The 230686-nt window shown below is 45.7% G+C and carries 176 protein-coding genes and 9 pseudogenes (1 of these 185 running past the window's edge); 105 read left to right on the top strand and 80 right to left on the bottom strand.

The window, feature by feature from the left end; all coding sequences use genetic code 11:
- Positions 1–724: 724 nt before the first annotated feature.
- Positions 725–1237: an IucA/IucC family C-terminal-domain containing protein gene (locus PG915_RS18900; RefSeq protein ID WP_353499953.1), complete on the bottom strand. Its 513-nt coding sequence runs from the start codon at positions 1235–1237 to the stop codon at positions 725–727.
- A gap of 10 nt (positions 1238–1247) precedes the next feature.
- Between PG915_RS18900 and PG915_RS18895 the strand changes: the two genes are divergently transcribed.
- On the top strand, positions 1248–1445 hold the full coding sequence (locus tag PG915_RS18895; protein WP_353499952.1) for a hypothetical protein: 198 nt from the start codon (positions 1248–1250) through the stop codon (positions 1443–1445).
- A 72-nt stretch (positions 1446–1517) separates the two neighbouring features.
- Here PG915_RS18895 and PG915_RS18890 read toward each other — a convergent pair whose 3' ends face one another.
- Complete coding sequence (locus PG915_RS18890; protein WP_353499951.1) at positions 1518–2141, bottom strand: bifunctional 4-hydroxy-2-oxoglutarate aldolase/2-dehydro-3-deoxy-phosphogluconate aldolase; 624 nt, start codon at positions 2139–2141, stop codon at positions 1518–1520.
- Between the two features lie 14 nt (positions 2142–2155).
- A complete protein-coding gene (locus tag PG915_RS18885) occupies positions 2156–3085 on the bottom strand; it encodes a sugar kinase (RefSeq protein WP_353499950.1) in 930 nt (309 codons plus the stop codon).
- Between the two features lie 411 nt (positions 3086–3496).
- Between PG915_RS18885 and PG915_RS18880 the strand changes: the two genes are divergently transcribed.
- The 5 genes from PG915_RS18880 to PG915_RS18860 all read left to right on the top strand — a co-directional run bounded on the left by PG915_RS18880 (position 3497) and on the right by PG915_RS18860 (position 9287).
- The gene (locus PG915_RS18880; RefSeq protein ID WP_353499949.1) at positions 3497–4342 is read left to right on the top strand and encodes a sodium:solute symporter family transporter; all 846 of its coding nucleotides are present in this window, start codon (positions 3497–3499) and stop codon (positions 4340–4342) included.
- Complete coding sequence (locus PG915_RS18875; protein ID WP_353499948.1) at positions 4318–5253, top strand: sodium:solute symporter family transporter; 936 nt, start codon at positions 4318–4320, stop codon at positions 5251–5253. Before PG915_RS18880 ends, PG915_RS18875 begins: the two co-directional genes overlap by 25 nt.
- A 182-nt stretch (positions 5254–5435) precedes the next feature.
- Positions 5436–6548 (top strand): AI-2E family transporter, encoded by a 1113-nt coding sequence (locus PG915_RS18870; protein ID WP_353499947.1) that lies wholly within the window; start codon positions 5436–5438, stop codon positions 6546–6548.
- A gap of 401 nt (positions 6549–6949) precedes the next feature.
- Positions 6950–7801: an ABC transporter substrate-binding protein gene (locus tag PG915_RS18865; RefSeq protein WP_353499946.1), complete on the top strand. Its 852-nt coding sequence runs from the start codon at positions 6950–6952 to the stop codon at positions 7799–7801.
- 13 nt (positions 7802–7814) lie between these two features.
- Complete coding sequence (locus PG915_RS18860) at positions 7815–9287, top strand: methyl-accepting chemotaxis protein (RefSeq protein WP_353499945.1); 1473 nt, start codon at positions 7815–7817, stop codon at positions 9285–9287.
- Positions 9288–9356: 69 nt separating this feature from the next.
- Here PG915_RS18860 and PG915_RS18855 read toward each other — a convergent pair whose 3' ends face one another.
- From PG915_RS18855 to PG915_RS18845, 3 genes are read right to left on the bottom strand one after another with little or no spacing between them, the layout of a single operon-like run.
- Positions 9357–10919 (bottom strand): hydantoinase/oxoprolinase family protein, encoded by a 1563-nt coding sequence (locus PG915_RS18855; RefSeq protein WP_353499944.1) that lies wholly within the window; start codon positions 10917–10919, stop codon positions 9357–9359.
- A 2-nt stretch (positions 10920–10921) separates the two neighbouring features.
- Entirely contained in the window at positions 10922–12049 is a 1128-nt protein-coding gene (locus tag PG915_RS18850; RefSeq protein WP_353499943.1) for a DUF917 domain-containing protein, read from the bottom strand.
- Positions 12036–13337 (bottom strand): cytosine permease, encoded by a 1302-nt coding sequence (locus PG915_RS18845; protein ID WP_353499942.1) that lies wholly within the window; start codon positions 13335–13337, stop codon positions 12036–12038. The genes PG915_RS18850 and PG915_RS18845 overlap by 14 nt, the downstream gene beginning before the upstream one ends.
- 117 nt (positions 13338–13454) lie before the next feature.
- Between PG915_RS18845 and PG915_RS18840 the strand changes: the two genes are divergently transcribed.
- The 4 genes and pseudogenes from PG915_RS18840 (at position 13455) to PG915_RS18825 (ending at position 18185) form a co-directional block, all read left to right on the top strand.
- Complete coding sequence (locus PG915_RS18840) at positions 13455–14381, top strand: LysR family transcriptional regulator (RefSeq protein ID WP_353499941.1); 927 nt, start codon at positions 13455–13457, stop codon at positions 14379–14381.
- A gap of 88 nt (positions 14382–14469) precedes the next feature.
- A pseudogene (locus tag PG915_RS18835) lies at positions 14470–15220 on the top strand (LysR family transcriptional regulator).
- 128 nt (positions 15221–15348) lie between these two features.
- Positions 15349–17259: a TonB-dependent receptor domain-containing protein gene (locus PG915_RS18830; protein WP_420884630.1), complete on the top strand. Its 1911-nt coding sequence runs from the start codon at positions 15349–15351 to the stop codon at positions 17257–17259.
- A 61-nt stretch (positions 17260–17320) separates the two neighbouring features.
- Positions 17321–18185 (top strand): annotated as a pseudogene (locus tag PG915_RS18825) (alpha/beta hydrolase fold domain-containing protein).
- A 50-nt stretch (positions 18186–18235) separates the two neighbouring features.
- Here the strand turns inward: PG915_RS18825 and PG915_RS18820 are convergent.
- Positions 18236–19945 carry a phospho-sugar mutase gene (locus PG915_RS18820; RefSeq protein ID WP_353499940.1) on the bottom strand — a complete coding sequence of 570 codons (1710 nt, stop codon included), beginning with the start codon at positions 19943–19945 and terminating at the stop codon, positions 18236–18238.
- 316 nt (positions 19946–20261) lie between these two features.
- Between PG915_RS18820 and PG915_RS18815 the strand changes: the two genes are divergently transcribed.
- Positions 20262–20504 carry a zinc-ribbon domain-containing protein gene (locus PG915_RS18815; protein ID WP_353499939.1) on the top strand — a complete coding sequence of 81 codons (243 nt, stop codon included), beginning with the start codon at positions 20262–20264 and terminating at the stop codon, positions 20502–20504.
- A gap of 91 nt (positions 20505–20595) precedes the next feature.
- Here PG915_RS18815 and PG915_RS18810 read toward each other — a convergent pair whose 3' ends face one another.
- On the bottom strand, positions 20596–20997 hold the full coding sequence (locus PG915_RS18810) for a DUF413 domain-containing protein (RefSeq protein ID WP_353499938.1): 402 nt from the start codon (positions 20995–20997) through the stop codon (positions 20596–20598).
- A 275-nt stretch (positions 20998–21272) separates the two neighbouring features.
- On the opposite strand from PG915_RS18810, the gene PG915_RS18805 reads away from it, so the two are divergent.
- Both PG915_RS18805 and PG915_RS18800 read left to right on the top strand, forming a co-directional pair.
- The gene (locus PG915_RS18805) at positions 21273–22631 is read left to right on the top strand and encodes a DNA-3-methyladenine glycosylase 2 family protein (RefSeq protein ID WP_353499937.1); all 1359 of its coding nucleotides are present in this window, start codon (positions 21273–21275) and stop codon (positions 22629–22631) included.
- Positions 22628–23104 carry a methylated-DNA--[protein]-cysteine S-methyltransferase gene (locus PG915_RS18800; RefSeq protein ID WP_353499936.1) on the top strand — a complete coding sequence of 159 codons (477 nt, stop codon included), beginning with the start codon at positions 22628–22630 and terminating at the stop codon, positions 23102–23104. Before PG915_RS18805 ends, PG915_RS18800 begins: the two co-directional genes overlap by 4 nt.
- Positions 23105–23585: 481 nt before the next feature.
- Here the strand turns inward: PG915_RS18800 and PG915_RS18795 are convergent, their stop codons facing one another.
- Complete coding sequence (locus PG915_RS18795) at positions 23586–25133, bottom strand: DUF3612 domain-containing protein (protein ID WP_353499935.1); 1548 nt, start codon at positions 25131–25133, stop codon at positions 23586–23588.
- A 156-nt stretch (positions 25134–25289) separates the two neighbouring features.
- Between PG915_RS18795 and PG915_RS18790 the strand changes: the two genes are divergently transcribed.
- On the top strand, positions 25290–25862 hold the full coding sequence (locus tag PG915_RS18790) for a hypothetical protein (protein ID WP_353499934.1): 573 nt from the start codon (positions 25290–25292) through the stop codon (positions 25860–25862).
- A gap of 74 nt (positions 25863–25936) precedes the next feature.
- On the opposite strand, the gene PG915_RS18785 is transcribed toward PG915_RS18790, so the two are convergent.
- Positions 25937–26959, bottom strand: coding sequence for a GGDEF domain-containing protein (locus PG915_RS18785; RefSeq protein WP_353499933.1), 1023 nt, complete (start codon positions 26957–26959; stop codon positions 25937–25939).
- Between the two features lie 221 nt (positions 26960–27180).
- Positions 27181–28431, bottom strand: a complete 1251-nt coding sequence (locus PG915_RS18780) for an NADH:ubiquinone reductase (Na(+)-transporting) subunit B (RefSeq protein ID WP_353499932.1) — start codon at positions 28429–28431, stop codon at positions 27181–27183.
- Positions 28432–28573: 142 nt separating this feature from the next.
- Here PG915_RS18780 and PG915_RS18775 point away from each other — a divergent pair, with 142 nt between their 5' ends.
- The 3 genes from PG915_RS18775 to PG915_RS18765 all read left to right on the top strand — a co-directional run bounded on the left by PG915_RS18775 (position 28574) and on the right by PG915_RS18765 (position 32359).
- A complete protein-coding gene (locus tag PG915_RS18775) occupies positions 28574–29920 on the top strand; it encodes a DASH family cryptochrome (protein ID WP_353499931.1) in 1347 nt (448 codons plus the stop codon).
- Positions 29921–30011: 91 nt separating this feature from the next.
- Positions 30012–31562: a cryptochrome/photolyase family protein gene (locus tag PG915_RS18770; RefSeq protein WP_353499930.1), complete on the top strand. Its 1551-nt coding sequence runs from the start codon at positions 30012–30014 to the stop codon at positions 31560–31562.
- 41 nt (positions 31563–31603) lie between these two features.
- Complete coding sequence (locus PG915_RS18765; RefSeq protein ID WP_353500163.1) at positions 31604–32359, top strand: SDR family NAD(P)-dependent oxidoreductase; 756 nt, start codon at positions 31604–31606, stop codon at positions 32357–32359.
- Here PG915_RS18765 and PG915_RS18760 read toward each other — a convergent pair.
- Entirely contained in the window at positions 32342–32494 is a 153-nt protein-coding gene (locus tag PG915_RS18760) for a DUF2256 domain-containing protein (RefSeq protein ID WP_353499929.1), read from the bottom strand. The two genes, PG915_RS18765 and PG915_RS18760, sit on opposite strands and share 18 nt — an antisense overlap.
- Before the next feature lie 157 nt (positions 32495–32651).
- Here PG915_RS18760 and PG915_RS18755 point away from each other — a divergent pair, with 157 nt between their 5' ends.
- Both PG915_RS18755 and PG915_RS18750 read left to right on the top strand, forming a co-directional pair.
- Entirely contained in the window at positions 32652–33452 is an 801-nt protein-coding gene (locus tag PG915_RS18755; RefSeq protein WP_353499928.1) for a PhzF family phenazine biosynthesis protein, read from the top strand.
- A 78-nt stretch (positions 33453–33530) separates the two neighbouring features.
- A complete protein-coding gene (locus tag PG915_RS18750; protein WP_353499927.1) occupies positions 33531–33767 on the top strand; it encodes a GNAT family N-acetyltransferase in 237 nt (78 codons plus the stop codon).
- Between the two features lie 92 nt (positions 33768–33859).
- Here the strand turns inward: PG915_RS18750 and PG915_RS18745 are convergent, their stop codons facing one another.
- A complete protein-coding gene (locus tag PG915_RS18745) occupies positions 33860–35698 on the bottom strand; it encodes a heparin lyase I family protein (RefSeq protein WP_353499926.1) in 1839 nt (612 codons plus the stop codon).
- 552 nt (positions 35699–36250) lie between these two features.
- Between PG915_RS18745 and PG915_RS18740 the strand changes: the two genes are divergently transcribed.
- A complete protein-coding gene (locus PG915_RS18740) occupies positions 36251–37093 on the top strand; it encodes an alpha/beta fold hydrolase (RefSeq protein WP_353499925.1) in 843 nt (280 codons plus the stop codon).
- Between the two features lie 24 nt (positions 37094–37117).
- Here the strand turns inward: PG915_RS18740 and PG915_RS18735 are convergent, their stop codons facing one another.
- The gene (locus PG915_RS18735; RefSeq protein ID WP_353499924.1) at positions 37118–38212 is read right to left on the bottom strand and encodes a DUF3541 domain-containing protein; all 1095 of its coding nucleotides are present in this window, start codon (positions 38210–38212) and stop codon (positions 37118–37120) included.
- 296 nt (positions 38213–38508) lie between these two features.
- Between PG915_RS18735 and PG915_RS18730 the strand changes: the two genes are divergently transcribed.
- Both PG915_RS18730 and PG915_RS18725 read left to right on the top strand, forming a co-directional pair.
- Entirely contained in the window at positions 38509–38664 is a 156-nt protein-coding gene (locus tag PG915_RS18730; protein ID WP_353499923.1) for a hypothetical protein, read from the top strand.
- Positions 38665–39350: 686 nt separating this feature from the next.
- Positions 39351–40607 carry an MFS transporter gene (locus PG915_RS18725; protein WP_353499922.1) on the top strand — a complete coding sequence of 419 codons (1257 nt, stop codon included), beginning with the start codon at positions 39351–39353 and terminating at the stop codon, positions 40605–40607.
- Between the two features lie 93 nt (positions 40608–40700).
- On the opposite strand, the gene PG915_RS18720 is transcribed toward PG915_RS18725, so the two are convergent.
- The 3 genes from PG915_RS18720 to PG915_RS18710 form a co-directional block, all read right to left on the bottom strand.
- Positions 40701–41426, bottom strand: coding sequence for a sulfite exporter TauE/SafE family protein (locus PG915_RS18720; RefSeq protein WP_353499921.1), 726 nt, complete (start codon positions 41424–41426; stop codon positions 40701–40703).
- Between the two features lie 247 nt (positions 41427–41673).
- A complete protein-coding gene (locus tag PG915_RS18715; protein ID WP_353499920.1) occupies positions 41674–41814 on the bottom strand; it encodes a hypothetical protein in 141 nt (46 codons plus the stop codon).
- Between the two features lie 307 nt (positions 41815–42121).
- Entirely contained in the window at positions 42122–42841 is a 720-nt protein-coding gene (locus PG915_RS18710; protein WP_353499919.1) for an SDR family oxidoreductase, read from the bottom strand.
- A gap of 302 nt (positions 42842–43143) precedes the next feature.
- On the opposite strand from PG915_RS18710, the gene PG915_RS18705 reads away from it, so the two are divergent.
- Positions 43144–43620 (top strand): L,D-transpeptidase family protein, encoded by a 477-nt coding sequence (locus PG915_RS18705; RefSeq protein WP_353500162.1) that lies wholly within the window; start codon positions 43144–43146, stop codon positions 43618–43620.
- A gap of 119 nt (positions 43621–43739) precedes the next feature.
- Here PG915_RS18705 and PG915_RS18700 read toward each other — a convergent pair whose 3' ends face one another.
- On the bottom strand, positions 43740–44870 hold the full coding sequence (locus PG915_RS18700) for an OmpP1/FadL family transporter (RefSeq protein ID WP_353499918.1): 1131 nt from the start codon (positions 44868–44870) through the stop codon (positions 43740–43742).
- Positions 44871–45579: 709 nt separating this feature from the next.
- On the opposite strand from PG915_RS18700, the gene PG915_RS18695 reads away from it, so the two are divergent.
- Positions 45580–47361, top strand: a complete 1782-nt coding sequence (locus tag PG915_RS18695) for an SgrR family transcriptional regulator (protein ID WP_353499917.1) — start codon at positions 45580–45582, stop codon at positions 47359–47361.
- On the opposite strand, the gene PG915_RS18690 is transcribed toward PG915_RS18695, so the two are convergent.
- Entirely contained in the window at positions 47331–47981 is a 651-nt protein-coding gene (locus PG915_RS18690; RefSeq protein ID WP_353499916.1) for a hypothetical protein, read from the bottom strand. The two genes, PG915_RS18695 and PG915_RS18690, sit on opposite strands and share 31 nt — an antisense overlap.
- Before the next feature lie 116 nt (positions 47982–48097).
- Positions 48098–48997, bottom strand: a complete 900-nt coding sequence (locus PG915_RS18685; RefSeq protein WP_353499915.1) for a DMT family transporter — start codon at positions 48995–48997, stop codon at positions 48098–48100.
- Positions 48998–49141: 144 nt separating this feature from the next.
- Here PG915_RS18685 and PG915_RS18680 point away from each other — a divergent pair, with 144 nt between their 5' ends.
- The gene (locus PG915_RS18680; protein ID WP_353499914.1) at positions 49142–49624 is read left to right on the top strand and encodes a GNAT family N-acetyltransferase; all 483 of its coding nucleotides are present in this window, start codon (positions 49142–49144) and stop codon (positions 49622–49624) included.
- Between the two features lie 29 nt (positions 49625–49653).
- On the opposite strand, the gene PG915_RS18675 is transcribed toward PG915_RS18680, so the two are convergent.
- Together PG915_RS18675 and PG915_RS18670 are read right to left on the bottom strand one after the other, a co-directional pair.
- Positions 49654–50130, bottom strand: coding sequence for an SRPBCC domain-containing protein (locus PG915_RS18675; protein ID WP_353499913.1), 477 nt, complete (start codon positions 50128–50130; stop codon positions 49654–49656).
- A gap of 807 nt (positions 50131–50937) precedes the next feature.
- The gene (locus tag PG915_RS18670) at positions 50938–54426 is read right to left on the bottom strand and encodes a PAAR domain-containing protein (RefSeq protein WP_353499912.1); all 3489 of its coding nucleotides are present in this window, start codon (positions 54424–54426) and stop codon (positions 50938–50940) included.
- 262 nt (positions 54427–54688) lie between these two features.
- On the opposite strand from PG915_RS18670, the gene PG915_RS18665 reads away from it, so the two are divergent.
- Complete coding sequence (locus tag PG915_RS18665; RefSeq protein WP_353499911.1) at positions 54689–55753, top strand: MBL fold metallo-hydrolase; 1065 nt, start codon at positions 54689–54691, stop codon at positions 55751–55753.
- 49 nt (positions 55754–55802) lie between these two features.
- Here PG915_RS18665 and PG915_RS18660 read toward each other — a convergent pair whose 3' ends face one another.
- Positions 55803–57248, bottom strand: coding sequence for a sucrose-specific PTS transporter subunit IIBC (locus PG915_RS18660; protein ID WP_353499910.1), 1446 nt, complete (start codon positions 57246–57248; stop codon positions 55803–55805).
- 310 nt (positions 57249–57558) lie between these two features.
- Between PG915_RS18660 and PG915_RS18655 the strand changes: the two genes are divergently transcribed.
- Both PG915_RS18655 and PG915_RS18650 read left to right on the top strand, forming a co-directional pair.
- Positions 57559–58548, top strand: coding sequence for a LacI family DNA-binding transcriptional regulator (locus PG915_RS18655; RefSeq protein WP_353499909.1), 990 nt, complete (start codon positions 57559–57561; stop codon positions 58546–58548).
- A gap of 193 nt (positions 58549–58741) precedes the next feature.
- The gene (locus PG915_RS18650) at positions 58742–60379 is read left to right on the top strand and encodes a glycoside hydrolase family 32 protein (RefSeq protein ID WP_353499908.1); all 1638 of its coding nucleotides are present in this window, start codon (positions 58742–58744) and stop codon (positions 60377–60379) included.
- A gap of 82 nt (positions 60380–60461) precedes the next feature.
- Here PG915_RS18650 and PG915_RS18645 read toward each other — a convergent pair whose 3' ends face one another.
- Complete coding sequence (locus PG915_RS18645) at positions 60462–61112, bottom strand: HAD family hydrolase (RefSeq protein WP_353499907.1); 651 nt, start codon at positions 61110–61112, stop codon at positions 60462–60464.
- 467 nt (positions 61113–61579) lie between these two features.
- On the opposite strand from PG915_RS18645, the gene PG915_RS18640 reads away from it, so the two are divergent.
- The 3 genes from PG915_RS18640 to PG915_RS18630 all read left to right on the top strand — a co-directional run bounded on the left by PG915_RS18640 (position 61580) and on the right by PG915_RS18630 (position 65339).
- Positions 61580–63475 (top strand): PTS mannitol transporter subunit IICBA, encoded by a 1896-nt coding sequence (locus tag PG915_RS18640; RefSeq protein WP_353499906.1) that lies wholly within the window; start codon positions 61580–61582, stop codon positions 63473–63475.
- A 131-nt stretch (positions 63476–63606) separates the two neighbouring features.
- Positions 63607–64755, top strand: a complete 1149-nt coding sequence (locus PG915_RS18635; protein ID WP_353499905.1) for a mannitol-1-phosphate 5-dehydrogenase — start codon at positions 63607–63609, stop codon at positions 64753–64755.
- A 50-nt stretch (positions 64756–64805) separates the two neighbouring features.
- Entirely contained in the window at positions 64806–65339 is a 534-nt protein-coding gene (locus PG915_RS18630) for an MltR family transcriptional regulator (protein WP_353499904.1), read from the top strand.
- Positions 65340–65421: 82 nt separating this feature from the next.
- Here PG915_RS18630 and PG915_RS18625 read toward each other — a convergent pair whose 3' ends face one another.
- Genes PG915_RS18625 through aguB (PG915_RS18615) form a run of 3 tightly spaced genes read right to left on the bottom strand, consistent with a single transcriptional unit; the run spans position 65422 to position 68806 of the window.
- On the bottom strand, positions 65422–66825 hold the full coding sequence (locus tag PG915_RS18625; protein WP_353499903.1) for an APC family permease: 1404 nt from the start codon (positions 66823–66825) through the stop codon (positions 65422–65424).
- Between the two features lie 8 nt (positions 66826–66833).
- Positions 66834–67919, bottom strand: a complete 1086-nt coding sequence (gene aguA / locus PG915_RS18620; protein ID WP_353499902.1) for an agmatine deiminase — start codon at positions 67917–67919, stop codon at positions 66834–66836.
- Complete coding sequence (gene aguB, locus PG915_RS18615) at positions 67916–68806, bottom strand: N-carbamoylputrescine amidase (RefSeq protein ID WP_353499901.1); 891 nt, start codon at positions 68804–68806, stop codon at positions 67916–67918. The genes aguA (PG915_RS18620) and aguB (PG915_RS18615) overlap by 4 nt, the downstream gene beginning before the upstream one ends.
- A 55-nt stretch (positions 68807–68861) precedes the next feature.
- Here aguB (PG915_RS18615) and PG915_RS18610 point away from each other — a divergent pair, with 55 nt between their 5' ends.
- From PG915_RS18610 to PG915_RS18595, 4 genes are all read left to right on the top strand, one after another.
- On the top strand, positions 68862–69821 hold the full coding sequence (locus PG915_RS18610; RefSeq protein WP_353499900.1) for a LysR family transcriptional regulator: 960 nt from the start codon (positions 68862–68864) through the stop codon (positions 69819–69821).
- A gap of 171 nt (positions 69822–69992) precedes the next feature.
- Positions 69993–70760: a DeoR/GlpR family DNA-binding transcription regulator gene (locus PG915_RS18605; RefSeq protein WP_353499899.1), complete on the top strand. Its 768-nt coding sequence runs from the start codon at positions 69993–69995 to the stop codon at positions 70758–70760.
- Between the two features lie 72 nt (positions 70761–70832).
- A complete protein-coding gene (gene glmS / locus PG915_RS18600; RefSeq protein ID WP_353499898.1) occupies positions 70833–72665 on the top strand; it encodes a glutamine--fructose-6-phosphate transaminase (isomerizing) in 1833 nt (610 codons plus the stop codon).
- 370 nt (positions 72666–73035) lie between these two features.
- A complete protein-coding gene (locus PG915_RS18595; RefSeq protein WP_353499897.1) occupies positions 73036–74202 on the top strand; it encodes a hypothetical protein in 1167 nt (388 codons plus the stop codon).
- Positions 74203–74370: 168 nt separating this feature from the next.
- On the opposite strand, the gene PG915_RS18590 is transcribed toward PG915_RS18595, so the two are convergent.
- Positions 74371–75330 carry an AraC family transcriptional regulator gene (locus PG915_RS18590; protein ID WP_353499896.1) on the bottom strand — a complete coding sequence of 320 codons (960 nt, stop codon included), beginning with the start codon at positions 75328–75330 and terminating at the stop codon, positions 74371–74373.
- A 338-nt stretch (positions 75331–75668) separates the two neighbouring features.
- On the opposite strand from PG915_RS18590, the gene rhaB (PG915_RS18585) reads away from it, so the two are divergent.
- On the top strand, positions 75669–77045 hold the full coding sequence (gene rhaB / locus PG915_RS18585; RefSeq protein ID WP_353499895.1) for a rhamnulokinase: 1377 nt from the start codon (positions 75669–75671) through the stop codon (positions 77043–77045).
- Between the two features lie 298 nt (positions 77046–77343).
- Here the strand turns inward: rhaB (PG915_RS18585) and PG915_RS18580 are convergent, their stop codons facing one another.
- Entirely contained in the window at positions 77344–77940 is a 597-nt protein-coding gene (locus PG915_RS18580) for a DJ-1/PfpI family protein (RefSeq protein WP_353499894.1), read from the bottom strand.
- A gap of 714 nt (positions 77941–78654) precedes the next feature.
- Between PG915_RS18580 and rhaB (PG915_RS18575) the strand changes: the two genes are divergently transcribed.
- From rhaB (PG915_RS18575) to PG915_RS18555, 5 genes are read left to right on the top strand one after another with little or no spacing between them, the layout of a single operon-like run.
- Positions 78655–80028 carry a rhamnulokinase gene (rhaB, locus tag PG915_RS18575; RefSeq protein ID WP_353499893.1) on the top strand — a complete coding sequence of 458 codons (1374 nt, stop codon included), beginning with the start codon at positions 78655–78657 and terminating at the stop codon, positions 80026–80028.
- Between the two features lie 12 nt (positions 80029–80040).
- On the top strand, positions 80041–81306 hold the full coding sequence (locus tag PG915_RS18570) for an L-rhamnose isomerase (protein ID WP_353499892.1): 1266 nt from the start codon (positions 80041–80043) through the stop codon (positions 81304–81306).
- Positions 81306–82118 (top strand): rhamnulose-1-phosphate aldolase, encoded by an 813-nt coding sequence (gene rhaD, locus PG915_RS18565; RefSeq protein ID WP_353499891.1) that lies wholly within the window; start codon positions 81306–81308, stop codon positions 82116–82118. Before PG915_RS18570 ends, rhaD begins: the two co-directional genes overlap by 1 nt.
- Positions 82119–82129: 11 nt before the next feature.
- Positions 82130–82444, top strand: coding sequence for an L-rhamnose mutarotase (gene rhaM, locus PG915_RS18560; protein ID WP_353499890.1), 315 nt, complete (start codon positions 82130–82132; stop codon positions 82442–82444).
- 47 nt (positions 82445–82491) lie between these two features.
- Positions 82492–83865 carry a sulfatase-like hydrolase/transferase gene (locus PG915_RS18555; RefSeq protein ID WP_353499889.1) on the top strand — a complete coding sequence of 458 codons (1374 nt, stop codon included), beginning with the start codon at positions 82492–82494 and terminating at the stop codon, positions 83863–83865.
- 171 nt (positions 83866–84036) lie between these two features.
- On the opposite strand, the gene PG915_RS18550 is transcribed toward PG915_RS18555, so the two are convergent.
- The 4 genes from PG915_RS18550 to PG915_RS18535 are packed head-to-tail and all read right to left on the bottom strand — an operon-like array spanning position 84037 to position 86591.
- Positions 84037–85323: an anaerobic sulfatase maturase gene (locus PG915_RS18550; RefSeq protein WP_353499888.1), complete on the bottom strand. Its 1287-nt coding sequence runs from the start codon at positions 85321–85323 to the stop codon at positions 84037–84039.
- A 10-nt stretch (positions 85324–85333) separates the two neighbouring features.
- Positions 85334–85603 carry a DUF202 domain-containing protein gene (locus tag PG915_RS18545; protein WP_353499887.1) on the bottom strand — a complete coding sequence of 90 codons (270 nt, stop codon included), beginning with the start codon at positions 85601–85603 and terminating at the stop codon, positions 85334–85336.
- Positions 85600–85965, bottom strand: coding sequence for a YidH family protein (locus tag PG915_RS18540; protein ID WP_353499886.1), 366 nt, complete (start codon positions 85963–85965; stop codon positions 85600–85602). Before PG915_RS18540 ends, PG915_RS18545 begins: the two co-directional genes overlap by 4 nt.
- A complete protein-coding gene (locus PG915_RS18535) occupies positions 85962–86591 on the bottom strand; it encodes a Crp/Fnr family transcriptional regulator (RefSeq protein WP_353499885.1) in 630 nt (209 codons plus the stop codon). The genes PG915_RS18540 and PG915_RS18535 overlap by 4 nt, the downstream gene beginning before the upstream one ends.
- Before the next feature lie 150 nt (positions 86592–86741).
- Here PG915_RS18535 and PG915_RS18530 point away from each other — a divergent pair, with 150 nt between their 5' ends.
- The 4 genes from PG915_RS18530 to PG915_RS18515 all read left to right on the top strand — a co-directional run bounded on the left by PG915_RS18530 (position 86742) and on the right by PG915_RS18515 (position 92527).
- The gene (locus PG915_RS18530) at positions 86742–87560 is read left to right on the top strand and encodes a sulfite exporter TauE/SafE family protein (RefSeq protein WP_353499884.1); all 819 of its coding nucleotides are present in this window, start codon (positions 86742–86744) and stop codon (positions 87558–87560) included.
- Between the two features lie 130 nt (positions 87561–87690).
- Positions 87691–88842, top strand: coding sequence for an iron-containing alcohol dehydrogenase (locus PG915_RS18525; protein WP_353499883.1), 1152 nt, complete (start codon positions 87691–87693; stop codon positions 88840–88842).
- A gap of 426 nt (positions 88843–89268) precedes the next feature.
- On the top strand, positions 89269–91053 hold the full coding sequence (locus tag PG915_RS18520; RefSeq protein WP_353499882.1) for a sodium:solute symporter family transporter: 1785 nt from the start codon (positions 89269–89271) through the stop codon (positions 91051–91053).
- A gap of 259 nt (positions 91054–91312) precedes the next feature.
- The gene (locus PG915_RS18515) at positions 91313–92527 is read left to right on the top strand and encodes a right-handed parallel beta-helix repeat-containing protein (RefSeq protein ID WP_353499881.1); all 1215 of its coding nucleotides are present in this window, start codon (positions 91313–91315) and stop codon (positions 92525–92527) included.
- Between the two features lie 71 nt (positions 92528–92598).
- Here PG915_RS18515 and kdgR read toward each other — a convergent pair whose 3' ends face one another.
- Positions 92599–93381 carry a DNA-binding transcriptional regulator KdgR gene (kdgR, locus tag PG915_RS18510; RefSeq protein WP_353499880.1) on the bottom strand — a complete coding sequence of 261 codons (783 nt, stop codon included), beginning with the start codon at positions 93379–93381 and terminating at the stop codon, positions 92599–92601.
- Between the two features lie 446 nt (positions 93382–93827).
- Entirely contained in the window at positions 93828–94328 is a 501-nt protein-coding gene (locus PG915_RS18505) for a DUF3299 domain-containing protein (RefSeq protein WP_367357789.1), read from the bottom strand.
- A gap of 281 nt (positions 94329–94609) precedes the next feature.
- Here PG915_RS18505 and PG915_RS18500 point away from each other — a divergent pair, with 281 nt between their 5' ends.
- The 9 genes from PG915_RS18500 (at position 94610) to PG915_RS18460 (ending at position 105801) form a co-directional block, all read left to right on the top strand.
- A complete protein-coding gene (locus PG915_RS18500) occupies positions 94610–95350 on the top strand; it encodes a hypothetical protein (protein WP_353499878.1) in 741 nt (246 codons plus the stop codon).
- 248 nt (positions 95351–95598) lie between these two features.
- Positions 95599–97164 carry an amidohydrolase family protein gene (locus PG915_RS18495; protein ID WP_353499877.1) on the top strand — a complete coding sequence of 522 codons (1566 nt, stop codon included), beginning with the start codon at positions 95599–95601 and terminating at the stop codon, positions 97162–97164.
- A gap of 180 nt (positions 97165–97344) precedes the next feature.
- Entirely contained in the window at positions 97345–97986 is a 642-nt protein-coding gene (locus PG915_RS18490; RefSeq protein WP_353499876.1) for a trimeric intracellular cation channel family protein, read from the top strand.
- 87 nt (positions 97987–98073) lie between these two features.
- On the top strand, positions 98074–99264 hold the full coding sequence (locus tag PG915_RS18485; protein ID WP_353499875.1) for a BamA/TamA family outer membrane protein: 1191 nt from the start codon (positions 98074–98076) through the stop codon (positions 99262–99264).
- A gap of 175 nt (positions 99265–99439) precedes the next feature.
- Entirely contained in the window at positions 99440–101428 is a 1989-nt protein-coding gene (locus tag PG915_RS18480) for a carboxylesterase family protein (protein WP_353499874.1), read from the top strand.
- Between the two features lie 289 nt (positions 101429–101717).
- Positions 101718–101921 carry a DUF1656 domain-containing protein gene (locus tag PG915_RS18475; RefSeq protein WP_353499873.1) on the top strand — a complete coding sequence of 68 codons (204 nt, stop codon included), beginning with the start codon at positions 101718–101720 and terminating at the stop codon, positions 101919–101921.
- 9 nt (positions 101922–101930) lie between these two features.
- On the top strand, positions 101931–102791 hold the full coding sequence (locus PG915_RS18470) for an HlyD family secretion protein (RefSeq protein WP_353500161.1): 861 nt from the start codon (positions 101931–101933) through the stop codon (positions 102789–102791).
- 25 nt (positions 102792–102816) lie between these two features.
- Positions 102817–104151, top strand: coding sequence for an FUSC family protein (locus PG915_RS18465; RefSeq protein WP_353499872.1), 1335 nt, complete (start codon positions 102817–102819; stop codon positions 104149–104151).
- Between the two features lie 204 nt (positions 104152–104355).
- Positions 104356–105801, top strand: a complete 1446-nt coding sequence (locus PG915_RS18460; RefSeq protein ID WP_353499871.1) for an amidohydrolase — start codon at positions 104356–104358, stop codon at positions 105799–105801.
- 103 nt (positions 105802–105904) lie between these two features.
- On the opposite strand, the gene PG915_RS18455 is transcribed toward PG915_RS18460, so the two are convergent.
- Positions 105905–106819, bottom strand: coding sequence for a LysR family transcriptional regulator (locus PG915_RS18455; RefSeq protein ID WP_353499870.1), 915 nt, complete (start codon positions 106817–106819; stop codon positions 105905–105907).
- 1073 nt (positions 106820–107892) lie between these two features.
- On the opposite strand from PG915_RS18455, the gene PG915_RS18450 reads away from it, so the two are divergent.
- The 5 genes from PG915_RS18450 to PG915_RS18430 all read left to right on the top strand — a co-directional run bounded on the left by PG915_RS18450 (position 107893) and on the right by PG915_RS18430 (position 114057).
- On the top strand, positions 107893–109533 hold the full coding sequence (locus tag PG915_RS18450) for a hypothetical protein (protein ID WP_353499869.1): 1641 nt from the start codon (positions 107893–107895) through the stop codon (positions 109531–109533).
- Between the two features lie 66 nt (positions 109534–109599).
- Complete coding sequence (locus tag PG915_RS18445) at positions 109600–110757, top strand: patatin-like phospholipase family protein (RefSeq protein ID WP_353499868.1); 1158 nt, start codon at positions 109600–109602, stop codon at positions 110755–110757.
- A gap of 61 nt (positions 110758–110818) precedes the next feature.
- The gene (locus PG915_RS18440; protein WP_353499867.1) at positions 110819–111034 is read left to right on the top strand and encodes a hypothetical protein; all 216 of its coding nucleotides are present in this window, start codon (positions 110819–110821) and stop codon (positions 111032–111034) included.
- A 245-nt stretch (positions 111035–111279) separates the two neighbouring features.
- Positions 111280–112461, top strand: coding sequence for a C45 family peptidase (locus PG915_RS18435; protein ID WP_353499866.1), 1182 nt, complete (start codon positions 111280–111282; stop codon positions 112459–112461).
- Positions 112462–112599: 138 nt separating this feature from the next.
- Positions 112600–114057 (top strand): phospholipase D family protein, encoded by a 1458-nt coding sequence (locus tag PG915_RS18430; RefSeq protein WP_418642766.1) that lies wholly within the window; start codon positions 112600–112602, stop codon positions 114055–114057.
- Between the two features lie 564 nt (positions 114058–114621).
- Here the strand turns inward: PG915_RS18430 and PG915_RS18425 are convergent.
- On the bottom strand, positions 114622–115542 hold the full coding sequence (locus PG915_RS18425; RefSeq protein ID WP_353499865.1) for an IS5 family transposase: 921 nt from the start codon (positions 115540–115542) through the stop codon (positions 114622–114624).
- A gap of 181 nt (positions 115543–115723) precedes the next feature.
- On the opposite strand from PG915_RS18425, the gene PG915_RS18420 reads away from it, so the two are divergent.
- The 3 genes and pseudogenes from PG915_RS18420 (at position 115724) to PG915_RS18410 (ending at position 132257) form a co-directional block, all read left to right on the top strand.
- Complete coding sequence (locus PG915_RS18420; protein ID WP_353499864.1) at positions 115724–118600, top strand: VCBS domain-containing protein; 2877 nt, start codon at positions 115724–115726, stop codon at positions 118598–118600.
- Positions 118588–118893, top strand: a pseudogene (locus PG915_RS18415) (Ig-like domain-containing protein); the annotation flags it as partial. The gene PG915_RS18420 and the pseudogene PG915_RS18415, both read left to right, overlap by 13 nt.
- Entirely contained in the window at positions 118890–132257 is a 13368-nt protein-coding gene (locus tag PG915_RS18410; RefSeq protein ID WP_353499863.1) for a VCBS domain-containing protein, read from the top strand. The pseudogene PG915_RS18415 and the gene PG915_RS18410, both read left to right, overlap by 4 nt.
- Positions 132258–132330: 73 nt before the next feature.
- Here the strand turns inward: PG915_RS18410 and PG915_RS18405 are convergent, their stop codons facing one another.
- The 3 genes from PG915_RS18405 to PG915_RS18395 are packed head-to-tail and all read right to left on the bottom strand — an operon-like array spanning position 132331 to position 137273.
- Entirely contained in the window at positions 132331–133626 is a 1296-nt protein-coding gene (locus tag PG915_RS18405) for an HlyD family type I secretion periplasmic adaptor subunit (protein ID WP_353499862.1), read from the bottom strand.
- On the bottom strand, positions 133619–135658 hold the full coding sequence (locus PG915_RS18400) for an ABC transporter transmembrane domain-containing protein (RefSeq protein ID WP_353499861.1): 2040 nt from the start codon (positions 135656–135658) through the stop codon (positions 133619–133621). The genes PG915_RS18405 and PG915_RS18400 overlap by 8 nt, the downstream gene beginning before the upstream one ends.
- Positions 135651–137273 (bottom strand): ABC transporter transmembrane domain-containing protein, encoded by a 1623-nt coding sequence (locus PG915_RS18395; protein ID WP_353499860.1) that lies wholly within the window; start codon positions 137271–137273, stop codon positions 135651–135653. Before PG915_RS18395 ends, PG915_RS18400 begins: the two co-directional genes overlap by 8 nt.
- A 221-nt stretch (positions 137274–137494) precedes the next feature.
- Between PG915_RS18395 and PG915_RS18390 the strand changes: the two genes are divergently transcribed.
- Positions 137495–140329: an HD domain-containing phosphohydrolase gene (locus tag PG915_RS18390; RefSeq protein WP_353499859.1), complete on the top strand. Its 2835-nt coding sequence runs from the start codon at positions 137495–137497 to the stop codon at positions 140327–140329.
- A gap of 238 nt (positions 140330–140567) precedes the next feature.
- Positions 140568–142457: a beta-N-acetylhexosaminidase gene (locus PG915_RS18385; RefSeq protein WP_353499858.1), complete on the top strand. Its 1890-nt coding sequence runs from the start codon at positions 140568–140570 to the stop codon at positions 142455–142457.
- A gap of 69 nt (positions 142458–142526) precedes the next feature.
- Here PG915_RS18385 and PG915_RS18380 read toward each other — a convergent pair whose 3' ends face one another.
- The 3 genes and pseudogenes from PG915_RS18380 to PG915_RS18370 all read right to left on the bottom strand — a co-directional run bounded on the left by PG915_RS18380 (position 142527) and on the right by PG915_RS18370 (position 143185).
- Positions 142527–142679, bottom strand: a complete 153-nt coding sequence (locus PG915_RS18380; RefSeq protein WP_353499857.1) for a hypothetical protein — start codon at positions 142677–142679, stop codon at positions 142527–142529.
- 94 nt (positions 142680–142773) lie between these two features.
- Positions 142774–142916 (bottom strand): annotated as a pseudogene (gene ykgO / locus PG915_RS18375) (type B 50S ribosomal protein L36).
- Positions 142913–143185, bottom strand: coding sequence for a type B 50S ribosomal protein L31 (locus tag PG915_RS18370; RefSeq protein ID WP_353499856.1), 273 nt, complete (start codon positions 143183–143185; stop codon positions 142913–142915). Before PG915_RS18370 ends, ykgO begins: the two are co-directional and overlap by 4 nt.
- A 176-nt stretch (positions 143186–143361) precedes the next feature.
- Between PG915_RS18370 and PG915_RS18365 the strand changes: the two genes are divergently transcribed.
- Positions 143362–143805, top strand: coding sequence for a DUF2753 family protein (locus PG915_RS18365; RefSeq protein ID WP_353499855.1), 444 nt, complete (start codon positions 143362–143364; stop codon positions 143803–143805).
- Positions 143806–143867: 62 nt separating this feature from the next.
- On the opposite strand, the gene PG915_RS18360 is transcribed toward PG915_RS18365, so the two are convergent.
- The gene (locus PG915_RS18360; protein WP_353499854.1) at positions 143868–144209 is read right to left on the bottom strand and encodes a DMT family transporter; all 342 of its coding nucleotides are present in this window, start codon (positions 144207–144209) and stop codon (positions 143868–143870) included.
- Positions 144210–144424: 215 nt separating this feature from the next.
- Between PG915_RS18360 and PG915_RS18355 the strand changes: the two genes are divergently transcribed.
- Both PG915_RS18355 and PG915_RS18350 read left to right on the top strand, forming a co-directional pair.
- Positions 144425–144910 carry a VOC family protein gene (locus tag PG915_RS18355; RefSeq protein WP_353499853.1) on the top strand — a complete coding sequence of 162 codons (486 nt, stop codon included), beginning with the start codon at positions 144425–144427 and terminating at the stop codon, positions 144908–144910.
- Between the two features lie 316 nt (positions 144911–145226).
- A complete protein-coding gene (locus PG915_RS18350) occupies positions 145227–145517 on the top strand; it encodes a hypothetical protein (RefSeq protein ID WP_353499852.1) in 291 nt (96 codons plus the stop codon).
- Positions 145518–145594: 77 nt separating this feature from the next.
- Here the strand turns inward: PG915_RS18350 and PG915_RS18345 are convergent, their stop codons facing one another.
- Positions 145595–146935 (bottom strand): MATE family efflux transporter, encoded by a 1341-nt coding sequence (locus tag PG915_RS18345; protein ID WP_353500159.1) that lies wholly within the window; start codon positions 146933–146935, stop codon positions 145595–145597.
- A 356-nt stretch (positions 146936–147291) separates the two neighbouring features.
- Between PG915_RS18345 and PG915_RS18340 the strand changes: the two genes are divergently transcribed.
- From PG915_RS18340 to PG915_RS18330, 4 genes and pseudogenes are all read left to right on the top strand, one after another.
- The gene (locus tag PG915_RS18340; protein WP_353499851.1) at positions 147292–148176 is read left to right on the top strand and encodes an NAD(P)-dependent oxidoreductase; all 885 of its coding nucleotides are present in this window, start codon (positions 147292–147294) and stop codon (positions 148174–148176) included.
- Between the two features lie 347 nt (positions 148177–148523).
- The gene (locus tag PG915_RS18335) at positions 148524–150665 is read left to right on the top strand and encodes a heparinase II/III domain-containing protein (protein WP_353499850.1); all 2142 of its coding nucleotides are present in this window, start codon (positions 148524–148526) and stop codon (positions 150663–150665) included.
- Positions 150666–150999: 334 nt separating this feature from the next.
- Positions 151000–151449 (top strand): annotated as a pseudogene (locus tag PG915_RS25110) (discoidin domain-containing protein); the annotation flags it as partial.
- A 12-nt stretch (positions 151450–151461) separates the two neighbouring features.
- On the top strand, positions 151462–152961 hold the full coding sequence (locus PG915_RS18330; protein ID WP_418643027.1) for a polysaccharide lyase family 7 protein: 1500 nt from the start codon (positions 151462–151464) through the stop codon (positions 152959–152961).
- 294 nt (positions 152962–153255) lie between these two features.
- On the opposite strand, the gene PG915_RS18325 is transcribed toward PG915_RS18330, so the two are convergent.
- Positions 153256–153513 (bottom strand): hypothetical protein, encoded by a 258-nt coding sequence (locus tag PG915_RS18325; protein ID WP_353499848.1) that lies wholly within the window; start codon positions 153511–153513, stop codon positions 153256–153258.
- A 450-nt stretch (positions 153514–153963) separates the two neighbouring features.
- Between PG915_RS18325 and PG915_RS18320 the strand changes: the two are divergent.
- The 3 genes and pseudogenes from PG915_RS18320 to PG915_RS18310 all read left to right on the top strand — a co-directional run bounded on the left by PG915_RS18320 (position 153964) and on the right by PG915_RS18310 (position 157919).
- Positions 153964–155357 (top strand): annotated as a pseudogene (locus tag PG915_RS18320) (glutamate decarboxylase).
- Between the two features lie 81 nt (positions 155358–155438).
- Positions 155439–157166 (top strand): aspartate:alanine exchanger family transporter, encoded by a 1728-nt coding sequence (locus tag PG915_RS18315; RefSeq protein ID WP_353499847.1) that lies wholly within the window; start codon positions 155439–155441, stop codon positions 157164–157166.
- A 117-nt stretch (positions 157167–157283) separates the two neighbouring features.
- Positions 157284–157919: a LysE family translocator gene (locus tag PG915_RS18310; RefSeq protein WP_353499846.1), complete on the top strand. Its 636-nt coding sequence runs from the start codon at positions 157284–157286 to the stop codon at positions 157917–157919.
- A 105-nt stretch (positions 157920–158024) separates the two neighbouring features.
- On the opposite strand, the gene PG915_RS18305 is transcribed toward PG915_RS18310, so the two are convergent.
- The 5 genes from PG915_RS18305 to PG915_RS18285 form a co-directional block, all read right to left on the bottom strand.
- Positions 158025–159575 carry an extracellular solute-binding protein gene (locus PG915_RS18305; RefSeq protein WP_353499845.1) on the bottom strand — a complete coding sequence of 517 codons (1551 nt, stop codon included), beginning with the start codon at positions 159573–159575 and terminating at the stop codon, positions 158025–158027.
- Between the two features lie 47 nt (positions 159576–159622).
- Complete coding sequence (locus PG915_RS18300; RefSeq protein ID WP_353499844.1) at positions 159623–160513, bottom strand: carbohydrate ABC transporter permease; 891 nt, start codon at positions 160511–160513, stop codon at positions 159623–159625.
- 11 nt (positions 160514–160524) lie between these two features.
- A complete protein-coding gene (locus PG915_RS18295) occupies positions 160525–161502 on the bottom strand; it encodes an ABC transporter permease (RefSeq protein WP_353499843.1) in 978 nt (325 codons plus the stop codon).
- A gap of 14 nt (positions 161503–161516) precedes the next feature.
- Positions 161517–162611: an ABC transporter ATP-binding protein gene (locus tag PG915_RS18290; protein ID WP_353499842.1), complete on the bottom strand. Its 1095-nt coding sequence runs from the start codon at positions 162609–162611 to the stop codon at positions 161517–161519.
- A 208-nt stretch (positions 162612–162819) separates the two neighbouring features.
- Positions 162820–163587: an oligogalacturonate-specific porin KdgM family protein gene (locus PG915_RS18285; protein WP_353499841.1), complete on the bottom strand. Its 768-nt coding sequence runs from the start codon at positions 163585–163587 to the stop codon at positions 162820–162822.
- 699 nt (positions 163588–164286) lie between these two features.
- Here PG915_RS18285 and PG915_RS18280 point away from each other — a divergent pair.
- Both PG915_RS18280 and PG915_RS18275 read left to right on the top strand, forming a co-directional pair.
- Complete coding sequence (locus PG915_RS18280) at positions 164287–166068, top strand: sodium:solute symporter family transporter (protein ID WP_353499840.1); 1782 nt, start codon at positions 164287–164289, stop codon at positions 166066–166068.
- Positions 166069–166222: 154 nt separating this feature from the next.
- Positions 166223–167615, top strand: a pseudogene (locus tag PG915_RS18275) (IS4 family transposase).
- A gap of 163 nt (positions 167616–167778) precedes the next feature.
- On the opposite strand, the gene PG915_RS18270 reads toward PG915_RS18275, so the two are convergent.
- Together PG915_RS18270 and PG915_RS18265 are read right to left on the bottom strand one after the other, a co-directional pair.
- On the bottom strand, positions 167779–168099 hold the full coding sequence (locus PG915_RS18270; protein ID WP_353499839.1) for a cupin domain-containing protein: 321 nt from the start codon (positions 168097–168099) through the stop codon (positions 167779–167781).
- Between the two features lie 9 nt (positions 168100–168108).
- Entirely contained in the window at positions 168109–168855 is a 747-nt protein-coding gene (locus PG915_RS18265; protein WP_353499838.1) for a FadR/GntR family transcriptional regulator, read from the bottom strand.
- Positions 168856–169272: 417 nt separating this feature from the next.
- On the opposite strand from PG915_RS18265, the gene PG915_RS18260 reads away from it, so the two are divergent.
- From PG915_RS18260 to PG915_RS18250, 3 genes are all read left to right on the top strand, one after another.
- Positions 169273–169992, top strand: a complete 720-nt coding sequence (locus tag PG915_RS18260; RefSeq protein WP_353499837.1) for a FadR/GntR family transcriptional regulator — start codon at positions 169273–169275, stop codon at positions 169990–169992.
- A gap of 112 nt (positions 169993–170104) precedes the next feature.
- A complete protein-coding gene (locus tag PG915_RS18255; RefSeq protein WP_353499836.1) occupies positions 170105–172012 on the top strand; it encodes a DUF294 nucleotidyltransferase-like domain-containing protein in 1908 nt (635 codons plus the stop codon).
- Positions 172013–172015: 3 nt separating this feature from the next.
- Positions 172016–172744, top strand: coding sequence for a 3'-5' exonuclease (locus PG915_RS18250; RefSeq protein WP_353499835.1), 729 nt, complete (start codon positions 172016–172018; stop codon positions 172742–172744).
- Positions 172745–172759: 15 nt separating this feature from the next.
- Here PG915_RS18250 and PG915_RS18245 read toward each other — a convergent pair whose 3' ends face one another.
- From PG915_RS18245 to PG915_RS18235, 3 genes and pseudogenes are all read right to left on the bottom strand, one after another.
- Entirely contained in the window at positions 172760–173323 is a 564-nt protein-coding gene (locus PG915_RS18245; RefSeq protein ID WP_353499834.1) for a hypothetical protein, read from the bottom strand.
- A pseudogene (locus tag PG915_RS18240) lies at positions 173320–174478 on the bottom strand (IS3 family transposase). The gene PG915_RS18245 and the pseudogene PG915_RS18240 overlap by 4 nt, the downstream one beginning before the upstream one ends.
- 137 nt (positions 174479–174615) lie before the next feature.
- Positions 174616–176214 carry an isocitrate lyase gene (locus PG915_RS18235; RefSeq protein ID WP_353499833.1) on the bottom strand — a complete coding sequence of 533 codons (1599 nt, stop codon included), beginning with the start codon at positions 176212–176214 and terminating at the stop codon, positions 174616–174618.
- Positions 176215–176347: 133 nt separating this feature from the next.
- Here PG915_RS18235 and PG915_RS18230 point away from each other — a divergent pair, with 133 nt between their 5' ends.
- Together PG915_RS18230 and PG915_RS18225 are read left to right on the top strand one after the other, a co-directional pair.
- Positions 176348–177301, top strand: coding sequence for a LysR family transcriptional regulator (locus PG915_RS18230; RefSeq protein WP_353499832.1), 954 nt, complete (start codon positions 176348–176350; stop codon positions 177299–177301).
- Positions 177302–177428: 127 nt separating this feature from the next.
- The gene (locus PG915_RS18225; protein ID WP_353499831.1) at positions 177429–179615 is read left to right on the top strand and encodes a malate synthase G; all 2187 of its coding nucleotides are present in this window, start codon (positions 177429–177431) and stop codon (positions 179613–179615) included.
- A 246-nt stretch (positions 179616–179861) separates the two neighbouring features.
- Here the strand turns inward: PG915_RS18225 and PG915_RS18220 are convergent, their stop codons facing one another.
- The 7 genes from PG915_RS18220 to PG915_RS18190 form a co-directional block, all read right to left on the bottom strand.
- Complete coding sequence (locus tag PG915_RS18220; RefSeq protein WP_353499830.1) at positions 179862–180428, bottom strand: glucose-6-phosphate isomerase family protein; 567 nt, start codon at positions 180426–180428, stop codon at positions 179862–179864.
- Position 180429: 1 nt separating this feature from the next.
- Positions 180430–181557, bottom strand: a complete 1128-nt coding sequence (locus PG915_RS18215) for an AGE family epimerase/isomerase (protein ID WP_353499829.1) — start codon at positions 181555–181557, stop codon at positions 180430–180432.
- 51 nt (positions 181558–181608) lie between these two features.
- Positions 181609–182457 carry a PTS system mannose/fructose/sorbose family transporter subunit IID gene (locus PG915_RS18210; protein ID WP_353499828.1) on the bottom strand — a complete coding sequence of 283 codons (849 nt, stop codon included), beginning with the start codon at positions 182455–182457 and terminating at the stop codon, positions 181609–181611.
- The gene (locus PG915_RS18205) at positions 182457–183260 is read right to left on the bottom strand and encodes a PTS mannose/fructose/sorbose/N-acetylgalactosamine transporter subunit IIC (RefSeq protein ID WP_353499827.1); all 804 of its coding nucleotides are present in this window, start codon (positions 183258–183260) and stop codon (positions 182457–182459) included. The genes PG915_RS18210 and PG915_RS18205 overlap by 1 nt, the downstream gene beginning before the upstream one ends.
- 80 nt (positions 183261–183340) lie before the next feature.
- Positions 183341–183835 (bottom strand): PTS system mannose/fructose/N-acetylgalactosamine-transporter subunit IIB, encoded by a 495-nt coding sequence (locus PG915_RS18200; protein WP_006069164.1) that lies wholly within the window; start codon positions 183833–183835, stop codon positions 183341–183343.
- An 11-nt stretch (positions 183836–183846) separates the two neighbouring features.
- A complete protein-coding gene (locus PG915_RS18195; RefSeq protein WP_353499826.1) occupies positions 183847–184275 on the bottom strand; it encodes a PTS sugar transporter subunit IIA in 429 nt (142 codons plus the stop codon).
- A 2-nt stretch (positions 184276–184277) separates the two neighbouring features.
- Positions 184278–186038 (bottom strand): class I mannose-6-phosphate isomerase, encoded by a 1761-nt coding sequence (locus PG915_RS18190; protein WP_353499825.1) that lies wholly within the window; start codon positions 186036–186038, stop codon positions 184278–184280.
- 242 nt (positions 186039–186280) lie between these two features.
- Between PG915_RS18190 and PG915_RS18185 the strand changes: the two genes are divergently transcribed.
- Positions 186281–187282 carry a LacI family DNA-binding transcriptional regulator gene (locus PG915_RS18185; RefSeq protein ID WP_353499824.1) on the top strand — a complete coding sequence of 334 codons (1002 nt, stop codon included), beginning with the start codon at positions 186281–186283 and terminating at the stop codon, positions 187280–187282.
- Positions 187283–187610: 328 nt separating this feature from the next.
- Here the strand turns inward: PG915_RS18185 and recQ are convergent, their stop codons facing one another.
- From recQ to PG915_RS18170, 3 genes are all read right to left on the bottom strand, one after another.
- The gene (gene recQ, locus PG915_RS18180) at positions 187611–189761 is read right to left on the bottom strand and encodes a DNA helicase RecQ (protein ID WP_353499823.1); all 2151 of its coding nucleotides are present in this window, start codon (positions 189759–189761) and stop codon (positions 187611–187613) included.
- 381 nt (positions 189762–190142) lie between these two features.
- Positions 190143–190943, bottom strand: a complete 801-nt coding sequence (nagB, locus tag PG915_RS18175) for a glucosamine-6-phosphate deaminase (protein WP_112460027.1) — start codon at positions 190941–190943, stop codon at positions 190143–190145.
- A 288-nt stretch (positions 190944–191231) separates the two neighbouring features.
- Positions 191232–191654 carry an organic hydroperoxide resistance protein gene (locus PG915_RS18170; protein WP_353499822.1) on the bottom strand — a complete coding sequence of 141 codons (423 nt, stop codon included), beginning with the start codon at positions 191652–191654 and terminating at the stop codon, positions 191232–191234.
- Between the two features lie 118 nt (positions 191655–191772).
- On the opposite strand from PG915_RS18170, the gene PG915_RS18165 reads away from it, so the two are divergent.
- The 3 genes from PG915_RS18165 to PG915_RS18155 all read left to right on the top strand — a co-directional run bounded on the left by PG915_RS18165 (position 191773) and on the right by PG915_RS18155 (position 194308).
- Complete coding sequence (locus PG915_RS18165) at positions 191773–192213, top strand: MarR family winged helix-turn-helix transcriptional regulator (RefSeq protein WP_353499821.1); 441 nt, start codon at positions 191773–191775, stop codon at positions 192211–192213.
- Between the two features lie 5 nt (positions 192214–192218).
- Positions 192219–193136, top strand: a complete 918-nt coding sequence (locus tag PG915_RS18160; RefSeq protein ID WP_042494969.1) for a LysR family transcriptional regulator — start codon at positions 192219–192221, stop codon at positions 193134–193136.
- Between the two features lie 254 nt (positions 193137–193390).
- Positions 193391–194308 (top strand): DMT family transporter, encoded by a 918-nt coding sequence (locus PG915_RS18155; RefSeq protein WP_353499820.1) that lies wholly within the window; start codon positions 193391–193393, stop codon positions 194306–194308.
- A gap of 57 nt (positions 194309–194365) precedes the next feature.
- On the opposite strand, the gene PG915_RS18150 is transcribed toward PG915_RS18155, so the two are convergent.
- A complete protein-coding gene (locus tag PG915_RS18150) occupies positions 194366–195505 on the bottom strand; it encodes a glyceraldehyde-3-phosphate dehydrogenase (RefSeq protein ID WP_353499819.1) in 1140 nt (379 codons plus the stop codon).
- A 325-nt stretch (positions 195506–195830) separates the two neighbouring features.
- On the opposite strand from PG915_RS18150, the gene rarD reads away from it, so the two are divergent.
- Positions 195831–196754, top strand: a complete 924-nt coding sequence (gene rarD, locus PG915_RS18145; RefSeq protein WP_353499818.1) for an EamA family transporter RarD — start codon at positions 195831–195833, stop codon at positions 196752–196754.
- A 16-nt stretch (positions 196755–196770) separates the two neighbouring features.
- Here rarD and PG915_RS18140 read toward each other — a convergent pair whose 3' ends face one another.
- From PG915_RS18140 to PG915_RS18125, 4 genes are all read right to left on the bottom strand, one after another.
- The gene (locus tag PG915_RS18140; protein ID WP_353499817.1) at positions 196771–197079 is read right to left on the bottom strand and encodes a DUF6482 family protein; all 309 of its coding nucleotides are present in this window, start codon (positions 197077–197079) and stop codon (positions 196771–196773) included.
- Positions 197080–197271: 192 nt separating this feature from the next.
- Entirely contained in the window at positions 197272–198420 is a 1149-nt protein-coding gene (locus PG915_RS18135; protein ID WP_353499816.1) for an iron-containing alcohol dehydrogenase, read from the bottom strand.
- 218 nt (positions 198421–198638) lie between these two features.
- Entirely contained in the window at positions 198639–198977 is a 339-nt protein-coding gene (locus PG915_RS18130) for a hypothetical protein (protein WP_353499815.1), read from the bottom strand.
- A 151-nt stretch (positions 198978–199128) separates the two neighbouring features.
- On the bottom strand, positions 199129–199665 hold the full coding sequence (locus tag PG915_RS18125) for an NUDIX hydrolase (protein WP_353499814.1): 537 nt from the start codon (positions 199663–199665) through the stop codon (positions 199129–199131).
- A gap of 143 nt (positions 199666–199808) precedes the next feature.
- On the opposite strand from PG915_RS18125, the gene PG915_RS18120 reads away from it, so the two are divergent.
- Together PG915_RS18120 and PG915_RS18115 are read left to right on the top strand one after the other, a co-directional pair.
- On the top strand, positions 199809–201410 hold the full coding sequence (locus PG915_RS18120) for a mechanosensitive ion channel family protein (RefSeq protein WP_353499813.1): 1602 nt from the start codon (positions 199809–199811) through the stop codon (positions 201408–201410).
- 175 nt (positions 201411–201585) lie between these two features.
- Complete coding sequence (locus PG915_RS18115) at positions 201586–202443, top strand: SMP-30/gluconolactonase/LRE family protein (RefSeq protein WP_353499812.1); 858 nt, start codon at positions 201586–201588, stop codon at positions 202441–202443.
- Positions 202444–202489: 46 nt separating this feature from the next.
- Here the strand turns inward: PG915_RS18115 and PG915_RS18110 are convergent, their stop codons facing one another.
- A complete protein-coding gene (locus tag PG915_RS18110; protein ID WP_353499811.1) occupies positions 202490–202735 on the bottom strand; it encodes a hypothetical protein in 246 nt (81 codons plus the stop codon).
- A gap of 320 nt (positions 202736–203055) precedes the next feature.
- Positions 203056–203787 carry a carbonic anhydrase gene (locus tag PG915_RS18105; RefSeq protein WP_353499810.1) on the bottom strand — a complete coding sequence of 244 codons (732 nt, stop codon included), beginning with the start codon at positions 203785–203787 and terminating at the stop codon, positions 203056–203058.
- 297 nt (positions 203788–204084) lie between these two features.
- On the opposite strand from PG915_RS18105, the gene PG915_RS18100 reads away from it, so the two are divergent.
- The 3 genes from PG915_RS18100 to fhuB all read left to right on the top strand — a co-directional run bounded on the left by PG915_RS18100 (position 204085) and on the right by fhuB (position 207794).
- A complete protein-coding gene (locus PG915_RS18100; RefSeq protein ID WP_353499809.1) occupies positions 204085–204852 on the top strand; it encodes an ABC transporter ATP-binding protein in 768 nt (255 codons plus the stop codon).
- Positions 204853–204872: 20 nt separating this feature from the next.
- On the top strand, positions 204873–205802 hold the full coding sequence (locus PG915_RS18095; RefSeq protein ID WP_353499808.1) for an ABC transporter substrate-binding protein: 930 nt from the start codon (positions 204873–204875) through the stop codon (positions 205800–205802).
- Positions 205803–205919: 117 nt separating this feature from the next.
- Positions 205920–207794 carry a Fe(3+)-hydroxamate ABC transporter permease FhuB gene (gene fhuB / locus PG915_RS18090; protein ID WP_353499807.1) on the top strand — a complete coding sequence of 625 codons (1875 nt, stop codon included), beginning with the start codon at positions 205920–205922 and terminating at the stop codon, positions 207792–207794.
- Between the two features lie 145 nt (positions 207795–207939).
- Here the strand turns inward: fhuB and PG915_RS18085 are convergent, their stop codons facing one another.
- On the bottom strand, positions 207940–208185 hold the full coding sequence (locus PG915_RS18085) for a hypothetical protein (RefSeq protein ID WP_042494996.1): 246 nt from the start codon (positions 208183–208185) through the stop codon (positions 207940–207942).
- Between the two features lie 83 nt (positions 208186–208268).
- On the opposite strand from PG915_RS18085, the gene pcp reads away from it, so the two are divergent.
- On the top strand, positions 208269–208907 hold the full coding sequence (pcp, locus tag PG915_RS18080; protein WP_353499806.1) for a pyroglutamyl-peptidase I: 639 nt from the start codon (positions 208269–208271) through the stop codon (positions 208905–208907).
- A gap of 353 nt (positions 208908–209260) precedes the next feature.
- On the opposite strand, the gene PG915_RS18075 is transcribed toward pcp, so the two are convergent.
- A complete protein-coding gene (locus tag PG915_RS18075; RefSeq protein ID WP_353499805.1) occupies positions 209261–209758 on the bottom strand; it encodes a GNAT family N-acetyltransferase in 498 nt (165 codons plus the stop codon).
- Between the two features lie 118 nt (positions 209759–209876).
- A complete protein-coding gene (locus PG915_RS18070) occupies positions 209877–210860 on the bottom strand; it encodes an endonuclease/exonuclease/phosphatase family protein (protein WP_353499804.1) in 984 nt (327 codons plus the stop codon).
- Between the two features lie 88 nt (positions 210861–210948).
- On the opposite strand from PG915_RS18070, the gene PG915_RS18065 reads away from it, so the two are divergent.
- Positions 210949–212136, top strand: coding sequence for an MFS transporter (locus PG915_RS18065; RefSeq protein ID WP_353499803.1), 1188 nt, complete (start codon positions 210949–210951; stop codon positions 212134–212136).
- A gap of 215 nt (positions 212137–212351) precedes the next feature.
- Here the strand turns inward: PG915_RS18065 and katG are convergent, their stop codons facing one another.
- From katG to PG915_RS18050, 3 genes and pseudogenes are all read right to left on the bottom strand, one after another.
- On the bottom strand, positions 212352–214541 hold the full coding sequence (gene katG / locus PG915_RS18060) for a catalase/peroxidase HPI (RefSeq protein WP_353499802.1): 2190 nt from the start codon (positions 214539–214541) through the stop codon (positions 212352–212354).
- A 318-nt stretch (positions 214542–214859) separates the two neighbouring features.
- Positions 214860–216335: pseudogene (locus tag PG915_RS18055) on the bottom strand (Na+/H+ antiporter NhaC family protein).
- A gap of 16 nt (positions 216336–216351) precedes the next feature.
- Entirely contained in the window at positions 216352–217698 is a 1347-nt protein-coding gene (locus tag PG915_RS18050; RefSeq protein WP_353499801.1) for a glutamine synthetase family protein, read from the bottom strand.
- A 347-nt stretch (positions 217699–218045) separates the two neighbouring features.
- Here PG915_RS18050 and PG915_RS18045 point away from each other — a divergent pair, with 347 nt between their 5' ends.
- From PG915_RS18045 to PG915_RS17990, 12 genes are all read left to right on the top strand, one after another.
- Positions 218046–218792: a gamma-glutamyl-gamma-aminobutyrate hydrolase family protein gene (locus tag PG915_RS18045; RefSeq protein WP_353499800.1), complete on the top strand. Its 747-nt coding sequence runs from the start codon at positions 218046–218048 to the stop codon at positions 218790–218792.
- A gap of 16 nt (positions 218793–218808) precedes the next feature.
- Entirely contained in the window at positions 218809–219366 is a 558-nt protein-coding gene (gene puuR, locus PG915_RS18040; protein WP_353499799.1) for an HTH-type transcriptional regulator PuuR, read from the top strand.
- A 26-nt stretch (positions 219367–219392) separates the two neighbouring features.
- Positions 219393–220877: an aldehyde dehydrogenase gene (locus PG915_RS18035; RefSeq protein WP_353499798.1), complete on the top strand. Its 1485-nt coding sequence runs from the start codon at positions 219393–219395 to the stop codon at positions 220875–220877.
- A gap of 31 nt (positions 220878–220908) precedes the next feature.
- Positions 220909–222186 carry an NAD(P)/FAD-dependent oxidoreductase gene (locus tag PG915_RS18030; RefSeq protein ID WP_353500158.1) on the top strand — a complete coding sequence of 426 codons (1278 nt, stop codon included), beginning with the start codon at positions 220909–220911 and terminating at the stop codon, positions 222184–222186.
- A 98-nt stretch (positions 222187–222284) separates the two neighbouring features.
- Complete coding sequence (gene aguB, locus PG915_RS18025; protein ID WP_353499797.1) at positions 222285–223151, top strand: N-carbamoylputrescine amidase; 867 nt, start codon at positions 222285–222287, stop codon at positions 223149–223151.
- Between the two features lie 11 nt (positions 223152–223162).
- A complete protein-coding gene (gene aguA / locus PG915_RS18020; protein WP_353499796.1) occupies positions 223163–224245 on the top strand; it encodes an agmatine deiminase in 1083 nt (360 codons plus the stop codon).
- An 83-nt stretch (positions 224246–224328) separates the two neighbouring features.
- On the top strand, positions 224329–225756 hold the full coding sequence (locus PG915_RS18015; protein WP_353500157.1) for an NAD-dependent succinate-semialdehyde dehydrogenase: 1428 nt from the start codon (positions 224329–224331) through the stop codon (positions 225754–225756).
- A gap of 28 nt (positions 225757–225784) precedes the next feature.
- Positions 225785–227059, top strand: coding sequence for a 4-aminobutyrate--2-oxoglutarate transaminase (gene gabT, locus PG915_RS18010; protein ID WP_353499795.1), 1275 nt, complete (start codon positions 225785–225787; stop codon positions 227057–227059).
- 290 nt (positions 227060–227349) lie between these two features.
- Positions 227350–228540, top strand: a complete 1191-nt coding sequence (gene manA, locus PG915_RS18005) for a mannose-6-phosphate isomerase, class I (protein ID WP_353499794.1) — start codon at positions 227350–227352, stop codon at positions 228538–228540.
- A 171-nt stretch (positions 228541–228711) separates the two neighbouring features.
- Positions 228712–229263, top strand: a complete 552-nt coding sequence (locus PG915_RS18000; protein ID WP_353499793.1) for a GNAT family N-acetyltransferase — start codon at positions 228712–228714, stop codon at positions 229261–229263.
- A gap of 144 nt (positions 229264–229407) precedes the next feature.
- On the top strand, positions 229408–229953 hold the full coding sequence (locus PG915_RS17995) for a TIGR02594 family protein (RefSeq protein WP_353499792.1): 546 nt from the start codon (positions 229408–229410) through the stop codon (positions 229951–229953).
- The gene (locus tag PG915_RS17990; RefSeq protein WP_367357788.1) at positions 229953–230402 is read left to right on the top strand and encodes a hypothetical protein; all 450 of its coding nucleotides are present in this window, start codon (positions 229953–229955) and stop codon (positions 230400–230402) included. Before PG915_RS17995 ends, PG915_RS17990 begins: the two co-directional genes overlap by 1 nt.
- A 43-nt stretch (positions 230403–230445) precedes the next feature.
- Here PG915_RS17990 and PG915_RS17985 read toward each other — a convergent pair whose 3' ends face one another.
- On the bottom strand, positions 230446–230686 hold the end of the coding sequence (locus tag PG915_RS17985; protein ID WP_353499790.1) for a choice-of-anchor I family protein. 1556 nt of this gene lie beyond the right edge of the window; the window shows 241 of its 1797 coding nt (coding positions 1557–1797); its start codon lies beyond the right edge, outside the window — the gene reads right to left on this strand; its stop codon occupies positions 230446–230448.

Raw genomic sequence — 230686 nt, 5'->3', positions numbered from 1 at the left:
ATGACAGTGATCGTAATGCCTAAGACAGCGAAACGCAGAGGGCTAACAGGAATAAGATCTGTTTGTCCTTCAGGTTTTGTTAGGATTTGCTATTGCTATATTGGCATTTTATGGACGTCAACTATAACAACCATTTTGTCTTTCGTTTTAGTGATAGTGCTTGATCAATTGTTCCTCCCAGAGACGTAGTTAATGGTTCCTTATGGTGATTTCTTGTTTTCAGTACTCTCGGGGTGAGTCAAATATGCAGATTTTAGAATGGGCATTTATTTTGTTCTTTGTATTTGGTGGGCTGCTATTTGTATGGTTTATATTGGTTGGCGGAGCTTTAAATTTTTTTACCCCAAAGCGTGTCATTTAATACGCTTTCTCTTTAGAGCATTACAGAAGAGGAGAGCTTGCGCTGGTGAGAGGATTCCATTTCGTAGCACTAATACACGGTGTAGCTTTGCTTACTGCTGTCACCTTCCCCAAATGGGCTAAAAAGCGGCGATTGACGGAAATACGCTCCGTATGTTCTCCTATCTTCATAAAACTTTCCGTCACATATATATACGTCCTGTGGATTTTGACGATTTCAGTCCTTATTTGTTTGGTAACGATGACGATTCTACAGTGATCGTGTTTATTGCAATTCACTGCTTTGTTGTTTGAGTTTAAGGTAGTATTTTTCAATTGCACTGACCCTCTGTCACTGCAATCGAGCACATCAATTTGTTCTTAGTTACTTTTCAAGCCCAATCACCAAAGGGTTCCGTATCGGCTCGCCAAGTTCTGGCAGTGGCCTTTGATTGCTTTCCCCATATCCAATTTTAAACTTCACTCGGTTAAGGCAAACCTTATCTATGTGCTCGCTAAGCAGGTTGAACGCTTCAAATCGAGGTGCTAAATGAGAGTGCTCTGCTTGGTAGCGTAGAATCTCGTTAGCGAGTAGGCCGTAGAACTCAGCCTCACTGATTCCCTGATGTTCGAGTCCATTTGATTCTAACCAAGGGGAAACAAACCTTAGTACTGTAACGACATGAACTAGGTACTTGGCTGGTAGGCGTGTCAGGTTCTGTTTGATGGCACCATCGAGTGAGTCCAGTTCAGGGAGTTCTTCGTCTACCAACCTTAAGTCCCCATGAAAGTCCTTGATGATGCAGCCGACAGGTTGATTATCTTCAAGAGTTAATGTCACATTTTGCCCATGGTCGACGAGCCCAACACCATATTGGAAGCTGCCTTGTGATAACAAGTTGTTTGTCGTGAATTCAGGTACTCATAACCATGGAATCATTGAACCACAATTGAGCCTAGCGGCGTGGCGAGCAGCGAAAATTCTCAATCATGCTAATGGCGATGAGCTGTATCATCATGGCGATAGTAGCAACGTGATGGTGTGGGGCTTAAACTCAGTTCAAGAGGAGAGGGCTAAGGTAGCCGAGATGGATTTATCGAATTAGCCGCCCTGCAGATAACAAGCAGCCCCACAAGCTAATGCTTGTGGGGCTGCTTTTACTTAGTTAAATGTTGGATTAGTTAACGTGAGCAACCGCGTCTTTAACCAACTGACCAAGCTCTTCCCAACGACCTTCGTCGATAAGATTTGTTGGAACCATCCAAGTACCACCACATGCCAATACAGACTTGATGGATAGGTAGTCATCTACATTGTTCAGACTTACACCACCTGTTGGCATAAATTTCACAGAGTAAACGGCTGTAAGCGCTTTTAGCATACCTACACCACCAGATGGCTCTGCTGGGAAGAACTTTAATGTACGCAGACCCATTTCCATTGCTTGCTCAACTAGGCTTGGGTTATTAACACCCGGTACGATTGGTACGTTTTTGTCGATGCAGTATTGAACTGTGCGTGGGTTGAAGCCTGGACTTACAATAAAATCGACACCTGCTTCAATCGCTTGATCGACTTGCTCGTTAGTAAGAACGGTACCTGCGCCAATCAGCATCTCTGGGTACGCTTGACGCATCGCAGCAATCGCGTCGGCTGCACATTCGGTACGGAACGTGATTTCTGCACATGGCATACCGTTGTCTACCAGTGCTTTACCTAGAGGAATAGCATCTTCAACTTTGTTGATGGCAATTACTGGAATTACTTTAAGGCTTGCTAGCTGTTCGTTTAGGGTTGTCATTTGTCTTTGTCCTACTAATCAAGAGTTGGCGTTGCTGTGTTAGGAATAATAGCACCGCGGTATTGAATTACTGTGCCTGCAACTTTGTGCCCCATTGCGGCTGAGTTAAACGCGTCGCCGCCGGTTAGTCGCTTGGCAAGATAACCTGCGCTGAAGGAGTCACCTGCGGCTGTGGTATCAATCACGGAGTCGACTGGCTTCGGTGCAACATACTCTGCGCGACCTTCGCTAAGTACGAGACACTCTTTCTCGCCACGTTTAATGGCAATTTCGCTGACACCAGCGTGTTGAGTGCGTTCGATACAATCTTCTAGGCATGTGTCGCCAAACAAGTCTTGGTCATCTTCGAAGGTAAGCAGTGCGGTGTCGGTAAAACCAAGCATCGCAAGGTACGTGCGCTGAGCGGTATCACGGCTCGCCCAAAGCTTTGGACGATAGTTGTTGTCAAAGAAGACGCTGCCGCCTTTGGCTTTGAATTTCTCGAGGAAGCTAAACAGAGTGTCACGTCCAGAGTCAGTCAAAATAGCCAAAGTAATACCGCTTAGGTAAACCGCATCGTAATCCATCAAAGAATCGACGAGTGATTGGCTTTCTGGTTGATCAAACACGAACTTAGCTGCTGCGTCGCTGCGCCAGTAAAAGAAGGTGCGCTCACCGGTATCATCTGTCTCGATGTGGTACAGGCCGGGCATTTTGTCGTTTAGGCGCAACACTTGGTCGGTGTCGATGCCTTCTTCCGACCACGCTTTTAGCATTTCAGATGAGAAAGGGTCGTTGCCTAGTGCGGTAATGTAGCTTACTGAAATGTTGTAATTTTTCGTCAAACGAGAAAGATACAGCGCTGTGTTTAATGTATCACCACCGAAACTTTGCTTCAGGAGATCTTCTTTGCGTTGTAGCTCCACCATGCATTCGCCGATGATCGCTATTTTATATTGGCTCATAGTCAAATATCCAGCTTGAGAGTGACCAACTTCATCTGTTTTTTCTGAGATAAAAGTGGGCGATAAGAGTCTGATTTAGTGTAACTAACTGATTCTATAGTGATGGCCTTGCTGTGGAGGTAAACCTACAACATAGATGTTGAACAAGGGAGGCTCTGATTACAATGACCCTACTATTCCTCACGCCTTTCAAGAAACAAATAGATAACTAAATTTTATTTGAAACATCGTTTTAATATGTTCTAATTTACCAGCATAAATTGAAGTTATGGTAGTAATATTTCTACTTTAAATGACTAAGTGTGATTTAGGTCGAGTTTCATCATTGCGAGCTCTTGAGCTCTTTGTGGACGACGAAACCATTGGAACCAATCGCAGAAAATGAATAAGCCAAGATGCATAAGGAGCGGTATGGAACTCATTGATGGTGCAATTGTTATTGGTTACTTTACTTTCGTGTTGTTCGCCGCTCTGGCGTTTAAGCGTTTTACCACGGATAGCTCGGGATTCATTCGCGGCGGCGGAGCAATGATGTGGTGGATGGCTGGTGCTACCGCGTTCATGACTCAGTTTTCGGCGTGGACATTTACCGGTGCTGCTGCGAAGGCCTATGAAGATGGGCTAACAGTACTGTTCATCTTTTGGGGTAATGCCTTGGGCTTCTTGGTGGCTGCTCGGTATTTTGCTGCTCGCTATCGCAAGATGCGTGTTGAGACTGCGATGGAAGCTATCAAGGTTCGCTTCGGACGCGTATCAGAGCAAGTGTATACTTGGCTTTCTTTTCCTTTGACTATCATGTCTGCGGCAATTTGGTTAAATGGCTTAGCCCTCTTCACAGCCGCGGTATTTAACATTGATCTAGTGGTGACGATTGTTGGCGTTGGCTTATTGGTTACCTTTATTGCTGCGAGCGGCGGGTCGTGGACGGTGTCTGCGACAAATGTCATTCAACTCATTTTGTTGGTTGCGATTACCATGTCAGTAGGAGCTTTTGCTTTGCTCGAGGTTGGTGGGACGGTGACACTCATTGAAAGTTATCCAACCGATAGTTACATGGGTAGCAACATGAGCTACTGGCAAGTGTTTTGGCTTTGGGTTGTGATGATGATACTCAAGCAAACAATGAACACGAACAATGCGCTTTCTTGCTATCGATTTTTGGTGACGACGAACGAAAGAGAGGCAAAAAAGCGGCTTTGTTTGCTGGCATCCTATTTATTTTGGGGCCTGTCATGTGGTTTGTTCCTCCATGGGTGACTGCGACGTTGGGCGTGGATCTGATGGCGTACTACCCAAAGCTTGCTGAGAGTGCCAATAACGCCGCTTATGTTTACTACATTGATCACTACCTGCCTGCTGGCATGCTTGGTTTGGTGCTTGCGGCAATGCTTGCAGCGACTATCGCTCCTATGACGACAGCCCTGAATCGGAATGCTGGTATCTTTGTGCGAAATGTTTATCAAGCGGTGCTCAACCCCAAAGCAACTGAGCACAAGCAACTCGTAGTTGGGAAGGTTTCGACCGTGATTAATGGCTTGCTCTGCATCTTGGCTGCTTTGTTATTTGCATCAATCGATGAATACAGCTTCTTTGATATCATGATGCTATTCGGCGCACTATTGCAAACACCACTGACAATCCCATCTTTGCTGGCTCTTGTGACGCTAAAAACACCGGACTGGTCCGGTTGGGCGACGATTGCCGTCGGACTATCTGTGTCGTTCTTTATGCAGTTTGTATTTCAAGTAGATTGGCTATTGCCTTTGTTTGATGCCGCTAGCTTCACCAATCGCGAGTCGGTTGACCTACTCGTTTCGATTACACTGCTCGCTCATATTGTGATAACCGGTGGTTTCTTTCTTTCTACGCGTTGGTTCTATCAGGAATCTTCTGGTGAACGTGGTAAAGAAATTACTCAGCTAAAAGTGAATTTGCAATCACCTATTGGTTTGTCCGAAGAGGCAAAAGTTGATACTCGACAAGGTGCTTACCTTGGACGCATGTGTCAGATACTAGGTGTCCTTGTGGCGTCGATCGCGATGACTACGGATTCTATGTCTGACGCTAGCGTGTTTATTTCAATCGGCCTGGCCATTTTGCTGGCGGGCACTCACCTCTATCGACAAAGGAATGTGCTGGCTACCTCGCCAAATCCTATCACTGACTGATCTCACCCTTTAGCCAGCTTAAATAGCTGGCTTTATTTTTGACAAGTCTTGAGAGTTGATTTTCGTAGACTATATTTGATATATGCCCTTTGTTCAGTGGGTTAGATAAGAAGGTCATGGATAATTAGCATCGATGATCATCAAAATGTCATCCTTAATTGTGTCAAAGAACGGAGTCTTACGTGAGCAATGACAAGGACAATCTAAAGCTAGCGCTATCGCAGGCCTTTACGGCCTCTCTAATACGTTTTTCTACCATAGCCTTCATTGTATTGATGTGCTGGTGGGCATTCGCTCCTTTCTTACCTATTTTGCTCTGGGCGTTGGTTCTAGCGATAGCTTTGTTTCCAGTACGAAACTTTTTAAAAGCCAAGTTTGGTTGGACGACTAAACGAAGTTCGACCGCTATCGCTTTGATCGGTGTGTTGGTACTCGGTACGCCTGTCGCTTTGGTGGGCAACTCACTCGCGGTAAAAACGCTACAGACCTACCAAAATTATGAGCAAGGTGAGCTTCACATTCCAGCACCTCCTCAAAAGGTGAAAGAATGGCCGCTGATTGGTGAAGATACATATTCTGCGTGGAGTGAAGCGGCGAGGGACTTACCGAACTTTATCGATAAGTATCAGCCACAGCTTAAAAATGCATCTGCTTGGTTTGTTGATAAAGCCAGCGGTGCTGCGGGGAGTGTCTTTTTGTTGATTGGTGCAGTGATCATTGCAGGTATTATGCTTGCCTGGGCAGAAGACGGCACCAAAGCGATGCGCCGGATTTTCAATAGCTTTTCCGATGAGCACAAAGGGCCAGAGCTGCATCATTTGACCACGGCAACCATTCGCCAAGTGGCAGTGGGCGTTATTGGTATCGCATTTCTAACGGCAACCATTTTTGGTGCAGTCATCGCACTTGCTGGCGTCCCCGCTGCGGCATTTTTAACGGTGATTGCTTTAGTCTTTGCGATTACACAACTGCCTGTCACCATCATTGCCATTGTTGCGGTAGCGATGTTGTGGTCGAGTAGTGATGGTTCAACCGTACATAACACTATCTTTTCTGTTTTAATTATCGCCGCTAGCTTGGTTGATAACATACTCAAACCTATGGTGCTTGGGCGAGGTTTAAGTGTCCCTATGCCCGTGGTACTTATTGGTGCGATTGGCGGCATGATGTCTGGCGGTATTCTCGGCATGTTTATAGGTGCAGCATTTTTGACTGCGGGATATCAAGTATTTATGAAGTGGGTAGACGGTGAAAATGACGATGCGTCACCTGAGAACAAACCAGATTCGCCTTAACATTAACCATTGTTCGCCGGGGCGCCTCATGCTCAATACTAAAGGTGCCTCGCATATTTATGTTGGTTGGATGAAATTTAGCCAGATATGGCAGGGCGATTATTGTGACTAATACTTAGCCTTGTTTGGTTTATTGTTTTGGCCTATGTCTAATGAGTGAAATAATAACTGGGCTACTGTCTGTGATGGCAGTCATAAAGTCCGATTGACCTCTCTTTGCTGCCTCAGCGAATGATTGACTGTATATCGTTCTATCGTTACATTTCGTCACAATAAAAAGCCAGTGGCATACTGCGGCGTAGATCGTAAATGCGACGAATCCCTCCCCCTACAAACCCGTTGTACCGCTGTTGTTCATAAATGGCGGTGGTTGTTATTAGTATCAGAATGTTAGGTGCACCATGAAGAAGTTGCTATTAGCTATTTTGTGTGGGGTATTGTCGCTGTCGTCTGTTGCCCAGCCGCTTAGGCTTGCTGGTAAGCCTGACGACGATAAACTCCATTTAACCTTATTGAAAGAGATCATTTCTCGTTCCGAGCAGTACTCTTCCATCGATTTTATCTACGCCAAATCCGGCGAACCCGCAGGAACTCGATTACTAGCTGATTTAGAAAGCGGCACGTTAGATGTGGTGTGGACTGCGACAAACCAGGATCTTGAAACGCGCTTTGACGCCATTCCATTTCCTATTTATCGCGGCATGTTGGGCATGCGAATTGGTTTGGTGAGTCAAGAACGCGCCAACATGCTGGCCTCGGTCAACTCCGTTTCCGATCTCAAGCGTCTATCGCTGTGCTCTGGTAAAACATGGGCCGATACACAGATATTGGAAGCAAATGGACTTTCTATCGCTAAGTCGCTCAAGTACCCAAATATTTTCGATATGTTGGTCGCGGGCAATCGCTGCGATGCATTTATGCGTGGTGTCATGGAGCCTTGGGCTGAGGTGAAATCCCATCCAAATCTGCCACTAGAGGTAGATGAAAACGTCATGCTCCGCTACAAGATGCCGTATCTGTTGTTTGTTCGCAAAGGCAACGAAGAGTTAAAACAACATTTGTACGACATCATGCTCGAAATCCATAACGAAGGGCTCTATGAAACCATGTTCTTTGCCGACAATGAGATTAAAGCCGCGTTGAAGCAAGCGAACTTGAGCGAGCGCGTGGTTTTCGATTTAGATAATCCCAATGTCACCGCGGCAACGAAAGCCATTCCTGACCACTTTTTCTTTGATCCTTTAGCTAAGTAATCACAGGTGTAACATGAACAGACTAACCAAAAAAATTATTCTTGTGGTGACATTAGTCATGACGCTGGTGACCGCGATTGCCTTGTCGACGCAATATGTATTGACCAAGCAAAATGTGGAAGCGGACCTCGAAAAAGTCACTGCAGAAATTGAGCAGGAGTTGCAAGTTATCTTGCAAGAGCCGGTGTATGTGTATGACAAAGCTCTGATTGGCAGCATTCTTGAGGCTTACATCAAGAATGACACTATTTCGAGCATCGTGGTTCGCGATCAAAATGGCAAAGAGATGAGTCAAGTTCGCCAGAAAACGGCTGAGTTTGAATCTCGCATTAATATTGAGTGGGATGGTTTGCCAATTGGCTCTGTTTCGCTTGGATTTAATAGCGAGCAAGCGCGCAATGAGCTTAAAAGTTTGATGCTTCGCTCGATGTTAATGTTTGGTACCTTGTACTTAGTGGTTATCGTCTCTCTTGGGTACATTATGGATCGCCTAGTTGTGACGCCCATCAAGGGGATGGCGAGCAGCATGAATGATATTGCCGCTGGTGGCGGCGATCTAACATCAAGAGTACAAGCGACCTCAAACGATGAAGTGAGCGACTTAGCAAAAGCCTTCAATCGCTTTGTCGAAACAGTGCAGGAGATCGTTGTCGATACGGCTCGAACGACAGAAAGCTTAAAGCAGAATGGATCGGCCATTACTTCCGTGCGCGCTTCAGTAAGTCAACAAACTGAAAATCAGTTGGCGCTCACTCATGAAAGCCTGAGCAAGATTGAGCAGTTCAATCTGGCGACGAGTGAGATTGCGGCCAATACAGAGAATACTCTGTTTAAATCAAATGATGCCCTTTCTTTGGGGGCGTCAAGCGAACAAGCGATCACGCAAAATGTCTCAAACGTAGAAGATCTGTCCGCTAACCTTGAGACTGCCGCCGAGCGCGCCAACGCGCTTAAGAACCGAAGCGACGACATCGGCCGCGTAGTTGAAGTGATCAAAGCGATTGCAGAGCAAACCAATCTTCTGGCTCTAAACGCTGCCATTGAAGCTGCACGAGCAGGTGAAAGTGGCCGCGGATTTGCCGTTGTTGCTGATGAGGTTCGCGCGCTTGCAAGTAAGACTCACGACTCTACCAGCGAAATAGAATCCATTATTGAAAGCCTGCAACAAGAGGCAACTGAGTCGTTTAATGCGACTCAAGAATCTAAGCAATTGGTGGAACTCACCAAAGTGAGCTCAGATGAAGCGCAGCTTGCGCTGACTAAGATGATTGAAGCGGTGACCAGTATCAACGCCATGGTTGATTCTGTCGCAAGTGCTTGTGAAGAGCAGTCTAACGTGAGTAATACGGTAGCGCAAGACATGCGAGAGCTCGATACTAGCGCCGCTGACATGCGCACTGTCAACGATGAGCTTCAAGTACTTGCAGAGGCGATTACCTCAAATACCACAGAGTTAGATAGCCAGATTCGTCGCTTTAAGTATTAATCTTTTATAGATACTAAAACGCCTCGTCGACTTTTCGATGAGGCGTTTTTATTTATTAAAAGCAATAACCTAAGCGATTCTGCCTGCGGCTTTTATTTTGACATGTACCATGTTCCCTTGCAGGTAACTCAGCGGTATTTCACTGCGCTCAATCACCGACACACTGTTTGCGCACGCACCTGCCTCCATAGCGAGTTGGCAGGCTTCTTTCTCCAAGTCAGCCAATATCTCAGCTCGCTGGTTAGGTTCGATGGGGACAATCTTATCTAGCTGACCCGATATCTCTCCGAGCGCGACACCAATTGCATTGGCGACTTCAAAGTGCTCAGGACGAACGACAGAGCTGACACCTTCAAATTCGTTGGGCATTAGCGCGCTGCCACCGCCTACAAGGATGACCGGCACTTTAGTGGCAGAGGTCTTCATCCGGTCGATGGCATCTTCGACCTTTTCTACCATATGAGCGTAGATTTGATTGGCTGTTTCTAGCTCCAAATCAATAGGCTTTTGCTGTGCTTTACCTGTCCATGTCATCACTTGTTTAGTGAGTGCTACGTCGGTGAGGGTCAGTGTGTCTCCGCCAAAACTGAGCGCCTTCTGAGTCAGTTCATGACCGACACTTTCAGGACCTAACTGAATGTCGTCATCGGTGAGCGTTACTTTGGTACCACCACCAATGGCGATGGCTAAAATGTCGGGCATGCGAAAGTTAGTGCGCACTTCTCCAAGCTCGACTGCTACGCTAGATTCGCGAGGGTAGCCATGTGTCAGTGCACCTACATCTGACGTTGTACCGCCGACATCGACCACAATAGCATCATCAAGCTTAGTCAGATGGCTAGCCCCACGAATGGAGTTAGTAGGACCACACGCCACAGTAAGAATAGGGTACTTAAGCGCGAACTCTTGAGACATCAGTGTCCCATCGTTTTGCCCGAAATAGGGCGTAACAGCGATGCGATGTTTCTCTAGCGCGTGACAAAATCCTTCGACAAAGCGTTTTGCTGTGCCTTGCAAGGCCGCATTTAAAATAGTGGCGTTCTCACGCTCTAAAATACCCAGACTGCCAACCTTGTGCGAAAGGGAAATATTAACCTCTGGCAGTTCCTCTCTCACCCACTGTTCAACCAATAGCTCTTGCTCACCGTTAACGGGAGAAAACACACCACAAATCGCTATGGAATCAACCTTGCCCCTCATCTTCTGACATAGCTGACGGATCTCTTGCTCATCTACGTCTGCGATTTTTTGACCGTCGTACTCATAGCCACCGTGGGCTTGATAGAAATGCTCGCCAAGTAAGGTTTGCCAAGACGCGCTCCAACCGCAAAGAGGTGGTACAGCGCTGCCACTCGGCAGTGCTAGGCGAAGCATGCCTACGTTGTCGAGACCTCGCTTCTCAACAATGGCGTTGGTACATTGAGTTGTACCAAGCATGGCATGTTTGACACTCTCACCTGTCAAGTTTGCTTGACGCAGTAGTTCATCAATGGCGTTGTCGATGCCTGTCGAAATATCGTGCGTTGTGGCCACTTTGACCTTAGAGATAACTTTGAGCGACTCATCCAAAAGGACACCGTCTGTGTTGGTTCCACCGACATCAATACCGAGGCGATAAATAGCGGTTGTCATGGTCATGCCTCCGTATTTGTGCGTTTCGAAAGGTTTTCAATGGCGACATAGTCAACGCCATAGCCAAAGTAATCGGGACCTGCGACTTCGATACCTTTAGCAGTCCGCCATTTGGGAGCGCAAGGGTAAGCGATAAGCTCAATTCGCTGTCCGTATCTAAGCTGTTCAGTCGTTATGGGTTGCCCGGTTTCATGGTCTAGGATGCTGATTAAATCGGGTGTGCAAGCTAGAAGCGATTCTTGGCTCATATCACTCGCCTTAGTTCCCTTATGAGCGAGCAACAGTTCATTTTGGAAATGAACGTAGACGGGATACGCATTGCTTTCAGCGGCTTTAAGCGGCTCGATGACGACACCACCTGTCACGAAACCACCGCCGGTATTTCGGTCTATATCGACAATCTTGCCGCTAATAATTCGGTGCCCTTCTACAATGTCCAACACGGCATCGACCGCACTGTCACTGCGAGCATTGGCTTCACGAATGGCTTTACCTATCTGCATGGCTTTGGTCAGGGTCGCACCGAGTGCGCTGCGTTTGAGCTCTTTACCATACATAGGATAGTCACACATCGCTGCAGAGCCACCCATTTGCTCAGTGATTGGGCGAGCAAATCGTTCTGACCAGACACCGTCGATAGGATGTAAAGTCACGACGTTACCCTTTTCATCGGCAAGTGTGTTGGGCGCGGACGGCAAACCGTCCAAATAAAAGGTCACCATTTGTGACTCTGGGAATGCGCGTCCCATGGCATCACAGTCGATCACTGGGATTCCTTTTTGCGCAGCAACCAAAATTGGGATCAATGAGTTGAAACCGCCAACCTCAATAGGGAAGGTCGCTTCGATACGTTCACCGACGGCTTGTTCCATCGCTTCAAACGCTACCAACATTTGATCTTGAGAGTTGAGTTTCTCAATGGCGACGGTGGGTGCGCCGATCATAGACGAAGGCACTGTCATCCAGTCATCTTTCACCTCATCTAGCGAAATAAGCTCGACAGGCTTTTTCGCATTGGCGATGGCGACTTTTGCCATTAGCGCACCACTGTAGGGATCACCACCCCCTCCGGTGCCAAGTACAGTGGCACCTAGGGCAATATCATCAATCATTTGATCATTGAAAATCACGAACCGCTTCCTTATTTGATACTGACAGCTTTACAAGCACAATGTAGGCAACAAAGGACGCAAGAATACCGTCAATCGCAGAAATACTGGTTAATGAGAATAGGTTGAAGAACTCGCCTGCGGTGCATGCACTCACCGCGCTACCAAATGCCCAAGCAACCAAGCCTTTTAGCATCCAGTTTGGCGCACTTTGAATACGTTCAAACTCAAGTGCAGACTTATCTAAGAAGTAGTATTGAGCTAGGTAAACACCTGCTGAGGGCGCAATCGTCACCCCTAGAAGTGTGAGAAACGCAGTAAACATATCGATCATGCCAAGTTGCGCGATAGCGAGGCCAAGAATGGTCATCATGATGACCAAAATAGGACGCGGCACATTCGGCAACACAACCGACATACCCAAAGCGCCTGATACAAGGTTACTGCTGTTTGTCGTCCACTGAGCAAAAACCAGCACGATAATCGCTGCCATGCCCAAACCAATACCGAAGAACACGTTCACTAGGTCGTCGGAGCCGGTCATTTGTGTGAGCAGCAGGGCAACCACAATCGTTGCGCTGTTACCAAATAGGAAGCCAAAACCGGCACCGAGAATGGCGTCTTTGCGCGTTTTCGCGTAGCGGGCAATATCAGGAGCCGCGACAGCAGCGAGGATCCAAATCGACATGACATAGGAAATAGCTTCACCCATAGATAGTGGAGACTCAATAACCTTGTCACCTGCGCTTTGTGCACCTGCCGCCATAAATAGGCCAACGGTAATCAGTGTCACCATCAGTGGTACTGAATAGGCGCTAAGCTTACCGAGCGCTCTGACACCATAGATTGCGGTGATCATCATTAGTACGCCACCGCCAACAAGCGCAGCAAAGTGGGAAACGGCGATGTCATACTGCGCTAGCGCATCGACAAGTATGTAGGCGAAAAAGTCCGCCTGAAACGCGAACCAGCCAACAAGAGAAACACCATTGATGGCGCCGAGGACCTTACCACCGTGACGACCAAATACAGAGCTACTCATTAATGGTGTTGAGACGCCAGATTGGAAACCAATATTGGCGCAAAGCATGGCGAGTACGGCGAGAATGGCAGAACCAGTGAAGGTCGCAAATAGGGCATCGTGAATAGTAAGCCCGGTACTTAGAAACGCACCCAAGAACAGGCCAGAGATATCAATACCAATTGCAAGCCAGATCAGGCTGATGACGTACCACGAGCGTTTTGCTCTCTCGGGTACGGGCTCTAACTCAAAGTCATCAATCTTCCGTGCTGTTTGTGTGTTCGCCATCCTAAGCTCCTAAATAATTATCCATAAAGTTCACATAAAAAAAGTTAGCAGCTTGTTACATACAAATAAATACATATTATTAGATGCAAACATTCGTTTTTGGTTATGTATTAAGTTATGGCTATTCATATTGAGAAACTGGACAAGCGCGACCTGAGACGATTAGAGATTTTCTGCGAGATCGTTGAGCATGGCGGCATCAGCAATGCTACCGTAAGTACTGGGCTGAGTCAGCCAGTGCTGAGTAATCAGTTGATAGAACTCGAAAAGAGCTTGGGCGTGACGCTTTGTAAGCGTGGTCGAAGTGGTTTTGATTTAACAAGTGAAGGACACACTGTGTATGGTTATGCAAATGAACTGAGTAATGTGCTTAGTGATTTTGCCTTTAAATTGAAGGGCGTACAGTCAATACTGACGGGGCAGGTGCGCGTTGGTATTCTCGATAATACGATTACGCTTCCTAGTAATCCTGTTCCGGCCGCCATCGAGAATTTTTATAAGTTGAGTGACAGCGTCGAGCTCACGCTCGAGGTTGGGGATTACACATTATTAAATGAAAAGCTGGCGAAGGGACAGCTAGACATGATGATAGTCGTTCTTGCTGAACATCAACTTGATGCCTTCAGTCATGCTGAGTTTCTGTTCACTGAGAAGAGTTATCTCTTTGCGCGCGAAGACGTTGCAAAGGAAATTGAAACTCGCAATCACTCGCTTGAGGGGCGACGCATTAACATTGGTGGCTACGCTTCTGAGGTAATGCGTAAGCTTTTGAATGTTGAGCAGTACCAACAACTAAAACTCATCGATGGCTGGAACGTTGAATCTGGCGCTTTGCTCGCGATGGCGGGGACGCATTTGAGTTTTCTTCCCAGTCATCTTATTGAAAGCAACCGTTCTCAACAGGCGCTGGTGGCTGTTAATCCAGAACAATGGTGGTTTACGAGTGACTTTTCGGTTGTATTAAAGGGAGCAAAGACCGCATTGTCTCCTGCTGCAAATGCATTTTATGAGTGTTTAACTAGCGTTAAGCAATCTCCGGTTTGAGAAGTCAGTTGTACAAGCTAGATATTTACGTTCGTCCGCAATTACTTGTACTATTTGAACGACAAGACATATAAAGACACCAAAGCTAATGAACTTATCTCAATTTGATATTAACTCTTTGACGATTCTAAAAACCTTGTTGGATGAAAAGCATGTCTCGAATACCGCTTTGGCAATGAATATTAGTCAATCTTCTGTAAGTCGCGCGCTGCAGAAAATGAGACTTTTGTTTTCAGATGAGCTACTTGTTTGAACTCATGCCGGTTATGAACTCACCCCAAAAGCGGTTAGTATCAAGGCGGACATTAACACCGTAATCAACAGCCTTGAGGTTTTGGTTCACAAACAGGCTTTTGAGCCAAAACAAGACGCCAGTGTTGTGAGGTTTTTCGGTCTTCTGCCGTAGGTCAATACCTTAATGCCAAGCATAGTCTCCGAGATTCGTGAGAGGGCACCAAATATGGTGGTGAGTATCGATACGACCGCACAACGCCATTTTGATGCGCTGGTGGCCGGAGATGTACATTTTGTTTTGTCATCCCATCAACCTCCGACATCGGAACAAAACCTTTACCGAATGTTAGTGGCTAAACGTGAATTTCAGTTCTGCGGCAAGTATTGCTGCTGAGTCAGATGTTATTTTCCACCTTCCCACGCCTTTCGCGCAAGAGGCCGCTAAAGATGAGAGACTTATCGTCCGTGACGTTCCTGAAGAGCTGAAATTGGACTTTCAATCTGTCTACCTATACTGGCACAAGCGATTTCATGAGGATTCAATGTGTGAGTGGATTCGAGATCTGTTTAAAAAACAATATTCTGATGGACAAGCAGTAGCATAAGTGTGGCAGATATTATGCACAATGCGGATAGCCACATTCGATGTTCTAGATACTGTAATGGTTGTGGTGAAACTGTTTTGATTGTTTAATTGATAACGATTATCAATAACAAGAAAGTTTGCCAACCCATGTCGTCTATTCACCACCTCAACGTTTCTAGCTATGCTGGTGCCGTTTGCATCAGCTTGTTTACCTTATCTTTTCCTGCTGTTTCTGACGAGAAGGCTTCAGAAGCTATGGAGACCATGGTTGTCACTGCTTCTGGTCACGAACAACTCGTCACTCAGGCTCCGGCATCGATCAGCGTGATTGACCGAGAACAGATTGAAAACCGTTCATATCGTGATCTCACTGATGCTATTCGGGATCTTCCTGGCGTTGTCGTCACCGGTGGCGGTTCTAGGCAAGAGATTTCGCTGCGAGGTATGCCGTCAGATTACACGGCGATTCTTGTTGATGGACGCAAACAGTCAGGCCGTCAAACGCAAGTGAGCAGCGGTGGTGGTTTTGAACAAGATTGGCTCCCGCCTTTGAGCGCTATTGAGCGAATTGAAGTTGTGCGGGGACCCATGTCAACCTTGTATGGTTCCGATGCGATTGGTGGTGTGATTAATGTGATTACCCGCAAAGACTATCAAGAGTGGCACGGCAATTTGCGTGCTGAGGCGACTCTGCAAGAAAACCCGAAATTTGGTAACAAGTATCAAGGGGAGCTGCACTTAGCGGGGCCGATCATTAAAGATCTACTTAGTGCCTCTATCACCGGCTTATATCAACAGCGGGTTGAAGATGAAATACTGTATGCCAACGGTGGTAAAGATCTAGAAAACTATCGCGCCTCTTTATACCTCACACCTACGGACACGGACACTTTTACGCTCGACTACGCGTATCACGACCAAAAGCGAGTGAATACAGAAGGTAAAACGCGAATCTCAACGTCAGAAACACAAAATAATCGTAATGCTATTGGCCTTGCTCACGATGGCAATTACCTTTGGGGTAGCGGCGCGTCCTATGTGAGTCAGGAGCGGGTAGAAAACGTTGGCCGAGAGCTAACAGTTGAAAATACCAATGTTAACTCTCAATGGTCGTTGCCTTTGAGCGGTCACTTCCTAACACTCGGCGCAGCCTTTGAACAGCAAGAGCTTGATAATACCCAGTATGTATTTAAGAACGCTCAGTGGTCACTGTTCGCCGAAGATGAATGGTATCTTCTCGATAATTTCACACTAACAGCTGGACTTCGTTACGACAATAATCAGCAGTTTGAATCACAGTTTAGTCCACGTCTATACGGGGTTTGGAGTGTGGACCAAGCTTGGACGGTAAAGGGCGGTGTTTCCACGGGTTATAAAGCGCCGAGTCTCACCGAGATGGAAGGAGATTGGGTTCAGGAGAGCTGTAACGGCCGATGTGATGTTTACGGCAACCCAGACCTAAAACCAGAAACGTCGGTGAATACCGAGCTCGGGGTTTATTTTGTTGGCAACGGCTCTTTAACATCGAACATCACGCTGTTTTATAACGACTTTAAGGACAAAATTGATAAGGTCAATATTGATGACAGCTGTACAGGGAGAGCATGTGATGCGACGTACGTCAATGTTGAGGATGCCGTCACCTATGGTACAGAAGCTGCGATAGCCAAACAGCTAACGGACTCAGTAAAAATTGCTGCCAGCTATACCTTTACGCATAGTGAGAAAAAATCGGGTGCGGATAAAGGACAGCCGTTGACTCAAATGCCTAGACACCTTGTTAATTTGAACGCTGACTGGGCTATTCGTCCAGATATCCGCTCTTGGATGCGTGTTTCATATCGTGACAAAGAAGCAGATACAATAACGAAAGACTCACGCAATAGTCTTGCTCCAGCGGCGACTTACGTTGATGTGGGTGGAAACTGGCAAGTTTCAAACAATGTACGTTTGATGGCGGGTATCTATAACCTACTTGATAAGCAAACGAATTATGAAGAGTACGGTTATGTTGAAGATGGGCGTCGTTACTGGTTAGCTATCAACACTTCGTTCTAAACCTGACTGTTTTGCTTTGGCGTGCGGCTTTGTTTCGCGCCTCTGAGATAGAGAACTATTGATGAAAAAAACACTGATAATCATGCTGCTTTTTCTGCTGCCCGTTAGCTTAGCGAACGCTAACTATACCGTTCGTAAAGAGATTGTTTTTAAACAGGTCGGTGACAAGACATTGGCTTTGGATTTGTACTTGCCAACCGTTACAACGACTCAACCTGCGCCGCTATTAATTTGGGTACATGGTGGTGCTTGGAAACGAGGCTCGAAAGATGCCATCCCGACCAAGAATCCACTGTTATTGAACTCGTTTCTAGAGCGCGGTTACGCGCTCGCTTCAGTGGATTACCGTCTGAGTGGAGAGGCTACTTTTCCAGCGCCAGTGGCGGACATCAACGATGCGCTCAACTATTTGTACGATAACGCTGCGCAATACCAAGTTGATGCCAGCAACATAGTGCTGATGGGGCGTTCTGCGGGTGGTCACTTGGCGGGGCTCGTCGGGGCTCTCAATGCGCATAAAGAAGTTGGTTTTATCTCTTCGCCAAAGTACCAAGTAGCGGCTGTGGTGAGTTTCTTTGGGCCGACGGATCTCTTGGCTCTAGGTAATAAAGGAAATAAAAAGGCGTCAGCGAAGTCTTCCGTATCACGTTTTTTTAGGTGGGATTCCGAGTGGTATTCCTGATGTGGCGATTGAGGCCTCCACAACCACTTATATTGGTGCCGACTCGCCGGCGTACATACTCCTTCATGGTGATGAAGATAAGCGTGTGCCGCATTCACAAAGTGAGCAGCTCAAGGCTAAGCTTGATGAGTTTGGTGTTGAGAATGCGCTGTATATTGAAAAAGGGGTAGGTCACAGCGCTGACGTGTTCGACTCGCCAAAATACGTTTCTACCGTGGTCTCTTTTGTAGGCAAGTATTTGTAAGTCACTAAGGCAATCAAAACAGGGAGCGATGAGTCGCTCCTTGTTTATACTTATAGACTCTGTTGATGTGCCAAAATAAGCGCGTTCATTTTGTCTTCTGCATGTTGGTTGGCTGATGCGTAATCCATGCTGGTGGGAAAATCGCTGATCACTTCGTAGTAACACTTCAATTTAGGCTCGGTGCCAGAAGGGCGCACGATCACACGCGATTTATCCTCACGGATGTAAATAAGTACATCACTGGCAGGTAAATTGATGTGCTCAGTCGTACCGTTGGCTAACAAACGTGTTGAAGACTTAAGATCCTCAGTCACGATGACCTTTTGCCCTGCAATCTGTTTTGGTGGTTGCTTCCGTAACTTGTCACCGATAGGTGGCGAGTTTGGATCGAGCGCAATACTGCGCTGCGCATTGCAATAGAAGCCATGTTGTCGATACAAGGCTTCGATTTTGTCCCAGATGGTTTTGCCTTGCGCTTTTAGCTCGCTTGTTAGTTGGGCAAAGGCAACCAAAGCAGACAGACCATCTTTATCCCATACTTGACTTCCAATGGTATAGCCAAGCGCCTCTTCGTAGGCAAAGAGAAACGGATGGGCTTCGCTTTGTTGCTCCATAGCGATGTTGGTGAGCCACTTAAAGCCAGTGAGTGTTTGATAGTATTGCGCGCCGTGCGCTTTGGCTATCGCACTCAATAGTCTGGAAGACACAATCGTATTGCCAACCAGCGCATTTGGCTGATTTTCCAATAGGTAATCGGCAAACAGCGCGCCCACTTGGTCACCAGTTAACATCTGATACTCGCCATCTTCGCATCTTACCGCAACGGCAAAGCGATCAGCGTCTGGGTCATTCGCGCAGGCAATATCCGCATCGTGCGTTTTTCCAAGCGCCATCACCATATCCATAGCGCCCGCTTCTTCCGGATTTGGGAAGTTGACCGTGGGGAAGCTGCCCGTGGGGAAGCTGCCATCAGGCTCGCGCTGCTCTGCAACGCTGGCTACGTTCTGAAATCCGGCATCGGCGAGTAAGGTTTCTGCCATTTCGGCGCCCACACCATGCATCGCGGTATAGGCAATGGAAACGTCCGTGCAATTGCTACGTTTAAGCAGTGGATTGCCATTCATCGCACTACGATAGGATTGGTAGTAGTCTTCTTTTAGCCATTCCAGCAGGCCTTGTTCGCTCGCTTGCTCTAGAGGCAATAAAGTGAGTGGTTTGGTCGTGGCTTGGTCAATTTTACTTGCGATGCCAGTGTCATGGGGCGGGATGATTTGCGCGCCATTTTCCCAATAGACTTTAAAGCCGTTATATTCTGGCGGATTGTGGCTCGCTGTGACCACGACCGCTGCGGCGGCGTTAAATTTTTTCACGCCATAGGCGACAATCGGCGTTGCCGCTACTTGGCTGGTCAAATAGACCTTGATACCCATTGCGGTAAGCACGCTGGCGGTATCGTGAGCAAACTGTTTTGAATCGATTCGACCATCATAGCCGACGATAACGCCTCGCGTGTCCGCATTATCTATTTGCTCAAGCAGATATTGCCCAAGCCCTGTTGCGGTTTCTTGGATGACGAGTCGATTCATTCGGTTGGGACCGGCGCCGACTTTGCCTCTGAGTCCTGCGGTACCAAAAGCTAGACGTGTACTGAATCTATCTTTCAGTTCTTGCTGACTGTTGCTATCGATAAGCTGTTGAAGCTCTTGACGAGTTTTTGAATCCGGATCTCGTGCTAACCATTGAGTGATGGCTGTGGTCATGGTGTTCTCCTTACCCGCAGTAAATAGGCATCTTAATGCCATTAATTGTAAATAACTCTTACTCTCATTTCCGGGGTGGCAATCGATAAAATTGTCTTTGTTCAATATTAGTTCAGTTGGCGTTAATGAGAACAGTGAACAGGGGTTAGGCTAATGAATCAAAGTATCAAATACTTGCTGACGGTATCTATGTGGAACTTTAATTGTCAGTGCGAGGTGGTTTTGTCTTCAATAGCGGTGAGGAATTATACTGAGCTATCTGTAGTTGTTTGCCTTCTTGAACAGGTTGAGAGAAGCGCTAAGTAAAAGGTAGAACATGGATCACGCAGCGATTCAAGCACTAAGGTTGACCTGCCCAACATGCAAGATTGAAGTGGAAAATGAGGAAGGTCGCACTTGCACTCAGTGCCAGGTGAGCTTCAATAAAACGCCATTTTGTCCTGATTGCGACACAAAGCTGGATGCCATGAAAGCGTGTGGCAACGTAAGCTATTATTGCAATGCTTGCAGAATGCCTAAATCGCGTTCAACCATTCGATGGGCTTTGATACCTGCTTGAACAATTGCCTCGTTAGTTTGAATACATAGACAAAGGCCCAACTGCCGTTGGGCGTAAGTCGCTTCAATGTCAGCGCGAATAACGCTGGCGATTAGTCGTCTGAGCGTGGCTCGTCATCGACGATGTCGTTACCAATATCGGCGTTGCTATCATCATAATCAGACTCGTCCTCGACGCTTTCGGTCGCGGCCGCCTTTTTCCCATTTAGAGTATGGAACTTCTTCCGGTCTCGAGCTAGATGGATGTATTTGATCCACGTTTTCTCAAGCTTGCTTTCCGCTTGCTGTTCATCGGCGACAGCTTGTAGAAAATGGCGCTCCTCTTCAGATTCAGGGGCGAGTTCGCCACCTTCAAGTAAGTTCATCGTATCTCCGAAGCGGATCAATATTTCCTCTTCGGCAATGGTAAAGTCTCCGGATTTTGCAAACCCACGTCGAAACCGCTTGTTGTCGTAGAACGGTTTCTTACCAAGACGAAAATCTACATTAGACATAGCCACCCTCATAAAATGACGTTTCTCATCAAACTCTGCCTCAGTATAGACAGAGCTTTGGCGTTTTTTGAAATTTTGCCAGACGATTAATTTAAGCATTTAGTAAGTCGTTACTTTCACGCGAAAATTTGAAACTTAGATGACAATGCTATGAAGCTTTCCTTGCGAAAATTAGCTTGTGTTGAGTTCCGAAAATGGCTAGTCACTGAACCAACTTGGTTTACACTGGACACTAACGACAAAAACAACGAGGCGACAAAGTGGCGGTAATCTCAATGACCAACGAACAGTATCAGCAGGCGAGGCTTGCGCGTGATGCCCGTTTTGATGGCGTGTTTTTTGTCGGTGTTAAAACGACAGGCATATTTTGTCGGCCGATCTGTCCTGCGAACTTGGCAAAAGAGCACAATGTAAGTTATTTCCAGCATGCTCATGCTGCCCTTGAGGCGGGGTATCGTCCTTGTCTGCGTTGTCGTCCAGAAAGTGCTCCCAATTCATGGGCTTGGCTTGGCGCAGAAACCAGTTTTCGCCGTGCTCTAACACTTATTGAGCAAGGGGCGCTACATCATTCCAGTTGCGAGGGACTGAGCGACCGTTTAGGTATTAGTAGCCGATATCTGCGTCAGTTATTTCAAGAGCACCTAGGGGTTTCGCCCAAGAAATACGCTCAGTACCATCAATTGATGTTTGCGAAGCAGCTTCTCCATCATAGTCATTTATCGATTTCGGATATTGGCTTTGCCTGCGGCTTTAATAGCGTAAGGCGTTTTAATGATGCATTTAGGAGGACGCTTAAGTTAACCCCATCGGAATTGCGACGTGGTGACGGAAAAGTCACTGCCCGGAACGAAGTCTATTTAGCTTATCGCGGCGCTTATGATTGGTCTGCAATGCTTGGCTTTCTTCAAAAGCGTGCGATCAGTGGGGTTGAGCGAGTGACCGAGCAAAGTTATGAACGCTACGTAGATATCGATGGGACGCTCGCATGGTTTCGTCTGTTTGCAGATTTTGAGGGGGCGCAGACGGTTAAAGTCGAGTTTGAATTGGAACAGGTCACCAAGTTGGCCAGTTTATTGAGTGGTATCAAGCGTGTATTCGATCTTGATACTGACATAACTGCCGTTGAATCCCATCTACATGCTGTTGATGAGGTGCTTATTCTAAAGCCGGGTCTTAGGTTACCTGGAGTTTGGTCCACTTGGGAAGCCGGCGCTAGGGCGGTACTTGGACAACAGGTATCTGTAAAAGCCGCGATAGGTCAGCTCAATCTTTTGACTGATACTATGGGTCAGTGTCTTTCTGGTCAGAAGGTGTTTCCGACACCCGATTTTATAGCAGGCAAAGACCTTAGTTTTTTGCGCATGCCTGAAAGCAGAAAAGAAACCTTATTGCGACTTGCTAGCCACCTATGCGAACACCCAGACGATCATCCCGATAACTGGTTGTCGCTAAAAGGTATCGGGCCGTGGACAGTCAACTATGCAAAAATGCGCGGTTTATCGGCGCCAGATCTACTACTTAGTTCAGATCTGATTGTTAAAAAGTACTTGGTTGATCATAGCGAAGTTAACGCAGAGCATACTGCACCGTGGGGCAGCTATGCCACTCTTCACTGTTGGAGTCATTTCTCATGAATTATTACACTGTGCTTGCAAGTGAGCTAGGGGCGATTACTGTTCAAGCGAATAGTGAAGGCTTACTGGGTATCTGGTTTGAGCAGCATACAACCTGCCCTGATGAGCTTGGGGAACACAACCCAAGCTATCCATTACTAAAACAAGCAGAAACTGAGCTAAAAGAGTATTTTGCTGGTGAGCGTCAAACGTTTACTTTGCCGCTAGCTGCTATCGGCACTGACTTTCAACGCAAGGTTTGGCAGGCTCTTTGCGAGATTCCGTATGGAGAAGCGATCAGCTATCAAGAACTGGCCAATCGGCTAGGCAACTCGAAAGCGGTGAGGGCGGTTGGGACGGCGAATGGTAAAAACCCACTCTCTATTGTTGTGCCATGTCACCGAGTGGTGGGTAAAAATGGAAAGTTGTCTGGTTACGCTGGTGGTGTGGAGCGAAAACTTAGGTTGCTCAATTTAGAGGCCGAAAATTGCTGAAATTTGGAAGGTTGTGTGTTGGGTGTCTTTAATCGAGCTGACCTAACGACAACTTAACTCTTTCATGCCCTAACCTATGCAACTGGTAACGCTTGTGGGGTACGTATTGAATCACTATTCCTACTATGAAAATCGTCGTGATTGCAAATTGCATTTACATTTGCATTTTGCAAGGGCTATATGAACGCTATTTCCCTGAAATTGGTGTAGATTTGGCCAAAATCAATTAAAAACAGACTTTAAAAAGTTGGCACGCATACTGCATTAACTATAGCGACCCTTTTTAAGCCGAGGGTCACCTAGCCAACTGACGTTGTTAGTGAACCTATTTTGTTCACACTTGTATATAGCCAGTCACACATGTTTTGTGGCTGGCTTTTTTTCTTTCTGAGGTCAGAAAGGCTATTTCCAAGCCTATTCCTTCCCTTTGTCTGATTAGCCTTCCATTGTTAAATCTTTCGCTTGCTACGCCTTGTACGTATCAAACAATGTCTCCAAGTGTTTGACCAGCGTCATCCTGACAACCTTCATAGCAACTTGGCTTACGTGGACAAACAGCGCCTCGAGAGCAGATTAATCGAGCATCGCCTTCAATACCACGTTCCACCCAGTTGATATTCAGTATCTTAGCGACGGTTTGCAGATCTTTCTTGATATGGCGTGGAATGATGACACTGCCACCGCCTTCAACGCACGAGCGCTTAAGTTCGCTGGCGATGTCTAATGCATTGCCACCTTGAGCATCAATTGCTGGATTGAGATCGATACCTGCACACAGTACTCGATTATTACCCGCAGGATCGGTCATGTTGATGGACTCACAACAATAGATCCTTGGCTCATCACCGACATTCAATATAGATATTTGCGCCGATGAGCCATTTTGCGGCTCAGACAGTCTTCTAAATACTGCCCAGTGTTGGCAGGGGTCATTAACCATCCGCATATTTCCCCACGGAAGCGGAATACCATTTCCGCGATAGACCGCTTTTAGCTTCCCCGGCCCATAAGCATCGAAATAGTGCCAGTGTGGATATGGGGACACAACGGTCATGCGGCGCATGGCGACCGAAGGGGACACTCCGACACGTTTATGAACATCAATCTCATAGCCGCTTCGGTCGAGCAGTTGCCTAAATGGTACTTTGGGGCAGAGTAGAGCCCCTGCAAAGAAACTGGATTCAAAATCGCGCCATGCTTGGAGGATGTCCTGAGAGTTGAGTGCAGAAGAAGATTGATGAGCCGCACTGTCGTCCCAAGTATTTTGGTTGCCAACGCTGAGCACACTTTTTAATCCCTCATCGCGATGCAGAATGCGATGGCCAATATACACCGCCAAATCGTACTTTAGACGTGTTGGGTAGGCTTTAAGGATTTCGTTGAGGTAGATAGTACCAGGTGGCTCGAAAAACGACGTCACCAATTGTTTGGCGTTCACCCCGAGTTCATCCACCACATCTTTTGGTGTCCGGTTTACCCATTGCACGCGCAGCCCTAAATCGCTTGCAATATCAATGAGATCTTCAATCGAGAGGTTGAGTCGTTTCAAGCCAACGTCTTCTGCGGCACGCTCAAGATCGGGAAAGTGGTTCTGCAAACTTTCCTGATGAGCACGTATCAACAAGTGGGCAAATTGACGACCGGTGATCCCGGTTTGCGAGAGCATTTCGGGAATGGCGATTTGCAAAATGTCATTGGAGAACAAAAAGCTTGGCTCAAGTGCCATACCACTTATCCCGCCGCGATTTCCTTTTACTGGGGTAATTTCATCTGGTTCGGGTTCATTGTCGAGAAACCAAGCAGGATCTTTTTGAAATACTTCTGCGATCACCTCCAGCATGTCGATGCTAGGCACGCGCTTTCCACGCTCAATCATCGACAGGTAAGAGACGGAAGGCGCGTACTCGGGGTTGACTCGAATACAACGCGCAGACAGATCTTCCATGGTTAAGTGGTTACGTTTTCGTAGGTTACGAACTTTGGTGCCCAAAAAATGGGACTGGCGGATCAGACTTTTTGACACTGGCATTTTGTAAAATTCACATTGTAAAATTTTTGTTGTGAAATTGTAGTCAAAAACACGCTAGTCTACAAAGTATACAAATCACAAAACGAATATAAATTTAAACATCCGTTTGGGTTGATTACTCTAATTTGGATCTAGCAGCAGTAAGAGGGACAGACTATGAACATGCTGACATTCGATAAAACAGAACTTCATAAGAACCATTCAACCTTTATCGCAGAAGCCGTGTTCGCCGTCGAGATGGTTAAAGCTGATGAGCAGATGGAAAAACAAAAGATGGCGAAACAGCTGCTAGACACCCTGTTTCCATTAGAGAAAGGCTCACACGAAGATGTGGTGAGTTACGAAATTGATTATCGCCACGTACAGGCGTATTTCAAAAATGGTGAGCACACAGGACTCAAACGCGCTAAGCATTTTGTGGCTTACCTTGGCGATAAATGTGCACCAGAAGGTATTTTGCTTCGTGATGAAAGCGGCACTCACCTAGAGGTTACGATTGGTCGTCGTAAAGGTACTGGCAATTTAGAGCTGGTAGAAATTGAAGACATTCAATTGGAAACATGTACTACGTTTGGTCAGTCAGAAAACTGTCACGCCTCGGGAATTCGTCACTGGGTTAGTTTAGTGAAAGGTGATGAGCAAGGACGACCAAGCGCTTGTAGTGAGGACAAAGAGTACACCGCGAAAAATGGAGATGACTATACGCTAGGATTTAGCTTCGCATTTTAATTCACGCTAGCACGTTTATTATTACCGCATTTTCCTTTGGTAGTATTGCCCCGCCTTAACGGTGGGGCGTTTTTTTAGAACGGCATCACTCGGTTACGGCCAGAGCGTTTAGCGTCATAAAGCTGTTTGTCTGCACGGTCAACCAGCGACGCGTAGCTGTCACCGGCAATGAATTCTGCCACGCCAAAAGAGGCGGTAATGTTGCCGATCTTTTGGCCGTTCTTACGATCTTTAATCGTCATTTTCTCAATGGCTAAACGCAGGGCGTCAGCCATTTGTCTTGCTACACGTAGTGATTTGTTCGGTACAATCAGTGCGAATTCTTCTCCACCGAATCGATAGGCAGTAATGCCACCACGACAAGCTTGCTTCAGACGCTGAGAGATGCCTTTCAAAATGGTGTCGCCGAACAGGTGTCCCATTTCATCGTTGAATTTTTTAAAGTGGTCAATATCTAACAAAATCAAACTAAGTGGCTGCTTGGCTTCGCAAAACATGGTCAAGTCGGCATCGAAAGCACCGCGGTTATACAGCGAGGTTAAGCTGTCGAACATGGCGTTGCATTGGACTTTTGCTAGCTGAGATTTGAGTCGGCTGATCTCGTCGCTGGCGTTTTTTAGTTGTCCGTGTATAAAGTCTGTGGAGTGCCTAATGTCATTGGCTTCATCGACTAATTGTTTGATGAGAGGCATGACTTCATCAAGGGTAGGTGCGCGCTCGGCAACCAGGCTTGAAGACAAGCCGTCAAAGCTATCTTCAAGTGCTTGTGAAAAATCGCTGGTATCGTTAAGTGCGTCATCCATCGAGCTCGACATTTCAGTCACAATCGCTTCGAGGTTTTCTTTTAAACCTTGAAGATCTACTTCTGCTTTTTCAGCAATATGGTTTCGATAAAGTGAGGCAGAATTGACAGGCGGGAGGACTTCGTAATCTTTGAGTATGGCGTCCATATCGGCATTTAACTCAGGGATGGTTTGATCCACATAGGTATACCACAACGCGTAATTTGCCGGCGTCGCAGGTACGTGATGTTTAACCATCAGCGGCACCGCCTTTTTTAGGTTGGCGGCCGATTTCTGAAAATCGTTTCTCTTCATAGTCCCTTCGTTGTCCTTAGCTCATTCCGATAAATGCCATGATTTCTTGTAGTTATTTTTACTGTATAGCTATCCAATTATCCAATGAGATGAGTAAATTGTCACTTTCGGATCCTCAGTTTTTGAAAATAGACACTAAAAAAGGCGTGATCTTGCTTCCGCAACAGCATTCTTATAAATGCTGTTGCAGTTTACAATTTGCATTGGACGCTTTTTGAACGTTATTGATTAAGCTTGTTCATCCTACGTGTTCGGCGTTTAACCATAGACTCTTTGACGACATGATCGAACAGCGGAGCAAACAGATTCGCGAACAAGATAGCGAGCATGATGCCTTCTGGGTAAGCAGGGTTGAGTACGCGTATAAATATGGTCATGACGCCTATCAACACACCATAAGCCAGTTTTCCCGAGTCAGTAAATGCAGCGGAAACTGGATCGGTCGCCATAAAGAAGGTACCAAACGCGACGCCACCAATCACAAAGTGCCACCATATCGGCATGGAGAACATAGGGTTGCTATCTGACCCAATCAAATTGAGTAAAGTCGCGGTAGCGGCTAGGCCAATCAATACGCCAAGCACAATACGCCAAGAGGCGATGCCTATCGCAATCAAGAATAGTCCAGCAAGCATGATGAACATCGTCGATACTTCGCCCATGGAGCCTGGCAGGTTGCCAATAAAGGCATCACTCCAAGATCGCGTTTCTCCGGTCATATTATTGATAAGCGCACTTTGACCACCTTCATACCATTGGCTCAGTGGCGTTGCGCCCGAATAACCATCAGCAGCCACCCACACCGTACCGCCAGACATTTGAGCGGGGTAGGCGAAATACAAAAAAGCCCGCCCGGCGAGCGCAGGGTTTAAGAAGTTACGTCCTGTTCCTCCAAACACTTCTTTTGCAACCACTATCCCGAAGGTGATGCCAAGCGCCGCCTGCCACAACGGAATCGTGGGGGGTAAGATGAGTGCAAACAGGATAGAGCTGACGAAGAAGCCCTCGTTGACTTCGTGTTTGCGGACGATAGAGAACAGCACTTCCCAAAAACCGCCGACGATAAATACTGTGGCATAGACAGGCAGAAAGAACAGTGCGCCGTAGAACATTTCACTGCCCCAACCAGCACTGGCCAGTGCCTCCGGTGACCCAAATGCAAGAGATAGACGCCAGCTTTGCTCAAAAACTGGTACCAGTTCATCGAGCGTGTAGGTGACACTAAGTGCCGCTGTCGCTTGATTACCTATGTTGTACATTCCCCAAAACATGGCTGGGAACACTGCGATCCACACCATGATCATGATGCGTTTTAAGTCGATGCTGTCTCGTAAATGAGTGCGGCCTTGGGTTACGTGGCCAGGTGTATAGAAAAGGGTGGCGACAGCTTCATACAGTGGATAGTAAGTTTGGTATTTTCCTCCTGGTTCAAAATGTGGGGCGAGATTGTCGAGTGTTTTTTTGAGTGCCATAACGCTAGCCTCTTATGGTTTAGACATACTTTTTACGTGTGTACTTCGCGAACCGCCCACTCATTGACTAAGCTAACAAGCGCGTCTGTACGTATGTGTAAAGACTGCCCACGCTTAACGCAACGAACATAGCGAGAAAAAGATGGCCATCAAACGAGGATTGTATTGGTTTTATAACGACTTGCGGCTGCATGACAACGCACTGCTTGCTAAAGCGGCTAGAGAGGTTACCTCTCTTCACTGTGTGTTTCTCCCGGAACTAAAAACGCAGTTTGAACGTCGATTTTTGCCAGTTGAAATCAATAATGATGCTAAGCAGCACTTTGCAATGCAGTCAGTTGGAGAGCTCAATCAGTCCCTCAGACAGATTGGGCAAGTGCTCCACAAGTTGGAGGCCGATAGCCTTGGGGAAGCATCGCAGCAGTTAAGCGAGTTGATTGGCCGCTACGACATTACTGACCTGTTCGTTGCACAAACAGCTAGCTGGTACGCTGAGACCGTGGTGGAGCATTTGGCTCGTCAGCACCCAAGACTCAATGTACATAGAGAAGAAAGCCACAGCTTGTTTAGTGCAAACACGCTCCCTTTCGGCTTATCTGATTTGCCCGATTCATTTTCAAAGTTTCGAAAACTGATAGAAAAGCAGCCCATTACCCTTCCCGGTAGTACGGTGACTGAGCTACCACCTCCGATTAATAACCGCCAAGGACTACCAGAAGCGTACGGGTGCTTCGAGCAGGCGTTAGATTTTGGAGAACAAGGCGTCCGTGGTGGTGAGCTTGCAGGACTGGCACATGTGCGAGGATATTTCGAGACGGATGCCGCGCTTAGTTACAAGCAAACACGCAATGCGCTGGATGACTGGCGAAGCTCGACTAAGTTTTCGTTGTGGCTTGCCAATGGCAATGTGTCACCGAGAACGATTGTCAGTCAACTGCATCGTTTTGAAAGGCGGTTTGGCGCGAACGAGTCGACCTACTGGATTGTGTTTGAGCTGCTGTGGCGTGAGTACTTTCATTGGTACGCTCGCTGTCATGGTGCAAGATTGTTTGCGTTTTCAGGTATTAAACACAAGTCACCTCTAACTTCATTTTATGCACAGCGATTTCGGCAGTGGGTAAACGGCACCACTCCTTATCCGGTTGTTAACGCTTGCATGCGTCAGCTCAAACAGACAGGTTATATGTCTAATCGTGGCCGCCAGCTGGTGGCCAGTTGTCTTGTCCACGAACTCGCCATTGATTGGCGACACGGCGCTAATTACTTCCAGCACACATTGATTGATTACGATGTGGCCTCGAATTGGGGGAATTGGCAATACTTGGCAGGTGTCGGGGCAGATCCCCGTGGTCATCGTAAGTTTGACTTACAAAAACAGACACAACTCTATGATCCTGATGAAGTTTTCATCCGTAAATGGGAGGGTGATGGCATATCTATGAGTGTAGATGCAGTAGATGTGGTGGATTGGCCACTCGATAACGGCTAAATGACACGAATAAGGTGTCGCATCATACAGACTGAGTCAGATATCACGGGCAAAACTGACTGCCACCATACAACAGAAAAGGAGAGTAGCGATGGCGTATCAGACGGTTCGACTCATATTGGGTGATCAACTCAACTTACAGCACTCTTGGTTTTCGGATGTTGAAAATGGCGTGCTCTATCTAATTGCCGAACTTAAACAAGAATCAGAATATGTAACACACCACATTCAAAAGCAGGTCGCTTTCTTCCTCGCCATGGAGTCCTTTGCTAATACGTTGGCAGAGCAAGGGCATCATGTGGAACATTTAACGCTTGATGACAGCGCTCGGTTTGAATCGCTAGACGAACTCATTTTCGCAAAGTGTCTACATCATGGCGCTGACTATTTTCAGTATCAAAGACCTGACGAATGGCGCTTGCTCAAGCAACTGAGACAAATCGCATTGCCAGATATTGCGGTGAAAGAGGTGGATACCGAGCACTTTCTGTTGCCGTTTTCAGAGATAAAAGCACTGTTTCCGAAAGGGAAAGCCATCGTTATGGATCGCTTTTATCGGAAAATGCGCAAGAAGCACGGCATGTTGATGGAAAGCGAAGATAAACCGCTTGGAGGAAAATGGAGCTTTGATGCAGACAACAGAAATAAGCTTAAAAGCAATGACTTAAATGACTTACCTGCGCCTCTCCTTTTTGCCAATTCGACGGACGATGTCATCGATCGCATGGTTCGACACGATATCGAGTCCATCGGAGAGATCGGCCAACAATTGCTGTGGCCTATTAATCGGGAGCAATCGCTCAACTTACTCGCCCATTTTTGCCAGATCTGCCTACCTAACTTTGGTCGCTTTCAAGATGCGATGACGGCGGAGCATGAGTCGATGTGGAGTTTGTATCACTGTCGGTTGTCTTTTTCACTCAACAGCAAAATGTTGTCTCCGTTGGAAGTGTTGTACGCCGCTATCAATACCTACTCCGAATCAGAGGGCTCGATTAGCCTAGCGCAGGTGGAAGGTTTCGTGCGTCAAATATTGGGTTGGCGAGAGTACATTCGTGGAATGTACTGGAGCAATATGCCGGAGTATCAGCACAAAAATGCCCTTGAAGCACATCGGGCTTTACCCAAGTTCTACTGGACTGGGGAAACGAAAATGCGCTGCATGCAGCATGCCATCTCTCAATCGCTAGAGTTTGCTTATGCGCATCATATTCAGCGCCTTATGGTCACGGGTAATTTTGCACTATTGACGGAAATTGACCCCGACAAAGTCGAGGAATGGTATCTCGGAATTTATGTCGATGCCATCGAATGGGTCGAAATGCCAAATACGCGGGGAATGGCCTTGTACGCCGATGGTGGGCTTATTGCGACAAAGCCGTATTGCTCAAGCGGTGGCTACATCAATAAGATGAGTGACTATTGTGGTGGCTGCTATTACAACGTAAAAGAGAGAAGCGGCGAGCAAGCTTGTCCGTTTAACGGCTTTTACTGGCGTTTTATGCACAAACATCGTGACAAACTAGCAAGAAACCCACGTGTTGCGATGATATATCGCACCTGGGATCGAATGGCGCCGGAAGTCCAAGACGAGCATCTGACGACCGCAGAAGCCAACTTAGCTCGAATTGATGAGCTATAAGTCGTGAAACTGTTTAGGAGCAAGGGATGTCAGATTTAGGGTTGAACGTTTTGATTGTTGGCGGCTCAGGAGGCATTGGATGGGCGCTATGTAAGACTCTGTCTACACTTCCCAACGTGACAGTAATGGCAACCTATCGACAAGGTGTCCCGAAAGAAGCGGAAGACTATAGTGACATTGTTTGGCTGCCTTTGGATGTTTGCGAGCCTTCACAATACGCGCCTCTGGTTGAAGGGATAACAGAGGTTCTATCCGGGGTGCAAGATAAGGGCGTTGAGCAGCCTGCTCGCCTAGATTGGGTCATAAACTGCGTTGGCCAGCTTTCTATCGACCAAGCGCAGCCAGAGAAAAATCTCAAATCTATTGAGGCTGAGCGGTTTGCAAAAGCGATGCAAGTCAACACATTGCCGACCCTGCTTCTTGCTCAGTATTTACAGTCTCTATTAAGGCGATCCACTGCGCCTCGTTTTGCAACGATTTCAGCTCGCGTTGGCAGTATTAGTGATAACGGTTTAGGGGGCTGGTATAGCTACCGCTGCTCGAAAGCTGCACTGAATATGGCGCTAAAAAATATCAGTATCGAGTGGGGGCGATTAATGCCCAATTCGTGCACGGTTGCTCTTCATCCGGGGACAACCGATACCTCTCTTTCAAAACCCTTTCAAGCTAATGTACCCGAGCACAAACTGTTTTCAACGGACAAAACTGCGCGATTGCTCATAGGTGTGTTGATGTCGCTGCAGCGCGAGAACAATGGCCAGTTTCTTGCCTTCGACGGTTCACTGATCGAGTGGTAATCGATGTTTGTTAGAAGCGCAGCGCTTTGAGCAATATTTTACATCATCCCAGCAGCTTCGCCATTTCTTGCGCCAGTTAAAGTGGCGACGACACACGGGGCACAATTTACTTGGGAGATGAGCTTTGCTGTGCATAGGGCACTCACGTCTAGCTAGGTAAGTTGATATACGAAACCTGGCCGCAGATAGGTGCAAATGTGACTATGATTCCGTGGTTGCGTCAGGTTTATTGAGATATTCGCTCGTTTATTATCTATTCTTTACACAGCAGTGGTGTAAAAGGGTCATTCTTATGAAACTCGATATTTATCAGGTAAACGCGTTTACCGCCGAGCCGTTTAAAGGCAACCCCGCAGGGGTTTGTGTTACGCAGCAGCCGCTGCCAGCATCATTGATGCTCAATATCGCAAAGGAAATGGCGATTTCAGAAACCGCATTTTTGTCGCTTAGCGATAACCGACTTCGCTGGTTTACACCGCAAGTCGAGGTCGCGCTATGTGGTCATGGCACTTTGGCTACGGTTAATGTATTAGATGAGCTTGGATTGCTAGGAGAAGGAGGGGAGTTTACTTTTCAAACTCTGTCTGGAGAGTTGTCTGCTCAAAAATCTGGTGCGCGGATTTCAATGGACTTTCCTTTGTACCCGCCGCTCCCGCGGGCATCCATCTCAGTCGAGCGTTTGGCAGCGTTAGGGCTAAGCAGCGATGATATTGAGTTTGTTGGAGAAGTAGAAGGCGGGAAAGATTTCCTAGTGTTGAAACATGAAGACAGCTTGCACCATCTTCGTCCAAACTTTAATGCGTTATTAGAATCGGATGGTCGGGCAGTGATCGCTACGGCGCAATCTTCGAGAAGCGATGTAGATTTTATTGCCCGTTACTTTGCTCCTTGGGTTGGGGTGAATGAAGACCCGGTCACGGGATCCGCCTACTGCGCTCTCGCCCCATACTGGGCAGAGAAACTCGGAAAGTGTTCCCTTGTGGGGTACCAGGATTCAGAGCGAGGTGGTTACGTCGGTATGATGGTGAAAGGCGAGCGCATTGAACTGTGTGGACAAGCTATGACCCTAATTAGGGGTACGATTGATGTCTAATACTGGTTTTCTATTTTCATGACGCGCTGATTTTCTGTAGTCTTTGCCTTTCTATCCCGGCGTGAATTTGGAGACTTTATGATTGAACACCAACAAGAGCGTCAACGTTTTGTGGTTGCGAAAGATGGCCACGAGAGTGTGTTGGAGTATAAATTAAACGGTAACAGCATCAACTTTACTCGTACTTATGTGCCTGAAGTATTTCGTGGGCAAGGTATCGCCAAACAATTGGTTGATAAGGGGCTGGAATGGGCTCGCGCGGAGCAGTTTGATATCGAAGCAGACTGTTGGTACGTGGCGAAGTTTTTAGATTAACTGAAATTTTTAGGCTCAATTAAGGCTGCAGAGCGACTTTGTTTTAGATCGGCGAATCGTCAGTGACGGTTCGCCGATCTGCTTATTATTGGTTATCGATTCGGATCAAAAGGATAGGGATCAAGCCCATTACTCTCCCCATCATTGTCACTATCGTTATAAATACCATCTACGGGTGCCCGTCCCCACTCTTCCAACGAGCGGTTAATGGCTTTAGACACAGAGACGTTGTCAAAATATACGGTTCTCGCGTCACGAATCTCAGTGTACATACCAAGCTTGGTATAACCGTTGTTGCCAATCAGCAGCGTTTTACCCGCACGATCGAGTTTCAACTCACCATTTACCCAGATCATCACACGACCATCAGCATCTAACGACTTTTTGAAATAGACCCGTATGTCCGTCCAAGTGTCTTGCGGCGCAACGCCAAGATCTACTGTGGGGTAATTTTTAGCGTGGTAGGTCAGTTTAAAGTCACCGTTGTTGCTCAGTCTAATAGCACCATGTGGCCCTGAACTAAAGGATTTCCACTGCGTAACGATGATGGAGTACTTAGTGATGTTTTGCCATGATGCATCAGGGCGAATGCTGGCACTATAGTAGTAGTCATCCCCCGGCGCGAAGTTGTAATCGCTGTTCATAAAGGCAATTTCACTACGATACGCGGGTGGCTCTCCATAAAATTTGAGCACATGCTCACCGGTTCTTGCCCAAGGGACGTTCTCTACTTGGTAATAGTGGTAGCTCGCTGGCTCTTTTGTCAGTGAGTCATAGCTACTTGAAAATGAAGCAGTCAGCGCTTGATTCAACCCAGATTGAGGGTCACCATTTTCGAAGCCGGCAGTGTAAATAGGGGCTGCATCCTCAATAGGTGTCGTGCGATCTATTTGGACTCTTACCCATTCTGATTCGGATAAATTGAAACCATCATCAACGCGGTAGCTAAATTCATCAAGACCGACAAAATCTACAGAAGGTGTATATAGGACTCTGCCTTCTGCGACACTAATGGTGCCGTAGGTTGGCTGTTCTGACAGAATGATGGTGAGTTGATCGTTTTCAGGATCACTATCATTGGCGAGCACGTCACACAGTAACTGCTGATTTTCAGCGCCTACGCATTGATCCGGCTGAGTGCTGGTGGTGATATTTTCTGAGCGTGTTGGGTCGAGTGGGTAATCATCATCGACATCGGGTACACCATCATTATCATCATCGGGATCTTGGTTGTCACCAATACCGTCTTTGTCTGAATCTTTAGTTTCTGTTGGGTCGTTAGGGAAGGCATCTTCGGCATCGACAACACCGTCACCATCAGAATCCTTTGATAGTGGTGACAGGTCGAATTGTATTCTATCGACGCGCACAGAGCCGTCTCGGGCAAATAAGGTGAAAGTGTGTTCGCCTGCAGTGAGGTAAAGCGTGTACGGTTCGGTCTGCTCAAAATTTCGTACTACCCCTGAACTGGATAGGAAAGGCATTTCCACTAAGACATCCCCTCCCTCATGCAGCTCGACAGAGCGAACTGTTGTCGAGGTTGAACCAAGCCAAGCTGAGAACTCATAGTAACCAGACTCTGAGACATTCACGGTATAGTTCATCCATTCATTTCGACCAAACCAGCCGACATGGACTTTGCCATCGTGAGTAGAGAAATCCACCCCTTCGTTTCGATAATTCTTTGAACCTAGGTTATCCACTTCTCGATCCGAGTAGGCAACACCTTGACCACCGAGATCGAAGTCTTCCGCTTCAATGACGGTAGGGAGCTCATGAAACGGCAGAGCCCATTTGGTTGGATCCCAAGGAAAAACATCCAAACTGTCATTGATACCATCTCCATCGGTATCGTTAGCCAACGCTGTTGTCGACGCACAGGCAAGCGCAACGGCCATCACCAGTGTTCGTTTTTTTATGGTTGTGGACATAATGCCACTCCTTATTTATAGGTAAGCAAAGCTTCACCGCCAAGCGTACTTGGCGGTGGATATTGAAAATAGGAGTGCACTCACCTTCAACATAGCGAAGTTAATTTATATATCAAACTGGGTTTATATTGGCCTGGTGAATGGTTTATTGAGTCGGGTAAGTAAATTGAATATCTATTGTCGCTTTTTATATTAACAACGAGAAAGTGACGGTTTTGACTATTTAGGCCTTGTCTCTCTAGGGGTTAAATGAAGTCGGAGCTAATCTAAGTGTGCAAAGCCAATGATCTCTGGAGCTAAAACTATGATTTTGGTTCCGCACTTGAGGGGGCTTATTGGGGTAAGTTGTATAGCGTTTAAGATAGCCCACCTTTCGCTATCTATCAGTTGTTAATAGTTTTTATATCAATAAGTTGTGCTACGCGTTTTCTCAATGTTCTATTGACCACTAATATGTCGTAATTTGGAACAAAAATCCCTTCATCCCCTTCTAGTACAGGTAGTACCAGTTTGATATGCTAAAAGCGGTTCGGTGGTTTGGAGAGAAGTAACATGATGCGGAAGAATTGGGCACTGTTTGTACCCGCAATATTACTTGTAGGATGTAGCAAACCCGAAATGGATGTCAGTGACGCGCAGTTTCAGTCTCATCATGGCGAGCAGGTCGTGATAGTGCATGGTTTAGCTCGCAGCGCTTGGTCGATGCAAAATATGTCGAAGGGCATTGCAGATCAGGGTTATCAAGTTTGTGTTGTAGACTATCCAACGCTGCGTCAGCCCATTGAAAATACTTTGGATAAAAGTGCCGATGAATTGTCACGCTGCATCTCAGAGTTTAATGACTCTACTCAGAAAAGAGATAATCAGGCATTGGCGCAGCATGCTTCTGGTGAGCACGTTCCTACCAATTTTGCGCTAAAAAATCACGCCAAAATCCATTTTGTTGGTCACTCGCTGGGTGGGTTGGTGATTCGCTCTTATCTTGCTGAGCACCCTGACTTTGTTCATTCTGAGCAAATGGGTAATGTGGTCTTTGTAGGCACACCTAATCATGGCAGTGATGTTGCTGATTTCTTTTCTGATACCTGGATGTTGTCATTAGTGGGTGGAACCGCAGAATCATTGACGACAAACCCAGAGAGCTTTCCGAACCGTCTTCCGCTTCCCAACTATAACTTTGGCGTTATCGCTGGCACACAAAGTTACCCGGTGTTCAATGGTATGTTTGCCAAAACCAATGATGGTTTGGTGTCCGTTGAATCAACAAAGTTAAAAGGCATGCAAGACTTTATCGAAGTCGACATTAAGCATGACAGGTTGCGCCGAGATCCTTATGTGACCGGGCTTATAGTGCAGTTTCTTCAGGTAGGACAATTTGAACCTAGCCGTGAATGAATTAACGGCTGACGCTTCTACTTTCTATGCTGCGGGTCGCACGCCGTAAGGCAACTGCTTGAAGAGCTTTGGATCCGATGACACATTCGGACCGATATAGGGTGCTCTCCAGTCAAGCAACATAATGGCGAGTACGTTGCGATGCTCGCCATAAGCAAAATCGAAATCGCCAGATACTGATGGGATCATGCCATGTTTCTTATCAACGGCACGAGCGATAGCGGCGCGAGCTTTCTTTACAACAGGATCATCATGAAGTCCTGCTAACAAAAAGCTGATCCCCACTTCAGCAACAATATCTTCCTTGGTGTGCTTGATAATGTCATCGATGTTGCGACGGAAATAATCATAAATCCATTGATGATCTTTTTCGTTGACGGGGCGTTGATAGTAACCCGAATCCGCCAAAATGATGTGTGTCATACCATAGAGTTTGTTGCCAAACTGCTGCTTGCTTAGGCGGTAGTCTTCGCTATCTGGGTAAGTGCGTTGGAACGCGTCGACAAACTCAGAAACCAAATCTTGCTCCCCGATCTGTCGCAACCAATACGCTTGGTTGGCAAGTTGCGCAGCCCATGCGGTAATCATTGTCTTGTCAGTCAGAACGCTTTCAAAATCGTAGCTTCGAAGTACTTTGCGTAGTTTTTGATCAGACTTATGAGTGACTCCATATTCTTGCAATCTGGCAAGATACCGTAAAAGGTCGAGCCCCATATAGAAGTAGTCTGGGTTGTTTTTGGTTGCGGCATAACGGCGCTGACTGCGCTCATCTTTACCTTTTTTGTATTCATTTAAGCGAGCAAGCGAGTGCTGACGAATTGTTTTGGGCGTGGTGACCTCTGCAGCTATTTGATTTAATCGATCAGTGACATTTGCAAGGTCGACCAAAATAGTAGTGTGGTATTTCTCGTCTTGAGTTTGGCGGTACATACGTAACCCAAAATGCCCTTGTTTATAGGGAGATAGAGAGAATAGCTTGGACTCGTAAGTATCTTTAACCACGTTCGCGTATGCCTGAAGCTGATGCTGGCTAGGAGAGTTGTTCAGATCAAAGATACTAGCACCGCTTACCAAAAAGGCACTCAGAATTAGAATCAGCAGTCTTTTATTCAATAGCATAGCGTTTACCCAGTGGATCGAGATCTTCCAAGTGTAGGAACAAACCGACAGTGCTGTGTAATGGTTGGGTTAGACTTATTATTGTTGTGAATGTGTGGTGTCAAAATGCGCGAAAGTGAATAGACAATCTTGATTTATTGGGTGGGTGAATGGGTTGGTCTTTGTTATTTGTGGTGGTTATTTATACAGTTAAATGATGCTAATTCTTTGCTGATCTTTGAAAATCTTGTCTATGCTGAAAAAGCGAGGCACGGAGACTGCCTCGTAGAACAAGACTTTAGTAAGGAGTTTTCATAATGAAGTCATTAATTGTGTTCGTGCTAAGCACGGTATGTTCGTTTTTTGCTTTTGCTGATGATGCAGGTGCACCAGGCAATATCTGTTTAACTGATACGGGGCTGGTGGTAACTACTCATCTCGATACCTGCCCGAAAGACATGAAAAAACTTTAATCCGATTGAACCAGCATTCTGCTGGTTCAACTTTTGTACATCTTCGATATTTATCCTTTGTTTTATTTTATCATTTTGAATATCTAGCTATAGAAATCAACTTATGAATAAATTCATTTCCCCAAGTGGAAAAATACCGCAGTAAATTACCCGGGTATTTTACTGCGGTATTTTTATTGGGAATTAAATTAGGTCGGAATTAAATTTGCCCACTTCTATTCGAATTTTTGCTGGATGACATATTGTTCTATTTTTCATCATTATAGGTCAATGTGGCTATAAAAGATGCTTATTTTTAACCTTTTTAGAACGTTATTTGCCCCATTTAGTTGATTATTTAACGTTTGTTTAGCAATTGGCTTTTTCAAATTAGAGGATTTTATAATTTTGAGACATTGAGCATGACTATTTTTTCAAAATATTGATTCAGGCTATTTCAATATTTAAGTTTGGTAGTAAGTTAATAATCAACAAGCAAAGCGATATGTTCTATAGATAACATAAATAAATGTTACACACGAAGTAACATTTAATCTGTCGTCGTAGGGTTATTGTACTTGTTTGATACCAGTCAGAATGAAAGGCCACGGTGGCCTACTTATTTACCAGAAGGATGCTTGCTGAAATTTTGCGGTATGAAAGCAAACAGTGCTTTCAGACAAGCAAGAGGGATGCGCAGAATAGTTATGCTAAAAAATCTATTTAACAAACTTGGGATCGAACTTTGGTTCTCTGCCCACCTTGCCTACGGCTTTGTACAGCTAGTTTTCATTCCGATTGTCATGCCTGCCTTTGTTGCAGAGCGCACAGGCAGCTTTGCAAACGCTGGTCTAGCAATGGGGTTCTTCGGTGTTGCAGGTCTTGCAGCTCCAGTCATTGGTTTATTGGCCGATAAATTTAAGGCGCATCGCCTAGCACAGTTCCTTGGTATGATTGCGTATATCGTTGCGGGTTTCTGCTACATCGCAGCGGGTACAGATTTCAACATGATGGCAATTGGTTCGGTGTTCTTTGGTTTAGGTTCGGCGACATTGCTAATGCTTAACCCAGTGTTTATCGCGTTTGCAGGTTATGACAATAAGACGGAAGCATTAAAGCTAGGACGTATGGCGCAAGCTGCAATCATTGGTACGCTATTGGGTGGCGGCGCACTGGCTGCCCTAACTGATGGTGGTTTTGGCTACGAGACAAGCTTCTACACTATGATGGCGACTGTTGCGGTGCTGTCAGTGATTACTTTTCTAACCAATAAAGAAGCGGGTCAGCGTGTGCTGGATACGGCAGAAGCGCGTGAAAAGGCGGCGGCAGAAGAAGCTCAAGAGAAAGTGAACCTAATCAAAGTGATTTTCTCTAAGTTTGGTCTGTTTCTATTTGCGGTAGCGGCATTGTGTGCGGGTCAAGGTGCATTCCAAGCCCAGTTCCCTAACCTAATGAAAAATGCCTTTACGGTTTCAGAAGCCTTGTCGGCAACCAGCCTGTCAATTTCAGCGGTACTAGGTCTGATTATTGTTGTCGCAGCAGAGCGTTTCTCTGCGAAGTTTGGTCCCACAGCACTATTTAAGCTATGTACTGTCGCATCGATTGTGGTTATCGTGGCGCTATACTTTATCGCAGAGCTTCAGTTTATCCCTACAGTGATTCTGCCAATGGCTTTGGTCATTATTTACCTGCAAGGCATTACCGTTACAGACATGTGTTCACCAGCGGTTGCATCACGTTTGACGCGTGTTGGTGCAGGTTACACACAAGGTCTAATGATGTTCTTCATCTCAATCGGTTTTGCTACAGGTAGCGCAATCAGTGGCTTTACCGTTGAAGAATTTAGCTGGAGCGCACTACCGGTCGCGATTGGTGTACTGACAGCGATAGCGTTTGTTGCCATTTGGATTGTAACGCGTGACAAGCAATCATCAGATCACTCTGCTGACGCAAAACATGCGTAATCTAGTTTGATTTGAGCGATGAAAAAGGAGCGATTTCGCTCCTTTTTTGTGCTTGTTGATTTGACAGCAACGAGTAAAAGTGGATAGGTGAATCTAAAAGCTCTGCCAAATGGCGGTGATGCCACTTAATGAACATAGCACTAGTGCTGCAAGGCGAATCTTCTCTTTCGGCAACGAGTCTGTGGTGAGCTTAGCTAACTGGTAGCCAAGCCATGCTGCTGGGATAAGTGGAACCGTAATAAACAAATGGTGCGTGGTTAAAAAACCAATGGGTGCTTGCATCAGGAGTGAAATAAACGAGCTAAACACAAAAAATGCAGAGAGGTTGCCGCGCAGCTGATTGGCTTCTTGGTGTTGAAGCAACAATGCCATTGGTGGGCCACCAATGCCGCTGCTGGTACCAAAAAAGCCCGAGAAGAAACCAGCGATCCCCATTCTTACAGGAGTCGGCTCAATGCGAACAGGAAGCAGGCTGACGACAACCGCAAAGACAACCAGTAACCCTAACCAAAGTGACAATACTTGCGTTGATACATAAAGCAGAAGCCCAGCGCCAGCAATAGAACCCGGGATACGCCCAATGATGGCCATTTTGAGCCCACCAATGGCAATGCTGCTGCGATGCTTCATTGCGTTGAGGATCGAAATAAAGAGCGCAACTAAACAGATCGGCGCAGGCACGTAGTCGGGAGATACTTGGAAGAGCAAAGGCGCGGCTACAATGGCCAGCCCAAAACCAATGGCGGTTTGCACGTAGGAGCCAACAAAAATGAGCAGCATGGCAATAAGCGATGTTTGGCTAAACCAATCAGCGAACATGGGTTGTCCCTTTTCAAACAACAATGCGAAGCCCATTGTACCTGCAACTTAGTCCAAGCGGCATAGTAAGGTGAAGATAAATCTTGCGTTGTGAGAAGGTTGTGTAACGAGGTCAGGCTCTGTAAATGCCACGAGCAAAGGCCAAAGTTCAATTGATATAAAAATGGGAGCAAAAGCTCCCAAATATAATATAAAGCAACGAAAAGGTTAAATAGAGGTCTGTCGCGATATATTCCCTACAAACCGCTTATTCAGAGTTTTCCATCCCTGTGTAAAGTAGCTCTGCTGCTATCACACCAGTACTGAATGTGATACCCGCCATTAAGAGCACGATAGCGTACTTACTTGCAATGATGCATAAACCTAAGGTATTGATAATTCTATCCATTTCACTTCTCCTTCATTCAGGAATCGTTATTGACTAACGCTATTTTACGCCAGGGAAGAGAAGGGATTTGCGATATGACGCTACTAATAATAAAGCTTTTGCAACTATATGCTGAAAAATCAGACAGCGTCATAGAATTACAACTGATTACAAAATAAACGTTTTGCAATACTTATATTCAAAGTGTTTCGATTCATTTATTTGCTGCTTTTCAGACGTATTTTTTAAATTGGATTGGCTTTAATGGCTAAAAAATGGTCATAAAAAAGGCGATGCTACTGAGCATCGCCACTGTTAAAAAAAGCGCCTATGGCTGCTGACGAGTTGGCGCCAGAACGATTTCTCGAACACACACATTTTGAGGCTGCGCGTAAGCGAACTCAACGGCTCTCGCCACATCATCAGCCGCTAGTACGCCGCCCATGACCTCTTTCCACTCATCGTAGCCGTCTTTGATCTCTTGAGAAGTTGTATGTGACAGCAGCTCGGTCTCAACGGCACCTGGAGCGATAGTGACAACACGTACATCAGATTCAGCCACTTCTTCACGCACGTTTTCAGAGATAGCATGCACGGCAAATTTAGTACCGCAGTATGCAGCGTGATTACCAAAGGTTTTACGTCCAGCAATGGAGCTGATGTTGATGATAGTACCAGCATTGCGTGCTTTCATTGGTGCCAGCACCGCTTGCATACCATTTAGAAGGCCAATCACGTTGACGTCGAACATGGCTTTCCACTCAGATGCCTCTTGAGTGTCGATTTGGCCAAGTAGCATGACACCTGCGTTGTTGATTAACGCGTCAGCAGGGCCAAAAGCTTGTTCCGCTTTTTGAATCGCTGCTTCGAAAGTCGCTTTGTCAGTAATGTCGACTTTTTCACACAAAGTGTTTGGTAATTCTAGTGCTTCAAGTTTTTCGACGCGACGAGCAAGCAGTAATAGAGGATGGCCAGCGTCACTTAGACGACGAGCAATAGCTTCACCAATACCAGAGCTGGCACCTGTAATAACAACGAGCTTTTTCATGTGTTCACCTTAACGATTGTTTGGACTTCTCTGTGAAGTTGCTAAGTAGTTTAGTCAATTTATTATTGTTGATATATGGGGATTTAATAAAAACAGTGTTGTCATATGACAACAAAAACAAGATGAATCTATTCCTATAATGTATTCAGTCGCTTGCATCAAATAGCGTTCAGAGCTCAACCCATAACTAGGACTTTTCGTTGGAACCTAGAGTGGGAAGGGGTAGAATCGGCCTCCCAAGGCTTGATTTGCTTGGGGTATGAGAGGAAAGACTGATGTATAAGTGGTTATTAGTTTTGGTGATGGTCATCGCGTTGCCTACGCAAGCTCAAGGTTTTGTGCTTGAAAAACAGGCAGTGGTTGATCGCGTGGAAGTGAAAAAGTCTGTCAGGCGAATGTATTTGATGGACGGTGACGTTGTGGTTCGGGAGTATCGTATTGCTCTGGGTAAGAGTCCACGCGGCCATAAGATCCAAGAAGGGGACAACCGCACGCCAGAAGGAAAGTATTACTTAGACTTCGTGATGGATGATTCGGCCTTTTATCGCTCAATGCACATTAGCTATCCCAACCTCAGAGACAAGAATCGAGCGGAGAGTTTGGGGGTCAGCCCAGGTGGTAACATCAAGATCCACGGTTTAAAAAATGGCGATCGCCGAGCGGCACAGTTTATTCAGAGTTTTGATTGGACGAATGGCTGTATCGCCATCACTAATGAAGAGATGGATGAACTCGTTTCTTTGGTGAAAATAGGCACCCCTATCTACATTCGTTGGTAACGATGAACAACTCTGACTGCAAATTAGGTGCTCTGAGATAGCAGAGCACCATGTATCGTAAAGCACCAATTATTTCAAAACACTTGTAGCTTCAAAACACTCGTTCTACTAAATGGTAGTTAGTAGCGATAAGTCATGCCCAAGCTGATGCCATAGCCTTGATTGAGTACGTCAACTTGAAGATCGTTAGTCACCTTTACGTTCTTTCTCGCGTAGTGCTCACTGAAACCGCTTAAATCTAAGGTTAGATTGTCACTGAACGAATAAGCGGCACCTAGGCGATAACGTACATCTTCGCCACCAAATGAATCAATCGCTTCATCGATGCTTACGCCACCACGCAGTGCCAAATCACCAATTCTGTATTCCATCGACGTTGCATAACGTTTGCTATGACGAGATCCCTTGAGTAGCTGGATAGGATCGCTGTAATCGGCATAAGTCACACCTTGTCCATCCCAACGCGACAAGCTGAAGGTGTTATGCCAAGACCAGTTGTCAGTGATTGCGATGGTGCCGTAGACGCTGGTTATAGATGGCAGGTCAAACTGAATATTACTGTCCCCGAAATCGCTCGCTAGTCTATGTGTAGCAGCCAGTGTTAACCACGAGTTAGCTTGCCATGTTGCACTTAGCGCACCGCTCCAACCATTAGTATTCCCTTCTGTTGCTTCTAGGCTACATTTGCCCCAGAAATTGCAGTCATTGCGCTCAAGAAGGTAGTCAGCGTATTGATATTCGAGAGTAACACCGAGACTCACATCTCCCATTTTGTACGCTACGCTTGGTGCAAAAGAGACCACAATAGGTCGAACACGAGCTTGATCCAAGATACGCAGGTTAAGAGGAGGTGGAAGTTTAAATTCTGAAATCGAAATATCTGCTGCCGTACGGCTGTATGCGGCCAATCCGACATACCAATTTGATTCAAGAGGTATCACCAAGAAACCAGCCGGGATGGGGTTGGCCTTAGAGTAGGAGGATTTGGTTCCCAAAATGTCGTAATCGGTGTCCACTTGGTAACGAGTCACACTCGCTGTTACCGTAGTCGACTCTAACTGCGTCATACTCGATGGCGCTGTCGCCAAGATACTGGCGTCGACCGCGGATGCACCGTTTGCACTGGCTAGGGCACTGTTAGAGGTGGATGATTCCCAAAAATTAAGCCCTGTAGCGCTTGAAATTGGCGTTAGCATTATCGTTGACAGGCCAACAGAGGCTGTTATTGCAACACGTTGTGTGAAAGACATTTTCGTAATGGTTGAGTAAAAAAGATGCATAGTCTAGCACGTGGTTTTTTTGCCTAAGGACAGATTTGTGTGAATAAAGATGTCAAAGCGTGTGCATGTGGAGCCGGTGAACCAGTAATGGCAATATCGAACAACGTGAATATTAGCTAACTGTTTGATCGCTATAAAGCTCGTTGAGCTCACAGTTTTTTGTCATGAGTGGTAGCAAGAGATCTTCGAATCGTTTACCCGCTTGCCAAGGTGTCAGACTTTTCTTGTCTGAGCTGTTTTGTGGGAATGGCTGCTTTGTGCGAATAGTTGTTTTGCGGAGACGATAGCTGGGGAAATAGAAATGTTTAATTGGGGGGGAGCATAAACATGCTTCCCCAGCTATCGCAATTCGGTTTATTTCAGGAACTGACAAGTTTTAGCTAGTTGAACTAGCGCTTCAGTTTGCCAACGTGGACGATGCTTTTGGTTGGCAATCTGGTTTAGGTAATAGGTTGTCAATGGATGGGCTGACTTTGCGTGGCTATTGGATTTCATTTGCGGGCTCCGGCTGTGCTTGTCTTTGAACATGTACGTAGTATGAGTCTTTATAGGGAAGCGAAAAACAGAGCGATTAGATCTGAATTGGTGCCTTAATTTGGGCTATATAGCGAACTCATAGCTAAATCCTCCGCTTGGAGCTAAAATAAGGAACGCTACTTTTCGCTGGGAGTGCCTATTATTGGAATCTATTAATCTCTACCGCTATTATCAGCGCCTGTTAGGTTTGGAGTTGGGTAAAGAGCACGCGGTGACTCTAGGACAGGTGTCGGAGATGCTGTTCGCCAGTCCGCGGCATACAAGATCCATTCTCAAAATGATGACTGAAAAGCGCTGGATATCATGGCTTCCAAGAGTGGGGCGCAATCAACGCTCAACTCTAATTCGTGCGTTAAGCGATGACGAGGTCAAACGAGATGTGGCATCGGGCTGGGTGAAGTCGAGCCAATACGACAAGGCGTTAGAGTTTCTTCAACATGACCAAGTTGCCTTTGGGCAACTGTTGCAACAAAATGCCGGTGCTCAGGTCTCCGAAGGCAAAGTGCGAGTACAGTTGACCTACAATCGTTCTTTTACGGAGTTGTCACCACGGCGCCCACAACGCAACAGTGAGCGATTTTTGATTCGTCAGGTACACGCTGGGTTAGTGACGTTAAATGAGCAAGGAGACGTTGTCGCAGATATTGCTCATCATTGGGAGGCAGAACAAAACTTTCACGTTTGGCGATTCTACCTTCGCCCGTCGGTTTACTTCCACAATGGCGGCCGCGTGGATGCCAAAGCAGTGTCGGAAAGCTTGGCTTATGCACAATCGTTACCTTACTTTCGAAATGAGTTAGATCATGTGGTGAGTATCGAAGCGGTGGCAGAAAATACTCTTGAGGTAACGCTGACGCGGCAAGACAAAGGGTTTGCTGCATTACTTACTGATCTCAAATACTCCATTGAGCCGAGAGAGTCATTGAGTTCGGCATCGAGTTCAACAACCAAACCTGTGATTGGGTGCGGTGTATTTTCGCTGGCGGAACATACTTTGGAGAAGATGGAACTTACCGCCAATGACCGCTACCACGGCTTGCGCGCGTTGACCGATCAGGTATCAATATGGTCGCTTAAGAAGGATCTGTTTTCGGAAGAGTCCACCAGTTGCAATCATTCAGTCACCGACAGCGTAGGTCATGAAGCGACTCCCGTGATTTCACATCCAGAGCTCGACTATTTAGCGGACGAAGGTAAAAGTGAGGGGAGAACGGATTCGAAAGCTCGTATCGAACACGGATGTATGTTCATGATTTTTAATCAGCGGAACACCAACCTGAATCATGACCAACGCCGCTGGCTGAGCCAGGCGCTTAGTGGAGAACAAATTTGGAAGCAATTGCAACGGGACGACCAAAAGTTTGGCGCCCAAAATGCGACCAACTTTTTCCCTTTTTGGCAGCCGATTAAACGTCTTAGCTCTAATACCGTAATGCTACCCGATACGCTGAATATTGCTTTCTATCATCACCCAGGGATCACTCGCGGTGCTAAGGCGATGAAACGCCTTTTACAACAGCAAGGGGTAGAGGTAATCCTGCATGATTATAGCTTTGATGAGTTTATTGATAAGTCATTCAACCAAGGGTTTGAAGAAGAGTTAGTGCTCAGCAGTCTCAACCTTGATGATAACTATCAGGTTTCGGCGCTCTTGTTCTTTTTGAGTGATCCTGTTCTTCATGCAACGATTGGTGACGAACTGAGTACTTGGCTTATTAAAGAGATCAACCAGATCCGTGCTAATAGTGAGGCCAAAGATTATCTCACTGAACTAGAGCCGTTTGGTTCTATGTTGATTCATGAAGGGGTGATAAGCCCAATGTTCCACCATAGGCAGACATTGAGCTTTGAAGGTGTGATAAAAGGCGTTGAGATCACCTCTTGGGGTTGGCCTCAACTAAGGGATGTTTGGTCAGCAGGTTGAGTGTGAATAGACTCAGTCTCATGCAGGTGCTGGGTGATGATTTTTTGGTTTTCGGTGGTCGTTTCAAGCGATTCAGCGGTTTTGTGAATCGCCGTCGCCATTTTGGAAACGTTGCGAGTTGCGTGCAAAATGGTGCCTTGCATTGGACGTAGCAATAGCCAGTATGCCGCTACCAATGCCAATACAATTGACAGCACCAACAGTGCTAACAGCAGCAGTACGTTAAAGCGAACATCATAAGCAAACTTTTTCGTGCTGTTGGCAATAGAGTTCTGAGATTGCTCAAGCGCTCCTGGTAAGGCTGCTAGAGACGACTTAGACATCTCCGTAAGTTCATTAATGTTATCTATGGTATCGACCAACACTTGGCGCTGTTCTTCGTTCAAGCTTTCATTTTGTGATAGTAAGGTTAGTGATGTTGCTAAGTTATCGATGGCAACACTAGAGCGATTGATTGACTGCTCGATGCCGTCGAGATCCAGCATCATGTTTATGTTTACCAAAGGCTGTTCAGTTTCGTCATCAGAAGGCTGAGCAGTAGCTATCGTGTCATCGCTGGCAGCGAATGTGGTTGTGATCGAAAGTAAGGTGGCGAGGGTGAGTAAAAATAGAGTTCTCATTGGCATCTCAATAGGCAGTTTGGACTAAGTTATCTTGGCTATAAGTTAGTGCAGATTGCGCTCAGATACCAATTAAGGTTTTGTATCTTATCTAGATTTCTATTTGGCAATCACAGCTATTTATCGATTTTCACAGACGAGCGCGACTTCGCCCATGTCGCAACGGCGATTCCGGTCAGAATCAATACGGTCGCCAGCAACGACAGGTGAGACGGCGTTTCTGCCAGCAATCCCCACCCAAGAAACATAGCGATTGCTGGCACGCTTAGTTGCATCAATGACGCTTGCAGTACGTCGATAGTTGGCAGAAGGCGGTACCAAAGATAATAGCCAAGCCCAGAAGCGATGACGCCAGAAAGCAGGGCATATAAGATGCCGGACGCAGTGAATGTACTTGGTAAAGCGAACAGTACCTGGCTTAGAATCGCAAAAGCGAAAACCATTACACTGGCGACGATGAAACCTTGCTTCGTTGCTATAACCGGTGAATTAACCTGCTTTCCTAGTAACGTAAAGCCACTCCAACAGAGCCCAGAGGCCACCATTAGACTTGCTCCCAACCAAGATGGCTGAGCTGCCCCCGGTAGTAGCAGCAAGATAAATCCGCCAACAGCGACGAACATGCCGACCATCTCGAGTGGGGTGAGGGTATGTCCAGTAAGACGATGATGGATGACAAGTGCAAACTGTACGGTACCGAATAAAATTAGGGCTCCAGTGCCAGTATCTAGCGTAATATAAGCCAAAGAAAACAGCAGTGCATAACCAAACAAAGTCGCACCGAGTACAATGGACTGTTTCAGTGGAATGGACGCGTTTGGTGTTTTAGCTTTGGTTCCCTGCCTGCGGGCAATCAAGGTACTGAGGACAATAAGTGTTGCGGCTCCGCTGATAAGACGAATTGAGGTAAAACTCACCGGGTCGATAGCACTACTGCCAAGCGCTAGGCGACACAGTAGCGAGTTGAATGCAAACGCCGTCATGGCGGCAAAGGAGAGTGTAACGGTGCTATTCATGGTTAAAAACTCATGGTCAAAGCCTATCAAAATCAGTAGTAAATCCTAACCCGATGCCAACATTAGCTAAACAGAGAATTGTTCATAAGATATATTACTCAGAAGAGCGTCGTCGCTCCCCTCTTAATCACAATGGAAAATGCAATGGATGTACAAGTAGTAAAAGTGGCCGCAGAGCATGATGAAGCGCTTTGTGACGTGATTAAAACAGTTGGTGCAGAATATGGAGCGATTGGTGATGGTTTTGGTCCTTCGGATCCTGAAGTGTTGGCGATGAGTGAACACTACTATGAAGGAGAGGGAAGCCTCTACTTGGTCGCCTTATTGGATGGCGAAGTGGTTGGTGGCGGTGGTATTGCTCCGTTTGGTGAGCACGCTGGGGTTTGTGAGCTGAAGAAGCTATTTTTGCTGCCGACAAGTCGCGGGCATGGATTGGGGAAAAAGCTAACAGAGCAATGTTTGGCATTTGCCAAACAGCAGGGCTATCAAAGCTGCTACCTTGATACGCTGAGCTCAATGACGGCCGCTATCAAGCTTTATGAGCTTGCAGGCTTTGAGCACCTTTCGAAACCTTATCCGGGCACGCTACATAATGGCTGTGATGTTTGGATGCTGAAAACGTTATAAACATTAAACTCAGTTTGTACAATGTCCAATTAGCTTTTCTTTTGAGCCGCCAGTGTTTCTAACCAATGCTGGTGGTAGGCGTCGACTTGCTTTTTAACAAACAGGCCGGTTAGCCAGCGAAGTCCGCCTCGCTGTGTCGATTCTGTGATAATGTGGCACCCTTGGGTGCAAGGTGTAATCAACCAAGCGTGGTACATATCGACTCCACCTGTCTTGCCTCGCCATGCAATACGCTCAAACGGTTCATACTCAACTACCGTACATTCAAAATGCATGGTTTTAGTCACCCAGTTAAATACCGTCCCTTTGTGCAGCTCGCTACTGTCACCTTTAACAATTTGCACTTGTGTCCTACGATGCTGCCAGTTCGGCCAACAAGGCGCGCTAACTATCCAATTCCAGACTGGTTCACAGTCCGTAGGCACAATCTTCTCGTTTCTTACATGCACCGGCGCATTTTTGGGGTGGAAGTACTCGGGCCATTGTATTTGCTTTAACTCTTTCATAATCATCTCGCATGGCGTAGCGGGGATGTTTTAACTATATACGCGCTTTGCGAAGTAAGCTTAGTTTCTCATTGTCGAGGATTTGTAGGGAAGTCGAAGATAGGTCTAAGCTCATCGAGGTTTTCGACTTCTTTGGCTTCCTCAATTGAAGCAACGGTTTTGAGTGCTGAGATAAAAGGTATAGCTTATTGGGTTCAATAAAAAAGTAGTACGGTGACATATGATCGTAGTACACGGACTGTCGCGTCTCAGTCGGGAAGTGAGGATGGATCGACATGTACCAAGATTTGCGATGGTATTTGAATGAGACAACTTCATGGAAATGGAAAGAACTATACACGGTTTGTCTTTTAAACTGAGTAAACTTCGGTGCCATTAGAGCGAACGCCGCTCCACCTGCAAAAGCCAATGGGGCAATAGCGAAAAAGGCGATGACACATGCTATACATCCTATCCAAGCTGCTTTGCGGGTGGCGGAGTAGAATATCTCATGTGCGTTATCCGTAGTGCTAACCCGCACTCCGTATTTCGTGAGTTCAAAGTCATAGGTTTGAGGTTTGAACATCGTAAAATAAGGAACTAGAGAGATTAGCGACCACAATATGGTAGAAAATAGTACGAACCCTAGCGATGCATCATTAACAAACATATATACACCCAAAGAAATAGATAAGCACAGGTAAAATCCGACGATGAGATAATCACTGGTTACGCGGTTTGGGATAACGGTCCATGTAAAAATTGATTCGGCTTCGTTTAGTACATTCTGTCTCGCATTGTCACTTTGGTTACTAGCTTTGGATCGTTTTAGGTCTCTGTTTTTGAAGTCTGATTTGTACATTTAGCACTCGCTAACGTGATGCCTTGGAGTTGAGTAGAGTTATTTTCGCTGGAAACGATAGTGACTTTATTTTGACTGTTTGCTGTGATGATGAACTCTGGTAAAGAACTCCCTTCATAGCCGACACGAAGTTTTACTTTGTTGAGCTTAGTGCTGATCCAACACCTGACCGATTGATATCCCTTAATGTTGACTATTTCACTGTGAGATAAGATAGCAGCGTTACTATCACAGAGTTCAACAAATGGAGCTTGACCTAGTTTGGTGAAAGAAATGTCGATAATGTAACTTTCTGGCTTTATTGGAATTTCGCCTATATAGCTGGAATCTTCAATGTATGGGGCATACTGTATATTGTGTATTTTTGCTATTGGCTGGAAGATCAAGCAGTAATAATCATTGAGCTCTCTTATTTCAGGCCAGTTTTTTGAGTGCGTTCCCCAGGTTGATTCACGTATCCATTTTTCAAGCGGCGTTTTCTCAAGCAGGTAAAGTAAAATCGATAGAACTAGAAAGACTAGACTTCCCCAAAAGAGCGTTGATGTAGCCCATATTGGAAGTGTCATGGAATAAGGAAGTTTCCGTACAAACGCGTTTATAAAATATGTCGTCCATGCTACTGATTGAGCTAAGATAGCTCCCACTCTAGCAGATAATAATGATCTGACTACAAGGTCATCCTCTTCACTTAGTATACGTTTTATATCTCTATAGGATTCCCATATGACGGCCGCTATCCCTGCGACGCACCCTACAGCAATGCCTTTTGCCAGTATGCTGGTTACTCTTCTAGTTGCTTTTGTATGACCACTTCTAACCGCGTCTTTGAGGCTAGATTCTAATAGATTGGCGCTTTTGTTGCGACCTAACCAATATTTGGCTGCACTCTCCGTAGTTGCCCCAATAGCATGCAGAGTCCACAAAAAACTGATACTCAGATCTTCCCATGCTTTTCTATATTGTTTCGATTCCTCCGGCAGTGATCGAAGAGTATCCATAGATGTTTGTAGATTGAGCAAGTTTATTAGAACAATAGTGGAATTAAGTAATCCTCCAACAGATTGAGCACCATGAGCAGCTTTTTCCTTAAAATTACTATAAGAAGCACTCACATACTGCTCAACTTGCCTACTCACCTCAGCCCTAAACTGAGTACTTCGGTCGTTGTTAACTATGGTGATGAAGTCAGTGTTTTGTAGTGTCTTAGCAAATCGCTTTTGTAGATTTAGCAGCACTAGGGCGCGTTGTTGATAGCGCTTTCGGCTCATGATTTTTTCATCGTATAGACGTTTTTTGTGCTCGATAATGTCGCGTAGCTGTTGGCGTGCTGTTTGTGAGGCTTGAATATAGTCGCGGTTGATTTTGAGGGTAAAGCGATTAACGGTTGCACCCCAAAGAGACATAAGTAGCAGCCGTTTGGACTGGGAACCGGTACTGGGTGTCAATGGGAAAAGGGCGAGCAAAATCCTATCAAAAGCACCTGAGGTCGAATCTACAACGGAGGAGGTAATTGCCTGCATGACTTTTTTAGAATGCTCGTCGAGAATACTGAACCAGTGTTGTTCTCTGACATCGGGCTGTTCAACCCAAGCGCTGAAGTTGTTGGTAACGCCTAGAAGATCCGAGAACCGAGACATACCAGCAAAATCAGCATCGTGATTGAAATCTCGCGCTATGGCTTGAGCAAGAGCTTTACTGCCTCCATAAGGGGCGTAGGCGAGTATAGTACGTTCACTCAACAAACTATTGACACTAGATTGGCTTTTTTCTCTATGCTCTGCTCCTGTTTTTAACGTTGTGACCACAAGATCCATAAGGTCGAGATACTGATCGACACCTTGTTTAGTTTGGTTGTCGATCCCCAAAGAAATAGGATCGTCGTCGAGATCTCGAATTAGTGCGCATAGAAGGTCAATACTGAGCCCCAACTGCGCATCGACTCGATCGAGTTGTTGGTCTAACTGGGTAGAGAAGGCGTCGAGCCTTGACCAGTCAACGTATTTGTTGAGTGATTTCTTTTTCGCCCATTGCGCGTGGATATCACCGCTCGGCCGATACCCCCATACGTTTAAAAGTTTCTCTCGAGCTTTTGTTGAGTGTTGACTGCCATGTCTCATGGTGTTGGCGAGGTTAGTGTTTTTTACCTGCTTAGCCATCGTTTCCACATCGAGTGCCACGAGATACTGATGTAGATCTTGTTCAAACTGGACATAGTTCTCTTGAGTTACCTTCGATGGCCAGTGTTTTTGGTCTATTTGGACGCGAGCAAGGTTGCGCACTATCCCAGCCATCAATAGCTTGTGATGTGTCTCTTCATCTCCTTCAGTGATCATCAAATAATCTCGAACATGGTGGAGAATAGGATAAGTAAGGTCTTGAAGATCAGAATAAGGGTCATCAAGTGCAACGACTAGCTTGTCTGGGGTTGTTGCATTGGTTAGCCACTGTGCTGAGTCGAAGGCTGGTTTTACATGATTTAGTGGGTGCTCAGATTGTCCCGAAGCGGACGCCGAGCTGTGAGCGAATTGATGTTCTACATGATTATCCGCGAGTGAGTCTAAACTTTCTGCATTGCTGGTGTGCTTTTGAGGGGTTTGCTGACAGCGGATCCGACGCATAAAACGATTTCTAAGATACGCCTGCTCACTAAGCGTGTTTTTGATTCGCGGTGTCCATTGAAACAGAGAGAACGCGAGACTCAGTGTCGTGCCTTCAGGATATTGGATGCCACCGTTACTTATGACTGCTCCATCTATCTGATGCTCTTTGAGTTCTTTCGTGGTTTCGTTAAATACATATACCCAACCATCTCGGAGCTGGCGGGTGATTTTTGGTAGTACTTTATTAAGCTTATGCTGTGCGTAAGGTGCAGGCGGTGGATTGGCTAAGAACTCGGTGTCGTAAGCATAACGAATAGGGATAATTGAAATAGGTAGAGCGGCTTCTTCAGGCTCGTTCTGCGAGTGAGTTGCCGTGTTTATTTGATCCTGTGCGCTATCAGATTGCGATGCGCTGCTTTCAGCCTTAGAAGCTTTGCCACTGTTTTGCGATGAACCGCTTTGTGATGAAGGGGTTGATGACGACTTGGACTTAGATTCACTCTGTTTAGATTCAGATGTCTTAGCTTTACTACCAGAACTTGATGAAGCTGCAGGCGATTTCCCAGCATTGCCGATGAAGACATTTCCGCTGCCAGCGACAATCTGCCCGCCATGCGCGGTTCCATCTCCCATACGTGCTGCAGGTTTACCATCAATAAATACTGAAGAAGATCCTTCTTTAATCGTATCTGGTGGACCAACGCAAATCAGTTTGTCACCTTTACGGGCGGCAGGCATACCATTGACAGTGATGCTAGAAGAGCCAGCAGCGACGGGGCCACCGATGTGAGGTACTTTACTGGTTGTTTCAGGACACTGATGATTGTCGCCAATACGTGCGGCTGGCTTTCCCATTTCGAACTCTAACGTAGACTAAATATCGAGCGATGCTAGCATGGTGTAGGTAGTCATATAAGTTAGGTTGCATAAACTGCGAAGTGCCTCTTAGGGGCTAGTACTTTTGATTCATTTACTGCAAAGACTGAGGTTAGTTTTGTGGCATCAAATGTGTCAGTATCTTCATGTTATCGACACATAGCTTTCGTCAAACTGGCATTGAAGTGTCACTTTGAGCCGCAACACTGGATGGGCACAATGACTCAATAGGAAGCTCACTATGCCAGCGTCTCTATCAAGGAATGTTAAGACTCGACTATTGCCCCTTTTCTCGGACACCAAGCTCAATAACACTACACCCCAACGCTTTACCAACTCAGAAGTCCTTTATAACCCAAAGTTCAAAGATACGATTACCACACTACGCTCCTATCTTAATCTCGATAAAATCCTTAGTTTTCAAGCGCCCGCTATCCCGATTGAAACCATGTGTTCTCAGACGATAAAAGCTGAAACCCGCGATTGTGTTTACCGGTTAGGGCACTCCTCGGTACTAATGAAAGTCGATAGCCTCACCCTATTGACTGACCCGGTATTGGGTAATCGAGCCTCTCCTCTAGAGTGGGCTGGCCCAAAGCGCTATCACGACTTACCGATTACCATCAGTGAGCTGCCATTCATTGATGTGTGTTTAATAAGCCATGATCACTACGACCACTTGGATAAGCAAACCATTAAGCAGCTTCACAATAAGGTAGGGGTGTTTTTGGTGCCGAAATGTGTGGCGAGTCATTTGATAGAGTGGGGAGTCGCAGATGACAAGATCGTAGAGTTCGATTGGTGGCAGTCAATGGTGGTGAGTGGAGTTCGCTTTGCGTTTGCGCCAACACAGCATTTCTCGGGTCGATCGCTTAAACAGCGCGACAGTTCGTTGTGGGGAAGTTGGGTTATCTTGGGGAATGAGTCGAGGATTTACTTTAGTGGAGACTCGGGCTATTTCGGCGGGTTCAAACAGATTGGAGAGCGTTATGGTCCTTTTGACCTGACGCTTATGGAAACCGGAGCCTACGATGAGAACTGGGCTGACATCCATATGTTTCCTGAACAAAGTGTTCAGGCTCACTTGGATGTACAGGGCAGAGTGATGCTGCCAATCCATAATACGACGTTTGACCTTTCTTATCATGTTTGGAATGACCCACTACTTAGAGCAGAGCAAGAAGCCAGACGCTTAGGAGTCGATTTCCTATGTCCAAAGATTGGCCAAAAGGTGTTACTTCGTGAACTAAAAGTAAGTGGGCAAGAGCGCTGGTGGGATGAAAATGAAAAGGCTCACACTGTGTGAGCCTTTGGGTAGGTAGGGGGTCTATCTTTACAGGGTAAATTGGTGACGACTAAGCCGATGCCTCGGTTTGATTGCTAGCGGTTTGCTTGCTGCGCATCCCTAGAACAATCGTTAGACCAAACGCGATAGCAAATGAAATGGCCATACCTGCGACGTAGTAGCCGATATTCTCTGGTCGAATCGAGATGATGCCTGGTAGACCGGCCGCGCCTAGTGCTTGTGCTTTCACATTAAACATAGTGATGAAAGCACTTGAGATGGCTGCACCGATGATAGCTGCGATGAACGGGTAGCGAAGTTTTAGGTTAACACCAAACATTGCCGGCTCTGTGATACCTAGTAAAGCAGTCACACCAGAAGGCATTGCAATCCCTTTAAGCTTGATATCTTTCGTGGTTAGGCCGACCGCAAGTGCTGCACCGCCTTGTGCAATGTTAGACATTGCTGCAATTGGGAAGATGAACGTTCCGCCTGTAATCGCAATGTCAGTCAGAAGCTGAGTCTCGATAGCAATAAAGCTGTGGTGCATACCGGTAATAACAAACGGTGCGTAGATAAATCCAAATAGTGCGCCACCAACAAAACCTGCTGAGTCGTATAGCCAGTTAAGGCCATCACCAAGTAAGAAGCCAATATCACGAGCGAATGGACCGACAACCGTAAAGGTTAGGAAACCTGTGATAAAGATAGCGAGCATTGGTGTTAGCAGGTTATCCAAAACAGATGGGATAAACTTGCGCAGGCCATTTTCTACTTTAGCAAGAATGAACGCCGATACCAGTACAGGTAACACAGAGCCTTGGTAACCGACTTTTTGGATTTCAAAGCCTAAGATGTTCCAAGTTGGGATCGTACCTGATACTGCTGCGCCACCAAAGCCCCAGCCGTTCAATAGATCAGGGTGAACCATCAACATACCAAGGGCTGCGCCAAGGAAAGGGTTACCGCCAAATTTCTTCGAAGCTGAGAATGCGAGCAGAACAGGTAAGTAAACAAATGGTGCGTTCGCAAAGGTGTTAATCATGCTGGCCAGATCGGCAAGACCTGGATTCGCATCAATCAGCGATTGTCCTTCAATAAACAGGCCTGGTGCGGTCAGCAAGTTGAAGATACCCATCAATAGACCACCGGCAACAATAGCAGGGATGATAGGTACAAAAATGTCTGATAAGCCTTTTACTGCACGTTGCAGCCAGTTTTGCTTTTGAGCACCCGCGGAGGCTACGTCTTTGGTTGACATTTCGGACATGCCAGTCAGTTTAGCGAGTTCAGCGTAAACTTGGTTAACGATCCCAGAGCCGAAAATGATCTGATACTGACCAGCGACTTTGAATTGTCCTTTCACGCCTTCTAGATCGTCGATTGCTTTTTCTTGGATCAGCGATTCATCTTTTACAGCGAGGCGTAAGCGAGTAGCGCAATGTGCCAAGGCAGAGAGGTTGTCCTTTCCCCCAAGCAGCGCGAGTAGTTGTTTGGCTATGACTGGATAGTTCATAACGAGCTCCGGTTACATTTTGTGCGTTATTATCTAATGTTGTTCTCAATAAAGTGTGTTGAATTCATTTTTGGGAACGTTTGCAAGATCGAATCATAAGCATGTTCGAATAAGTGTCAAAAGATAAAGTGCCACAATGTGATTGCGATCATCTCTTGTCATATAAGGCTCGATAAGAGTGTGCGCTCTGTAAGAATTTCGGTCGAAATGGGGTAATAAGCAAGTTGTTGATTGGTAGCTAAGCTTATTCAAACCTCGTTTTTCATGGTATTCTTTGCAAACATTCCCATAAATATCGGACATTTACCCCATGGCAAGCTTACATGATGTCGCCAAACTCGCTGGCGTTTCCAAATCTACTGTATCTCGAGTTGTGAATAACGAGTATGGGGTAAAGCAAGCAACGAAGGATAAGGTTCAGAAGGCCATTGATGAACTGGGGTATCAAACAAACCTAGTGGCGAAAGAGCTTAAGTCACAAAAGACCAACCTTATTGGTGTGATTGTGCCAAGGGTTGCGTCAAGCGCCACCTCACAAGGGGTCGACGGGTTAAGTCGTGTGTTTGACAATGCAGGTAAACAGGTATTGCTTGCCAGTACGCAGCAATCTTTTCAAAAAGAAATTGAGTTCATTCGCCTATTTAACCAAAAGCGCGTCGAGGGCATTATTCTGTATGCAACACACTTAGACGAAGAATTGGTTGAGGTGATTTTGCAATCCGCTGCACCTGTGGTGCTGGTGGGGCAGGATGGCTCACTGTTTAACATTCCAAGCATCGTTCATGATGATTTTAGAGTAGGATTTGAAGCTGGGAATCGTTTATTATCAAATGGTTGTAGAAATATTGGCTTTATTGGGGTGGCTAGTTCAGATATTGCGGTAGACAAACTTCGTTATCAAGGTCTTGAGCAGGCGCTGCAATTTAAGCGCAAAGGTGAGCCACTATTTCATAGCCGCGGCGAATTTACGATTGAGTCGGGCTACCTGCAAGCGAAACAGCTATTGGCAGAGCATGCTAATTTGGATGGCTTGTTTTGTGCAACCGACCGAATTGCGATTGGTGCGGTAAAGGCGATTCAAGAACTCGGTTTGACTGCGGGATTGGATATCAAAGTACTAGGAGTAGGTAATGATGAGCTTGGCTCTGTGTCGTCACCAAGTATTTCTACGTTTAACTATCCTTTTGATAAAGCAGGTGAAAGTGCCGCGAAGCTACTGATGGATTTGCTTAGTGGCGAGCCAGCGAGCATGAGTAAGATTGTCCTTACCTTCCAAACTATCGACCGCGAAACCTGCTAGTTTCGCCTCTTCACCAACCGTTCTAATCGCCTCTAAGTTCTGAGATTCGCATTAATACTAGGCGGAGGCGAGACGTGTTTCAGGTCACAAAACGAGTCACTCATCTTGAATGCGCTTGTATCAGTCCTGTTTTATAACTAATATTGCAAACGTTCCCAAAAAAGAATTCTCAGTATTAAGGTGATAAGCCAACATGTTCTCAGTTAGCGATCTTGTAACAATGCTCGGTGGTCAAGCCAATATCACGCGTGTGTTATACCCCAACAAACAGTTGGTTATTGAAGTTGATGACCTATCACTCATTCATGACTCTTTGCCATCCTATAGCGTAGAGGAGGTGCTAGGTAAGCCGCAACTTACTTTCTCCATGCCTGAACATTTTGATGAGATGCGCTTACTTGAGTTAGGTGCTGTGATTGCGGAGCAACAAAAACGACTCGCTGTTGACGCAAGTCAGCCTGCTGCCTGTGAACATCGTCCTACTTGGCACGTTTCACCTCCTAGAGGATTGTTGAATGACCCGAACGGCTTTATCTATCATCAAGGACAATATCACCTTTTCTACCAGTGGTATCCGCATGGCTGTGTTCACAAAGATAAATACTGGGCGCACCTGACGAGCCGTGACTTAGTCAATTGGGACTGGCAACCACTGGCACTAACACCGTCTGATTGGTTTGATAGTCATGGGGTATTTTCGGGGCATGCACTGAGCCAGGGTGAACAATTGATGTTGTTCTATACAGGCAACACCCGAATTGGTAACCAACGAGACCGTCATACCACCCAGTGCTTGGCAGTCTCTGATGACGGTATCCATTTTAAAAAATTGGGTCCAGTGATTCCTGATCTACCTGAAGGTGTCACACCACACATTCGCGATCCAAAAATTGTTCGACATGGCGATCATTGGCTGATGTTACTCGGCGCACAAACCACAGATCTAAAAGGTCGATTAGCCGTTTATCGTTCGCAGGATCTCCTTAAATGGGAGTTCGTTGCCTTGTGCGGTGATGAGATGGGGGACTTTGGCTACATGTGGGAGTGCCCAGATTTATTTGAGCTTGGCGGTGAGTATTTTGCTGTTGTTGGACCGCAGGGTATTGAATCGGAGAGTGCTCTTCATACCATTCCCCATCACAATGGCTATGCGAAAGCTCAGTTAGATGCAGAAGATAAAATGACCTTGTCGGAATTTGGAAATCTCGACAGAGGTTTTGATTTTTACGCGCCTCAAACCCTATTAACCGCTGATGGCCGACGCATCCTTTCTGGCTGGATGGGACTGCCGGATGAAATCGATCATCCTTCCACAGATAATGGTTGGGTGCATCAATTGACCGCACTACGTGAACTTAGCAGTAAAGCTGGACGCTTGATCCAAATGCCAATTGCAGAGATTGAGGGTTTGTATCAAGACAAACAGCGTTTCACCCTTGATAACGAGCGCTATCAGCAACTCAACAACAAAGCGTTTGATATGAGTGTTGAGTTAGATTGGGGGAGTGAGTTGCGACTGCACGCTAAAGATGAGCAGTTTGTTTCGATTCGATTAGATGAAGCAACTCGCACATTGCTGTTAGATAGAACTCATACCTTGATCCGCGAAGGTGACACAAAGCGAGAAGTGACTTTAACGAGTGATAAAGTGTCATTGCGCATTTTATCTGATGAGTCTTCGCTTGAGATCTTCGTAAATGGTGGTGAGCAAGTGCTGACAAGTCGAGTGTTTACCGATAAAGATGCAGCCGCTATTGAGCTTGTTGATGGCTTAGCGAACTTTGAGGTTTTCCCTCTCAACGCGGCAAGTGCGCCATTCGTAGTGAGCTAGTTATTGCCACACTCTATTAAAAAGCCCTGAACTGTCGATGATAGTTCAGGGCTTTGTTGTTTATGGCATTACTTCAGCGATATTACTTCTGCGATATAAGTAGTGCAGTTACTTGGTCGAGCGAATCAAAGATATAGTCAGCACTTTCCACTACGTCTTGGTGCGGAGGCACAATGTCGGGAATCATCGCGGCGTAGCATCCTGCAGCTTTACCAGAACGCATCCCATTGTTTGAATCCTCAAGTACTAAGCAATCTTTAGCCGACAGTCCAAGTTTTTCATGGGCCATAACGTAGCAGTCTGGCTCAGGTTTGCCGTTGGCAACATCTTCCGCTGTGATAACAAGGTCGAACTGGTTTAGGTAGTCGGTATTACCGAAGTTTAATTTGGTTTCGGGTAAGGCAGATGAAGTAACCAGTGCGATAGTCAGTTGTAGAGATTTCGCTTCGGCAAATAGTGTGTGGAATCCCTCTTTAAACGCAATTCCGGCTTTGCGAGCTTCGTGGTAATGCGCATCTCGGATTGTTCTGTATTCAGCGAGGTCAAAGCCCTCCCCAAAATGCTCAGCGAGCATTCTTTCACAGTCTGGGTCTTGAACCCCAATTAATCGCTGATAAAACTCGTCGGTTAAATCAAACCCCATCGTTTCGGCGGCATACTGCCAGCTAATTTTGTATACAGCTTCTGTATCAAAGATAAGCCCATCCATATCGAACAGTAGTGCTTTGAACATTGCCATGCTCCTTTTTATTTCACGTTATTTTATCCGCAATACTTTGTCAGAAGTTCTCTGAAATTGGAATGTCATTTCTGTAATTTTATTACAAAATGGGGGTTTGTTGGTTGGGTTTTGTTCTTTGTGTAGTCTTGAATTGCTCGTATGAATGGGTGTTGGAGTAGTGATTTGCTATTAGTGTGATTTATATCACTAACTATTTATGGGTGTCTTGTGGGTAAATCGTGATGAAGATCACTGTTGAATAATAACTATTACCATTAAAGTGGCTGTGTAATTTATCAACGTGTGAATGATGTGACATGGATCGCTGTTAATTTTGTTACTTTGAGTTGTGGTGGTGATCTGGGTCACAAAAGGTGCCGTTATGCGGACTTTTGGAAATCATGTGTTACTTTTTAATGGACTTTTGAATAAACATTTTTAGTCCTTTGGACATATTTTCTGATAACGAGGTTGATCTTATGCTATCTCCTGAAGCAAAAATCAAAGTACAAAACTTTGGTCGTTTCCTCTCCAACATGGTGATGCCAAACATTGGCGCATTTATCGCTTGGGGTTTGATTACTGCACTATTTATTCCGACTGGTTGGATTCCAAACGAAACGTTGGGTTCAATGGTTGGCCCAATGATCACTTACTTGCTACCACTACTGATTGGTTACACTGGTGGTAAGATGGTCGCTGGCGATCGCGGTGCGGTTGTGGGTGCAATCACTACAATGGGTGTGATTGTTGGTACCGACATCCCTATGTTTATGGGTGCGATGATTGTTGGTCCTCTAGGCGGTCTAGCGATTAAGAAATTCGACCAAGCGGTTGAAGGCAAAGTGAAGAGCGGCTTCGAGATGTTGGTGAACAACTTCTCTGCCGGTATCGTTGGTATGCTTTGTGCCATCCTTGCTTTCCTTGTGATTGGTCCTGCAGTGAAAGTGCTATCAACTGCGCTAGCAGCGGGTGTTGGCATGATGGTTAGCGCAGGTCTTCTGCCTCTAACTTCTATCTTTGTTGAACCTGCGAAAATTCTTTTCCTAAATAACGCAATCAACCACGGTATTTTCTCGCCACTGGGTATCCAACAAGCAGAAGAGATGGGCAAATCTATCTTCTTCTTGATTGAAGCAAACCCAGGTCCTGGTCTAGGTCTTCTACTTGCTTACATGTTCTTCGGTCGTGGCAATGCAAAACAGTCAGCACCGGGTGCAGCGATTATCCACTTCTTCGGTGGTATCCACGAAATTTACTTCCCATACGTACTGATGAACCCACGTCTAATCATCGCTGTAATCGCGGGTGGTATGACAGGTGTGTTCACTCTAACCATGTTTGATGCAGGTCTAGTATCTCCAGCATCACCAGGTTCAATCTTCGCGATTCTACTGATGACACCTAAGTCTTCTTTCATCGGTGTGATTCTGTCAGTGATTGCCTCTGCAACCGTTACTTTCTTCGTAGCATCTCTACTAATGAAAACGTCTAAACAGGATGACGAAGAAGAATCCCTAGAAAAAGCAGCAAGCCAAATGGCGAACATGAAAGCGGCGTCTAAAGGTCAAGCTGGTGCAGCTCTAGATCTAGCGGCAGTACGCAAAATCATCGTAGCGTGTGACGCTGGTATGGGTTCAAGCGCAATGGGCGCAAGCATGCTTCGTAAGAAAGTAGAAGCAGCAGGCCTTGGTATTGAAGTGACTAACCTAGCGATCAACAACCTACCTGATGGTGCGGACATTGTTATCACTCATAAAGACTTGACTGACCGTGCCCGTACTCACGCAGCAGATGCACACCACATTTCACTAGGTAACTTCCTAGATGGTGCTCTGTACGATGGTCTAGTTGCAGATTTAGTCAATGCACAACAAGCGGGTGCAGAGCCAAAAAAGCCTGAAGCACCAGCAAACACTAGCTCAAGCAATGAAGAAGGAACGCTTAAGCTATCAAATGAAAATATCTTCTTGGGCATGGAAGTGAAGACCAAAGAAGAAGTTATCAAGTTTGCTGGTGAGCAACTCGTAAAACTTGGTTATGTAGAACCGCAATATGTTGAAGGCATGTTGGCTCGTGAAGAGTTGGTTTCTACTTACCTAGGTGAGTCGATTGCAGTACCTCACGGCACTATTGAAGCAAAACAGTTCGTTAACAAGACAGGTATCGTGTTCTGTCAGTTCCCTGAGGGTGTTCAGTGGGGCGAGGACGAAGATGATGTCGCTAAGATGGTGATTGGTATCGCGGCGCAAGGTGATGAACACATTCAGGTTATCACGGCGATTACGAATTCACTTGATGACGACGAAGCTGTCGAATGTTTGAAGTCTACCATTAATGCAGAAGATGTCCTTCGCATCCTAAGTGGTAAGTAGCAGAAATGGTGATTATCACCTTGGCTTTGAGTCATAGCTCCTAAGTGAAACGAGACCAACAGCCCCCTTGTTGGTCTCATTTTTGATTTTTTCTTTTTCTTTTTTTAATGAGTTATTTAGGAAGACGTCTTATGAAAGCATTACATTTTGGCGCAGGTAATATCGGTCGTGGCTTTATCGGAAAACTACTCGCAGATGCAGGCATTCACGTAACATTTGCTGATGTAAACGAAACCGTAGTTAACGCTCTGATTGAACGTCAATCCTACCCGGTAAAAATTGTTGGTGAAGATGTAGTAGTAGAAGAAGTGACAAACGTTACTGCAGTAAACTCAACCAGCAGCGACATCATTGACCTTATCGCTAACGTAGAGTTGGTAACGACAGCCGTTGGCCCAACGGTACTGAAGATCATCTCTAAGTCTGTCGCTCAAGGTATTGAAAAGCGCGCAGCAAATGGCAATACCACACCACTTAACATCATCGCATGTGAAAACATGGTACGCGGCACTAGCCAGCTAAAAGCGATGATCTTCGAGCACTTATCTGAAGATGTTCAAGCATTTGCAAAGGCGAATATTGGCTTCGTTGATTCTGCAGTAGACCGAATCGTACCGCCAGCAGAAGAGGGTGAAACGGATCCTCTAGCGGTAACCGTTGAAACGTTCAGTGAGTGGATCGTTGATCAAACTCAGTTTGTAGGTGACATTCCTGCGATTAAAGGCATGGAATGCACTGATAACTTAATGGCATTCGTTGAGCGTAAACTGTTCACGCTTAACACAGGGCACCTGATCACAGCTTACCTTGGTGTACTAGCTGGTCACGAAACCATTAAAGACTCTATTGAAGATGCAGCGATTCTAGCGGATGTGACTGCGGCCATGCAGGAAAGTGGTGAAGTATTGATCCGTCGTTACGGTTTTGATGTAGATGCGCATGCGGCTTACATTCAAAAAATTCTGGGTCGTTTTGCAAACCCATATTTACGCGATGAAGTGGATCGTGTTGGTCGTCAGCCAATCCGTAAGTTAAGCCCACAAGATCGCTTGATTAAGCCTCTTAACGGTACGCTAGAATATGGATTGCCAAATAGTTACCTACTAAAAGGTATCGCAGCAGCATTCCTTTACAAAAACGACGATGACCCACAAGCGGTTGAGCTTCAAGCTATGTTTGCGCAGCAAGGATTTGAAAAAACACTGGCTCATTATTCGGAGCTGAATGTTGATTCAGAAATTGTTACACTAGCGCACGAAGCGTATTTAGCGCTCAAATGATTCAAGCTGTTGGTGCCACGCAAGTGGCACCCTTTGTTTTAAGAGATGTTATGCCACTGCACCCGCCCAATGAAACTGAACTATTAGAAGCTCTGTCCGAAGCAAAGGACGCGAGTGAGTGTCTTATGGCCGCATATGATGCTATAGACGACACTCTCGATACCCTTATCAATAGTATTTTTCATAAAGACGACTACGCAGTGAAGTATGTTGTTGATCCTCTTCTTACCAGTGATGGTCCCTTAGGCGACATTCTTGTTCGCGCCAAACTGCTTCTCGGTCTTGGCGTAATTTCTAAAGAAGTGTTCGATGACATCGATATTTTTGTCACCTTGAGAGAGTGGACAAAACACCAAGAAAACAAGGTCAGCTTTACTGAAGTTGACGTTTTATTCGAGCTCAATAAAATCAGCGCCATTCAAAAGATGATGCCCATCGAATACGATGCCAGCATGACCGCAGGCCTTGATAAAGTGATGCTGGAAATGTATTTAGAGCGTCATTATCAGCGGGTGAAATCGACTATCATCCTTGCTATCACCGAAATGGTGAGCTCGCTGTGTAAAGATAACCCACTCGTTTGAGTGGGTTTTTATTTAAAGTGTCGAGCACTAATGATGTGATGATCTTAAGCTAGCTTTATTGAGTTATAGTCATTGAGTCATGTTAGCTCAATCTGGTCTCAGCAGCAGGCATCGACGCTACAGTTTTTTTTCGGTTGATGATTCCAAGTTCACCAATGAGTAGTGCGAGAAGAACGCCACTGCCGACTTGGGTAAGGAACGCCAGGTCAACGCCTTGAACTGGATGCCAAAAGAACGTTAGCACACCCAATCCTAAGAACACTGTTGGAACGATGCACGCGAGGGTAATCAGTAGCGGACTGCCTTTCATCCTATACACCCTTGGGGTGTTGTCTTTCATTCGAAGTCTCAAAAATGCTGGGAACATGATCATATATGACATGAGTAACGTGACCGCTCCAAGACTAAACACGTTCCAAAACAGATCTTCGTTGGCGCCTGTGGTAGCGATAATGGCATAAGCGATCATGACAATGGTAGAGACCACACCGTTCCATATAGCGGCTCCTTTTGCAACTCCGTATTTGTTGGTGGATTTAAAGCTTGCTGGCATGTCATTGTTCATAGCCGCATAACGTGCTACGTAGTTGACGCCCACAGACCAGTTGACGATATTTGAAATCAGCGTGAACAGAAACAGTACGCCCAGAACTTTCACTAATATCCCTGCAAACCCATCAACACCAAACAGTGCATCTAGCGACTCCATCAACCCAGCACTTGGATTGATGTCAGCCATTGGGATAACGGTAAGCACACCAAAGCTCGAGATAAGATAGAAGAAAGCAATCATCAGCCCGCCTAACATGGTAGCGCGAGGGATGTCCTTATCGGGATTTTTGAGAGCAGCCGCAGCGCCGCCAACCACCTCAAACCCTACCAGTCCGAACAGGGCTACAGAGATTAGCGATAAGCCAATATTGATATCTGGTACAAAGTGGGACAGTGATATTGGATTGGCACTGACGTTGCCGGTTGCCAAGTGATAGATGCCCGCTAAACCAATCATACCCATCACTGACACTTTGCAGGCTGCACCTGCGGTTGACACCCAACTGGATTCTGCCACTGGCTTCAACGATAGAATAACGGCAACCCAACTCATGGTGATAGAAACGGCTGCGATTTCGATGGGCGAAAATTCAATATTGAGTAATTGACCTAAGATTACGGCGAACAGATAGTATACGGCTGGGATCCACAGCGCAAAGTTTATCCAATAGATCCAGGCTGTTCTCGCTCCCCACTTGCGACCAAAAGCACGTTTTACCCAGTCATAGATGCCTCCATCCTGAGGGAAGGTGGTTGATAACTCAGCGGTGACTAATCCGTAGGGCAAAAAGAAACAAATTAGAATGATCAGCCACCAAACAAAGCCGCCTGGCCCTGCGGCGGCGGACGCAGCAACGGTGTCTATCACTAGTACCGTGCAGACTCCAAACAATACGGTTTCAAACAACCCCATTTTTTTCTCTTTGATATCCATATCAAACCTCAGATTTTAGGTATTTGTTGTGTAATACAGTGAATGTTGCCACCACCGAGTAATATCGCGCGAGCATCGATTCCTATGACCTGATGATCGGGGAACATTGCTGTTAGTTCTGTTTGGGCGCGTGGATCAGATCTTTCGCATAGCTTTGGATAGAGTACCAATTGGTTGGTTATCAAAAAGTTAGCGTAACTGGCGGCCAGTCGAGTACCGATTTGACGATCCATACCCTCGCAAGCGTCAAAGCCAAGCCCTTCTTGGTGTTGAATCGTTTGTGGTTCGGGCAGTGACAGCTTGTGCACTTTGATATTCCTTCCTCGTGCATCTTGGCTAGAGTTCAATAACTGGTATGCCTGTTGCGAGATTGCGTATTGGGGGTCACTCTCATCCTCAGTCCAGCTCAGTGCGATTTCTCCCGGTCGAACCACGTGCAATAAGTTGTCTACGTGTCCGTTGGTATCGTCATCCGCGTATAGTCCTTTATCTAACCAAATCACCTTTGTTGCACCAAGATATTGTTTGAGGTGGTGCTCTATTTGTTGTTGGCTGAGGTCGGGGTTACGGCTGGGATGCAGAAGGCACTCTTTGGTGGTATAGATTGTTCCTTCACCATCACAGTGGATAGACCCACCCTCAAGCACCAGTGGTGCTCGGTAAATCCTATCTTGATAACTGTTGGCGATTTTTCTGGCGACAGCATCATCCAGATCCCAAGGGAAATAAAGCCCATCGACGAGACCCCCCCAAGCGTTGAATTGCCAATCGACGGCACGTCTCTCTCCTGCGTTATTAACGAGATAAGTGGGGCCAATATCGCGAAACCAAGCGTCGTTCATACTCATTTCTGTGACGCGGACATTGTCATTTAATAGCAGTCGAGCGTGGTCAAATTGAGCAGCTGAGGCGCATACCGTCACATCGGTGTACTCGGCAATGGTGTTGGCCACATCGGCAAATGCTGTTTGAGCTGACTTCGCCCCCCAAGGCCAGGTGTCGGTTCTCTCTGGCCAACCCAACCAAACCGCTTCATGAGGTTGATGCTCTCCTGGCATATAGAAGCCATCTTGCTTTGGCGTGGTTAACATCATAGACGTGCCTCTTTAACTCGACCGTCTTGAGTCATAATTCGTTGATACTTCTCTGGCACTCGATCACGGAAGATCCCCCATGAGCCACGTTCACGCTCATAATCGGCAAGATCGAGAGTTTGGCATCGGTAGCCCGTCTCTGTTCGGTTTAATTCTTGGAGTTTCTCCCCAGTGTTGTCGGTAATAAATGATGAGCCAAAGAAAGTGATCTCTGTATCGGACGTAGTGCCCACTTCACGGCCAACTCGGTTTGAGGCGATAACCGGGATCTGGTTCGCAGCTGAGTGTCCTTGCATGACGCGTTGCCAGTGCGGTTGAGAGTCTAATTCTGGCTGTTTTGGTTCCGAGCCAATAGCCGTTGGGTAGAGCAGAAGTTCCGCCCCTTGCAGTGTCATGTCTCGTGCTGCCTCTGGGAACCATTGATCCCAGCATATGCCGACGCCTATCTTGGCATGTTTGGTGTCCCAAACCTTAAAGCCAGTATCTCCAGGTGAGAAATAGTACTTCTCTAGATAGCCAAAGGTATCAGGAATATGCGTCTTACGGTATACGCCAAGATTTGCACCGTCGGCATCGATTATCACGATGGAGTTATAGCGCACAGTGCCTGCTTTTTCATAGAAGCTAATCGGTAGCACCACGTTCAATTCTTTAGCAAGCTTAGAAAAGTGCTGTATGGCGGGGTTGTCGTCAACAGAGGTGGCTAGAGCAAAATGCTCTAGGTTTATATCGATACAGAAGTACGGCGTCTCAAACAACTCCTGCAATAGTATGATTTGTGCCCCATCTTTTGCAGCGGCGCGAACAAGTTGCTCTGCTTGGATGAGGTTTGTTTGCGCATCCCAACGACAAGCCATCTGTGTAATTGCAACGGTTACTTTTTTCATTGTTATTTATCTCCTTGATTAATAACAATGTAACTCCGGTACTATTATCAATATAATGTTATATTGTCATAAAGTTATGAGCCACATTCATAACAGAGAATGGATTTCTAATTGCTTAGCAAGGCACTCAATGGACATTAATCAACTAAAAATTCTTATAGCATTAGATGATGAGAGGAACATGACTCGAGCGGCCAAAAGGCTGTTTATTACTCAGTCGGCTGCAAGTCATTCCCTGTCAAAGTTGCGAGAACACTTTAACGATGAGTTGTTTGTGCGCACTAGCCATGGGATGAGTCCCACCCGATTTGTACAAACCTTGCTTCCAGCATTGAGGCAAGGGATACGCACCCTAGAGCGCTCCTTACAAACCGAAAAGGCGTTTGACCCTAGCATTGACTCGAAAACCTATTACATAGGTGCATGCGATTACTTTGAGTTCATCGCCATGCCAAAGCTAGCCAAGGATTTTTCCGCGAAGGCTCCGAATATTCGGGTTGCTGTTGATATCAATTCAGAGCATATAAAAATGGAGCGAGTAGAGAGTGGCCGCCTCGATCTCTACATAGGATTCGATGATGTACAAAAGGTACCACTTAACTTCAACAAGTACGCGTGGATAACCGATCCCTATGTTTGTTTGGCGCCAAAGGACAGTGATGTCGGCGATGAGCTTTCGTTGGTCGAGTTTGCCGCAAGCCCTCAAGTTCATCTACCAGTCGTCTCAAATGGCTCCGATGTGATCGACAATTGGTTGAAAGAACATGGACTGCATAGAAACATTCAGATGATAGCCCAGAGCTACGCAGTGGGGGGAATGATCTGTGCTGAAAGTGGTCTGCTATTCTGCGCCCCTTCGAATGTTGCTAAACAGCTTGTAAAAATGTTACCGCTAAAGATTATCTTATTGCCTGATGACGTTCCGCCTTTGCGGGTGAGTATCTTGTCACACAAGCTATATGATTATCATGACTCGACTCAATGGTTGATCAGCAAAATCCTAGACTTACGTTGACCATTAGCCATGGCACATACTGAATTCTCCATTTGTTTCGAAACGAAACTTATCTATACAAAAAATGGTCGTCCAAATGCGTTCTTATAAATAAAACACCGCAAATCTTGCTTGTTAACTTACGTTGTGAAATAATTTTCGCATCAGTTAAGTTTTGAAGCGAAAGTTAAAGTGAAAAAACGTAATACTCAGGTTCGACGCCATTCCATCGCCCAGCTTGTACAAGAACGCGGCGAAGTCAGTGTTGAAGAGCTATCGGCTCTTTTCGATACCTCTGAGGTGACGATTCGAAAAGATCTTACTTCGCTTGAAAAAAACGGTCAGCTACTGCGTCGCTATGGCGGTGCGGTTTCGCTTCCACAAGAGGCGGTCGACGAAGTGCTGAGTGAGTCGGTCGCTACCTCTGAAACGAAAGATAAGATTGCCGAAGCTGCTGTCGCTTTGATTAACGATCACTACCGCATTGTGGTCGACTGCGGCAGTACAACCGGCGCTTTGGTCTCTCGCTTGGGGGATAAAAAAGGTTTGGTTGTGATGACCAATTCACTTTCTCTTGCGAATGCGATTAATGAGCTGGAAAACGAACCTACGCTGCTGATGACAGGTGGTACGTGGGATGCGCATTCCGAGTCTTTCCAAGGCAAGGTCGCCGAATCCGTTCTGCGTTCCTACGATTTTGACCAGCTGTTTATCGGTGCAGATGGTGTCGACTTAGCCCGTGGCACAACGACGTTTAACGAGTTAATTGGCTTAAGTAATGTGATGGCCGAAGTCGCTCGCGAAGTCGTCGTCATGATTGAATCCGAGAAAATTGGCCGAAAAATTCCTAATCTAGAATTAGCGTGGGATGCCATTGATGTGCTGGTGACCGATCAAGGCTTAACAAAAGAGCAGAAAGCTCAAATTGAATCTAATGGCGTAAAGGTGATTTGCGCTTAAACGAATTATCCCTCTTTTATTGACTTGCTTGCGTTCATAGAGGGAAACAGAAACTAAAAATGGAGAATTGATATGTGTGGAATCGTAGGTGCGGTAGCACAACGAGACGTAGCGGAAATTTTGGTAGAGGGTCTACGCCGTCTGGAGTACCGTGGATATGATTCAGCGGGTGTAGCCGTTGTTGATGCTGATTTAGAGCTTAAGCGCGTTCGTCGCCTAGGTAAGGTTCAAGAGCTTGCTGATGCCGTTGATGCACAAGATGTGACAGGCGGTACAGGTATCGCACACACACGCTGGGCAACGCACGGTGAACCATCTGAAGCGAACGCTCACCCACACGAATCTGGTGATATCGCGGTTGTACACAACGGCATCATCGAAAACCACGAAGAACTGCGTGCAACACTTCAAGAGCGTGGTTATGTGTTCCAATCTCAAACAGATACAGAAGTAATCGCTCACCTAGTTGAGTGGGAACGTCGCACGTCAGAAACACTGGTTGAAGCGCTACAAAAAACCGCAGCTCAACTTGACGGTGCTTACGGTACTGTTGTTGTTGACCGTAAAGACCCAAGCCGTATCGTTGCCGCTCGTTCTGGTAGCCCAATCGTTATCGGTTTTGGTGTTGGTGAAAACTTCCTAGCTTCTGACCAACTTGCGCTTCTTAGCGTGACTCGTCGCTTCATGTACCTAGAAGAAGGCGATGTCGCTGAGATCACTCGTCGCGACGTCAAGGTTCTTGATGTAGATGGTAACCCTGTAGAGCGCGAGATCACTGAATCTAATGCTGAACATGACGCAGGTGACAAAGGTCAATACCGCCACTTCATGCAAAAAGAGATCTTCGAGCAGCCTCGCGCGCTTATTAACACAATGGAAGGTCGTGTTACTGACAAAGCAGTAGTAACTGAAGCTATTGGTGTTAACGCGGTTGATATCCTTAAGAAGGTTGAGCACGTTCAAATCATCGCATGTGGTACTTCATACAACTCTGGTATGGCGGCTCGCTACTGGTTTGAGTCTATCGCTGGCGTAAGTTGTGACGTAGAAATCGCGTCTGAGTTCCGTTACCGTGACTTCGTTGTTCGTCCTAACAGCCTACTTGTGACGCTTTCACAGTCTGGTGAAACAGCCGATACGCTAGCAGCACTTCGCCTTGCGAAAGAGAAAGGTTACATGTCTGCAATGACTATCTGTAACGTAGCGGGCTCTTCTTTGGTTCGTGAGTCGGACTTTGCATTCATGACTCGCGCGGGTACAGAGATCGGTGTTGCTTCAACCAAAGCATTCACCACTCAGCTAGCAGCAATGCTGATGATGGTTGTGTCTATTGCTCGCCTTCAAGATCGCATGACAGAAGAGCGTGAAGCAGAAATCGTTAAGTCACTACACGAACTGCCTGCAAACATCGAGAAAGCGCTAGCGTTCGATAAAGAAATCGAAGCACTAGCAACAGACTTCGCCGACAAGCACCACACACTATTCTTAGGTCGTGGCGAGTACTACCCTATCGCGATGGAGGCATCTCTAAAACTTAAAGAGATTTCGTACATCCACGCTGAAGCATACGCAGCGGGTGAACTTAAGCACGGTCCCCTAGCGCTAATCGATGCAGACATGCCAGTTGTGGTTGTCGCACCAACTAACGATTTGCTAGAGAAGCTCAAGTCAAATATCGAAGAAGTACGTGCACGTGGCGGTCTGCTCTATGTATTTGCGGACGAGAAAGCGGGCTTCGAAGGCGACGAAAACATGAAGATCATTCAAATGCCTCATGTAGACGACATCATTGCGCCAATCTACTACACAGTGCCAATGCAGCTACTGTCTTACCATGTGGCATTGATCAAAGGTACTGACGTTGACCAACCACGTAACCTAGCGAAAGCGGTGACGGTTGAGTAAGGCTTCGAGAAATCTCTTTTTGATGTAGGAAGACAATAAAGTCTGATCATATACACAAAGATTGATCGTCTTTAACCTCCGGCTAAGTATATTTTAGTCGGAGGTTTTTTATATCAGATAGATAAGCCATTCAATAAGAAAGACCAAAAGTGTTTAGATTAAAAGTGGGGTAAAAGGACAGGGCAGGGCTATGGTTCTAAGGAGTGACCTATGCAGAAGTATTCTCCGATCTACTTAATCAAACACACCGACCATCGCAAAAATCATCCCTGATTACACCAAAAACAGACATGTTTTTTCCAAGGTGATTACCCTATATTTGACCTATAAACTTAATGCAATTATCACCGAAAGAAGTAGAGGGATAGCAATGGATTCAGAGAAAACGTGGGCAAATGATGCTTGGAAAAGTGTGTTTGAGAAAGTCAAATTTACCAGCGAAGACATTTCAGTACAGTTTCCTTCCATGACATCGGAAGGTTGTTATGAAGATACCCACGCACCTTGGGCGTGGGTTGTCGGCTTTTGGCCTGGCTTGCTGTGGTTGCTGTATGAGAAAGAGCACTACCAACCGTTCAAAGACATTGCCATAGCACGTGAGAAGACCATGGATGGCTCACTCGATGAATATGTTAATATCCACCATGATGTTGGCTTTATGTGGCAACTTACTTCGATCAAACAGTATGAATTGTTTGGCAACGAGCGCTCTAAAAATCGCGCACTTAGAGCCGCAAGCCATTTGGCAAGCCGATTTAATATCAATGGGCGTTTCTTAACTGCTTGGAACAAGAATGATGTAAGTGCTGCAGACCCGAGAGGTTTGAGTATTATCGACAGCATGATGAACTTGCCCCTTCTGTACTGGGCTGCCGATCAACTCGATGCACCGCGGTTCAAACTGATTGCCATGGCGCATGCTGATACAGTGCTTAAAGAGTTTATTCGGCCAGATGGTTCAGTAAGGCATATGGTTGAGTTTGACTATATGACTGGCGATGTAAAAAGTTACTACGGTGGTCAAGGTTACAATGAGGACTCAGCTTGGAGTAGAGGCGCATCGTGGGCAGTTCATGGCTGTGCACTGAGTTATAAATATACCAAAGAGCCAAGATACCTTGAAGCGGCCATGAGAACCGCTGATTTCTTTATTGATCAGTTACCAGAAGATTCAGTTCCACATTGGGACTTTAGAAGTCCAAGGGATGAAAATACGCCAAGAGATACCTCGGCCGCAGCGTGTGCTGCGAGCGGTATGCTTCTCATCTCTGAGCTTATTGAAGATGAAACAAAGAAAGCACATTACTTTGATGCCGCTAATCGAATCCTAAAGAGTCTTTATGACAACTACTGTACGGTAGGGGACGATGGCCAGCAAGGAATTTTGACTGGCGGGGCGTTTAATTGCCCTAAAGGCTTGGGTGTCAATTGCTCCTTGATTTATGGTGACTACTACTTTGTAGAAGCTTTATCGAAACTGGTGACAAAGCTATCGTCTGAGAAAGAAGCATCGATCGCAGAAGAAACAGCGATCTGATAATTAGTAATGAAAAGTAAACTCTAAATTAAGATACATGAACAAGAACGCCCGATATATAGTATCGGGCGTTCTTGTTTTCACTTTGATTTGAATGTGACTCTTAGTTGATTAGAAAGAACCGATTAAACAAAACCATAAAAAATAGGATTGTAGTAAAACTAAGAATCAATGAGTATTACGATACTCTCTAGGAGAGACTCCAAACTTGGCTTTAAACTTCTTATAGAAGTCACTGGTATTCGAAAAACCCACCTCTATTGCGAGATCGTTAATGCTTATATTCCGAATCTTAATAATCTCACAGAATTTATTGAACCTAATTTCCCTAAGCAGGTTGTTAAATGTCACTCCACTTTCTTTTTTAATTAGCTTGGACAAATTATAGTTTTTCATTTTTAGCTGATCAGAAATCTCATTCAAGTTGGCCGTTTTTAGGTTCCTCTCCATATAAGTAATGACTTTACAGAGAACACCTTGATCATAGGAAACCTTTTCAATTCTTTTCGGATCTTCTTGTGTTAGGTCAAGCACAAGGATACCAAGCAAGAACTTGACGCGAGGCTCCATTAAATCTTCATTACCATCAAGTTCTGATAGCATTTCATTAAGAGACCCCTCAAGTCGGCTTTTTCCTTTGGTAGAAAAAATAAGTGCTGAAGTAGCGGATTTCTTGAAGACTACATCGGTAAAGAAGTTAGATAAATTACAAGATTCATTGATGAATTCAAATATATAGCTGAAGAACTTCTTGTGAATTATAAAATTTACTATTATATCATCATCACCGGTCGGGTATATTTCGTGAGTGACACCGGGCCCCAAAAACAAGAGATCTCCCTTTAAAAGCTCTACTTCTTCATTTTCGACTACTTGCACTGACTTTCCGTTTAAGACATAACATATCTCAACATAGTCATGGCTGTGCGCAGGGTAGTGTATAAAACGAGTATGCTTCCTGATAGATATCATTTTTCCAGAAGGGCACACCTTATCAAAGGATATTACGTTACGGTATCTATCGGTAAAAATGCTACTATCGATACCAGATTTCTTATGGATGATACCCTCTTCCTCAAAATTGGTAGACTTCATTTTTTCCATGAAGTCATACAGCCCTCTATCCATAATCAACCTCACTCAGTGCTCAGTTCTACCCCTGTAGTGTGATGCAAACTTTGACTTACTTACGATCAAGATTTGCCACACATCGTATCCAATCCAAATATACACTCAAAACCAAAAAAAATTTGAACCAGTGGTTTAATTGTGATTTTGGTCAACAATAAGGAGACGAGAACGATAAATTATTGGGTGCTGGTCACGGTAGTGATAACGACAACATCGCATGTAAAAAATCGTCGTATATGTCGAGCAAAAAATGATGTTTTAGAGTGCAAACCTTTGTATTTATTGGTTAGATATTGCCAATTAAAATACACGATCAGTAAGCATCGGAGGTTGTAATGAATTACTTTTTGGCGGTTGATATTGGTGCATCAAGCGGACGACATCTGCTGGGTCATTTAGACAATGGCAAGCTAAAGGTAGAAGAAATTCATAGGTTTAACAATCAAATTTACCAAGTAGGTGTGCAGCTCTGTTGGGATCTAGACTATCTGTTTTCTGAAATAATCACTGGTCTGCGAAAGTGTGTAGAGCAGGGGAAACAACCCTCGGCATTGGGGGTTGACACTTGGGGAGTTGATTTCGTCCTTTTGGACGGTGAAGATAGCATGATCGGTCATGCGGTGTCTTATCGTGATAAGCGAACCAAAGGAGTGATGAAAGAGATTTGCTCACAAATTGGTAGTGAAGCACTCTATGCGAAAACTGGTATTCAATTCATGGACTTTAATACTATTTGCCAGTTAATGACACTCTCCGAAGAAGTTAAGTCCCAAGCCAAATCATTCCTTATGATCCCTGATTACTTGAACTACTTACTGACAGGGAAAAAAGTAAACGAATATACAAACGCGACAACAACACAACTGTACAACATAGAAGCAAACGGATGGGACGAGGAACTCATTGATTTTGTTGGATTAAAAAAAGAAGTATTCCATGAAGTTTTGCCTCCACTATCAAAAGTCGGCAATCTAAGGCAAGAATTAGTCGATGAACTCGGTTTTGATTGTGAAGTGATTTTACCACCCACCCATGATACTGGGGCGTCATTCATAGCGAGTAGTTTAAACATTGAAGATAGTGGCGTTATTCTTAGTTCGGGAACTTGGTCCTTATTGGGGAAAGAGCTGCTAGAGCCAATCGTTAATGAACAATCAAGACTTAAAAACTTTACTAACGAGGGTGGATTAGATAAACGGTATCGCTTTCTAAAGAATATAATGGGCTTATGGATTGTCCAAGAAGTGTCTCGAAATCTTGACTATAGATATTCGTTTTCGGAGTTAGTCAATCTAGCAAAAGAAGCTAAGAATTTCACATCAGTTATTGATGTCAATGATCAGAGGTTCTTTGTGAACGAAAACATGATTGAGGAAATCGTCAATTATTGCAGGGAGTCGGGTCAAAAACCACCATCGACAGTTGGGGAAGTCAGTTTGTGCGTCTACCGTAGTTTAGCTATTTGCTACAAGAAGTATGTTGATGAAATAGCAGAAGTAACAGGCCAAGAGATTAGAACCATCAACATTATTGGCGGCGGATGTAAGAACGAATTTCTCAATGAACTCATAGAGGAAGAAACAAACTGTAGTGTAATTGTCGGCCCAGTCGAGGCTACAGGGATCGGGAACATAGTTTCCCAAATGATAGCTATGGAAGAAGTTGCCGATATTTATAGTGCTAAGAAAATTATCGAACTCAGCGAAGTATAGATTTCTGACAATATAACGCAAGCGAAAAATTAACGTGTTGTAGAATACCTATGATAGCGATACTAATGACATGGTATCTTGGAGGCGAGCAAGACATGGCAAGCTAAGCCTCATGAAAATTCAGACAGATAGGGCCTGTGTTACTATCTAATTGGGCATTCGAAAGGAAAGCCTTGACCAACTTACTTTTTAGATAGCTAATTCGAAGAGAAGCAATAAAAGAAGCCAACAAGAGACTGTTCTTGCTAGCTTCTTTTATATGCTTGATTCTGAAAAATCTCGAGCTTCTAAACGACAGTTAAAGCCAATAATCAGTAAATCGGCGGTAGTTAATATGCTTTGCAACCCAATCTACATCACTCATCTCACTTGACCTTGTTCTCTTATCTCCGATTAGAATATCTGCTATCGCGAATGCAAAGTCCATGGTATATCCATAGTCTTGACCGGATATAAATTGACCATCAATCACGACGGGTTGGTTGATGTATGAACCATCAGCATAGTTTAAATGAAAGTCACCACAACACACATAGCGATGCAGACCCAATAGCGAGTTTTTCGCCAAGACCTTAGCGCCAGAGGAACATAGAGCAGCAATGTAAGCTCCTTTATCTATGTGTTTCTTAATGAACTGAACAACGGTACTATCGTTGCCGAGTTTATCTGTATTCGGTGGATCACCCACAAGAATCACTGCTTCATAATCACTATCAAGGTTGTTAGCGAACAGTTCATCAGCAACAATCTCTAGGCCATGGTAGGAAGTGAGTTTAAGCTCTAGTTCACAAGATAATAGAGTGACTGAAATCTGCAAACGCCGCAATATATCGACAACGTTTATTGCCTCGCCTTCTTCAAATCCATTGCTGAGCAATAGCGCAACTTTTTTCATATTGTATCACCTAATCGATATCATATAACCAAACATCGGTTAGTATTTATATAGTCATCTCAGTGAACAATAATTGTTTTTGCCTATCTAAGCATCATAAGTTGCCCAAAGTGCATCATTTGATGCGAAATAATATATTTTGCCGCGTCTTTGTTCGTGTTTTTTGATTGTTAATAGCGGTATATAAAGTCGAGTGTTCAGGTTTTTCAAAAATATAACATTTGGAGTATGTGGTTTTAAACAGTTGATAGACAAAAGTAGTTGTTCTAGATAATTATTTTTAACTTGGCAAAAATTAACCTTATGACTGGCAGGAAATCGCTATAGTTTATGTGTGACTATTAGAATATAATGATTAACAGATGGACTTAAGTATTTATCATCTTAATTAGGTCTTGATTGAACCCCCTCGTTTACGTTGACTCTAGTACACCAGTTGCCAATCTTGGTAACTGGTTTATTTTGTTTCAATCTATCAATCACTTTAACTTTAACTTTTTCTTTCGCTGAGCTTTCATTTCTATTCCCGACCGCCATATCCATTGAGTGTGAGCGCACACTAACCTCAACTCCTATTTTAATATGAAACCTTTATAGCAGACTTCCAGCAATGCCAAGGTAAGAGCTGCAAAAAATGACACCATTAAGGGCAATTTAGCGCATTTTGTTGGCCGTTGTTTCTTGTATGATTAATTCAAACACTGGGAGATAGTTATGAATTACTTTTTGGCAATCGATATAGGTGCTTCTAGTGGAAGGCACTTATTAGGTCATATTGAAAATGAACAAATAGTGCTTGAAGAAATATACCGTTTTGAGAACAAGCTTGCATCTGTCGACAATCAGTTATGTTGGGAAGTCGATAAGCTATTTAGCCATATTATTAAGGGGCTAAAGCAATGTGTTTTTTTGGGGAAAATACCTAAAAGCATCGGTATTGATACCTGGGGTGTCGATTTTGTTCTTCTTGATAGTGACGATCACGTTATAGGTAACACAGTTTCGTATCGAGACAGTCGTACTAAAGGTGTTATGAATGACGTCTGCGATCAAGTTGGACATCGCGAAATATATCGTAAAACAGGCATTCAGTTTATGGAGTTCAACACTCTGTATCAGATGAGCTCTGTGGATTCAAAAAATAAGCAAGCAGCATGCTCTTTTTTGATGATCCCTGATTATATTAATTATCTCCTAACTGGTGTGAAAGCCAATGAGTATACCAATGCAACCACAACTCAAATGTTGAACGTTGATAGTGATGATTGGGATAGAGACTTGTTGGAAGTATGCGGTATTAGTAGAGATATTTTTTCTAAGCCTCAATATCCAGGTCATCGTCTTGGCAATCTGAAGTCAACAATACAAGAAGCGGTCGGATTTGACTGTGAAGTCGTGTTGCCAGCAACACACGATACCGCGTCTGCATTTATCGCGAGTGTTCTCGATCTAGATGATGATGGGGTGATTCTGAGTTCTGGAACCTGGTCACTATTAGGTACCGAGCTTGATAAGCCGATAGTCTCCGATATATCTCGTGAAAGTAATTTCACCAATGAAGGTGGATATAACAAGCGATATCGATTTTTGAAGAACATCATGGGACTTTGGATAGTTCAAGAAGTCTCAAGGATGCTGGATTACAAGTACTCCTACGCGGAGCTAGCTGATCTTGCTCGAGAGGCGAGTCATTTTAAATCCGTCATCGATGTCAACAATGAACGCTTTTTTGTCAGCGAAAATATGATTGAAGAAATTAGCGATTATTGTAAAGAAACAGGGCAGGACACCCCCAAAACAACGGGTGAAGTCTGCATGTGTGTTTATCGAAGTCTGGCTAAATCTTATAACCAGTATATTGAAGAACTTGTCAGTGTTACCGGTAAAAAGGTAGATAAGATTAATGTTATTGGCGGAGGTTGCAAGAACCTGTTGTTGAACGAGCTTATTGAACAGGAAACCAATAAAGAAATTATTGTCGGTCCAGTGGAGGCGACTGGAGTGGGAAATATCATTGTACAAATGTTATCCATGGGTGAGATTGCCCATTTAAAACAAGCAAAAAACTATATTAGAAACAGCATTTAATTAGGAATTATCATGGAACAGAGTTTAAAAGATAGATACGAACTGAGTAAATCACTTTACGCTAAATGGGGCATTGATGTTGATGCTGCGCTCGAGAAATTGAAGGACGTTAAAGTCTCTATTCACTGTTGGCAGGGCGACGATGTTACGGGTTTCGAGGAAGCGGCTCATGAACTGTCTGGTGGTATCTCCGCCACTGGTAGTTACCCTGGTAAAGCGACGAATGCTCAAGAGCTACGTGCAGACTTAGACAAGGCACTGAGCCTTATCCCTGGTAAGCATAAAATTAACCTCCATGCCTTATATGCAGAGACACATGGTGTGGCAGTTGATCGCGATGAGTTAAAGCCAGAGCACTTTGCAGGCTGGGTTGAATGGGCGAAAGAGCGCGACCTCGGCTTGGACTTTAACCCAAGCCTGTTCTCTCACCCAAATGCGAGTGAAGGTTTGACGCTGTCTCACCCTGATAAAGAGATCCGTGATTTTTGGATTAAGCACTGTATTGCTTCTCGTAAAATTGGCGAATACTTCGGTAAGGAGTTAGATCAAACTTGTCTAACGAATATCTGGATTCCAGACGGTTATAAAGATACCCCAAGCAATCGTTTGGAACCGCGCCAGCGCCTAAAAGAATCACTTGATGAGATCTTCGCAGTAGACGTTGACGAACAGTTCAACAAGGATTCTGTAGAGTCAAAGGTATTCGGTATCGGTGTTGAATCATACACGGTTGGTTCGCACGAGTTTTATATGGGGTACGCGATTGCGAACAATAAACTTTGCTTGTTAGATAATGGCCACTACCACCCGACGGAGTCAGTTGCTGACAAGATTTCATCTATGCTGCTTTATCAAGACGAGCTTGCTTTGCATGTGACTCGCCCTGTTCGTTGGGACAGTGATCATGTCGTAACGCTAAACGATGAAGTTAGAGAAATTGCAAAAGAGCTGGTTCGTACTGATAGCTTGGATAACGTTTACCTCGGCCTAGATTTCTTTGATGCCAGCATCAACCGCGTAGCTGCTTGGGTATTGGGCACACGCAATATGCAAAAAGCACTGCTTGAAGCCATGCTTATGCCGCATGACAAGTTGACCGAGTTACAAAATGAAGGTGACTTCACTCAGCGTCTAGTTCTAATGGAAGAGCTAAAAACCTACCCAATGGGTGATATTTGGAACTACTTCTGTGAGTCAAACGATGTACCAGCAAACGAAGATTGGTTTAGAGCGGTCGAACTATACGAGCAAGACGTTTTGTTTAAGCGAGGCAAATAATGGATAAGTTAGCATTTATACAAGAGTTTAAAAAAACGACCCACGATGCATGGCTAAAAGGGTGGCATGAGCGTAATGGTGGCAACTTGTCCTACCGTTTAACGGAATCCGAAGTCGAACAGGCTCGTCCATTTTTTGATGAGGCATCGCAATGGGCGGACATCGGTGTGACGGTCGCGAATCTGGCCAATGAATACTTTATCGTCACAGGTAGCGGTAAGTACTTTCGAAACGTAGAAGTGTGTATTGAAGAGAATGCGGGAATCATCCAAGTATCAGAAGATGGTACTCAGTACAGAACTCTCTGGGGGCTTATTAACAACGCGAAGCCAACGAGTGAGCTACCTGCGCATCTTATGAACCACTCAGTCAAATATGATGAAACGGGTGGTGCGCATCGAGTCGTGATGCACTCTCATACAACAAACTTAATCGCACTTACCTTTGTCTTGCCACTTGAAGCTGAGACATTTACTCGCGAATTGTGGGAAATGGCGACCGAGTGTCCGGTAGTATTCCCTGCTGGCGTGGGGATTGTTCCTTGGATGGTACCCGGTGGCCGCGCCATCGCAGAGTACACGAGTGAGTTGATGAAAACGTTCGATGTCGCTATTTGGGCTCACCATGGCACGTTCTGTTCTGCAGAAGACCTAAGCCTTGCGTTTGGCTTGATGGATACGGCAGAGAAGGCCGCTGAGATACTCGTTAAAGTTCTTGCTATGGGTGGTAAACGACAGACTATTCAACCCCAAGAATTCAAAGAACTAGAGTCTGCATTCAACGTAACGTTGAATGAAAAAGCATTGGCGTGAGGGGACGTTAGGTGATTAGAAAAGCGTTTAAACTCAAAGTTAATCCCGGTCAGTTTGAAGAATACAAAAAACGTCATGATAACGTTTTTCCTGAGTTAGTCGCGGTGCTTAAAGAAGCGGGAGCAAACAACTACTCTATCTTTCTAGATCAGGAGACCGGTTGTCTGTTTGGCTATGTCGAGTTAGAATCCTTAGAAAAATGGAACTGCGTTTCAAAAACTGAAGCTTGTCAGGAATGGTGGCGTTATATGGAAGATATCATGGAGACGAATCCTGATAGCAGCCCAAAATCGACAGAGTTAACAGAGATGTTTTATTTAGCGTAATGACGATCAGCTAAAGCTACGAAACAAATTAGTATCAAGAGGTAAATATGAACAAGCCGAACATCATTGTAATTTTTAGCGATCAACAGCGTTGGGATACGTTAGGTTGTTACGGTCAGGAATTGCCGGTGACCCCAAATCTCGATGAGCTTGCACGCGATGGTGTCATGTTCGAGAACGCATTTACAGTTAACCCTGTATGTGGCCCTACACGTTCGACAATGCAAACGGGGCTATATCCAACCGAAACAGGTTGCTTTCGAAATGACATTATTCTCCCTCAAGGTCAAAAAACCGTGGCTCACTTTCTTTCTGACGAGGGATACAGCGTCGGTTACGTAGGTAAGTGGCACCTAGCGTCAAACAACACTGCTCATGAAGGCTTTGTTGTAGCGGCACCAACAGAGAGTTCAGGTGAAACGATCGATAACTGTTTCACAGCAATACCAAAACAATATCGCGGTGGTTATAAAGACTTCTGGGTTGCATCAGATATCCTTGAGGGCACTTCACATGGCTACGGTGGACACATGTTCGACATCGATGGCAACAAAGTAAGTTGGGATGAAGATGTTTATCGTGCTGACTTTTTGACTGACTTGACTACAGATTACATCGGTAATTACCAAGAAGAGAAGCCGTTCTTCTTATTCTTGTCTTACCTAGAGCCGCATCATCAGAATGATCGTAAAACCTACGAAGGCTCACATGGGTCGCAAGAAAAATGGAGCAACTTTAAGGTGCCTGGTGATCTTGAACCATTTGTTGATGGAGATTGGGCTGAGGAGTATCCAGACTATCTAGGGTGTTGCAACAACCTAGACCAAAACGTGGGTAAAATCCGCCAAGCGGTGAAAGATAAAGGATTAGATGACAACACGGTCATCATCTATCTGAGTGATCACGGCTCTCACTTCAAGACACGTAACAGTGAATACAAGCGCTCATGCCATGACTCTTCGATCCGTATTCCATTCGTGATCTACGATCCACGAGCGAAAGCGGGTCAGGTGATTGACGATCACGCGAGTATTATCGATGTTGTTCCGACTCTGCTTAAGGCGGCTGGCATCAATGTACCGAGCTACATGCAAGGTCAACCGCTGCAAGATTTGTACATTGATAATGCCAAGAAAGACAATGTGAGCTTCATTCAGATCAGTGAGTCACAAATTGGCCGTGCCATTCGTACTGACACATGGACATACTCGGTATCGGCTCCGGACCAAAGTGGCTTGATTGAGAAAGAAAGTGCGGTTTATCAAGAAGAGTTCTTATACAACCTCGTAGACGATCCTAATCAGTTAGAAAACCTAGTTGCTAACGAGGATTTGAAACCGGTTAAAGAGAAGCTTAGACAACTTCTTCTTGACGAGATCTATCGCATCGAAGGAACGGCCCCCGAAATTCTAGAAGTCTAGTTTTTAGGGATCCAGTTTTTTAGAAGCATAGTTAACGCGCAAATTGTCGCTATTATGCTAAAAGATAAAGTCCATAGTGTCGCCACTATGGACTTTTTTTGATACCGGGATTTTTAGTCAATTCGCCCGGTTACTTTATGTTCTCAATAACTTACGGTCACTCGATGTCATTTACGCACAACAGCGCTTATATTTCTTCCCGCTGCCACATGGACAGGCGTCATTGCTACCCACCCTTTCCATAGTGTTACTCGAGAACTGATCCATAATCTTGGCTGGTGATTGGCCACTTTTGATCAGCTTTGCCATGTAAGCCATCGCATGCTGAGAATGGTCGAAGAAGCTAAAGTATCCTTGACATAAATAGTTATGGTCGAGTTCACCTGTTGGTCCTGGCAAAAAGCGATGTTTCGGGCAACCACCATGGCATGCGAATCGATATCGGCATGACAGACACTTACTATTCAGTTGTTTAGATTTGTTGAGTCCGAAATTAATCGCTTCTTCGCTATTGTTCATCGACTTGATTGTACGGTCGTGGATATTGCCAAGTTTATATTCTGGATAGACGTAGTGGTCACATTGAAATAGGTCACCATTCGCCTCGATGGCAAATGCATGCCCGCACCTTGGCGAAAATACACATATTGGGCTCGACTGTCCAAGCCAGGTCGTTAAAGTGGTATCAAATTGCTGAACAAATACTCGTCCTACATCTTTGGTGACCCAGTAATCGAAGATGGTATTTAGGAATTGACCGTACTCATCGGGTTGGACTGACCAAGGCGTGACCTTGCCATCTTTTTGATCTGGGTTAACTAACCAGGTATCGTTTGTCTGCTGGTCGGATTCTTGTCGCTCTACCAGAGGAATGAACTGAATGAAGTTCGATCCAATGCTTTTTAAGTATTGGTAGACCTTAAGTGGGTGTTTGACGTTCTTATCGTTGACGACGGTAAGGGTATTAAATTCGACACCATATTTTTTTAATAACTCGATCGCATCGACAACTTTGCGATGGGTACCTTTGCCGCTCGTGTTGGTGCGATATGCATCATGAAGGTCCTCTGGCCCATCAATAGAAACACCAATCAAAAAGTCGTTTTGTTTGAACAGCTCACACCATTCGTCGTTGATCAAAATCCCATTAGTTTGAAAACCGTGTGAGATCTTTTTGTTGCCCCGATAACGTTCGCACAATTGAACTACGGTGCGATAAAAGTCCACACCGAGTAGTGTTGGCTCTCCTCCTTGCCAGGCAAATTGAACGGTATCGCCCTGCTGCGCATCGATGTATTGCTGAATAAACACCTCAAGCGTTTCCTCATCCATGCGCCAGTTCTTTTGCCTATCAGGGTAGAGTTTCTCTTTCTCTAGGTAAAAGCAGTAGTCACAGTCGATATTACATACCGAACCAGACGGTTTGGCCATCACATGACAGTTGGAAATTTGGTTCATTGTAGTTTTCCTATGAAAAGGCATCAGATAGCATAGTTAGGGCGTAGGCTGCTGCTATCAGCATTATTATTATTGAAGTAAAAAACTTGATCATTCTCGCGTGGGAGAGAGAACACATGATGGCAACCAGCATTGCCGTTGCACCACATAGATAAATGAGAGTGGCATCATGAGTGAGCGACACCTTTATCAATGCCACACCGATGGCAAATAGAACCAACTGTGTCCGCAGCCATGACAAGACAGTGCGTTCTAACTGCAGACCATTTACCGCACTCATAGAGTGATGGCCAACGCGATGATGAAAGTAAGCACCAAAATGGTGGTACTAATTATCTTCATGTTCGATGTGTATTGGAGCTCTTGGTTTAACCTCATCGCCTGTTCGTTGCGAGACCATCGTCGGTAAGCATAGATCCCAACCGCGCCTGAGCAGAGACACAGGAAACAAGAAAGCAGCAGCCGCACTAATGGGTTTGAAAGCTCTGGTGTAAGTTGGTCAAGAGCAATAGCACCGGCTAACAAGGCAAGCGATGTTCTAATCCACGCCAGATAGGTTCTTTCGTTGGCAAGTGAGAAACGATAATCAGGTGCGTTCCCCTCTTCACGCCATGGTGACTTCTTAGGACAGGGCTTTTTCATTCAACGTTTTCCTTGGACATCCAATGAGTGCTCCTCAGTTTTGATAGATCGAGCGGGTGGGGGTTGCGATGGTGTTTGCAAAGCACACCGGATTGTTTGAGTAACTTACAAAACCGAATCACCGTCGTGACGTCGGTAGCACTGTATTCGCTAATTTCGCGATAGGTCCAAGGATAGTGGGGATAGTGCGCAAAGAAATGCTGTATCGCATCGATGATTCTGTTTTTAGCGTTGAAAGCACTAAATTGAACGAGACGTCGCTCGGCTTCGCCCAACTCTTGACACACCTCGGTTGTGAGGGCTTTGGTCAGTGAGGGGGATAGGTGTTGCAAGTCTTCAAAAGAGTGGACATTCACCCGACTGATAACACTGTCTTCCATTGCCCTTGCCGTTGCGGGATAGCGCTGATAGGTAAATAGAGACCGATACCCAAAATACGAGCCCTTTCCATACAATCTTAGTAACGATTCTTTTCCGGTTTCTGCTACCTGGTAAAGCCCGATAAATCCACTTTCAACGCGATAAAACCCAGATGCCTTATCTTGACTAAAGTAGACGGCTTCTCGCTTGCCAACGGTGATTCTATTGGTCATCTCTTTTAGTGATGTTGGTATTGGTATCGTCATTCTGCCGTCATTGCGAGCTGTTGGAAGGATTAGTGTACTGCAAAAAAAACAGACGAAATATGATCAACACCATAAACCAAAAACAAATTGGCACGTTAGATTGTAAAAATTAAAAAGGGGTTTTGTTTTTGTTTGTTAAGGAGGTGGTTTATGCCATTCTATGAGCTGTTGACGAACGTGTGGTCTGCGGATGCAGTGGTATTGAAGCTGATTTTGGGAAGCATATTTGGTTTGTGTTTGGGACTAACGGGGGTTGGCGGAGGCGTGCTGTTAATACCCATGTTGCAGTTATTTTGTGGCATGTCTCCGGTGTTGGCGGTCGGCACCGCAAGTATGATTTCAGCGATGGTAAAAATCAACGCTTCCCTAGTACACATAAAAGCTCGTAACGTATCTTGGAACAAGATAGCGCTACTTTTTGTTGGAGCGGTTCCGGTTACCTTGATGGTTACTCAGTTAGTCGTTTACTTCAGCACACATCCGTTTTACTCACAAAGGACAGAGCAGATGGTTGCTTGGCTGGTGACTACTGTGATGGTTGGTTCCTTGATTTCTGTGTTCTCTAAATTCAAAAGCTCGTCTAAGGTCAAGCAGGGCATGACTTCTGAACCTAAAACGAACACTAAAAAGGCGATTGTATCTGGTATGTTTTGTGGCTCCGTTTTGGGCTCAACAGGCGTTGGTGGGGGCGTTTTGCTTCTCCCTGTCCTCAACAATGTGCTGCATGTGGATATTAAGAAAGCTGTTGGCTCTTCGGTAGTGTTGGCACTGTGTCTATCTGCCATTGCAGCAGCAGGGTATGCAAAAGGTGGGCAGTCAGATATTCATACAGCAATCCTGTTTTTTATCGGTTCATTTCTCGGTGTTCCTGTCGCTGCTCATTTGATGAAACGTATGTCTGAACGCCACGTTTATTCAGCGACCATGATCGTTATTTTGGTCAGTTTGATTGCGTATCTCACGCTTTAGATATCGAGCCTAGAATTTGCTTTAACTCTCTGTCGCTGGTGAATCAGCGCTCTAAAAGTTTGTGGTCGAGTTTCAATAATCGACCTGTGATTATTTGTAAATATATAGTTGTTAATTACAAGGAATAAATATGGCTTTTACTTTGGCACTACCAAAAATTAATATTTCAGGGGAACATGCGATCAATGAATTGGTTGGTCATCTAGTCTCGAAAGATGTTGGAGACGGCTTCGTTATCGCGGACAATGCGTTGAAGGAACTGGGTTTACTTGAGCCGCTGATTACTGCTCTTAAAGAGTCCAACTTATCGTTCACTTGCTTCACCGATACCGTTCCAAACCCTACTGTCGAAGTGGTTGATAAAGCGTATCAAGCCTACAAAAAGTCCGGTGCCAACTACATTATTGGTTTTGGCGGAGGTAGCGCTATTGATACCGCGAAGGCGGTAAAAATCCTGACTGCAAATCCACAACCCATCACTCTTTATACAGGGGTGAACAATGTAAAGAATCAAGGTGTACCGTTATTTGCTATCAATACTACCGCAGGCACGGCTGCAGAGGTGACCAGTAATGCTGTCATTACTGATGAAAGGAACAAAGTAAAGTGCGTTATTATTGATAGTAATATTATTCCGGATATCTCGGTGAATGATCCTAGCATTATGGTTGGCTTACCCGCGGATGTTACGGCAGCAACGGGTATGGATGCTCTGACGCATGCTATTGAAGCTTACGTTTCAGTGGGAGCACACACCTTAACCGACCACTCTGCGTTAGAGTCTGTTCGCGTGATTAGCCAGTACTTACCTCATGCCGTCGAGGATGGCTCAAATATCGAAGCGCGAGAGAAAATGGCATTAGGCCAGTTCCTAGCGGGTATGGCATTCAATAGTGCTGGATTGGGGATGGTTCATGCCATGGCACACCCTGCAGGCGCACATAAGAACCTACCGCACGGGGTCTGCAACGCGATTCTCTTACCATTAGTGTGTGAGTTTAACCGGCCACATAAAATAGAGAAGTTTGCTAAGCTGGCTGTTGCCCTAGGGTGCAACACTGATGGGATGTCTGAAGAGCAGGCGAGTCTTGAAGCTGTGAAGGCTATACGTGAACTCAGCTCGCGTGTTGGAATTCCCGCTGGGTTTGGCCAGTTAGGTGTCACAGAAGAAGACGTAAAAGCCTGGGTGGATAGTGCATTGGCAGACCCATGCGCAGGTGGAAATCCTGTCAGCATGACCCCTGATGAAGTGCTAGCGCTGTACATGAAGTCACTAGGGTAGTTTTACCCAATGAGTTAAATCGGTGAGCCCGTCATCCATGACGGGCTCTTTTTTCGAGCATTGAGAGATCTTAGAGGGGGAGCATCTTGGTGATTACCTTTTTAACCGACGTGGATTGCTCATCCAGTAACGCGATCAATTCTCAGTTATTTTAACTCACACACTATGCAAATTTTGCCCTCAAAATTACCAAAGATTATCATTTCACTAAGTCGGTATAGATTGTAACTTTACTATGTTGGTTTTAATTGATTGTGAAATTATTTCTCAAATGAAGAATTGGTGACTCATGAATAGATGGAATAGACTTTTTATTCTACATTCTTTTGTCACTTATCTATTCAGGTGAGATTGTGATTAATGTTCGGGTAGAACGAGCAAATTAGAATAAATTACGTTGAAATAAAATAATGAAAGGGAAGAAACATGGTTGATATAGCAATCGTACTGGTTTACTTTGGCTTCCTTGTGGCAATTGGGGTCTTATTCAAATCCTTCAGTAACTCCACAAGTGATTATTTTCGTGGGGGCGGTAAAATGCTCTGGTGGATGGTGGGTTCCACATCATTCATGACAGCAGTTAGTGCCATGACGTTTACTGGCCACATGGGTAAGGCACTAACAGGTGGATTTGCAGTAGCGACAACCGTTTTTTATGCAAACGCTCTTGGTTACCTGTGTAACTATTTGTTTTTTGCAGCAAAAGCACGTCAGATGCGAGTAGACACACCATTGGAAGGTGTTCGTATGCGACTTGGTCCAGTGAACGAGCAAGTTTTCACATGGGCAAATGTTCCACTGAGTGTTCTCCAGGCTGCGATTTGGATTAATGCACTGGCTGTGTTTACTAGTGCTGTAATTGGATTGCCGCTAGAGCTAACAATTATTGTTGCTGGTTCAGTGGTGTTGTTCATGTCTCTCGTTGGTGGCAGCTGGGCGGTGATTGCGTCAGACTTCATGCAGATGATCATCTTGACAACTATGACGTTAGTCACGGGCGCAGTCGCGATTTGGAAGTCTGGTGGTTTGACACCACTTCTTGAGGCCGGTCTTCCTGAACAGCCATTTATTGGAGACGGGTACAACCACGCTTACTTGTTTGTTGGCTGGTTTATCTTCATGTTTATTAAACAGTTCTTTAGCACCAACAATATGGTTGACTCCTACCGTTATATTGCGGCAAAAGATACCAAAAACGCTCGTAAAGCAGCGATCTTAGCGGGTACGTTAATGCTTATTGGCCCATTACTTTGGTTTGTGCCTGCGTGGTATGTAGCTGCACATTACCCAGATACAAGTACATGGGGCTTGGCTGGTCTAGGTCACAAAGTGGCTGACGCGACCTACTTTATGTTCGTTAGTCGTGAAATGCCTGTAGGTATGGTTGGCTTGATGCTTGCTGCGATGTTTGCTGCAACCATGTCTTCGATGGACTCAGCGTTAAACCGCAATGCAGGTATTATTCTGAAGAGTGTTTATCAACCATACTTCTGTAAAAACCACTCTGAGTCACACCTAATCTTTGTGAGTAAGCTACTAACGGCTCTGTTTGGTATCGTCATTATTGTTGCAGCGCTTTTCCTAACATCATTGAGAGAGTTTGGTCTGTTTGATTTAACGATGTTGGTGAGCACGCTTATCGGCTTCCCGATCCTCATTCCTTCGATCATGTGTTTCTTTGTTAGGAAAACACCTGATTGGGCAGGCTGGGGTACCGTGATCGTAGGTATGTGTGTATCAGGGTTTATCGCCTTTGTTCTAACACCGGAAGCGCTGCAATCGATTCTGGGTTTAGAGCAACCGCTGACGTCACGTGAATATACAGAGATGAAATCGGTAACGCTAGGTTTGATCGGACACATGTCGATTACACTACCATTCTTTGTTTGTTCACAGTTCTTCTACAAGGGGCTGCCAGCACAACGAGAAGCTGAAGTTAAACAGTTCTTTACCAATGTGGACACAGAAGTTGTCGTTGAAGACTGCCCAGAAAGTGTTGCGATGGATAATAAGCAGAACAGTGTGCTTGGTAAGATGGTACTTATTGCGTCTGTCTTTATTCTCTGCCTGACTCTAGTACCAAACCCATTGTGGGGAAGAATGCTGTTTGTCATTATCGCTGCGATTCTCGCTCTGATCGGTACCTTGTTAGTTAGGTCTGAACGTAAACTTGAAAGCACTAAAGTCACAAAAGCGTCAGCAATCGCCTAATAAATAAGATGATACCATACCCTTAATGAGTTAATTCTCGTTAAGGGTTTTTTAGTTTATAGAGAACTATCATTAATTTCTTACTTTTAGGAGTCGAATATTACAGGCAAATGATGACGTGACTACGGGCAATAAATTACCTTGTTGGATCCCCATTTACATCAAATGATTAATTAACTCGCTAGGGCAGACGCCTTAGTTTTATAACTCTAATAGAGTGCTCATTTAAACAATAACTGAAACAAAACAAGAGAAATTTATGAACTGCAATCATTTGTCAAAAAAGCTTTCCTTCCTCATTCTATCCTTGGTATCTAGCGCAGCAGTCGCAGAAGACTGTACTTCCACTCCGATAAACCCCAAAGGTGATACAAGTAAACTCCAAGCCGCGCTCCAGCAAGCCACGAATACTGGTTCTGAGTTGGTACTTACGGGGACCTATTACATTAGCCAAGATACAAAAATCTACTTGAGAAACGATCTTAAAGTAGACGCTAGTGAGGCTCGTTTTATTGCTACCGAGCAGTTGGATGGAGATATGTTTAGTTTCGATACGCATTCATCAAAATCAGATGTGTGTAGTGGTGCGAGCGTGCTAGCAAATTTTGATTGGACTGGTGGCACGTTCAATATGTCAAAAGCCAAGGTTTCTACTGTTGTTCCTCTTCGTCATAAGACCCCGGAAGGAAGAGAAGGAACAAAGCAGACAGCAGATGCGCTCTCAATTCGTGGTGCGACAAGCTCAGGTAAGAGCAAACTAAATGAACTACTCATAGAGAATATTGTTTTCATAGGCACTCAAAATGATACGGATCCTTACTACTTAGCGGGTGGAGATAGTGGAATTCTCATGACGGGAGCACTAAAGGCAATCATTAGAAACAACAGCTTCTTTGGCGTTCGTGATGCAGCAATCTATGTCTCTGCTGGGGGCGAGTCCGGAGAGTATGGAGACCACTTCACGCTCGTCAATAACTACGTAGAAAGAGCCTATGATGGCATAACTAGTAAACGAGGCGCTGATAATATCAAAATGCAAAACAATGTTATGAACGATGTCGTTGTAGGTTTGAGTATCAAAAGAGTGTATGACGGTTGGACTGCAACTAACGTCAATATCTCTGAAAATAGTGTGTCAAACTCAGTCAGACCCATCAGTGTCGAGCGTGCTAACGATGTGGTGATAGACAGTAATCGCATCGATAACCTTGGTTCGATTGTTGCCGACTCTCCTACGCCGACAAACAAGTATGGAAAACAATACGAAGGTATTGCGCTCAATGGGGTTCAGGGCAGTAATCGTGTGACAAAAAATATAATAAACGGAATCACGCAAGACGGTTCACGGGAGAAAGACACAACGACATGGGGTATCGTCCTTCGTCCGGAGGATGGTAGAGAAACGACGAATGTTGTTATCGAGGATAATAGCTATTCTAGACTCGATAAGTGGGTGAATAGAATATCGCTTTAGTTAGCATTTAGGAGAGCCTCTCTTTTTCGGAGTGGCTCTTCAAAATGTGTGATCATTATAAAGCTCAAATACTATACAGGGTAATGATGATACCCGAGGTTCTTGGAAATGTTACGAGCAGCGTGTTGTAATGAGTTGAGGTAATCGTGTTTTCTTTTTTCATCAAATCGATTAGTCGGAAAAGAGATTGAAATCGCTGCGACAGCTTCTCCAAATCGGTCAAACACAGGTACAGCGACGCATCGTAACCCCGGTTCTTGCTCCTCAATATCTTCCGCATAATGTTGATGCTTGACCCAATCTAGCTCAGCCAGGAGTTGCTCAACATTTTTAAGTGTTTTGTCTGTGTGAGCTTTGAATTCCACAGTAGCGAGAAGCCTCCTGATTCCGGGCTCAGATAGGTAGCTCATGAGAACCTTGCCAATTGCGGTGCTGTAGAGAGGGTTTCGTCGACCAATTCTTGAATGCATTCGAAAGCGATAGTCTGAATCTATTTTGTGAAGGTAAATAATTGCGTCTTCATCAATGGCTCCTAAGTGAACAGTTTCATTAAAGGCACCGCAGACAACTGTCATTTCCTTGTTTGCCGCGTCGATTAAATCAACATGCTCAAGCGCTTTTGAACCAAGCTCAAATAGCTTCGATGTTAATAGGTACTTCTCTTCCCCTCTTTTTTGATGCACAAATCCTAAACTTCTCATTGTTTGTAAAAAACGCAAGGTCGTCGCTTTCGACATTCTCAATTGTTTTGAGAGGTCAGTTAGACAGGCCTCTTTTTGGTCAGCCAAGGCAGAGACGATAGTAAACACCTTTAGTACTGAAGAGACAGTTCCAGGCGGGGTTGTTTTTTCCATTTCATGCCCTCAGTATTGTTTAATTCAAAGAATAATTACATATTATCTTTCAAACTCTATAGTCTAATTTTGATGAACAATAGTTTTGAATTTAAGGCTTAGTTTTGCAGTCTTGACGGGCATATTTAGTACTGGTCTTTATGCGTTTGACCTAACAGGTGAATGCTCATAGGGGCGTTACGTTTGGATGTGTCTCTATGTGATCACTAAGCGACTCGGGTATAAATTTTTGATCAAACTTTATTGTCAAGCTATGACCTGTAGTTCGTGCAGTCTAATACAAAAATGATCAATCTATAGATATTAGTATCGTCATTGAAAGGCTAAAAGCTTAGTTTTTTGATCAGACTTTATTGTCCCCCGACACCTGTTGTCGGAAGACAATAAGGTTTGCTTTTGAATTACTAAACCCGGTTGGACTGGTTAACAGTCTAACGGTTTTTAGCTCATTGATCCTCATACTGCTCAACTTTAATATCTTGTAGCACATATCCTGAATCCGCTATGTCTGTAGATTTATCTTCAATAGATAAAGTACCAGTCACATACACCACATCCCACAGTCCTTGGTTAGCAGTCCCCTCTGGTACTTCAACGAAGACTATTTGATTTATCGGTGGTGGTGGGACGTGAATACAGGCTCCGTAATATGGAACGAGCAAGAATTGGGTGGTTTTCTCGTTGTCGCCTTCTAAAGGGATAACAAAACCGGGAATACGAACGGTTTTGCCAGCGAGGTCTGTTTGAAAGCTACCTATTTTATTTTGTTCTGGTGCCTCTCCACTATGGTCGGATACAAATTGTACTGACGCTTGCTGAATCATTTCTTGCTGATCTTCAGGAACGAGATCTTTCCAGGTTAACGTTAACACTTCAGACGCGTTACCTGCCGTAGTCGCGAGTGCTGCGAAACATAAAAGTAGAGATTTGTAGACAGTTTTCATCATTGAACCTTCTAGGGTTGAGTGAGTTACCGCTCTCATCATAGGTATAGCTCTGCGCCACTCACAATCGCTTATGACGAATGGTATCCTCATCAACCCTCTTTCCCGTGTTTAGTCAGCTTACAAAGCGGCACTACAGTCGACTTTTGATGTATTTCGTCCGTCATAGGCGAGTTTAGGGTTGTAGAGTTAATGGTGAAAATAGCGACCGATGGGCTGGATGCCGCCACTACTTTCGTTGAAGGAATAGCCACCATTGACTTAAAACCTTACAGGTAGCAAAAATGAATAAATTGACTCAACTGGCGCTGTCAGTTGCCGCTCTCGGGATGATCTCACCAGTAATGGCAGATGATGCTCCTAATCCTTCAGATTTAACGGAGACGAGTACTTCAGCGTATTTTGGTCTTAGTAACCAAGGGAGTTTAAAGGGCTCTATTTCCGGTGATTTCCACTTCGACAATGGTCAGACGGGTATGTTGACCGTAGAGGGAACCATGGATAATGAGGGTCATTACTCCGACAGTCGTATGCAGTATTTTCATGTTTTTACCACTAGTAATAATGTTGTGCCTCGTGCTGCGCTTAGTGTGGATATTATCGACAACTCAATGTTCACGTCAGCTTCAGTTGGTGGTGTGGCAGCGATTAATGCGGGAGTTAAAGGGTTACAACTTTTTCCAAGACTAGGTGTTCTCGCGGGTGAATACTCAAGTAATTCAACGGCTGCGATGGGCGTAACAGAGAAAGAGGCTTTTGGTGCTTCGGCGGCATTTTATGCCATGTATACATTGGGTGATGATGGTACTTATATTGGAGCTTGGCCGGAGTACAATTATCTAAACGGAGAGATAGAAACATCGCTACTCAAATCAACAGTTATGATCGCAACGCCATTTTCTAAAGACAAGACGCGATGGGGTCAGTTAAGAGTGGATAACACCTCGGGGTATATGAGGTCGGCGAGTCAATCGATCGACATCTCAGACACGGTGGTTTGGGCAAATTATAAATTCTACTTTTAGACTCACCTACTTAGAAAAGCAGCCTCTTCACAATTTTGTGACTGGCTGCTTTTTGTCTATAACAGACTGATATTTAAATTGTAATATTTTTTTGCTTCCTACTGCCTACTTTGATAGTTAGTTTTTTGAAGGATTTGATCCGTCATGTGAGAGTTATTAGTTGCATGAAAGTCGTCAATAATAACCATCAGAGAAAGCAAGTCGCTTTTACTATTTACTGATTTTTAAATTGATGCAGGAAACAAAATATGAAGAAAGTTACCTCTACTAACACATTGAAGAAAACCGCTTTGGCATTAATGGTTGCCTTATCGCCGAGCGTTTTTGCCTACGATCTCGTCATTATGAATGGTCGTGTGATGGATCCTGAAACTGGCATGGATAAAGTGGCTAACGTAGCGATCGAGAACGGCCAAATTGCAGAGATCACTGACAAAGCGATCACGGGTGATAAAGTCATTGATGCGAGTGGCTTGGTTGTTGCCCCTGGTTTTATCGATACGCACTCTCACGTTGTCGCTATTCCTGTTATGCAAAAATTGCAACTACGTAATGGTGTGACGACACCACTCGCGTTGGAAGTTGGTGCCTATCCGGTAAGCAACTGGTACGCACGTCTGGAAGGTCGTTCACAAACTAACTTTGGTGCCAGCGTGTCAGCAGCGGGTATACGTACAAAGGTGCTTAACAAGGATTACCAGTCTCGTACGGGTACCATGGTTAATGATCTGTTTGATGCTGAAGAAATGAAAGCGTCTAAGATTAACTCCGTAGCCTTGACCGATATTGCGAGCTCAGAGCAGATTGAGCGGATCACTGAGTTAGTCGATCAGGAGTTGAGTGCTGGTGGTCTTGGTATTGGCGTACCAGTGGGTTACATGTCAAAAGCAACAACAATGATTGAAACGAAAGAGTGGCAACGCTTAGCTGGTGAATACGGTGTGTCCACGTATCTTCACGGTCGTTTCTCAAGTCAACTGCCACCGACCTCTGGTTTGTTGAGCGTGCAAGAAATGCTGTCGAACGTAGGCGTATATGGCGGTGGTTTGCTGGTTCAGCATATGCATCAGCAAACACTTAATGAAACGCCGGAAGCGCTAAAAATGCTTGATGATGCTAGACAAAAAGGGTATCGCGTAATGGCGGAAATCTATCCTTATAATTTTGGCGCCACCATTGCTGCCGCAGATTATCTAGATCCTGAAAACTATCAGCGTAATATGGGACGTGATTATTCTGACATCATTGAAACAGAGACAATGAAACCGCTAACCAAAGAGCGTTATGAGCAGTTACTGAAAGAGAATCCAGGTGCGAGTGTGATGTTCTATGGTGCAACGAACGAAGACTTGAAAAATGCGTTGTCTCATGAGTCCACAATCATTGGTAGTGACTCATTTCCGTTGATGACATCCAATGGCATGATGGCTTACAGCTGGAATACGCCATATGAAGGTTTGCAAGGACACCCAAGAGCAGCGGGAACTCAGGCACGTGTATTGAAAATGGTACGTGAAGAGAGTTTGATGCCACTCATGACCGCTATCTCAAAAATGTCTTACATGCCAGCCAAATTCCTAGAGGAAAATGGTGTTGATCAAATGAGTAAAAAAGGTCGTCTTCAAGTGGGTGCTGACGCAGACATCACCATGTTTGACCCTGCGACAGTACAAGATAACTCAACTCTGAAGGAGCCAGGCTTGCCAGCGACAGGTATCCCTTATGTTGTCGTTAACGGAACTGTCGTTGTCGAAGACTCAAAAGTATTGAAGGGAGTCTACCCAGGTAAAGCCATTCGCAATAGCGTGAAGTAGATGTAAAGGCCAGTAATAAAAGTACTAGTGAGAGCGTCAGAAATGACGCTCTTTTTTTTGGCTCAAATATCGCCTATTTCAAGAAGGGCTGATGATGTCCTGCATATGCGAGTTAGAGAGAAAGTGACCCCGCGATAAAATCATTCCATCAACTTCCCCTGTATTTTTGGAGCAACTTATATGTCTACTGGTGAATTCGTCATCGAATCGATAACCATACTTGGTACGGCCGCTTTTGCCCTTTCAGCGGTATTAGCCGCCCTAGACAAAAAGGTCGATATTTTTACGGTCATTGTTCTCGGTATTATCACTGCGGTTGGTGGTGGAACAATACGAGACTGCATCTTAGATGCACCGGTTTTTTGGTCTATCGATATCTCGTATATCACGATTGCGTGTGCGGCGAGTGTATTTGGTTTTTCCTTTTTTCCTTTAATGCAATTGAAAAGCATCAATAAGGTGTATCTCTATATCGACACACTCGCGATTGCGATGTTTGCTGTGCAAGGTACTTATAAAGCATGGTCAATGGGGTTTGGGTTACCAGTGGCTCCAGTCATTCTTGGAACCATCACCGCGGTAGGTGGGGGGATCGTAAGAGATGTTCTGCTTCAGCGCCCATCTTTATTACTCACTAAAGAGTTATACGCCATCCCGGTTGCGTTGGGATGCTTGACTTACAGCTTAGTTCTGTCTTTCGCCCCACAGTATTCTCAGATTGGTGCGCTCCTTTCAGCTGGCTTGATTGTTTATATCCGCCACCTATCGATTCAAAAGCAAATGGTGGTTCCTCGCTGGGCCATTATCAACCACGGCAAGTAATTTTAATCAGCCCTAACTTAGGGTAACCGATTCGAGCATGGATGCTTTTTATCAGAGGTAACTCTGACATGAATAAAAGGCAATATAATGCGAAATATAACTTCTTTATCGGCGTTGGCAGTGAGCTGCGCAGTGCTATCCACTCCAAGTCTTGGGTCGTTTTTTGATGACGCAGATGGTCAATTTGATATGGGGCATCATATCGCAGAGAACGCAGTGGGCTTTCTTCCTGTGCCCATTGTGATTACTGAACCCGCGGTAGGCTACGGTGGTGGTTTGGTTGGCGTCTTTATGCATGAAACCGAAGAGCAAAAGCAGCAGCGAAAACAGGCTGCACTGACCTCTTTAGATGGTGGTGCGCAGCTGATGCCTGCTGCGATAACCGCAGTAGGGGCTGCAGGCACACAAAATGGTTCTTGGTTCGCATTTGCAGGCCACCGCCATACATGGCATGGCGATACTATCCGCTACATCGGTGGAGTAGGTGGCGGTCAGATGAACCTTAATATTTATCAAGATATTGATTTTCCCGGCTTTGGGCCTGTATTACCTCCTATTCAGGATACCTTTAGTTTTAATACACAAACTTCTGGTGTCGCAATGCTCCAGCAGCTGCAATTTCGCATTGCTAAAACGCCCTTGATGTTGGGGGTGAAGCAGTTGGCTTCTTATACCACGGTTGAGTCGGATAATACGGTGGTTAGTAAATTACTGGATCTTACAATAGGCAATAAAGAGGTGACTTCGGGTTTAGGGCTGCTGGCTGAATACGATACTCGCAATAATCTGTTTTATCCTACCGATGGCTACAAGGTGAGCAGTGAATACATGGTGTATGACTCAAAACTGGGCAGTGACTCCAATTACACCAAGTGGAATGTGGCCGGCGAGGGGTATGTCCCGCTCAATGATAAATGGACATTGGGGTTTGCAGGTAATTACGACAAGTTCGACACTAAGGATGAGTTTGTTGCGCCGACGACAAAGCCCTACATTAAACTGCGTGGTGTCTCATCTTTTCGTTATCAAGGTGACCAGGTTGCGACCGCACAAACGCAGGTGACCTATGACATTGATCATCGCTGGAAAGTCTCGGCGTTCTATGGAGCAGGGGTCGCTAAAATGGATAGTCAATATTCTGATAATCAGAGCGTTGGTGCCTATGGTGCAGGCTTTCGATACCAGATAGCGCGTCGCTATGGCCTTCATATGGGCGTCGATATTGCACGCAGTGATGATGAAGGCGCTTTCTATATCACACTAGGCAGTGGCTTCTAAAGAAAACGGGATTGAGTGGATAGCGTCCGTCAAACGCGATTACTGCGTTGTCGACTATCTCCCTATAATTCATCACAAGTCAGCACAAACAGTCACAAGAAGTGGGTTAGCAAAAGGAAAGGCTTGCTTGAGCTAAATAACAGAATTTAGATATTAATTATAAGTGAGCAACTACATGTCTATACAGCCTAAACTTATCGCTGCGTCCATCGCCCTGCTACTTTCTGCTTGTAGCAATGAGAGCTCTGATGAACTGACAGGTCCGGTAGAGCCAACGCCGCTCAAGCCTGAGCCTGCTCAACCCGTGATGGTTGACCTTGGTTACGCCAATGTTCATGCCATGCAAGAGTCAGTAGTGATTAGAACATTGTCTGGTGAAGAGAAACTGGAAAGTATTGAAGTGATTAAGGGGATTACTTTTGCTTCCGCTGAACGTTTTGAACACAGTCAGGTTCAGTCACTAGAAGGTGACGTCGATGCGACTCAGTTTGGCGCCGCGTGCCCACAGCTGAAAAAAACCACTCAACCACAAAATGAAGACTGTCTAAATCTCAATGTGTGGCGACCAGCAGAGACTCAATCGGGAGACAGTCTCCCTGTTTATGTCTTTTTACACGGCGGTGATTTTGAGTATGGTGCAGGCTCTGAACCTTTGGTTCATGGTGACACTGTGGTGGCTCAAGGTATCGACGATAATACCCCATTTATCATGGTAACGCTGAACTACCGCTTGGGCGCTTTGGGCAGCCATTGGGTGAAAGGTGAAGGTGTCGATGGCAACTATGGCCTTGGCGATCAAGCTCGAGCGTTAGAGTGGGTACAAGAGTATATCGGTGACTTTGGTGGTGACTCAAACAACGTGACGATTATGGGGCAGGGCGCGGGCGCGATGTCGATTGGTTTGCTTCAGCAACAAATGTTGAACGGTGAGCTACCAAACCACTATTTCCAGCGCGCGATCATGCAAAGTAACCCTTACGGTTTTGAGTATCGCAGTTATAAAAGTGCGAAGAGTCAGGACAACGGCTTAGATTTAAAAGACGCGTCAACGGAAGAAGTCCTTGCCGCACAAAAAGAAGTCCTCAATCCTGTGAATCGCCTGACGGGCTGGTTGACTCAAAGTATTGACCCATTAGGCACGAGTGCTGAGCGTACACCGATAGCCCAATTTATGCCATTTTCACCTTACATGGCTTGCGAGAATATGGGGTTTGTCTCTTGTAGTGAATACGCTGCTCAGCCATTTTCTGAGGACTTTGCGGTGCCGACGGTCATTGGGGTGAATGATGATGACGCCAATACGATGACGATGTTACCGAGACTGACGTTTCTGATCCCTAAAATCTTAGAGTTGGTGCAAGAGTCGCAACCTGAGTCTTTGGAAATGATGACGCCTGTTGAGCTGACAGACACACTGCAAACCTGGTTACAAGATGAAGCAAACGTAACGGCTTTAACTCAGATGCTACAGCAAGAAGAAGATCGTCCTCAGTCAGCGATTGAGCTACCAAGCTTACCTGCTACGGCTTATGAAGCGGTTAATCACTTGTTCTTTGGGCTGGGAAATAGTGAACAGACGTCTCAGATTATGGCTTTCAATGACTTTGCCCCACATCGCGAAAATGACTTACTACTCGCGGTGAAGAACATGGCTCAGTTTAACACGCTGATGAATGACATGATGTTTATGGGACCTGCTCGTCAAAAGGCGCAGGAGTCTCAACAGCCAGTGAGCCTCTACCACTTTGATTACAAGCCAAGTTTTAACGTATGGGCGTATAACACCAATGGTCAAGAAGGCGAAATGAGCCTCGGTGATTTGCTGAAAACGATCAGCTGTGTGAGCGGCTCATGTCATGGCTCTGAGCTACCATTTGTGTTCAATAAGCCTCTTCGATTGGACAGTACGCAAGTATCTCCATCGAAAAAAGATTTGGTACTGATGAACTCACTGTCACGCCTATGGTTCAGTGACAGCTTATTCGAAGACTACCAATATGAGCCGTCGACAGACAGTGTCATGGTCATCGACCAGCAGGGTGAACTGGCGCTGGAGCTTGATTGGGATCGATACAACCAGGCGGGCGATGACCCGACTCTCAGTCATGGTCGTCTTAATGGGCTTCAAGCTTCTGGCTTACTTAGCTATTACCTAGTCGATTAATATGATTTAGCTTAGCCGATTAATATAGGCGCTGAAACAAAACCACCTTTTAATCAACGACGACAGCCTCCTGAGTGCAAACTCAGGAGGTTTTTTTTGGTATATCACATGGTTTTGGTTGTTAGTTCTACCGCTCCCTAAACACGTGTGTAGAGAACAGTGAATCGTAGGATTTGATCCATCATAAGGCAGTTAGTGAAGGGAGAAAAGGTGGGTAAAATCATTCGCAAGTTCTCGAGAGACAAAGGCTAACGCTCTCGACATTCTTCTTTTAATTTTCGGAGCGGCTATGCCACATGAATTTACCTTGGGGGAGGTGTACTTACCCCCATTATTGTTTATCGCTTTTATCGCCTACCTCATCACTAATGGTTTGGTGATTGCGACAGCGAAACTCGGTGGGAATCGATGGATTGCTATCCCAGCCATTTTTGAACTGAGCCTATTTGTACTCGTTAGTGCATTTATTGGCTTATTTATCCCATTTGTTTAAGAGTTAGAGATTATGAAACGTTATTTGATTACAGCAATACTGACGGTAGCGGCCTGCACTGCTGGCTATGCTTCCTATTCCCACTATGAACAAAACCCTTGGACGCGCGATGGTCAGGTTCGTGCCGATATTATTCAAATCACTCCACGTGTGACGGGCACTATAGTCGACATAGCCGTAAAGGATAATCAGCGTGTCGCGCGTGGTGATCTACTGTTTGTTGTCGACCCGAAACCGTACCAAGTCGCGTTATTGCAAGCAAAAGCCGCACAAGAACAGGCACTAGCGCTGCTCAACAAAGCAGAGAATGAGCTCAGTCGAGCTACGGGGTTGGAAGCTCGCTCGCACGGTGCGGTATCAACGTTAACGTTAGACAACTTTAAGACAGCCGTAGAATCTGCCGCGGCGAATGTTTCGCTAGCGCATGCCCAAGTTGAACAAGCAGAGCTCAACCTAAGCTACACCCGAGTGGTTGCTCCAACGGACGGTTATATTACCAATCTGCGTCATCATATTGGCGCTCAAGTCATTGCGAATAGCCCTGTAGTGGCATTAATTGATGAAAACAGTTTTTGGGTGGAAGGCTTTTTTAAAGAGACCGATATTGCAGACTTAGATGTTGAACAACCTGCGCGAGTGGTGCTGTTATCGGATCAAAATGTCACATTAGAAGGCGAAGTAGAGAGCATAGGTTATGGCATATCCAAGACCGACGGTAGTACGGGTAATGCACTGCTTCCTAATGTAAACCCAAACTTTCAGTGGATTAGACTGGCTCAAAGAATCCCAGTCAAAGTGAAACTCAACGCTGTACCAGAAGATGTTCAGTTAAGAGTCGGGGCAACGGCCTCTGTTCAAGTCCATAAGTAATCCATTTGCTTACAGAGGTTAACCCATGTTGAAACATACCACGAAACAAGCAATAAAAACGGGGCTCGCACTGTCACTTTCGCTGCTCACAGTCCATTGGCTGGGGTGGCAGAAATCCTCTTGGGTCATGTTGACGGTTTTTGTTTTGTCGTTGACGGATAGTTATGGTTATTCGGCGCTAAAATCACAAAACCGTGCCATGGGTACTCTGCTAGGTGCTGTGACGGCATTTATCATTTTAGGATTGTTTTCGCAGCAGAGAATGGCCTTTTTGGCGTCTATCGTCGCCTTTTTGATGTTTTGCGTCTTTATGAACTTTGATAAGCGAAGAGGCTATCTTTACAACATTGCTATTACCGTGTGTCTGGTTATTTCCAGCGCAGGCATCGACAGTGGTGCTGCTGGCCTATCAACCGCCATACTGCGCTTTCAGGACACGGTGCTTGGGGTGGTGATTTTCTCGCTGGTCTATCGACTCGTATGGCCCACAACCAGTGAGAGTGAGTTTCATCGCTTGGCGGTAGCTACCTTTGATAGTTTGGAGCAAGAACTTAATGGTGAAACGCCGCAAGTGAGCCCAGAGGAAAGGAAGAAAAACATTCTTCTTATCAGCGATATACTGACACTGCCAGAGATTGATAAAACCGTCTTGGCAGAGCGCAAAGCAAAGTTAAAGTGCTTGGTTAATGGCTTGGTGTATGTGAGCCGAAAACTGGCGGCCGAAAATAATCGGGTAAGCCGTCAACAAGAACTGGCAGCGTTAATAACAGAAATGCGAGCACTACTTTCAGGGAGCTCGAATACCACTCAAGCCTTGATGTCGATCCCTGTGCAAACCATGAATACTCTCGAGAACGACCTTCGTACCAAGCAACTCAGAGGAATGTTAACTGCGTTGGGTTTATCGCTGTCTGTTATTGCGATGTGGATATTGATGCCAATTCCTGGTGGAGCCTCGTTTCCTGTATTTGGCTTGATCGTGGCTGCTAACGTTGCCACGGCTCCAGCAAAATTGGCAGCGCCAGTAATGCTGATTTATATGACATTTGCCGCATTGGTATTAGCGCAGTACGTATTCTTGTTTCCAATGCTGACCGCATCATGGCAGTTGGCTCTGGTATTTTTTCTCAATATTGTTGTGGGGTACTCGCTACTAGAGAAATGGCACCTTATGTCGGTGAGATTGCTGTTAGGAAATGCATTGATAAATATGGTGGGCAGTGCGACAGAGCTGGTACCAAGCTACAACGTCCTTTCCCCTCTGACGACGTTAGTGTTTTTATTTATCGTAATGGCGACATTTCAGTTTAATGCGTTGCTTTTTGAACGGGTTAGCTGGCCCCGTAAACTTACCGTTTAGTGATAATGAATAGACATATTTAAAGCGCCGAAAGGCGCTTTTTTTATTAGTGGAAAGCGTATTTTGTAGGATTTGGTCCGTCATATTGAAGTTATTGGAAGGTTTAGTGATGGGTATAATCATTTGCAAGTTCTCAGGGCAATTAGGCAAACGCTTTTCGTGCTGAGAAAGTAAATCTTCAATTTATTCAATAGGATTCAAGCAATGACTAATTACACAAAACTAGACAAAGAAGTAAAAAACCTAGAACAGGTGATTTGGAACATGGCTTCTAATGTATGGGACTTTGCCGAGTTAAGCTACGAAGAGTTTAAAAGCTCAGCACTAGAAAGCGCCGTTTTGGAACAGCATGGCTTTACAATTGAAAAACGAAATATAGCGGACCTTGCCACCTCTTGGGTAGCGAGCTGGGGGCAAGGTAAACCAGTGGTGGGGTATCTGGTTGAATTTGATGCGCTGCCAGACCTAGGGAATGATACTGTGCCTTATAAACAGCCTGCAAAAAGTGGCAACACTAATGGCCATGGCTGTGGTCATAATTTGATTGGTTCATCATCCATTGGTGCCGCTATCGCACTGAAGAACCACATGGAAAAAGAGAACATTCCTGGCACGATAAAAGTGTATGGTTGCCCGGCAGAAGAAGCTTTGAATGGCAAAAACTACATGGCAGCGACAGGACTATTTAATGAGCTTGATGTTTGCCTCCATAATCACCCTGCAATGGTTAACACGGCGATAAATTTCCACTCGGCAGCATCCATTGATCTTGTTTTTGAGTGGCATGGTGTGACCGCTCACGCAGGGGCTGCGCCATGGGAAGGTCGTAGTGCATTGCACGCCGCTGAAGTGTTCATTGTGGCAGCAAATATGATGCGTGAACAGCTAGAGCCAACCAGCCGCCTTCACTATCAGATCCTTAATGGTGGCTCGGCAGTGAACGTGGTTCCGGATTACGCCAAAGTGCTAGTTCGTTATCGTGGTAAGAGTGCCGATAATGTGCGTGAGCACAAAGATTGGTTGGAAGATATTGCTAAAGGTGCGGCAATGGCGACACAGACTCGCTCGGAAATGACTAACTTAGGGGGCATTTATGATTGCCTACCTAACGATGTGTTAGCAACGAGTATTACGCAACACCTCAATCGTTATTTCCCAATCGATTGGACAGAAGAAGAGCAACAATTTGCTAAATCGATCCAAAAAGAAATGGGTAAGCCAGAATTAGGCTTAGCAACAGACGTGATGGAGCCGCAGAAAGGTTTAGAAGTCGGTGGTTCGTCGGATGTGGGTGACATTAGTTGGAATGTACCAACGATGGGGGTGATTTTTGCTTCATGGCCAAAAGGCATTCCACCGCACCAATGGGGTTGTACCGCATGTAATGGTATGAGCATTGGTCAAAAATCAGGTTTACAAGCCGCGCATGTACTTGCTGCCCAGGGTCTTGAATTAATGACGGACAAAGAACTATTGCGTAAAACAAAGGAAGAATTTGTGGCTAAGAAACAAGGTAGAGAGTACGTCTCACTTAATGATACTGAGACTAATCCTCGCGGGATCTTAAATGATGAACAGTTGTCAAATTACGAATGCTGTTTACATACCGCGATGGAGCAGTTTTCTGATTGTGGGCATCATCACGGCTAGCAATATCCGTGTGTTGTATTAACAAAAAGCCGTTACTTCAACGAAGTGACGGCTTTCTTTTATATTGAAACTCAACCAGTGTTACTAGACAGTGTCGAGGCTACTACGAAGGATTTTGTAGGTGGAAAAAGTGTTTGATGTAGCGATCGATTGCTTTAGTGATGGATTTCTTAATCACCAATATCTGTTTTGAGTGTGGGTTCCAGAGCGAAATAGAGAACCTAAGTCCGTGTTTTAGTTCATCGAGCTTAATCGCCTCAAGGTTTTCGGTAACGTATTCGGATTCAGAGAGTACTTTGGGAAGCCATGCCCAACCCAGATCAGATTGAACTAACTTGATCACAAGCGCCAATTGGTCGATTTCTTCATTATTTGGAGAAACCACCACTTTCTCTTTTAACCCCTCATCGACGAATGCTCGAAGAACAAACTGTCGTGATGTACGCAGGCCGCTAAGGGCTTGGCTCTCAGAGAGTTGTGATAATGCCCCGCCTTTCTTAACAAACGGCAGAAATTCGATATGGCCAAGAAAAGTGGCGTCTTTGCCATACATCCCTTTGCCTTTATCAACATTCACGAGGCCGAAATGAATATCGCCGTTGTTAAGCCCTTCTTCAATTTGTTCTTTTGTCTTAACCAAGAAATTGACGCGCATATTGGGAAAATCCTCAGCCAATTGTTCTCTAATAGCGGCCAATGCGCCATGGGGAATGATACTGGAATAAGCGAAGTTAATTCCTTCCAGCCCACCATAGGATAAGCTGAGCGCGATTTTGTCGAAGATATTCGATTGATCCACGGTTGATTTGGCGTAATGGTAGAGTAAGTGCCCTTCTTCGGTCGGTTCGACGGTTCTACCTATACGTTCAAATAGTTCAACGGCCAACACATCTTCTAAGTTGGCGATAACCTGCCCGGTAGTGGTTCGGTGCTTGTTAAGTTTGGCTGCTGCTTTACTAAAAGATCGCTCTTCGTAAACCGTAACAAATGCCAATAACTGTTCAATGCTAAAGCTCATAAACTGCCACTCCTATTTCAGTCCAACCCACCGTGATTCAAAACCAACAGGTTGTCGAAAATATTGTTATAAGTTGAGAGATAAATATGGGCGAACAGCGGATGAAATGCGACAAAAATAGTTGCTAAGGTGGTTTAAGTCACAGAAATGTAGGGAGCTAACATTGAAGGGTTTGATTGGGTACTTTGCTTAACTATATGTAAATTATAACTTTAATTTGGTTTTTGTCGGTTGCATTTGGCTAGGGTGTTGACTAGGACAAGACGGATGTTGTCCGTCGTCAACGATTGATTCGTTTTGATGCATCACCGAAAATACACTATCAACTTCGGAGCAAACGACAGAATTAGATTTCACTCTATTATTGGTGATGTGTCTGTCACCTAGACCGACCTACGCCAAGTCATTATTAGCCAGTTTGCTTATGAGTATGCTTCCATAGTCTAGGTATTTTGAGTGATGGCTTTTTCACTTTTTTAGGTTCTAGGATTTCCCCGATCGCTACTGCATGACATGACTTTTCTTTCTGCTGCACAACATAAAAATAAATATCGTCATATACATAGTTACAGTAACGCAATTCCCCCTCGACAAAATTGTTCTCCAGTACTCCAAGCACCGATTTCGCGTTCATATTTTCAGCAAAGGAGTGGCAGGAAAGCCCCATCAGTAATAGACACCCAAGTAAACCGTTATTTCGCAATCTCATAGTTAACTCTTATTTCCCAAGTAATCAGGAAATCATATAGGCCCTACCGAAGTTTAAATAATCACATTTGATGGATCGAGTCCTCCATAAAGAGCTTCAATTACGACATCTCGATTGGTCAATCTGTGCCTATTTAAACTGAGGATCTATATGGTCATCGGGGTATGGGTGACAAGTCTTGTGAGGGTTACATCCGTCATATGAGATTAAATGGTTTTAAAAAAGCATCTTAAAATTTGCTCATCTTAACGAAACGACCAAAGGGTCGGATTGAATATCGATGGTGAAGCGGAGGCTTCATTTAATCTAAATAGTTGAAATCATGGGGTTATGAAATCAACTATGACGAATGGTTTCTCTACTTATGAAAACACTTTACACAAAAAGCAAACGTACACTGTTATCTGCAATTCTTGTGGCCTCTTTCTCAACAAGCGCTTTCGCGATTGAAGTAGAGGGAAGCGAGTTGGCGACTTATACAGGTAAACAAGTTTTTGCTCACTACAACGTAGATGACAACTTACCAAAGTTAGCGATGAGCTCTTTGCTGCAAGGTGAACATTTAGTCGAGTACGCAACTCGCACAGTGAAAGTGGGTGATGAGGTGCGGGAGTCTCAGGTCTACCTCGTTAAAGATACGGATACGAAAGGCAATATTGATCTTCGTATCAAGTACCGCAAAGACCAGCTCGATGAGCAAGAAGATGTGATTAGTGAGATCGAGGCCTTTACGCGCACTGAATATCGCTTAAGAAACTATGTAGACAGCTATGATGTAAACTCTGTCAAAGCGGTTGAAAAAGATGACGGTGAAGTGATCATCAGCTTTGACTACTCAAAGTACGGGCTGCCACAAGATATTGCCTACTTTCGTTTTCTAAGTGTGGAGCTAAAGCTCATCGATAACCAACCAGTATCGATGACTATTTATAATAGAAAGCCATTTGATTATGACAAATATAAAGTCACAAGCTACGAGCAAGTGATCCACTTTAATACACTACCGTCGGGTAAAGTGATTATCGCAGATAAGAAGACAACGATTAACGGTAACCACAAGAAAAAGCCAGTAACAATCACAAACTTTATTTCACCTGTCGCCATTTATGAAGACAAAACCGGGGTTAATATTATGGATCATGAACGTCTAGAGCAGGTGTCAGATCCAAGAATGATTGAGCAAAGTGTTGATTTGGATCGTATATTTCCATTAATGGGAGATATGGTGAGACGCCAAGGGATCGACGTACCACTTCCATTTGGTATTTCGGCCTCGTATCGTAGCCAGGATATGAATATTGCATTCAATGATTTTGTGATTCAAGACGTCAGACTGAATGATATTTTTGACCCATTTGGATCTATTGGCGTTGTGAATGCAGAGAGCTTCACATTGCGCGGTGATGTCAATATTCTACCTTTTTGGAACGTATTTGGATTAGTGGGAAAAATAAACGTTGATGCTAACGTAGACGCAGAATACACGGGGGAAGTGGGAGAGACTATCAGAGATAAGCTGAATAATAAGCTTCCTCATCTTGGTGATGCATTTTGTCGAGAAATAACCGTTTTGTGTGACACAGGGCGACTAAATGTACCGCTGCACCTGGAATACGACATGGCTGGCGTGGGCACGACGTTATCCGTCGGGTATAAAGAATTCTTTGCGTCAGTAACCGGTACTTATACCAAAACTCGCCTAAAAGGGAGTGGTCGTTGGGGTGACGGTATTGTGACTCTTCAACCGATGCTTGGTTACCAGTTAGTGGACTACCGCACACAAATCTTTGTGGGTGCGGAGTATCAAGGGTTAGACAGCCGTATGGACGGGCACGTGGTTGCCGGTGATATCGAGTTTGATTATGACGTTGGTGTAAAACTAAATAACTGGGCGTACTTGGTCGGATTTAATAAGCAGATTGGCAAAAACTATAACTTGAGCGTTCTTTATAACAAAGGTGAGACGAGAAATTCGATGACCTTGAACTTTGGCTATCGTTTCTAATGGAACTTAAATCACTTAAGTCATGCTTTTGTAATATATAGATGAGTTGGAGCTATGAAATTAAATATGAAGAGATTTATAACGGCTTTAGTACCCATATTAATGGTAAGCGCCTGTTCCACGACACACTCACTAGAAAATCGGGTGTCGATGGAAAATTATTATGATGCTCAAGTTGTCATAGACACAGAAGAGACACCAAGTGAACCGATTCGAGTATTTTCTGGAGAGGATACGAGTCTATTTTATGATGCGAAGACGAATCAGACACCAATACGTTCGAATACAGACTCACTCAACGTATTAGTTCTATCTGGCGGAGGCGCCAATGGTGCCTATGGAGCAGGGGTATTAAACGGCCTCTATGATTCCGGACAATTTGAAGACTACAGTGTCGTCACGGGGATCAGCGCTGGTGCATTGATGGCTCCGTTCGCTTTTGTTGGCAAAGAGATGGTGCCAGAGATGACCAATGTCATGTTGAATATCAGTGATAAGGACATTATTGGTAAGCGACATTTTTTGCAGACATTAACCAAAGATGCACTCTCAAATGGGGACGGTCTACAAACGTTTATTGCCAATACATATTCATCAGAACTGATTGAAGGTATAGCGGCGCAGCATCGTGCGGGGAAGCGTCTACTGATAGGGACGACGCAATTTGATTCGGCTGAACTTGTGGTTTGGAACTTAGGCGCAATTGCCAACAGTTCATCAAAAAACAAAGTTAGATTGATACACCAGATACTGGCTGCAAGCGCTTCAATTCCGGGGGTGTTTCCACCACAATTTATCCAGGTTGAAGAAAATGGAAAGTCGCGCGAAGAGCTGCATGTGGACGGTGGTCTTGCGAATCAAATGTTCTTATTTGCCGACCATATTGATTATCAGAAGATAAGCCTGGCGATGAGGATGACAAAACCGCCACAAGTTCATGTTATTCGCAATGGCCTGCTTGAGATGCCGTATCAACAAACCAAAGATAAGGGCATTGAATTGATCACTAGAACAGTGAAAGATCTGACGGTTCAGCAGAGTAAAGGGGATCTGTATCAAATCCTGTATTTTTCGCAGGTGCAGGGCCTAGATGTGCGTTTTACGGCGATGGGGCGTGATTTCCCTCAGGAGCGCGCCAGTAAAGCGATGTTTGATGCAGACTATATGCAGTCTCTATATCAATATGGCTATCAGAAAGTGATAGAGGGTCATGTGTGGGAGTAAATAGATCCTGATTCACAACATAAGCATGTTCTGTGCAAAATCTTCTGTCAATTTAGGGCGAATGGCTGATATCTCACGATATACAGTTATTCGCCTTACTCATTTCTCACACTATCATTTCTCACTGTTCTCACTGTTCTCACTGTTCTCACTGTTCTCACCTGCCGCTGGTGTACCCATGTTTATCGTTATTCGAACCGCTACAGCTTTAATTTTCCACAAGCTTGAAGAACAAGAACGAAGCACCAACGGGTTGTATGAGTTGATTGTTAGTTAAATGACGCTTATGGGAGCCTGTCTCTCTTACTTAATTATTTATCAATACTTTTAGGCACACTATCAACAGAAGCTGCCTAGCGTATTGGTGTCTATCTCGCTGTTTTTGCATGCTTTTAACCGTCGTAAGTGGAGGTTTGTTTGAATTGCGATGGGTTTGGTCCGTCATATGGAATTGTTGAGATAAGAAAATTCACCCTAAAATGGCCTCAATTCGAAACATAATCACATTTAATAGAGGCAATTATGACTACTCAAAATCTTATTAAAAAAGCGCAATTTGAAAACGGCACTATGTTTGAAACTGATCAAGACATGCTGTACGTACTTCAACTTAACGGCAGCTGGTTTGAAATGGGCAAACAGTATGGCCAGCTTTCTAAAGAACATATGGAAGCAATGTATCAGCGCATTGTTCAGCCAGAGTTCGACAACGGCCTTATTAGCCAGCAAGAAGCGTTTGAACTGTTTGGCGCACGCGTGCTCTCTACTTTGTCACTCCGCCGTAAACAGTATTTCATGGGGGTTGCAGAGGGCCTAGATTGGCCATTAGAAAAAGTCATTGTGCTTGACCAAAGTGGTCCAATGGCGATCTACCTTGGTAAGCTGCATTCATTCTCAGGCTGCTCTTCAATGGCATCTTGGGGTGATAACACGGTTGATGGCCACACGATTGTTGGTCGTAACATGGACTGGAATGAGCTGTTCTTGGATTTCCCAATTTACACCACAGTATACAATCCAACCGATGGCTCAAATGGTTTTGTTAACGTGAGCTGGCCTGGATGGCAGTGGATGGTAACAGGCTTTAATGACAAAGGCGTTTATACCGACCTACATGATGGTACTTCAATGGGTGGCAACATTGTTTCGATTGAAAAACCATCATTCTTGAACTCAGTGGTCGATTACATGACAGAGTCGGATACGGCTACAGCACTGAGCTCGCGTTTCCAAGCAGCTCGTACAGACATCGCTTCAATTTGGATGTTAGCAGACGAACAAGGCGAAGCATGTGCATACGAAAACACCATGCAGGAAAACCGCCTACGCGTATCAGACAAGGGTGCTCAATCGTTTGTAACGGTAAACACATTCCTGAATCCAGACTGGGGTTTGGGTATGCGCGAAACACAAAGTTTCTCGCTAAAACGTTTTGAGAATCTAAATGCTCGTCACGCAGAGCAAGCAGGAGGCATCGATGCTCAAGCGATGCGTGACATCTTCGATTTACCACTTTATGACGAGGAAGGTAACTTCAAAGAGAACGGCGGTGTGACAAAGCCTACTAACCAAGATGTTGATTTAACCAACTACCAAGTCGTTACAGACCTTAACGAGTTGCAATTGTGGGTAAAACTGCCAGCACTCGGCGGTGATACAGATTGGGCCCATATCGATGTACGTGCACTGTTCAGCAACAAGTAATGGAATGAGTCATTAGACGGGCATGGAAGCCCCTAATGTACTTTTCGTTGAAGCAATTCGAACTTTCTTTGTGTCGGCTAAGTGCATCCATTAAAGGGCCTTAGTCTGCGACCTTTTCAAATAAATATAGGTAACCTCATGTTTTTACAACCATTCAGACTATTGTTTCTGATGGTTGTCGTGTCTTTGGCTGCAGGATGTGCCACTTCATTTCCCGAAGTTGAGAGTGATTTTGAACAGAACTGGCAACCTAGCGAATATCAAGCGGAAGTGTATTTGATCCCGTCGGCCTCTGAAGCCCTAGCAAGAAGAATCGACATGATACGCAGTGCCAAGGTCTCAATCGATATGACCTACTTCTCCTGGGATAAAGATATCGTGGGGCTGATGCTGCTTGAGGAAGTCAAAATTGCGGCCGAACGCGGTGTTAAGGTTAGGCTGGTATTGGATGATTTGCTGGTATTTGATGAAAAGTGGTTAGCCGAAGTGTCGCAAAACCCAAATATGGAGGTGAGATTATTTAATCCATTCGATTCTCGTAAAGCAGGATGGCTTGGTAGAGTAGGTGACTTTGCAAGTCACAAACAAACGCTTGATCACCGTTTACATGAAAAATATTTCAATGTTGATCATGAGCATATGATTTTAGGTGGACGAAATATTGGCGCAGCTTACTTTGGCTACAGTGATGCGGCGAATTTCTTCGATACCGATGTGTTATTTCAAGGTGAGGTCATTGAGGCGTTTGCACACAATTATGACCAGCTGTGGGGGAGTGAGCATCTGGTAGCGATTGCAGATTTGATTCAGCCTGTTAAACCGGAGCAGACGATTGAATTTGAAAAAGCAAAACATAAAGAGTTTATGCAGCGTCAAGACGTGATCGAGGCCGTTGATGCATCAATAGAGGCGCTAAGAGAGGTGGAGACTCTATCTGTGGTCGTAACCCCGGTGTTTGACTCGGCAAAGAAGATCAATGACAGCAAGCCTTACTTTAGAGCGAGAGCAGAGCAGTTAGTGCAAGCACCTCTTGAGAAAGCGAAGACGGTCACTATTTCTACACCCTATGTGATAGCGCACAATGGTGAGTTTACATTCATTGATCAATTGATTGAAAACAACATCGATGTGACTTTGGTGACCAATTCGTCCAGCTCGAACGACTCGGCATTTATCCCGGCCTACTATGAACAATATCGCGAGCAGCTGTTGGATAAAGGGGTAAATATCTACGAATACAAAGACAATGCAGTGAATGAGGACAACTTCTATCAGGGCGACACTTATTATCATAATAAGACGGTCATCATAGACGACAAACTGACTTATATAGGTTCCTCGAATTTTGATCCAAGATCAGATTATCTAAATATGGAGTTTGGTGTCTTTATCCAGAGTAAGACGTTTGCAAAGCAAGTAAAGCGTCATCTTTTACAGAAGAAAGACGAGTTGTACTGGCAGGTTTCACGAGATCCCGAGGGTAAGACTCTATGGGTATCAGGCGAGCAAGTAGAAACATCTTCGCCAAACTACGGCGCTGTACATAAAGTACCTGATTGGTTGTTTAGAAAGCTGAATGTTGAATTGGAATTGTAATTGAAAAGGAAAGAGTGAGTGATAAAAACTGGTCATTAGGGCGTGTTGATCTTTGCTGTCTGCTTTATGTTCAGTAATGCGCCGGTAGCTACATTAACATGAATACTAACGATAACATGCAGGCGCGGATGATGTCCTGCATATACGAGTTAGAGAGAAAGTGACACCGCGATAAAATCATTTCATCGACTGCCCCTGTATTTTTGGAGCAACTTAAATATCTCCTGTTGAGTTCATCATTGAATCCTGGGTACGGCTGCTTTTGTTCTTTCAGCTGGCTTGATTGTTTATATCCGCCACCTATCGATTCAAAAGCAAATGGTGGTTCCTCGTTGGGCGATCATCAACCACGGTAAGTCATTTTAATCCGCCCTAGCTTAGGGTCACCGATTCGAGCATGGATGCTTTTTATCAGAAATCACTCTGACATGAATAAAAGGCAATATGATGCGAAATATAACTTCTTTATCGGCGCTAGCAATGAGCTGCGCAGTGCTATCTGCTCCAAGCGGCTTTGTTGCGTAATTCAGACGAGAAACTAAGCTGCCCAAAGTTGAGCGACTTTTAGACAATATACTGAGTTTCAGGCATACCAAGTCCTGTAAGCTTGTTCAACGCTTTAATCATTGCGTAAGTCTCGCCAACTTGAGCGTTGTAATTTCGGAGGCTGAGTTTCCCACCCAACAACTGTTTCACTCGGTGCATTGCTGTCTCTGATAGCGAGCGCTTATGATAACCATACCGCTTTTTCCACTTCTTGTTGGAGCCGTACAGCTTTTGGCAACCTACGGCCAGATCGCGAGGATGTCCCTGCTCCCAGAAGGCTGCTCCTTCCCTTGGCGGGATGAGCGGAACCGCTCGCTTTATACGTATTGCATCATGACAATGTCTTGTGTCATAAGCACCATCACCTGATATCTCAATGATTTTACGACGTGTCTGCTTGAGTAGGTTGGGAAGCACTTCGGCATCGGTAACGTTAGATAAACTCAGCTCTGCTGCGACTATTTCGTGGGTGCTAGTATCTACTGCTAAATGTAGCTTACGCCAGACTCTGCGCTTCCCATCAGTGCCATGCTTTTTGACCTTCCATTCACCTTCGCCATAAACCTTGAGACCAGTGGCATCGATGGCCAGATGCTGTATCACACCTCTGGTTTTGGTTTTAAATGAAACGTCAACGTCCTTAGCTCGACGGCTTATACAGGTGTAATGCGGACAATCAAGCGGTATCTTGGCCAGCTTAAATACGGAGTCTAGAAAACCTTGCAACGCTCTCAATGGCATAGAGAAAACGCGTTTTACCATGAGTGCTGTCGTAATGGCTAAGTCGCTGAATCGACGAGGCCTACCTCGCTTATTCTGTTTACTTTGCTTCCACTCTCTTATGGTCTCTTCATCAATCCAGAATGTAAGTGAGCCGCGGTTGACTAGGGCTTTGTTGTACTGTTTCCAGTTAGTTGTTTTATAACGAGGTTTCGGCATAAGGCTACGAAGATTAGCTGACTTAGCCGATCAGATCGTAACTTCCTGTTTTAGTTCAATCGAATTACGCAACAAAGCCAAACGGCGTCTAAAAAACCTAAGTTAAAATCCAAGATTAGTTAGCAAAACCGTGTTCTATATCCTTAACTTTAAAAGAGGTTTGTGAGTTAAGGCTGAGATCATGACTGAGAAAAAACAAAGTAGTGAAAATCAAACAAAAAAACAATCACCGCGACAGGTTTCTACACATCCAAGCGAAACGAAAACCAAGAAGAAGCAGCGGGAAAAACGTCGCCTTTTTAATACGTTAAGATATCAAGTAGGCATTCCGCCGACACTTGCTCTCATATTACCTTCTCTAGCCAACGCCAATGATGATACTGGTGATGAAGGTAATATCGCTGAAGGTCATGCTCTAACCCAAAAAGCGACTGGACCTCACGAAAGTACACAAGCTCCTGATTCAGAGACGCCCACGTCACCCTCTAGCGAGCTTCAAGAGCTAGCAGCAAACAGTGATGATACAGAAAGCGGTCATACACACGCATTACCGAGTAGACACCTTGCTCTGCATCACTACCCAATGCATGCATATACTGCGCATCATATTGTCAATCAATCTGGTACGGCGTCGTCGGCTACAGACAATCATGTGGACGGAATTGCCCCTTTTTCTGTATCCACCGAAAAAACACAGCAAACTGATAAAGTTCATAAATCGCCTCACTTCAATTCCGCACCGAAAATGTCGGAACAATCTCATGCGGTGAAAGAGGATGATGCCATTTTTCATGGAAAGATGGGGGCAACAGATGCTGATGGAGACACGCTGAGCTACGTAATATCAAAGCCTATCGATGGTTTGACGTTTCATTCTGACGGCAGCTACACTTTTGACCCTAGTCATGGTTCTTATCAACATTTAGCGCAAGGTACGACAGAAGTTGTGAGTACCACTGTGATCGTGACGGACAATATAGGTGGTACGCACAGTGAACAGCTTCAATTTACAGTAACGGGTACCAATGATGCTCCAAAAGTAACGGGGCAATTTACTGGCGCTTTAAAAGAGGATCTTAATGTTGATAGCTCGGGGTTAATGCATGTCCACGGTAAAGTGGACGTGGTGGATGTTGACCAAGGGGAGTCTCACACTCTTTCTGAAGTAGTTCAGGGAAAATTTGGTGTATTAGACATTGATTCAAATGGTCACTGGCACTATCAAGTCGATAATTCCTTGCCAGCCATTCAACAGCTTGCTTCCGGGAACGTCATTACCGAGCAAATAACAATTCATACGGCAGACCAAACCCCGCAATTGATCGAAATTGTTATTGGTGGCACGGCTGATTCTGCGGTTATTTCCGGAGTAGATTCTGGGTCGGTTACAGAAGATTTGAATGTCGTTAACGGCAGTGTCAAAACATCGGGCGATTTATCGGTAATCGATAGCGATCACGGGCAGAGTCACTTCTTGTCTCAAGTGTTAGTAGGGCAATTTGGTACGTTGACTATGGAGGCGAATGGTCATTGGCAGTATGAAGCGAATAATCAGCAAACAGCAATACAGGAACTTGCTAAGGGTACTCATTTGAGTGAAACCTTCACGGTTTCTTCTGTAGACGGCACCGCGCACAATATCGATGTTCAGATCGATGGCACCAACGATTTACCCGTGATGGCAGGACAATCGCAGTCGCTGAAGGAAGATGGTGCGGTTTTCCATGGTCAAATGGTAGCAACCGATGTTGACCACGATTTGCTCACGTACACCACTTCCAATCCAATTGATGGCCTGACCTTCAACCCAGATGGCAGCTACACGTTCGATCCAAGCCACGCTTCCTATCAGCATTTAGCAAAAGGTGATACCCAAGTTGTGACCACCATGGTCACTGTGACCGATACGGCTGGCGGATCGCATCGAGAAGAGCTTAAGCTCACCATCACAGGCACCAATGATTTACCAGTGATGGCTGGCCAATCACAATCCGTGAAAGAAGATGGGCCAGTGTTCCACGGTCAAATGGTGGCCACCGATATTGATCAAGACTTACTCACATACACCACTTCAAATCCAATTGATGGTCTAACATTCAACCCAGACGGCAGTTATACGTTCGACCCAAGCCATGCGTCGTATCAGCATTTGGCGAAAGGTGACACTCAAGTCGTAACCACAATGGTGACGGTGACGGATACGGCAGGTGGCACACATCAAGAACAGCTGAAGTTCACGATTACGGGCACGAATGATTTGCCAGTGATGGCAGGTCAATCCCAACCAGTTAAAGAAGATGGGGCATTATTCCACGGTCAGATGGTGGCAACGGATGTAGACCAAGATTTGCTCAGTTACACCACCTCAAATTCAATTGATGGCCTGACGTTTAATCCAGACGGCAGTTATACCTTCGACCCAAGCCACGCTTCCTATCAGTATTTGGCAAAAGGTGATACCCAAGTTGTGACCACCATGGTCACCGTAACCGATACCGCTGGCGGGTCGCATCGAGAAGAGTTCAAATTCATCATCACAGGCACCAACGACTTACCCGTGATGGCAGGCCAATCACAATCCGTGAAAGAAGGTGGCGCAGTGTTCCACGGTCAAATGTTGGCAACCGATATTGATCAAGACCTACTCACGTACACCATTTCCAATCCAATTGATGGCCTGATATTCAACCCAGATGGCAGCTACACCTTCGATCCAAAACATGCTTCCTATCAGCATTTGGCAAAAGGTGACACCCAAGTTGTGACCACCATGGTCACTGTAACCGATACGGCTGGCGGCTCGCATCGAGAAGAGCTCAAGTTCACTATCACAGGCACCAATGATTTACCAGTGATGGCTAGCCAATCACAATCCGTGAAAGAAGATGGTGCAGTGTTCCACGGTCAAATGGTGGCAACCGATGTTGACCACGATTTGCTCACGTACACCACTTCCAATCCAATTGATGGCCTGACCTTCAACCCAGATGGCAGCTACACGTTCGATCCAAGCCATTCGTCCTATCAGCATTTGGCAAAGGTGATACCCAAGTTGTGACCACCATGGTCACTGTAACCGATACGGCTGGCGGCTCGCATCGAGAAGAGCTGAAATTCACCATCACAGGCACCAACGACTTGCCAATGATGGCAGGCCAATCACAATCCGTGAAAGAAGATGGCGCAGTGTTCCACGGCCAAATGGTGGCGACAGACGTTGACCAAGACTTGTTAACCTACAGCACTTCAAATGCCATTGACGGCCTGACGTTCAACCCAGATGGCAGCTATACGTTCGACCCAAGCCACGCTTCCTATCAGCATTTGGCAAAGGTGACACTCAAGTTGTGACCACGACAGTCACGGTAACCGATACCGCTGGTGGCTCGCATCGAGAAGAACTGAAGTTCACTATTACAGGCACCAACGACTTGCCAGTGATGGCAGGGCAATCGCAGTCATTGAAAGAAGACGGTGCGGTCTTCTATGGTCAAATGGTGGCAACCGATGTTGATCAAGACTTGTTAACCTACAGCACTTCAAATGCCATTGACGGCCTGACGTTCAACCCAGATGGCAGCTACACGTTCGACCCAAGCCACGCTTTCTATCAGCATTTGGCAAAAGGTGACACTCAAGTTGTGACCACGACAGTCACGGTAACCGATACCGCTGGTGGCTCGCATCGAGAAGAGCTTAAGCTCACCATCACAGGCACCAATGATTTACCAGTGATGGCTGGCCAATCACAATCCGTGAAAGAAGATGGGCCAGTGTTCCACGGTCAAATGGTGGCCACCGATATTGATCAAGACTTACTCACATACACCACTTCAAATCCAATTGATGGTCTAACATTCAACCCAGACGGCAGTTATACGTTCGACCCAAGCCATGCGTCGTATCAGCATTTGGCGAAAGGTGACACTCAAGTCGTAACCACAATGGTGACGGTGACGGATACGGCAGGTGGCACACATCAAGAACAGCTGAAGTTCACGATTACGGGCACGAATGATTTGCCAGTGATGGCAGGTCAATCCCAACCAGTTAAAGAAGATGGGGCATTATTCCACGGTCAGATGGTGGCAACGGATGTAGACCAAGATTTGCTCAGTTACACCACCTCAAATTCAATTGATGGCCTGACGTTTAATCCAGACGGCAGTTATACCTTCGACCCAAGCCACGCGTCGTATCAGTATTTGGCAAAAGGTGATACCCAAGTTGTGACCACCATGGTCACCGTAACCGATACCGCTGGCGGGTCGCATCGAGAAGAGTTCAAATTCATCATCACAGGCACCAACGACTTACCCGTGATGGCAGGCCAATCACAATCCGTGAAAGAAGGTGGCGCAGTGTTCCACGGTCAAATGTTGGCAACCGATATTGATCAAGACCTACTCACGTACACCATTTCCAATCCAATTGATGGCCTGATATTCAACCCAGATGGCAGCTACACCTTCGATCCAAAACATGCTTCCTATCAGCATTTGGCAAAAGGTGACACCCAAGTTGTGACCACCATGGTCACTGTAACCGATACGGCTGGCGGCTCGCATCGAGAAGAGCTCAAGTTCACTATCACAGGCACCAATGATTTACCAGTGATGGCTAGCCAATCACAATCCGTGAAAGAAGATGGTGCAGTGTTCCACGGTCAAATGGTGGCAACCGATGTTGACCACGATTTGCTCACGTACACCACTTCCAATCCAATTGATGGCCTGACCTTCAACCCAGATGGCAGCTACACGTTCGATCCAAGCCATTCGTCCTATCAGCATTTGGCAAAAGGTGATACCCAAGTTGTGACCACCATGGTCACTGTAACCGATACGGCTGGCGGCTCGCATCGAGAAGAGCTCAAGTTCACTATCACAGGCACCAATGATTTACCAGTGATGGCTAGCCAATCACAATCCGTGAAAGAAGATGGTGCAGTGTTCCACGGTCAAATGGTGGCAACCGATGTTGACCACGATTTGCTCACGTACACCACTTCCAATCCAATTGATGGCCTGACCTTCAACCCAGATGGCAGCTACACGTTCGATCCAAGCCATTCGTCCTATCAGCATTTGGCAAAAGGTGATACCCAAGTTGTGACCACCATGGTCACTGTAACCGATACGGCTGGCGGCTCGCATCGAGAAGAGCTGAAATTCACCATCACAGGCACCAACGACTTGCCAATGATGGCAGGCCAATCACAATCCGTGAAAGAAGATGGCGCAGTGTTCCACGGCCAAATGGTGGCGACAGACGTTGACCAAGACTTGTTAACCTACAGCACTTCAAATGCCATTGACGGCCTGACGTTCAACCCAGATGGCAGCTATACGTTCGACCCAAGCCACGCTTCCTATCAGCATTTGGCAAAAGGTGACACTCAAGTTGTGACCACGATAGTCACGGTAACCGATACCGCTGGTGGCTCGCATCGAGAAGAACTGAAGTTCACTATTACAGGCACCAACGACTTGCCAGTGATGGCAGGGCAATCGCAGTCATTGAAAGAAGACGGTGCGGTCTTCTATGGTCAAATGGTGGCAACCGATGTTGATCAAGACTTGTTAACCTACAGCACTTCAAATGCCATTGACGGCCTGACGTTCAACCCAGATGGCAGCTACACGTTCGACCCAAGCCACGCTTTCTATCAGCATTTGGCAAAAGGTGACACTCAAGTTGTGACCACGACAGTCACGGTAACCGATACCGCTGGTGGCTCGCATCGAGAAGAGCTTAAGCTCACCATCACAGGCACCAATGATTTACCAGTGATGGCTGGCCAATCACAATCCGTGAAAGAAGATGAGTCAGTGTTCCACGGTCAAATGGTGGCCACCGATATTGATCAAGACTTACTCACATACACCACTTCAAATCCAATTGATGGTCTAACATTCAACCCAGACGGCAGTTATACGTTCGACCCAAGCCATGCGTCGTATCAGCATTTGGCAAAAGGTGACACTCAAGTTGTGACCACGACAGTCACGGTAACCGATACCGCTGGTGGCTCGCATCGAGAAGAGCTTAAGCTCACCATCACAGGCACCAATGATTTACCAGTGATGGCTGGCCAATCACAATCCGTGAAAGAAGATGGGCCAGTGTTCCACGGTCAAATGGTGGCCACCGATATTGATCAAGACTTACTCACATACACCACTTCAAATCCAATTGATGGTCTAACATTCAACCCAGACGGCAGTTATACGTTCGACCCAAGCCATGCGTCGTATCAGCATTTGGCGAAAGGTGACACTCAAGTCGTAACCACAATGGTGACGGTGACGGATACGGCAGGTGGCACACATCAAGAACAGCTGAAGTTCACGATTACGGGCACGAATGATTTGCCAGTGATGGCAGGTCAATCCCAACCAGTTAAAGAAGATGGGGCATTATTCCACGGTCAGATGGTGGCAACGGATGTAGACCAAGATTTGCTCAGTTACACCACCTCAAATTCAATTGATGGCCTGACGTTTAATCCAGACGGCAGTTATACGTTCGACCCAAGCCATGCGTCGTATCAGCATTTGGCAAAAGGTGGAACTCAAGTTGTGACCACAACCGTAACGGTGACGGATACAGCAGGTGGTACACATCAAGAAGAGTTGAAGTTTACCATCACAGGCACGAACGACCTGCCGGTGATGGCAGGACAATCGCAGTCAGTGAAAGAAGATGGGGCACTCTTCCACGGTCAAATGGTGGCGACGGATGTAGACCAAGACTTGCTGACGTACTCAATCTCGCATCCTATCGATGGTTTGACATTTAATTCTGATGGTAGCTATACATTTAACCCAAGCCATTCGAGTTATCAGCACCTTTCTCAAGGCTCGACTCAGCAAGTATCGACTACGGTGACCGTGACCGATAGCTCCGGAGGTAGCCATCAAGAAACACTTGAAATGGTAGTATCAGGTACCAACGATCGGCCTATTGTTTCTGCTTGGACACAATTACAAAATGGGATGGAAGATAAACCCGTTATCATCAAAGCCTCTGATCTACTTACTCATGCATCTGACATAGACAGCGCTGACACATTAATAGTCACACATCTTCAGGCAACAAATGGTGTAGTGGTGGATAATCATGATGGTACGTATACCTTCACACCCAACAAAGACTACAACGGAGAGGTACGACTAACCTACCGAGTTGAAGACAATCACGGTGCCTTTGTTGAAACTCAAGCCCGATTTAACTTGGCAGCAAGTCCTGACAATGCGGTGATCACCGATGTACAAACTAATGTGGATTTGAGGGGAGTGACTGAGGATCGTGGCTACATCGATACTCACTACATGCTTCATTATGATGGTCAGTTGAACATTCAGGACCCAGATGTCGGTGAAGCCCAGTTTGAACCTAATATCGGTTCTCAAACTTACCAAGGGATAGGATACGATACAAAACTAGGTGGTCATGTTTTGCTTATGCGAGATGGTCGCTACACATACACCTTAGATAATCGAAACATTCAGAACTTAGCAGAAGGTGAGGTCAGACACGATTTTGCGACGATACGTTCAGTCGACGGTACCACTCATACGATGGAGTTTACGGTTCATGGCACCAATGATGCTCCAACGGTAGTTGCGCAATCTCATTCGGTCACTGAAGGCGGATCGATTTTGTCTGGTCAAATGCAAGGGCATGACGTCGATACAGGTGCAACACTGACATACTCGACCCCAAATGTTGATGGTTTGGTGTTTCATTCAGATGGCAGCTACAGCTTCAATCCAGATCATCCTACTTATCAATCCTTAGCTGCTGGCGTTACGAAAACACTGTCAATTCCCGTAACGGTTACGGATGAGCACCATGCATCTAGTACTTCGGTGCTGACGATTACAGTGACGGGTGCCAATAATGCAGCAGTTGTTGCTGGGGTTGATACAGGGTCGGTAGACGAGGGGGCGGCAGGTGTAGATATGTCTCCCGATTACGCACACTCAGGTATGGCTTTGCTAGGTCGAAGTACGGTAGGAGCAAGTGGCCAGCTATCCATTACTGATGTAGATAGTGGTGAAGCCAAGTTTGATACACATGGCTTTGGTTACACCTACGCAGGAAAATTTGGTGATTTGCATCTGACAGAACAAGGGAAATGGTTTTATTACGCAGACATGGGGAGTGTACGTAGCGTCGGTGGACTTAGCACTAATCGTGGTACGCAAATTGACCAGCTAGGTGAGGGGCAAACGCTGACCGACACTGTTACGGTGTACACGAAAGACGGCACCCCACACGATATTGTCATCACCATACATGGTGATAATGATCGCCCGTACTGCTCTTCAGAAGTAACACTCAATGCGGGTGCTGAAGATACACGACAAACCATCACGGTAGGCGACCTTTTAGCAAATACGACTGATGTGGACGCAAACGATGCTGGCAAGCTGACAATAGAGAACCTTCATGCAGATCATGGCTCGACTCAGCACAATGCGGATGGGACATTTACCTTCTCTCCTGAAAAAGACTATAACGGACAAGTCCATTTTACGTATGACGTGAAAGATGCACATGGTGGAGTGACTTCAACTGGAGCCTCGATGATATTGGCTGCGGTGAATGATAATCCAGATACGCAGCCACTTACTGATTCGGTAACTGAGGACTCAACCAATCATCATGTATTGGATCTTCTGTCTGGAGCCAGTGATAAAGAAGGCGATGCTCTGTCTGTACAGCAGCTATCGTTTTCTGTAGATGGTGGCTCACAGAGTACCAGCCTGCCAGATGGGATTTCGTTGTCGCCCGATGGACATACTTTGGTGGTTGACGCGACACATCATGCATTCCAGCACCTTGCGGCGGGTCATACTCAACCGGTGGTAATGAGTTACATGGTTGATGATGGCCACGGTGGGCAAACTGCGCAAACTGCAACGCTTTCTATTCAAGGAAGTGACGATAAAGCGACGATGGTCTCTCATACGATTCAATTGACAGAATCTCAAGCTTTAAGAAGCCAGTATTCTACCCATCATGGCAACCTTCAACTGACAGACCCAGATACAGGCGACAGTACTCAGTTTGTCTTTAGTGGACAATATATGGGACAGGGTTATGCACCGGGGCACTTGACTGTCTGGCCTGATGGTTCTTATCAGTTCTACTTAGACCCTGCTCGGAATCACCATGCTGATGATCGTATTGCTAGTTTACGAACTGGGGAATCGATGGAGATTCCCTATCAAGTCGAAACGAGTGATGGGCAACGATTAACGTTGATAGTGAAAGTCACAGGGGAAGATGATCAGGCTCGAATTCAAGTCGGGCCGTATTCAAAATTTGATAATGATGCCTATGAAGATAAGCTCGCGCCCGGTAGTACACCGAATCAAGTGTGGAGTGGGGGGACATTACAGGTTATCGATCCCGATCATGACCAAGCGGGTTTTGTCGCTCAACGGATTGACACGCCAGAAGGGTGCCACTTCTCTATAAATGTCCGAGGCGGTTGGCAATATACAATTGATAACGACAAGCTCCAGCACTTAGGTGCTGGGCAAAGTTACCAGAAAACCTTCACAGTGGAGTCAATCGATGGCAGTGCTCAAAGGGATATTACGGTGACTGTGCACGGTCGGAATGATGATCCTGTCGTTACCTCTGCAGTGACTATTCCAGCAGCCAAAGAAGATCAGACAATCACGTTGACTGTTAAACAGCTGCTCGCCAATGCGACCGATGTTGATGACAACGATGCAAACCAATTAACAATTGATAATTTGGTGGCCGATCACGGTTCAATTACTGACAACCACGATGGAACCTATACCTTTACTCCAGACCCTGACTACAACGGACAAGTTCAATTCACGTATGACGTGAAAGATGCTCATGGTGGCTCAACAACTTCAGGTGCTTCACTGGGTCTTGTTGCCGTTAATGACGCTAGTAAGCTCGCTTCTGGTCAGGATTCTGCCAATCTCACTGAGGACCAGGTGCGGTCGGGCACTCATCAACTCGAGACAGGCTGGATAAATCTAGGTGTCACCGATGTTGACGGCGCAACTGAAGCTGATATTGCATCTATTGAGGTGAATGGTGTCAAACACGCTGTTCCTGCTAATTTTGCGATGAACCTGACCGCCAATCATGGTTATTTCTCAACCACACACAGTACTGATGGTCACAATAAGTGGAGTTACACGGCGGATAACGACAGTCCTGATATTCAAGGGCTTAAGGCTGGTCAGCAGTTGCAAGATTCAATGGTATTGATCACAAAAGATGGTACGCGGATACCTGTGACAGCGACCATCAATGGTCAAGATGACCATGTGATTATTGATACTCCAGATAAGCTTACTGCAGCGATAGGGACAGCAATTGAAGACACGACAACAACCGTAGCAGGAACGTTGCAAGCTCACGATCTAGACAAGGGAGATCAAATCAGTTTTGAACTCGCCACGGCAAGCCAATCTCAAGCGGGTAGCTATGGCACGTTTTATCTGGATAGTACGGGACATTGGCGATACGACTTGGATCCCGCAAAAGCGGATTCGCTAGGAAGTGGTGAAGGAAAGGTAGAAGTTTTTGATATTGTGGCTATTTCTAGTGATGGCTCCCGCGCGACACAACAAGTTGAAGTGCTGGTCCAAGGAACAAATGATGCACCAGTGGTCTCGGGTTCAATTTCGCTGCCATCTGGTGAAGAAGATCACTCAGTCACTTTACATAGTCGAGATTTGTTAGCCAATGCGACTGATGTTGATAATTATGATCGACTGTCGGTAACGTCATTGCAAGCCGATCATGGCGTTGTTAAAGACAACCATGACGGCACCTATACCTTCACACCAGAGCCTAATTACAATGGTGCCGTTCATTTCACCTTTGATGTGAAGGACACCCATGGTGGGGTTACTTCTGCCAGCGCGACATTGCAACTGTCTGCACTCTCTGATGCTGCTCAAATCACGGCAAAAGGAGACACACTAAAAGAAGACCACGTCCTACAAGGGACGACAACGCTACATTCGACAGGGCATTTTCAAATCATCGACCCTGATGGGGCATCAGAATCGTTTTTTGCCACCAACGCCGCAGGCAGACAAGAGTTTTATACAGGCTCTTTAGGCGGAACGCTTCAGGTTAACAAGGATGGTGGATATTTTTATGATGTCGACAACTCTCTGGTGGACTATCTAAAAGATGGCGAAGTGGTGAAAGACCAGTTCACGATTGTTAGTGCGGATGGTACCACTAAGCAGGTCGAGTTCACTATTCAAGGAACCAGTGACAACCCATATATAGGTAGAGGAAGTTTGCATCAATGTGTTTTTGAAGACGAAAAGATACTCAAAGGTAGGGTGTATGGCTTCGATCCTGATCACGGCGATCAGCAGCACTTAACGTTTACGCTGATAGGAACGGTACCAGGCTTCACCCTCAACTCGGACGGAAGCTATGTTTTCGATCCTTCAGACAAGGCGTATCAGCACGCTTCTTTGTCTACGGGCATGGATGAACACCTAATAATTCCTATAAAGGTGACAGACAGTGATGGATTGAACTCTGTACAAAACCTTCGTATAACGATTATCCCTACTAATGATGCACCTGTTGTGACCAGTTCTGTTTCCCTTTCTTCTGGAACAGAAGATCAAAGTGTCACATTGCATAGTCGTGATCTTCTCGCTAACGCCAGTGATATTGATGATTATGATCGACTGTCGGTGACGTCACTGCAGGCCGATCATGGTGTTGTTAAAGACAACCATGATGGCACCTATACCTTCACACCAGAGCCCAATTACAATGGTGCCGTTCACTTTAGCTACAATGTTACAGACAATCACGGAGCAAGTACCCCAGCAAGTGCTTCACTCACATTAGCGGCTGTGGATGATAAAACCCAATTTGTCGGTGTAAACCATGGTGCTGCAACGGAAGATGTTGCAACGCACATGAGTACGAATGTGGATCTCAAAGATGCTGTTGATTGGCAAGCACTACAGATCACTGATGTCGATAGCACGAATACGCAAATCACGGTTGAGTTTGCTGGTAAACAATATACGTGGACACTTGGTCAGGATCTCGATGTCACAACGCCTTACGGTAAATTCCAGTTTCACACCATAACCAGCGGTTCACACCAAGGTGAACACGCTTGGAGCTACATTGGCGATAACACCAATAGTGATGTACAAGGCCTCAAAGCGGGTGAATCGCTGCACGAGTCAATAAAACTCACAGCCAAAGATGGTACCGAGTTCCCAATTCAGGTTGAAGTTAGAGGAACGGAAGATGGTGTTATCATCGATACCAAGGGTGAACTAGCTCATGTCACCGAAGACTCACAAGCGGGTGCATCGGTCAGTGGTCAGTTGGCAGCGCATGATTCGGACGTTCATGACCACGTTGATTGGACTGCGTCACCTTCAGCAGGGGTGACAGGAAGCTACGGCACTTTTCATATTGATGCGGCGGGACACTGGCATTATGTCGTTGACCAATCTCGAGCGACTCAGCTGGGCGTTGGTGACGAAAAGTGGGAGTATTTCAATGTTGAAGCGGTGTCGAGTGATGGCAGTCGAGTGACGAAGAGAGTCGCGGTGGTGGTTCATGGGCAAAATGACAACCCTACAGTGAGCGCAGATGTCACATTAACTGCAGGAATGGAAGACACGCCGATTCGTTTAACATCAGCAGACTTGTTAGCGAACGCGACTCATGTTGACAACAACGACCGTGGTTGGCTGCGAGTTGCGAATCTGAGCGCCGATCATGGCACGGTGACCACTAATCAAGATGGAACATTCACCTTTACACCGAATCAAGATTACAACGGCGTTGTTCAGTTTAGCTATGACGTTATTGACCGTCATGGCGGGAGCACTTCAGCACATGCCTCCGTCTCACTTCAAGCGGTCAACGATCTCCCTGCCATTCATGGTGATATTGCAGCTTCCGTTATTGAAAAAGGGTTGGATACTCAAGGGGGGCTTGTTGGCGTTGCGACAGCTCAAGGCACGCTAACGACAGTTGACCCTGATACCGGGGACTCGATCACATGGCAGGTGATGTCACCATCAGGTACCTATGGTCGCCTAACCATTGATCAACATGGTCACTGGCATTATCAGTTGGATGACACTAATTCTGCAGTACAAGCCTTACCAAACGGCCGAACTGTTCAAGACTCGTTTGTGGTGACGGCAACTGACCAGTCAGGGACTGCGGTTAAGCAAACCGTGATCATTGATGTTCAAGGAAGTAATGACGGAGCAACCATAGATGGTCAATCAACATCAGCACTAAGCTACGATATAACCGAAGACTCTGTCAGTGCGACACTTTCGGGACACCTGCAACTTGTTGATATCGATAGCGGTGAAGACCAGTTTGTTCCTTTTAATCAAGTAGCGGGGACTTATGGTCACCTAACGCTCAATGCGCAAGGGGATTGGACCTATGTGTTGGATAATCAACTTGCAACAACGAATGCACTTCATTCTGGCCAAGTTGTGACCGATCATTTTACCATTACCTCTCCTGACGGTACGGCGACGAAATCCATCACAGTAAACGTACACGGTCACGATGATTTAGCTACCCTCACTGTGAGTGAAGGAGATAGTCAGCAGAGCCTAGACTTGCTAGCAGGGATTCAAGCTCAAGCAATACAACATATCCAATACTCGACCGATGGTATTCATTTTAGTAGCACGCTTCCTACTGGTTTCTCGTTGGCAGCAGATGGTCATACTCTTCAAGTGGATGCGTCTGGTGGAAGTTACGATCACTTATCCACTGGCGTTAAGCAATCTATATTCATTAGCTATGAGATGGTAGAAGGAACCGGTTTAAGTGCCCAAGTGACACAGCAACATGGACTAGTTGAGGTTATTGGTACCAGTGATGCACCTGTACTACACAGTTTCTCGCCAAGGGCTGACCAATTCTCTGGCCCTATTACAGGCAATTTACTGTCTGGTGCTACCGATGTGGATGATGGGGCTCACTTGGTGTTAAGTGATATCCAGTACCGAGATGGAACGGGATACCACACTCTTTATCCAGGTCAGTCGCATAGCATTACTGGTGTAGGTACCATCAGCATAGAGGCCAATGGTGACTACTCATTTATTCCAGAGCCTTCGTTTGTTGGCGTGGTTCCAGCGATGTGGTATCGCGTGGTAGACACCACAGATAATCACAACGTTCAAAGTCAAAGTACATTGCACATATCGATAGATGCGAATCACCAACCGACGGTGACGAGTTTGTCCGCTAGCTTGAATGAAGACACTGATCTTGCGATTTCAACGTCTGATTTTGGCTATGCTGATAGCGACTCTGATGCGCTTCATTCTATAACCATAACTCAGGCTCCTGATGCGAGTCATGGTCATTTGATTTTAGATGGGCAGGTAATTGCGGATGGTACTGCCATTATGGCAAGCGACTTAGATAGGCTCATCTTCAGGCCTGTCGCTAACTATAATGGTGCAGCGACATTCGGCTATACCGCCAATGATGGCCACTCAGATTCGACAGAGCAGCATGCCCATTTAATGGTTATCCCTGTTAATGATGCCCCTGCTATTCAGTTGACGCCACTAACACCAGTAACGGGAACGGTAACCGAGACGGATGTTGATGTTGGTGACACCCATCAGTTTGCAGTGACAGTGCCATCTGGTCAATATGGCACGTTGACAGTCGACCCTGCTACAGGGGCCTATCAGTATGTGCCAAATGGGCAGATGATGGGAATGTCCTACAATAAGGTCACAGGACACTACACTGGGCAGGATATGTTTGAGGTGTCGGTGACAGATAAAGCGGGGGCGACCTCCTCGCTGTTTGTTACCTTTGAAGTGGAAGGAACGGTGAGTGCTCCAGCGATTGCAGGACAAGCTCCTAACGTTGCTACTCATGTGACGACACAACCTACCGTTTCCCAGACCATGCCTACAGGGCTGATGGCATCACATCAACAAGCAAATCATGTGACGGTGGATCTGGTTGCTGGCAGTGACAGTGGGCGCTCTCATAGCGATGATCTAACCAATGATCAAACACCAACGATCAGTGGTCATACGGATATTCCTTTCTCAAAAGTGAACCTGTATGACGGCTCTAGAGTCGTTGGAAGTGGTTATTCTGATGCACACGGTAATTATCAGATAGACACAAGTACACTGGGAGATGGTCTGCATAATATTAGTGCAAGAGCACTGGCGCCAGCCAGTGTCATACCTGTGGTATCGTCACTTCTTCCTATTACTATTGACACGGTTGATCCAATTCCATCAGTCTCAGTTGATACCGTGACGCGTGATAATGTCATTAATGCTGCTGAGTCCCAATCGACAATCGCCATTACGGGTTTATCATCGGGTGACGTTCACCAGGGCGATGTGGTAACCATCGAGGTTCACGGTCATACCTACTCAGGCGCAATAGATTCGACAGGACGCTACAGTATTGATGTGCCGGGAGCTGAGCTGGAACAAGTATCTCAGCTTAAAGTGAGTATTTCTGCGACAGATAGCGCGGGCAATACCGCTACGACCTCGATCGATCATCATTATGAAACCGATACGAGTGTAGGCAGTCCAACCATCATTTTTGAGAGTCCAGGTTCAGATAACTTATACAGTAAGGCTGAAATAGCGCATGGTGCAGCTGGCACCATTACAGCTACAGTCCATGCAGCAACGGATGCTAAAGTTGGAGAGCATCTAAATATTAATGGTGTAGATCATGTATTAGATTTGCATGCGCTTCAGCATGGCGTTGACGTCGAAGTGGCGCCGAACAGCCTTGTTAAGGCCATTATGACCGATGAGCATGGCAATGTTAATTCAGCGCTGAATATGGCGGCAGGTGCGAAGCCAGAGCCCATAGTCGTAACAGCACCCACTGGAAGTCATCATATCAGTACGAGTTTAGGTGCGCCGACACTTATGCCATCCCTGACGCCAGTACCCGCTTCCCAGCAAGGCTGGAAAATACTGGTGAATGGACACTACCAAACTTCGGTATCGAGTCAGTGGGGGACGCTAAGCATTGATCCTCGCACTGGACACTTGAGTTATCAAGAACATGCGGATGTTCATACTGGCCCCCACGGCTCTGCTCAAAATGTGGGTGTCCATGAAGATCACTTCCAGGTTGCATTGCAAGGCTCGCATCATGATGATGTCGTCTTGCATGTACAAGTCAGTATCTTAAGTCATGGACCGGGGCACAGTGGCAAGCTAACGTTGGGCTCTGAAGTACTAGATATGACAGTGACACCAGTGTTAAGTCATGTGCAACCATCGCCTCCACCGCCGCCACCAAGTGATGCGCATGATGAGCCTAGCGCCGATGTTTTTTCTGGTAGCCAAAGTGAGCTAACCATCATGTTGGAGCTCGGAATTGAGGCTAAAGCCGTTGAAGAGGCAGGTTCACATTCGCAACACTCGGGAGCGAGCAGTTATTTGGAGCAACTAGGGTTCGATCATCAGCTATTACAGACCGATTCTAAAGAACACAATGCTGATATACCGGATGATATTGATATTGTGCTCAATGAGACAGAGCATCATGATTTGGCAGAGGGGTACCAAGGGGAGCTTGCGCATCACGACGATCAAAGTGGCATTGAGCACCTCCAAGACACCGATAGTGACCATCTCGATTTAGATGACCCAACTCGCTAATATCAAAACGCCCTTGGTCCGCAAGGGCGTTAGTTTGATTAGCGAATATTACTACTATTAGTGTTTAGGAAAATTAGCGTTCCCCAAAGGCTCGGCTTACATTGGTATAGATCGGTTTCCAAAGATATTGGAATACAGTCTTCTCGCCAGTGGTGATGTCGACTTCTCCTGTCATACCCGGCAATATCGCAAAGCGCTCTGGGTCATCTCTAAAGTAGGGTTTTTCCACAGAGACCGTGACTTCGTAGAAGATATTGCCTTTCTCATCCTTGGTGGTTGTTGGGGAGATGGACTCGACCACGCCGCGCAGTGCTCCAAATCGACTGTAATCAAAAGCATCGACTTTGACTCGGGCAGGTTGACCTTCATCTACAAAACCAATGTCACGTGGTGATAGCTTGGCTTTGAAGTCGGCTTTGCCACCAATAGGAACGATTTCTACCACCGTGCCTCCTGGTTGAATAACTGCCCCCGCTTTAGTGCTAGGAATGCTTTGAACTAGCCCTTGTACAGGAGAGGTCAACACCGTATTCGACAGTTTCGCTTCTCCTGAGCGAACTCTGGCTTCTAAAGCTGAAAGCTCAGATGCGGCTTTGGAGCGCTGATCAGCTACTTCTACTTTTGCCTCTGCTAAAAGCTGGGAGATTTTTTCATCATTGGAGTCGGCTTGTTTTAACAGCAGCGCTTTCTTACCTCGAGTCTCTTCTATTTGCTGCTCAATTGACGCCACTTTTTGTTGCATCTCTAGAACTCGCAAGCGTGAGATGTTGCCGCTTTTTTGTCCTCTTTGGAGTATGGTCAGTTCTTGTTGTGAGGCTTGAAGCTCGCGCTCATAGGCAGGCAGAGCGTTATCAGTACTTCGCAGCTGTTCAGCGATTTGCTCGGCTTCTTTTTCTAAAACGATACGCTTTTGATAGTAGAGAGCGACCTGCGCGCTTCTCTGCGCTTTTTGCTGAGCGACCAACTCTGGGAATTCTTGTTCATAGTCTGAGAAGTTGGGTTCTCTTTCATCAATCAGTGAGCTAAGGCGCTCAATGGTTAAGTTGAGTGACGCTTGTTGAGCTCTGAGCTCTTCTAGCGCCGTTGTTTGGAAAGTAGCATCAAACTCAACCAGTACTTGTCCTTGCTCGACGAGATCCCCTTCTGACACCGAAATCGTTTTCAATTTTCCGCCAATATCACTTTGTATGATCTGCCTTTCACCTTCAGGGATGACGGTGCCTTGCGCCTTAGCAATTTCATCGACCTTGGTGAAGGCAGACCAGGAAATGAAGGCGATCACAGACAGTGCAATCGCCGACGTAATAACGGATAAGAGTCGACGAGTTTGCTTTGATTCTATCGCCTCAGCGTAATATTCCTTACTCATTAGCAACGATCTCCATAGGTTGTGACTCCTGCTGTGAATCTTGATTATCCAAAGCGCCGAAATAGGCCACGGCTCCTTGATTCAGCACCAGCACCTTATCGGCGAGCTTAATCAACTCGGCGTCTTGTGTGCTGAAGAGGATTGTCGAACGGCCGCGCTTTTCATTTAAAAAGTCGCTAAATAGTTCAACGGAGTTTGGCGCCGAGTCCTGAAGCGGGTTGTCGAGAAGGTAAAGCGGATAATGGGTAGCCAGTGCTTTTGCGGTAATGAGCATTCGAGCTTCAAACCGTGATAATAAGTCGTACATGCTGGCTGGCCATAGATCGGCTAAGTTGCTATCGAGCCCATTCTCTAATGAAGCCAACCACTCTTTCCCTCCGGCTCGTTCGATGGCGGAGATGATTTGTTGATCTTCTATGTCTTGATTGTCAGAAAACCAGTCTCTGATGCTGGTGAGCAAAATCTGTGGATGAGCCGCTTTGTAGAACAGCCAATGTCGATAGAGATGCGGAGCGTATTGGTTGAGGTTTATGCCGTTAATGTTGACCACACCATTTTGTACCGACTGAAAACTGGCGATGGTGTCGATGAGGCTGGTCTTACCGCTATTTGATGGACCAGTGATGGCGACAATCTCTCCCGGTTCAATGACGGCAGAGACCCCACTCAGTGCCGGTTTCGCTTGTTTTGCATAGCGTAGCGTTACTTGATCGAGCTCTATTTGCGGTGGCGACTGGTCAAGCGTGTGGTGATGGTAGCGGTAGCTTTCCTCTGTATTCATGGCCAGTTTGCGATTAATCTGCAGCTCGGTTTGTTTGAGTTGCTGGAGACGAAAGGCGTTGTTGGCCAGTGTTTGTGCTGGCCCGGTAATTCTTGAAATCAACATCATGGTCGCGATCAAGCCACCGGCGGACATGACGTTGGTAAAGATGAGCTCAATTCCCAGACCAATCACGGAGATGGTCGACAAAATGCCAATCGCATAATAAATGGAGGTGTATTTGGCTTGGTGCAAAGACTGTTTAAAGCTGTTGGTTGAAGCGAGGTGATTAGCTTTATCAAATTTGGAGAGCCACCCAACTATCATTTGACTACTGCGCATAAACCCGAGTTGCCCTGATAGCTCAGCGATCAAAGTTTGACGGTTAGCTCCAGCGATAGTGGACTGATTAGCTCTCACTGCGGAATGTTTGATTGAGCGCTTCGCCACCAGATAGTACAAACACAAAGCGACGATTGGCACCACAACCAACCAACCACCTAGTGCAGCAATCGCCACTAAAAACACCAAAACAAAGGGTATATCAAAAAGTGTGTTGCCGAGTGGCCCTGATAGCACACCTGCAATCCGCTGTGAGAAATTAAGCTGATTGACTTGGGTTTGTTGTGCGGTGTTTTTAGTGACTTGATAGCTCTCTGTGAGCAGCTTTTTGACCAGCGCATCTGATATCTCGCGACTGACGCGATTTGCCACTGTCGTTAATGTTTGACTTCGTATCACTCGGAGCAGCCAAAGCAGAGCAAATAAAAGCGTGGCGCCAATGGCGATACCACTCAACTCATGAGGCGCATCGCCACCAATAACATGGTCGTAAATGGACATGGTGATGAAAGGGATGGCCAGCGCAAACAAATTCGCCACCAAGCTTGCGAGTGCGACTTTGGGGATGATGTGTCGAAATGCGTCGAGGCGGCTGCTGAGCCAGTTAGGATCCGGTTTATCTGGGGGAGTGTCTTCTAAAAGAACGATATAAGCATTGCGGGTTGGGTTTTGCTCTACCGCGTCATTTCGCTTGTAGGCCGTTAACCCGGAATCGGAAACGTGCACAGACACTTTGTAATCGTATTGAGTTAACGCCATATCTTGGCTGATGATCCGATAGGGTACGTTGAGGCGATCGAGCATGCTCAAGTAGTCTTGCAGATCCGCTAAGCCATTTTCCTCTACCCACTGATTCGCAAACACATCAATGTTGCTGTTCACGTCTAAAAGCCTGAGTGATTTAAGTGCGGCGGTTTCGAAGTTATTCATTTGACTCACCTCGCTCGCCCATTTTGGCCTCAGAGATATTGATGAGGTCGGTCTTTAATTGCTTAAAAGCCGTGTTATGAGTGACCAAAGCGATGGTGCGTCCTGTGCTGGCTTCATTTTCTAGAACAGCCGCTAACTTAGGCCAAGTGTCGATGTCGAGATCGATTTCTGGTTTGTCGATAAATAGCAGCGGAGTCGGCTTTGCCAATTGGAAACAGAGATTAATCAAACGTATACTACTGTGACTTAGTGGAATTGTTGGCAATTGTGCCAGCTTGGTTTCAAGTCCATCAGGCAGTTGAGTTAACACGTCGTACAAACCTAGCTGTTTACTGTATGACAAGGCTTTCTCAGAAAGCTCAGGGTTGAAACCGCACAAGTTATCCAAGATGGAGCCTTGCAAAATAGAGCCGCGGGCACTGACATAAGAGGTTATCGATGCCATTGAATGTGGGTCCACCGTTATGTCGTTAATAAACACCTCCCCGCCAGCGAGGGTATTGACCCCGGCCATCGCTGCCAGCGCTTGTCCAGACACTTCGTTATTGCGGTGTTCAATAAGGACGATGCGACCACTGGCAAGCTCGTGGCTGATGGAATAAATTTTTCCGTAGCGGTCAAACTCGATATCGCGATAGGCAACTTGGCGGAAAGACTCAAGGTTATCAGGTAGGCTCTCTTTTTGAGCCGAGAGGGTGAGTAGCTCTCGAACGCTCTGAATCGATGTTTGCATGTTAGCGTAGCGAATATTGAGATTGGTCAGTGCGGTAAGCGGGGCAACGGCTCTACCTGCCAGTATTGAACAGGCGGCTAAACCACCGGTCGTTAATTCCCCGGACAAGACATGTGATGCACCAGCGATCACTAGAACCACTGACGTGCCAAGTGATGCTAAGTAAATACATTCTTGAGCAAACGCGTTTTTTCTCTCGTCGTCTGCCGTAATGAGACGATATTTTTGATTTAGCTTTTTGAATGTAGAGAAGGTTCGGTATTCGCTTGCCTGACGTTTGATGCCGAGCAGATTACGAGAGAGCTTGACTAAGAATCCCGCTCTTAAGTCGTCGAGTTCAGCGTGCTTTTGGCTGCGACGTTTTGCACGTTTACCAGACAGCCACACAATAGAAAACGTTACCGCCCACACGATAACGGGCACCAGAACCAGCGCTCCGCCTACATAGTAAATTAAGAACAGGAACAGTAGTGCGAAAGGAATATCAATGAGCCCAGATAACAGCCCGCCGGAGTAGATATCTTTGATTTTTGAAATGGATTCTAAGCCATTTTGCACGCCGCCAACTTTTAACTGTTTGATTTCTGCCGTGGGAGCACTGGCAAGAACACGAACCGCAGAGGCATAGCGCGCTTTTTCCATGTTGGCGGACTCTGCTGCCAAGATCCAGCTACGAACGTAACGCAATAAAGCATCAAGCAGTACCGCCAATGTTGCCCCTAATAGAAGCAGCGTTGCCGTTCCATAGCTTTGATTGGGAATAATACGGTCATAGATTTGCAGAACCGTTAAGGGCATGGCAAGGGAAAGAATGTTGATCAATATTGATGGTACTAGAACTTTTCTTATACCCGATACTCCAGCCGAAAGTGTCGTCTCCATACGCAACCCGCTTATGATCCATATGAATTAAGATTCGGACAGAAATTGCCAACTTTCAAATAGTAACCGAGGAAAAAGAGAGTTTTACTGAAAGCACATTGTAGATATGAGATTTGGGGGGAACAAAAGCGTCGATTGAAGCCTCATCGTGAAGATTCTTTGTCGGTACCTCGGGAAAAGACCTATTTTTATACAAGAGATGCCAATAGACAGGGAATGAAATGAAAATCTCCAACTGGTCGTTTCCAATTCATGTTCATATCGTCACTATTATTATATTTGTCGTCGTCCTCGCGGCTGGCAGTCAAATCGTGCTAACCAATCAAGCGATGTCAGAGGTAATCTATAAGGCCAATGGTAAAATCTTTGAGCGGATTGCCGAGCAAACTAAACACCAGCTAAACAGCCACTATGGTACGGCATTCGCAGCGCTGGGTAGTTTCTCGAACAGCCACGGGTTAAATACATCGACAGGTTCTGACAGGTTAAGAGTCCTGCCAGAAGTCGTGCACTTACTATCACAGTTTGAACATGTTCAAACTTACGCATTTGAGTTTGAAGATGGCGATAGCATCATTGTCAAAAGGATAAACGACGCGCTCTCCCCTGATATTCCAGTTACCCACCCTGATTCTCAATACCTTATTACACACAAAATTCGTGGAGTGGGCGAAGCTTACACGTTCGACAACAACATTAACCTCGTTGAACGAATTGAGTTGGATAGTGTTCATTTTTATACTAATTCTCAAGAAACAACGGACATCTCGCCGAATACTAACCGCATTTCAAAGCCGACTAAACTTGCACACTCAACCAGCATGGGAATCGTTATTTCTCGAATCAATACGTTTGGAATGCGAGTGTCGGTGGATGTATTGCTTGAAGACTTGGGAGATACCCTGCGAGATACCCTAGCCAATGACACGTCTATTAGAGTGTTATACAACGATGATGGTGCGGTTTATGCGTTTTCAAGTGGTGAGAACAACCAGCAAGATAGTCGAGTCTTGCATATCTCTGAACTCAATATAGACATCGTTCCTCATGCCATTGAGCGTAAAAAAGGCGGCGAAACATTAGGCCGTTTCTCCTATCAAGGAGAAAACTGGTTTGGTAGAATCGTGACGATTCAGCCGCTCGACAGTGAGCACATTCATCTGCTGATGGCGACCAAAGCCTCGTCGATATTCGATGAAGGGGAGTTGATTAAGCGACAAACGTTTTATGCGTCTGTACTGGTATTTCTAATTTTGTTGCCATGTATCTACTTAGTTTCAAGGCTGATCTCTAAGCCCATAGCAAGAGCAACGAAGAAAGCGAAAGCGATTGAAAACTTCCAGTTTGGCAATGCGCCACTGCCACATAGTTACATTAAAGAGATACAGGAGCTTAATCATGCTCAAGTGTCGACACAGAGCACCATCTCTCGTTTTATTACTCTGACAGATGGCATTGCCCGCCAGCAAAACCTAGACACTATGCTTGAACTGGTCTGCAGTAATACTGCTGCGTCTGTTTCAGCCGATGGGGTATTGCTGTATCTGCTGAACACCAAAGGTGATCAACTTATTCCCCATGTCGCTCGGTTTAAGCAAGCCGAGGATATTCAAGCAGAGTCTATTTCGGTAAAGGATGTGACTCGATTTATTGAACACATCTTTAACCTTAAAAAGACTCAGGCATTCTCTTTTAATGATCTTACCCATTTGAGAGTAAACCAACCCATTAATGATCGCTGTGAGGTGATATACATACCGCTTCAAAATAGGGAAGGAATGGTGATTGCTTCGCTGGGTTTGATCTTTGAACAGGGCAGGGCGGATGAAACGTATCGTCAGCATGCCGACTATCTGAGAACCTTACTTGGGTATGTGTCTGTCGCTATCGAAACCCAGCAAATGCTTGAGTCGCAGCGGGCACTGTTAAACTCCTTCATCAAAGTTTTTGCTGGCTCTCTAGATAAAAATTCCCCTTATACAGGAAACCACTGCCAGCGTGTGCCGATCTTGACTGAGTGGTTAACCCAAGCCGCACACGACTCTTCCTTGCCGCCTTTTAAGGACTTTCATCTGAGTGAAAAAGAGTGGCAAGAGCTCAAGATGGCAGGTTGGTTGCATGACTGTGGCAAAATCACCACGCCCGAGCATGTCGTCGATAAGTCGACCAAACTTGAGACCATTTACGATCGCATCCATGAAATCAGAACGCGCTTTGAGGTCATTAAACGCGATCGAGAGATTGAGTTGCTTAAATCGAGTGGAGGAGATCTTAACCAAAAGGCAAAGTGTGCGCTGGAGGAGATCCACAGGCAGTTGGATGATGACTTCGAATTCATCGCGTCGCTGAACCTTGGTGGTGAGTTTGTTAGTGATAAAGAACTAGCGAGATTAGACCAAATCGCCGCAACGCCTTGGACAAGAACACTCAGTAAGCAGTTGGGCATTTCTTGGCTTGAAAAGCAGCGCCACCAAGTAGAAGAGCGATTGCCAGAACAAGAAACGCTACTATCGGATAGGCCAGAGCATTTAATCCCGTGGGATTCCCCTCTATCCAATGATCCTCGTTTTACAATGAAACCAACAGAATACAAAGCAAACCAAGGAGAGAGATATAACCTCGCCACACTGAGGGGAACGTTAACGGAAGAAGAGCGCTTCATTATTAATGATCACATTATCCAAACGATTCAGATCCTTGAGTCATTGCCGTTCCCTGCGCACATGCAAAATGTTGCCAATATTGCAGGTGGTCACCATGAAAAAATGGATGGAACCGGTTATCCAATGGGGCTAAAAGGGGATGAAATGCCGTTGGCGGCGAGAGTCATGGCTATTGCCGACGTGTTTGAAGCGCTTACCAGTGCCGATCGTCCTTATAAAAAAGCGAAGTCATTGTCGGAATCGCTGCAAATCATGAGCTATATGGTAAAGGACAACCATTTGGACAAATCGCTGTTTGAGCTATTTTTAACGTCGGGTGTGTATTTAAGATTCGCTGAAGAGTACATGCTAGATGAGCAAATTGATGAGGTTGATATTACCAAGCTGATATAGGATGTGACCTTGGGCTCTACATATTAACCATCGACTCAACGAGTGAGTGGGCCTTTACGTCAAAGCATACAGATAGGCAATAGCTATCTGGTTCTTCAAGTCAATAATCTAAGGCGCGCCGCATTCTTGGATTTCTGCTGCGCGCGTATCATCACAGGGTTTTGAGCAATTGATATGCTAGGTAGTTACACTCCCCGCAATCAACGCTAGTTCGCGTATATAGTAAGAAGGATTTGTCGTGAGTAAACCTAGATTACACTTTGATGTGCTTAACAGCGCAGATGGCTCGCTCAAGCTCAATATCGTGCTAGAAAATAGCACAGACACGGAACTTAAAGATTTTGTGCTTTGCTTTGATATGCCTCGCTTTATCGACAAGCAAACCGTGTTCAATGGACACGTTACCTCGCAGGTTGGGTCGCACATTGAGATGGCACCTCCGGTGAATACTGCGATAGGAAAAGGTGAGCGCTGGCAGACCACCATCGAAAGTCAAACTTGTGGTTTGTTTAATCTTTCTGAGCGCCCAAATCATCCCTATTTACGACTTGGAGAAACAATAGTCGATGTTAACATGGGGACACATAAGATGAGCCAGCCAGAAGACTTAGATCTTCGTGTGTTGACGCTTCCCGCAGCAAGCTCTGGTGTTATTCCTCAGCCGCAGTCTATTGAGGCTACTGAGGGTGAATTTCGATTAGCCAGTCAGTTGACCTTCAAGGCAGAGCTGACAGAAACCAGCAACGCCATCGACTGGCTTTCAAATCAGTTTCCTGAGGTTACCTTTGTCAAAACAGAAGGTGATGCGACGCTGTCGTTATTGAAGGTAAGTGCAGAGCACATCAAACCTGAAGGCTATGAGTTGACGATTGGCGGTGAGTCTATACAGATCAAAGCGGCGACATCGGCAGGGTTCTTTTATGGCGCGGTAACGTTGGCGCAGCTGTTGGTTACAGGTCAAGGTGTGGTCACCTCGGCTACCATTATCGACGCGCCGCAATACCATCACCGTGGGCAGTTTTTAGATTGTGCGCGCTCCTTTCATGGCATCGACACTGTGAAGTCAGTTATCGACCAAATGGCGTGGCTTAAGCTCAATACGTTCCATTGGCATCTCACCGACGACGAAGCATGGCGCATAGAAATCGACGCTTTCCCTGAACTCACGGAACTGGGTGCTTGGCGAGGCGAAGGAGAGTTGCAGCCTTCTCAATTTGGCTCCGGATCAAAGCGATACGGCGGCTTTTTTACTAAGCAGCAGATCAAAGAGGTTGTTGAGTACGCAAAAGCACGAGAAATCACGGTGATTCCTGAAATTGATATTCCAGGTCATGCCCGTGCTCTTATTATGGCGTTACCCAATTTGCTGCGCGAAGCTGACGACAAGTCTGAGTATGTCTCCATTCAGCAATACCAAGATAATGTGCTCAATCCAGGATTGCCCGGCACCTATCAAGTGCTGGAAACCATATTGGATGAAGTATGCGAGTTATTTCCATCCCAAGTCATACACTTGGGTGGCGATGAAGTACCGAAACACGTATGGGAGAAATCTCCCGCGTGTATTGCCAAGGCGCAGGCAATGGGACTGGACGATGTACGCTTGCTAGAGGGGCATTTGATTTCTCACTTAGAGCAATATCTAGCCCAGAAAGGCCGAAATATTTCCGTGTGGGAAGAAGCCAGTCATGGCAATAAGATCACCAAAAATGCAACTGTTTGTGCATGGTCAAACGGAGCTGAAGGGCAAAAAGCAGCGCAAGCGGGATATCCAGTCATTATGTGTCCTGCTCAGGCTACCTATCTCGATATGGCATGGAACAAGGACATTAATGAGACAGGGGTGCTTTGGGCTGGCGCCATTGATCTTAAAACGGCTTACGATTTTGAACCTGGCAGTATTGAAAACAGTGAGCAAGTCATTGGTACCCAAGCATTGGTGTGGACGGAGTTCGTTAAAGATAGAGCCAAATTGGAGTATTTGCTGTATCCAAGGTTGTTCGCTGTCGCGGAAGTGGCATGGACCGCCAGCGAGAACAAGTCTTGGCAACGTTTTTTGCCAAGAGTCGCTGCTCAGTTAGAATACCTTGATAAGCGCAACATCAATTATAGGCACATGTCATCTTAGTATTGATGTAGAAACTATAGAAAAACCGCCCTTGATAGGGCGGTTTTTCTATTTGAATCAAATTTTGGACTAAAGTTCGAGACCTTGGCACTTTTCACACACTTGCTCTACTTGAGCTTCGTCCTTGTGCTGCTTATTGTCTACTTCGAATGCGTCGTGCGGTGTCACTGAGTTGCAACGCGGGCAGTAATCGTTAACCAAGTAAAACTGTAAATCGTCCATTGTGCCTCCTTGCATGAATCTACCACTCAAGTCTAATCTCATTCGGATGCACTGCTCAAGGTGGTATTAACAAACTCTTTACATGTATCACGTTTTAACGTTTTTTACCGGCCTTACCTTGAACCGCTTTAAATCTTGGGTTCGATTTGCAAATAACGTAAATTCGGCCACGTCGCTTGACGACTTGGCAGTCAGGATGACGTTTTTTGCACTTTTTATTGAACTAAGAACTTTCATGATACCTGCCTTTCTGACTTAGTTTTAATGCCACCAAATCGACGGTTAAAGTTGGCTACGCGACCTTCTTTGCTAATAACACGCTGCTTGCCCGTGTAGAACGGATGAGATTCTGATGAAACCTCAATAGTCATGTACGGGTAGGTTTTGCCATCTTTCCATTCAATCGTACGGTCGGTTTGTAACGTAGAACCTACGATAAAATATTCGTCTACAGTGGTGTCGTGAAAAACGACTTTTCTGTAATCAGGGTGGATATTTGGCTTCATTATACGATCCTTTTGTTATATTATAACGTTTGAAAATGATAATTGTTATCGATAGCAAGGTCTGCTGTTTTTTTTAGTTTTACTGATCAATCAGCAAACCATAAGAATAATGGGGTTGAAAATTAAATGATAATCAATATCATTTAATGGGTTTTGATTACGATGGAGATGATGTTGTGGATACAGAAAAGTGGGAGCAGCACATCTTATTGGCCGATGAGGCGAATCAGCAAGGTGAACTAATGACGGCCGTGACGCATTATCAAGCGGCGCTTTCTGAGTCCAAACAGATGGACGTGACGATCAGTGATTCGGATGAATTCGAAGATCTGCTAGCGATCAAAGTCATGTCTTGTCACAATCTTGCAGACTTCTGGCGTGCTCAAGGTGACAGTGATTACGAGCTCAAGTATCTGCAGTTGGCGTCTGAAGAGATCATGACCTTGATTCCTCAATGTCATCAAGTGAATTGTGACCGATTTATCTCTTCACTTGGTTGCTGCAAATCGGCCTTGGTAAGCTTCTTAAAACGACACCCAAATCCGCAAGTGGCAAAACATGTCGAGAGCATGCAAGCGGTCAGTGATTGTAAGATCATTGCTCGATTTAAGTTTCAGTAAGGCATGATTTGATTAGCGAAAGGGCTGCTTAACAATAACCAGCCTTCGTATTAATAGAGGAGTTAGTGACTTACCGAGGAAGAGAAGATGTTAATGATCAACGTGCCCACTAGGATAAAGCCAATCCCTACTATCGCGTAGAGATCAAGTTTTTGCCCGTAAACCAACCAAGAAAAGCCGGCGACCAAGACAATACCTGCTCCACACCAAATAGCGTAGGCGACACCAAGTGATAAGGTTTGCACTGCGACCGCGAGTAAGTAAAACGCCAAACCGTAACCAATCAACACGGCGAGCGTAGGAACAAGTGCGGTAAACTGCTCAGTTTTAGGAAGCCAAGAAGTAGCGAAAACTTCAAGGCCAATGGCTATTGAAAGTGCAAGGTAAGGGGGAATAGAAAGCATGTAAGTGCTCTATTTGAAAATCGATGCGGCACCTTATCACATCAATATTTCAATTGAGTGGCGTAATTGTAAGGTGATGCGTGCCAGCTGAAATTATAACAAAAAATTATCAATAAATTAATTTATGATAATTTAACTTAATTCAATGATTTCCATATACTCTCCCCATCGACACAAGGTCTGACACAAACAATACGAATTAAGGGTAACTGAATATGAAAATGAATCACGTAGGCATCATGGTTGGTAACATGGACAAAGCAGTAGAGTTTTACACTAAGGCGCTTGGTCTAAAAATCGTTATGAACAACACAAAAGTCATCGAAGAGCGTGAAACTGCGATTGGCAGAATGTGTATTGCAGTATTCGGTGAGGGTTTTAAAGGCTTCAATATCGCGCATCTAGTGACGACTGATGGCATCGGCGTAGAACTATTCGAAATGAAAGAGCGTCAAGAACGCCATGAAGTGGACTTCTCTCGCCTAGGTATCTTCCACTTCTGTCTACAAACAGACGATTTTGCAGGTGCAATTGCTCGCACTGAAGAGTTTGGCGGTAAAGTACGTATGGATATCATGCGTTACCACCCGGAAGATGACAGTAAGCCGGCGAAAATGGTTTACCTAGAAGACCCGTTTGGCAACCTGTTTGAACTTTACTCGCACACGTATGAAGAAACATACGCGTCTGATTACGAATAATTGACTGCGAAAAAATCAGAAAAGGTTGGCATTGAGCCAACCTTTTTCGTTTCTGAGTGTATCGCTAGTAGGATTATTTATACGAGAGTTATTAAGTTGATTGAGTGACATTCATTGTGACCTATATGATTTTCCTATAGTTAGGTGATTTATGTCTTCGTGGTTAATCAAGAATCAACGAGTTACTGAAATGTATCAGTTAACCTGATGCTGTCTGTTTTCATCGGTAAACTGTCTTTCGATATAGTTGTCAGCAACAGGCGGGGTGATGGAGTATTCGGCTATTCACTACAGATTTAAAGGTGAGGCGGTTACGATGAAAAAGTTAACTCAATGTGTACTGGCAGTGTGCTTGATTTCAATGTCTTCTTTCTCTTCAGCGAGCAGTGAGGATTTGACTTACGGGGCTTATGTCGGCGAGAAAGAAGTCGTAATACGCGACTATGTCAGTACAAAGGTGAAAACTTGTCTCTATAAAGGCAGTACTGAACAACCACTTGAACTCAAGTGGGGTAAAGCACTTGAATGTCCTGAGCATATCAACATCGACGGCAAAATCATTCATGAGGGCGATGGTCTAGAGACATCGGGCTATATCCGTATCTAGTATCGATTTTATTGATGAAGAAACGAAAACCACCGAGTCATACTCGGCGGTTTTTGTGGATCTGTCTTAAAGATTTGCTACTCATCAAACATCAGCTTGTCTATCTGCGCGCTATCAAACTCGGCCAGCGAACGTCTAGCGAGCATTCGAAATGGCAGCGCCTTAACAATTTCTTCTATCGGCTGTACGGCAAACGCCCAAAAGATCGAACCATCTAACCCCAAGATAATAAACGCACAAAGTGGAATCGAGATAAGCCACTGACCAGTAAAGTTGATTTTAAACACCGCCGTAGTTTTTCCAAGCGCTCGCAATACATGACCATGTACCGTGTTGTAGCCGCGAACCAGAGGAAGAAATATATATAGCGGAGCGATTACCGAAAGCGCATCATAGGTCGCGGGATCTAGGTCTGGGTAGATATCTGCCAGCGCAAAGTGAAGTCCAGCAAAGAAAATCGCGCAAGCAAAAGAAGCCCAGACCGCGACATCAATACTGGTATCGATGTTTTTTGCCATTCCATCGGTTTTTCGAGAGCCAATTGCCTGGCTAATGGTGATGGCAGTGGAGTGCGCCCAAGCTGTTATAAATTGGGTACCGGCTCTTATCCACGGGAAAATGATAGTAATAGCAACATAAGAATGGAGACTGAGTTGAGAGTAGAGCAGCTGATAGGTCGTCGCACCGATCGACAAGATGGTCACATTGGCAGCGACAGGAAATACCTCAATAAAGTGTTTCTTTAAGTTGGTTCTCGTTGGGGTCGTAAATAAGGTACCGTGGCCGCTAAATGTTGGTTCTTTCTGTATGTTCCACCCGAGGTAAATCATGCGTATTGTAATAGCAATGACACTACCGAGTGCAGCGCCACTGACTCCTAACCCTTCAAAAGAGATCGCGCTAGAGCCTGAAATCCCATTGATCAACACATACGAGAGTGCCGCGTTAATAGGCAATTCAATTAGATAGCCCTTAAAGGGAATCTTGCTTCGCCCCATACTATTAAAAAGTGCGATGAAAATTTGCGTGATGGCGGTAAACAGCACTAGGTATTTCGAGATGCCTACGTAATCACTTATCTCAGATTGCAGCTGAGAATCTTGGGTGATTATAGCGAGCAGAGGTGCTTCAAACAGGGAGAGCAAAGTCCAAAAAAGCAAAGCAACCGCAAAGTTAATCAGCATCCCTGAGGATACCGCACTCGATAACGATTGAGGCCTTCCCGAGCCGACCGCACGGCTTAACACCAGTTGAGAGCCGTTAGCCAGCGCCATCTGTATTCCCAAAATAAAGGCAACGATCGTTGTTGCAATCCCCATCGCAGCAAGCGGTCGTTCGCCAAGTGGGGATACCAACCAAATATCAATCATTAGCATGGATTGCATGAGCAATGCATTTAAAGCGAGAGGCCACGCAATGGTGAAATTGGTACGGATATAGTTTTGAGAAGACACGAGAAACCTTGACCTGTAACGGTGTGTAAACGGATGGAAAGAGTCAAAGTGGTATTGTAATACAAAATGACACTTTAAACTAAGGGGTGCGTCACGCTATTTTGGTCAATCCTAGGGCATGATAGAAAGCTTTTGGGTGCTCCTTTTTAAAATCAGTAACTTAGATTTTGTTTTTGTTCATAATTCTGATTTTATGTGCGTCATATCTCAAACTAGGCGTCTCATCGTGTTTTTGTGGTCGATGGTAATTGCGAAACCAAAATAGACGGGATATAGTAATTTGCACAAATGGTCATACAATAGTATTTTAGGAGTGCCACATGACAAAACCAGTTATTGGTTTCATCGGCCTAGGCCTGATGGGCGGAAATATGGTTGAAAACCTGCAAAACCGCGGCTTTCAGCTCAATGTAATGGATCTGAACAAAGAAGCAGTTGCAGCATGTGTTGCTCGTGGTGCTAACGCTGTTCAAACGCCTAAAGAGCTTGCTGAAAATAGTGACATCGTCATGCTTTGCCTAACAACGTCTGCCGTTGTAGAGAAAGTGGTGTACGGCGACGAAGGTATCCTTGAAGGTATCAAAGAAGGTTCGACTCTGATTGATTTCGGTACATCTATCCCAGCTTCTACTCGCAAAATTGGTGAAGAGTTGGCAGCGCGCGGTGCTGGCATGATTGACGCACCACTTGGTCGTACTCCAGCTCACGCGAAAGACGGTTTGCTGAATATTATGGCCGCTGGTGATATCGACACATTCAACAAAGTGAAACCAGTACTTGATGAACAGGGTGAGAATGTATTCCACCTAGGTGCGCTAGGCTCCGGTCACGTCACTAAGCTTGTTAACAACTTTATGGGTATGACGACAGTTGCAACCATGTCACAGGCGTTTGCTGTAGCTAAACTAGCTGGTGTTGATGGTCAACAGCTGTTTGACATTATGTCAGCAGGTCCTTCAAACTCTCCGTTTATGCAGTTCTGTAAGTTCTATGCAGTGGATGGTGAAGAGAAACTAGGCTTCTCTATTGCAAATGCGAATAAAGACTTAGGTTACTTCCTAGAAATGGTATCGGATCTAGGTACCGAGTCGCTTATCGCAGAAGGAACATCACGAAGCCTGCAAGCTGCAGTAGATGCAGGTCTTGCATCGAATGATGTACCCGTTATTTTTGACTACTTCACTCAGTTGAAAAAAGACGCTTAATCAAAAATACGTCTAGTAATACTCCCACGTATTAGACGGTATATCCCCCAGGCACTACATTAGCCCCGCTTTGCGGGGTTTTTTTGTATCTACAAGTTATAGCGACATATGTAGATTATTTGTAATACAATTTTAGTGCGATTATTGAGTTGAATCTACGTAAAACATGAAAAGAGTTGGTTTCAAAGTAGGTGAAGATTAATCACTGTATATCCCGTCAAGTAAGACACTTATGCCTATATCTTCTATGTGATTGACGTCTGCTTTCTTTCATGAATAGATTTAAATCTTAGTTATATTGTATTACTTTATTGTAATTGAGTCCGGGATATAGATTGAAGGTGAAAATGTCTACGTTAGTTCAGCCAATACTGCTTACAGGCAATGAAGTACAGCAACTCAGTAAAGAAGTCGGCCGTGATACGCTCATGGGAAAAGCCATCGCTAAGAATGTTAAGGATCTGGAAGCATTTATGAGACTTCCAATAGAGGTTCCTGGGCATGGTGAAGCGGGTGGTTACGAGCACAATCGCCACAAACAAAACTACACCTATATGAATCTTGCGGGTCGTTTGTTTTTAATCACGGGTGAAGAGCGTTATGCTCAGTTAGTGCGTGAGCTACTGGCATCGTATGCTGACTCGTACTTGACCTTCGATTTTCATGTACAAAAAAATACCAATCCAACCGGACGTTTATTCCACCAAATACTCAACGAACATGTATGGCTGATGTTTAGCAGTTTGGCGTACTCATGTGTTGCATCGACCATGACAGAAGATGAGCGCCAACATGTGATTGATAATCTTTTCAATCCAATGCTTGATATGTTCACAGTGAAGTATGGTCATGACTTCGACCGAATTCACAATCACGGTATTTGGGCAGTGGCCGCTGTGGGTATCTGTGGCTTGGCTGTGAATCGTCGCGAGTTTCTTGATATGTCGGTCTATGGTCTGGATCGAGATGGAAGTGGAGGTTTTCTGGCTCAGATCAGTAAGCTGTTTGCGCCTTCAGGCTACTACATGGAAGGGCCTTACTATCACCGTTACGCAATTCGTCCATTGTGTGTATTTGCTGAAGTTCTGCATCGTCATATGCCAGAACTCGATATCTTCAATTACAAAGATGGTGTGATTGGTAGAACTGTCGAGGCCATGCTAGCGACGGCGTATCCAAACGGTCAGTTCCCTGCGTTAAATGATGCTTCTAGAACCATGAGTATTAATGATGCTGGTGTTCAAGTGGCCGTTAGTCAATATGCCGAACACTATGGTATTGATGAGAACCTACTTGGTATGGCCAAGATCCAAGACTCAGTATGGATGCATGGATGTGGTTTAACGTTATCGAACGCGTTTGAGAGCAAGAGTGATGTCGGCCTGCCTTTCTGGCCAAGCGTTGAGCTGAATGAAGGCCCGACTGGCGATCGCGGCGCTCAGGGTTTCATGCGCGCCCAAGATAAAGACAAAGATGTGTTCCAGTTGGTTATGAACTATGGTCAGCATGGTATGGGGCACGGCAACTTTGATACTTTGGGTATCTCTTACTTTAACCGCGGCAAAGAGGTACTGCGTGAGTATGGCTTTGGTCGCTGGGTAAACGTTGAACCGAAATTTGGCGGTCGCTATTTAGATGAAAATAAGACGTATGCACGTCAGACGATTGCTCACAATGCAGTAACCGTCGATGAAACCTGTCAAAACTATTTTGATGTGGAGCGCGCCGATAGCGTGCACGGTGAGCCCCACTTCTTCTGTGCTGATCACCAACAAATGGTCGGTATGAGTGCATTTGCCAATGCGCATTATGATGGTATTGGTCAGCAACGCAGTGTGTTTATGCTGAAGCACGAAGACTTTGAAGCGCCTTTACTCATTGATCTGTTTCGACTGACCAGTGATTGTGCTCATCAATATGATTACTCACATCAGTTTGACGGTCAGATCATCAGAACCAACTTTGATTATCAAGCACACAAAGAGCTGAATGTGGTCAGTGATGCTCTAGGCTATCGCCATCTTTGGAATATTGCACAGGGTAACGTTTCAGGTAGCGCATTGGTGAGTTGGCTTCAAGAAAATAGTTATTACACCTGGCTAGGCACCAGTTCAAATCCAAATGGGCAAATCTTTTTCACCCGCACTGGCGCTAACGATCCAAGTTTCAACCTGCGTAGCGAGCAGAGCTTTATTTTCCGGACGCATGGAGAAGATACCTTACTTGCGTCCGTGGTTGAGACTCATGGTTACTTTAATGAAGAGTTTGAACAGTCCGTCAATGCTCGTGGTGTGGCAAAAGAGATTCGAGTTATCGGACATTCAGGTTCGGCCTCTGTGGTGGAAATTGAGACAGAGAAAACGCGATTCACTTTAATGGTAAGTAATGACCCTAATGTGACCTGTGATAGTGTGAATCACGCGGAGATAGCAGGTAAAACCTATTCATGGGTTGGCTTCTATGCGATTGAGCAAGCGGTATTAGTTTAGCCCGTCTTCAATCGAAATCTTGGAGTAGTCATGTGAACCGGACGTGCGATTCTTGTTGACAATTTCGCATAGAGTCCGTTTTACAATCATACAAATAATCAAAGCCAGCGACATGCTGGTTTTGTTGTTTCTGGCCTATAGTTCTGATGTTAATTAACAATTCACAGGTTATAAAAAAGATCTGACCGTTATCTCATTTGAGAGCTTTTTGTCTTATTTGTAATACAAAAATATGAGAGTATTATTTGTAACAATAAAGGCATCAACGTAACACTTCGTATTGGTGACGCCTATTGTTTTCAATTTGATTGGACAACTCAAAAGTGATGGAACCATGAATAAAAATTACTTTAAAACCCTACTCGCTTCATCCATTGTTATCGCTCTGACCGGTTGTGTATCGACCGGTGACAACGCCACCATACAAACGCCAAAACCTACCTCTGTTGTAGCCTCCAGCCACGATGGGAACAGCCCTGAAATGGTTCTAGATGGCGACGCCAAGACGCGTTGGTCAGCAAATGGTGTGGGTGAAACCATGACGTTTGACTATGGACAAACGGTCGCCTTCGATGCCGTTAAACTATCGTTTCACAAAGGTGACAAGCGCACGACCAAATTTGATATTGAAACTAGCCTAGACGGGACAAGTTGGACAAAAGTCATCAGCGATGGTGAAAGCACGGGTAAATCACTGGATTTAGAACGATTCGATTTCGCCGAGATTCAAGCGCGTTACATTCGCTATGTTGGTAAAGGAAACAGCAGCAGCGCGTGGAATAGTGTGACGGAGTTTATCGGGGTTAACTGTAAGAGTGATTACTGTTCCGACCAAGAGCTACCAAGAGTTGATATTTTAACGCCTGTCGCCATCGAATCATCCAGCCACGATGGCAATGGTCCAGAGCGTTTGTTTGACCAAGATATCAAGACTCGCTGGTCTTCCAATGGAGTAGGAGAGACGGCCACCTATGATTATGGCAGCATTAATCAGTTTGATGCCGTGCGCCTAGCATTCCATAAAGGTAATGCGCGTTCGACTTTGTTCGATATTGAAGTCAGTGTTGATGGCAATAAGTGGAGCAAGGCACTTGAAGGTGGCATGAGCTCTGGTGCCGTTAATGGTTATGAGCGTTTCGAGTTTGCTCCGGTAGAAGCTCGCTACGTGCGTTATGTGGGTAAAGGTAACTCAAAGAGCAGCTGGAATAGTGTCACTGAGTTTGCGGCTTTGAACTGTAAGATTAATGCTTGCCCAACCAATCACATTATTACTGAAGATGTCATTGCGGCAGAAAAGGCGGCTGAAGAGAAGCGCAAAGCCACCGCGAAAGTTGATGATAAACGCAAAGATCTTCGTAAAGGCAACTTTGGCGCGGTTGTCGCCCTACCTTGTGCGACAAGTTGTGACTGGGATGTGCCTTTAGCGGAGCCTAAGTTACCGAGTACGCCTCAAGCGGGTAACAAACCAGGTGAAAACTTTGACCTCACTTCATGGTACATCTCTATGCCGTTCGACCATGATAAAAATGGCAAGCCAGACAATGTGTATGAGTGGGATCTTGCCAACGGGTACGAGCATCCAGAACTCTTCTATACTGCCGATGACGGTGGCCTGGTGTTCAAGACCTTTATTAAGGGCGCGCGCACTTCGAAAAACACTAAGTTTGCGCGTACAGAGATGAGGGAAATGCTGCGCCAAGGAGATAAGAGCGTTGATACTAAAGGCGTAAACAAAAACAACTGGGTATTCAGCTCGGCACCAATGGAAGATCAAAAAGCCGCTGGTGGCGTTGACGGTGTTCTCGAAGCGACACTTAAAGTCGATCACACGACAACGACGGGTGAGCTCAATGAAGTTGGTCGATTTATCATTGGTCAGATCCACGATAAAGATGATGAGCCAATTCGACTTTACTACCGTAAGTTACCAAACCACGACAAAGGTACGGTCTACTTTGCTCATGAAAACACCAATAAAGGCACCGACAATTATTACAATCTAGTCGGTGATATGACAGGTGTACCAAAAGACGGTGATGGTATTGAACTCGGTGAGACCTTTAGTTATCGCATTCAAGTGGTCGGTAACGAAATGACCGTGACTTTGATGCGTGAAGGTAAGCCTGATGCAGTCCAAATTGTTGATATGTCGGACAGCGGATACGATGTTGGTGGCAAATACATGTACTTTAAAGCCGGTGTTTACAACCAAAACATCACTGGCGATCCAGATGACTATGTCCAAGCGACTTTCTACAAGTTGAAGAAATCGCACAGCAAGTTTGCTGCAAAGTAGGCGTTAAAGTGAATTAGTGTTTGAGCCAGCGGTTTTTACTGCTGGCTTTTTTAGTAGAAGTGTTTTTTCAGTAGCACCGGTGAAGTGGTAAATTGTGCGGTTTCTATAAGAATGATTCACTTGTTTTTGTGGGAATCACGGTATTTCTTGGCAATCCACTGATGTAGATGAAGTCCTGTTTTACGCTTTAGGAGTATGTCGACCCCAGCTAAGACTAACAGTCCAACTATCGTTCCCATATTCATCTCCAAGCTTAGTTGTAGTTTGATAATTCATAACAAGGCAATTTTATAGTTAATCCATAGACTTCATTAGCTTATCTATGTTCAGTACTCCAAGATCTTCTAAATTACCTTTAATCTCTTCATCGATTGATAGATGGCGCTCAACCTTCTTTACTTCCTTCTCAAGGAACTTCTCAACTTCTTTAGAAACGTTGAACATCAATCCTTGTTCACGCGCTGCTTTTCTCGCTCGTTTAAGACGAAAATCTAAGTCTGATGAAATCTTAATGTTCAGTGATACTTTAGATTGCTTTTTCTGTAAAGACATGTCGATTCTCATTGTTCACTTAATAAAACTATAAATTTTTCTACCTTTTTAGCAAGAAGCTTGAGTGATAGTTGTGATCGAATTGGAATTTGAGCTGATGGCGTCGTTTGAATATCGCGCTGAGAATATTCGTCACTGATAAAAAACTGAGCACCTTGTAAGACATTCCCTCCTTAAAGGGGGGAATGTGTTTCTTAAGAGGAGGTAGAGAAAGGGGCAACACTTTTGTCGTAGATGCAGTCATAGCAACAAACTAGACATCATTATGGGTAAGATGAATGACTTTATATTGTGGCGAATATTAACGATACAAGCGGCGCAATTATGAATCTTATCAACCGAATATGAAACTAGCACTGCCACAAAATCTGGACTAGCTTTAAGGCACGTTCTTCCATCTTTTAAACCAATTTAACTACTTAATAGTATTAGTAAGAAAAAGGATAGATTATGCCTCTTCATAAAAAGTCAGCTGTTCGTGGTTCAATGCTAGATGATGTTTACTCTTCGAAAGACTTGTCTGTGGTCATGCCTAAGTATCGAATTCCTCAAAATGAGCACGCCCCGGAACATGCTTATCAAGTTGTTCACGATGAACTTATGTTAGACGGTAACTCACGTCAGAACTTAGCGACATTTTGTCAAACATGGGTCGAGGATGAGGTTCATCAATTGATGGATGAATGCATCGATAAAAACATGATTGATAAAGATGAATACCCACAGACGGCCGAAATAGAATCGCGCTGTGTCCATATGTTAGCTGATCTTTGGCATGCGCCAGATGCAGAAAACCCAATGGGCTGCTCAACGACGGGTTCAAGTGAGGCTGCAATGCTTGGTGGGATGGCATTGAAGTGGGCTTGGCGCGAGAAAATGAAGAAACAAGGCAAGCCAACTGATAAACCGAATCTTATTTGTGGTCCTGTGCAGGTTTGTTGGCATAAATTTGCGCGCTATTGGGATATTGAGCTTCGTGAGATCCCAATGGAAGGTGATCGTCTTATCATGACGCCAGAAGAAGTGATCAAACGTTGTGATGAAAACACTATTGGTGTAGTACCAACGCTGGGCGTGACGTTCACATGCCAATATGAGCCCGTCAAAGCGGTGCATGAAGCGTTAGATAAGCTACAAGAAGAAACCGGATTAGATATTCCTATTCACGTTGATGGCGCCAGTGGTGCGTTTTTAGCCCCTTTCTGTGACCCGGATTTAGAGTGGGATTTCCGTCTACCACGTGTTAAATCGATCAATGCTTCTGGCCATAAATTTGGTCTTTCACCATTGGGTGTGGGCTGGGTAGTTTGGCGTGATGCGGATGCGTTACATGAGGATTTGATCTTCAATGTAAATTATCTGGGCGGTAACATGCCGACATTTGCATTGAACTTCTCTCGTCCTGGCGGACAAATCGTTGCGCAGTACTACAACTTCTTGAGACTGGGCAAAGAGGGCTATAAAAGATCCATGATGCTTGTTACGAAACGGCGCGCTACATTGCCAAAGAGGTGGAAAAAATGGGCATGTTTGAAATCATTTACGATGGTCATGGTGGTATTCCAGCGTTAAGTTGGTCTATCAAGAAAGATGCAAACCCAGGTTTCAACCTCTATGACTTGTCAGATCGGATCCGATCGCGTGGATGGCAGATCGCTGCGTATGCCATGCCAGCTGATCGCGAAGATCTGGTTATTATGCGTATTCTTGTGCGCCATGGTTTTAGTCGAGATATGGCGGACTTATTGATCTCTGACTTGCAACACTGCGTTGATTTCTTTGGCAAACATCCAATGGTTAACGGCAGCGATGCTGATGAGTCGAGTAACTTTAACCACGGTTAATGTTACGGCTGCTCTAGGTAATCGGCAGGGCGATTCCTTATATCGCTCTGCTGCTTCAATCACAATGTAGCAGGTGAGATCATGTCTTTTCTTTTTAATTACTTATCTGAAAACCCTTTTGTTTTTCTATTTCTATCACTCGCAATTGGTTACCCATTAGGACGCATTACTGTTAAAGGCGTGAGCCTGGGGACGACGGCAGGTACATTGATTGTTGGTGTTGCATTGGCGCTGACCTCTTTCTCTGTATATGGACTAAAGATTGAAGAGCCGGGGCTAGTCTCCGATATTTTCTTAATGATGTTTATGTATGCCATCGGTATGAAAGTCGGTCCTCAGTTCTTTTCGGGGCTGGCAAGAGGTGGCTTAGATTTTGTGGTGATAGGGCTAATTGTTGTCTTTAGTAATTTCGCCATTGTTGTAGTGGGTGCCAAGCTCTTGGGGTTAGAGCCTGGGTATGCGGCAGGCATTATCTCGGGAAGTTATACTGTTACAGCGGTTATGGGCGTGGCTCAATCGGCGATCTCCTCTGGCGCTTTTGTACCGCCAGCCGGTATGAGTGCAGACCAAGTCAGCGCTAACATCGCAGCGGGTTATGCTATCAGTTATGTGCTGTCTACTGTTCTTATTATTCTGTTGATCAAATACTTACCTTCTATGTTTGGTATTGATCCTATCAAAGCCGGTAAAGATGCTGAGAAAGAGTTCTCTAACGGTGATGACAATGAAAAACTCCCTAGCACTTTTGGATTCTCCGATGTTGGTGTTTTACCCATCGATGTCCGTGCTTACAAAGTAACGCATGAAGAGTTGGTTGGGCAGTCGGTTCAGGATCTTTATAAACGGTTTTCCGATGCTGTTGTGCTAAAAGTTGTGCGCGGTGATGAAGTGTTGGATGCATCGGATAACCCAATATTACAACTTGGCGATGTTATCGGTGTTCGTGGCGAGTACAGTGCTCTTATCAAAGAAGGTGAGGCAGATATTGGCAATGAAGTGGATGAGCCTCGAGCCCGCAATGTTGATATTGAAGTGGCTGATATCCATGTTGGCAAGTCAGAACATGCAGGTAAAACTGTCGCTCAGTTGCATGCGGAGGTTGGCTTCGGTGTCTATTTTAAAGCGCTATTTAGGCAGGGTCATCAACAGCCGTTACTGCCTCAAACCACCGTTGAAGTGGGAGACGTTGTACGTATTGCAGGCTCGCAGTGGTGTGTTGAACAGACCGCATCTCAGCTTAACAGCGTGCCAATAGTCGAAAGTACGGTGACCGAAACGTTCTATTTAGCCACTGCTCTACTGGTGGGCTATGTGTTCGGCCACTTGAGCGTAACGGTTGCGGGTATCCCATTTGCATTAGGGACTTCGGCTGGCTGTATGCTTACCGGTATTGTGTTTTCGTTCTTGCGAACTCGAAACCCTGCGTTTGGCGGTCCTATGAGTGAAGGAGCGAGAAGCTTTTTGCAAGATATCGGACTTAATCTTTTCGTAGCGGTGCTTGCTGCAACCGTAGGTCCTAAAATCCTCGCCTCCTTCCAAGGCATTATCGTGATTAAAATTGCGCTACTCGGTGTCACTGCTGCGCTTGTTCCGCCTTTACTGGCTTGGTTATATGGGCTGTACATTCGCAAGATGAACCCAGCAATTCTTGCCGGCGCTTGCGCTGGTGGTCGAAATAGCACGCCAGCAATGAAAGGGGCGCAAGATGCCACCCAAAGTGACATGCCTGCAATTGGTTATCCCGTCCCTTATGCATTGACATCGGTTCTCGTATTGATTCTTGGCTATATCGCGATGGTGATCAGCTAAGAGGGGAGATGTGTACATTTATTGTTCGACTTGTCGTGAGGAGAGCGGTAAGGTTGTGGGAGGTATGTGCTAGATGGCATAGCACAACGCAACACTTATAAAACAGGGAGGACTAAAATGGAATGGAGTTTATGGTTGGCGTACGTTGGGGTCATTACGGTTTTGATCTCATCTCCCGGCCCCTCAGCGATGCTGTGCATTGCCCACGGTGTTAAATACGGGAAATCGAGTGCGCTAGCGACGGTGTTTGGTGGAACGTTTGCTTCTCTGACACTGATGGTCCTCTCTGCTGTCGGTTTGGGTGCTATATTGGCAGCATCATCGAAAGTATTTTTGTTGCTGAAAATCTTTGGGGCGCTTTATTTGGTCTATCTCGGGTACCAGACTTGGAGAGACACGGGTACAGAGTCCGCATTTAGCACTGATACTAAGCAAGAGAAAGCCTCATTTACTCAGCGTGGTATCCTCAAGAAAGCCTATATGGTAGGTATCAGTAATCCTAAAGACTTGCTGTTTTTTACCGCACTGTTTCCTAACTTCATTAATGTGAATTCACCTCAACTTACGCAGTTTGTCGTGCTGGCTCTGACGTGGATTGTAATCGATACTTTAGTCATGTTGGTGTATGCAAGGCTTGGCGCCAAGGTTAACCCTTGGCTATCTAGTAAAAAGAACATCAAGCGCTTTAACAAGGTGATGGGTGGCTTCTTTATGTCTGCAGGTGGCGCACTGTTTGCCTCTAGCACAAAATAGTGAAATTAGGTCTCCCTCACTAATGTGTGCAGGCCACTATACTCAAATGAAAAGACCCGCTTGTCGTCTTCGAAGCGGGTCATTGCGTCGGTTTTAGGTTAAAAGCTAGTTAGTTTTATAAGCTCTATCGTAAGCAGCTTGCATCGCACTTACTACTTTCTTATAGCCCATACGCTCTATGCTCTTTTGGTAATTCGGCCAGTCTTTCTCTATATCACGAGAGCCTAGGATCCAAGCTTGTTGCATTTCAACCATGTAGTCACGAATGGTGACCCAGTGCTTGTCGTAAATGTCTTTCTCTTTCGTATTTAGAGAGACACCCATGAATGGTTCCAACAAGTAATCACCTTGGTCGTACAGAGCAATACCTTCAAGCGCGTATTTGTTCGACCATTGGACTTCGTTCTGATAATCCATTGGGAAACCACGTTGAACCTGAGCACCAATCGCCCACATTTGTGCGTTAACCGGTGTATCCGCTTCTAGGATCTCTTTTTTAAACACTGGCTTGCCATCGACTAGCTCATAGTGCTCACCTTGGATACCGAAGTTTGCTAGGCGTTTGCCTTCTTGAGTGAACCAGAAATCGAAGTACTTAATGGTCTCGATTGGATGTTCGTTAGTGTATGAGATAGCCCAGCCGTCTGGCTTCACTTTAGCGCGGCGATGCTCTTCTACACGTTTACCACTGATGGAGGCTGGTGGCGCGAATGCTTTGAATTGAAAGCCTTCTACTTTGTCCGCCAACGAATCGTTGTAGCCAGAGGTTGAGGCGAACCAGTCGTGTGTCATACCGCCTAGGTCGGCTGACAATAAGTACTCACGAGAACGACTGCCCCGAGTGAATACTTCAGCATCAATCAAACCTTCTTGGTACCATTTGGCGAGGTTCTGAATACCGACTTTGTAGTTTTCTTGCGCATAGCCGTGCTTGATTTGACCATCGATCACATGAAAGTCGTGGAACACGTCAGAGCCAGACGTACGACCATCCCACAGTGTCACTAGACGAACCATCTCTTGCCAGTGTCGAGCAAAGAAAGGGACTTCATCTTTTTTGCCATTGCCGTTTGGATCATTGTCACGGAATGCTTTAAGCACCTCATACATTTCGTCGACATTTTTCGGTGGTTCAAGGCCAAGTTTCTCTAACCAGTCATAACGAACAAAGTAGCCACGACCGTATTTACCATCAGGTAGGTACGGGATGTAATACACGTTGCCATCGGAGGCTTTGATGGATGCCCAAACATCAGGATTGGCGTCAAAGAATGCTTTAATGTTTGGCGCATGCTCTTCAATCAGTTTGTTAAGGGGAACAAACGCACCTTCAGGGCCGTAAGTGTTTACGTTGTTCTTCATGCTTGAACCGCCGACGATATCAGGCAAGTCACCCGATGCGATCAGCAGGTTGAATGCTTCTTCACTCTTGGTTGTTGCCATTGAGGCTACGTTGTTTAGGTGAACGTTAGTTAGACGCGCCGCTTCTTTCTCCACAGGCCAGTCGTTGTTATAGACGAACTTCTTTTGGTGTAGGTGGATGTCGAGTTTAATTGGTTTATCCGCCACTTTGTATGCACCATCTTCCGCTGCAAATGCTGGGGCAGCAAGCGTGGCAGCGATCAGGGTAGACAACGCAGTGATTTTTACATTCATCTTTTGTTTCCTTTCTCGTTATTGTGTTTTGTATTAGGCAGAGGGGGTTACTCTTTAACCCCACCCAACATAATTCCCTTGTTGAAGTACTTTTGAATAAATGGATAAATCAGAAGCACTGGAATGATGGAGCAGATCATGATCGCCGCGCTCACCGTCTCGAAGGAGTAAGCTGAGTTAATCAAGGTACTGGCGAACGTATCGTCATCGGTAAGCTGGGTGATGATCTGACGCAGATAAACCTGAAGTGGCACTTTGCTTTCATCGCGAAGCAATACCATGGCCCAGAAGAAGCCGTTCCAGCGCGCGACGATACAAAACAGCGTCACTGTCGCGAGGGCAGGTTTTGCTAGTGGGATGAATACCTTCCAAAGTACTTGGAAGTCATTGGCGCCATCCATTCGAGCTGCTTCTTCAAATGACGTTGGGATGGCCTCAAAGAAGTTACGTAATAGGATGATATTGAACGCGTTACAGGCAAAACCGATGATGATACCGAAGTAGCTATCGAGTAGACCCAGATCGCGCATGTTTAAGAAGAACGGAATCATGCCGGCGTTAAACCACATGGTGAAGGCAACTAGGATGTTCCAGTATTTGCGACCAAGTAACTGGGGTCTAGACAACGCGTAGGCACCAGGAACAATAATCAATAGACTAACAAGCGTACCGCCGAAGGTGTAGATAAAGGTATTTTTATACGATATCCAAAAAGCAGGATCGGTGATGACCTTCTCGTACGCGGCGAACGTGATATCGACAGGGGTAAGCACAACCTGACCTGCTGTTACGGCATCACCAGCACTGATAGACATCGATGCCACATAGATGAAAGGGTAAAGCGTACTGATGGTGAAGATACCCACGAGGAACATATTCAGATAGACAAACGCCTTATCGCCTCGGGAGTACAAGTTCATATTCATTGCTTGGCTCATAACTTACTCCATTACCACAGCGATGTTGAAGAGACGCGACGGCTGATCTTGTTGGCGGACATCACCAAAATAAAGGCGATAACAGCGTTAAAAAGACCGGCGGCAGCGGCGAGATCGTATTGAGCAGCTTGAATACCTTGACGGTAAATAAAGGTGCTGATGACGTCTGCAGTCTCGTAAGTGGCAGGCTGATAGAGCATGATGATCATCTCAAAGCCAACCTCAAGGATGTTACCGATTCGAATGATCAACATGATGATGACCGTCGGTAGGATGCAAGGTAGGGTGATCTTCCACATCATTTGCCAACGCGAAGCGCCGTCCACGACTGCAGATTCATAGAGTGATGGGTTAACGCCAGCAATAGCCGCTAGGAATACGATGGAGCTAAAGCCCGCTTCCTGCCAGATACCGGTGCCGACGAAGATCGTGCGGAACCACTCTGGTTTTGTGAGGAAGTACACCGAGTCATAGCCAAGGGCATTGAGGAACAGATTCACCACACCGGTTGAGGGTGAAAATGCGGTGATCACAATACCGGCAATAATAACGGCTGAGATAAAGTGTGGGAGATACACAATCGTTTGTGCGGTGCGTTTAAACTTCGCATTGAGGATCTCATTGAACATCAGAGCAAGGATAATTGGCACTGGGAAGCCAAAGATAAGGCTCGCGCCACTTATCATGACTGTGTTGCGAATTGCGCGTAAAAATTGATCGTTTTCAAACAGCGTAACGAAGTGCTCAAACCCTACCCAAGGGCTCTCCGTGATGCCACGGAACACACTGTAGTCTTTAAAGGCGATTTGTAATCCGTACATGGGCTTATAGAGGAACACTAAAAACCAAATAACGGTTGGAGCGAGTAGCAAATAGAGTTGCCATTCTTTTTTAAAGTGATGGATGAGCCACTTGGTCTTTTTCTGCAACTTGCTTAGCGAATTAGGCGCCTTGAGTGTCTCATCTGTGTTTTGATGAAGGTTTTCCATAACACACGCTCCGTCTAGTTCACCGCGATACGCTTGAGCGCATTGCCAGTCGATTGATCAAAGACGGTGATCGCGTCTTCTCGGAAATACAATGTGTTGATTTGATCCAGGTGATCGATGCGGCCATGAGTTTCGGTTTTAACGACAAACGGCTTACCAACAAATTTAGTGTGCAGCAAAGCCTCTGAACCGAGTGTCTCGACGAGATTGATGTGAACAGGAATCGTACTCGCTTGGTCAACTGGTTCGATGTGGATATATTCTGGCCTGATCCCCAAAAGGATATTCTTGTTGTGCTCAAGTCCAGCAACGTTCGGCAGTTTGCATTGGATCTCTTCAAACTCTGCGTACCACCCATCTTCACGTAGTGACGCGCGAGCCTCGATAAGGTTCATTGGCGGCGATCCGATAAAGGTGGCAACAAAGGTGTTCACTGGATCATTGAATAGCTCCATCGGCGTGCCAATTTGCTCGATTTTACCGTTGCTCATAACAACAATTCGGTCTGCCAGTGTCATGGCTTCGACCTGGTCGTGGGTGACGTAGACGCTGGTTACGCCTAAGCGGTGGTGAAGGCGTTTAATTTCCGCACGCATTTGAGTGCGAAGCTTGGCATCCAAGTTAGAAAGGGGCTCATCAAAAAGAAAAACTTTAGGATGTCGAACAATTGCGCGACCCATGGCAACACGTTGACGTTGACCACCAGAAAGGTCGGCTGGGCGACGCTCTAGGAGCTCAGTTAGACCTAGAATTTCCGCCACATCATTAACAGACTTGGTGACTTTATCTTTGGGTACTTTGCGAATTCTTAGGCCGAAGGCGATATTCTCGAAAACACTTAAGTGGGGATAGAGTGCGTAATTCTGGAATACCATGGCGACATCGCGATCTTTGGGTGCGACTTCGTTGACTCGTCGATCCTCGATATGAATATCGCCATCGGTGATCTCTTCTAGCCCAGCTAACATGCGTAGCGTCGTCGATTTGCCACAGCCCGAAGGACCAACCAGTACGATAAATTCTTTCGACTTTACTTCTAAATTAATGCCATGCACGACACTGGTATCGCCATACGCTTTAACGATGTTATTTAACTGAACACCAGACATAACTACTCCTTGTCTTCATTACAGAAAACAGAATTCTAAAACTGTTTGTTGGTCAATTAGCAGGAAGTTAATTTATGACAAAGTGGAGCAATATAACTTCCTTGCTATACTGAAAAACTTTATTGGAATGTGGTTGATTTGACAGGAGCGAATTAATACCGATAGCTTCAGTATTAATTCGCTCATAAGATTAAATGAAATTAAGTAATTAGAAGCTGTACTTAATACCTGCTCGAGTTCTTAGCTGGCGCTCGTCTGAACTACTGCTTACGTCAATCGTCCAAAGTTCGATATAAGGTTGGAATGCTCCTAGCTGATAGCCAGCTTTAAGACCAAGATCCCATTCCCAGTTTTTACCGTTGTATAAAACCAGATCATCGTAGTTGTAGTTGTAGTTTGCTTCGTAACTCAGCTTTAAGTCCTTAAACTTCGAATCTTTTGCAAACTTATATGAACCTGTTAAGGTAAGTTTACCTTGTTGAATGGTTTTATCAGCTATAACAACCGTGTTGCCGTTCATGTCTGTTTTGTCACTGTTGTTTTTGTTGAACATCTGCAACTCGTGACGGTAGCGAAGCGCTGTCGTTAGGCCAAAGTCTGCTTTGTACCCAACTCGGAACTGAGGCTTCCACGTGGTTTTAGTACTGCCAAAAGTGACGGGCATACCTGGTTGAATGTACCACTTTCCGCTTTCACCGACTGCTTTAGTCCAATCCCAAGAGAACTCAGAGTCGCCACGTGAAACGCCATCCCAGAAATCTTGAGTACCTTGATCATTGTCTTGACTCTGAAATTTCTGCTCAACACCAAATGCCAGTTTACCGCCAAATGCTTTTGTTGAATCACCAATTTTGATACGGTGAGCCCAGTCTTCAGCTGTATGTTTATATTCCGTACGGTAATCGAGACTCGTCGCTGCGGCAGAACCAGCTAATAATACAAGTGCAACACCAAGAGCAGATTGCTTAAGTTTCATACTGATATTTCCCTAGTTTATCTAATTTATATTGTCATTTCTTTGAGGCGATAAACATCGAGTAACCTAACGGGGTGCTAGGAAAACATTGTGTTTATAACCTTTATTAGAGGGACTATGTTACTTGTTCACGTGATAGTTCATGCAGAGTGCGTTCCCTTTGATTCCCGAAACATCCGACAAAAGCCTATCTCGTGGTCGTCCATGTCATTAATTTTCTGTTATTGAATTAATGTATGACAAATACTAGGTTGCTTCATTCGAACTTTCTGTGAATTGGCTCAATATTTCATCTGAATAGGTGTGTTTTTTATTGATATGAAGATTTGGGTCACACTTTTTACACTTTGAAATACTTGCTTTGAATATAGAGAAAGAGTGGGGTACCAAGTCTAATGATATAGCTATCTTTTTATGATTTTGTTTTTTTTGAGGTTTTTGTGTTTTCGTTGCTTAGCAGGGGCACCAGGGTAGTTAGTTAGGGATGTGCGGCGCTTCGTTTTAGGGACTGTTCTTCGAACAAATTTCGCTTTGTCATGTTTGTAACCGTAACAAAGTTTGATCAAGGTAACTATGTAGACCCATTTCTACATCAAAAACGATATCCATGTCACGAATAGGTATATTGTATTACAAAAAGGTCAATTTGGTCGTTATATTAATCATACAACAAGTAAAAACGACAAGGATTCACATATCATGGATTTAAACACAGTTATTGTGGGCGTCTATTTCCTATTCCTAATGGCAATAGGCTGGATGTTCCGAACATTTACCAATACAACCAGTGACTACTTCCGCGGGGGCGGTAACATGCTCTGGTGGATGGTGGGTGCTACCGCCTTTATGACTCAGTTCAGTGCTTGGACATTTACCGGTGCAGCGGGTAAAGCCTATAACGATGGTTTTGCAGTGGCCTTTATCTTCCTTGCTAACGCGTTTGGTTATTTTATGAACTACGCGTATTTCGCGCCTAAGTTCCGTCAGCTACGTGTAGTGACTGTTATTGAAGCCATTCGCATGCGTTTTGGTGCAACGAACGAGCAGGTATTTACTTGGTCTTCAATGCCAAACAGCGTTGTTTCTGCGGGTGTGTGGCTAAATGCTCTAGCGATCATCGCATCGGGCATCTTCGGCTTCGACATGAACCTTACCATTTGGGTAACAGGTTTGGTTGTATTGGCGATGTCAGTTACGGGTGGTTCATGGGCGGTAATCGCATCTGACTTTATGCAGATGGTTATCATCATGGCGGTAACCGTGACATGTGCTGTTGTTGCTGTTGTGCAAGGCGGTGGTGTTGGCGAAATCGTTAACAACTTCCCTGTTCAAGAAGGCGGTTCATTCCTAGCGGGTAACAACCTGAACTACCTGAACATCTTTGGTCTATGGGCATTCTTCATCTTTGTTAAGCAGTTCTCTATTACTAACAACATGCTTAACTCTTACCGTTACCTAGCGGCGAAGGACTCAAAGAACGCGAAGAAAGCAGCGCTGCTAGCGTGTGTACTCATGCTTTGTGGTGTATTCATTTGGTTCATGCCTTCTTGGTACATTGCAGGTCAAGGTGTTGACCTAGCGGCTGCTTACCCAGAGCAAGGCAGCAAAGCAGGTGACTTTGCTTACCTTTACTTTGTTCAAGAGTACATGCCAGCAGGTATGGTGGGTCTTCTCGTTGCAGCAATGTTCGCAGCAACCATGTCTTCAATGGACTCAGGTCTTAACCGTAACTCAGGTATCTTTGTTAAGAACTTCTATGAGCCGATTGTCCGTAAGGGTCAAGCGTCTGAGAAAGAGCTAGTAACGGTTTCGAAAATCACGTCTACAGTATTTGGTTTTGCTATCATCCTAATCGCACAGTTCATCAACTCACTTAAGGGTCTGAGCTTGTTCGATACAATGATGTATGTAGGTGCTTTGATTGGCTTCCCAATGACCATTCCAGCGTTCCTTGGCTTCTTCATCAAGAAAACGCCTGACTGGGCCGGCTGGGGTACACTAGTAGTGGGTGGTATCGTCTCTTATGTAGTTGGTTTTGTTATCAATGCAGAAATGGTTTCAGCAGCATTTGGTCTAGAAGAGCTAACTAAGCGTGAATGGTCTGATGTGAAAGTAGCGATTGGTCTAATGGCTCACATTTCACTAACAGGTGGTTTCTTCGTACTATCTACGCTGTTCTACAAGCCACTTACTGAGAAGCGTCAAGCTGATGTAGACAAGTTCTTTGGTAACCTATCTACTCCACTTGTTGCCGAGTCGGCAGCTCAGAAGAAGCTGGACAACAAACAGCGTCAAATGCTTGGTAAGCTAATCGCGGTTGCAGGTCTTGGGGTGTGTCTAATGGCGCTATTGCCTAACCCACTATGGGGACGCGCCGTGTTCATCTTGTGTGGTGTTATCGTGGCCGGTGTTGGTGTTCTACTTGTGAAAGCGGTGGATGAAAGTGCTGAAGCGAACCTAACGGAAGCAGAAGCAAGCTAGATACATTGAAATGTAGTCACATTGAGTAAACGAAAGGAAGGCTTAAAGCCCTGTCTCTTATACACAAATCCTCGAACTTAGTTCGGGGATTTTTTTGAACTCTTTTCCAAGGCTGCGATCTGATCACTTAAGCAATATTGATTAGGTAGCTAATATGGAAAACTTAACACCAATGAAGTGGGCACAAGTACAGTTTGGTCTGGCAAAGCTTAACGACCCTAGACGAACTCAACGATTGATATCAATGGCTGCTTCACTTGCTAATCAACCAGGCGTTGCCGTGTCTAAGCTTGCTATTTCACCCGCAGATATGGAAGGCGCTTACCGCTTTATCCGTAATGACCAAATCCAACCGAACGATATCGCTGAATCAGGCTTTCAAGTCACCGCTCAGCATGCGCAAGACCACTCGTTACTATTGGCACTAGAAGATACGACCTCACTTACTTACCAACACAAAAGTGTACGAGATACTCTTGGACATACGAATCAAGGCAACCGAAGTCGTGCTCTTCTTGCTCACTCTATCTTACTTTTCGCACCTAATACTCATCAGGTAGTCGGTCTTATTGAGCAACAACGCTGGAGCCGAGACATCTCTAAACGAGGGCAAGGTCATCAACATGCGTCTCGCCCCTACAAAGAGAAAGAAAGTTACAAGTGGGGAAAAAGCCTCACAAAATATGTCAACTCGCCTAGGTGAGCACCTATCTTCGGTTATCTCCGTTTGTGACAGAGAGGCTGACATCTATAAATACCTGACCTATAAGACAGAACAGCAGCAACGCTTTGTCGTGCGTTCGATGCAAAGTCGATGTATTAAAGAACATGACCAGAAGCTTTACGACTACTCAAACAAACTGCCAGTAGTAGACCTTAAAACGCTGAATATTCCTCAACGAGGTGGTCGTAAGGCCAGAGATGTTGAGCTGGAAATTCGATATGCTCCAGTCACTCTTAAAGCACCCGCTAACAAAGTGTCTGAACCGGATATCCCACTTTACTATGTGAGTTGCATTGAGCGTGGAGAGGATAAAGATAAATTGGCGTGGCACCTGCTGACGTCTGAAGTAATAAACTCGTATGATGACGCTATAGCGGTCATCAGCTATTACGAGCATCGGTGGCTTGTCGAAGACTATCACAAAGTCTGGAAAACCGGTGGTACAGACGTAGAGGCGTTAAGGATGCAGTGTGGTGAAAACCTTGAGCGAATGAGCGTCATACTCGCCTTTGTTGCCACAAGATTACTTCAACTACGCTTTATGAAATATGTTGAGCCAAAAGGTGATGTGATGAGTTGTGAAGTGGTGTTAGGTCATAAAGCGTGGAAGCTATTATGGTTCAAAACCGTAGGGAAGCCACTGCCAACCCAAGTACCAGATACCCATTGGGCTTATGAAAGCCTTGCTAGGTTGGGAGGGTGGAAAGACACCAAGCGAACAGGGCGAGCATCAGTCCAAGTGTTATGGGAAGGATGGTTCAAATTACAAACCATCCTTGAAGGCTATGAACTAGCGATGTCTCTTGAACGAGCAGACTTGTGATCAAGAGACAGGGCTTAAAGCCTTCCTTTTTTGTCTGGATCTTTTGGGAGTAGATGACAAGATTCGTATAACGTTGACACCTTTCCTTTTGATAGAGACAAAAAAAGAACGGCTATTTCGAGCCGTTCTTTTTGGTATTCCAGAAATGCTTTAAGTGATTCGCTTACACGAAGTCCTTACGCATTGGTGTAAAGTTATCAATCAGTACACCTTCTTTAACGCAGGTGCAGCCGTGCATGATGTTAGGCACTTTATAAACGGTATCGCCAGCAGTCACACGTTTGGTTTCGTCGCCAACAGTGAAGTCGAACTCGCCAGATACCACATAAGTGATCTGCTCGTGTGGGTGGTTGTGCATTGGCGCGACAGTACCCGTCTCGAAATGCACTTCGACTGTCATCATGTTCTCGCAATGAGCGAGCACTTTGCGTCGTAAACCGCCGCCTTGATCTTCTAGTTTGATGTTTTTGTTGTAAACAAACATGCTGTTTCCTTAAAGTGTTACCGCACTCGGCGTGACTAACGCGAGCTTCTGGTTATGGTCATTGAGTAAGAGTTGAGAAGAGGTACGCGCCCTAAACGCATCGCCCATCATAATGGCGTCGTAGATGGCTTCGTGCTCTTCCAAACAAAAACGTCCTCCGGTAGAGGATTCGTCGATAAATGTCTTGAATAGTGATTCAAGGATATTGGCAAACGGTATGTAAAAAGGGTTACCAGTCGCCAGAAAAATCGTTTTATGAAACTGATGGTCGTTGATCGTCCATGCCGCGTAGTCGTGACATGCCGCAGCTTGCTTCATGTTTTGAAAGCTAATCGATAGCGCTTTTCGATGTTCTATCGATGCAGAGCGTGCAGCAATAGAACACGCTTCTGGTTCAATGGCTTTTCTCAGCCCTAGAAACTGTGTTAAAAAACGCTGTACGTTGTCCGCATCTTTGATCCAATCAAGAAGCTGAGGATCGAGAAAGTGCCACTGTTGGCGCACTTCGACGCTTGTACCTACTTTGGGTTTGGAGGAAATCAACCCTTTTGCTTCTAACAATTTATTGCATTCGCGTAGCGAAGTGCGGCTGATGCCAAACTTGCTTTTAAGGTCGTGCTCGCATGGTAGCTTTTCACCTTGTTTCAGCTCTCCGGTTAAAATCTTTGTCGCAATTTCCTTTGCTACTTGTACATATACTCGGTGACTCGATGCTGAAACAGAATCAGTGTTTTCAGCTGGCTTGTTTGAGAGCATGATCATTCCTTTGTCTATATTTGTTCTCGTAGGGTTGTTTTGAGACCGCACAAACTTCCAATCTGCAGACCGTAACAGCGGTGTGTTATGACGATTGATGTCTCCGTTGTGGTGATCAATATTCCCTAAATGCTTGATGTATAGCCTTCAAATACAATTAGTAATACAATATCATTTATTTGAGGTGAGATGTAGATTGAAGTGTCACAAAATACGAAGTTCGCAGAAATAAGTCAGATCTGGAGATGAGTAGTGATTTAGTTGTGATTCAGTCAATTACAGTAGTTAGAATGTTTATAACGTACTGGACTTAATGAATTATCATCAATAAATGCGGAAGGTCACATTTACTCAATGTCTATTAGTGGTAAGATATCTACTAAAATAATACATATTCAATTTAACATCGGTAGCATTATGTCAGGTAAGTTCAATGCAATAACGGGCTCCAAGCGCAGTATCCATGTGCAGGTAGCGAGAGACATAGCCAGAGGTATCCTTTCTGGTGATTTGGCTGAGGGTTCAATCATCCCGGGTGAAATGGCTTTGTGTGAGCAGTTCGGTATCAGCCGTACCGCACTTCGTGAAGCGGTTAAGCTGTTAACATCAAAAGGGCTACTGGAGTCACGACCAAAAATTGGTACTCGTGTAGTTGACCGTGCGTATTGGAACTTCCTTGATCCGCAATTGATCGAGTGGATGGATGGTATTAGTGACGTTGAGCAGTTTTGTGGCCAATTTCTTGGATTGCGACGCGCCATTGAGCCAGAGGCTTGTGCGCTAGCAGCAAGGTTTGCATCTGCTGAGCAACGAATTGAGCTTTCTGCAACTTTCCAAGAGATGGTTGAGGTCTCTGAAGCAGAGCCTTTCGATCAAATGAAATGGTTGGATGTCGATACGCGTTTCCATTCGCTTATTTTTAACGCGACAGGCAATGACTTCTTTTTGCCGTTTGGCAACATTCTAACCACTATGTTTGTGAACTTTCTTCAGTTTTCTTCCGATGGCGGCTCGACATGTATTAATGAACACCGCCGCATTTACGAAGCGATCATGGCTGGCGACTCAGACAAAGCAAGAGACGCGTCTGCAAACCACCTTCGTGAGGAAAATCACCGCCTTCCAGTGGCGAGTTAGAATCTGAGTTAATCAGTTAAAAAGGCAGCATTTACGCTGCCTTTTTTATTTCTGCTAGTCCCAATTGTAAATAATTGCTATTGTAATACAAAATGGAAGTCTGGAGATAAACATGACTGACGCTCTTGTACCCAATATTACTCACTTTCTTAATAACGTAGATCCGTTCAATAAAATGCCTGAGCCCTTGGTGCGCCAGGTTGCATCCACCGTTAAAATCACTTATGTAGGGAAAGGTGAGATCCTTGATCCTTATTTAAATAGTGCTTCGACCCAACCTGTTGAGACGAGAGAATTAGAGAAACAAGACAAGTATTTGTACGTGATTCGCTCGGGTGCCATGGAGCAAAGAGAGGCTGACGGTGTATTGCGTGCAAGATTGGGTGCAGAGGATGTGTTTGGCTTTACCTTTCTAGACAGCAGTGTCTCGGAGCAAAAGGGTTACAAAGCCATTGCTTTGGAGAACACCTTACTATATTTGATCCCCCACAAGGCACTGACGTCAATTTTTAAGGACTCTCCAGAGTTCGCAGAACATTTTGCTGCCCAAGCTCAAACAAGGCTGAAGTCTGCGCTGGATGTCGTGTGGTCGAATAAAGAAAAAGGTCTGTTTATTCGCACGGTCTCTGAAGTCGCAAGTAAAGCTATCGCTATTGTAGATGCGAAAATGTCTATCCAAGAGGTGGCGAAGGAGATGCGTTATAAAAAGCGTACTTCCACAGCAGTAGTTTGTGACGACGGGCAGTTAATTGGCATAATCACCGATAGAGACATGACCAAACGTGTTATTGCGGACGGGTATGACCTCACTGCGCCAATTAAATCAGTCATGACAGCCAACCCTATGACCGTCAGTCCCCATGACTTAGTCTTACATGCCGCATCACTGATGATGCAACACAATATCCGTAGCCTACCGGTTGTAGAAGACGGCAAAGTCGTTGGACTGCTTACCACTTCTCACCTGGTTCAAAACCATCGCATGCAAGCTATTTTCCTAATTGAGAAGATAAAGTATGCAGAGTCAGTTGAAGACTTGGAAGCGCTCAATACCGAGCGTCAGGCGATATTCGAAGCACTCATTGAAGGACAAGTGCCGCCAGATATTACCGGCCGAGTGATGGCGATGATGATGGATGCTTACAATCGACGTCTGATCCAATTGGCGATTTCTCACTTCGGGGAGCCGCCTTGCAAGTTCTCGTGGATTGTAGCGGGGTCACATGCCCGAAATGAAGTCCACATGTTGTCTGATCAAGACAGTGCATTGGTGCTCAGTGACGACGCGACAGAAAACGATAAAGTTTATTTCCGTCAACTTTCCCAATACGTGGTTAAAGGGCTAGACGCATGTGGCTACCCTCTATGTCCTGGCAATTACATGGCAGCGACGCCTAAATGGTGTCAGCCACAATCCGTGTGGAGAGAATACTATCGTAAATGGGTATCTAACCCTGAGTATGAGCGACTTTTGAATATCAGTGTGTTTTTAGAAATTCGCTCCGTCTATGGTGAAGCGAGTTACGCCGATGAACTGCGAGATGAACTGCACAGCCAGATAAAATCAAACCGTGAATTTCTGGGGATTTTGACGCGAGATGCCATTAATACCCAGCCCCCTCTTGGAGTATTTAAAAACCTCGTGCTGGAAAAAACAGGCGAGAATAAGAAAACCCTCAATATTAAGAAGTATGCGATCAACTTGATCATAGATTTAGCGCGAATCTACGGCTTGGCGGTGGAGTGTGACTCTTCTAATACCAAAGAGCGTTTCACGCGAGCTAATGAGCAAGGGATCTTAAGTGATGATGCGTACAAGAATATCCTCAATACCTACCAATATGTGCTTATGTTTAGGCAACATCATCAGTTAGAAGCGTTAAAACAGGGCGGGCAACCAGATAGCCATATTAACCCAGATACATTCGGCAGTTTCGAGCGTGGCAATCTAAAAGATGCGTTTTTGATCATTTCTGGTCTTCAAGATGCCGCGAAACTTCGCTTTGCAGGAAGGATGTAACTTGTGTTGAAAGCCGTTTGGAAATTGATGAATCGTGTTCATGCGTATCATCAATTTGAAAAAAAGCGTACACAGTATTCTTCAAAGGTTTCCTTACCAAAAGAGTTGAGTGGACTATCGAGTGCTCAGCTCCCTGATATCGAGTCTGCTGGGAGTCAATTGAACTATTTGGTCGTGGATTTCGAGACGACAGGATTGGATGCCAGCACGGACAGCATCTTAAGCGTGGGCTGGGTTGAGGTGAATGGGTTTAGCATTGATCTAGCATCCGCACAGCACTTGTATATTGACACGACAGCGAGTGTGAATGCCGACGGCGCGGTGGTGAATCACATTGTTCCAGAAATGCTCAAAGATGGCGTCCCCCTTGATGAGGCGATGCAGCGCTTATTTGAAGCCGCGCGGAACAGAATATTGATCGCCCATGGTGCTGTCATTGAGGCATCCTTTGTTGAAGAGTACTTAAGTCACCGATTTGGCTTGAAGGACGTGCCCATACTGTGGATTGATACTTTGGCAATTGAAAAGTCGATGGCCAAGGCTGTTAACGCTGATAGCTCTATTGATGTGCGCCTTGCAGAAACGCGGGAAAGGTATTGCCTGCCGGAATACAATGGTCACGAGGCACTCATCGATGCCATCGCCACCGCTGAGCTGTTTTTAGCTCAGCAGACGCGTTTGTTCGACAAAAGCTACCCTTGCATCGGTAAGCTCTATCGAATGAGCAGATAACAGCTTGTGGTTGAGTCACCCTGTGATGGGTTCTAGCAACTCTTCGATGCATCCTCGGCTGATATCTTCATTGATGTAAGCCATGCCAAGAATGTTTAAGAAATCCATGCGGTCGGCATCGCGAAGGTCAATCTCAGGCACTGAGAGATTGTTTTCTTGGTAGATCTTGGCGATGTGAGCCATAAAGGCTTCACCGTCACGCATCATTAATAGACTCATTGCACCTACGTCAGGTTTTACTCGATTTTGCTGATCTGCATTGAGTTTAATCTGCAATACGATAGGTTCTTCGCTCTCTCCAAATCTCACACCACGTTCGCGCACTGTTTGCTGCGCCCAGTAGTAGGCGAGTTCTTTGCTTTGGGTAAGAAATACCGGCTCGGTAACGTCTTGGAAGTTGTTTCCTATGGTTGCCATAGTCGCTTTAGCGACGTCATTGAGTGCTAGGTCTCCCGAGCGTTTTAAGCCTTGCGCTTGGATAGAGGCGACGAGTGCTGAAGAGGTGCCGTGGTACCAGGTGTTGCTGGTGGTGAAACCGGTTTTTGTTAGTAGGGTTTGGGTGTCTTTTGTAGTGGTCAACAAATTCCGGACACTAACTTAAGCCGATTTTCGGCAGTAACTGGCGATAGCCCATCATTTGCTTGATGAGGCCGTTGCCTATTGTAGTAATCCATCAAGTAATAGCTGATATCCTTCTTTGCCTGAGTTTGGGTCAGGTATCCAGTAGCTGGTATCCATTCGGTTTTAAGCTTCTAAATAGCCTCTCCATAGGAGCATTATCCCAGCAGTTACCTCGACGACTCATGCTCTGAGTTATGCGATATCGCCAAAGCCTTTGACGGTATTTAAGGCTACTGTATTGGCTTCCTTGGTCTGAGTGGAACATCACGTTGCTAGGCCGTCCTCGTTGTTCCCAAGCCATATCCAAAGCTTTGCAAGTCAACTCTGCGTTGGGTTTGTCTGATAGCGCCCAACCCACTACTCTGCGACTAAATAAGTCGAGTACAACAGCCAGATAACTCCACTTTGAACCGGATAAGATGTAAGTAATATCGCCACACCAAACGTCATTTGGAGTGGAAACTGAGAACTCACGCTTCAATCGATTGGGGATATCTGGTCGCTCTAGCTTAGCTTGCTTATAGCGATGCGAGCCTGGTTGTTTGCTCATCAGCCCGGCTTCTTGCATAAGCTTGCGTACTTTGAAGCGTCCGACATCGAAGCCTTCAGACTGCAGCATAGAAGCAAGAGTCCGACTTCCGGCAGAGCCACGACTCATGTTAAAGAGCTGCTTAACTCGGCTGACTAACCGAATACGATTGGCATCCGGCTTTCGTTGTTTAAACTCGTAGTAGCAGGAAGAAGCTACATCGAACAGCTCACAAAGAACTTTGACCGGTTCATGCTCCCTCAACTGGTCAATTAGCGAGAACGTTCGAGTTCGTCCGACATTAAGAGAGCTGTGGCCTTTTTTAGTATGGATTTTTCTCTTTCCAAGCGATTAATCCTAGCTTCTAACTCTTGGATCTTCTGCTGTTCTGGCGTTAGAGCTTTAACCGCTGGCGTTTCTCCGCCGCGCTCAATCTTTAGTTGATCTACCCAGCGTCGTAAGGCTGTATCGCCGATATCTAAGGATCGTGCCGCCTCAGATATTGAGTAACCTTGATCAAGAACCAAGCTTGCGGCATCTACTTTGAACTCAGGAGAAAATGTACGTCGTTGTCGTTTTGTCATTGAACACCTCATTTACGGTGGAGACTTTACCACCTAATTTGGTGTCCGGGATCATTAAACCACTACAATATAAGGCGATGCGTTAGCGAGCCAGTGGTTCCTCCCCTTAATAAGGGGAGGCTAGGAGGGGTAAGCTCTTAGTCAAACTGATTAGAAGTATTCAACTCACCAGCCGCTTTTAGCGCGTTCTCACCCGCAAAGTACTCTTTATGGTCATCACCGATGTCTGAACCAGACATGTTTTGGTGTTTAACACATGCGATACCTTGACGGATTTCTTGGCGTTGAACGTTCTTAACGTAGCCAAGCATGCCTGCTTCACCGAAGTACTCCTTCGCTAGGTTATCTGTTGATAGCGCAGCGGTGTGGTACGTTGGTAGTGTGATTAGGTGATGGAAGATACCAGCTTCACGTGCAGCATCTGCTTGGAACGTGCGGATTTTGTCGTCAGCACTTTTCGATAGTTCCGTTTCGTCATATTCAGCGCTCATTAGGTTTGCGCGGTCGTATGCTGATACATCTTCACCTGCTTCAACCATTGCATCATAAGCTTGTTGACGGAAGTTAAGCGTCCAGTTGAACGAAGGCGAGTTGTTGTAAACCAGCTTCGCATTCGGGTGAACTGCACGTACGCCATCCATCATCTCTTTGATTTGACCGATGTGTGGCTTTTCAGTTTCAATCCAAAGTAGGTCAGCACCTGCGTTGATAGCTTCGATACAGTCAAATACACAGCGGTCTTCACCCGTACCTGAGCGGAATTGATATAGGCCAGAAGGAAGACGCTTCGGACGTACTAGCTTGCCATCACGGTTAAAGCAAACGTCGCCTTGCTTCATGTCAGCAACATCGATCTCTTCAACGTCTAAGTAAGAGTTGTAGATATCGCCTTGGTCGCCTGGCTCTTTCACTACCGCAATTTCTTTGGTTAGGCCAGCACCTTGTGAGTCAGTACGTGCAACGATGATACCGTTGTCGATGCCAAGCTCTAGGAAGGCATAACGCAGCGCGCGCAGTTTGGCATGGAAGTCTGAGTGAGGTACGGTTACTTTACCGTCTTGGTGACCACACTGCTTCTCATCGGCTACTTGGTTTTCAATCTGCAGACAACAAGCACCCGCTTCAATCATTTTCTTAGCCAGTAGGTAAGTGGCTTCTGCGTTACCAAAGCCTGCATCGATATCAGCAACGATTGGCACAACGTGGGTTTGATGGTTGTCGATTTTGTCTTGGATTTGGTCTTGAAGTGCTACGTCGCCGGCTTCACGTGCTGCGTCTAGCTCACGGAATAGACCGCCTAGCTCACGTGCATCTGCTTGACGAAGGAAAGTGTATAGCTCTTCGATAAGTGCAGGGACAGACGTCTTCTCGTGCATTGACTGGTCTGGAAGTGGACCAAAATCAGAGCGAAGTGCGGCAACCATCCAACCTGATAGGTAGAGGTAGCGTTTGTCAGTCTTACCACCAAAGTGCTTCTTAATAGAAATCATTTTTTGTTGGCCAATGAAACCGTGCCAGCAACCTAAAGATTGTGTGTACTGAGATTTGTCTGCGTCGTACGCTTCCATGTCTGCACGCATAATATCCGCCGTGTATTGCGCGATATCTAGGCCAGTTTTGAATTTGTTTTGAGCACGCATGCGAGCAGCAGATTCAGCATCGATTGCATCCCATGGCGTACCTGCAGCGCGTTTTGCAACTTCGATCATTTCGATATCTTGATTAATTTGCGACATAACTATTCCTTAGTTTCACGTTGGATATAGGGTGGCCAGTGGCCTGTAGTATTAACTTGTTGTTATGGACAAATCGTAGCCGCTTGTGTGATAATTTTGTTAATTTATAGTTGTTATACTCGGTATTTTTGTTATGAATATTGCTCGTATTGACCTTAATTTGCTTGTGTATTTAGATATGCTGCTGCGAGAGCGTAATGTGACCCGCGCTGCGAACCAGTTGGGTATCACTCAGCCAGCGATGAGTAATGGATTGCGCCGCCTGCGTGATTTGTTTGAAGATCCGCTTTTAGTGCGAACTAGTGAAGGGATGATCCCAACCGAGCGCGCTCAGAAGCTCCAGCCACAGATTCGAAATATTCTTGCCAATGTAGAAAAGACGATGCAAACCACGACCGAGTTTCATGCTGAGGATAGCGAGCGCGTGTTTCGTATCATGGCGAGTGACTATGCCGAGTCGACTATTATTCAACCGTTATTGGAAAAGCTCAGCGAAATTGCACCTAAGATACGTTTGGACATCATGACCCCAAGTGATGTGAGTTATCAGGATGTAGAGCAAGGTACCGTCGATATCGTTATCAATCGCTTTGATGATATTCCTCAGTCCTTCCACCAAATGAGCTTGTGGCACGATGGCTTTTCTTGTCTATTCAGCCGCGACAATCCCATTGCCGATAACTTTGATTTGTTCTCTTATCTAAAGGCGCAGCACATTTGGGTGAGTAAAACCGGGATGGGTACCGGGCACGGCGTCAACCCTAGTCAGGCGCAGAAACTGGGCTGGATTGATGAGGCGTTAATGAAGATCGGTAAAACGCGCAATATCACGGTCTTTACCCGCCACTACCTATCCGCCATCCTTTTTGCGCAGCAGAAGAATCTGATTTTGACAATTCCAAGTAAGGCGGCGCAGTCACAGCGCAACAACCCTAAGCTGCTTATCAAACCTGCGCCATTTGCGATAGAGCCGTTTGAGGTCAAGATGGCATGGAGTCCACTCTTGCAAAGTAATCCCGATCACCAATGGATGCGCCGCCTAATAAAAAGCGTCGCTAATGAGTTAGAAAGTGGCGTAACGGAGTAAGGCTGTACGTCAATAATAGGGGTATTTTTTCTATGAATGTTAACTATAAGTGGCATAAATTAGTCAAATTCTCCTCAGTTACGTAGATTTTTAAGCAGTGGTCATCGACTAATTCGAGAGAAATTTTATGAGCAATCGTATTCAACAGGGAAGCTTGAACATTGATAGCACCCTCTACAATTTGGTTAATGAGCAAATCATTCCCGGCACTGGTATTGAGGCCAGCGCATTTTGGCAAGCGTTCGAGTCAATTTTATCTGACCTAGCACCTAAAAATCGCGCGCTGCTGGTAAAGCGTGACGACCTACAACATCAAATCGATGTTTGGCATCAAGAGCGTGTGGGTCAGGCAATTGATCCAACCGAGTACAAAACCTTCTTACAGCAGATTGGTTACCTAGTCCCTGAAGTTGATGATTTTGAAATCTCCACAGAAAACGTAGAGCCAGAAATAGCGACTCAAGCAGGACCACAGCTGGTGGTACCTATTATGAATGCCCGCTTTGCACTTAACGCAGCGAATGCGCGTTGGGGCAGTTTATATGACGCGCTTTACGGCACAGATGTGATAGGTGAAGAGGACGGTGCGGAGCGTGGTGGCAGCTTTAATCCAGTTCGTGGTGAAAAAGTCGTTGCGTATGCTCGCGAGTTTCTCGATTCTGCAGCGCCTTTAAACGGTGTATCACATCGTGAAGTCACCCAGTACAGCATCAGCAATGTCAGTGTAGGTAACACGCTAACTGCCACTCTTACCAATGGTGAGGAAGTGACCCTGATGGATAGCACTCAGTTTATCGGCTATCAGGGAGAAGCCAGTTCGCCATCTTGTATTCTTCTTAAACACAATAATCTTCATATTGAAATTCAAATCGACCCGAATACACCGATTGGCCGTGTCGATGCTGCGGGTATCAAAGATGTGGTTGTTGAAGCGGCGCTTACCACCATTATGGATTGTGAAGACTCGGTTGCAGCGGTAGACGGCGAGGACAAAGCGCTGGCCTATCGTAACTGGTTAGGTCTGATGAAAGGCGATCTGCAAGAGAGCCTAGAAAAGAATGGCAAAACGATTGTCAGAAGCTTAAATCCGGATCGTCAATACACCAGCGTGACCGGCGGCGAGATCCATCTCAAAGGTCGCAGTATGCTGTTTATTCGCAACGTCGGCCACTTAATGACAAACCCAGCGATTCTTGATCGCGCCGGCCGTGAAGTACCAGAAGGTATCATGGATGCCATGATCACCTCGCTAATAGCTATCCACGATATTAAAGGGAACAGCCAGTACCAAAACTCGACATCAGGTAGCATCAACATCGTTAAGCCAAAGATGCATGGCCCTGAAGAAGTGGCATTTACCAACGAGCTCTTTACTCGAGTCGAAGATGCGTTGGGTCTGGAACGAAACACCATCAAAGTCGGCATTATGGATGAGGAGCGCCGCACCTCGGTTAACCTAAAAGCGTGTATTCACGCTGCGAAAGAGCGTGTCGTGTTCATTAACACTGGCTTCTTAGACAGAACGGGTGATGAAATTCATACCAGCATGGAAGCAGGTGCATTTGCTCCGAAAGCTCAGCTGAAAACCATGACCTGGATTGGCGCCTACGAAGATCAAAACGTGGATCTAGGATTGGCGTGTGGTCTGCAAGGTAAGGCGCAAATCGGTAAAGGTATGTGGCCCGAACCAGATAACATGGCAAAAATGATGGATGCTAAGATTGGTCATCCACAGTCAGGCGCCAACACAGCATGGGTACCGTCACCGACCGCAGCAACTTTACATGCGCTTCACTACCACCAAGTGAGCGTGCCAAGCCGTCAAAAAGAGCTTCGTGAGCGTGTGAGTGCGAGTGTGGATGATATCTTGACGATTCCACTATTAGGCTCACAAAAGGTGACAGAAGAACAAATTCAAAGCGAGTTGGACAATAACGCGCAAGGCATTCTTGGCTATGTAGTACGCTGGATTGACCAAGGTGTTGGCTGTTCCAAAGTACCAGATATCAATGATGTTGGTCTAATGGAAGATCGTGCCACACTACGCATCTCAAGCCAGCATATTGCTAACTGGTTACGACATGGTATTTGCACTGAATCTCAAGTGATGAAAACCATGCAGCGTATGGCACAAGTCGTTGACCAACAAAATGCTGACGACCCAAATTACAACAATATGGCCCCCAACTTTGACAGCAGCATTGCGTTCTCTGCCGCTTGTCAATTGGTGTTCGAAGGCTGCGCACAGCCCAATGGCTATACTGAGCCCGTATTGCATGCAATGCGACTCAAATTAAAATCACAACAAAGATAAAACACTGTAATTACCAAGCCCAAGGTAACACCGCGCTCTCGAGCGCGGTTTTTTTTTTTGAGTTGCGGCTGATGAAACGGGTGCCTGAGGATAATATTAGCGGAGTACTAGCGAGTATTTGCCCCACTATCAGAGAGAATCAAGCAGAGCTTAACGTTATGTCGCGATTTTCTTAGAAAGTCTACCTTCTCACTTAATTGAAGGCTCCATACAGCAATAGTAAGGATGTATGGCTAAAAGCTTGAGTTATTCGCCAGCTTTATCCATATAAACAACTTCATAAGTTGTCGATGATCTAAATACTCGAACGTTAAACCCTACCTCTTCTAGAAAGTCATAGTTATGCCCTGCAATGGCAGGCCAAACTGCAAGTGCAGATAATCGCGTGTTACCCGTATTGATCAATCGGTGGGCGACAAAACCTGGGATATGATGCACGCTGCCCGGGAATACTTTCTCAATGGACACTTCTCCTTGTTCCGTTTGCATGAGTAATAAACCCTCACCCTGCGAGCCGAAATAGAACTCTGCTTGCTCTTTACGTTGGTGGATATGGCCTCTCGTCATGTGGAGTTCATCACCTATAGAACCGGGCTCAATATGCGAAACACCAAAGTTTAGTTCTCCCTCTGCATGCTGAGCAGGTAGCATTTCCACTTGGTAGATGACTTGGTCCTGTGCACTTGCGGCACGTTGGGTTTCGTTAGCAAATACACCTTCAAGTGCGCCAAGCGTGGTTTCTTTGCAGACGACGTTTTCTGCATCAATATGACCAGTTAAGTAGTTGATACTAGGAGGAATAGATAAATGCATGTTAATCCTTATTGGCGATTCTGAGCAATTCAGAAAAGGCTAGAAATAGATGATAAAAAGTGCTTGCTGGAGAGTGTTCGTTTAATGGCTGACCCACACTATCTACTTGATCAACCCATAACCCAGGTAAAGCTGGATTCAAGTAATAAACGAAAATGTGTTCCACCGCGTGACTGATCGCGGCTCGGCGGGTGTCACTAGGGGCACGTTCCCAAAGCGCTATACAGGCTTTCAAGTACTCGGTTTGACACCAAAGGCGCGACGTTGAACGTAGTGGCGTTCCGTTGGCGTATATCTCATCTCTAACAAGACCATTGTCATTATGCCCATGTTGTTGTGCAAAGCGGTACAAAACATCAATCGTCTTATTTACCTTAACTCCTGTGAGCTTTTGGTAGTGGCTGAGTAACCAGATCCACTCGTAGTGATGGCCTGGATCGATATGCGTGCCTATGTCCGAATCAAGAGAGAAATCGGCCTGAAAGAACTCGGCTAAATGGTCACTTTGCATAAAATGAGTTTGGAACAACTGATAGATTTGTGTTGCTCGCTCCAGCCAAATCGGATTGTCGGTATGTTCATAGCTGACCATTAACGCTTCGAACAAATGCATGTGAGGGTTTTGTCCTTTGTTGACAGCGTTGCCTTCAATCAGAAAAAAACCACCTTGTTCTATGTCCCAAAGATGCGTTGAGATGTGTTGGTAAATGGCTTCCATTGAGTGTAGAGAATGTTCATCAGCCGCTAGTTTGTAATGCCAAGCAAACCCAAGAAGCGCGAAGGCTTGCTCGTATAAGTTAAGCGCCTCACTTCTACTGTCATTGCTTTCGTATAGCGAAAAACGATAACCGGATGATGGTGAGCCAAAATTTGCAAATCCTTGTTTAATGGCAGCCAAAACTTGATTGTGACCGTCGATTAGGTTGAGCTTAGTGGCGTGAGCGAAGACGTAAACCTGACGTGGTTGCACGCGAAATCTAAGTAAATCGTCACTAAACTCTCGCCCGTCGGAAAGTAAGCCTTCGGCAAAAATACCATTTTTCTCGGATTGTGCTTTTTGCCATCGAGGTAGTGCATGTTGCGTGAGCCAGTGTTGGCAACGAGCGATTTGAAAGGTTAGGGAGTCCATGGTTTGCTCCAAAGAATAGGGCACTCAACGAGTGCCCTAGGTATTGAAAAGTTAGAAGAGACCGACGGCGACACCGATGAAGGAGATAACCACTAGCGAAAGCATCGCTTTAACTGGGCTAAGACCTTTCTTCGCCATCGCAAACCAAGTGCCCAACACGACTACCAATGGCAGCAGTTTAGGGAAGATTCCGTCGAGCATCATTTGTACGTTGATGTCGACACCGTCTTTGGTTGCGAACTCAAGTCCTGTGCCTAGGTTGACGTAACTAGCCGCGACACCGCCCATGACAAAGACACCTAATAACGATAACGCCTCACGAATCTTGGTTGAGCGGTGGCTAACAAGCATCTCAACGGAGCCCGCACCCATCTTGTAGCCTTTCATAAATAATTGGTAAGAGCCGATGATAGCGATGGCGTTGAATGCCACGATGTAGAAGATTGGGCCTAACATGCTACCGCCAGCGGCTAGTGCCATACCAATACTGAGTAAGATAGGTACTAACATACCCGGAATCATGGAGTCGCCAATACCGGCAACTGGTCCCATCAAACCGACTTTGAGTGTATTGATGGTCTCGCCGTCAATAGGTTCGCCGTTGGCTTTCTTCTCTTCCATACCCACAGCCATGCCATTGATGATAGCGCCCAATTGTGGTTCGGTGTTGTAGAAGGAGGCATGGCGTTTCATCGCTTCTTTTCGGTCTTCTTGATTCGGATAGAGCTTTTTCAAAGCAGGCATCATACCGAGACAGAAGCCAAACGACTCCAAGCGTTCAAAACTCATCGATGATAGGTTGTACATCATCCATGCACGCCAGCATTTCGTGAGATCTTTTTTGTCGAGTGCGACTTTGGGTGCGATCTCAGTACCAATTTTGTTGTGTTGTGCGGTCATTAGAATTCATCCTCGTCATCATCAGTCTGTTGAACTGGCGCAGCGTTCGCTGTTTGTGGTTCTGGCTTGTAGTTGTAATGAAGTAGAGCGAATAGTGCGCCAATCATTACCAAACCCACCATGTTGAGGTTTAGGAATACGATGCCAACGAAACCGACCAAGAAATAAATCAGTATCGTAGACTCTTTGATAATCTGCTTTAACAGAATCGCGATACCAACAGCAGGTAAGATGCCGCCAAGTACCGTCATGGTGTTAAGCACCATATCAGGTAGGCTTGCCATAAACCCTTCGATGTATTGGTTGCCGAAGTAAACGGCAATAAAGGTCGGAATAAAACGCATTAAGAAGTTAGTGACTTGCGGGTAGATAGCGGAGTTCCTGTACACGCCCTGCTCATCACCGGCTTCTATGGCTAAATCCGCTTTATGGTTCCAGTAGGAGTTAATGACCATCATAAAGTTGAAGATTATGGTGCCTGCGATACCGATGGTTGCAGCAATAGCAACGGCTACTTCCACGCCCTGTCCAGACATGATGCCCAGTGCGACAGCGGGGTAGGCGACGAAGTTAAGGTCAGCTGGCATGGAGCCGCCTGGTGTTACCATCGCGATGTAAACGGCTTGTACCGCTACACCAACCATGATGCCAGTTTGAATATCACCTAAGATGATACCCACCAACATACCGGACACGAGTGGTCGAGTGATAGTGTACCAACCACCGGTTAGTCCAAGTAACCAGGGGGTGGAGAGGGCACCGAGATAGCAGAGTATCCCGATAAAGACTGCTTCTATAAACATAATGTCATCCTTTAGCTCACGTATTGAACTCTCCACTTTTGCTGCGAAAAGTCGCGTCAAAAGTGGAGGTTGTTTTGTTGTTATTTCAGTTTTTGCAGTGCATCTTGCCAGGTGTAGGAACTGGCATCAGGAACCAATCTGAAGTCGATGTGGTGACCGTCTTCTGACAGGTAGTTAAATGCAGAGATTTCTTCTTGGTTGACGCATTGGTTGCCGCCAATTGTCGTTGTGCCTTCTCGAGCGCTCATTGGGCCAACGTTGATTTTGTTATTGAGATTTTCAAGGCTTATACCTGCTTCACGAATGCGGCGCAGCGTGACCGGAGATTTCGCGATGACGAAATACTTCTTGTCGCTGGCGATCACCTTCGGTAACTTGCTGACGGCGGTCGCGGTATCAAATAGCCAAACTTTAACGTCGGTTACGGCGCCTTTCATGACTTGTGATAGCAATGGATCAGCGGCTACAGCATCGTCAATGGCCACGATGCCATCACAAGGAAGCTCTTTCGCCCAACGAGTCATTAACTGTCCATGGATAACGCGGTCGTCAATACGCACAAATGAAATTGCCATAGTGTTTCTCCTTAAAAATCATCTTCTTGTGCCAGCTCTACTGGCTTGGCAACGACAACCGTTTTTAGCGCTTCTTGCTGCAAGGTCGTTGCAACGTATGAAGCGTCGGTCTCTTCAACAAAGTCTGCTGTCATTAAAAGTGTCGGGAAATTCACCCCAGTTACGACTTCAACCTTTGGATTAAAATCTGGGTTGAATGCGTAAGTGCAAGCAACGTTGTAAGGCGTGCCGCATTCCAAATCGCATAGCACAACAATGCCGTCGACATTGGGCGCTATTGCAGTGATTTCACGGTGGAAATCTCGTTTAAATTGCTCGATGCCTCCCTCTTCGGTGAGACAGATCGCAGTCGTGTTACTAAGCTCGCCAAATACCATGTTGGCACTGCAGATAAGTGCAGTGGCTAATGGGCCATGACTGGCTACGATAAAATGGAGCATGATTAACCTCTTACGAACGCTTTAATAGTGGCAATTTCTGTTCCTTCGCTTTCGCCATAGGGTTGGATGACATAAGCGTCTACGTGAGCTGGGATAACGAAGGTTTCGGCATAATGAACAACAAATGGCTCAAATTTATTGTCTGGACTCAAGATAATGGCCTCTTTACCTTCTACTAAGTTCAGAACATTGACGGTTCCCTCAGTTTTATGAAGAACGGGTTTGCTGAACCAGTGGCGTCGGGTCTCGATGAACTCGCGCTCATGCAGGCCCGTTTTCTCTTCTTTCCAGCCTTCACCTTCTGCGACTGGTGTAATGGCGTTGACTAAATGCTCCTGACACCATTCTGTGTTGCGTTCCCACTGAATGACTTCTTTACCGTGATCCAAATGCACTGGTCGTGGCAGGCCATCAAGCCCTAGACGATCCCAATCCCACAGTTTGAAAGTGAAGATATATGGGGTTGCACTGATTTCAAGCACCATAGAGTCGGAGCCTGAGCAGTGAATAGTGCCCGCGGGGATTAAGAAATGGTCGTGCTTTTTCGCTGGGAATTGATTGATAAAGCGCTCATCGTCGAAAGACTTTTCGCCGCGCTGCGCTGCATATAAATCATCCATCATTTCATCTGGATTGATGCCAGATTTAGTGCCAAGATACACACTGGCTTTTTCTCCAGCGTCTAACATGTAATAGCTCTCGTCTTGGGTATAGTGCATCCCAAATTCGTTCTGAATGTACTCTGTTAGAGGGTGTACTTGCAGGCTTAGATGCTGACCTTGCATGGTATCGAGGAAGTCGAATCGAATTGGGAACTCGGCGCCAAAACGTGCATGGACACTGTCGCCTAAGAGCGCGCGCGGTTGTGTTAATACCAAGTCTTGCGATGGAATCTCGACAATAACGTCACCGTATTTAAGCAGTAGGCTATTTTCTTCAGGAACGCAGTCAAAACACCATGCATAGTTTGGCTTGTCTTGGTCGAGGTCACAGACTTCTTTCATCCATTGACCACCCCAGACCCCAGGGTCAAAGAAAGGCACCAGTCTAAATGGTTGAGTTGTCGCTTGTTGCAAGCCTGCGCTGAACGCTGTACCAGAGACCATTTTAGGGTCAAAAGCGGTGTTGGTGTCTAAGAGAAAATCAACATCAGACAGCAGCTTAGTTTTATATCGGTCGAAGACACGCCATTCAATAAAGAATGAACGCTTGTATTTACGTAGGACGTCTTCGTTGTAGTTTTCTGCTCCCCAGTTGCCAAGCTCGCCACGGCGGAAGCGTTGCTGAATTTCCCAACGGGCTAAATCGGCGTAAACAAAGGTATCACCATCGGCGACTAGTCTGGCACCGTGACCAATAACAACGATCAAACCGGAATTAGCATTACTAACAGTTTGTTTCAAGCCTTGTAGCTTCTCGCTGTCAAAGAACTCGTCCAGCTTGTGCGGTGCAATGACGCCAAATACTCGGTCATCGGTAATGTTGCGTTCTAGCATGGCGAAGATGTGTTCTTCGGAGTATTTCGCATCGTCCATTGACACCACAAGAGCGGGGGAGAGCGGCGCGACAAGCTGGTCGAGGAGTTCATTGTGATTGACACCATGATAGGTGTCGATCACCAAAATATGTTTATCTTGGCCCTGAATGCGTTGTTCAATTGTGTCAACGATACTGTCCCAACCGCGAACGGCAGCGTGGTCAAAGCCCTTCACTTCTACATTTGGAAACTTGTCATAATTGGATTGACCAGATAGGTACTTCATACATCACCTTGAGTTAATCATTTGACTACAGTCTAATCACTCAGTTAATCAACTAACAAACTGGTTAACGCGGTTAACCACTCATTTAGCAGTTGTTAATCAATAATCGGCGAGGCAATTTTGTAGTTAATCACATAATCATGACGATAAATGACAGTTGATTAGGTTAATCGATTAACCTTGTTTTAATCAGAAAAGAAAGTCGCTATAACTGGTGCTAATTTCATTTACTGGAGTTCAACATGGCCAAAGCAACTATTGCGGACGTGGCTAAGCATTGCGGTGTTTCCACCGCGACCGTGTCCATGGTATTGACTAACAAAGGACGAATCTCGGCGACCACTCGTGAGCGGGTTTTAGAGGCGGTTAAGGAGCTTGGTTATGTTTACAATCAAGCTGCGGCTAACTTGCGACATAAGCGCAGTAATCTAGTCGGGCTCGTCACACCTGATATTACCAACCCTTTTTTCTCTGAAATGATCGCAGGTCTTAGCCATTATCTTGAAGAGCAGGATTCTCTATTGTTTCTCGCCAATGCTGAAGAGAGTGTTGAGCGTCAAAGCAAATTCATCGATTCGTTACTGAGTCAGAACGCTGGTGGTGTAGTGATGTGCCCAGCGATGGAGACTAATTTGGACTTTTTGGAGACAGTACAAAGTCGAGGGTTTCCGATCGTGTTGGCTGTTCGACCTATTGGAGAAGATCAATTTGATTTCGTCGGCACCAATAACTTTATGGGCTTGCAATTGGCAACCGAGCACCTTATCAAAAAAGGTCATAAGCATATTGCGTTCGTTGGTGGACTGGAGATCTCTAAGACGCGTTCCCATCGTCTAGGGGGGTATATGTCAAAGTTGATGGAACATGGGATTCCGTTCAATGAACGATATATTCGAAGCTGCTCAGCAAGTCGTTCTGAGGGCGCTAAAGTAACAAGGGAATTACTGGATCAGTACCCTGAAATTACCGCTATTATTGGCTACCAAGATATCGTTGCTTTTGGCGTAATGCGAGCCATTAAAGATCTCGGTAAAACCGTGGGCAAAGATATCGCGGTTGTGGGCTTTGATGACGTAGCGGAATCCGCGGATACCAACCCAGCTCTGACTTCCATCTCTGTTTCAGCTCGAGAAATTGGTCGAGCGGCGGGAGAGATCATTCTGTCTCGTATGGAGGGCGACAAACAGCCATATAAAAGCGTGGTTTTCCCACCCAAATTGGTGGTGAGAAATTCATGTGGTTGATTCTGAATTCGCTGCATCTAGTTCGCATGGGTATTTTGCTCACAGTGTACCCGCGTACTCACTTATGACACTTACTATCTAGTAACCTAGAATCGTTGAGCTGCGATACAATTCACCAGATAGAAAAAAACGCCAAGACAATCGGTCTTGGCGTCAAAGATAGTAATCGTAAACTCGGGAGGGCTGAGTCTCCCACGCTCTACAATCTCAAATATCCCTTTAGCTACTTTCCTGTAGCGATGTTGTGATCATATATTCATCGTCTCGATGGAAACACTAGCCTAAAGTGGTAAACACATCGTCAACGGTGCAATCTGATATTCCATTTTTATTGGCCTTGTGAAGCCATTTTCGCGAGTACACATTTCAATGTGCCGTAGTCGTATTGCTGTTCAAAGTGCTCGAATAGTGGCTTGATGGCCTGCTGTGTTAGTGAATCAAATGCTATAGCTTGCTGTGTAATTGCTTGGATCTCTTCGTCGCTCAAAGCGATCACGCTGTTTAACTCACAGGCGTTCAGCTCTATGGCTTGAGCTAAATGAGACATGATCGTCGTTGCTTTTAGCCCGCGTTCATTCGCTATGTCTTCAACGGTAAAGCCTTTGTTAAGAAGCCCAAGAGACTCAAGTTCGGTATCTGATAGCTGCTTTTCGGCTTCGGATTTAGGCTCAATAGCAGCGATAAAGGCATCGCCGTATTTCTCTATTTTAACTTCACCAAAACCTGGGATAGTCGAAAGTTCATCGAGGGTTTGCGGGCGCACGCTGGCGAGAGATTCCAACGTTGCATCATGACAAATCATGTAAGCCGGTACCGATTGCTGTTTGGCAAGTTCTGCACGAACTTCGCGAAGCTTTTCAAACTGCGGCATGTCGGCTGCGGACAAAGTGCCAGAGCTTTTCTTCTTCGCGCTTTTCGCCGCTTTTTTCGAGACTCGCAGTTTGCGAAGTTCGATGGGCTGCTCGCCTTTGAGGTAAGGACGGCACAACTCGGTAAGCTGTAAACTGCCGTGTTCACCGTGCACCTCGAGAAGGTTCATGGCGAGCAGTTGACGAAATACCCCTTGCCACTCTTTAGCGGAAAGGTCGTTGCCAATACCAAATGTAGACAGGGTATCGTGTTGGTTTTGGGTAATTCGACTGTCTGCTTTCCCCAAGAGAATGTTGACTAAGTAGCTCACACCAAACCGCTGGCCGGTTCGATATACAGTGGAAAGAGCCTTTTGCGTCGCTTGTAAGCCATCCCAGGTTTCGGGTGGTGTTAGGCAGTTATCACAGTTACCGCAAGGCTTTGATAGCGTTTCGCCAAAGTAGGCGAGTAGAGATTGGCGGCGGCAAGTGGCCAAATCACAATAGCCGAGTAGTCGATTCAGCTTTTGAATGGATACGCGCTTATATTGCTCCGCACCTTCGGAGTTTTGCACCATTTGCCTTTGTAGAACCATGTCTTGCATGCCAAAACTCATCCAAGCATTGGCAGGCATGCCATCACGCCCAGCACGGCCTGTTTCCTGGTAATAGGCCTCAATACTTTTTGGCAGGCTTAAGTGCGCTACAAACCGAACATCGGGCTTATCAATCCCCATTCCAAATGCGATGGTGGCGACGACGATGATGCCGTCTTCGCTCAAAAAGCGGCGCTGATGATTGGCGCGTTGCTCACTCGATAGTCCCGCATGGTAAGGCAAAGCAGTTTTACCCATGTCACACAGCCACTGCGCCGTCTCTTCTACTTTTTTACGCGATAGGCAATAGACAATACCGGCATCATCTTGATGATGGGTGTCGATAAAGCGCCACAACTCTTGTTTGGCATTGCCAAGGTCGGAGACGTAGTAAGTGATATTAGGGCGATCAAAGCTGTGAACATAAACATCGGCTTGCTCGAGCGCTAACTGTGCGATGATCTCCTCGCGTGTTTTTAGATCGGCGGTTGCGGTGAGCGCAATTCTTGGCACGGTAGGAAAACGCTGTTTGAGCACGCTGAGCTGTTGATACTCTGGGCGAAAGTCATGACCCCACTGGCTTACACAGTGCGCTTCATCAATAGCAAATAGTGACAGGCTTGATTGTTCCAACAAACGAAGCGTCTTCTCCATTAACAGTCGCTCAGGTGCGACATACAGGATCTGGATGTCACCGGTGAGTACTTGCTGTTCTACGACTTGCTGATCGTACGGGCTCAATGTTGAGTTGAGATAAGCAGCACGAACGCCAACTTGGTGGAGAGCGTCGACTTGATCTTGCATCAGTGCGATAAGTGGAGACACCACAACGCCAACGCCCTGCCTCAGAATAGCCGGTATTTGATAACAAATAGATTTACCGCCGCCAGTTGGCATTAGTGTCATCACATCATTTCCCGACATCAACGAGTCGATAATGTCCGCTTGTTGATGACGAAAATTATCGTAACCAAAAAGAGATTTCAGCAGTTCATTGGGCGTGAAGGGGGTCGCGGTCGGAGTGTTCGGCATCATAGAAGCTTTGGATTTATCGCAGAGTGGGAAGACAGCGTGAGAGTGTGTCAGGAGCAGAGTGGGTTTTCAAGTATTCATCGAGATAATGCGCGGTCATACTCAATGTGGTTGTGGAACTATGTCGTGAGAGTTGTACGACTTGAGGTCAGTCTTGTTGTTACAAGGCTTTTTCAAGATGCAGTGAGTAATTGGGAGTGGGGAAGTAGCGAGAGAAAGTCGGGCTTAGCTTGGCATATAAGCCCGACCTATACGGAGCTTTGGAATACTGTGCGTTTCCATCGCTTTTGCTGCCTTTTGCTAAAAGTGCAAAGAGGTAACAATTTGTTAGACACAAGGCAGAAGAAAAGTTCCGCTACCTTGCATCTGAAGGCTTATAAAAGCTTATAGACCTTTGATGTTCTCAACTTCAAGCTCGTTGAAGTAGCGAACTGTCTTCACTTTTAGCTCTTGTTGAGCAGCATCGTCAGCAACGATGATTGCTTTAGAGTGCATTTGTAGCGCAGTCACTGTCCACATGTGGTTTACAGAGCCTTCTACAGCCATTTGTAGAGCTTGAGCTTTGTTGTGACCCATAGTTAGGATCATCACTTCTTCTGCGTCTAGCAATGTTGCAACACCAATAGTTAGTGCGTATTTAGGCACTTGGTTGATGTCGTTGTCGAAGAAACGAGAGTTTGCGATGCGCGTGTCTTCTGTCAGTGTCTTGATACGAGTACGAGAGTTTAGAGATGAACCTGGTTCGTTGAACGCGATGTGACCATCGATGCCTACGCCACCCATGAACAGGTTGATCTTGCCGTATGAACGGATTTTTTCTTCGTATGCCGCACAGTGTGCGTCGATATCGTCTGCTAGACCGTCAAGAAGGTTGATGTTTTCTTCTTGGATATCAACGTGGTTGAAGAAGTTGTTGTACATGAAAGAGCGGTATGACTCTGGGTGCTCTGGGTCAATACCTACGTACTCATCCATGTTGAACGTCACAACGTGTTTAAAGCTTACTTCGCCCGCTTTGTGCAGAGCGATAAGTGCTTTGTACGTTGAAAGAGGCGTTCCACCAGTCGGTAGACCCAAAACAAACGGCTTTTCTGCTGTCGGTTTGAAAGCGTTGATACGCTCAACGATGTGGCGAGCAGCCCATTTACCTACTTGTTCTGCGTTCTGTAATGGAATAAGTCTCATGTTGATCCCCTAATAAAAGAATTTAATGTGTTCTGAAACATTAATTCGCATTATAAAAAAAGTTTTTCGACACGGCTATTAATTTTCTGTGAATTTTCGTTTTTTTCTTGATCGGGATCGCCTTTTGCCATTGGTGTTGAGTGTTTGTTAACAGATAGTGCTTTTTTAACAAGAAAAATTTTCAACAGAAAATAAAGGACAAGTTTGGGGTGTTTAGAGAGGGGAACTTGGCGGAAACACCTGAAGAGCTTAGAGAGTTGGGCAGGGAGTGCCTGCCCAATCCACTGGCTAGATCGCTTGACCGTTAGCGGTAACAGCAACGTCGACGTTGCCACGCAGTGCGTTCGAGTATGGGCAAACTTGGTGCGCGACACGAACCAGTTCTAGCGCTGCGGCATCATCCATATCTAAAGTCACATCCAGAGCGACATCAAGAACAAACCCACCATGCTCATTGGCCTTTAGTGCGACCGTTGCTTTGGTCGGTGCTTGTTTTACTGCTAGTTTCTGCTGCTGAGCGACATGAAGGATGGCATTAGAAAAACACGCTGAGTAACCTGCCGCAAAGAGCTGCTCCGGGTTAGTTTCAGCGCCAGTTCCACCTAGCTCTTTTGGATAAGAAAGCGCAAGATCGAGCAATCCATCGTCCGTTGATACTTGACCATTGCGGCCGGCGATTGCAGTTGCTGAAGTAGAGTAAAGTGCTGACATAAGTTCATCCTTTTATCGTTTTTAATTGCGTAAAATTAGGTTGTACACTAACTATATTGTTAAAGTTGGATGATTGCAAGTATATTGTGCACAACTTAATTCACTCGCGCGGCCAAATATGAAATTAGATAGTCCAGAAGCCTTAGATTTAGACAAGCAAGTTTGTTTCGCACTTTACAGTGCTAGCAATGCAGTGACTCGTGCCTATCGGCCAATTCTTGAACAAGTTGATCTCACTTATCTGCAATACATGACGATGTTGGTACTTTGGAAACAAGCGCCTATGAATGTCAAAGATATCGGGGCAGAATTGAAGCTCGATTCCGGTACACTAACGCCGTTGCTTAAACGCTTAGAGCAAAAAGGTTTGGTGGAGCGTAAGCGCAGTGAGTCCGACGAGCGTGCTCGAATGATTTTTGTCACTGAGCAGGGCAATGCACTTCGCGAGAAAGCAATGTCGATACCCGGAGCGATTGCTTGTAAAGCCAAGCTCGATCCAGAGGAGGCAATGGTGCTCAAACGGATTTGTGAGCGACTAACAGACAATTTGATGGATTAACATAAATGGATATTGAAGGACTCAATCGAGTCGGGTTTAAACATTTACTGGCGCTGCATGTGATGCTAGATACGTGCAACGTGACCAAAACGGCAGAACTACTTTCTGTTACTCCTTCTAGCGTAAGTAAAACCATTACCCAGTTACGCGACATTCTTGATGATGAGCTGTTTTTTAGAGATGGCACGTCATTAACGCCTACGCTTTATGCTGTAGAGATCGCACCACTCGTACATTCAATGCTAGCGAGTATGAATGGTTTGCTTAATCAAGCCCGCTTTGAGCCGCAAGTGTTTGAAGGTCGCTTTAGTTTATCAATGCGCGAAAGTACGTTTGAACTGTTTGCTAAACCACTGGCAAAGCTGACGACTGAGCTCACGCCAAAAGCTAAGCTCAATATTATGACCAAGGCGAAATTCGGCTTTGGGGCACTTCATAGTGGACAAGTGGATTTCATTATCTTGCCACACGATGTTAGTCAGCCACCGACTAATACCAAGGAGCTGGTGTGGGAAGTCGTGCTTGAGGATGAGTTGGTGTGTTTGATGTCACCTGACCACCCATTAGCGGAGGTTGATCTAACGATTGAGCATTACCTTAACAGTCAGCATATTGGCATTGCCGAGTCGGAGTTGAGTCGTCCGTACTTTGAACAGACGCTTAGACAGCAGCACGGTATTCGCGATGTGAAAATGATTGTGCCTGATTTTGGCGCCGCAGCGGTGATGTGTCATCAGTCGGAGTTACTGTTTACTTGTTCAAAACAGTGGGCTGACGTCGCCAGCCAAGCGAAGGGATTGACGGTAAAATCTCTGCCATTTGAATATGGAAAAGTAGCTTATAGCGTTGTTTGGAATCGAGCAGCGATCAACGATCCTGCTATTCAGTGGCTTTGCTGTTATTTGCGTGATTTACGCGTCTAGTTGAATCAATACCGCCTTGATTTAAGTGCTTAATGGATTGGCGTATCTAGCAAATCGTAAGTTGCATATCAGGCTAGCTTCTTGTAGCCTGAAATTTCATCAAAAAGGTTATTTATGCATCACACGATTTCTTACCTCTGGCTCACACTCACTATGCCTGTAGCTCGGTAGGATCCCCTGTGCCTGGCTACGAGTTGATTGTAGCCAGAATCGCACCTTCATTCTCGTAGCCCAAAATTAAAAAAGGAACGAGAATGAACTCAAGGACACACATCGCTCATCACGACAAAAAGCAGCAAGTTCAGGGATTAGTATACGCGTTAGTCGGTACCGCACTTTTTTCAATCAAACCGATTTTCATCAAAATAGCCTATCAATATGGTGGCGATGCGACGGCCATTATGTCGCTTCGCGCACTGAGTTCATTACCCTTTTACCTCATCGTGTTGTGTTTGCTGTGCCGGGATGGGCAAAAGCGTTCACTGGTGCGTCAACATGGTTGGCAAGCGGCACTCATTGGCATCCTTGGCTACTACGTAGCGAGCTTTTTGGACATTGCAGCACTGGCCTATATTAGTGCTCAGCTGGAGAGATTGCTGATTTTCTTGTTCCCAAGTTTTGTCGTGTTGCTGAGTTGGCTGTGCCTTGGTCAACGACCTACGCGTAATGTTGTGCATGCGGTTGTCCTGGGGTATTTAGGGATTGTCGCCATCTTGTTACATGATGTTCAATCATTGGGTAATGAAGTTTGGAAGGGTAGCGGCTTGGCTATCGCATCCGCGTTTATTTTTGCCATCTATCTAATGCTGAGTAAAAGTATTATTGGCAAGATGGGCAGCGAGCTATTTACCAGTATTGGTATGGGAAGTGCTGGTGTTGCCATTCTGATCCAACTTGCTGTCTCTTCTGCGTCGATGAGCAGTTGGTCATTTGAACTTGTCGTGCTTGGTGTTTTACTGGGGATTTTCTGTACTGTGTTGCCGTCTTATTTTGTCGCAGCAGGTATGGCACGCTTAACCGCGACAGAGCTGAGTATTACCTCGAACATTGGCCCTGGTGTTACGGCTATTATGGCCGTATTGGTGCTGTCTGAGGCGTTCACTGTGTATCATTTTGTTGGGTTGTGCTTGGTGACCTTGTCGGTATATTGGATGAAAAAGCCAACGAAGTAGCCCTGAGTAGGGGGATGATGCCGCAACTGTCTGTGGCATCATCATATTATTGCAGGGCTATTTCCAAGCGCTACCAAACTGGATATACGTTGTCCACTCTTCAGGGCCTTTCGCTACATCCACACCCACACGCAAACCTAATTGACGAGCAATGAGGTAGCGGAAACCTCCACCACGGGTATAGTGGATCTGACTTTTGGCAATGCTTTCATCGTGGTTAAAGGCCGTTGCTGCGCCCACGAAACCAAGTACTGTCCAACGCTCGTCAATATCGTAGCTTAGCTCTACCTCACCTAATGCGGTATTGTCCGCTTGATAACGCATTGCAGCAATCCCCCGCATTTCGATGTAAGGTCTGGCGTAGATGGATGCAGGGAACTCGACATTATCTGAAATCGACTTTACATCACCTCGTACGCCGAGTCCCCAGTTTTGAGATAGGCGAGTATGATGCTGCGCATAGGCGTTGTATTTTTGATAATCGAATTGTCCACCAAACGCTTTGCGGTGGTAATCGACTTTTAGACCCGCTTTGGTGCCTTGTTGGGGTGAAAATTGGTTGTTACGTGTGTCATACATAACTCTCCAGCCGAGGCGTCCATCTTTCGAGTGTAAAAGTGGATCGCTTATCCCATCAAGTGTTGGCTTCGAAGACATATAGCTGTATGCACCGCCAATAAAGAAGTCTGAATCACCGATACGAACGTCCATTTCTTGGAAGAAGTAGACGCCTTCGAGGCTAAGATCAACCGATCCTAATGATGCCATTGGATAGTATTTGAGGTTGAACTTGGCACCAAATAAGCCACCTAAATATCGGATACGATCGTTCATCCAGTTGCCATAGTGGAAGCCACCATAAAGTTGGCTGCCGTTATTGGTACCCAGAGCCATCAATCCGGATGTACTGGCAGGAATGTCTTTTACTTCCTCACCAGCAAGACGCTTTTGTTTGCGCTCTTCTGATTCGTGAAAGAATAGTAGCGCTGCACCGCCACCGACGCCAACGGCAGGGTCGGTAACTGTTAATGGCATGGGTAGAAAACCGACGGCATTATCGAGAATAAACTGACTGCCATCCAGTCGTCCGTCTTTAGGGTCAATGAAGTTATCCATCATGCCTGCATGAAGGCCGGTGCTGCTCAACAGAGCGGTAACAAGGAGAGATAGCGGAAGTGATCTATTATTATTTATCATACATCTAACAATTCAATAGTGTTTAGGTAAAAGTGCTCCCTGCGATTTTTCCAATTATATCGGTATATTAACGTCATATTTGTCAGCGTTCGAGCATTTTAATAGCAATGATAGCCCATCGAACATTGTTATCTAATGGCTATTCGAATAGGTTGCGTTGGCTTATTAGGTAGTTTGCTCTAATGGGGTGACGTTGGTGGAAAACACGAATGAATGCCATCTGATAGCTGAGTTTTGTCTATTCACGTTTTCTATGAAATAAAAGTATTCCAGAGAACAAAATTGCGATAATGTGCGCACATTTCGTATTAGGGTGATGGTGACAATGCTGCGCCGATTTCATGATCTTTCTCAGACCTCAAAAGGGGTTGTTGCCTCAATTTTAGCTTCTTGCCTTTTTGGCTTACTGCCGCTTTATGTGCAGTTTCAACCGGACCTTGGCGCGTTCAAGGTGAGTGGTGGTGAGGGGCACTGGGTGGCTGCACAGCGAGTAACGTGGAGTGCAGGACTCATGATGGTCATTCTTGTCGTGACGGGGCGTATTCGTCAATTTTGGCAGGCATTCAGGCAAACACGGTTGTGGCATCGCTATTTATTATCGGCGCTGCTCGTTGCCCCCCAATACTGGGTATTTGTTTGGGCACCCTTGTACGGTGAGACGCTGTCTGTCGCACTAGGGTATTTCACCTTACCTCTGGTGCTGGTGGTTGTCAGTAAATTCGTCTACGGAGATTCGTTGTCACGACTGCAATTGCTTGCTTGTGGCTTAGCTGCCATTGGTGTCGGCTATGCGTATGTGATGGCTGAGGGTCTATCGTGGATTGTATTGCTGATTGCTTTGGGGTATCCAATCTACTTTGTTCATCGCAAGACTTTAGCTGTTTCGAGTGACGTTGGCTTTACCCTCGACAATGTATTTTTGTTGCCGCTAACTTTCTTTGCGATGTTCTATCTGTTAACTGTAGAGCAAATCCAAGCGTTGCCAGCTGTGAGCTGGTTGTACTACCTTGGCCTCGCGGTTGCTGGTGCAGTGCCTATGCTGCTATTTCTATACGCGTCGCAGTCGCTTCCAATGTCCTTGTTTGGTTTACTAGGTTATGTTGAGCCTGTCTTAGTGTTTGCCGTTGGACTGCTGCTTGGCGAACGCGTCGACCCTTCGGACATGCCAACTTATGTACTGGTGATGATGGCGCTATTCGTTCTCGCACTTGACGGAGTGAAACGAGCCAGAACGCACGGCGCCGTTTAAACCGGGGGCGGAATCTTTACATAACGGAGTCGAGACGGCCGAGAGGCACTTCAAGGGTATTTTGACCGTGTTTAATCGGACTACCCACCATTTCATCATAAGCGCTGTCTTGTCTTAGAACGACTTCTTTTGCAGAGAGGTTTTGACAAAGGCGGCGCATGTCCACCACGTTGTGCGCGCGAAGCAGCGATCCATTATCATGGGTGACGTAGTGCTCCTCACCGTCCAGTATCACTGACGCTTGGTAAAGTGACATCTCTAACGAATGTATGACTAGCTTGTCAAATTGGGCGTATTGTTCCAGTGTGCTTATCTTAGTATTCATCGCGCGTCTCCATTGTTGCCCTAGCTGGGTTTGTTTAAAACGAATCAATGACAAATTTGTACGGCAGGTATCAGATAAGCGGTTAAATATTACGCAGTAAAAGTGTGGGTTTTATAGAGTCATTTGGTGAGTTTACAATGTAAAAGTCAGGCAGGGTGGTGCTACCTGACTTGGTATCAGTTAGAGAAGAAATTACATTGCAGCTGCAAAGATCGCTTCAATTTCCTCTTGGCTTGCTTGACGAGGGTTCGTCATACAGCACACGTCTTCCAACGCACTCTCGGCAAGCTTAGTAATGTCTTCCGCTTTTACACCTAGCTCTTTAAGGGTGGCGGGAATGCCTACTTTACTTGATAGATCTTCCATAGCTTCAATCGCAAGCTGCGCCGCTTGTTCAGTACTCAAGCCTGATGTGTCTTTGCCCATCGCTTTGGCAATATCAGCAAACTTGGCAGGGTTGGCACTGGCATTGAAACGTTGCACGTGTGGCAGCAATACGGCATTACAAACTCCGTGCGGCAGGTGATACGTGGCACCAAGTTGATGTGCCATTGCATGAACATAGCCAAGCAGAGCGTTGTTGAATGCCATACCCGCCATAAACTGAGCGTAGGCCATTTGCTCACGAGCTTCGATATTATCACCGTCAGTGACACAGGTAGGCAGGTGTTTGGTGATCATCTCAATCGCTTTAAGCGCCACCGTATCTGTGATTGGGTTTGCTGCAATTGAAACATAAGCCTCGATAGCGTGAGTCAGTGCGTCCATGCCGGTTGCTGCAGTGAGTGAGCTTGGCATCGCGAGCATCAGGTTAGGATCGTTAACTGAAATCAGTGGCGTGACTTTTTGATCCACAATCGCCATCTTGATCTGTCTTTCTTCATCGGTGATCACACTGAACATTGTCATTTCAGATGCTGTACCCGCCGTTGTGTTGATAGACATGAGTGGGAATGGAGCGAGTGTCGCTTTGTTAATGCCTTCGTAGTCTGTGATTTTTCCGCCATTGGTGGCGACAAGCGCAATGCCTTTCGCACAGTCGTGTGGTGAACCACCACCAACCGATAAGATTAAATCACAGCCTTCATCTGTTAGGACTTCGAGGCCAGCTTCGACATTTTGAATAGTAGGGTTGGGTTGAGTTCCATCATAGATAGCAGATGCGATCTGACGATCGTCGAGTTTTTTTGTAATTTGAGCGACAAGGCCAATTTGATTCAATACAGCATCCGTTACGATGAGTGTTTTTGTGAATCCCTGTTGCTGGATAATATCCAATGCTTTGTCTAGACACTCTCTTCCTAACAAGTTGGTCGATGGAAGGATAATAGTACTGCTCATTTGAATGCTCCTTGCTATTCGTCATGATGAATATAATGGCGGTAAGCTAACATGAGCATTTAATGAGAAGCATGATGTAAATCAATAGGTAACGTGGCGTTTAAGAATTAAACGATATCAATATTAATGTTTTAAAACATGACGTTAGATGTAATATGCGCGTTGAGATATTGGCATATTAATCAGTTAAGCGCTCTACGTATTAAACTTTTGAATGGTTAATGAGCGTTCATTTCACCAAGCGTTATCTTCGATAGCTGAGAGTTTACCCGTAAAGACTCGTTAATGATTAACCTAGGGTCATCAAGGCCGATACCCTGCTCAATGGAGTTATGTGCTTTGTTTGAGAGTGATTTGAGCAGCTCAATTGACAGTGAAATATCGCTTTCCGAGCCTTTAAAACTGCTGAGCGATTGGAGGCTAAACAGCTGCTCGGTAAGTTTACTGACGGCGGATTCGAGATCATAGGCTTCTTCGCTAAGTCTGATATTCGGTTTAAAGCGTTCCAGTTGCCGTATGGTAGAGATAAGCGTTTCTTGAAGGGTGAGTGGATCCATGCTTCTTCCTTGTGCATAAAGTTTCATTTTTGCATTGGTTTATACTGGAGCAGTATGCTGTAAAGTCGAGCTTGTTTTTAAAAACTGAGACATGGATCATTAATCGGTTTAGGAGCGTTGCATTGAAGCCGTTGTCGAAGCGCTCAGTCCTCTAAACTAACCCTTTAAGCTTTGCCAGTCCCCACGCTGCCGTTGTCACTACATCTTGGATCTCTTCGTCAATGAGCATGCGCTCAAATTCAACAATAGTAAATTCACCTGCGATGAGATCTTCTTCTTCACTGTCGTGGCTCGGCTCACCTTGGGTTAAGTCGGTTGCGAGATAGATATGACAGGTTTGATTAAGGAACCCATAGGCGATGAATTGCTTGCCAACATAGGTCATAGAGCCAGCGATAAGGCCGGTTTCCTCTTGCAGTTCGCCTTTTGCAAGAGATAAATGACTCGCATCCGGATTAGACTCCCATGCCCCTTGTGGCAGTTCCCAAAAAGTTTCGCTGACAGCGTAACGATATTGCTGGACCAGATGAATATTGCCGTTGTCGATAGCAATGATCACTGCGCAATCGGGTTTGTCGACAACACCGTAGATCCCTTGGTTACCACTTTTACGTTCGATTTTGTCTTCACGAACAGACATCCAAGGATTTTGATAGACGACGGTTGAATCTAAGGTTTTTATGGTCATAGCTAGCTGAATAGTTGGCAAAACATATGGGCAGCTTACCTCAGTTTTTCAATCTATCCTATGCTATTTAGTGAATAACAACTAAAAGGGCTAGGATGATGAAAATAGGGTTGAAACGAGCTGCGGTAATAATGTTTGCCGTTATGGCTAGTTGGGTAAATGCACAGGAGCGATTTCCGCTTGCACCGCCTGATACCAGTACACCAAAGCAAACTTACGAAAGTTATATAGTGGCGGTGACACAGGCGAATAAAGAGCTGGGAATCATTTATCGTGACCTGTCTAATGTAACTGAGTCCCAGCGTCAAATGATCAGTTCTTCTTTTGAACGAGCTTCGCTAACGTTTGACTTATCTCAAGTGTCTGCCTCGAGTCAAAATCGTGTGGCAATTGAGTCTGTCATGCTGCTAAAAGAGGTGCTCGATCGTGTACCTCCTTTCGATACGAGCACTATTCCTAACAACACGGACGTTGAGCGTTGGACAGTGCCGAATACGAGTATTTATATCGTTAAGCAGCCTTCAGGCCAGTATCAGTTCTCAAGCGAGACCGTCGAACACTTGCATAGTTTTTATCGCTTAGTGAGCCATCTACCTTCCAACATTCAAGCCTCACCCGATTACTATGAATACTATTCTCTAAGTGCAGGTCGCTTAATACCCCCACCATGGTTTGCATTCATCGATGCGATGCCAGAGCAGATGATGGTTGAATTTGGTGATCAGGCGATATGGCAATGGGTCGCGCTGATTCTGCTGGTATTTGTGTTGGCCTTTTATGCCTATTGGGTGTACCAAAAGGTTGAACATGTACTGCTAAAACCTGTCCTCATGGCGCTTGGGTTATTTGTATTTGATTGGACGGCAGACTATCAGCTCAACCTGACCGGCACATTGATGACAACCCTAAATACGATCGGTGAGCTGATGTTCTGGCCGCTCATCGCCCAAACTGCTTATTTGCTTGGTGCGTCGTGCTGCCGTTGGTTGATGGTAGGACAGCGAATCAATACGGGCCTAAAGAAAAGCCTGGCGCAGATCACGGGAACCTTGGCAGGTAGCTTTTGCGCTGTTTGTGTTATTGGATATGGTCTGCATCGCTTGGGGGTACCGGTATATGGCATTGTTACCGGACTTAGCTTAGGCGGTATGGCGATTGCGCTTGCGATTCGACCTACTATGGAGAACCTGATTGGTGGCGTAATCATGTTTATGGATAAATCATTGTCGGTGGGAGACTTTTGCTCGGTAGGCAGTGTTTCCGGTGTGGTGGAGCAGATTGGAGTGCGCTCTACACGAATCCGAGCCAAAGATCGCACTTTGATCACCATCTCTAATGGCGATGTGGTGAAGATGCAAATTACCAATTTTAGTCGTCGAGATCGCTATCCATTTTTAGTCAAATTAGGCCTGCGCTATGAAACGCCAATGGAGACCATGGTGGCGGTGACTCGCGACATTCGAGAGTTTTTAGCACAGCACCCTAGGGTCTTAGCGTCACCGCTTCGGGTTCACTTCTCCTCGTTTAGTGACTACAGCTTAGACATTGATGTGTTCGCCCACATCGATACTCGCGACAGGGAAGATTTTCTCAATACGCAACAAGAGCTGCTGATGGAAATTAATCGCGTGATTGATGAGCATGGTGCTGAGTTTGCGTTCCCTTCGACGACGACCTACCTCAATCCCGACAGTCTTACGCAAGCGCCAACATCGCTTAAGTTAGCGGGTGATGGGCAAGGCTAAGGCAACGAGTTTTCTCGCCTTATCTTTAGCAACAGTTTATCGGGTTAAAACACAAATCAGTGCTAGCACCTAAGCACTGATTTTGTTACAACAGTGGCCATAAATTCCATGCTAGATATTCGCGAATCTGGCTGGGCACCTCACCAATAGCAACAAGTATAAAAAGGACATCAACGTGGCACAGTCTCTACAGTTTGAAAAGTTCGTCGATTTAGAATTTGATTTAGCAGAATGCCCACGCTGGGATTGGCGCACAGAGTCGTGGATGTGGGTCAACATCTGTGAAGGGGAGCTTTGGCGCCACAAAAATGGCGTAAGTGAAAAGCGTGAGTTTGGTGACAAGCTAGGTTGTTTTGCTCTGCATGGCGAGCAAGGCTTTGTGGTTGCGCTTAAATCCGGTATGTACCACATCAAGGATTGGGATGCAGAGATGACCTCGCTGGCACCACTGGTTTCAGAATTTCCTCGTATGCGCTACAATGACGGCCGCGGTGCGCCAGGCGGACGCTTTATCGCAGGTACTCGTAATGGTGCAAAAGAGGGCGACCAAGGTCAGTTCCATCAGCTACACCTAGATGGCACTATCGAAGCATTGCCTATGTTCGCGTGGACATGTAACGGCCTTGCATTTTCTCCAGATGGTCAATGGTTATATTGGGCAGACACTGGCTCAAGCAAAGTTTTCAAGCACAGCTTTGATGCAAGCACAGGTCAATACGGTGAGCAGCAGCTGCATTGTGATTTAACCGATTACAACGGCCGCCCAGATGGCGCAAGTGTCGATGTGGATGGCAACTATTGGGTTGCGATGTACGCAGGTCAATCTATCGTCAAGATTGCTCCAAACGGTGAGGTACTCGAGGTGATTGATGTTCCTTCAGAAAACCCAACTATGGTTGGCTTTGGTGGCGAAGAAATGCGTGACCTAATTGTGACATCGGCAGAAGGTAGTAACGAGAAAGGCAAACTTTTGATTGCTAAGAATGTAGCGCAAGGCTTGAAAGAAGAGCTCGTTAAAGTGGTGATTAGTTAATCACTTACTTTTTAATAGTGATGAAAGCGGAGCCCACGGCTCCGCTTTAACATGTCATCGAAAGCGTGTAGTGTGACGCGCGATTCATATCGCTTAGCTCGTCTTCAGTAATGTATTTTTTGGCAACCACATTACCCGCCACGACAAGGTGGGATATATAATCACGACACGACGTGGTTGGCATATTACCCCACATAAAATTGGCTTTGGTCGCATCGGAAAATTCGATATTCAGCACGATGGATTGTTCCTCGCACCTCAAGTCATACACGTTGATTTCGCACTGCTGCATACTACTTCCCCCAAATTTCACTAACCGTTACTCAAAGGCTAACCGTACCACTGTGTGTAGGGAATGCAGTTGAATAGCATGTTATTTAATTTCTCATCATTGCAACATGTTCTTGGTTTTGTTTAACGGTTAAGCTACACATCATTCGTACGGTAAACTTTGAAGCAGTTCAAATAGTGAATTTTTGCCAAGATTCAAAATGCATTTATGGAAGGTTAGTCTCACAAATTATCGGCAAATCATCCTTTTGTGTGAAGAAATGTGAATCAAGATAGCAAGGCGTGCTCACTTGGAGATGTTACAAGTGAGCACGACGAGGGTTATTCTATGATAAGGCGAGCATTGAGTGCTTGTGTCGGTCTTGCATTCTCTCCCATGGTACTAGACAGACGTTTTAGCTGATTTTTAGGGATGAACTGAGGATCACGTAGTACCAACCAACGCACGCCTTCACTACACGGAGGGGTAGTCAGCGAACCGTTGTAGCGATAGTAGTCTTTTACGCGTGGCAAAAGGTTACCAAGGTTTACCTCTTTCTCCAGCGTGATGGTTTGCGCTTTTGCAGGCAGAGTGTTAACAATACTGTCTAGTTGCGCACTCTCTCGCTCACCTTCTCGATACATCACTGCTACCACCGCAAGTTGCCCTTTTTCGTTAGCATGAACAAAATGCGCTTCCAATGGTGCCGATTTACCGTTGATGGTGTTTTCGGAAGGCGTATGGAAGTGAAACTGTTTGAGCTCAAAGTCTTGATCGTCGATACGAAGGGTGTTCTTGCCGCTGACATTGACCTGAATCGTGTGGCCGTTGTTGATGATGTCTTTGACCTGCCCTTGATAGTCAAAAGCAAGGGGCTGTTTTTTGGCGCTGGTGAGTGTATTGGTTTCGATGTCAACGGGACTTTGGTTTTGTCCCTGTTCACAGGTTGCACTGATATTGCCCCATGTCGCCGGGCCATCCCCTTCACCGTACCCCCATTGTGCTGAATATGCAGGAGCGGTCATTGAGATCATAGTACCGATCGCCAATGTAAGTTTTATTGCTGTTTTCATAATTATCCTTAGTTTACTGACGTTTGCGGAAGCTTCCGCTTCCGAAGTCTAGATTAGGACAAAAACGATAAGATCAATCGATTGCATAATTAGTTTGCGATTTTCCTCGAAAAGCACTGAGGTCTTTTTCATTCATTTATCGACTTCGCGGTAGCGGTATCACAATCAAAAGGCGGTCGTTAGCGGCTTTGTGAAGCCGATAATGACATATCACGGTAAAACGAATACAATGCGGATGCAAATATTTCTCATTTGCAGTTGCCATTGCCTGTATCAATCATAAGATGTTGATTAATTATGTTTTCACTTACACAAGCGAGCTACCGCATTGGGTCGCTTGAGATTCTATCGCCATTTGACTTGCAGTTTATCCCCGGAGAAGTCACCTCACTACTTGGACACAACGGTAGCGGTAAATCCAGTCTCATCAAGCTTCTTAGTCGTCAAAATCAAGTCGCTTCAGGAAGCGTAATGCTTGATGGAAAACCACTCGAACAATACTCCCCAAAAGAGTACGCGAAAAAAGTGGCTTATCTTCCCCAACACCCACCGATTACTGATGGTGTCACGGTTCGTGAGCTGGTTATGTTCGGCCGCTATCCCTGGAAAGGTGTGCTTGGTCGCTACAACAAAGAAGACCATCAGTTGGTTGATGAAGCGATTGAAAGAGTTGGGTTGACTGCCTTTACCGAGCGCTTTGTGAGTACCTTGTCTGGAGGTGAGCGTCAAAGAGCATGGGTGGCGATGCTACTTGCTCAGCAGAGCGAGTGTATCTTGCTTGATGAACCTACTTCAGCGCTAGATGTTGCTCATCAGTATGAGTTGCTCAAGCTGATACGAGAACTCAATAAGAGCCTAAAGCTGACGGTGATTATGGTGATACATGATGTCAACATGGCTGCCCGATTTAGTGACAGATTGGTCGCACTTAAAAGTGGAAAAATTGTTGTTGATGGGTCACCAGATAATGTCATGAACGAAGCGTCATTGACGGAAATCTATGGAATGCCACTCTCGACGTTCAAAGATCCAAACACCCAACAAATCATTAGCTACGTTAGATAACTTATTAAAGGATTATTATCGTGTTTACTCAATTTCGAATCGCCCATGTGACGGTCGCATTAGTGACTCTGTTGGCCTCTTTCTCATCAACCGCTGTGTTGGCTAAGAGCTATCAGCATGAGCTTGGCACTATTGAAATCAATGAGCCACCTAAACGTGTAGTTGTACTGGATTGGGCGCTTGCTGAGTCTGTGCTTGCCTTAGGTGTCAATCCAATCGCATCAGCGGATGTTAAAGGTTATCAAGATTGGGTTGGGTCACCAAACATGCCTAGCGATGTTACTGATGTCGGTTCACGCAGAGAGCCAAACCTTGAGCTAATCGCGAGCCTAAAACCTGACCTGATTTTGATGAGTGGGCATTTGGCTCCTGCTTACGAAAAGCTAAACGCGATCGCTCCGACTCTAGTAATGAGTATTTACAATGACAAAAAGCAGCCATATGAGAATGCTAAGTCCTTGGTTAGCACGCTAGGTGAAGTTTTCGATAGGGAAGACCAAGCGCAGCAGCTTGTTGATGAGACGAGTCAGAAACTGAGCCAAAATGGTCAACAGGTAGCAAAAATGACCAACGGTAAGCCTTTTATTATGGTGCGCTTTATCGGAGACAAGCACGTTCGCGTCCACAGTACTGGTTCGCTGATGAATGACACTATCTCGGCTATGTCGCTAGATAATAGCTGGCAAGGGCCAACCAACAGCTGGGGTTTTTCGTCAGCAAGTGTGGAACAGCTTGCTCAATACCAAGACAGTAATGTGCTTATCTTCGGCCCATTATCGGATGCCGAGCAAGCACAATTAAATGGTTCACCTTTGTGGGCGGCCATGGCGTTTTCTCGAGAAAACAGAGTTAAGATCGTACCGAAAGTGTGGACGTTTGGCAGCTTGGTCGCGATGCAGCGATTAAGTGACGAAGTAGTAACACAGGTTTCAACATTGGGTAAGCAGTAGGTTTTTAATGCAGTTAACAGCCCACAGAGATACAGCGCCGTTTGGTAAAATGGCGCTGTTTGTTTTGTCAGCGCGTTCGCACTTATTTGGCTTTTCCAAAATGCGGTGCCTTATCGTTTGTCTTTTAGTGAGTGGCAAACGTATTTCTTTAGTCGTGATGACAGCGACTATCGTCAGCTCATTTTACACTTCACCTTTTTTCCACGTCTGGGTATGGCACTGCTGTGTGGTGCAGCGCTGGCGATTGCGGGCAGCTTGATGCAGCATTTGTTGCAAAATCCACTTGCCTCACCAACAACGCTAGGCGTGGCGGCGGGTGCCGAACTGGGTATGACCACAAGTTTACTTGTGGGTGTGGTTGGCGGCAGTGTCATTCAATATGCTTACGCATTTGGTGGAGGCATGATTGCAGCAAGTCTCGTGTTCTTGCTTACTGCCAAAAGGGGGTTTGCACCTCTGCAGATGGTCTTAGCGGGTATGGTTGTCACTTTGTTTCTAGGGGCAACCAACATGATGCTAAACGAGCAGCAGCTCAGCAGTTTATTCGTTTGGGGCGCTGGCGCGCTTGCCCAACAAGGCTGGGATAACTCTGTTTTGTTGCTTTGGGTATTAGCTGCTGTGCTTGCTTTAGTTCTTTTGATGCTAAGGCCTTTGTCTGCATTAGAGCTAGGCAGTGAGGTTGCAGAATCGGCAGGGGTCAACGTGGCCAGAATTCGAGTTTTTGGTCTCGGACTTTCTGTTGTGATTACATCTATCGTAGTGGCGACAGTTGGCGTTATTGGCTTTGTCGGTTTAGTGGCTCCAACCATAGCCAAAATGCTGGGCGCAAGAAAATTTGTTCAACGCGTACTACTCAGTGGCGTGGTGGGCGCACTATTGCTGCTTACTGCCGATTTGATCATTCAGCCATTTTCAGGCGTGTCCAGTGAACTACTACCAACAGGCGCCATGACCGCTCTGTTTGGTGCACCTTGTCTGTTGTGGTTGTTAACCAAACAAAAGTTTGCTTCAAGCTTTAAAGCAGAAGAAGTGACAAACAAGGTCTACAACCCTAAACCTTTTGCTTCGGTAGTTTTGTGTTTGACTCTGTTATTGGCCATTGTGACAACCTTGGCTTTGCTGTTAGGCCGTACACAAATCGGTTGGGGTTTTAGCACAGATCTGAGCATTTTAGATCTGCGCACGCCTCGCGTTCTTGGAGCGATTTTTGCGGGGTGTGGACTCGCACTCGCTGGCACTATGGTTCAGCGAATCACAGTTAACCCGATGGCAAGCCCAGAAGTAATGGGGATCAGTTCGGGTGCTGCACTTGCTCTTGTCCTTTGCGCGTGGTTTGGCTTCACTCCAACGCGAATCGAACAGATCCTTTATGGTGGTGTAGGCGCGGCCTTGGTCATGATTGTGATTTTGCAGTTTAGCAAGCGGTCTAATTACGCGCCCTCGCAGTTACTTCTGACTGGTATTGCGGTAAGTGCAGCACTTGATGCCATTCTTCGAGTCGCACTATCGTCAGGTCAAGATAATGTGCAAGCGCTGCTAACTTGGTTATCGGGCTCGACGTATCTAGCCAGTTATAATGATGTCCTCGCCCTAGGGCTTGGTATTGTGGTATTTGGCGGTGCGACCTACGCAGCGAGCCGTTGGTTGGATATATTGAATCTGGGCCAAGTCTCTGCTGTTTCGGTTGGCGTCAATACGAAACAAACTCGTTTGTTTTTGTTAGTCATGGCATCTTTACTCACGGCACTTTCTACACTTGTCATAGGGCCGCTCAGCTTTGTCGGATTGTTGGCACCTCATATCGCGAGAGCGCTTGGGCAATACAATGCGAAGAATCAGTTATTGGTCGCGTGTTTAGTGGGTTCGATCTTAATGGTGAGTGCGGATTGGCTTGGACGGACGATTTGGTTTCCGTGGCAGTTTCCGGCTGGACTGATGGCCTCGGTAGTGGGCGGTGCTTACTTCCTTTTGTTATTGAGAAAAGGGAACTAAAAAATACTTTATCAATGTTTAGTTACGGCACTACGTTTATATCTACTCTGTGTAAATAGTGGCGTGTTTCAATCAACTATCAATTCCACTATTAAACTCCAACAAAAAAGGTCCAGTTGAACTAGACCTTTTTAAAGCATTATCATTAGTTGCGACGTGGACCGTTGCGCACCATGTCTTTGCCATTTTCATAGACATCTTGAGATACCCAGCGACCGAGTAGCAGTTCGTGTTTGTCACTCAGTACCGCAACAAATGGACGACCGTCAGAGTTTGAGGTCGCTAATGCAATACCTGCCACGCCTTGCAAACCCAACGCGCCGCTTTCAACTAAGATCAGGAATTGCTCTAGTTGTTCTAATGTTTCAATTACTTCGTTGTCAATGTTCATCGTTTTCTATCGCTTGACTGATATCATTGGTGGCGTACTCTACCTAAGTTAAACAGAGAAACCAACAATAGGCATAAAAACCGATGAAAAAAGTACTGGTTACTGGCTTCGAACCATTTGGAGGTGATGAGGTTAACCCGTCACTAGAGATCATCAAGCGGCTCTCGGGCGTGATGATTGAAGGCGGAGAGATTGTCACTTGCCAAGTACCTGTGACTCGATATGAGTCGATCGACTGCGTGTTAAGTGCTATTGCCGAGCATCAGCCGAGTGTGGTGATAAACCTCGGAGTAGGGGCAGGACGAACTGCCATCACTCCTGAGCGTGTTGCGATCAATATTGATGATTTTCGTATTGTCGATAACGCGGGTAACCAACCTATAGATGAACCTATCGTAGCGCATGGTTCTAACGCTTACTTCTCAACCTTGCCCATCAAAGCCATTACTCAAGCTTTGCAGAATAACGGTATTGCTTGTGAAGTGTCTAATAGCGCCGGTACTTTCGTCTGCAATCATTTATTTTATGGACTGCAACATCATTTAACAGGGCAGCCGATTGCTCAAGGCTTCATCCATGTTCCTTTGATGAAACAAGCGGATGAACGAACTGCTTCCCCTTCGATGCTACTTGAGGACATGGTCAGGGGGATTATGCTTGCAGCAGAGGTTTGTTTGCAGGTTGAACAGGATATTAAATATGAGTCGGGTCAGATTTGTTAAACCCAACAATCTGATTGGGGTAAAGAGCATACGTCAGACGCTTTATAAACTTATTTTCACTGCCAATTAATAATTCGTATCCACAGTTGCTGCAGATATAATATTCTTTGACTCCTAAAAGCTTCATTACTCGAGTTCGTCTTTGACGTTGTAAGCGGACGCCATGTTCACACATGCTGTTACTCCATTTTATCATTGTAGTGTGATGTGGGTTCCAAAACTACTAGTGAAATGGAGCGTACTCAATACTGTCTCAGATGAGTATTTTGCTCTGTGATATCAAGTTAATAAATAATTACAAATTAGCATCCTGTTTATTTGGGGTTAGCTAAATCTCGCTTTGATATTAGCGTCTACTGCTGATCTTTGAGCCTTGCCATATAGTAGGTGGAGATATACTCGCCATCTCTAAATGCGGAACACAGAGCTTCCCCTTCGATATCAAAACCGTATTTTGAATAAAGAGCGATAGCGGCTTTGTTATCAGTGTTTACTTCAATATGTAGCCTGAGTAGGTTGAGCCAGTTATCTGCGAGATCTAACACAGTTTCGATCAACTGACTGCCTACTCCCATGCCGTGGTAGTCATCATGAACGGCAAGACCAAAGGTAGCACTGTGCTTCAGTCTTGGGCGCTGTGATTGAGTCAATGCGATATTGCCGACAATTTTGCCATCCAATTCTGCTACGTACGAATAGACTCCAACCGGGATATTGTTGAGTCGCTCTTGCCAGAACGCGAGGGTTGTGTGGGGTAAATGCAGTGTTTCCCGCATGGCTTTTGGTTGCAAAAAGAGGTCTCGCAAACCTTCAGCATCTTTTGGCTCAGTAGGTCGAATAGATACGTTCATCGACGGCTCCGCTATTGTCTTTATATGTGGGTATTGGGTATCGATGTTATTGGATACTTGATTATATAACTAATTGAATTTTCTTATTGTAGCAAGCGATTTATCGACGTAGGTGTGGTTAGTGTCGCGATTCGAAAGTAATGGACACTAAGGCATGATCTGAGCCCACATCATCGACACCAAACCTAGGGTTAACAATGTGCTTATCGGTAAGCTGATACTCGATGAGTTCGTACATTGAGTGCTCGTATTCAGGGACGAATTCACTAGAGACCAATATGTGGTCAATGCGCTGTCCTAATTCACCATAGTAGTGGCTGCGAGGTGGCTTGATAGCATCTTGATCTCGAACGGGTGTGCCCTGGGGTATCAGCTTCCAGCTGTCGTGGAAGTAATAGGGAGCGATTGCAGCGCGGGAATCACGTCTGCGATGGCGCTGATGTGCGCGAAAGGGAGCAAACTCATCAGCGTTGAGCACATTATTAAAGTCACCAAGCAAAATGAAAGGGCGCTTTGCTTCGCGTTTATGACCTACGATTTGAGCATGCAGTGATAGGGCTTCTTGCTGACGAAGTTGAGTGGAGAGTGCAGAGCCTGTTAGCTCTTTTAACCATTCAGTGACGTTGTCACCTGAGTCTTCACCCTCTATGGTCGCTCGCTTAGATTTTAAGTGTACGTTGATAAGATCAAAGTCGCCGAGTCCTTGGATCGATAAGGAGACATGCAGAGGTGGTCGACTAAATTCACCGCTAAATGGCTCGCATAGAGCAAGGTTGGCGTGCCTACTCATTGGAAAGCGTGAGGCAAACGCCAATGAAGGCTTGGAATAGATGTAATCGGCTTCAATCGCAGGGAGTTGGTTATACTCAAAGAATTCATAGCCAAGCTCTGCGGTGAGGGCACGCAGCGCTTCTATAGAAAACACTTCTTGAAAAGCTATGATGTCACTGCCTAGTTCACGCAATGTGTTCTTCAACCAAGTGGTTTTCTGCTGCCACTGCTTTTCGGAGTAAATGTTTTCCATCTCATAGAAAGCGAAGGGCGGCTCAACAAAATTACATAAGTTGCAGGTGGTGACTTTCAATGTATTTATTTGTGTCAAAGTATTAGACTCCATTACAGCTTATGCCTGTCACATTGTTTCAGGTCGTCAGTGAGCATATAAGAATAACGCTTTCAAAGGAATCATCATGTCTCAAGCAAAAACCGAACCTGCTTGGCAAACGCCGCGGAACTTTCTCATTATTATATCGATTATAGTGCCCATCGCTTTTTCCAGTTGGATGGCACTGCTCAATAACTTTGTTATTGAAAAAGCTAACTTTGACGGCTCAGATATCGGACTGCTGCAGAGCGTACGTGAAATTCCTGGGTTTTTAGCGTTTACGACGGTCTTTGTCCTACTGTTCATTCGTGAGCAAAAATTCATGATCATATCGCTGCTACTGCTGACTACGGGCACCGCGATAACAGGCTTGTTCCCATCGGTGGCAGGGTTGCTCATTACGACACTGATCATGTCTACTGGCTTTCACTACTTTGAGACCCTTAAACAATCGCTTTCCTTACAATGGCTCAGCAAGGAAGAGGCGCCTGAGGTGTTGGGTAAGCTTATCTCAGTGGGCGCATTGGCCTCGCTTTTGACCTACGCAGGTCTTTGGGTGATGGTTGAGGTTTTCAAGCTCGACTACGTGTGGGTTTACGGTATTTCTGGCGGTGTTGGTTTTGTTTTGGTGCTGTTTATCGCTTTTGCATTCCCTCAATTTAAAACAGATACCCCTCAAACCAAGAAGCTTGTGCTTAGGAAGCGGTATTGGCTCTACTACGCCCTGACGTTTATGAGTGGTGCACGACGTCAGATTTTTACGGTATTCGCGGGCTTTTTGATGGTCGAGAAGTTTGGTTACAGCGTGTCGGATATCACCTTGCTGTTCTTGATTAATTATCTGTTTAACTTTTTATTCGCGAAAAAGATTGGCCGATTTATTGGTATCGTTGGTGAACGTAAGGCGCTGATGGTGGAGTACGTAGGACTGATTTTCGTGTTCGTAGGCTATGGCTTAGTACAAACCGCCGAATGGGCAGCCGCGCTGTATGTGATTGATCACCTGTTCTTTGCACTAGCGCTGGCTATCAAGACTTACTTCCAAAAGATTGCTGATCCGGCCGATATGGCCTCGACTGCTGGGGTGTCGTTCACGATTAACCACATTGCCGCGGTAGTGATTCCGGTGTCGTTTGGTTTTATTTGGCTGATTTCACCGTCGAGTGTGTTTTACATTGGAGCTGCAATGGCGGCTGTGTCGTTGGTGTTGTCGTTGAATATTCCGAAGAAGCCGGAAGAAGGGAATGAGGTTCGGGTTTTGAAGTGGGGTTGATGGTAACTGGTATATCATTTGCTGTGAGTTCAACGTTTTAGACCCCCTCTAGCTCCCCCTATATTAGGGGGAGAACAGTAGGCTCGTTCCTATCGTCACATCGCTCTATGTTTTAGGTGAGGCGACGCGCAGCGAGCCTGTTGCTCCTCCCCTTTATAAGGGGAGGCCGGGAGGGGTAAATTTCGATGAACTTAACAAAGTAAGCTCACTACATTTTAAACATCAAACCGATCCGCATTCATAACCTTGACCCAAGCAGAGACAAAGTCACAAACAAACTTCTCATTAGCATCATCACATGCATAGACTTCAGCCACTGCGCGAAGCTGTGAATTAGAGCCAAACACAAGATCAGCACGTTTCGCTTTCCATTTCTGACTGCCCGACGCACGGTCAAAGCCACCAAACTCAGTCGCGTCATCGTTGGTTGGACGCCATTCAGTGCCCATATCCGTCAAGTTAACGAAGAAGTCGTTGGTGAGTTGGCCTTTACGGTCAGTTAGAACGCCAAAGTCGCTGTCACCATAGTTTGCGCCTAGTACGCGCAGACCACCGATCAACACCGTCATTTCTGGAGCAGTTAGCGTTAGTAGTTGAGCTTTATCTAGCAGTAGCTCTTCTTCAGACACACTAAATGCTTTCTGACTGTAGTTTCTAAAGCCATCAACAAGTGGCTCAAGTACAGCAAATGATTCAGCATCAGTCTGAGATTCGAGTGCATCGGTACGACCTGCGGCAAATGGGACGTCTACTGAAATACCTGCGTCTTTCGCAGCCTTTTCGATGGCCGCGTTACCACCAAGAACGATAAGGTCTGCAATTGACACTGGCTTACCAAATTCAGCTTGAATACGCTCATAGATATCTAATACACGACTCAGCTGCTCTGGTTGGTTGACTTCCCAGTAGCGTTGAGGGGCGAGACGAATACGCGCACCGTTTGCGCCGCCGCGATAGTCAGAACCACGGAATGTCGATGCCGATGACCAAGCGGTGTAAACCAGTTCAGACACTGATAGTCCAGAAGCTATAATACTCGCTTTCAATGTCGCTGCATCTTCAGAGCTGATAGGCGCAGACGTTGAAGCTGGAAGTGGATCTTGCCAGATCAAGTCTTCGCTAGGCACTTCTTCACCTAGGTAACGAGCTTTAGGTCCCATGTCGCGGTGGGTTAGTTTAAACCAAGCGCGAGCAAAGGCGTCGGCGAACTCATCTGGATTCCTGTGGAAGCGCTTAGAGATCTCACCGTAGATCGGATCCATACGCATCGCCATATCGGCGGTTGTCATCATAGTGGTAACGCGCTGAGAAGCGTCGTGTGCTTTTGGTGCCATGTGCTCTTCAGTGACACCCACTGGAACCCATTGCCAAGCGCCAGCTGGGCTCTTTACGAGATCCCAATCGTAGCCAAGCAACATATCGAAGTAGCCGTTATCCCACTGGATAGGGTTTGGTGTCCAAGCACCTTCAATACCACTGGTCGTAGTGTCGTCACCTTTACCGCTGCCGAAATCGTTACGCCAGCCAAAGCCCATTTCTTCCATTGGTGCTGCTTCTGGCTCTGGTCCCATCAGTTCAGGGTCGCCTGCACCGTGTGACTTACCGAAGGTATGACCGCCTGCTACTAGCGCAACTGTTTCCTCATCATTCATGCCCATACGAGCAAAGGTCTCACGAATGTCGCGGCCAGATGCGAGCACACTTGGATCGCCATTCGGGCCTTCTGGGTTTACATAGATAAGACCCATTTGTACCGCCGCAAGAGGATTTTCAAGTTCGCGGTCACCAGAGTAACGTTTGTCACCCAACCACTCGCTTTCCGTACCCCAGTAAACGTCTTCTTCTGGTTCCCAAATGTCTTCGCGGCCGCCACCGAAACCAAAGGTTTTTAGACCCATGGATTCGATAGATACGTTGCCAGCAAGAATAAATAAATCAGCCCAAGAGAGGCTTTGGCCGTATTTTTTCTTCACTGGCCAAAGTAGACGGCGGGCTTTGTCTAGGTTGCCGTTATCAGGCCAGCTGTTAAGAGGTGCAAAGCGCTGGTTACCTGTATTACCGCCTCCGCGACCGTCAGCGGTACGGTAGGTACCGGCGGCGTGCCAAGCCATACGAATCATAAATGGACCGTAGTGATCGTAGTCGGCTGGCCACCAATCTTGAGAATCGGTCAGGATATGTTCAATGTCTTGTTTAACTTGCTTCAGATCGAGGTTTTTGAAGGCTTCCGCATAATTGAAGCTTTCGTGATGAGGATTTCCTTTACGATCGTTTTGATGAAGGATTTTCAGATTGAGTTGGTTTGGCCACCAATCCAAGTTTTGCGTACCACGACCACCAACACGAGTATTACCACCATGCATGACAGGACATTTGCCTTGAGACATATTCTTTTCGCTTTCCATATTCGACTCCAGTTTACGAACAACGCGATCCAAACGATGATTTCAGAATCATCCAAGTTAATGGGTGAGTTTCTGATAATCAGCGGGTTAATTGAACTCTATGTAACAGTAGTTGGAAATGATGGGGTTTGATCTAAATCAATTGTGAAATAAGATAACCTTTCATTTACATAGATTTACACAAAGTAACTTCTATGCGTAGGAATAAGCTTACCAATTAATGTGTTACAGAGATGATTGAGTTTGAAAATGCAAATAAAAAGGGATGCCTGCTGAGTGGCATCCCTTTTGGATTCTCATTGAATTTGCTAACGAGTGTTAAGCAACCACAATGAAGAATAGAGTAGTAACAACAATACCGATAAGCGCGTATGGGAACTGCGTCTTAGCGTGCTGCATCGCAGTACAGCCAGACCCTTGCGCAGAGAGTACCGTCGAATCACTGAAGAAGCATGAATGACTGCCCGCCGCTGAAGCTGATAGCATTGCAGCGATGGTCAGGTGCAATGGCACGCCCAACTGGTCTGCAAGTGGCAGAATTATAGGCATGGCAACAGCAAACGTACCCCAAGAAGAAGAAGAGGCAAATACTAGACCACCAGTGATGATGAAAATCAGTGCAGGAAAGTATTGTGCAGAGAGGTAAGGTGCAACTGATTCTATTACAAACTCGGTAAGTCCTAGGGAGTCATTTACGCTTTTTAGCATAAAGCCGCCTACAACTGTAGCGAGGGGAATGAGCATGACTTTTACACCATCAAAGACGGAATCAAATAGTTCGTTCATTGAGACGAGTCTTTGGAAGCCATATAGACAAAGTGTAAAGACAATCGCAACAGCTACGCCAGCAAGTAGGTCGATACCATAAAACCATGTAGCACCAACTAGCACAACCATCGGCATGATGAAGTTGATCAGGCCCATTACTGGTGATGTAGTCTGTGGCGCCTCTCCAGAGAACTCAATATCTTGAGCACCATCTGGTTTTACTTGACCATTTTGAGCACGCTCTTCAGCTTGCTTCATTGAACCAAGGTTAGGAATTTTATCTAGTGCAACTAAAATAACGATAGCAAGTGTAATCCAGCCATAAGCCATATAAGGAATTGCAGAAATATACGCCTCAATACCCGACCCTTCATCAGTTGCACCATTAGCTTCTAGCAGAGAGCTAAAGAAAATGGCTCATGTTGAAATTGGTACCAGAATACAGATTGGAGCTGCAGTTGAGTCAACAAGGTAGGCTAGCTTTTCACGAGAGATCTTATACCCGTCGGTAACCTTTTTCATTGATGAGGAAATCGCAATGGCGTTCAAGTAGTCATCAATAAAGATGATTAGGCCAAGAACGAAGGTCATAAGCATCGACTGTTTGCGGCTCTTCACCTTACTAACTAACATATTACTAAAGCTAAGAATACTGCCGCCTTTCTCGAGCATGGCAATGAGTCCACCCATTAATGCACAGACCAAAATGATCCATGCAATGGTCCCGTCCATCATGACATCCATTGAGATGCCGATAAACTTTTCTACAACTTGGGTTGGGTCAAGTAGTAAAACCCCTGCAATGGTCCCTGCTACAAGAGCCTCTACTGTCCTATGGGTTGTTAAGGCAAACACTAGCACGAGTGTCGTCGGCAATAGGCTAAGCCACCCGTACGCGTCCCCTTCTACGTGACTAAGACCTAAAGCGGTAAACCCAATTAATACGCTAGCTACAAGCGCGGTTACAAATAAGTGCTTATTCCCCGATTTCCTTGGTGGGGTTAGTACACCAGATTTCGTTGTCATAATTTCCTTCCTTTGGCTATGCAGAGTGAAGCATCCAGTCGATCTCAAGCGGGGTAATGATGCGCTCAAATTCGGCCAGTTCACTTTGTTTACAAGCGAGATACATATCAATAAAGTCCTGGGAGAAATACGTGCCTAACTCACTGTTATCCAGTTGCGTTAGGGCATCGGACATGCGTGTTGGCAGATCGATGGCATTTTCACTTAGGGCTGGTGGACACTGTTCTTGGGTATAGTTATCACTCGCTAATACTGCGGAAAGTACTACTGCAGCGAGAATGTAAGGGTTAACATCCGCACCAGCGATGCGGTGTTCAATACGACGGTTTTTACCATCGCTAATCGGTACGCGAAGTGCTACTCCTCGGTGGTTCTCACCCCAATCTGCACGTGTTGGTACATAGGCACCAGGTACAAATCGACGGTAAGAGTTCACGTTCGGGCAAAGTAGCGCCATCGCGTCCGGAATTTGGGATAACATCGCTGCCATTGTTTGGAAGAACAACGGACTCGCTGAGTCATCCTCATTATTAGTAAATAGGTTATCGCCTTGCTCGTTGATGAGGCTGATGTGCATGTGCTGACCGTTTCCTGCTTCTTCAAGGAAAGGTTTCGCCATAAAGGTGGCGTCAAAACCATGCTTGTGAGCGATTTGTTTGATTAGACGTTTTGAGAAGACAATTTCATCGCAAACACGTAGTACGTCTTTAGAGTGGTTGAAGTTGATTTCGAACTGACCAGGAGCGGATTCAGAAAGTGCACCTGCTGTGTTTAAACCTTGATCGGCAGCCGCTGCGTTTAGCTCGGATAAAAAGTCTGCATAGTCATCAAGACCATCTACGTCATAAACTTCTGTGTCGCGTTCTCTTTTATTCTTAGTTGGATTGATGGCGGTTTGCAGTTCACCATTCTCACCGCGCACTTTATCGATAAGATAGAATTCAAGCTCTAGCGCCACGACAGGGAATTGATTCCTAGCGTGTAGGATATCCACCATACGTTCAACAATATTGCGGATAAATAGACGATGTGGCGTTTTGCCGTCATCTTCCATCATAGAAAGCAATACCTGACCCGTCCCTTCTTTCGCCGTCGGTAATAGTGTTCCAGAAACAGGGAAACAAAGGTTATCAGGTTCACCAAGGTCTTCACCCAATCCAGCCGATTCAACAACAGCGCCTTTGGTATCAAGAGTAATAGTAGAGAGGGGGAGGGCGACACCTTTAGCGAGCTTTTCAAGCGCGTCTACTGGAATGCGTTTGCCGCGAGGCGTGGCGTTAAGATCGGTAAATATGACGTCTACATACTGAATCTCTGGCCAGTTTTGTCGAAAATTTTTAACTTCCTGTAAATAGGTATCCATCTTTACTACTCCTAGTTACCCTGTTTGACTGACGCTAATTTTGGTGGTGTTTAACAAATTGAACACAATACCCATTAGCTAATGAGGGTTTTTGGCTGAATTTTAAGTTTAAATAATTGTTTTTATTCTACTTTGTTTAATTTGGTGATTATTTCAACCGTGTTAAACGTTAACTAATTTGTAACAGTTGATCGGCTTTTGCTCAATATATCGAGCGAAATTAGTGCTTTTTTTGACCAAAATAGAGATCAAAATCACGCTTTGGAATCTATTTTGAACACTGCTGTTGATAATTATGTACGTGGGTTGTACGGTTTTTGTTAAATAAATCGAACGTGAGTGTGACAATGTCTGAGATAAGAAAACCAATAATAGGACTCGTAAGCTGTAAAAAAGAGCTCGCTGGCTATCAAATACAGGCATTGAATGAGTTCTACCTTCAGGCGGTGAAAGACTTCGGCGGTACACCAATCATTCTGCCGTCAGTAATAGAAGCGGATGAATTGGATAAAGTGTTGACTGTCTGTGACGGACTGTTGTTTCCAGGAAGCCACTCTAACGTAGCGCCACATCGCTATAACGGTAGCCACGAAGAGAAAAAGAAAGATGAAGCGCGTGATGAGCTCTCTATTCAGCTGATACGCCGTGCGATAGACATGAACATTCCATGTTTAGGTATTTGTCGCGGCTTCCAAGAAATGAACGTAGCACTGGGTGGTAGCTTAGATCCGGCGGTACATGAGTCAGGCTATCAAGATCATCGTGAAAATGAGTCGAAAGACTTTACTGAGAAATACGCGCCAGCTCACCCGGTGTTTGTTGAAGATGATGGTGTATTCAAACAGTGGTTGGTAAACGCTAAATGGGAAGATACCAGCAAGTTTGAAGTTAATACCCTTCACAACCAAGGCGTTAAACAGCTTGGTTCTGTATTAAAAGTGGAAGCAAAAGCACCGGATGGCCTTATAGAAGCGTTTAGCTTGCCGGGGCAAAAATACTTTGTTGGCGTGCAGTGGCACCCAGAATGGGAAGCAAAACACAATCATTTCTCACAAATTTTGTTTAAAGAATTTATTATGTCAGCTTCCCAATGATTTAGAGGCTGAATGCATGGACAACCACCAGATTGGTAAAAATATTGCTCAACTAAGAAAAGAGCGCGGACTTTCACAACGAGAACTGGCAGAGCGAGCGGGCATTACACATAGCGCTATCTCTTCCATTGAAAATGCCAAAGTGAGTCCTTCGGTGAGTTCTCTGCAAAAAATAGTGAACGTTTTTACCTTGTCGCTTTCGGAGTTTTTTACTCTCGAGCAGCAAGAAAACAAAGAAATAAAGGTTGTGATTAAACCAGAAGACTTGATTGAAATTGGTAGCGAAACGGTATCAATGAAACTGGTCAACAATGGCAGCAACAAACAAGAAATTGGATTTTTGATAGAGGAATACGCTCCAAACAGCACCACTGGAGCCTCCAATATTAAGCATGACGGAGAGGAAGTCGGCACCGTATTGAGCGGTGAAGTCGAACTAGAGTACAACGGTGAAACCTATCTGATTAAAGAAGGCGAATCCTATGTTATCGACACGACTATCCCACACAAATTTACTAATTACTCCGATAAGGCTTGCAGAATGATAAGTGCTCATACACCAAAAGCATTCTAGCGCCTTGAGGTAACCAAGGAGAGCGTATGAAAACGCAACAACAATGGATTGAACAACGAGAAGCGCAGGTAATTGAACAGCGCGCTTTTCTTAACGGCGAATACACAGCCGCTGTCGATGAGACGACACTTGAGGTGGTTAACCCAGCCACAGATGAGATCATCGCGAACATCGCTCGCTGTAAATCTGCCGACGTCGATCTTGCCGTTGAATACGCGAAAAGAGCCTTTAAAAATGGCGAATGGAGCCAAAGCTCTCCAGCACACAGAAAATCTGTACTGATCAAGTTTGCTGATCTTATCGACGAGAACGTTGAAGCGTTAGCACTTCTTGAAACCCTTGATACGGGTAAACCTATTTCTCACAGTGTTTCAACAGACATTCCAGGCGCCGCTAAGTCGATTCGTTGGTATGCAGAAGCGATCGACAAGGTATATGGCGAAGTTGCTCCAACCGAGAAAGACGTCCACGCGTTTGTTTCTCATCAAGCAATCGGTGTGGTAGCGGCTGTAGTTCCTTGGAACTTCCCATTGTGGATTGGCTGTTGGAAGCTCGGTCCTGCACTGGCGGCAGGGAACAGTGTTATTCTTAAACCATCAGAAAAGTCCTCTTTGACGGCCATTTTCTTAGGCAAGCTCGCGAATGAAGCAGGGATCCCTGCCGGGATATTCCAAGTCATTACTGGCTTTGGTCATGAAGCGGGTGAAGCACTTGCTCGTCATAACGGGGTTGATTGCATTGCCTTTACGGGTTCTACACGTGTCGCTGGTCACCTCATGATCGCATCTGGTGAAACTAACTTAAAACGCGTATGGGCAGAAGCGGGCGGCAAGAATGCCAATATCGTCTTTGAAGATTATGCCGACCTTGATGGCGCAGCTGCTGAAACGGCCGCAGGCTGTTTCTACAACCAAGGTGAAGTCTGCGTGGCGGCCACTCGACTACTAGTGCATGAGAGCATTAAAGATGCCTTTATCGATAAAGTGATCAGCGCAGCACAACGTTTCATGCCTAAAGATCCGATGGATCCGACGTCTTCAATGGGCGCGCTGATTGACCGTGAGCACAAAGCTAAAGTGTTGGACTACGTCAAACTTGGCGAGCAAGCCGGTGCGGTTGTGCGCTGCGGCGGCGATGTTGAAGGAAAAGGCGCGTTCGTCGAACCGATCATCCTAGACAATGTAAATAACCAAATGCGCGTAGCTCAAGAAGAGATTTTTGGCCCAGTACTTTGCGTTATTCCTTTCAAAACTGAACAAGAAGCCATTGCTATCGCCAACGACTCTCAATACGGTCTGGGCGCAGCGCTATGGAGTGACAACATCAATCGCGTACACCGAGTCGCTAAGCAATTAGAGGCAGGATCTGTGTGGGTGAACAACTACAACGAGGGCGATATGACCGTCCCATTCGGTGGATTCAAGATGAGTGGTAACGGACGCGACAAGTCCATCCATGCTATTGAAAAATTTACCGAAACCAAAACAACCTGGATTCGTCTCCACCGTTAAGCCCGAAGCCGTTATTACAAGGAATAGAATGATGAATAAACATACAGATTCATACTACGCTCACTCGATCCTAAATGTAAGTGAGTACCCACAACTGCAAGACAATATTGAATGTGATGTTTGTGTGGTTGGTGCCGGTTTCTCGGGCTTGTCTTCAGCACTGCATCTTGCTGAAAAAGGCTTCAAAGTTGTGGTACTTGAGAATGCTAAGGTTGGCTTTGGCGCTACCGGTCGCAACGGTGGTCAGATTGTAAATAGCTACAGCCGCGATGTGGATGTCATTGAAAGCCGCTATGGCGAAAAGCAAGCAAAAGCACTGTGCGATATGATCTTTGAAGGTGGTGACATCATTCGCGGCCTTATCGATAAACACAACATCGACTGTGATTTCAAACAGGGTGGTATGTTCACCGCACTGAACAGCAAACAAATGAAAGGCCTTGAAGAGCACAAAAAGCACTGGGAACGCTACGGCAACGACAAGCTAAGCCTACTTGATGCCAATGAGGTCGAAGCGACAGTTGGTACAAAAGCTTACAAAGGTGCGCTACTGGATATGAGTGGTGGTCATATCCACCCATTAAAATTAGCGCTGGGTGAAGCGGCAGCCATCACAGCTCTAGGTGGACAAATCTTTGAACAATCAGGCGTAACTCGCGTTGAAAAAGGCGTGAACCCTGTTGCTCACACAGAAAAAGGCAGCGTAAAAGCTAAATACATTGTCTTAGCAGGCAATGCGTATCTGGGCGGTTTGGCACCAAACATCAGTAACAAGGCGATCCCTTGCGGTACTCAAGTTGTGGCAACCGAGCCACTATCCGAAGCGATGTTGAAAGATATCCTACCATCAGATTACTGTGTTGAAGACTGTAACTATCTATTGGATTATTTCCGTCTAAGTGCAGACAAGCGACTGTTGTTTGGTGGTGGTGTCGTATACGGCGCACGTGACCCAGAGAACATCGAAGCCTTGATTCGTCCGAAGATGGAAAAGATCTTCCCGCAACTTAAAGGCATCGGCATTGATTATAAGTGGACTGGTAACTTCCTACTTACCTATTCACGCATGCCGCAGTTTGGCTCGTTTGACGACAATATCTATTACTTACAAGGCTACAGTGGCCATGGTGTAACGTGTACCCACCTTGCCGGTAAATTGCTCGCGGAGGCTCTATCGGGTCACGCAGAGCGCTTTGATGCTTTCGCAGACCTTACCCACGTAACGTTCCCTGGCGGTCGCCATTTTGCGATTCCGTTTACGGCGATGGGGGCGGCCTACTATACCTTACGCGACAAACTCGCAATCTAATCCCAAGAAGATAGACAAACACCACTAGACAAAAAGAAGTGCCTGCAAAGACGGGCACTCAGTCAGCCCTTAGATGAAAAGAGATAAAGGAAGATCCTATGAGTAAAGTAGTTAAATTTGCTGCCCTTCAGTTGACCAAAACTTGGGACCTAGATGCAAACCTAGAAAAGATTAAAGGCGCGATTCGTGAAGCAGCAGCAAACGGTGCAAATGTGATTGTGCCTCAGGAGCTCATGGCCGCCCCTTATTTCTGTAAAAAACAAGAAGCGAAGTATTTTGAGCTTGCAGAAGAGACGGACAACTGTCGTCTAATCAATGAACTTAGTGCATTGGCAAAAGAGTTGAATGTCGTTATCCCAGTGAGCTATTTCGAAAAAGCGGGTAACACCTTTTTCAACTCACTTGTGATGATCGATGCCGATGGCTCTGTCCTTGAGAACTACCGCAAGTCACACATTCCAGATGGCCCTGGCTACAGCGAAAAGTACTATTTCAGCCCTGGCGATACCGGTTTTAAAGTGTGGGAAACGCAATTTGGTACCTTCGGTGCTGGCATTTGCTGGGATCAATGGTTCCCAGAGCTTGCGCGTAGTCTAGTTCTGAGTGGCGCAGAAGCGATTTTCTATCCAACAGCGATTGGCTCAGAGCCGCAAGACCTGTCACTGGACTCTAGAGATCACTGGCAACGTACGATGCAAGGCCATTCTGCAGCCAATCTAGTGCCGGTGATTGCTTCTAACCGTGTAGGTGTAGAAGCGGATGACGGCATTGAGACGACGTTCTATGGCTCATCATTCATCACAGATCACACAGGTGGTAAGCTAGCGGAAGCACCTCGTGAAGGTGAAGCGATCATCTATGCGGAAATCGATCTTCAAGAAACAGCCAAAGCTCGTCACGCCTGGGGTCTGTTCCGTGACCGCCGTCCAGAGTTATACCAAGACATTCTTAGCCTAGCAAAGTAGTGAGGTGACCAATGAAACTCACCACAACACCAAAACAAGATGGTTTCTTTTTTCCGGCTGAGTTTGAGCCGGTAAGAGAAGTTTGGTTGGCTTGGCCTGAGCGCCGCGACAACTGGCGAGACAAAGCTAAGCCAGCGCAAAGAACCTTCGCTAAGGTTGCCAATGCAATTGCCGATGTTGTACCCGTGTCCGTAGCAGTGAGCAGTTCTCAGTATGAGACAGCTCGCGCTATGCTTGACCGTTCAGTAAAGCTGGTGGAGATGGCGTTCAATGATTCTTGGATGCGAGATATTGGTCCAACGGTCGTTGTTAACGCTAAGGGTGACAGGCGCGGCGTGAGCTGGAAGTTCAATGCTTGGGGTGGTGAGTTCAATGGCCTTTATGATGACTGGAGTGACGACGATAACGTTGCCGCTGCGGTATGCGATGTCATGGGACTTGATTACTATCGTGCCCCGTTCGTCCTCGAAGGTGGTGCTATTCACACTGATGGTGAAGGTACTCTGTATACCACTGAAGAATGCTTGCTTAGCCCGGGACGTAATCCATCACTGTCCAAGACCCAGATTGAAGCCAAATTGAGTGAATACCTCGGTATCGAGAAAGTAGTATGGTTACCTAAAGGACTGTTTAGCGATGAAACCGATGGACACGTAGACAATCTGATTCACGTGGTTGCACCCGGTAAAGTCGTATTGAGTTGGACAGATGATCCATTCGATCCTCAATACGCTTTGTCTAGGGAAGCGTTATCAGCACTCAAGACGCAAACGGATGCTAGTGGTCGTGTTATCGAAGTCATCAAAGTGCCATTGCCTGGACCGCTATACTACTCTCATGAAGAGGCGTCTGGCGTGGAAACTAGCGATGGTATGAACCGTCAGGCGGGAGAACGATTAAGTGCGTCTTACGCTAACTTTTTGATGGTTAACGGGCATGTCTTTCTGCCGCTGCTAGGCAGTGAGTTTGACAGCATTGCGACAGAGATTTTGGCCGCAGCACTGCCTGATTATCAAATCGTTGGTATTCAGACACGCGAAGTGTTGTTAGGTGGCGGCAACATACATTGTATTACTCAGCAGATACCAGCTTAGAGCTCTGCTTACTGATTCACTCTATTTACAAACAATAATGGCTGCTCAATAGGAAGCGAGCCATGGAAGCAAAAGGATTCACCATGCAGCAAATTGACAACAAAAGCCTATTGGCGTTTATGGTGACAGCAGCCGACAACGCTGTTGAAGTAACCAACCCTGCAACCGAAGAGACAGTGGGATTTGCGCCGCGCTCAAGTGATGCAGAAGTGATGGACGCCATTGAACGAGCGCACGTGGCACAAAAAGAATGGGCAAAGGTGCCTGCAAAAACGCGTGCCGGTATGCTTACCCGCTGGTTCCAGCTGATTCTAGAGAACAAAGATGACCTTGCACGTATCATGACGATGGAGCAGGGCAAGCCTCTCGCAGAAGCGGCAGGTGAAGTGCTGTATGGCGCGAGCTTTATTGAGTGGTTCGCGGAAGAAGCGAAACGTACTTATGGCGATACGATCCCGGGTCCAACGGCCGATAAGCGAGTCGTGACTATCAAGCAACCTATTGGCGTTGCTGTTGCTATCACTCCTTGGAACTTCCCTATCGCAATGATCACGCGCAAAGCGGGTCCCGCTCTTGCGGCAGGGTGTAGCTTTGTGGTGAAGCCGTCTGACTCGACACCACTGTCTGCGTTCGCCATCGTGCAACTGGCTTACCAAGCGGGTATTCCACAAGACGCTCTGCAAGTGGTTCTGGGCGAAAGCTCACGCAAAATTGGCGCGATCTTTACCTCTCATCCTCTGATCAGAAAGCTCTCGTTCACAGGCTCTACGCAAGTAGGCAGTGTATTGATGGCGCAGTCTGCGAAGGACATCAAGCGTACGTCGATGGAGCTAGGTGGCAACGCACCATTTATCGTTTTTGACGATGCGGATATTGATGCAGCGGTACAAGGTGCAATGGCGTCTAAGTTCCGTAATGCAGGCCAAACGTGCGTTTGCGCTAACCGTTTCTATGTTCATAGCAAAGTTTACGACGAGTTTGTCGTTAAGTTCGATGCAGCAGTTCAACAGCTTAAGATAGGCAACGGCCTTGATGAAGGCGTTAGCATTGGTCCCGTGATTAATGAAAGTGCAAAACAGGGTATCCAAGCTCTGATTGAACGTGCTATTGAGCAGGGGGCAACACCTGTCACACCGCTTGAATCTCTTGAAGGCAACTTTATGCAACCTGTGGTGCTAAAAGATGTGTCTCATAGTATGGATATCGTTCAAGAAGAGATCTTTGGCCCAGTTGCGCCAGTGATTCGTTTTGATACGGATGAAGAGCTGATCGAGATGGCTAATGACACCATTTATGGTCTAGCAAGTTACTTCTACAGCCAAAACATTCATCGCGTATGGAAAGTGGCGGAAGCACTGGAATATGGCATGGTCGGCATAAACGAAGGCATTATTTCTACTGAGGTTGCACCATTTGGTGGTGTGAAACAATCGGGTATTGGCCGCGAAGGCGCGAAGCAAGGTATTGACGAGTATATGGACGTTAAATATCTCTGCTTTGGTGGCAATTAATTAGCGATAACGAATAAAGGACTGAACAATGAAAAATCAACAACTGCACGAAAGAAGAAGCAAAGTTATCGCTCAAGGTATGGGCGCACTTTACCCATTGTATGTTGAGAAAGCAGAAAATGCCCATGTATGGGATGTCGATGGCAACAAATACATCGATTTTGCTGCAGGTATTGCAGTAACCAATACCGGTCACTCCCACCCACGCATTACAGAAGCGGTGAAAGCGCAGATTGAAAACTTCTCTCATACATGTGCGATGGTCACCCCATACGAATCGTTTGTGGAGCTGGCTGAAAAACTCACAGAGCTTGCTCCGGGTGATACCGAGAAGAAAGCGATCTTTCTTACCACTGGTGCAGAAGCGGTCGAAAATGCAGTGAAAGTGGCGCGTGCACATACAGGTCGTAGCGGTGTTATCGCCTTTAAAGGTGGCTTCCACGGTCGTACCAACATGACGATGGGTCTAACCGGTAAGGTTGCGCCATACAAAGCGGGTTTTGGACCGTTTCCGAACGAGATCTTCCATGCACCGTATCCGAATGCGTTCCATGGCATTAGCACTCAAGACAGCTTGCAGGCACTTGAAGATTTGTTTGCTTGTGACATCGAGCCTAGCCGTGTTGCGGCGATCATTTTTGAGCCTGTACAAGGCGAGGGTGGTTTCTATCAAGCACCTAAAGACTTTGCTGAAGCGGTGCGTGCACTGTGTGACAAGCACGGTATCCTGTTGATTGCGGATGAGATCCAAACTGGTTTTGCCCGTACAGGCAAAATGTTCGCAACAGAGCACATTGGTATTGAACCTGACATGATGACGATGGCGAAAGGGATTGCGGGCGGTTTCCCAATCTCTGCAGTAGTCGGTAAAGCGCACGTCATGGATTCAGCGCTTCCTGGTGGCCTTGGTGGTACGTACGCGGGCTCTCCACTTGGTTGTATTGCGGGCTTAGAAGTCCTCAAGATCATCGAAGAAGAGCAATTGTGTGCTAAAGCTCAAGGTATCGGTGAAGTGGTTAATGCTCGAATGACAGCGCTGCAAAAGCAAGTTCCAGCCATTGGTGAAATCCGAACTATTGGCGCAATGATGGCGATTGAGTTTACCGACCCTCAAACACAGCAGCCATTGCAAGATGTCACCAAAGCGGTGATTGCTAAGGCTCAAGAAAACGGTCTTATCTTACTGTCGTGTGGCGTGAAAGCGAATGTGATCCGCTTATTGCCACCGCTAACCATAGAGTCAGAAGTTTTAGCAGAAGGCTTAGATAAGCTAGAAGCTATCATTTTAGATGTGGCGAAGTAATCCCCTCAGCTTTCCACAGATTTTTATCGCTCCGATAAAGTCTCCCCTTAATAAAAAAGCCCCCTCGATTCGAGCCCGAGGGGGCTTTTCTTTTTTTTCTGATCTTTTTGTCAATTTTTGATCTTGTCGAAAGTATTGATCATTTATCAATTTAAAACTATATAGTTTTAAATTGAGTTCTGTTAACTTATTTTGAGTGACTGACACTCTGTTAGCAGACCTGGATCTTGATAGCGCTCTTTTGAACAAGTCCGCTATCAAGATCCCTTTGATGATTGGTTGGAATTTTCATGACGCAACAATATTTTTTACCTATGAGTAATGTTATCCAAGATTACCCATGGGGCAGTGAGACCTCGATTTCGACGCTCTTTGGCATTGAAAACCCAGAGCATAAACCGCAAGCCGAGCTGTGGATGGGTGCGCATCCTAACGGTTGTTCTCACGTCTTCATCGATAATCACTTGGTTCGCCTGGACCAATGGGTAGCTGGTGACCCTGAGTCTATTCTCAGCCCTTCTGTACAGCAGCAATTTGGTGAGTTGCCGTACTTGTTCAAGGTTCTTGCTGCAGAAAATGCACTCTCGATTCAAGTACACCCGAGTAAAGAACAAGCTGAGAAAGGCTATTTGTTGGAGCAGCAAAATGGCTTGGCTTTGAACGCGGGCAGTCGAAACTACAAAGATCCCAATCACAAACCGGAATTGGTTTATGCCTTAACTCGCTATCAAGCGATGAACGGTTTTAGGCCTCATGAAGAGATACTGAAGTACTTTAATACATTGGATATTTTGGAGTTGTCTGAGCTCGTTGCGAAATACAACTCTGAGCCGAACCCTAAGGGACTTGAGCAGTTCTTTGTCGGGTTGCTGAAGCTGGAAGGGGAAATCAAATGCCGAGCCATTGACGCCCTATTAAGTTTTGCTAGCAGTCAGCAAGGTGATGAGACATTTGAGCTCATTACTTGGTTAGCAGAGCGATCCCCTGGTGATATCGGCTTATTCGCGCCGCTTATCTTGCATGTTCTCACCCTAGAGCCAGGCCAGGCAATGTACCTAGATGCGTGTACTCCTCATGCCTATTGTAAAGGGACGGGTCTTGAAATAATGGCTAACTCCGACAACGTCCTTCGCGCTGGCCTGACGCCAAAGCATATTGATGTTGCTGAGTTGGCAGCTTGTACAGTGTTTGAGCCAAAACGCCGTGAAGCTTTGTTATCGACTCCCCACCGTGAGAACGGCGCTGAGCACTATTTGGTGCCAGTAAAAGACTTTAAATTTAGCGTGTATGCGAATCAGCACCAGCGTGAGCTCTCGGTGGAAACGCCAGAGATCTTGTTTGCGCTCGATGAGCCAGTGCATTTAACGCATGAAAATGGTGAGGTTGCTGTGTTGGAGTGCGGGCATTCTATGTTCATTCCGGCTTTTACCAAGCACTATTCTGTCAGTTGCCAAGGTAAGTTTGCTCGTGCCTATTGTTAGGTTTGAGAACAAAAACTGATGCAATATCGACAAACTGCTAGGGAGATCGCGAGAGATCTCCCTTTTTGTCCAATTTGTACGGAATGTAATCAGCATGGATTGCAATTTAGTTACAGATAACTAGTATGTAATTTAATGAAATGTAAAAACTAAAGCACTAGGTACTGTAAAATGGAATTTAGAGTAGCAGAATATGCTGACTTTCAAAATGTGGCTCAATTACATGCATCGAGCTGGCAACACGCTTATAAAGGAATCATGCGCCAATCGTATCTTGATGATTCGGTTCTAGAAGATAAACAACTGATTTGGCAGACAAGGTTGCTCAACCCGCCTTTCAGTCAACATGTCCTTGTTGCGGAAGACAATAGTGAGTTGGTGGGGTTTATTTGTCTTTTTGGCAATCATAATGTCGATTTCGGCACTATCATCGATAATCTACATGTCACACCTCAAGCACAGCGTCGCGGTGTTGCTAAACAGCTTATCGTTCGTGCCGTCGAATGGGCGGAAAAGTTCTACCCGGACAATGGTATTTTTCTCGAGGTTCTCGCCGACAATACCAATGCCATTCATTTCTATGAGTCGCTCGGCGGCAATCAAGTCCTTAAACAGCGCACTGAATCCCCTTGCGGCAAGTTTCTTGATGAATACCTCTACACTTGGAAGCGCCCAGCGGACTTGGGTGAAGTGTGTAAAATACCAGTATTCAATGAATCATAGCCAAAATAGACAAGTTGTCAGTTGAAGTATTAGTACCTAATGTTTGGGTGCGCTCTAAACACTTTTATTTCAGTTTGAAGAGACAATGAGGCAAATGTACTTTGGGTTTCAATTATTGATGATTCCTAAAATGGTTTACCTTCGATGTCACGAAATAATTCTGAAATCAAACTGATTAACATAGCTAAATTTAAGTCTGCACCATGGATGTTAACGGCTTCCGGTGAGTTGGGGCAGACTGAAATTCATGGAAAACGAGCCAACCCGCAGATTATGAGGTACTTCTCAGCGTCAAGGTTTTGGGGGAAGGATGATTCCGGGGCTGAAAACGCTTGGTGTGCTTCATTTGTAGCATGGGTAATGAAACAGCATGGGTATGAGCCTGTTGCGCATGCTTATCGTGCTTTGTCGTGGATGAGCTTTGGAAAGGCGATCGATAAGCCAGTAATGGGCTCTATTGCAATTAAGAAGCGCGGTCGAGGTGGCGGGCATGTTGGTTTTGTCGTTGGGCAAAGCTCAACTGGAAAGTACCTGTTTATTCTAGGTGAAAATCAAGGCGATAGCGTTAGCATTGCGAGGTACCCGGCTAATATTTGGGAAGCTTTTGTTGTTCCAAGCCAATTTGACTTAAGCTTATCTAGTTTGCCTATATATACTCAATCAGCCAACGTAGCGTCGTCGGAGGAATGATGACTGGTATTTCTTTGGGAAAAGTTGCCGTCTTTATCGCGTGCTATTTTTGTTCTAATGTTGCAAGTGCGAATGAGGTTATGGAGCAAGCATTGGCAAACTCAGTTCGTCAAGCTCCACTAACAGCTGTTGTATCTAGAGTTTCCGTAGTCCGTGTTGATTCAGGTGAATCAGGTTGGGATGAGTATGAGTACAATGCAGAGGTGCTTGAGCTTATTAATGGAGAAAGCCCGAAAGACATCAGGTACTCTGTCTACGTTGAGGCTGGAGATGATGTTACGCTGGATAAAGCGCCAATACTCTTAAGTTTGTGCTCCGATGGGGAGACTTTTTACTCTCCAGGCGTTGGAACTATTTTCCCTGCATCTCAGTCTCTTATTAATCTCGCTCGCATCTATGCTCTAGATAATACGAACTTGTCTGAAGTTACTTTTGATATCTGTAAGTAAAACATGACCCCGACAGCAGTGAGCTTTGGGGTCATGTCAAATTCTAAAAATCTAGTCTAAATACTGACGTCGTTCCGCTCACTTCGTTGCCTACCGCGATGAAGTGTTGACCCTGCCTTGTAAAATACTTAATGGACTCAGGACCAAGATCTCCGGCTTTAGGATTGTACGTATCGTTCGCACAATCACCGTCGTCTACTTGAGTGCAAACCGGTTGATTAAAGTCACGATTGTTCACATAGGTGATGAATAGCGCTTGCTCAGGAACGGTGACGTCATAAAGC

The sequence above is a fragment of the Vibrio sp. CB1-14 genome (assembly GCF_040412085.2).
Lineage (GTDB): Bacteria > Pseudomonadota > Gammaproteobacteria > Enterobacterales > Vibrionaceae > Vibrio > Vibrio chaetopteri.
Note: the sequence above shows the minus strand (reverse complement) of the source record. Positions and strands in the feature narration are given on the sequence as shown.

Coding starts and splice junctions, on each gene's coding strand:
- PG915_RS18075 (WP_353499805.1), bottom strand. CDS start 209,758: ATGAACGTATCTATTCGACCTACTGAGCCAAAAGATGCTGAAGGTTTG.
- PG915_RS18810 (WP_353499938.1), bottom strand. CDS start 20,997: ATGTCTAATGTAGATTTTCGTCTTGGTAAGAAACCGTTCTACGACAAC.
- PG915_RS18110 (WP_353499811.1), bottom strand. CDS start 202,735: ATGCAGCAGTGCGAAATCAACGTGTATGACTTGAGGTGCGAGGAACAA.
- PG915_RS18150 (WP_353499819.1), bottom strand. CDS start 195,505: ATGATAAATAATAATAGATCACTTCCGCTATCTCTCCTTGTTACCGCT.
- PG915_RS18690 (WP_353499916.1), bottom strand. CDS start 47,981: ATGAGAACTCTATTTTTACTCACCCTCGCCACCTTACTTTCGATCACA.
- PG915_RS18475 (WP_353499873.1), top strand. CDS start 101,718: ATGCCACATGAATTTACCTTGGGGGAGGTGTACTTACCCCCATTATTG.
- PG915_RS18185 (WP_353499824.1), top strand. CDS start 186,281: ATGGCCAAAGCAACTATTGCGGACGTGGCTAAGCATTGCGGTGTTTCC.
- PG915_RS18335 (WP_353499850.1), top strand. CDS start 148,524: ATGTCTACGTTAGTTCAGCCAATACTGCTTACAGGCAATGAAGTACAG.
- PG915_RS18525 (WP_353499883.1), top strand. CDS start 87,691: ATGGCTTTTACTTTGGCACTACCAAAAATTAATATTTCAGGGGAACAT.
- PG915_RS18215 (WP_353499829.1), bottom strand. CDS start 181,557: ATGGACTCCCTAACCTTTCAAATCGCTCGTTGCCAACACTGGCTCACG.
- PG915_RS18065 (WP_353499803.1), top strand. CDS start 210,949: ATGTCTCAAGCAAAAACCGAACCTGCTTGGCAAACGCCGCGGAACTTT.
- kdgR (WP_353499880.1), bottom strand. CDS start 93,381: ATGGAAAAAACAACCCCGCCTGGAACTGTCTCTTCAGTACTAAAGGTG.
- gabT (WP_353499795.1), top strand. CDS start 225,785: ATGAAAAATCAACAACTGCACGAAAGAAGAAGCAAAGTTATCGCTCAA.
- PG915_RS18650 (WP_353499908.1), top strand. CDS start 58,742: ATGTTCTCAGTTAGCGATCTTGTAACAATGCTCGGTGGTCAAGCCAAT.
- PG915_RS18800 (WP_353499936.1), top strand. CDS start 22,628: ATGAATTATTACACTGTGCTTGCAAGTGAGCTAGGGGCGATTACTGTT.
- aguB (WP_353499901.1), bottom strand. CDS start 68,806: ATGAAAAAAGTAACCGTTGCAATTACACAGATGGCTTGTCGTTGGGAT.
- PG915_RS18140 (WP_353499817.1), bottom strand. CDS start 197,079: ATGAATACTAAGATAAGCACACTGGAACAATACGCCCAATTTGACAAG.
- recQ (WP_353499823.1), bottom strand. CDS start 189,761: ATGATGCCGAACACTCCGACCGCGACCCCCTTCACGCCCAATGAACTG.
- PG915_RS18830 (WP_420884630.1), top strand. CDS start 15,349: ATGTCGTCTATTCACCACCTCAACGTTTCTAGCTATGCTGGTGCCGTT.
- PG915_RS18135 (WP_353499816.1), bottom strand. CDS start 198,420: ATGAGCAGTACTATTATCCTTCCATCGACCAACTTGTTAGGAAGAGAG.
- PG915_RS18350 (WP_353499852.1), top strand. CDS start 145,227: ATGAAAAAGTTAACTCAATGTGTACTGGCAGTGTGCTTGATTTCAATG.
- PG915_RS18700 (WP_353499918.1), bottom strand. CDS start 44,870: ATGTCTTTCACACAACGTGTTGCAATAACAGCCTCTGTTGGCCTGTCA.
- pcp (WP_353499806.1), top strand. CDS start 208,269: ATGAAAAAAGTACTGGTTACTGGCTTCGAACCATTTGGAGGTGATGAG.
- PG915_RS18165 (WP_353499821.1), top strand. CDS start 191,773: ATGAAATTAGATAGTCCAGAAGCCTTAGATTTAGACAAGCAAGTTTGT.
- PG915_RS18380 (WP_353499857.1), bottom strand. CDS start 142,679: ATGGACGATTTACAGTTTTACTTGGTTAACGATTACTGCCCGCGTTGC.
- PG915_RS18520 (WP_353499882.1), top strand. CDS start 89,269: ATGGTTGATATAGCAATCGTACTGGTTTACTTTGGCTTCCTTGTGGCA.
- rhaB (WP_353499895.1), top strand. CDS start 75,669: ATGAATTACTTTTTGGCGGTTGATATTGGTGCATCAAGCGGACGACAT.
- PG915_RS18100 (WP_353499809.1), top strand. CDS start 204,085: ATGTTTTCACTTACACAAGCGAGCTACCGCATTGGGTCGCTTGAGATT.
- aguA (WP_353499902.1), bottom strand. CDS start 67,919: ATGATGTTAACCACGCCAAAGCAAGATGGCTTCTATATGCCAGGAGAG.
- PG915_RS18455 (WP_353499870.1), bottom strand. CDS start 106,819: ATGAGCTTTAGCATTGAACAGTTATTGGCATTTGTTACGGTTTACGAA.
- PG915_RS18790 (WP_353499934.1), top strand. CDS start 25,290: ATGAACATGCTGACATTCGATAAAACAGAACTTCATAAGAACCATTCA.
- PG915_RS18845 (WP_353499942.1), bottom strand. CDS start 13,337: ATGGCGAACACACAAACAGCACGGAAGATTGATGACTTTGAGTTAGAG.
- PG915_RS18805 (WP_353499937.1), top strand. CDS start 21,273: ATGACCAACGAACAGTATCAGCAGGCGAGGCTTGCGCGTGATGCCCGT.
- PG915_RS18255 (WP_353499836.1), top strand. CDS start 170,105: ATGACTGACGCTCTTGTACCCAATATTACTCACTTTCTTAATAACGTA.
- PG915_RS18670 (WP_353499912.1), bottom strand. CDS start 54,426: ATGGGAAAGCCAGCCGCACGTATTGGCGACAATCATCAGTGTCCTGAA.
- PG915_RS18580 (WP_353499894.1), bottom strand. CDS start 77,940: ATGAAAAAAGTTGCGCTATTGCTCAGCAATGGATTTGAAGAAGGCGAG.
- PG915_RS18535 (WP_353499885.1), bottom strand. CDS start 86,591: ATGACGATACCAATACCAACATCACTAAAAGAGATGACCAATAGAATC.
- PG915_RS18860 (WP_353499945.1), top strand. CDS start 7,815: ATGAACAGACTAACCAAAAAAATTATTCTTGTGGTGACATTAGTCATG.
- PG915_RS18775 (WP_353499931.1), top strand. CDS start 28,574: ATGGCCATCAAACGAGGATTGTATTGGTTTTATAACGACTTGCGGCTG.
- katG (WP_353499802.1), bottom strand. CDS start 214,541: ATGGAAAGCGAAAAGAATATGTCTCAAGGCAAATGTCCTGTCATGCAT.
- PG915_RS18500 (WP_353499878.1), top strand. CDS start 94,610: ATGAATAAATTGACTCAACTGGCGCTGTCAGTTGCCGCTCTCGGGATG.
- PG915_RS18760 (WP_353499929.1), bottom strand. CDS start 32,494: ATGCACAGCAAAGCTCATCTCCCAAGTAAATTGTGCCCCGTGTGTCGT.
- PG915_RS18125 (WP_353499814.1), bottom strand. CDS start 199,665: ATGACCATAAAAACCTTAGATTCAACCGTCGTCTATCAAAATCCTTGG.
- PG915_RS18820 (WP_353499940.1), bottom strand. CDS start 19,945: ATGACCACAGCCATCACTCAATGGTTAGCACGAGATCCGGATTCAAAA.
- PG915_RS18400 (WP_353499861.1), bottom strand. CDS start 135,658: ATGAATAACTTCGAAACCGCCGCACTTAAATCACTCAGGCTTTTAGAC.
- PG915_RS18285 (WP_353499841.1), bottom strand. CDS start 163,587: ATGAAACTTAAGCAATCTGCTCTTGGTGTTGCACTTGTATTATTAGCT.
- PG915_RS18230 (WP_353499832.1), top strand. CDS start 176,348: ATGAATATTGCTCGTATTGACCTTAATTTGCTTGTGTATTTAGATATG.
- PG915_RS18120 (WP_353499813.1), top strand. CDS start 199,809: ATGGCTAGTTGGGTAAATGCACAGGAGCGATTTCCGCTTGCACCGCCT.
- PG915_RS18325 (WP_353499848.1), bottom strand. CDS start 153,513: ATGTCTTTACAGAAAAAGCAATCTAAAGTATCACTGAACATTAAGATT.
- PG915_RS18715 (WP_353499920.1), bottom strand. CDS start 41,814: ATGGATAGAATTATCAATACCTTAGGTTTATGCATCATTGCAAGTAAG.
- PG915_RS18205 (WP_353499827.1), bottom strand. CDS start 183,260: ATGTTTATAGAAGCAGTCTTTATCGGGATACTCTGCTATCTCGGTGCC.
- PG915_RS18225 (WP_353499831.1), top strand. CDS start 177,429: ATGAGCAATCGTATTCAACAGGGAAGCTTGAACATTGATAGCACCCTC.
- PG915_RS18680 (WP_353499914.1), top strand. CDS start 49,142: ATGGATGTACAAGTAGTAAAAGTGGCCGCAGAGCATGATGAAGCGCTT.
- PG915_RS18210 (WP_353499828.1), bottom strand. CDS start 182,457: ATGACCGCACAACACAACAAAATTGGTACTGAGATCGCACCCAAAGTC.
- PG915_RS18300 (WP_353499844.1), bottom strand. CDS start 160,513: ATGAGCCAAGCAATGAATATGAACTTGTACTCCCGAGGCGATAAGGCG.
- PG915_RS18625 (WP_353499903.1), bottom strand. CDS start 66,825: ATGGATATCAAAGAGAAAAAAATGGGGTTGTTTGAAACCGTATTGTTT.
- PG915_RS18720 (WP_353499921.1), bottom strand. CDS start 41,426: ATGTTCGCTGATTGGTTTAGCCAAACATCGCTTATTGCCATGCTGCTC.
- PG915_RS18480 (WP_353499874.1), top strand. CDS start 99,440: ATGTCTATACAGCCTAAACTTATCGCTGCGTCCATCGCCCTGCTACTT.
- PG915_RS18665 (WP_353499911.1), top strand. CDS start 54,689: ATGCCAGCGTCTCTATCAAGGAATGTTAAGACTCGACTATTGCCCCTT.
- PG915_RS18635 (WP_353499905.1), top strand. CDS start 63,607: ATGAAAGCATTACATTTTGGCGCAGGTAATATCGGTCGTGGCTTTATC.
- PG915_RS18550 (WP_353499888.1), bottom strand. CDS start 85,323: ATGAACCAAATTTCCAACTGTCATGTGATGGCCAAACCGTCTGGTTCG.
- PG915_RS18795 (WP_353499935.1), bottom strand. CDS start 25,133: ATGCCAGTGTCAAAAAGTCTGATCCGCCAGTCCCATTTTTTGGGCACC.
- PG915_RS17990 (WP_367357788.1), top strand. CDS start 229,953: ATGACTGGTATTTCTTTGGGAAAAGTTGCCGTCTTTATCGCGTGCTAT.
- PG915_RS18705 (WP_353500162.1), top strand. CDS start 43,144: ATGGTCATCGCGTTGCCTACGCAAGCTCAAGGTTTTGTGCTTGAAAAA.
- PG915_RS18890 (WP_353499951.1), bottom strand. CDS start 2,141: ATGACAACCCTAAACGAACAGCTAGCAAGCCTTAAAGTAATTCCAGTA.
- PG915_RS18360 (WP_353499854.1), bottom strand. CDS start 144,209: ATGCTTTCTATTCCCCCTTACCTTGCACTTTCAATAGCCATTGGCCTT.
- PG915_RS18865 (WP_353499946.1), top strand. CDS start 6,950: ATGAAGAAGTTGCTATTAGCTATTTTGTGTGGGGTATTGTCGCTGTCG.
- PG915_RS18490 (WP_353499876.1), top strand. CDS start 97,345: ATGTCTACTGGTGAATTCGTCATCGAATCGATAACCATACTTGGTACG.
- PG915_RS18270 (WP_353499839.1), bottom strand. CDS start 168,099: ATGTTTGTTTACAACAAAAACATCAAACTAGAAGATCAAGGCGGCGGT.
- PG915_RS18105 (WP_353499810.1), bottom strand. CDS start 203,787: ATGAAAACAGCAATAAAACTTACATTGGCGATCGGTACTATGATCTCA.
- PG915_RS18435 (WP_353499866.1), top strand. CDS start 111,280: ATGACTACTCAAAATCTTATTAAAAAAGCGCAATTTGAAAACGGCACT.
- PG915_RS18675 (WP_353499913.1), bottom strand. CDS start 50,130: ATGAAAGAGTTAAAGCAAATACAATGGCCCGAGTACTTCCACCCCAAA.
- PG915_RS18840 (WP_353499941.1), top strand. CDS start 13,455: ATGGCTATTCATATTGAGAAACTGGACAAGCGCGACCTGAGACGATTA.
- PG915_RS18570 (WP_353499892.1), top strand. CDS start 80,041: ATGGAACAGAGTTTAAAAGATAGATACGAACTGAGTAAATCACTTTAC.
- PG915_RS18445 (WP_353499868.1), top strand. CDS start 109,600: ATGAAGAGATTTATAACGGCTTTAGTACCCATATTAATGGTAAGCGCC.
- PG915_RS18315 (WP_353499847.1), top strand. CDS start 155,439: ATGTCTTTTCTTTTTAATTACTTATCTGAAAACCCTTTTGTTTTTCTA.
- PG915_RS18030 (WP_353500158.1), top strand. CDS start 220,909: ATGAATAAACATACAGATTCATACTACGCTCACTCGATCCTAAATGTA.
- PG915_RS18220 (WP_353499830.1), bottom strand. CDS start 180,428: ATGCATTTATCTATTCCTCCTAGTATCAACTACTTAACTGGTCATATT.
- PG915_RS18015 (WP_353500157.1), top strand. CDS start 224,329: ATGCAGCAAATTGACAACAAAAGCCTATTGGCGTTTATGGTGACAGCA.
- PG915_RS18420 (WP_353499864.1), top strand. CDS start 115,724: ATGACTGAGAAAAAACAAAGTAGTGAAAATCAAACAAAAAAACAATCA.
- PG915_RS18640 (WP_353499906.1), top strand. CDS start 61,580: ATGCTATCTCCTGAAGCAAAAATCAAAGTACAAAACTTTGGTCGTTTC.
- PG915_RS18000 (WP_353499793.1), top strand. CDS start 228,712: ATGGAATTTAGAGTAGCAGAATATGCTGACTTTCAAAATGTGGCTCAA.
- PG915_RS18430 (WP_418642766.1), top strand. CDS start 112,600: ATGTTTTTACAACCATTCAGACTATTGTTTCTGATGGTTGTCGTGTCT.
- PG915_RS18855 (WP_353499944.1), bottom strand. CDS start 10,919: ATGACAACCGCTATTTATCGCCTCGGTATTGATGTCGGTGGAACCAAC.
- PG915_RS18170 (WP_353499822.1), bottom strand. CDS start 191,654: ATGTCAGCACTTTACTCTACTTCAGCAACTGCAATCGCCGGCCGCAAT.
- PG915_RS18190 (WP_353499825.1), bottom strand. CDS start 186,038: ATGAAGTACCTATCTGGTCAATCCAATTATGACAAGTTTCCAAATGTA.
- PG915_RS18595 (WP_353499897.1), top strand. CDS start 73,036: ATGGATTCAGAGAAAACGTGGGCAAATGATGCTTGGAAAAGTGTGTTT.
- PG915_RS18780 (WP_353499932.1), bottom strand. CDS start 28,431: ATGGCACTCAAAAAAACACTCGACAATCTCGCCCCACATTTTGAACCA.
- rhaD (WP_353499891.1), top strand. CDS start 81,306: ATGGATAAGTTAGCATTTATACAAGAGTTTAAAAAAACGACCCACGAT.
- PG915_RS18265 (WP_353499838.1), bottom strand. CDS start 168,855: ATGCTCTCAAACAAGCCAGCTGAAAACACTGATTCTGTTTCAGCATCG.
- PG915_RS18485 (WP_353499875.1), top strand. CDS start 98,074: ATGCGAAATATAACTTCTTTATCGGCGTTGGCAGTGAGCTGCGCAGTG.
- PG915_RS18660 (WP_353499910.1), bottom strand. CDS start 57,248: ATGAACTATCCAGTCATAGCCAAACAACTACTCGCGCTGCTTGGGGGA.
- PG915_RS18235 (WP_353499833.1), bottom strand. CDS start 176,214: ATGTCGCAAATTAATCAAGATATCGAAATGATCGAAGTTGCAAAACGC.
- PG915_RS18750 (WP_353499927.1), top strand. CDS start 33,531: ATGATTGAACACCAACAAGAGCGTCAACGTTTTGTGGTTGCGAAAGAT.
- aguB (WP_353499797.1), top strand. CDS start 222,285: ATGAGTAAAGTAGTTAAATTTGCTGCCCTTCAGTTGACCAAAACTTGG.
- PG915_RS18370 (WP_353499856.1), bottom strand. CDS start 143,185: ATGAAGCCAAATATCCACCCTGATTACAGAAAAGTCGTTTTTCACGAC.
- PG915_RS18390 (WP_353499859.1), top strand. CDS start 137,495: ATGAAAATCTCCAACTGGTCGTTTCCAATTCATGTTCATATCGTCACT.
- PG915_RS18815 (WP_353499939.1), top strand. CDS start 20,262: ATGGATCACGCAGCGATTCAAGCACTAAGGTTGACCTGCCCAACATGC.
- PG915_RS18310 (WP_353499846.1), top strand. CDS start 157,284: ATGGAATGGAGTTTATGGTTGGCGTACGTTGGGGTCATTACGGTTTTG.
- PG915_RS18885 (WP_353499950.1), bottom strand. CDS start 3,085: ATGAGCCAATATAAAATAGCGATCATCGGCGAATGCATGGTGGAGCTA.
- PG915_RS18355 (WP_353499853.1), top strand. CDS start 144,425: ATGAAAATGAATCACGTAGGCATCATGGTTGGTAACATGGACAAAGCA.
- PG915_RS18460 (WP_353499871.1), top strand. CDS start 104,356: ATGACTAATTACACAAAACTAGACAAAGAAGTAAAAAACCTAGAACAG.
- nagB (WP_112460027.1), bottom strand. CDS start 190,943: ATGAGACTTATTCCATTACAGAACGCAGAACAAGTAGGTAAATGGGCT.
- PG915_RS18755 (WP_353499928.1), top strand. CDS start 32,652: ATGAAACTCGATATTTATCAGGTAAACGCGTTTACCGCCGAGCCGTTT.
- PG915_RS18725 (WP_353499922.1), top strand. CDS start 39,351: ATGCTAAAAAATCTATTTAACAAACTTGGGATCGAACTTTGGTTCTCT.
- PG915_RS18050 (WP_353499801.1), bottom strand. CDS start 217,698: ATGGATACCTATTTACAGGAAGTTAAAAATTTTCGACAAAACTGGCCA.
- PG915_RS18785 (WP_353499933.1), bottom strand. CDS start 26,959: ATGAAGAGAAACGATTTTCAGAAATCGGCCGCCAACCTAAAAAAGGCG.
- PG915_RS18735 (WP_353499924.1), bottom strand. CDS start 38,212: ATGCTATTGAATAAAAGACTGCTGATTCTAATTCTGAGTGCCTTTTTG.
- PG915_RS18450 (WP_353499869.1), top strand. CDS start 107,893: ATGAAAACACTTTACACAAAAAGCAAACGTACACTGTTATCTGCAATT.
- PG915_RS18260 (WP_353499837.1), top strand. CDS start 169,273: ATGTCAGGTAAGTTCAATGCAATAACGGGCTCCAAGCGCAGTATCCAT.
- PG915_RS18280 (WP_353499840.1), top strand. CDS start 164,287: ATGGATTTAAACACAGTTATTGTGGGCGTCTATTTCCTATTCCTAATG.
- PG915_RS18465 (WP_353499872.1), top strand. CDS start 102,817: ATGTTGAAACATACCACGAAACAAGCAATAAAAACGGGGCTCGCACTG.
- PG915_RS18515 (WP_353499881.1), top strand. CDS start 91,313: ATGAACTGCAATCATTTGTCAAAAAAGCTTTCCTTCCTCATTCTATCC.
- PG915_RS18540 (WP_353499886.1), bottom strand. CDS start 85,965: ATGAAAAAGCCCTGTCCTAAGAAGTCACCATGGCGTGAAGAGGGGAAC.
- PG915_RS17995 (WP_353499792.1), top strand. CDS start 229,408: ATGTCACGAAATAATTCTGAAATCAAACTGATTAACATAGCTAAATTT.
- glmS (WP_353499898.1), top strand. CDS start 70,833: ATGTGTGGAATCGTAGGTGCGGTAGCACAACGAGACGTAGCGGAAATT.
- PG915_RS18495 (WP_353499877.1), top strand. CDS start 95,599: ATGAAGAAAGTTACCTCTACTAACACATTGAAGAAAACCGCTTTGGCA.
- PG915_RS18045 (WP_353499800.1), top strand. CDS start 218,046: ATGTCTGAGATAAGAAAACCAATAATAGGACTCGTAAGCTGTAAAAAA.
- aguA (WP_353499796.1), top strand. CDS start 223,163: ATGAAACTCACCACAACACCAAAACAAGATGGTTTCTTTTTTCCGGCT.
- PG915_RS18405 (WP_353499862.1), bottom strand. CDS start 133,626: ATGAGTAAGGAATATTACGCTGAGGCGATAGAATCAAAGCAAACTCGT.
- PG915_RS18085 (WP_042494996.1), bottom strand. CDS start 208,185: ATGAACATTGACAACGAAGTAATTGAAACATTAGAACAACTAGAGCAA.
- rarD (WP_353499818.1), top strand. CDS start 195,831: ATGCTGCGCCGATTTCATGATCTTTCTCAGACCTCAAAAGGGGTTGTT.
- PG915_RS18590 (WP_353499896.1), bottom strand. CDS start 75,330: ATGGATAGAGGGCTGTATGACTTCATGGAAAAAATGAAGTCTACCAAT.
- PG915_RS18195 (WP_353499826.1), bottom strand. CDS start 184,275: ATGCTCCATTTTATCGTAGCCAGTCATGGCCCATTAGCCACTGCACTT.
- PG915_RS18730 (WP_353499923.1), top strand. CDS start 38,509: ATGAAGTCATTAATTGTGTTCGTGCTAAGCACGGTATGTTCGTTTTTT.
- PG915_RS18200 (WP_006069164.1), bottom strand. CDS start 183,835: ATGGCAATTTCATTTGTGCGTATTGACGACCGCGTTATCCATGGACAG.
- PG915_RS18875 (WP_353499948.1), top strand. CDS start 4,318: ATGTGGTTTGTTCCTCCATGGGTGACTGCGACGTTGGGCGTGGATCTG.
- PG915_RS18295 (WP_353499843.1), bottom strand. CDS start 161,502: ATGGAAAACCTTCATCAAAACACAGATGAGACACTCAAGGCGCCTAAT.
- PG915_RS18425 (WP_353499865.1), bottom strand. CDS start 115,542: ATGCCGAAACCTCGTTATAAAACAACTAACTGGAAACAGTACAACAAA.
- PG915_RS18770 (WP_353499930.1), top strand. CDS start 30,012: ATGGCGTATCAGACGGTTCGACTCATATTGGGTGATCAACTCAACTTA.
- PG915_RS18440 (WP_353499867.1), top strand. CDS start 110,819: ATGGCTGATATCTCACGATATACAGTTATTCGCCTTACTCATTTCTCA.
- PG915_RS18340 (WP_353499851.1), top strand. CDS start 147,292: ATGACAAAACCAGTTATTGGTTTCATCGGCCTAGGCCTGATGGGCGGA.
- manA (WP_353499794.1), top strand. CDS start 227,350: ATGACGCAACAATATTTTTTACCTATGAGTAATGTTATCCAAGATTAC.
- PG915_RS18740 (WP_353499925.1), top strand. CDS start 36,251: ATGATGCGGAAGAATTGGGCACTGTTTGTACCCGCAATATTACTTGTA.
- PG915_RS18505 (WP_367357789.1), bottom strand. CDS start 94,328: ATGATGAAAACTGTCTACAAATCTCTACTTTTATGTTTCGCAGCACTC.
- PG915_RS18645 (WP_353499907.1), bottom strand. CDS start 61,112: ATGTTCAAAGCACTACTGTTCGATATGGATGGGCTTATCTTTGATACA.
- PG915_RS18545 (WP_353499887.1), bottom strand. CDS start 85,603: ATGAGTGCGGTAAATGGTCTGCAGTTAGAACGCACTGTCTTGTCATGG.
- PG915_RS18710 (WP_353499919.1), bottom strand. CDS start 42,841: ATGAAAAAGCTCGTTGTTATTACAGGTGCCAGCTCTGGTATTGGTGAA.
- rhaB (WP_353499893.1), top strand. CDS start 78,655: ATGAATTACTTTTTGGCAATCGATATAGGTGCTTCTAGTGGAAGGCAC.
- PG915_RS18685 (WP_353499915.1), bottom strand. CDS start 48,997: ATGAATAGCACCGTTACACTCTCCTTTGCCGCCATGACGGCGTTTGCA.
- PG915_RS18035 (WP_353499798.1), top strand. CDS start 219,393: ATGAAAACGCAACAACAATGGATTGAACAACGAGAAGCGCAGGTAATT.
- PG915_RS18160 (WP_042494969.1), top strand. CDS start 192,219: ATGGATATTGAAGGACTCAATCGAGTCGGGTTTAAACATTTACTGGCG.
- PG915_RS18155 (WP_353499820.1), top strand. CDS start 193,391: ATGAACTCAAGGACACACATCGCTCATCACGACAAAAAGCAGCAAGTT.
- PG915_RS18880 (WP_353499949.1), top strand. CDS start 3,497: ATGGAACTCATTGATGGTGCAATTGTTATTGGTTACTTTACTTTCGTG.
- PG915_RS18555 (WP_353499889.1), top strand. CDS start 82,492: ATGAACAAGCCGAACATCATTGTAATTTTTAGCGATCAACAGCGTTGG.
- PG915_RS18530 (WP_353499884.1), top strand. CDS start 86,742: ATGCCATTCTATGAGCTGTTGACGAACGTGTGGTCTGCGGATGCAGTG.
- PG915_RS18290 (WP_353499842.1), bottom strand. CDS start 162,611: ATGTCTGGTGTTCAGTTAAATAACATCGTTAAAGCGTATGGCGATACC.
- PG915_RS18655 (WP_353499909.1), top strand. CDS start 57,559: ATGGCAAGCTTACATGATGTCGCCAAACTCGCTGGCGTTTCCAAATCT.
- PG915_RS18745 (WP_353499926.1), bottom strand. CDS start 35,698: ATGTCCACAACCATAAAAAAACGAACACTGGTGATGGCCGTTGCGCTT.
- PG915_RS18395 (WP_353499860.1), bottom strand. CDS start 137,273: ATGGAGACGACACTTTCGGCTGGAGTATCGGGTATAAGAAAAGTTCTA.
- PG915_RS18610 (WP_353499900.1), top strand. CDS start 68,862: ATGTTATATTGTCATAAAGTTATGAGCCACATTCATAACAGAGAATGG.
- PG915_RS18305 (WP_353499845.1), bottom strand. CDS start 159,575: ATGAATGTAAAAATCACTGCGTTGTCTACCCTGATCGCTGCCACGCTT.
- PG915_RS18630 (WP_353499904.1), top strand. CDS start 64,806: ATGCCACTGCACCCGCCCAATGAAACTGAACTATTAGAAGCTCTGTCC.
- PG915_RS18130 (WP_353499815.1), bottom strand. CDS start 198,977: ATGGATCCACTCACCCTTCAAGAAACGCTTATCTCTACCATACGGCAA.
- puuR (WP_353499799.1), top strand. CDS start 218,809: ATGGACAACCACCAGATTGGTAAAAATATTGCTCAACTAAGAAAAGAG.